General features: G+C 57.2%; 218 protein-coding genes, 1 tRNA gene and 1 pseudogene (1 of these 220 cut by a window edge). 112 read left to right on the plus strand and 108 right to left on the minus strand.

Features of this window, described 5'->3' with window-relative positions; all coding sequences use genetic code 11:
* The 17 genes from urtA to ureG form a co-directional block, all read left to right on the plus strand.
* A protein-coding gene (gene urtA / locus RRU01S_RS01880; protein ID WP_045228545.1) for an urea ABC transporter substrate-binding protein crosses the window boundary here: on the plus strand, positions 1–459 show its final stretch. Its footprint begins 831 nt before the window's first position; only the last 459 of its 1,290 coding nucleotides appear in the window; the start codon falls outside the window, past its left edge; its stop codon occupies positions 457–459.
* A 279-nt stretch (positions 460–738) separates the two neighbouring features.
* Entirely contained in the window at positions 739–2,355 is a 1,617-nt protein-coding gene (gene urtB / locus RRU01S_RS01885; protein WP_045228546.1) for an urea ABC transporter permease subunit UrtB, read from the plus strand.
* On the plus strand, positions 2,352–3,503 hold the full coding sequence (gene urtC, locus RRU01S_RS01890; protein ID WP_045228547.1) for an urea ABC transporter permease subunit UrtC: 1,152 nt from the start codon (positions 2,352–2,354) through the stop codon (positions 3,501–3,503). The genes urtB and urtC overlap by 4 nt, the downstream gene beginning before the upstream one ends.
* 5 nt (positions 3,504–3,508) lie before the next feature.
* Entirely contained in the window at positions 3,509–4,270 is a 762-nt protein-coding gene (gene urtD, locus RRU01S_RS01895) for an urea ABC transporter ATP-binding protein UrtD (RefSeq protein ID WP_045228548.1), read from the plus strand.
* Positions 4,271–4,346: 76 nt separating this feature from the next.
* Positions 4,347–4,865 (plus strand): hypothetical protein, encoded by a 519-nt coding sequence (locus RRU01S_RS01900; RefSeq protein ID WP_045228549.1) that lies wholly within the window; start codon positions 4,347–4,349, stop codon positions 4,863–4,865.
* Positions 4,866–4,878: 13 nt separating this feature from the next.
* A complete protein-coding gene (urtE, locus tag RRU01S_RS01905; RefSeq protein WP_045228550.1) occupies positions 4,879–5,574 on the plus strand; it encodes an urea ABC transporter ATP-binding subunit UrtE in 696 nt (231 codons plus the stop codon).
* 253 nt (positions 5,575–5,827) lie between these two features.
* Positions 5,828–7,048, plus strand: a complete 1,221-nt coding sequence (locus tag RRU01S_RS01910; RefSeq protein WP_045228751.1) for a CE1 family esterase — start codon at positions 5,828–5,830, stop codon at positions 7,046–7,048.
* Positions 6,979–7,806, plus strand: a complete 828-nt coding sequence (locus tag RRU01S_RS01915) for an urease accessory protein UreD (RefSeq protein ID WP_045228551.1) — start codon at positions 6,979–6,981, stop codon at positions 7,804–7,806. The genes RRU01S_RS01910 and RRU01S_RS01915 overlap by 70 nt, the downstream gene beginning before the upstream one ends.
* 77 nt (positions 7,807–7,883) lie before the next feature.
* Complete coding sequence (locus RRU01S_RS01920; protein ID WP_045228552.1) at positions 7,884–8,186, plus strand: urease subunit gamma; 303 nt, start codon at positions 7,884–7,886, stop codon at positions 8,184–8,186.
* An 11-nt stretch (positions 8,187–8,197) separates the two neighbouring features.
* Positions 8,198–8,455, plus strand: a complete 258-nt coding sequence (locus RRU01S_RS01925) for a DUF1272 domain-containing protein (protein ID WP_045228553.1) — start codon at positions 8,198–8,200, stop codon at positions 8,453–8,455.
* Between the two features lie 16 nt (positions 8,456–8,471).
* Positions 8,472–8,777: an urease subunit beta gene (locus tag RRU01S_RS01930; RefSeq protein WP_045228554.1), complete on the plus strand. Its 306-nt coding sequence runs from the start codon at positions 8,472–8,474 to the stop codon at positions 8,775–8,777.
* Between the two features lie 74 nt (positions 8,778–8,851).
* Complete coding sequence (locus RRU01S_RS01935; RefSeq protein WP_234936039.1) at positions 8,852–9,214, plus strand: lysozyme inhibitor LprI family protein; 363 nt, start codon at positions 8,852–8,854, stop codon at positions 9,212–9,214.
* Positions 9,215–9,262: 48 nt separating this feature from the next.
* Positions 9,263–10,972 carry an urease subunit alpha gene (gene ureC, locus RRU01S_RS01940; protein ID WP_045228555.1) on the plus strand — a complete coding sequence of 570 codons (1,710 nt, stop codon included), beginning with the start codon at positions 9,263–9,265 and terminating at the stop codon, positions 10,970–10,972.
* 423 nt (positions 10,973–11,395) lie between these two features.
* Positions 11,396–12,187, plus strand: a complete 792-nt coding sequence (locus tag RRU01S_RS01945) for a GGDEF domain-containing protein (protein WP_165572197.1) — start codon at positions 11,396–11,398, stop codon at positions 12,185–12,187.
* 120 nt (positions 12,188–12,307) lie between these two features.
* The gene (gene ureE, locus RRU01S_RS01950; RefSeq protein WP_045228556.1) at positions 12,308–12,787 is read left to right on the plus strand and encodes an urease accessory protein UreE; all 480 of its coding nucleotides are present in this window, start codon (positions 12,308–12,310) and stop codon (positions 12,785–12,787) included.
* A 3-nt stretch (positions 12,788–12,790) separates the two neighbouring features.
* The gene (locus tag RRU01S_RS01955; RefSeq protein ID WP_174447680.1) at positions 12,791–13,462 is read left to right on the plus strand and encodes an urease accessory protein UreF; all 672 of its coding nucleotides are present in this window, start codon (positions 12,791–12,793) and stop codon (positions 13,460–13,462) included.
* Positions 13,463–13,486: 24 nt separating this feature from the next.
* Positions 13,487–14,098 carry an urease accessory protein UreG gene (gene ureG / locus RRU01S_RS01960; RefSeq protein WP_045228558.1) on the plus strand — a complete coding sequence of 204 codons (612 nt, stop codon included), beginning with the start codon at positions 13,487–13,489 and terminating at the stop codon, positions 14,096–14,098.
* A 130-nt stretch (positions 14,099–14,228) separates the two neighbouring features.
* Here the strand turns inward: ureG and RRU01S_RS01965 are convergent, their stop codons facing one another.
* From RRU01S_RS01965 to RRU01S_RS25205, 3 genes and pseudogenes are all read right to left on the minus strand, one after another.
* Positions 14,229–17,555, minus strand: a complete 3,327-nt coding sequence (locus RRU01S_RS01965) for an efflux RND transporter permease subunit (RefSeq protein WP_045228559.1) — start codon at positions 17,553–17,555, stop codon at positions 14,229–14,231.
* A gap of 13 nt (positions 17,556–17,568) precedes the next feature.
* Positions 17,569–18,750, minus strand: a complete 1,182-nt coding sequence (locus tag RRU01S_RS01970; RefSeq protein ID WP_045228560.1) for an efflux RND transporter periplasmic adaptor subunit — start codon at positions 18,748–18,750, stop codon at positions 17,569–17,571.
* Positions 18,751–19,081: 331 nt separating this feature from the next.
* A pseudogene (locus RRU01S_RS25205) lies at positions 19,082–19,240 on the minus strand (ABC transporter permease); the annotation flags it as partial.
* Positions 19,241–19,601: 361 nt separating this feature from the next.
* Here RRU01S_RS25205 and RRU01S_RS01980 point away from each other — a divergent pair.
* Positions 19,602–20,261, plus strand: a complete 660-nt coding sequence (locus RRU01S_RS01980) for a TetR family transcriptional regulator C-terminal domain-containing protein (RefSeq protein ID WP_045228562.1) — start codon at positions 19,602–19,604, stop codon at positions 20,259–20,261.
* Between the two features lie 98 nt (positions 20,262–20,359).
* The gene (locus RRU01S_RS01985; protein WP_045228563.1) at positions 20,360–20,770 is read left to right on the plus strand and encodes a DUF2325 domain-containing protein; all 411 of its coding nucleotides are present in this window, start codon (positions 20,360–20,362) and stop codon (positions 20,768–20,770) included.
* Between the two features lie 3 nt (positions 20,771–20,773).
* On the opposite strand, the gene RRU01S_RS01990 is transcribed toward RRU01S_RS01985, so the two are convergent.
* The 3 genes from RRU01S_RS01990 to RRU01S_RS02000 all read right to left on the minus strand — a co-directional run bounded on the left by RRU01S_RS01990 (position 20,774) and on the right by RRU01S_RS02000 (position 23,059).
* Positions 20,774–21,142 (minus strand): DUF423 domain-containing protein, encoded by a 369-nt coding sequence (locus tag RRU01S_RS01990; RefSeq protein ID WP_045228564.1) that lies wholly within the window; start codon positions 21,140–21,142, stop codon positions 20,774–20,776.
* Positions 21,139–21,540, minus strand: a complete 402-nt coding sequence (locus RRU01S_RS01995; protein WP_045228565.1) for a group II truncated hemoglobin — start codon at positions 21,538–21,540, stop codon at positions 21,139–21,141. The genes RRU01S_RS01990 and RRU01S_RS01995 overlap by 4 nt, the downstream gene beginning before the upstream one ends.
* A gap of 103 nt (positions 21,541–21,643) precedes the next feature.
* A complete protein-coding gene (locus tag RRU01S_RS02000; RefSeq protein WP_045228566.1) occupies positions 21,644–23,059 on the minus strand; it encodes a phosphomannomutase in 1,416 nt (471 codons plus the stop codon).
* Between the two features lie 212 nt (positions 23,060–23,271).
* Between RRU01S_RS02000 and RRU01S_RS02005 the strand changes: the two genes are divergently transcribed.
* Positions 23,272–23,481, plus strand: coding sequence for a hypothetical protein (locus RRU01S_RS02005; RefSeq protein WP_045228567.1), 210 nt, complete (start codon positions 23,272–23,274; stop codon positions 23,479–23,481).
* Here the strand turns inward: RRU01S_RS02005 and RRU01S_RS02010 are convergent.
* From RRU01S_RS02010 to RRU01S_RS02020, 3 genes are read right to left on the minus strand one after another with little or no spacing between them, the layout of a single operon-like run.
* On the minus strand, positions 23,454–24,005 hold the full coding sequence (locus RRU01S_RS02010; protein ID WP_045228568.1) for a hypothetical protein: 552 nt from the start codon (positions 24,003–24,005) through the stop codon (positions 23,454–23,456). The genes RRU01S_RS02005 and RRU01S_RS02010 overlap by 28 nt on opposite strands.
* A gap of 3 nt (positions 24,006–24,008) precedes the next feature.
* The gene (locus tag RRU01S_RS02015) at positions 24,009–25,040 is read right to left on the minus strand and encodes an SAM-dependent methyltransferase (protein ID WP_045228569.1); all 1,032 of its coding nucleotides are present in this window, start codon (positions 25,038–25,040) and stop codon (positions 24,009–24,011) included.
* Position 25,041: 1 nt separating this feature from the next.
* Entirely contained in the window at positions 25,042–25,830 is a 789-nt protein-coding gene (locus RRU01S_RS02020; RefSeq protein ID WP_045228570.1) for a DUF1295 domain-containing protein, read from the minus strand.
* A 181-nt stretch (positions 25,831–26,011) separates the two neighbouring features.
* Here RRU01S_RS02020 and RRU01S_RS02025 point away from each other — a divergent pair, with 181 nt between their 5' ends.
* The 3 genes from RRU01S_RS02025 to RRU01S_RS02035 all read left to right on the plus strand — a co-directional run bounded on the left by RRU01S_RS02025 (position 26,012) and on the right by RRU01S_RS02035 (position 27,914).
* Positions 26,012–26,383: a DUF2147 domain-containing protein gene (locus tag RRU01S_RS02025; protein WP_045228754.1), complete on the plus strand. Its 372-nt coding sequence runs from the start codon at positions 26,012–26,014 to the stop codon at positions 26,381–26,383.
* Between the two features lie 24 nt (positions 26,384–26,407).
* Entirely contained in the window at positions 26,408–26,824 is a 417-nt protein-coding gene (locus tag RRU01S_RS02030; RefSeq protein ID WP_045228571.1) for a DUF2177 family protein, read from the plus strand.
* 85 nt (positions 26,825–26,909) lie between these two features.
* Positions 26,910–27,914 carry an alpha/beta fold hydrolase gene (locus RRU01S_RS02035; protein WP_045228755.1) on the plus strand — a complete coding sequence of 335 codons (1,005 nt, stop codon included), beginning with the start codon at positions 26,910–26,912 and terminating at the stop codon, positions 27,912–27,914.
* 15 nt (positions 27,915–27,929) lie between these two features.
* Here the strand turns inward: RRU01S_RS02035 and RRU01S_RS02040 are convergent, their stop codons facing one another.
* Together RRU01S_RS02040 and RRU01S_RS02045 are read right to left on the minus strand one after the other, a co-directional pair.
* Positions 27,930–28,646: an SDR family NAD(P)-dependent oxidoreductase gene (locus tag RRU01S_RS02040; RefSeq protein WP_045228572.1), complete on the minus strand. Its 717-nt coding sequence runs from the start codon at positions 28,644–28,646 to the stop codon at positions 27,930–27,932.
* A gap of 74 nt (positions 28,647–28,720) precedes the next feature.
* A tRNA-Arg gene (locus RRU01S_RS02045) sits at positions 28,721–28,797 on the minus strand.
* A 459-nt stretch (positions 28,798–29,256) separates the two neighbouring features.
* Here RRU01S_RS02045 and RRU01S_RS02050 point away from each other — a divergent pair.
* Positions 29,257–29,766 carry a MarR family winged helix-turn-helix transcriptional regulator gene (locus RRU01S_RS02050; protein WP_081879970.1) on the plus strand — a complete coding sequence of 170 codons (510 nt, stop codon included), beginning with the start codon at positions 29,257–29,259 and terminating at the stop codon, positions 29,764–29,766.
* A gap of 100 nt (positions 29,767–29,866) precedes the next feature.
* Here the strand turns inward: RRU01S_RS02050 and RRU01S_RS02055 are convergent, their stop codons facing one another.
* From RRU01S_RS02055 to xylF, 3 genes are all read right to left on the minus strand, one after another.
* The gene (locus RRU01S_RS02055) at positions 29,867–30,649 is read right to left on the minus strand and encodes an ATP-binding cassette domain-containing protein (protein ID WP_045228573.1); all 783 of its coding nucleotides are present in this window, start codon (positions 30,647–30,649) and stop codon (positions 29,867–29,869) included.
* Positions 30,650–30,669: 20 nt separating this feature from the next.
* The gene (locus RRU01S_RS02060) at positions 30,670–31,983 is read right to left on the minus strand and encodes a sugar ABC transporter permease (RefSeq protein ID WP_045228574.1); all 1,314 of its coding nucleotides are present in this window, start codon (positions 31,981–31,983) and stop codon (positions 30,670–30,672) included.
* Between the two features lie 139 nt (positions 31,984–32,122).
* The gene (gene xylF / locus RRU01S_RS02065; protein WP_045228575.1) at positions 32,123–33,163 is read right to left on the minus strand and encodes a D-xylose ABC transporter substrate-binding protein; all 1,041 of its coding nucleotides are present in this window, start codon (positions 33,161–33,163) and stop codon (positions 32,123–32,125) included.
* 227 nt (positions 33,164–33,390) lie between these two features.
* Between xylF and RRU01S_RS02070 the strand changes: the two genes are divergently transcribed.
* Positions 33,391–34,611, plus strand: a complete 1,221-nt coding sequence (locus RRU01S_RS02070; RefSeq protein WP_045228576.1) for an ROK family transcriptional regulator — start codon at positions 33,391–33,393, stop codon at positions 34,609–34,611.
* A 29-nt stretch (positions 34,612–34,640) separates the two neighbouring features.
* Entirely contained in the window at positions 34,641–34,871 is a 231-nt protein-coding gene (locus RRU01S_RS02075; protein WP_045228757.1) for a hypothetical protein, read from the plus strand.
* On the opposite strand, the gene RRU01S_RS02080 is transcribed toward RRU01S_RS02075, so the two are convergent.
* On the minus strand, positions 34,872–35,327 hold the full coding sequence (locus RRU01S_RS02080; protein ID WP_045228577.1) for a hypothetical protein: 456 nt from the start codon (positions 35,325–35,327) through the stop codon (positions 34,872–34,874).
* Positions 35,328–35,388: 61 nt separating this feature from the next.
* Positions 35,389–36,393, minus strand: a complete 1,005-nt coding sequence (locus tag RRU01S_RS02085; RefSeq protein WP_045228578.1) for a LysR family transcriptional regulator — start codon at positions 36,391–36,393, stop codon at positions 35,389–35,391.
* A 254-nt stretch (positions 36,394–36,647) separates the two neighbouring features.
* Here RRU01S_RS02085 and chvE point away from each other — a divergent pair, with 254 nt between their 5' ends.
* The 4 genes from chvE (at position 36,648) to araD1 (ending at position 41,623) form a co-directional block, all read left to right on the plus strand.
* The gene (chvE, locus tag RRU01S_RS02090) at positions 36,648–37,712 is read left to right on the plus strand and encodes a multiple monosaccharide ABC transporter substrate-binding protein (RefSeq protein WP_045228579.1); all 1,065 of its coding nucleotides are present in this window, start codon (positions 36,648–36,650) and stop codon (positions 37,710–37,712) included.
* A gap of 86 nt (positions 37,713–37,798) precedes the next feature.
* Positions 37,799–39,334, plus strand: a complete 1,536-nt coding sequence (gene gguA / locus RRU01S_RS02095) for a sugar ABC transporter ATP-binding protein GguA (RefSeq protein ID WP_045228580.1) — start codon at positions 37,799–37,801, stop codon at positions 39,332–39,334.
* Entirely contained in the window at positions 39,334–40,530 is a 1,197-nt protein-coding gene (gene mmsB / locus RRU01S_RS02100) for a multiple monosaccharide ABC transporter permease (protein ID WP_045228581.1), read from the plus strand. Before gguA ends, mmsB begins: the two co-directional genes overlap by 1 nt.
* 97 nt (positions 40,531–40,627) lie before the next feature.
* Complete coding sequence (araD1, locus tag RRU01S_RS02105) at positions 40,628–41,623, plus strand: AraD1 family protein (protein WP_045228582.1); 996 nt, start codon at positions 40,628–40,630, stop codon at positions 41,621–41,623.
* Positions 41,624–41,964: 341 nt separating this feature from the next.
* Here araD1 and RRU01S_RS26150 read toward each other — a convergent pair whose 3' ends face one another.
* The 4 genes from RRU01S_RS26150 to RRU01S_RS02125 form a co-directional block, all read right to left on the minus strand.
* A complete protein-coding gene (locus RRU01S_RS26150) occupies positions 41,965–46,212 on the minus strand; it encodes a beta strand repeat-containing protein (protein WP_052815904.1) in 4,248 nt (1,415 codons plus the stop codon).
* An 851-nt stretch (positions 46,213–47,063) separates the two neighbouring features.
* Entirely contained in the window at positions 47,064–47,885 is an 822-nt protein-coding gene (locus RRU01S_RS02115; protein WP_045228583.1) for a transglutaminase family protein, read from the minus strand.
* A 21-nt stretch (positions 47,886–47,906) separates the two neighbouring features.
* Positions 47,907–48,848 carry an alpha-E domain-containing protein gene (locus RRU01S_RS02120; RefSeq protein ID WP_045228584.1) on the minus strand — a complete coding sequence of 314 codons (942 nt, stop codon included), beginning with the start codon at positions 48,846–48,848 and terminating at the stop codon, positions 47,907–47,909.
* A 3-nt stretch (positions 48,849–48,851) separates the two neighbouring features.
* Positions 48,852–50,261: a circularly permuted type 2 ATP-grasp protein gene (locus RRU01S_RS02125; protein ID WP_045228758.1), complete on the minus strand. Its 1,410-nt coding sequence runs from the start codon at positions 50,259–50,261 to the stop codon at positions 48,852–48,854.
* 370 nt (positions 50,262–50,631) lie between these two features.
* On the opposite strand from RRU01S_RS02125, the gene RRU01S_RS02130 reads away from it, so the two are divergent.
* The 4 genes from RRU01S_RS02130 (at position 50,632) to RRU01S_RS02145 (ending at position 53,934) form a co-directional block, all read left to right on the plus strand.
* Positions 50,632–51,252: a L,D-transpeptidase gene (locus RRU01S_RS02130; protein ID WP_045228585.1), complete on the plus strand. Its 621-nt coding sequence runs from the start codon at positions 50,632–50,634 to the stop codon at positions 51,250–51,252.
* A 67-nt stretch (positions 51,253–51,319) separates the two neighbouring features.
* Positions 51,320–52,117, plus strand: a complete 798-nt coding sequence (locus RRU01S_RS02135) for a class II glutamine amidotransferase (RefSeq protein ID WP_045228586.1) — start codon at positions 51,320–51,322, stop codon at positions 52,115–52,117.
* Positions 52,118–52,151: 34 nt separating this feature from the next.
* Positions 52,152–53,354 (plus strand): MFS transporter, encoded by a 1,203-nt coding sequence (locus RRU01S_RS02140; protein WP_234936004.1) that lies wholly within the window; start codon positions 52,152–52,154, stop codon positions 53,352–53,354.
* Between the two features lie 187 nt (positions 53,355–53,541).
* Positions 53,542–53,934, plus strand: a complete 393-nt coding sequence (locus RRU01S_RS02145; RefSeq protein WP_045228587.1) for a DoxX family protein — start codon at positions 53,542–53,544, stop codon at positions 53,932–53,934.
* Between the two features lie 58 nt (positions 53,935–53,992).
* Here RRU01S_RS02145 and RRU01S_RS02150 read toward each other — a convergent pair whose 3' ends face one another.
* Positions 53,993–57,646 (minus strand): response regulator, encoded by a 3,654-nt coding sequence (locus RRU01S_RS02150; protein WP_045228588.1) that lies wholly within the window; start codon positions 57,644–57,646, stop codon positions 53,993–53,995.
* A 476-nt stretch (positions 57,647–58,122) separates the two neighbouring features.
* Between RRU01S_RS02150 and RRU01S_RS02155 the strand changes: the two genes are divergently transcribed.
* Positions 58,123–59,649 carry a DEAD/DEAH box helicase gene (locus RRU01S_RS02155; protein WP_045228589.1) on the plus strand — a complete coding sequence of 509 codons (1,527 nt, stop codon included), beginning with the start codon at positions 58,123–58,125 and terminating at the stop codon, positions 59,647–59,649.
* Between the two features lie 60 nt (positions 59,650–59,709).
* On the opposite strand, the gene mnmC2 is transcribed toward RRU01S_RS02155, so the two are convergent.
* Positions 59,710–60,438 (minus strand): tRNA (5-methylaminomethyl-2-thiouridine)(34)-methyltransferase MnmC2, encoded by a 729-nt coding sequence (gene mnmC2 / locus RRU01S_RS02160; protein WP_045228590.1) that lies wholly within the window; start codon positions 60,436–60,438, stop codon positions 59,710–59,712.
* Here mnmC2 and RRU01S_RS02165 point away from each other — a divergent pair.
* The 9 genes from RRU01S_RS02165 to RRU01S_RS02205 all read left to right on the plus strand — a co-directional run bounded on the left by RRU01S_RS02165 (position 60,437) and on the right by RRU01S_RS02205 (position 66,263).
* Positions 60,437–61,630: an NAD(P)/FAD-dependent oxidoreductase gene (locus RRU01S_RS02165; protein ID WP_045228591.1), complete on the plus strand. Its 1,194-nt coding sequence runs from the start codon at positions 60,437–60,439 to the stop codon at positions 61,628–61,630. The genes mnmC2 and RRU01S_RS02165 overlap by 2 nt on opposite strands.
* Positions 61,631–61,733: 103 nt before the next feature.
* A complete protein-coding gene (locus RRU01S_RS02170) occupies positions 61,734–62,441 on the plus strand; it encodes a DUF1045 domain-containing protein (RefSeq protein WP_045228592.1) in 708 nt (235 codons plus the stop codon).
* Positions 62,442–62,516: 75 nt separating this feature from the next.
* Positions 62,517–63,440: an allantoinase PuuE gene (gene puuE, locus RRU01S_RS02175; RefSeq protein ID WP_045228593.1), complete on the plus strand. Its 924-nt coding sequence runs from the start codon at positions 62,517–62,519 to the stop codon at positions 63,438–63,440.
* Entirely contained in the window at positions 63,440–63,937 is a 498-nt protein-coding gene (uraD, locus tag RRU01S_RS02180; protein ID WP_045228594.1) for a 2-oxo-4-hydroxy-4-carboxy-5-ureidoimidazoline decarboxylase, read from the plus strand. Before puuE ends, uraD begins: the two co-directional genes overlap by 1 nt.
* A gap of 70 nt (positions 63,938–64,007) precedes the next feature.
* Positions 64,008–64,301 carry a nucleotidyltransferase family protein gene (locus tag RRU01S_RS02185; RefSeq protein ID WP_045228595.1) on the plus strand — a complete coding sequence of 98 codons (294 nt, stop codon included), beginning with the start codon at positions 64,008–64,010 and terminating at the stop codon, positions 64,299–64,301.
* Positions 64,298–64,660 carry a HepT-like ribonuclease domain-containing protein gene (locus tag RRU01S_RS02190; RefSeq protein WP_045228596.1) on the plus strand — a complete coding sequence of 121 codons (363 nt, stop codon included), beginning with the start codon at positions 64,298–64,300 and terminating at the stop codon, positions 64,658–64,660. The genes RRU01S_RS02185 and RRU01S_RS02190 overlap by 4 nt, the downstream gene beginning before the upstream one ends.
* Positions 64,661–64,663: 3 nt before the next feature.
* On the plus strand, positions 64,664–65,164 hold the full coding sequence (locus RRU01S_RS02195; RefSeq protein WP_045228597.1) for an ureidoglycolate lyase: 501 nt from the start codon (positions 64,664–64,666) through the stop codon (positions 65,162–65,164).
* The gene (uraH, locus tag RRU01S_RS02200) at positions 65,161–65,517 is read left to right on the plus strand and encodes a hydroxyisourate hydrolase (protein WP_045228598.1); all 357 of its coding nucleotides are present in this window, start codon (positions 65,161–65,163) and stop codon (positions 65,515–65,517) included. Before RRU01S_RS02195 ends, uraH begins: the two co-directional genes overlap by 4 nt.
* A gap of 5 nt (positions 65,518–65,522) precedes the next feature.
* Positions 65,523–66,263, plus strand: a complete 741-nt coding sequence (locus tag RRU01S_RS02205; RefSeq protein ID WP_045228599.1) for a metallophosphoesterase family protein — start codon at positions 65,523–65,525, stop codon at positions 66,261–66,263.
* Between the two features lie 7 nt (positions 66,264–66,270).
* On the opposite strand, the gene RRU01S_RS02210 is transcribed toward RRU01S_RS02205, so the two are convergent.
* Complete coding sequence (locus tag RRU01S_RS02210) at positions 66,271–67,512, minus strand: D-alanyl-D-alanine carboxypeptidase (protein ID WP_045228600.1); 1,242 nt, start codon at positions 67,510–67,512, stop codon at positions 66,271–66,273.
* Between the two features lie 187 nt (positions 67,513–67,699).
* Here RRU01S_RS02210 and RRU01S_RS02215 point away from each other — a divergent pair, with 187 nt between their 5' ends.
* Together RRU01S_RS02215 and RRU01S_RS02220 are read left to right on the plus strand one after the other, a co-directional pair.
* Positions 67,700–68,284, plus strand: coding sequence for a TetR/AcrR family transcriptional regulator (locus RRU01S_RS02215; protein ID WP_045228601.1), 585 nt, complete (start codon positions 67,700–67,702; stop codon positions 68,282–68,284).
* A gap of 11 nt (positions 68,285–68,295) precedes the next feature.
* Positions 68,296–68,625, plus strand: coding sequence for a DMT family transporter (locus tag RRU01S_RS02220; protein ID WP_202032941.1), 330 nt, complete (start codon positions 68,296–68,298; stop codon positions 68,623–68,625).
* A gap of 14 nt (positions 68,626–68,639) precedes the next feature.
* Here RRU01S_RS02220 and RRU01S_RS02225 read toward each other — a convergent pair whose 3' ends face one another.
* Positions 68,640–69,776, minus strand: a complete 1,137-nt coding sequence (locus RRU01S_RS02225) for an alpha-hydroxy acid oxidase (RefSeq protein WP_045228603.1) — start codon at positions 69,774–69,776, stop codon at positions 68,640–68,642.
* A 279-nt stretch (positions 69,777–70,055) separates the two neighbouring features.
* Between RRU01S_RS02225 and RRU01S_RS02230 the strand changes: the two genes are divergently transcribed.
* Positions 70,056–70,574: a hypothetical protein gene (locus RRU01S_RS02230; RefSeq protein ID WP_045228604.1), complete on the plus strand. Its 519-nt coding sequence runs from the start codon at positions 70,056–70,058 to the stop codon at positions 70,572–70,574.
* Positions 70,575–70,652: 78 nt separating this feature from the next.
* Here RRU01S_RS02230 and RRU01S_RS02235 read toward each other — a convergent pair whose 3' ends face one another.
* The 8 genes from RRU01S_RS02235 to RRU01S_RS02270 all read right to left on the minus strand — a co-directional run bounded on the left by RRU01S_RS02235 (position 70,653) and on the right by RRU01S_RS02270 (position 82,319).
* A complete protein-coding gene (locus RRU01S_RS02235) occupies positions 70,653–72,611 on the minus strand; it encodes a methyl-accepting chemotaxis protein (protein ID WP_045228605.1) in 1,959 nt (652 codons plus the stop codon).
* 253 nt (positions 72,612–72,864) lie between these two features.
* On the minus strand, positions 72,865–74,172 hold the full coding sequence (gene guaD, locus RRU01S_RS02240; RefSeq protein ID WP_045228606.1) for a guanine deaminase: 1,308 nt from the start codon (positions 74,170–74,172) through the stop codon (positions 72,865–72,867).
* The gene (gene puuD / locus RRU01S_RS02245; protein ID WP_045228607.1) at positions 74,169–75,416 is read right to left on the minus strand and encodes a urate hydroxylase PuuD; all 1,248 of its coding nucleotides are present in this window, start codon (positions 75,414–75,416) and stop codon (positions 74,169–74,171) included. The genes guaD and puuD overlap by 4 nt, the downstream gene beginning before the upstream one ends.
* 102 nt (positions 75,417–75,518) lie before the next feature.
* Positions 75,519–76,412, minus strand: a complete 894-nt coding sequence (locus RRU01S_RS02250) for a LysR substrate-binding domain-containing protein (protein ID WP_045228760.1) — start codon at positions 76,410–76,412, stop codon at positions 75,519–75,521.
* A 224-nt stretch (positions 76,413–76,636) separates the two neighbouring features.
* Positions 76,637–77,494: a xanthine dehydrogenase accessory protein XdhC gene (xdhC, locus tag RRU01S_RS02255; protein ID WP_045228608.1), complete on the minus strand. Its 858-nt coding sequence runs from the start codon at positions 77,492–77,494 to the stop codon at positions 76,637–76,639.
* Between the two features lie 212 nt (positions 77,495–77,706).
* Entirely contained in the window at positions 77,707–80,046 is a 2,340-nt protein-coding gene (gene xdhB, locus RRU01S_RS02260) for a xanthine dehydrogenase molybdopterin binding subunit (protein ID WP_045228609.1), read from the minus strand.
* A 3-nt stretch (positions 80,047–80,049) separates the two neighbouring features.
* Complete coding sequence (gene xdhA / locus RRU01S_RS02265; protein ID WP_045228610.1) at positions 80,050–81,519, minus strand: xanthine dehydrogenase small subunit; 1,470 nt, start codon at positions 81,517–81,519, stop codon at positions 80,050–80,052.
* A 23-nt stretch (positions 81,520–81,542) separates the two neighbouring features.
* Entirely contained in the window at positions 81,543–82,319 is a 777-nt protein-coding gene (locus RRU01S_RS02270) for a 3-hydroxybutyrate dehydrogenase (protein ID WP_045228611.1), read from the minus strand.
* A gap of 160 nt (positions 82,320–82,479) precedes the next feature.
* Here RRU01S_RS02270 and glpK point away from each other — a divergent pair, with 160 nt between their 5' ends.
* The 5 genes from glpK to sbmA all read left to right on the plus strand — a co-directional run bounded on the left by glpK (position 82,480) and on the right by sbmA (position 87,972).
* Positions 82,480–83,979, plus strand: coding sequence for a glycerol kinase GlpK (glpK, locus tag RRU01S_RS02275; RefSeq protein ID WP_045228612.1), 1,500 nt, complete (start codon positions 82,480–82,482; stop codon positions 83,977–83,979).
* A 62-nt stretch (positions 83,980–84,041) separates the two neighbouring features.
* Positions 84,042–84,509: an SRPBCC family protein gene (locus RRU01S_RS02280; RefSeq protein WP_045228613.1), complete on the plus strand. Its 468-nt coding sequence runs from the start codon at positions 84,042–84,044 to the stop codon at positions 84,507–84,509.
* Between the two features lie 172 nt (positions 84,510–84,681).
* Entirely contained in the window at positions 84,682–85,743 is a 1,062-nt protein-coding gene (locus tag RRU01S_RS02285; RefSeq protein WP_045228614.1) for an LLM class flavin-dependent oxidoreductase, read from the plus strand.
* Between the two features lie 17 nt (positions 85,744–85,760).
* Positions 85,761–86,513: a type I methionyl aminopeptidase gene (map, locus tag RRU01S_RS02290; RefSeq protein WP_045228615.1), complete on the plus strand. Its 753-nt coding sequence runs from the start codon at positions 85,761–85,763 to the stop codon at positions 86,511–86,513.
* A gap of 187 nt (positions 86,514–86,700) precedes the next feature.
* Positions 86,701–87,972, plus strand: coding sequence for a peptide antibiotic transporter SbmA (gene sbmA / locus RRU01S_RS02295; RefSeq protein ID WP_045228616.1), 1,272 nt, complete (start codon positions 86,701–86,703; stop codon positions 87,970–87,972).
* 55 nt (positions 87,973–88,027) lie between these two features.
* Here sbmA and RRU01S_RS02300 read toward each other — a convergent pair whose 3' ends face one another.
* Entirely contained in the window at positions 88,028–89,011 is a 984-nt protein-coding gene (locus tag RRU01S_RS02300) for a polysaccharide deacetylase family protein (RefSeq protein WP_045228761.1), read from the minus strand.
* 233 nt (positions 89,012–89,244) lie between these two features.
* Here RRU01S_RS02300 and RRU01S_RS02305 point away from each other — a divergent pair, with 233 nt between their 5' ends.
* The 4 genes from RRU01S_RS02305 (at position 89,245) to RRU01S_RS02320 (ending at position 93,076) form a co-directional block, all read left to right on the plus strand.
* Entirely contained in the window at positions 89,245–89,829 is a 585-nt protein-coding gene (locus tag RRU01S_RS02305; RefSeq protein ID WP_045228762.1) for an NnrU family protein, read from the plus strand.
* Between the two features lie 153 nt (positions 89,830–89,982).
* Positions 89,983–90,654, plus strand: a complete 672-nt coding sequence (locus RRU01S_RS02310) for a tetratricopeptide repeat protein (protein WP_045228617.1) — start codon at positions 89,983–89,985, stop codon at positions 90,652–90,654.
* 175 nt (positions 90,655–90,829) lie between these two features.
* Complete coding sequence (der, locus tag RRU01S_RS02315; protein ID WP_045228618.1) at positions 90,830–92,257, plus strand: ribosome biogenesis GTPase Der; 1,428 nt, start codon at positions 90,830–90,832, stop codon at positions 92,255–92,257.
* Between the two features lie 210 nt (positions 92,258–92,467).
* Positions 92,468–93,076: a DUF2026 family protein gene (locus RRU01S_RS02320; RefSeq protein ID WP_045228619.1), complete on the plus strand. Its 609-nt coding sequence runs from the start codon at positions 92,468–92,470 to the stop codon at positions 93,074–93,076.
* Positions 93,077–93,403: 327 nt separating this feature from the next.
* Here RRU01S_RS02320 and RRU01S_RS02325 read toward each other — a convergent pair whose 3' ends face one another.
* The 4 genes from RRU01S_RS02325 to RRU01S_RS02340 form a co-directional block, all read right to left on the minus strand.
* On the minus strand, positions 93,404–93,808 hold the full coding sequence (locus tag RRU01S_RS02325; protein WP_131367746.1) for a hypothetical protein: 405 nt from the start codon (positions 93,806–93,808) through the stop codon (positions 93,404–93,406).
* Between the two features lie 8 nt (positions 93,809–93,816).
* On the minus strand, positions 93,817–94,110 hold the full coding sequence (locus RRU01S_RS02330) for a hypothetical protein (protein ID WP_065697761.1): 294 nt from the start codon (positions 94,108–94,110) through the stop codon (positions 93,817–93,819).
* A gap of 128 nt (positions 94,111–94,238) precedes the next feature.
* Complete coding sequence (locus RRU01S_RS02335; RefSeq protein ID WP_045228622.1) at positions 94,239–95,288, minus strand: bifunctional monoglucosyl/glucuronosyl diacylglycerol synthase; 1,050 nt, start codon at positions 95,286–95,288, stop codon at positions 94,239–94,241.
* An 82-nt stretch (positions 95,289–95,370) separates the two neighbouring features.
* Positions 95,371–96,288: a sugar kinase gene (locus RRU01S_RS02340; RefSeq protein WP_045228623.1), complete on the minus strand. Its 918-nt coding sequence runs from the start codon at positions 96,286–96,288 to the stop codon at positions 95,371–95,373.
* A gap of 161 nt (positions 96,289–96,449) precedes the next feature.
* Here RRU01S_RS02340 and bglA point away from each other — a divergent pair, with 161 nt between their 5' ends.
* Positions 96,450–98,117, plus strand: coding sequence for a beta-galactosidase BglA (bglA, locus tag RRU01S_RS02345; RefSeq protein WP_045228763.1), 1,668 nt, complete (start codon positions 96,450–96,452; stop codon positions 98,115–98,117).
* A 22-nt stretch (positions 98,118–98,139) separates the two neighbouring features.
* Here the strand turns inward: bglA and RRU01S_RS02350 are convergent, their stop codons facing one another.
* From RRU01S_RS02350 to RRU01S_RS02360, 3 genes are all read right to left on the minus strand, one after another.
* Positions 98,140–99,090 carry a cyclic di-GMP phosphodiesterase gene (locus RRU01S_RS02350; RefSeq protein WP_131367747.1) on the minus strand — a complete coding sequence of 317 codons (951 nt, stop codon included), beginning with the start codon at positions 99,088–99,090 and terminating at the stop codon, positions 98,140–98,142.
* Between the two features lie 99 nt (positions 99,091–99,189).
* Positions 99,190–100,899: an adenine deaminase gene (gene ade / locus RRU01S_RS02355; RefSeq protein WP_045228625.1), complete on the minus strand. Its 1,710-nt coding sequence runs from the start codon at positions 100,897–100,899 to the stop codon at positions 99,190–99,192.
* Between the two features lie 164 nt (positions 100,900–101,063).
* On the minus strand, positions 101,064–102,170 hold the full coding sequence (locus RRU01S_RS02360) for a branched-chain amino acid ABC transporter substrate-binding protein (RefSeq protein WP_045228626.1): 1,107 nt from the start codon (positions 102,168–102,170) through the stop codon (positions 101,064–101,066).
* A gap of 315 nt (positions 102,171–102,485) precedes the next feature.
* Between RRU01S_RS02360 and RRU01S_RS02365 the strand changes: the two genes are divergently transcribed.
* Positions 102,486–103,655 (plus strand): DUF3095 domain-containing protein, encoded by a 1,170-nt coding sequence (locus RRU01S_RS02365; protein WP_045228627.1) that lies wholly within the window; start codon positions 102,486–102,488, stop codon positions 103,653–103,655.
* A 102-nt stretch (positions 103,656–103,757) separates the two neighbouring features.
* Here RRU01S_RS02365 and RRU01S_RS02370 read toward each other — a convergent pair whose 3' ends face one another.
* The 4 genes from RRU01S_RS02370 to RRU01S_RS02385 all read right to left on the minus strand — a co-directional run bounded on the left by RRU01S_RS02370 (position 103,758) and on the right by RRU01S_RS02385 (position 107,514).
* A complete protein-coding gene (locus RRU01S_RS02370; protein WP_045228628.1) occupies positions 103,758–104,078 on the minus strand; it encodes an ArsR/SmtB family transcription factor in 321 nt (106 codons plus the stop codon).
* Between the two features lie 492 nt (positions 104,079–104,570).
* A complete protein-coding gene (gene choV / locus RRU01S_RS02375; protein ID WP_045228629.1) occupies positions 104,571–105,617 on the minus strand; it encodes a choline ABC transporter ATP-binding protein in 1,047 nt (348 codons plus the stop codon).
* Positions 105,614–106,465 (minus strand): choline ABC transporter permease subunit, encoded by an 852-nt coding sequence (choW, locus tag RRU01S_RS02380; protein ID WP_045228630.1) that lies wholly within the window; start codon positions 106,463–106,465, stop codon positions 105,614–105,616. The genes choV and choW overlap by 4 nt, the downstream gene beginning before the upstream one ends.
* Positions 106,466–106,554: 89 nt before the next feature.
* Complete coding sequence (locus tag RRU01S_RS02385; protein ID WP_045228631.1) at positions 106,555–107,514, minus strand: choline ABC transporter substrate-binding protein; 960 nt, start codon at positions 107,512–107,514, stop codon at positions 106,555–106,557.
* Between the two features lie 224 nt (positions 107,515–107,738).
* Here RRU01S_RS02385 and RRU01S_RS02390 point away from each other — a divergent pair, with 224 nt between their 5' ends.
* The 3 genes from RRU01S_RS02390 to RRU01S_RS02400 all read left to right on the plus strand — a co-directional run bounded on the left by RRU01S_RS02390 (position 107,739) and on the right by RRU01S_RS02400 (position 110,816).
* Positions 107,739–108,320, plus strand: a complete 582-nt coding sequence (locus RRU01S_RS02390) for a thymidine kinase (RefSeq protein WP_045228632.1) — start codon at positions 107,739–107,741, stop codon at positions 108,318–108,320.
* A 102-nt stretch (positions 108,321–108,422) separates the two neighbouring features.
* Positions 108,423–109,454, plus strand: a complete 1,032-nt coding sequence (locus tag RRU01S_RS02395) for a hypothetical protein (RefSeq protein WP_045228633.1) — start codon at positions 108,423–108,425, stop codon at positions 109,452–109,454.
* A 207-nt stretch (positions 109,455–109,661) separates the two neighbouring features.
* On the plus strand, positions 109,662–110,816 hold the full coding sequence (locus RRU01S_RS02400) for a DUF2333 family protein (protein WP_045228634.1): 1,155 nt from the start codon (positions 109,662–109,664) through the stop codon (positions 110,814–110,816).
* A 36-nt stretch (positions 110,817–110,852) separates the two neighbouring features.
* Here RRU01S_RS02400 and RRU01S_RS02405 read toward each other — a convergent pair whose 3' ends face one another.
* Positions 110,853–111,569 (minus strand): helix-turn-helix transcriptional regulator, encoded by a 717-nt coding sequence (locus tag RRU01S_RS02405; protein WP_045228764.1) that lies wholly within the window; start codon positions 111,567–111,569, stop codon positions 110,853–110,855.
* A 512-nt stretch (positions 111,570–112,081) separates the two neighbouring features.
* Here RRU01S_RS02405 and RRU01S_RS02410 point away from each other — a divergent pair.
* The gene (locus RRU01S_RS02410; RefSeq protein ID WP_045228765.1) at positions 112,082–114,328 is read left to right on the plus strand and encodes a TonB-dependent hemoglobin/transferrin/lactoferrin family receptor; all 2,247 of its coding nucleotides are present in this window, start codon (positions 112,082–112,084) and stop codon (positions 114,326–114,328) included.
* A 55-nt stretch (positions 114,329–114,383) separates the two neighbouring features.
* Here RRU01S_RS02410 and RRU01S_RS02415 read toward each other — a convergent pair whose 3' ends face one another.
* The gene (locus tag RRU01S_RS02415) at positions 114,384–115,235 is read right to left on the minus strand and encodes an extensin-like domain-containing protein (RefSeq protein WP_045228766.1); all 852 of its coding nucleotides are present in this window, start codon (positions 115,233–115,235) and stop codon (positions 114,384–114,386) included.
* Positions 115,236–115,501: 266 nt separating this feature from the next.
* On the opposite strand from RRU01S_RS02415, the gene RRU01S_RS02420 reads away from it, so the two are divergent.
* The 5 genes from RRU01S_RS02420 to queF all read left to right on the plus strand — a co-directional run bounded on the left by RRU01S_RS02420 (position 115,502) and on the right by queF (position 120,709).
* Positions 115,502–117,691, plus strand: a complete 2,190-nt coding sequence (locus RRU01S_RS02420; RefSeq protein WP_045228635.1) for an anthranilate synthase — start codon at positions 115,502–115,504, stop codon at positions 117,689–117,691.
* Between the two features lie 66 nt (positions 117,692–117,757).
* Positions 117,758–118,462: a TIGR02117 family protein gene (locus tag RRU01S_RS02425; RefSeq protein ID WP_045228636.1), complete on the plus strand. Its 705-nt coding sequence runs from the start codon at positions 117,758–117,760 to the stop codon at positions 118,460–118,462.
* A gap of 91 nt (positions 118,463–118,553) precedes the next feature.
* The gene (locus tag RRU01S_RS02430) at positions 118,554–119,189 is read left to right on the plus strand and encodes a LysE family translocator (protein WP_234936002.1); all 636 of its coding nucleotides are present in this window, start codon (positions 118,554–118,556) and stop codon (positions 119,187–119,189) included.
* 134 nt (positions 119,190–119,323) lie between these two features.
* Positions 119,324–120,241 (plus strand): cation diffusion facilitator family transporter, encoded by a 918-nt coding sequence (locus RRU01S_RS02435; RefSeq protein WP_045228638.1) that lies wholly within the window; start codon positions 119,324–119,326, stop codon positions 120,239–120,241.
* A gap of 3 nt (positions 120,242–120,244) precedes the next feature.
* Positions 120,245–120,709 (plus strand): preQ(1) synthase, encoded by a 465-nt coding sequence (queF, locus tag RRU01S_RS02440; protein WP_045228639.1) that lies wholly within the window; start codon positions 120,245–120,247, stop codon positions 120,707–120,709.
* Positions 120,710–120,728: 19 nt separating this feature from the next.
* Here the strand turns inward: queF and RRU01S_RS02445 are convergent, their stop codons facing one another.
* Together RRU01S_RS02445 and RRU01S_RS02450 are read right to left on the minus strand one after the other, a co-directional pair.
* Positions 120,729–121,484: a DUF2076 domain-containing protein gene (locus tag RRU01S_RS02445; RefSeq protein ID WP_045228640.1), complete on the minus strand. Its 756-nt coding sequence runs from the start codon at positions 121,482–121,484 to the stop codon at positions 120,729–120,731.
* 98 nt (positions 121,485–121,582) lie between these two features.
* The gene (locus RRU01S_RS02450; protein ID WP_045228641.1) at positions 121,583–122,173 is read right to left on the minus strand and encodes a HupE/UreJ family protein; all 591 of its coding nucleotides are present in this window, start codon (positions 122,171–122,173) and stop codon (positions 121,583–121,585) included.
* A gap of 221 nt (positions 122,174–122,394) precedes the next feature.
* On the opposite strand from RRU01S_RS02450, the gene RRU01S_RS02455 reads away from it, so the two are divergent.
* Positions 122,395–122,976, plus strand: a complete 582-nt coding sequence (locus tag RRU01S_RS02455; RefSeq protein WP_045228767.1) for an ATP-dependent Clp protease proteolytic subunit — start codon at positions 122,395–122,397, stop codon at positions 122,974–122,976.
* Between the two features lie 82 nt (positions 122,977–123,058).
* Here RRU01S_RS02455 and RRU01S_RS02460 read toward each other — a convergent pair whose 3' ends face one another.
* Positions 123,059–124,120, minus strand: coding sequence for an SDR family oxidoreductase (locus RRU01S_RS02460; protein WP_045228642.1), 1,062 nt, complete (start codon positions 124,118–124,120; stop codon positions 123,059–123,061).
* Between the two features lie 97 nt (positions 124,121–124,217).
* On the opposite strand from RRU01S_RS02460, the gene RRU01S_RS02465 reads away from it, so the two are divergent.
* Positions 124,218–124,607, plus strand: a complete 390-nt coding sequence (locus RRU01S_RS02465) for a winged helix-turn-helix transcriptional regulator (RefSeq protein WP_045228643.1) — start codon at positions 124,218–124,220, stop codon at positions 124,605–124,607.
* Here RRU01S_RS02465 and RRU01S_RS02470 read toward each other — a convergent pair.
* Positions 124,604–125,278 (minus strand): spermidine synthase, encoded by a 675-nt coding sequence (locus tag RRU01S_RS02470; protein WP_045228644.1) that lies wholly within the window; start codon positions 125,276–125,278, stop codon positions 124,604–124,606. The two genes, RRU01S_RS02465 and RRU01S_RS02470, sit on opposite strands and share 4 nt — an antisense overlap.
* A 183-nt stretch (positions 125,279–125,461) precedes the next feature.
* On the opposite strand from RRU01S_RS02470, the gene RRU01S_RS02475 reads away from it, so the two are divergent.
* The 6 genes from RRU01S_RS02475 (at position 125,462) to RRU01S_RS02500 (ending at position 130,559) form a co-directional block, all read left to right on the plus strand.
* The gene (locus tag RRU01S_RS02475) at positions 125,462–126,637 is read left to right on the plus strand and encodes a benzoate/H(+) symporter BenE family transporter (RefSeq protein ID WP_045228645.1); all 1,176 of its coding nucleotides are present in this window, start codon (positions 125,462–125,464) and stop codon (positions 126,635–126,637) included.
* A 13-nt stretch (positions 126,638–126,650) separates the two neighbouring features.
* Positions 126,651–126,920 carry a BrnT family toxin gene (locus RRU01S_RS02480; protein ID WP_045228646.1) on the plus strand — a complete coding sequence of 90 codons (270 nt, stop codon included), beginning with the start codon at positions 126,651–126,653 and terminating at the stop codon, positions 126,918–126,920.
* The gene (brnA, locus tag RRU01S_RS02485; RefSeq protein WP_052815907.1) at positions 126,901–127,143 is read left to right on the plus strand and encodes a type II toxin-antitoxin system BrnA family antitoxin; all 243 of its coding nucleotides are present in this window, start codon (positions 126,901–126,903) and stop codon (positions 127,141–127,143) included. The genes RRU01S_RS02480 and brnA overlap by 20 nt, the downstream gene beginning before the upstream one ends.
* Positions 127,144–127,461: 318 nt before the next feature.
* Positions 127,462–129,177 carry a 2-isopropylmalate synthase gene (gene leuA, locus RRU01S_RS02490; RefSeq protein ID WP_045228647.1) on the plus strand — a complete coding sequence of 572 codons (1,716 nt, stop codon included), beginning with the start codon at positions 127,462–127,464 and terminating at the stop codon, positions 129,175–129,177.
* Between the two features lie 159 nt (positions 129,178–129,336).
* Positions 129,337–130,113: an AraC family transcriptional regulator gene (locus tag RRU01S_RS02495; protein WP_045228769.1), complete on the plus strand. Its 777-nt coding sequence runs from the start codon at positions 129,337–129,339 to the stop codon at positions 130,111–130,113.
* A 74-nt stretch (positions 130,114–130,187) separates the two neighbouring features.
* Positions 130,188–130,559 (plus strand): cupin domain-containing protein, encoded by a 372-nt coding sequence (locus RRU01S_RS02500; protein ID WP_045228648.1) that lies wholly within the window; start codon positions 130,188–130,190, stop codon positions 130,557–130,559.
* Between the two features lie 9 nt (positions 130,560–130,568).
* Here the strand turns inward: RRU01S_RS02500 and RRU01S_RS02505 are convergent, their stop codons facing one another.
* Positions 130,569–131,534 carry a metallophosphoesterase family protein gene (locus RRU01S_RS02505; RefSeq protein WP_045228770.1) on the minus strand — a complete coding sequence of 322 codons (966 nt, stop codon included), beginning with the start codon at positions 131,532–131,534 and terminating at the stop codon, positions 130,569–130,571.
* Positions 131,535–131,729: 195 nt separating this feature from the next.
* On the opposite strand from RRU01S_RS02505, the gene RRU01S_RS02510 reads away from it, so the two are divergent.
* Positions 131,730–132,161: an NUDIX domain-containing protein gene (locus RRU01S_RS02510; RefSeq protein ID WP_045228649.1), complete on the plus strand. Its 432-nt coding sequence runs from the start codon at positions 131,730–131,732 to the stop codon at positions 132,159–132,161.
* 1 nt (position 132,162) lies between these two features.
* On the opposite strand, the gene RRU01S_RS02515 is transcribed toward RRU01S_RS02510, so the two are convergent.
* The gene (locus RRU01S_RS02515; RefSeq protein ID WP_045228650.1) at positions 132,163–133,155 is read right to left on the minus strand and encodes a glutathione S-transferase family protein; all 993 of its coding nucleotides are present in this window, start codon (positions 133,153–133,155) and stop codon (positions 132,163–132,165) included.
* A gap of 292 nt (positions 133,156–133,447) precedes the next feature.
* On the opposite strand from RRU01S_RS02515, the gene RRU01S_RS02520 reads away from it, so the two are divergent.
* A complete protein-coding gene (locus RRU01S_RS02520; RefSeq protein ID WP_045228651.1) occupies positions 133,448–134,011 on the plus strand; it encodes a GNAT family N-acetyltransferase in 564 nt (187 codons plus the stop codon).
* A 90-nt stretch (positions 134,012–134,101) separates the two neighbouring features.
* Here RRU01S_RS02520 and RRU01S_RS02525 read toward each other — a convergent pair whose 3' ends face one another.
* From RRU01S_RS02525 to RRU01S_RS02550, 6 genes are read right to left on the minus strand one after another with little or no spacing between them, the layout of a single operon-like run.
* Positions 134,102–134,959 carry an MBL fold metallo-hydrolase gene (locus tag RRU01S_RS02525; protein ID WP_045228652.1) on the minus strand — a complete coding sequence of 286 codons (858 nt, stop codon included), beginning with the start codon at positions 134,957–134,959 and terminating at the stop codon, positions 134,102–134,104.
* 24 nt (positions 134,960–134,983) lie between these two features.
* A complete protein-coding gene (locus RRU01S_RS02530; RefSeq protein WP_045228653.1) occupies positions 134,984–135,403 on the minus strand; it encodes a GNAT family N-acetyltransferase in 420 nt (139 codons plus the stop codon).
* The gene (locus RRU01S_RS02535) at positions 135,403–137,484 is read right to left on the minus strand and encodes a membrane protein (RefSeq protein ID WP_045228654.1); all 2,082 of its coding nucleotides are present in this window, start codon (positions 137,482–137,484) and stop codon (positions 135,403–135,405) included. Before RRU01S_RS02535 ends, RRU01S_RS02530 begins: the two co-directional genes overlap by 1 nt.
* A 1-nt stretch (position 137,485) precedes the next feature.
* Positions 137,486–140,299: a DUF4159 domain-containing protein gene (locus tag RRU01S_RS02540; RefSeq protein ID WP_045228655.1), complete on the minus strand. Its 2,814-nt coding sequence runs from the start codon at positions 140,297–140,299 to the stop codon at positions 137,486–137,488.
* On the minus strand, positions 140,296–141,216 hold the full coding sequence (locus RRU01S_RS02545; protein WP_045228771.1) for a DUF58 domain-containing protein: 921 nt from the start codon (positions 141,214–141,216) through the stop codon (positions 140,296–140,298). The genes RRU01S_RS02540 and RRU01S_RS02545 overlap by 4 nt, the downstream gene beginning before the upstream one ends.
* Before the next feature lie 32 nt (positions 141,217–141,248).
* Positions 141,249–142,259 carry an AAA family ATPase gene (locus tag RRU01S_RS02550; protein WP_045228656.1) on the minus strand — a complete coding sequence of 337 codons (1,011 nt, stop codon included), beginning with the start codon at positions 142,257–142,259 and terminating at the stop codon, positions 141,249–141,251.
* 178 nt (positions 142,260–142,437) lie between these two features.
* Between RRU01S_RS02550 and RRU01S_RS02555 the strand changes: the two genes are divergently transcribed.
* The 3 genes from RRU01S_RS02555 to RRU01S_RS02565 all read left to right on the plus strand — a co-directional run bounded on the left by RRU01S_RS02555 (position 142,438) and on the right by RRU01S_RS02565 (position 145,124).
* Positions 142,438–143,061: a DUF1285 domain-containing protein gene (locus RRU01S_RS02555; protein ID WP_045228657.1), complete on the plus strand. Its 624-nt coding sequence runs from the start codon at positions 142,438–142,440 to the stop codon at positions 143,059–143,061.
* A 168-nt stretch (positions 143,062–143,229) separates the two neighbouring features.
* Positions 143,230–143,865, plus strand: coding sequence for a CoA pyrophosphatase (locus RRU01S_RS02560; protein WP_045228772.1), 636 nt, complete (start codon positions 143,230–143,232; stop codon positions 143,863–143,865).
* The gene (locus RRU01S_RS02565) at positions 143,862–145,124 is read left to right on the plus strand and encodes a CCA tRNA nucleotidyltransferase (protein ID WP_045228658.1); all 1,263 of its coding nucleotides are present in this window, start codon (positions 143,862–143,864) and stop codon (positions 145,122–145,124) included. Before RRU01S_RS02560 ends, RRU01S_RS02565 begins: the two co-directional genes overlap by 4 nt.
* Positions 145,125–145,336: 212 nt before the next feature.
* On the opposite strand, the gene RRU01S_RS02570 is transcribed toward RRU01S_RS02565, so the two are convergent.
* Complete coding sequence (locus tag RRU01S_RS02570; RefSeq protein WP_045228659.1) at positions 145,337–145,603, minus strand: hypothetical protein; 267 nt, start codon at positions 145,601–145,603, stop codon at positions 145,337–145,339.
* 122 nt (positions 145,604–145,725) lie between these two features.
* Positions 145,726–146,637, minus strand: coding sequence for an oxygen-dependent coproporphyrinogen oxidase (gene hemF, locus RRU01S_RS02575; protein WP_045228660.1), 912 nt, complete (start codon positions 146,635–146,637; stop codon positions 145,726–145,728).
* 124 nt (positions 146,638–146,761) lie between these two features.
* Here hemF and RRU01S_RS02580 point away from each other — a divergent pair, with 124 nt between their 5' ends.
* Entirely contained in the window at positions 146,762–147,037 is a 276-nt protein-coding gene (locus RRU01S_RS02580) for a hypothetical protein (RefSeq protein WP_045228661.1), read from the plus strand.
* 2 nt (positions 147,038–147,039) lie between these two features.
* On the opposite strand, the gene RRU01S_RS02585 is transcribed toward RRU01S_RS02580, so the two are convergent.
* The 3 genes from RRU01S_RS02585 to RRU01S_RS26030 form a co-directional block, all read right to left on the minus strand.
* On the minus strand, positions 147,040–148,692 hold the full coding sequence (locus tag RRU01S_RS02585) for a Na/Pi cotransporter family protein (RefSeq protein WP_045228662.1): 1,653 nt from the start codon (positions 148,690–148,692) through the stop codon (positions 147,040–147,042).
* A 189-nt stretch (positions 148,693–148,881) separates the two neighbouring features.
* Entirely contained in the window at positions 148,882–149,343 is a 462-nt protein-coding gene (locus RRU01S_RS02590) for a tRNA (cytidine(34)-2'-O)-methyltransferase (RefSeq protein WP_045228663.1), read from the minus strand.
* Between the two features lie 148 nt (positions 149,344–149,491).
* Complete coding sequence (locus tag RRU01S_RS26030; protein ID WP_131367748.1) at positions 149,492–149,677, minus strand: hypothetical protein; 186 nt, start codon at positions 149,675–149,677, stop codon at positions 149,492–149,494.
* 76 nt (positions 149,678–149,753) lie between these two features.
* On the opposite strand from RRU01S_RS26030, the gene RRU01S_RS02595 reads away from it, so the two are divergent.
* Both RRU01S_RS02595 and RRU01S_RS02600 read left to right on the plus strand, forming a co-directional pair.
* Positions 149,754–151,610, plus strand: a complete 1,857-nt coding sequence (locus RRU01S_RS02595) for an ABC transporter ATP-binding protein (RefSeq protein ID WP_045228664.1) — start codon at positions 149,754–149,756, stop codon at positions 151,608–151,610.
* Positions 151,611–151,806: 196 nt separating this feature from the next.
* On the plus strand, positions 151,807–153,681 hold the full coding sequence (locus RRU01S_RS02600; RefSeq protein ID WP_045228665.1) for an ABC transporter ATP-binding protein: 1,875 nt from the start codon (positions 151,807–151,809) through the stop codon (positions 153,679–153,681).
* On the opposite strand, the gene RRU01S_RS02605 is transcribed toward RRU01S_RS02600, so the two are convergent.
* The gene (locus tag RRU01S_RS02605) at positions 153,678–154,613 is read right to left on the minus strand and encodes an endonuclease/exonuclease/phosphatase family protein (protein WP_045228666.1); all 936 of its coding nucleotides are present in this window, start codon (positions 154,611–154,613) and stop codon (positions 153,678–153,680) included. The genes RRU01S_RS02600 and RRU01S_RS02605 overlap by 4 nt on opposite strands.
* 304 nt (positions 154,614–154,917) lie before the next feature.
* Between RRU01S_RS02605 and petA the strand changes: the two genes are divergently transcribed.
* The 5 genes from petA (at position 154,918) to RRU01S_RS02630 (ending at position 159,246) form a co-directional block, all read left to right on the plus strand.
* On the plus strand, positions 154,918–155,496 hold the full coding sequence (gene petA / locus RRU01S_RS02610; RefSeq protein ID WP_045228667.1) for a ubiquinol-cytochrome c reductase iron-sulfur subunit: 579 nt from the start codon (positions 154,918–154,920) through the stop codon (positions 155,494–155,496).
* Positions 155,497–155,509: 13 nt separating this feature from the next.
* Positions 155,510–156,793, plus strand: a complete 1,284-nt coding sequence (locus tag RRU01S_RS02615) for a cytochrome b (RefSeq protein WP_045228668.1) — start codon at positions 155,510–155,512, stop codon at positions 156,791–156,793.
* 20 nt (positions 156,794–156,813) lie between these two features.
* Positions 156,814–157,701: a cytochrome c1 gene (locus RRU01S_RS02620; RefSeq protein WP_045228669.1), complete on the plus strand. Its 888-nt coding sequence runs from the start codon at positions 156,814–156,816 to the stop codon at positions 157,699–157,701.
* A gap of 193 nt (positions 157,702–157,894) precedes the next feature.
* Positions 157,895–158,437, plus strand: a complete 543-nt coding sequence (locus RRU01S_RS02625) for an adenine phosphoribosyltransferase (RefSeq protein WP_045228670.1) — start codon at positions 157,895–157,897, stop codon at positions 158,435–158,437.
* A gap of 86 nt (positions 158,438–158,523) precedes the next feature.
* Complete coding sequence (locus RRU01S_RS02630; protein WP_045228671.1) at positions 158,524–159,246, plus strand: hypothetical protein; 723 nt, start codon at positions 158,524–158,526, stop codon at positions 159,244–159,246.
* A 34-nt stretch (positions 159,247–159,280) separates the two neighbouring features.
* On the opposite strand, the gene RRU01S_RS02635 is transcribed toward RRU01S_RS02630, so the two are convergent.
* The 4 genes from RRU01S_RS02635 to RRU01S_RS02650 form a co-directional block, all read right to left on the minus strand.
* Positions 159,281–159,748, minus strand: a complete 468-nt coding sequence (locus RRU01S_RS02635; protein ID WP_045228672.1) for a MaoC family dehydratase — start codon at positions 159,746–159,748, stop codon at positions 159,281–159,283.
* Positions 159,745–160,203, minus strand: coding sequence for a MaoC family dehydratase (locus tag RRU01S_RS02640; RefSeq protein ID WP_244446067.1), 459 nt, complete (start codon positions 160,201–160,203; stop codon positions 159,745–159,747). The genes RRU01S_RS02635 and RRU01S_RS02640 overlap by 4 nt, the downstream gene beginning before the upstream one ends.
* Before the next feature lie 154 nt (positions 160,204–160,357).
* Entirely contained in the window at positions 160,358–161,461 is a 1,104-nt protein-coding gene (ychF, locus tag RRU01S_RS02645) for a redox-regulated ATPase YchF (protein WP_045228674.1), read from the minus strand.
* A 117-nt stretch (positions 161,462–161,578) separates the two neighbouring features.
* Entirely contained in the window at positions 161,579–162,178 is a 600-nt protein-coding gene (locus tag RRU01S_RS02650; protein WP_045228773.1) for an exopolysaccharide biosynthesis protein, read from the minus strand.
* A gap of 236 nt (positions 162,179–162,414) precedes the next feature.
* Here RRU01S_RS02650 and clpS point away from each other — a divergent pair, with 236 nt between their 5' ends.
* On the plus strand, positions 162,415–162,726 hold the full coding sequence (gene clpS / locus RRU01S_RS02655; RefSeq protein ID WP_045228675.1) for an ATP-dependent Clp protease adapter ClpS: 312 nt from the start codon (positions 162,415–162,417) through the stop codon (positions 162,724–162,726).
* A gap of 16 nt (positions 162,727–162,742) precedes the next feature.
* Here clpS and pth read toward each other — a convergent pair whose 3' ends face one another.
* The 4 genes from pth to RRU01S_RS02675 form a co-directional block, all read right to left on the minus strand.
* Positions 162,743–163,459, minus strand: coding sequence for an aminoacyl-tRNA hydrolase (pth, locus tag RRU01S_RS02660; protein ID WP_045228676.1), 717 nt, complete (start codon positions 163,457–163,459; stop codon positions 162,743–162,745).
* An 89-nt stretch (positions 163,460–163,548) separates the two neighbouring features.
* Complete coding sequence (locus RRU01S_RS02665; protein ID WP_304503448.1) at positions 163,549–164,265, minus strand: substrate-binding periplasmic protein; 717 nt, start codon at positions 164,263–164,265, stop codon at positions 163,549–163,551.
* 19 nt (positions 164,266–164,284) lie between these two features.
* Complete coding sequence (locus RRU01S_RS02670) at positions 164,285–166,675, minus strand: EAL domain-containing protein (protein ID WP_045228678.1); 2,391 nt, start codon at positions 166,673–166,675, stop codon at positions 164,285–164,287.
* 312 nt (positions 166,676–166,987) lie between these two features.
* Positions 166,988–167,614, minus strand: a complete 627-nt coding sequence (locus RRU01S_RS02675) for a 50S ribosomal protein L25/general stress protein Ctc (RefSeq protein WP_045228679.1) — start codon at positions 167,612–167,614, stop codon at positions 166,988–166,990.
* A 315-nt stretch (positions 167,615–167,929) separates the two neighbouring features.
* Here RRU01S_RS02675 and RRU01S_RS02680 point away from each other — a divergent pair, with 315 nt between their 5' ends.
* The 3 genes from RRU01S_RS02680 (at position 167,930) to exaC (ending at position 172,714) form a co-directional block, all read left to right on the plus strand.
* Complete coding sequence (locus RRU01S_RS02680; RefSeq protein WP_045228680.1) at positions 167,930–170,002, plus strand: putative bifunctional diguanylate cyclase/phosphodiesterase; 2,073 nt, start codon at positions 167,930–167,932, stop codon at positions 170,000–170,002.
* Positions 170,003–170,086: 84 nt separating this feature from the next.
* A complete protein-coding gene (locus RRU01S_RS02685) occupies positions 170,087–171,046 on the plus strand; it encodes a helix-turn-helix domain-containing protein (RefSeq protein WP_045228774.1) in 960 nt (319 codons plus the stop codon).
* Positions 171,047–171,196: 150 nt separating this feature from the next.
* The gene (gene exaC, locus RRU01S_RS02690) at positions 171,197–172,714 is read left to right on the plus strand and encodes an acetaldehyde dehydrogenase ExaC (protein WP_045228681.1); all 1,518 of its coding nucleotides are present in this window, start codon (positions 171,197–171,199) and stop codon (positions 172,712–172,714) included.
* 81 nt (positions 172,715–172,795) lie between these two features.
* Here exaC and RRU01S_RS02695 read toward each other — a convergent pair whose 3' ends face one another.
* The 6 genes from RRU01S_RS02695 to lgt form a co-directional block, all read right to left on the minus strand.
* Positions 172,796–173,728 carry a ribose-phosphate pyrophosphokinase gene (locus RRU01S_RS02695; protein ID WP_045228682.1) on the minus strand — a complete coding sequence of 311 codons (933 nt, stop codon included), beginning with the start codon at positions 173,726–173,728 and terminating at the stop codon, positions 172,796–172,798.
* Positions 173,729–173,969: 241 nt separating this feature from the next.
* Positions 173,970–174,674, minus strand: a complete 705-nt coding sequence (locus tag RRU01S_RS02700; protein WP_045228683.1) for a hypothetical protein — start codon at positions 174,672–174,674, stop codon at positions 173,970–173,972.
* An 84-nt stretch (positions 174,675–174,758) separates the two neighbouring features.
* Positions 174,759–175,910, minus strand: a complete 1,152-nt coding sequence (locus RRU01S_RS02705) for a M24 family metallopeptidase (protein ID WP_045228684.1) — start codon at positions 175,908–175,910, stop codon at positions 174,759–174,761.
* Position 175,911: 1 nt separating this feature from the next.
* Positions 175,912–176,706 carry a peptidoglycan editing factor PgeF gene (gene pgeF / locus RRU01S_RS02710; protein ID WP_045228685.1) on the minus strand — a complete coding sequence of 265 codons (795 nt, stop codon included), beginning with the start codon at positions 176,704–176,706 and terminating at the stop codon, positions 175,912–175,914.
* Between the two features lie 146 nt (positions 176,707–176,852).
* Positions 176,853–177,953, minus strand: coding sequence for a class I SAM-dependent methyltransferase (locus RRU01S_RS02715; protein WP_045228686.1), 1,101 nt, complete (start codon positions 177,951–177,953; stop codon positions 176,853–176,855).
* 14 nt (positions 177,954–177,967) lie between these two features.
* Entirely contained in the window at positions 177,968–178,777 is an 810-nt protein-coding gene (gene lgt, locus RRU01S_RS02720; protein WP_045228775.1) for a prolipoprotein diacylglyceryl transferase, read from the minus strand.
* 307 nt (positions 178,778–179,084) lie between these two features.
* On the opposite strand from lgt, the gene RRU01S_RS02725 reads away from it, so the two are divergent.
* The 4 genes from RRU01S_RS02725 (at position 179,085) to RRU01S_RS02740 (ending at position 181,517) form a co-directional block, all read left to right on the plus strand.
* Positions 179,085–179,348, plus strand: a complete 264-nt coding sequence (locus RRU01S_RS02725; protein ID WP_045228687.1) for an accessory factor UbiK family protein — start codon at positions 179,085–179,087, stop codon at positions 179,346–179,348.
* Positions 179,349–179,800: 452 nt separating this feature from the next.
* Entirely contained in the window at positions 179,801–180,301 is a 501-nt protein-coding gene (locus RRU01S_RS02730; protein ID WP_045228688.1) for a type III secretion system chaperone family protein, read from the plus strand.
* A gap of 4 nt (positions 180,302–180,305) precedes the next feature.
* Positions 180,306–181,124, plus strand: coding sequence for a pyrroline-5-carboxylate reductase (proC, locus tag RRU01S_RS02735; protein WP_045228689.1), 819 nt, complete (start codon positions 180,306–180,308; stop codon positions 181,122–181,124).
* Between the two features lie 51 nt (positions 181,125–181,175).
* On the plus strand, positions 181,176–181,517 hold the full coding sequence (locus RRU01S_RS02740) for a tRNA-binding protein (protein ID WP_045228776.1): 342 nt from the start codon (positions 181,176–181,178) through the stop codon (positions 181,515–181,517).
* Positions 181,518–181,536: 19 nt separating this feature from the next.
* Here RRU01S_RS02740 and RRU01S_RS02745 read toward each other — a convergent pair whose 3' ends face one another.
* From RRU01S_RS02745 to RRU01S_RS02760, 4 genes are all read right to left on the minus strand, one after another.
* Positions 181,537–182,916, minus strand: coding sequence for an ATP-binding protein (locus RRU01S_RS02745; RefSeq protein ID WP_045228690.1), 1,380 nt, complete (start codon positions 182,914–182,916; stop codon positions 181,537–181,539).
* A 30-nt stretch (positions 182,917–182,946) separates the two neighbouring features.
* A complete protein-coding gene (locus RRU01S_RS02750) occupies positions 182,947–183,660 on the minus strand; it encodes a response regulator (RefSeq protein WP_045228691.1) in 714 nt (237 codons plus the stop codon).
* A gap of 2 nt (positions 183,661–183,662) precedes the next feature.
* A complete protein-coding gene (locus RRU01S_RS02755) occupies positions 183,663–184,190 on the minus strand; it encodes a MarR family winged helix-turn-helix transcriptional regulator (protein WP_108722539.1) in 528 nt (175 codons plus the stop codon).
* Between the two features lie 266 nt (positions 184,191–184,456).
* Entirely contained in the window at positions 184,457–185,056 is a 600-nt protein-coding gene (locus tag RRU01S_RS02760) for a DUF1236 domain-containing protein (RefSeq protein WP_045228693.1), read from the minus strand.
* 195 nt (positions 185,057–185,251) lie between these two features.
* Between RRU01S_RS02760 and RRU01S_RS02765 the strand changes: the two genes are divergently transcribed.
* A complete protein-coding gene (locus RRU01S_RS02765; RefSeq protein ID WP_045228777.1) occupies positions 185,252–185,944 on the plus strand; it encodes an MBL fold metallo-hydrolase in 693 nt (230 codons plus the stop codon).
* A gap of 91 nt (positions 185,945–186,035) precedes the next feature.
* Here RRU01S_RS02765 and RRU01S_RS02770 read toward each other — a convergent pair whose 3' ends face one another.
* The 4 genes from RRU01S_RS02770 to RRU01S_RS02785 form a co-directional block, all read right to left on the minus strand.
* The gene (locus tag RRU01S_RS02770) at positions 186,036–186,251 is read right to left on the minus strand and encodes a cold-shock protein (protein ID WP_042617292.1); all 216 of its coding nucleotides are present in this window, start codon (positions 186,249–186,251) and stop codon (positions 186,036–186,038) included.
* A 436-nt stretch (positions 186,252–186,687) separates the two neighbouring features.
* Positions 186,688–187,587, minus strand: a complete 900-nt coding sequence (locus tag RRU01S_RS02775; RefSeq protein ID WP_045228694.1) for a DMT family transporter — start codon at positions 187,585–187,587, stop codon at positions 186,688–186,690.
* Between the two features lie 131 nt (positions 187,588–187,718).
* Complete coding sequence (locus RRU01S_RS02780; protein ID WP_131367749.1) at positions 187,719–188,027, minus strand: hypothetical protein; 309 nt, start codon at positions 188,025–188,027, stop codon at positions 187,719–187,721.
* Between the two features lie 171 nt (positions 188,028–188,198).
* The gene (locus RRU01S_RS02785; RefSeq protein ID WP_045228695.1) at positions 188,199–189,101 is read right to left on the minus strand and encodes an EAL domain-containing protein; all 903 of its coding nucleotides are present in this window, start codon (positions 189,099–189,101) and stop codon (positions 188,199–188,201) included.
* 208 nt (positions 189,102–189,309) lie between these two features.
* On the opposite strand from RRU01S_RS02785, the gene RRU01S_RS02790 reads away from it, so the two are divergent.
* A complete protein-coding gene (locus RRU01S_RS02790; protein WP_045228696.1) occupies positions 189,310–190,512 on the plus strand; it encodes a pyridoxal phosphate-dependent aminotransferase in 1,203 nt (400 codons plus the stop codon).
* Positions 190,513–190,561: 49 nt separating this feature from the next.
* Here the strand turns inward: RRU01S_RS02790 and RRU01S_RS02795 are convergent, their stop codons facing one another.
* On the minus strand, positions 190,562–191,677 hold the full coding sequence (locus RRU01S_RS02795) for a calcium:cation antiporter (RefSeq protein ID WP_045228697.1): 1,116 nt from the start codon (positions 191,675–191,677) through the stop codon (positions 190,562–190,564).
* A gap of 185 nt (positions 191,678–191,862) precedes the next feature.
* On the opposite strand from RRU01S_RS02795, the gene RRU01S_RS02800 reads away from it, so the two are divergent.
* Entirely contained in the window at positions 191,863–192,114 is a 252-nt protein-coding gene (locus RRU01S_RS02800; RefSeq protein ID WP_045228779.1) for a DUF2188 domain-containing protein, read from the plus strand.
* A 58-nt stretch (positions 192,115–192,172) separates the two neighbouring features.
* On the opposite strand, the gene RRU01S_RS02805 is transcribed toward RRU01S_RS02800, so the two are convergent.
* The 4 genes from RRU01S_RS02805 to trxB all read right to left on the minus strand — a co-directional run bounded on the left by RRU01S_RS02805 (position 192,173) and on the right by trxB (position 196,107).
* Complete coding sequence (locus RRU01S_RS02805) at positions 192,173–193,285, minus strand: alkene reductase (protein ID WP_045228698.1); 1,113 nt, start codon at positions 193,283–193,285, stop codon at positions 192,173–192,175.
* A gap of 47 nt (positions 193,286–193,332) precedes the next feature.
* Positions 193,333–193,623, minus strand: coding sequence for an ArsR/SmtB family transcription factor (locus tag RRU01S_RS02810; protein WP_045228699.1), 291 nt, complete (start codon positions 193,621–193,623; stop codon positions 193,333–193,335).
* Between the two features lie 589 nt (positions 193,624–194,212).
* Entirely contained in the window at positions 194,213–195,109 is an 897-nt protein-coding gene (locus RRU01S_RS02815) for a LysR family transcriptional regulator VtlR (RefSeq protein WP_045228700.1), read from the minus strand.
* Between the two features lie 23 nt (positions 195,110–195,132).
* A complete protein-coding gene (gene trxB, locus RRU01S_RS02820; protein ID WP_045228701.1) occupies positions 195,133–196,107 on the minus strand; it encodes a thioredoxin-disulfide reductase in 975 nt (324 codons plus the stop codon).
* Positions 196,108–196,351: 244 nt separating this feature from the next.
* On the opposite strand from trxB, the gene RRU01S_RS02825 reads away from it, so the two are divergent.
* Positions 196,352–196,819 (plus strand): Lrp/AsnC family transcriptional regulator, encoded by a 468-nt coding sequence (locus tag RRU01S_RS02825; RefSeq protein ID WP_045228702.1) that lies wholly within the window; start codon positions 196,352–196,354, stop codon positions 196,817–196,819.
* Between the two features lie 11 nt (positions 196,820–196,830).
* Here the strand turns inward: RRU01S_RS02825 and RRU01S_RS02830 are convergent, their stop codons facing one another.
* The 3 genes from RRU01S_RS02830 to RRU01S_RS02840 all read right to left on the minus strand — a co-directional run bounded on the left by RRU01S_RS02830 (position 196,831) and on the right by RRU01S_RS02840 (position 199,670).
* Positions 196,831–197,787 (minus strand): glycosyltransferase family 2 protein, encoded by a 957-nt coding sequence (locus tag RRU01S_RS02830; RefSeq protein ID WP_045228780.1) that lies wholly within the window; start codon positions 197,785–197,787, stop codon positions 196,831–196,833.
* Positions 197,788–197,971: 184 nt separating this feature from the next.
* Entirely contained in the window at positions 197,972–198,775 is an 804-nt protein-coding gene (locus RRU01S_RS24945; RefSeq protein WP_052815915.1) for a glycosyltransferase family 25 protein, read from the minus strand.
* A gap of 34 nt (positions 198,776–198,809) precedes the next feature.
* The gene (locus RRU01S_RS02840) at positions 198,810–199,670 is read right to left on the minus strand and encodes a hypothetical protein (protein ID WP_045228703.1); all 861 of its coding nucleotides are present in this window, start codon (positions 199,668–199,670) and stop codon (positions 198,810–198,812) included.
* Between the two features lie 260 nt (positions 199,671–199,930).
* Between RRU01S_RS02840 and RRU01S_RS02845 the strand changes: the two genes are divergently transcribed.
* On the plus strand, positions 199,931–200,797 hold the full coding sequence (locus RRU01S_RS02845; RefSeq protein ID WP_045228704.1) for an alpha-1,2-fucosyltransferase: 867 nt from the start codon (positions 199,931–199,933) through the stop codon (positions 200,795–200,797).
* A 91-nt stretch (positions 200,798–200,888) separates the two neighbouring features.
* On the opposite strand, the gene RRU01S_RS26670 is transcribed toward RRU01S_RS02845, so the two are convergent.
* The 4 genes from RRU01S_RS26670 to gmd are packed head-to-tail and all read right to left on the minus strand — an operon-like array spanning position 200,889 to position 204,478.
* Positions 200,889–201,425: an LbetaH domain-containing protein gene (locus RRU01S_RS26670; RefSeq protein ID WP_052815919.1), complete on the minus strand. Its 537-nt coding sequence runs from the start codon at positions 201,423–201,425 to the stop codon at positions 200,889–200,891.
* A gap of 21 nt (positions 201,426–201,446) precedes the next feature.
* Complete coding sequence (locus RRU01S_RS24950; RefSeq protein WP_052815921.1) at positions 201,447–202,430, minus strand: glycosyltransferase family 10 domain-containing protein; 984 nt, start codon at positions 202,428–202,430, stop codon at positions 201,447–201,449.
* 38 nt (positions 202,431–202,468) lie between these two features.
* Positions 202,469–203,404: a GDP-L-fucose synthase gene (gene fcl / locus RRU01S_RS02860; RefSeq protein WP_045228705.1), complete on the minus strand. Its 936-nt coding sequence runs from the start codon at positions 203,402–203,404 to the stop codon at positions 202,469–202,471.
* Positions 203,405–203,407: 3 nt separating this feature from the next.
* Positions 203,408–204,478, minus strand: a complete 1,071-nt coding sequence (gene gmd, locus RRU01S_RS02865; protein ID WP_045228706.1) for a GDP-mannose 4,6-dehydratase — start codon at positions 204,476–204,478, stop codon at positions 203,408–203,410.
* 300 nt (positions 204,479–204,778) lie between these two features.
* Between gmd and RRU01S_RS02870 the strand changes: the two genes are divergently transcribed.
* Both RRU01S_RS02870 and RRU01S_RS02875 read left to right on the plus strand, forming a co-directional pair.
* A complete protein-coding gene (locus tag RRU01S_RS02870) occupies positions 204,779–205,600 on the plus strand; it encodes a glycosyltransferase family 2 protein (RefSeq protein ID WP_209806510.1) in 822 nt (273 codons plus the stop codon).
* Positions 205,597–206,619, plus strand: a complete 1,023-nt coding sequence (locus tag RRU01S_RS02875; RefSeq protein ID WP_045228708.1) for a glycosyltransferase — start codon at positions 205,597–205,599, stop codon at positions 206,617–206,619. The genes RRU01S_RS02870 and RRU01S_RS02875 overlap by 4 nt, the downstream gene beginning before the upstream one ends.
* Here RRU01S_RS02875 and RRU01S_RS02880 read toward each other — a convergent pair.
* Entirely contained in the window at positions 206,603–207,661 is a 1,059-nt protein-coding gene (locus tag RRU01S_RS02880; RefSeq protein ID WP_234935999.1) for a glycosyltransferase family 4 protein, read from the minus strand. The genes RRU01S_RS02875 and RRU01S_RS02880 overlap by 17 nt on opposite strands.
* Before the next feature lie 31 nt (positions 207,662–207,692).
* Entirely contained in the window at positions 207,693–208,169 is a 477-nt protein-coding gene (gene greA / locus RRU01S_RS02885; RefSeq protein WP_045228709.1) for a transcription elongation factor GreA, read from the minus strand.
* Positions 208,170–208,391: 222 nt separating this feature from the next.
* Between greA and RRU01S_RS02890 the strand changes: the two genes are divergently transcribed.
* Both RRU01S_RS02890 and RRU01S_RS02895 read left to right on the plus strand, forming a co-directional pair.
* Positions 208,392–209,624: a putative DNA modification/repair radical SAM protein gene (locus RRU01S_RS02890; protein WP_045228710.1), complete on the plus strand. Its 1,233-nt coding sequence runs from the start codon at positions 208,392–208,394 to the stop codon at positions 209,622–209,624.
* Positions 209,624–211,108 carry a UdgX family uracil-DNA binding protein gene (locus RRU01S_RS02895; RefSeq protein ID WP_045228711.1) on the plus strand — a complete coding sequence of 495 codons (1,485 nt, stop codon included), beginning with the start codon at positions 209,624–209,626 and terminating at the stop codon, positions 211,106–211,108. The genes RRU01S_RS02890 and RRU01S_RS02895 overlap by 1 nt, the downstream gene beginning before the upstream one ends.
* Here the strand turns inward: RRU01S_RS02895 and RRU01S_RS02900 are convergent.
* Together RRU01S_RS02900 and carB are read right to left on the minus strand one after the other, a co-directional pair.
* Entirely contained in the window at positions 211,100–211,546 is a 447-nt protein-coding gene (locus RRU01S_RS02900; RefSeq protein WP_052815926.1) for an SRPBCC domain-containing protein, read from the minus strand. The genes RRU01S_RS02895 and RRU01S_RS02900 overlap by 9 nt on opposite strands.
* Positions 211,547–211,651: 105 nt before the next feature.
* On the minus strand, positions 211,652–215,137 hold the full coding sequence (gene carB / locus RRU01S_RS02905; RefSeq protein WP_045228713.1) for a carbamoyl-phosphate synthase large subunit: 3,486 nt from the start codon (positions 215,135–215,137) through the stop codon (positions 211,652–211,654).
* A gap of 259 nt (positions 215,138–215,396) precedes the next feature.
* Between carB and RRU01S_RS02910 the strand changes: the two genes are divergently transcribed.
* Positions 215,397–216,065: a glutathione S-transferase family protein gene (locus RRU01S_RS02910; protein ID WP_045228714.1), complete on the plus strand. Its 669-nt coding sequence runs from the start codon at positions 215,397–215,399 to the stop codon at positions 216,063–216,065.
* A gap of 59 nt (positions 216,066–216,124) precedes the next feature.
* Positions 216,125–217,018, plus strand: a complete 894-nt coding sequence (gene ypfJ, locus RRU01S_RS02915) for a KPN_02809 family neutral zinc metallopeptidase (protein ID WP_045228715.1) — start codon at positions 216,125–216,127, stop codon at positions 217,016–217,018.
* A gap of 50 nt (positions 217,019–217,068) precedes the next feature.
* On the opposite strand, the gene RRU01S_RS02920 is transcribed toward ypfJ, so the two are convergent.
* The gene (locus RRU01S_RS02920; RefSeq protein WP_045228785.1) at positions 217,069–217,551 is read right to left on the minus strand and encodes a DUF2938 domain-containing protein; all 483 of its coding nucleotides are present in this window, start codon (positions 217,549–217,551) and stop codon (positions 217,069–217,071) included.
* 341 nt (positions 217,552–217,892) lie between these two features.
* Complete coding sequence (mcpU, locus tag RRU01S_RS02925; protein ID WP_045228786.1) at positions 217,893–219,977, minus strand: methyl-accepting chemotaxis protein McpU; 2,085 nt, start codon at positions 219,975–219,977, stop codon at positions 217,893–217,895.
* Between the two features lie 319 nt (positions 219,978–220,296).
* Here mcpU and RRU01S_RS02930 point away from each other — a divergent pair, with 319 nt between their 5' ends.
* The gene (locus RRU01S_RS02930) at positions 220,297–221,694 is read left to right on the plus strand and encodes an MATE family efflux transporter (RefSeq protein ID WP_045228716.1); all 1,398 of its coding nucleotides are present in this window, start codon (positions 220,297–220,299) and stop codon (positions 221,692–221,694) included.
* A 3-nt stretch (positions 221,695–221,697) separates the two neighbouring features.
* Here the strand turns inward: RRU01S_RS02930 and RRU01S_RS02935 are convergent, their stop codons facing one another.
* Positions 221,698–222,093: a DUF6165 family protein gene (locus RRU01S_RS02935; RefSeq protein ID WP_045228717.1), complete on the minus strand. Its 396-nt coding sequence runs from the start codon at positions 222,091–222,093 to the stop codon at positions 221,698–221,700.
* Positions 222,094–222,296: 203 nt separating this feature from the next.
* On the opposite strand from RRU01S_RS02935, the gene RRU01S_RS02940 reads away from it, so the two are divergent.
* Positions 222,297–222,548, plus strand: coding sequence for a hypothetical protein (locus tag RRU01S_RS02940; protein ID WP_045228718.1), 252 nt, complete (start codon positions 222,297–222,299; stop codon positions 222,546–222,548).
* A 153-nt stretch (positions 222,549–222,701) separates the two neighbouring features.
* On the plus strand, positions 222,702–223,730 hold the full coding sequence (locus tag RRU01S_RS02945) for a glycosyltransferase family 9 protein (protein ID WP_165572199.1): 1,029 nt from the start codon (positions 222,702–222,704) through the stop codon (positions 223,728–223,730).
* Between the two features lie 86 nt (positions 223,731–223,816).
* Here the strand turns inward: RRU01S_RS02945 and carA are convergent, their stop codons facing one another.
* On the minus strand, positions 223,817–225,022 hold the full coding sequence (gene carA / locus RRU01S_RS02950) for a glutamine-hydrolyzing carbamoyl-phosphate synthase small subunit (RefSeq protein ID WP_045228787.1): 1,206 nt from the start codon (positions 225,020–225,022) through the stop codon (positions 223,817–223,819).
* Between the two features lie 323 nt (positions 225,023–225,345).
* On the opposite strand from carA, the gene RRU01S_RS02955 reads away from it, so the two are divergent.
* Positions 225,346–225,798 (plus strand): GatB/YqeY domain-containing protein, encoded by a 453-nt coding sequence (locus RRU01S_RS02955; protein ID WP_045228720.1) that lies wholly within the window; start codon positions 225,346–225,348, stop codon positions 225,796–225,798.
* Positions 225,799–226,083: 285 nt separating this feature from the next.
* Here the strand turns inward: RRU01S_RS02955 and RRU01S_RS02960 are convergent, their stop codons facing one another.
* Positions 226,084–226,413 carry a BrnA antitoxin family protein gene (locus RRU01S_RS02960; protein WP_045228721.1) on the minus strand — a complete coding sequence of 110 codons (330 nt, stop codon included), beginning with the start codon at positions 226,411–226,413 and terminating at the stop codon, positions 226,084–226,086.
* Positions 226,376–226,702 (minus strand): BrnT family toxin, encoded by a 327-nt coding sequence (locus RRU01S_RS25210; protein WP_234935997.1) that lies wholly within the window; start codon positions 226,700–226,702, stop codon positions 226,376–226,378. The genes RRU01S_RS02960 and RRU01S_RS25210 overlap by 38 nt, the downstream gene beginning before the upstream one ends.
* A 147-nt stretch (positions 226,703–226,849) precedes the next feature.
* Between RRU01S_RS25210 and dnaG the strand changes: the two genes are divergently transcribed.
* Positions 226,850–228,826 carry a DNA primase gene (dnaG, locus tag RRU01S_RS02965; protein WP_045228722.1) on the plus strand — a complete coding sequence of 659 codons (1,977 nt, stop codon included), beginning with the start codon at positions 226,850–226,852 and terminating at the stop codon, positions 228,824–228,826.
* The last annotated feature ends 31 nt before the right edge of the window (positions 228,827–228,857 follow it).

Raw genomic sequence — 228,857 nt, forward strand, 5'->3', positions numbered from 1 at the left:
CACCTTGCTGCCTGGAACTACTTCCAGTCCGTCGATGCTCCGGTCAATGCCGAGTTCATCAAGACATGGCATGCCTTCACCAAGAACGACAAGCGCGTGACGAACGACCCGATGGAAGCCGCCTATATCGGCTTCAACGCCTGGGTGAAGGCCGTCGAAGCTGCCGGCACGACGGAAACCGACAAGGTGCTGGACTCGATCATCGGTGTCTCCGTCCCGAACCTCTCGGGCGGCTACTCCACAGTCATGCCGAACCACCACATCACCAAGCCGGTGCTGATCGGTGAGATCCAGTCGGACGGCCAGTTCGAAATCGTGCAGCAGACGGCGCAGGTCGTGGGCGACGAATGGTCGGACTACCTGCCGGACTCAAAGAACCTCATCTCCGATTGGCGCAAGCCGATGTCGTGCGGCAACTTCAACGTCGCCACGGGTAAGTGCGGCGGCAAGGGCATGTGATTAGGCAATACGTGAGTGTGTGCAAAACCTGTGCGCACTCATGTTAGCCGAAACTGAGCCAGAATTACCCCCCTCTGCCCTGCCGGGCATCTCCCCCTCAGGTGGGGAGATCGGCTAGGCGCACGCCCATCGCTTAAGTCTTGACGTTTAAGATGGCCAAGAGGTCTCAGCGAGTCGATCTCCCCCCTTGAGGGGGAGATGCCCGGCAGGGCGGAGGGGGCAGCCACACCCACGGTGCTCAATCAAACGCACCGACGCATCGTATATTGAGGAGCTGAGATGACGATCCGATTTCTTCTTAGAGCCATGTTCCTATGGCTGACGCTCGGCATCGCGGCTCCATCCTTTGCCCAGCAAACTGATCCCAAACCTCTGATCGATGCACTGGGCACCGCAGATTTCAAGCAGGCCGAGACGTTGGTGGGGCAGCTTGCCGCCACGGGCGATCCGCGTCTGGTTCCCGCACTCGGGGCTTATGCCGAGGGCGATCTCTACGTTCGCAAATCCGACAATCTCGTTTTCATGACGAAGCCCGCCGGCGCCAATTTCACGTTGATCGATCCGCTGACCGGTGAGAGTGCCGGTGAAGCCCCGAAGGCTGCCGTCACCAAGATCAGGGTCAACAACAATCTTCGTCGTGTCATTCGCGGAGCGCTTGGCGGATTGACGCTGCTGAGCCCTAACAAATCCGTTCGACTTTCTGCTGCCGATGCGGTGTTGAAAACACCGAGCGCGGAAAATCTGCAACTTTTGGAAACAGCGCTGGCCAAGGAAACGGACGGCCAAGTGCGCACCCGTATGGAAGAGGCACGCGCCGTTTCTGTGCTGGCGTCCGATCGCTCCATCGAGGAAAAACGCGCCGCGATCGAGACCATCAAGAGCTTGGGAGGACGTGGCGCAATCAGCATCCTGATGGCAGCGGCACCCGTGACCGATGCCAGTCTGAAACCCGATGTCGATGCCGCGATCTCCCATATCGAAGCCACTTTAGCACTTTGGGATGCCGCACAGAATATCTGGTACGGCCTGTCGCTCGGCTCCGTTTTGCTTCTGGCGGCCATCGGCCTTGCCATTACCTTCGGCGTGATGGGCATCATCAACATGGCGCATGGCGAAATGGTGATGATCGGGGCTTACTCCACCTTCATGGTGCAGGACGTGATCCGCAGTAATTATCCCGCTTTGTTCGATTGGTCGCTGACGATTGCGCTGCCGGTGGCTTTCCTCGTTACGGGTGCTGTCGGCCTGATCATGGAGCGCGGGGTGATCCGCTTTCTCTATGGTCGCCCGCTGGAAACATTGCTGGCAACTTGGGGCATTTCGCTGATGTTGCAGCAGGGCGTGCGCTCCATTTTCGGGTCGACCAATCGCGAGGTGGGCAATCCCAGCTGGATGTCCGGTTCCTTCAGCGTCGGCTATCTGAACTTCACCTGGAACCGCGTCTGGATCGTCTGCTTCTCGCTGTCGGTGTTCTTCGCCCTTCTGCTTCTCTTGAAGCGCTCGGCTTTCGGCCTGCAAATGCGGGCCGTGACGCAGAACCGGCGTATGGCCTCGTCCATGGGCATTCGAACACCCTGGGTTGATGCCTTTACCTTCGCGCTGGGCTCCGGTGTGGCCGGGCTGGCCGGTGTTGCGCTGAGCCAGATCGATAACGTCTCCCCAAATCTCGGCCAGTCCTACATCATCGACAGTTTCATGGTCGTGGTGTTCGGCGGGGTCGGTAATCTCTGGGGCACCTTCGTCGGTGCGCTGACGCTGGGTGTTCTCAACAAATTTCTTGAACCCACCGTCGGTGCGGTTCTCGGCAAAATCCTCGTTCTCGTTCTCATCATCCTGTTCATCCAGAAGCGGCCTCGCGGGCTCTTCGCACTCAAGGGAAGGGCCATAGAAGCATGATTACCGGCTTCCTCCTTCGGGCGCTCGACCGCCGGATTCTTATCGCCATCGGCATCATTTTAGCCATCGCGATCCTCGTGCCCGCGTCCAACCTGCTGCTTCCGGCAGACAGCGCGTTTCGCATCCCCACCTACATCATGTCGATGCTGGGCAAATATCTGGCCTATGCCATTCTGGCGCTGGCGCTCGATCTCGTGTGGGGTTACTGCGGCATTCTCTCGCTCGGGCACGCGGCCTTCTTCGCGCTCGGGGGCTATGCCATGGGCATGTATCTGATGCGCCAGATCGGCACGCGCGGCACCTATGGTCATCCCATTTTGCCTGATTTCATGGTCTTTCTGAACTGGAAAGAACTGCCATGGTTCTGGCATGGCTTCGATATGTTCTGGTTCGCCATGCTGATGGTGCTGGTCGTGCCCGGCGTGCTCGCCTTCGTCTTCGGCTGGTTTGCCTTCCGCTCACGCGTCAACGGCGTCTATCTCTCCATCATCACGCAGGCGATGACCTATGCGCTGCTGCTCGCCTTTTTCCGCAACGATATGGGCTTTGGCGGCAATAACGGCCTGACGGACTTCAAGGACATCCTCGGCTTTTCCGTTCAGGCCGATGGTACCCGTGCCGTGCTGTTTGCCATGACGGCGATCATGCTGGCGCTGTGCCTGCTGATCGCATCCGGCATCGTCAACTCCAAGTTTGGCAAAGTGCTGGTGGGGGTGCGTGATTCCGAAAGCCGGGTGCGGTTTCTCGGTTTCCGGGTGGAGAATATCAAGCTCTTCACCTTCGTCGTGTCTGCGATGATGGCCGGTATTGCCGGTGCGCTTTTCGTGCCGCAGGTGGGCATCATCAACCCCGGCGAGTTTGCGCCTGCCAACTCCATCGAGGTCGTCGTCTGGACGGCTGTCGGTGGTCGCGGCACGCTGATCGGGCCGATCCTGGGCGCAATACTGGTCAACGGTGGCAAGAGCTACTTCACCGGCGCATTCCCTGAATTCTGGCTGTTTGCGCTGGGCGGGCTGTTCATCGCCGTCACGCTGTTCTTCCCCAAGGGCATTGTCGGCAGCATCCAGCAGTATCGAACCGGACGGCGTGAAAAGCGGCAGGTGGCCTCCAACGAAACTGCCAAAACGGCGCAACAGGCTGCGGAGTAACGGCTATGAACACGATTGCCGAAAACAGAACGAAAAGCCTGCTCTATCTGGATGGCGTGTCCGTGTCGTTCGATGGCTTCCGGGCGCTGAACTCGTTGTCGTTTGTCGTCGAGCCGGGCGAACTGCGCGCCATCATCGGCCCCAACGGTGCTGGCAAAACGACGATGATGGATATCATTACCGGCAAGACGCGGCCCGACAGTGGTACTGTGTTGTTCGAAGATAGCATAGACCTCACCAAGAAGGACGAGGCGGATATCGCGCAGCTTGGCATCGGCCGCAAATTTCAGAAACCGACCGTGTTCGAAAGCCACACGGTCTGGGACAATCTGGAGCTGGCGCTGAACCGCAAACGCGGCGTTTTCGCCACGCTATTCTATCAGCTGACGGAAGAGGACAAGGCGCGTATCGAAGAAATCCTTTCGACCGTCCGCCTCGGTTCTCGCCGCAACGATCTCGCCGCCAATCTTTCTCACGGGCAAAAGCAATGGCTGGAAATTGGCATGCTGCTGGCACAGGAACCGAAACTGCTGCTGGTCGATGAACCGGTGGCGGGTATGACCGACGCGGAAACGGCTGAGACGGCGGTGCTGCTGAAGGAAATCGCCAAGACCCGATCCGTGGTGGTGGTGGAACACGACATGGGCTTCATCCGCGAGCTTGGCGTCAAGGTGACGTGTCTGGCCGAAGGATCGGTGCTGGCCGAAGGGTCGATCGATTTCGTGTCGAGCGATCCGAAGGTAATCGAGAACTATCTGGGGCGGTAGAAAGAGAAGGGTCCTACTTGCGCCTGCAATGAGAACCGGATTTAAATCCTGAAATTTAAAATCTGGAGTTGATTTCATGGCGTTGATCGGACTTTTTGTGATGGCAATTGGCGGTGCGGCGGTTTGGTATTGGCGGCTGAAGATGATGCGGGAAGCGGGTAGCGAAATCATCGATACTGTTGAGAAAATGCGCGGGGCCTATAAGCGCCGGTCATTTCGCAAGAAGGCCGAGATCGCACCGATTGCCTCCATCCGTGATCCAGCCATCGCTGCCGTTGCCTTCTTTATGTGTCTCGCCAATGAAAAGCCGATGCATGTAGAAGCGGCAAAACTGGTTGTTCGAGACAGGATGAAAACCATCATCGCGTCAAAGGACATGGAAGAAGTGATCGTCTTTGGAGAATGGGCTTCGAAGAATGTCGTCAATCCTGAAGATCCCATTCGCCGTTTCCGCGATATCTGGGCAAACGCGCTGGATGTGGATGAACGGCTTCAACTGATCGATATTGCCGATGAGGTCGCCCAGGTGGGTGGCGAAAAGACCAGCGAACAGGACCTTGCCTTGCAGGCTTTAAGGCGAACCTTGCTGAACTAGAACAGGTGGATGAATGCTAAGCGTCGACAACATCAATCTCCATTACGGCGCGGCGCAAGCCCTGCGGGGTATTTCGCTCAATGCGGAAATGGGCAAGATCACCTGCGTTCTGGGGCGCAACGGCGTAGGCAAGAGCTCGCTGCTGCGGGCCGTGACCGGCCAGCATCCGCTCAGCGGCGGCACGATCAGCTTTGGCGGGGAAAGCCTCAACGGGCTTGCCCCGCACCAACGCGCCAAGCGCGGGGTCGGCTATGTGCCGCAGGGCCGGGAGATTTTTCCGTTGTTGACCGTGCAGGAGAACCTGCAATCGGGCTATGCGCCGCTGCCGCGCAAGGAGCGGTTTATTCCTGACGACATTTTCAGCCTGTTTCCGGTGCTGCAATCCATGCTGTCGCGACGCGGGGGTGACCTGTCCGGCGGGCAGCAACAACAGCTTGCCATTGGGCGTGCGCTGGTAACACGTCCCAAAATCCTGGTGCTGGACGAGCCGACCGAAGGCATTCAGCCATCCATCATCAAGGATATCGGCCGGGCGATCAAATATCTGCGGGATTCGACCGGCATGGCGATCCTGCTCGTGGAACAGTATCTGGACTTCTGCCGGGAGCTTGCGGATTACGTCTATATCATGGATCGCGGCGAGATTGTTCATGAGGGAACAGCTGAAACGCTGGATACGCCGGAAGCCAGACGTCACCTGACAGTATAGACCGCGGTTTTTTGCGAAATTTGCGTTCACGGACCAATAAAGGCATGACATGAATGTGACCGCTATGCACGTCTGCATAGCAATCATGCGTAATTTTAGCGTTTCATTGACTAAAAACGTGTGTTATTGGCTGCGAAACTGCTGCATGCAAGACACAATGGCTAGGCCATCTGCATGCCGCTCCCGTCGATCCCTTACATTCCACGTATTTTCCGGCATACTGTCGGGGAACTGTGCCAATAAAGGCGTGCCGATGAATTTTACGACTGCTGCTGGCCGGTTGCTCCGGTTTGTCCGTCCTGCTCGCGTTTTGGTCGCGGGCTTTGCCATTCTCACAATAACGAACGCCGTAGCTTTGGCTTCGAGCTGCGGGCAGACAATGCAACCGGGAAGACATGCGTTTTCTCTCATGTCTGAGGGCTCTAAACGCGCCGGCGTTTATTTTGTTCCGTCGTCTTACGATGGAAGCAAAAAAATGCCTGTAGTGTTCGATTTCCATGGCAGCAACAGCAATCCGAACGGACAACTCGACCGCAGCGGCTGGGATAAAGTCGGCGAGCGCGAGGGCGTTATTGTCGTGGCGCTTCAGGGTAGCCTTAGCGGCGAACTGCCGGGCACGAATGCATGGAACGTTCCCGGCGTGACCAAACGCGAAGGCGGGTTGGATGAGCCCGGCTTTATCCGCGACGCCATCACCATGGTCAAATCCAAGCTCTGCGTGGATGAAGCCCGGTTCTATGGCTCCGGTTATTCCGGTGGCGGGCGCATGTTGTCGCAATATCTGTGTGGTGGCAGCAATGATTTTGCAGCTGCCGGTTTCGTCGCATCTTTGCGCGCGGGCCTGCCGATGGAAAATCAGGGCAAGTGGGCACCGGACGCTAAAAGCTGCACGCCGGCAAAGCCGCTCTCCATCGTTGCTTTTGCTGGTTTGAAGGACCCTGCCAACCCCTATCAGGGTGGTGGCAAACCCTATTGGCAGTACAGCGGCGAGACTGCGTTGAAGCGCTGGGCTGAAATCGATGGCTGCAAGGGTGCAGTCAAAAGCAAATCCACCGACAGCTTTACTTTGAACTCCTACGATGTCTGCAAAAGCGGCGCGCGCATCCACTCCTACGTCATCGATGCCTGGGACCATGCCTGGCCGCGCGCGACGATGAAGGCGGACATGGTCGCATCCGCTGCAGCCGTTATTCGCAAGCCCGTCAGTGAAACCGCCGGTAAGGTTCAGCAGGCCGTGGACCGTAAAATGCCGACTGAAATCATTCGGCAGGTTGATGCCGCTGAGAGAATGTGGGACTTCTTCCAGAATACGGAAGGGCAGATGGTTGTCGACGCGACGGCGAAGACGGATTGCTCTGTGAAAGCGGTTCCCGCTTCCGCATCCGCCAAAGCTTCGGAGACGACGTGCAGCCAGACCAGCAAAGCATCCCTGAACCCCGTCCGCAGCGCGCCCGTGGCCGAGGACGCATTGTAACCAAAGCGCTGAATGGGCGCAGCCGTCTGGACGAATTGTTTCAGGAAGGCTGCGCCAAAATCCGGTTGCCCGAAACGTTTTCCAACGAAATGGAAGCCGTTCTCATCAATTCCTCCGGCGGTTTGACCGGCGGCGACGAGATGGAATGGCAAGCGGTGGCCGGTGCGGGCACATCGCTCGTGGTGTCCACGCAGGCCTGCGAAAAGGTCTACAAAGCCGCCTCCGGCACGACGACAGTCACCGCCCGCGTCACCGCCGGGCCCAACGCCAGACTTCACTGGCTGCCACAGGAAACCATCCTTTTTGATCGCGCTTCGCTCACCCGCAGGCTGGAAGCGGATATCGATGCTTCCGCCGAATTCATCGCTGTCGAAGCTGTTTTGCTCGGTCGCCAGGCCATGGGCGAGATGATGGAGGAGGGGCTGTTTCGAGACCGCTGGCGCATTCGCCACGGCGGCAAGCTGGTTCATGCGGAAGAATTGCGGCTGGACGGGAATATCGCCGAACTGACCCGTACGTCCCCTGTCCTTTCCGGGCAGGTTGCTTTCGCCACCCTGATTTACATCGGCCCTCTCAGCGAAGCACTATTGCCTAAAATCCGGGCTATTGCCGGGTTTTCCGGCGGCGCCAGCGCCTGGGCGGGAAAGCTCGTCGTGCGTCTTTCGGCGCAGGATGGTTTCACCCTGAGAAAAATGCTGTTTCCGATTATTTCGCTCTTGCGAAATGGTGCGCCAGTGCCGAAAGTCTGGAATCTCTGATGCGCGAATTAGTTAAGAGTTCGAGCGTCCTTTATGCGTTCTAAAAAAACGCATGGCGCTCTAGAAACGGGACGACCATGAACCTCACCCCCAGAGAAAAAGACAAGCTTCTGATTTCCATGGCTGCCATGGTGGCGCGTCGGCGTCTGGAGCGGGGCGTCAAGCTGAATTATCCCGAAGCCATTGCCCTGATTACCGATTTCGTCGTGGAAGGCGCGCGCGATGGCCGCGCCGTGTCGGAGCTGATGGAAGCCGGTGCGCATGTCATCACCCGCGATCAGGTCATGGAAGGCATCGCCGAAATGATCCACGACGTGCAGGTGGAAGCAACCTTCCCCGATGGCACCAAGCTGGTGACCGTGCACGAACCAATACGCTAAAGGATCAGCATATGGCGCTGGAACTTCGCCCCAACTGCGAATGCTGTGACAGGGATTTAGCCCCCGATAGTCTCGATGCGATGATGTGTTCGTTCGAATGCACCTATTGCAAGGATTGCGCCACCAACACGTTGGCGGGCATCTGCCCCAATTGCGGTGGAGAGTTGGTGCGGCGTCCCGTGCGCCCGGCGGGCAAGCTGGTGAACAATCCAGCCTCGACGATCCGTGTTTTGAAAGCCGAAGGCTGCGCACCCGTTAAAGCCGCGTAAGGATGGAGCTAAAACCATGATCCCAGGTGAAGTCATTACGGCAGGGGGCGAGATCGAACTGAACGTCGGTCAGCCGACTGTTACCATCGAGGTTTCCAATACGGGCGACCGGCCTGTTCAGGTTGGCAGCCATTATCATTTTGCCGAAACCAATGCGGCTCTCGATTTCGAGCGCGAGAAGGTGCACGGCATGCGTCTGGATATCCCTGCGGGAACCGCGGTTCGTTTCGAGCCTGGGCAGAAGCGCGAGGTTACTTTGGTGCCGCTTTCGGGTAAGCGGGAAGTCTACGGCTTCCGCAAACTCGTCATGGGAAAGCTGTGATGATGGTCGCCACGTCGTTGCGCCGTCTGTCACTCAGCTTTTTGCTCGCCTTGGCAGCGTTGCCCTCTAGCTTCATGGTCGACCGGGCGGTTGCGCAGGAAGAGCCGGATTGTGACTCGCCGACGACGCAGGCGGATATGAATGCCTGCGCGGCGATTGAATATGAAACGGCTGACAAGGATTTGAATGCGGCCTATCAGCAGATTCGCAAGAAGATGAGCGCCTGGGACAAGGCCGCTGACGATGATAGCAAGGGCGCGGTCGATGCGCTGGTTGCCGCGCAACGCGCATGGGTTTCGTTTCGTGATGCCAATTGCGAAACGGCAGGCTTTCAGGCGCGTGGCGGCACCATGGAGCCCATGCTCGTTTCCTCCTGCCTTGCCGATATGAGCACGAAACGCGCCGAAGAGCTTCGCACTCTTGCTGACGGATTTTGATGTGATCGCCGCTTTTGTTTTCTCCGCCTTCCCAGGAGCCTGAATTCCATGCCTTACAAGATTTCCCGCGCAGCCTATGCCAGCATGTTCGGCCCCACGGTGGGCGATAAGGTGCGTCTTGCCGATACCGAACTCTTCATCGAGATCGAGAAGGATTTCACCACCTACGGCGAAGAGGTGAAATTCGGCGGCGGCAAGGTCATTCGTGATGGCATGGGGCAAAGCCAGGCCACGCGGGCTGAGGGCGCGGTTGATACCGTCATCACCAATGTCGTCATCGTCGATCACAGTGGCATCTACAAGGCTGATGTCGGCTTGAAAGATGGGCGCATTCACGCCATCGGCAAGGCGGGTAATCCCGATACGCAGCCGGGCGTGACGATCATCGTCGGTCCCTCAACGGAAGCCATTGCCGGTGAGGGCAAAATCCTCACGGCGGGTGGCATGGACGCGCATATCCATTTCATCTGTCCCCAGCAGATCGAAGAAGCCTTGATGAGCGGCATCACCTGCATGCTGGGCGGCGGTTCCGGCCCCGCCCATGGCACGCTTGCCACCACCTGCACCGGGGCGTGGCACATCGAACGCATGATCGAAAGCTTCGACGGTTTTCCTATGAACCTTGCGCTTGCGGGCAAGGGCAACGCCTCGCTGCCCAAGCCGCTGGAGGAAATGATCCTCGCCGGTGCGTCGTCGCTGAAACTTCACGAAGATTGGGGTACGACGCCAGCGGCTATCGACAACTGCCTGACAGTCGCCGACGAATTCGACGTGCAGGTCATGATCCACACCGATACGCTGAACGAAAGCGGCTTCGTGGAAGACACGATTGCCGCCATCAACGGACGCACCATCCACGCCTTCCACACGGAAGGTGCGGGCGGTGGCCATGCGCCTGACATCATCAAGATTTGCGGCAATCCCAACGTCATCCCGTCATCCACCAATCCGACGCGGCCCTATACGATCAACACGCTGGCGGAACATCTGGATATGCTGATGGTCTGCCACCACTTGTCGCCGTCGATACCGGAAGACATCGCCTTCGCCGAAAGCCGCATCCGCAAGGAAACCATCGCGGCAGAGGACATTCTGCACGACATCGGCGCCTTCTCGATCATCTCCTCCGACAGCCAGGCCATGGGCCGTGTGGGCGAGGTCGCCATTCGCACGTGGCAGACGGCGGATAAGATGAAGCGCCAGCGCGGTCGTTTGAAGGAGGAGAAGGGCGAGAACGATAATTTCCGCGTTCGCCGCTACATCGCCAAATACACAATCAACCCGGCCATCGCTCACGGTATTTCTCACGAGATCGGCTCCATCGAAGTCGGCAAGCGGGCCGATCTGGTGCTGTGGAACCCGGCGTTCTTTGGCGTGAAACCGGAAATGGTGTTGATGGGCGGTTCGATTGCCGCGGCACCGATGGGTGATCCCAACGCCTCCATCCCGACCCCCCAGCCGATGCATTACCGGCCCATGTTTGCCGCTTACGGCAAACTACGCACGAATTCTTCCGTTACCTTCGTGTCGCAGGCTTCGCTGGATGCCGGATTGGTGCAGCGCCTCGGCGTTGCCAAAAAGCTTTTGGCTGTGCGAAACGTTCGCGGCGGTATCTCTAAGGCGTCAATGATCCACAATTCGCTGACGCCGCATATCGAGGTCGATCCCGAGACATACGAGGTGAGGGCCGATGGCGAGCTTCTGACGTGTGAACCGGCCTCGGTCTTGCCGATGGCGCAGCGCTATTTCCTGTTTTAGACTGGATGTGTAAGGGATGACTGAGCCCGCAGATAAGCGGGCTCTCATTGCTATATAACAGCATTCTCTTCCCATAAGCGACCGTCAAATCGTTAATGATTGCCGCAGGTTGCATGCGTCAGCCTATTTTTTTAAAAAGTGTAAATTCGCGTTTAAGTAACAGTGGCATGTGCTGAATTTCGCGATCACTGTTTGGCTGTTGCCCCTCTATTCAAAGGGATGCAGCCTTCTGGCATCGTTTAGCGAGGGCCAAAATTAAGCGGATATTTACTGTCGAAAGTAATTTTAAAATATACCTATGGTAGCTAAAAATTTATACAATCACTTTACTTTCAGCCAACTTCTGAGGGTTATCGATTAAGTCGTGCAAGGGGAGGTGTGATGACGGACCGTTTGAAAAAATTTATTTCATTGGAAATGAGTTTGAGCGAGGCCCGCGAAGGCCAAAATCTTCGTCATTTTGTCGTCAAGATGGTTTTCATCTCCATTATCCTGTCCGTCATTGTCAGCACCGCTGCGATTTCCGTGGGCGCGTTTTTTGATCTCTTGCCGCTGCCGCTCTATGAGGCGCTGGCTTACAGCGTCGTTATGGCGTGGATCGTCGGTGGCATCGTCACCGGGATATTGTGTGGCGTTCTTTCCAAGGCGATTGGCAAGTTGCACCAGTCCCATGCGGAATTCGAGCGGCTGAGCAAGACCGATACGCTGTCCGGGCTTGCCAACCGCCGTGCTTTCAACCAATGTTTCGAAGAGGTGCTCGATGATGCCTCGCTCGCCATTTTCGACCTGGATCGCTTCAAGCGAATCAATGACAGCTATGGCCATGCGGCAGGGGACGTCGTCATCAAGAAAGCTGCTGCTGCCATCGCCGACGTTTTTGGAGAGTTTCATTGCGTGGCGAGACTAGGCGGGGAGGAGTTCGCTGTCATCGTTCGCGGCGGCCAGATCAAGGACCGGTTGACCTTGATCGAGCTTGCCCGCATTCGCGTGTCGTGCCTGACGATAAGCTTCAATTCCCATCAGGTGCAGACGACTGTTTCCGTCGGCATCGCCGATATCGATCCGTCACGCTCCAAACACGATACGTTTTCGGCAGCCGACAAGGCGCTTTATCTGGCCAAGGCATCCGGGCGCAATTGCGTTCGCCACGAGAGCGATCTGCCCATCGCGCAGGCCGTGGAAGACCTGAAAGCGACCTTGCTGGTCGCATCCTAGTTTGTTGATTGCAGACGTTTATTTCTAGCCGTCCCCACTGCTTTTCATCACAAGTGCTTGCATTCGCGGACCGCATCCTTCAGGTTTCGATGCCGATTGAAACCAAATCTGGATGAGCTCATGCTGCGCGTACAATCCTATCTTCCCGCTGGCACACCCGGTGACGAGCCCACGGGTTATGTCACACTGGCCCATGACCAGAGGCATCTTCGCCGCAAGTTGCTGCACCTCCAGAATGACGAGATGGTCATGCTCGATCTGAAGGAGCCCGTGCTGTTTGCGCATGGTGATTTGCTGGTCATCGAAAATGGGGATCTTGTTGAGGTGCGTGCAGCCGACGAGAAGCTGTTCGAAGTGACGGCCAGGAACACGCTTCACCTGATCGAACTTGCCTGGCATCTGGGCAACCGCCACCTTGCAGCGCAGATCGAAGAGGGCCGTATTCTGATCCTCCGGGACCACGTCATCCGCGCCATGTTGGAGGGTCTGGGGGCTACGGTGCGCGATGTGGAAGAGCCGTTCCAGCCCGCGCGTGGTGCCTATCATGCCCATGGTGGCCATTCGCACGGCCATGATCATCATAATCACAGTCATGATTGACCGATCGTGATGAACCGTAGCGTCGATGCGTTGCTAAGGTTGCTAGCGTGGATGTCGCCGGCTTTTCCCGTCGGTGCATTTTCCTATTCCGGCGGGCTGGAAAGTGCAGTGAACGACCGGCGCCTCTCAAACGCCACCGATCTTCGAAACTGGATCGGCCTGCTGTTGCAGCGGGGAACGTTGTGGAACGATGCGGTGCTGCTGGCGCAGGCGTGGCGATGCCATGAAGATCGCGGTGAACTGGCTACGTTGGCCGAATTGGGGCAGGCTTTGGCCGGGTCGGCGGAACGCTATCGTGAAACGGTTTTGCTGGGCGACGCCTTCGTGGATGCCGCTGCCGCATGGCCGCATGATGTGTTCAGGCGCCTGGCAAAAGCGACACCTTATCCCGTTGCGGTGGGTGCCATAGCTGCGGCGCATTATATCGCACTTGAAGATGCCTTGGCCGCCTATCTGCATTCCGGCGTGTCGCAGTTTGTCTCTGCCGGCATCCGTCTCGGCGTTGCCGGGCAAAAGGATGGTGTCTCGATCCTCGCGCATCTGGAGGCCGATATCGCCTCCGTTGCCAATCGCGCGGTGTCTTCGACCTTGGATGATCTGGGATCCGCTACCATCCTTGCGGACACGGCGTCGATGCGCCATGAAATTCAGGAAACACGGCTTTTTCGTTCATAAAGACTGGATTTGGAAGGACGTAATATGAAATCGGGAAATGGCCCGCTCCGGGTCGGCATTGGCGGACCTGTCGGCTCTGGTAAAACGGCTCTGACGGAGAAACTCTGCAAGGCGATGAGTGCGGATTATTCGGTCGCCGTCGTCACCAACGATATCTACACCAAGGAAGATGCCGAAGCGCTGGTGCGCATGCAGGCGCTGCCGTCGGAGCGGATCGTCGGCGTGGAGACGGGTGGTTGCCCGCATACCGCCATCCGTGAGGATGCGACCATCAATCTCCAGGCGATTGCCGGTCTCAACGAGCGCTTCCCCGATCTCGACATTGTCTTCATCGAATCGGGCGGTGACAATCTGGCTGCGACCTTTTCGCCCGATCTTGCCGATATCACTATCTATGTGATCTCGGTTTGTCAGGGTGAGGAAATTCCGCGCAAAGGGGGGCCGGGCATCACCCGTTCAGACCTGCTCGTCATCAACAAAAAGGATTTGGCGCCTTATGTCGGTGCCGATCTCGGTGTGATGGACAGTGACGCCACGCGCATGCGCAAGGATATGCCTTTCGTCTTCACCGATATGAAGCGGGGCGAGGGCGTGGATAATATCGTCGGCTTCCTGAAACAGCACGGTGGTCTGTAAGGCTCGACAGGCGCTGAAACGGGATCATCGCTGTTTCAACGACTTTCCTCTCGATCAGGTCGTTCGATTCTGACTTGGTCACACAAAAACGCCGGGCAATGCCCGGCGTTTTTGATGTGCTGCTGTGGCTTTATTCTGCGGCGAGTGGTGGCAGGCGCAGGACATTACTGGAATTGCCGGTATTTTTTGGGCTCGTTCCGTTTTTCTGCTCGATGTTTGCCAGGCGCTCTTCAAGGCCCGATACGGCGTCCTGATTGGTACGCGCTGCTTCCGACAGTTCCTCATTGGAGAGAACCGGATGCTCCTCTTCCTTCTTGCCAATGAAACGGCCGAAGAGGTGGGCGAGGAGCATCGACAGGTCGTCCATGATGAGGAAGAAGGCTGGGACGACGACCAGAGACAGGACCGTCGAGACGATGATGCCGCCGATCACAGCGATGGCCATGGGCGAGCGGAACGAGCCGCCTTCGCCAACGCCCAGCGCCGACGGCAGCATGCCCGCCGACATGGCAATCGAGGTCATGATGATGGGACGCGCGCGCTTGCGACCGGCTTCCACCATGGCATGAACCCGCTCCATGCCGTGGCGGCGCATTTCGATGGCGAAATCCACCAGCAGAATGGCGTTCTTGGTCACGATACCCATCAGCATCAGGATGCCGATGAGAACGGGCATGGAGAGCGCGTTGTTGGTGATGATGAGCGCCACCGCGACACCACCGATGGCCAGTGGTAGCGACAGCAGAATGGTGAAGGGCTGGATGACATCCTTGAATAGCAGGATGAGAACGACCAGCACCAAAAGCAGGCCGAGCAACATGGCATTGGTGAAGCCGCGCAGCATTTCGCCCTGCACCTTGGCGTCACCGCTTTCGGCAAGACGCACGGTTGGCGGCAATTGCGTTTCTGCAACGATGCGCCTGAACTCGGCAGAGGACGTATCCAGCGCCGTGCCGAAGGGAACATCGGAGCCGATGGACACCACGCGGTTGCGGTCGTTGCGCTTGATGGAGCTTGGACCTTCCGAATAGTCGATATCGGCCACGCTATAGAGCGGAACCGTGGCACCTGCCGCCGTCTTGATTTTCAGCGCGCGGATAGAGGCCAGGTCGCGTCGGACATCCAGCGATGCCTGTACGCGAATGGGGATTTGCCTGTCATCCAGCGAAATCTTTGTCAGTTGTGCATCAATATCACCGATGGTGGCGACACGCACGGTCTGCGATATCTGCTGCGGCGTGATGCCGAGGCGAGCGATCTCATCCTTGCGCGGGCGGATTTGTAGTTCGGGGCGTGGAAGCGCACCTTCCGAGCTGACATTGGCCAGGATAGGCGAGGCGCGCAGATGCGATTCCAGCGTGCTGACCGCCTTTTGCAAATCCTCTTCGCTCGAGGACAGGAAGTTGAAGCTCAGTTCCCGTTCGCCGCGGTCATTGAGTTTGATGATGCGCACATCCGGAATTGTGTTCACCTTGGCGAAAATATCCCGCTCCACATCCCATTGCGGGCGCGTTCTGCCATTGTCCTGCACTTTGGGGAGATATTGGCCAATCAGCGGAATGGAGCCCAATCCGTCATTGACCAGCGTTTTCAGCAGGGAGTGGTCGATATGCTGGAGAATGACGCGCACCGTTGCGCGCCGCAATTCCAGATCACCCTTTGGCGATGCGCCACCTAGGATGAAGATGCTTTCCACGCCATTGATGTCGCGGATCGCCTCATTGATCTTTGAGGTCGTCGCGTCGGTTTCTTCCAGCGTTGCATTGGGCGGAAGTTCGACGGAGAGCACGACGCGCGAGGCGTCATCCGGCGGCAGGAAGCTGCCGGGCACGCCGCTCAGAAGCACGATCGAGCCGACTAGGAAGCCGATGGCCCCGATGAGTGTCAGATAACGCGCCCACCATCTGCTCGTGGTTGCGCTCACCATCTGCGTATAGGCCTTCATCAACCAGCCGTCATTGTCGTGATGGTCATCGACGGCGTCGTCGGAACGCATGAGGTAGGCGGCCATCAACGGGGTGATGAGACGCGCGACCATGAGCGAGAAGAACACCGAAAAGGCGACTGTGAGGCCGAACTGGATGAAGTATTGGCCCGGCACACCAGGCATGAAGGAGACCGGCACGAAAACCGCGATGATGGTGAAACTGGTCGCGATCACCGCAAGCCCGATTTCGTCGGCAGCTTCCAGCGAGGCGCGATAGGGCGATTTGCCCATCTTTATGTGGCGGGAGATATTCTCCACCTCCACGATGGCATCGTCCACCAGAATACCGGTGGCCAGCGTCAGGGCGAGGAAGCTGACGAGATTGAGCGAAAAGCCCAAGACATCCATGACCCAGAAGGTGGGGATGGCCGACAAGGGAAGCGCCACGGCAGCAATCAAGGTCGCGCGCCAATTGCGCAGGAACAGCAACACGACGATGACGGCGAGGATGGAGCCTTCCACCAGCGTGTGAAGGGCGGCCTCATAGTTGCCATAGGTGAAATAGACCGAGTCATCCACCATTTCGATCGAGACGTTCGGGTGGTCTGCACGCACCTTGTCCAGATTTTGCGCGACGGTTTCCGCAACCGACACTTCGCTGGCACCCTTGGAGCGGAAAACGGCGAAGGTCACGCCCGGATTGCCGTTGAAGCGTGAGAAGGACTTTGGCTCCTCATAGGTATCGGTGATGGTGCCGAGTTCCGACAATGTAACGAAACGGCCGCTGGACAGCGCAATGGTGGTGTTGGAAAGCTGGGCCACATCACGGGCATCACCCAGCGTGCGAATGGTCTGTTCGTTGCCCGCCACCTGTCCACGACCGGAGCCGAGGTCGATATTGGTGCCACGCAGCTGTTCGTTCACGTCGGCCGCGGTAATGCCATAGGCATCCAGTTTGGCCGGGTTGAGCGATACGCGCACTTCGCGGTCCGCACCGCCGTAACGGTCGATCTTGCCAACGCCCGCCTGACCCTGAAGCGCCCGCTTGATCGTGTCATCCACAAACCAGGAGAGCTCTTCCAGCGTCATGTTGGGTGACGAGACGGCAAAGGTCTGGATCGCCTGTCCCTCGACGTCGATCTTGCTGACAACCGGCTCCTCGATATCCGAGGGCAACTCGCTGCGAATCTTGTCGATGGCGTCCTTGGTGTCCTGAACCGCTTCTTCGGTCGGCTTTTCGATGCGGAACAACACCGTCGTCAGCGACTGACCGTCGGTCACCGTCGACTGGATCTCATCGATTCCGCTGATGGAGGCAACCGCGTCTTCGACTTCCTTGGTGACCTGTGCCTCAAGCTCGGAGGGCGAGGCGCCGCTTTGGGTGACGGTGATTGCCACCACCGGCACGTCGATATTGGGGAAACGCGTGATCGGAAGATCGTAGAACGCCTTGACGCCCAGAAACATCAAAAGCACAAAGCACAGCAGTGGCGCAATCGGGTTGCGGATGGACCATGCGGAAAAGTTCATGGTGTTTCCTCAGTCAGTTCGATGCTGCGGCGTCAGCTGGAACCGGGTTGATCTTGTCACCATCGCGCACGAATGCGCCTGCTTTTTCAACGACCATGTCGCCTGCGGAAATTCCGCTTTTGATTTCGACGAAGCCTTTGTCCTGTATGCCGATCTCGACGGCAACCTGCCGGACGATGCCATCTTCCACCCGCCGCGTGCTCGATCCGTCACGGCCGGAGGTGACGGCAGACAGCGGTAGCGCCAGCGCGTTGGCCGATGCGATGACGACTTCTGCGCTGCCATACATGCCGGCGCGGGCAGGGCTGTCGGCGGGCAAAAGGATATGCACGGAGCCAAGCCGGGTGGTGGCATCGACCGTGGGTGACACCAGCCGCACCTTGCCTTCGATCTTGTTGCGACCGCCAGCGACCGTGATGATCGCTCTTTGTCCAGTCTGAACCTTCTGGATATCGGTTTCGGAAAGATCGGCAACGAGTTCGATCGCGTTATCCTTGATGACGGTAAACAGCGGATCGCCGCTGCCGCTGGCAATGGCACCGACGCGGGCATTCCTGGCCGACACGATGCCGGCGACCGGTGTTTTAACGCTGGTGCGTGACAGTTTCAGATCGATATCCTCGATCTGCGCATCCACGACTTTTATCTCCGCCTCACCGACCGTGACATTTTGTCTGGAGGCCTGAAGGCGTGCCTGGGCGACATCTGCGGCGGCAGCGGTCTGTTCCACCTGCGATACCGAGCCTGAGCCGGATTTGCCGAGACGGTCTGCCCGGTCACGCTGGCGCACGGCGTCATCGTAATTGGCTTGCGCCTCGATGACCTGCGCCCTGCTTTGTGCGACGGTGGCCTCAGCTTTGGCCCGGTTAGCCTGAAGCTGACTTTTTTGCAGAATGAGGCTGTCCTTCGACAATTCGGCGAGCGACGCACCGGCCTCGACCTTGTCGCCAATGTCGACGTTCAACTTGTCGACGGACAGACCATCCACCAAAGGCTGCACGTAAATCTCATCGACTGGCTTCAGCGTGCCGGTTGCCACGACGCGGTCCACGAGATCGCGCTTGGTTGCTTCGCTGACGACGATGGAGGGCAAGTTCTTGCGGTCTGCTCCACCTTGAGCGCCTGCCAAACTGGGCACGAGCAAAGCCGAAACCATCAGAAGCGAAAACCGGGTTGAAACTGTGCTGCGATGCATATGCCTGTCCGTTCCAAGGTCGCATCGCAGGGTCATCGCGCACAAATCGTGCCTTTGAAGGTCCTGCGATGATGAATGCAAGAAATTGGGGCGACAATGCCTGCCCTCGCCTCGCGGCGGACTGTAATTCGTCACGGGGGCGAATTCAATCCGTCTGACCCGTGGAGCGGGCATAGATTTCTGAATTTCACTTGATATGGATGTGAAGCGTCTGCAACTCGAGGGCGCGCGAGGCTGCGCGCCCCGGATGTTACTGCCTATTTAAGCTCAGCGTCCGTGATTTCGGTCGTAAACGCGCCCGTCGGTTCTTGGTGATGACGGGATCGGAACCGCCACTGCGGACGGACGGATGCCAGAAGGTGACGGCGCGCTCTGCCAGCGCCACCAAACCGTAAAAGCCCGAGCCAGCGATGGCGGCGACGGCAATCTCGGCCTAGACCATATCCACATCGCTCCGGCCCATTTCGGCGGAGATGCGAAATCCCATGCCTTGGCCGACCTTCGCCATATCCATCAGAGTGTCCCAAAGACGGTTGCTGTTGATCGTCAGATTTTTTCCAGTTGTTTCATTTTTTGCGGATGTTTCCGGCATGCCAGTCTTTTCCTCACCCGTTTTGATCGTCATCATGCGAGGGGCGTGCCGTCCAAGAGGGGACGGCGAGATGCGTGGGCGACGTGGTCGTCCGATTAATTGACCGACTGGTAAACATTGTTATTTCAGGCTTTGGTGATTAAAAGAAATCGAGGGAGTTTCGCGAGTAAAGCGGTATTTTCTGATTGAGCTTTCATCACCGATTATTTTTTATCCAAAGTGACCTTCCAATTGCATTGAAAACAGACAGAGATCCTTGATGGCCATACCCAGAGCGGCAAAAACGCAGAAGCGGACGCGGATACAGGAAGAAAAAGAAGAGATCATTTTAGAAGCGGCGCTGGATGTGTTTTCCGTCAACGGTTTTCGCGGCACGACCATCGACCAGATTGCCGAGGTGGCGGGCATGTCGAAGCCGAACGTGCTCTATTATTTCCGCACCAAGGAGACCATGCATCGGGCGCTGATCGAGCGTGTGCTGGACACGTGGCTAGACCCGCTTCGCGCTTTCGATGCCGAAGGCAATCCTGAAACGGAAATCAAATCCTATCTTCGCCGCAAGCTGGAAATGGCGCGCGACTACCCGCGAGAAAGCCGTCTGTTCGCCAATGAGGTGCTGCAAGGTGCGCCGCATGTGGAAGACGAGTTGAAAGGCCCGCTGAAACAGCTGGTGGACGAGAAGGCGGATGTCATCCGCGCTTGGGCGAAGGCCGGACGAATCGCGCCGTGCGATCCCTATCATCTGATCTTTTCCATCTGGGCGACAACCCAGCATTATGCCGATTTCGATGTTCAGGTTCGTTCCGTGCTGGGGTCTGCGCATGCGGGCGAGGGGCGTTTCGAGGATGCGGCACGCTTTCTGGAGCAACTGTTTATGGGCGGTTTGGGCATCATTCCGGCACCACTCAAAAAAACATGACGCGATTATCAACTTTATACTTTACTCTAAAACTCATCTTTACTATCGTGCGGCCAGCCTGATCCAACAGGCGGTACATTTCGATGAAAAGGTGAGGCATGGCGCGCAAGGAAAAGAAGAAGGCGGAGCGACACGGCAAGCGGGACAAAAGTTCACAGCAGGCAGCGCCCGCGGTTTCTCAGGCAGCGTCATCCGGGCCGAAAAGCTTTCTCTATGTGGGCGGCCGTGACTGTCAGGTTGCGCATCTTCGCCAGATCGCCAGCAACTTCGATGCCGAACTCATTCACCACGATGGCGGCCTGCGAGAGGCCGTGTCGCGCATCGATACGCTGCTTCCGTCGGTCGATTGTGTTTTCTGCCCCATCGACTGTATCAGCCACGATGCGTGTCTGCGGGTCAAGTCCGGCTGCAAGAAGTTCGGTAAAACCTTCGTTCCCTTGCGCAACGGTAGCAAGTCCAGCCTTGAACGGGCGCTTCAGACGATGAACGACAGAGCCGCAGCCAATTGACGATTACTGGCGCGCTGTTACGAAAAAGGCAGCGCTGGCCAGAGCCAGCCAACCCAAGATCATGCCGAGCCCACCAATGGGTGCAGCCATGGGAAACAAGCCGCTTTCGGTGAAATGTCTCGAGACGAGATCGCCTGCGAACACCATGGTTCCCAATCCCAGCAGGATCGCCGCAGGCACGGCCGTCCTGATGCGTTCCCAACCCAGATAGAGCCCGAGAAGAATGGGCGCGTGGGCCAGGCACATGGCCGAGGCATTGCCCAGCATATAGGTCGCGCCCGTGTGCGTTGCCGCTGCCGCGAGGGCAACACCCGCAGCCCCCAGAATACCGGATAGAAAAAGGCTCGTCGGGCGTAGCCAGCTGGTGTTCATGGGTTTGGGTCTTCCTGATTTTGCATGTGGAACGCAAGCCTCTCGACCGGCGCCCAGATGATCTCGCGTAGTTTCGGATTGTCGATGGTGTCGTCCATGGCTCGGCGAAAACACAGCAGCCACTCGTCACGCTCAGTGGAGCCAATGGGCGCAACGAAGTGACGTCTGCGCAGCATCGGGTGGCCGTGTTTTTCGACATAGATGGGCGGGCCGCCGAGATAGCCGATCAGATATTCGGTGAACTTGCTCTCACTGCCCGACAGATCCGGCGGGTGGATGGCGCGGCAGTTGGTGGCTTCCGGCAGGGTGTTCATCAGCTCATAGAAGCGCCGCGTCAGGGCGCGAACAGTCTGCTCCCCGCCAATGGCCTCATAAAGCGTGATGGTTTCGTCTGCCACGTCTCGCCGTCTCCGTTTCCAGCCGTTTTGGCTCTTTCGTCAAGAAAGCGCAACCTCAAACGGCTGGTGCGACAAAGCGAATTGCCGCACCTGAAGAGGCGCGTCAGCCAAAGTTGCGAAGCAGGTCCAGTCCCTTGCTCAACAGGGCGTTGGCCTTATCTTCGTTGGCGGCTTCAACATAGCAACGCATTTCAGGTGCATTGCCGGACGGGCGGAAGTGGATGGTGCCGCCATCGGTCAATGTGACGCGAAGACCATCGATGTCGCTGGTGTCCTTGACGGTACCCACGGGTGCCAGGAAAGCTTCAAGGTTTGCGCGGGAAGAGCGCAGATGGCCCATGATGGCGGCGCTCTTTTCCTGTGCGAAATCCTGCAAACGGTCGGCTGCTGCAACGGGCAGCTTATAGGCAGCGGCGATCTCGGACAGCGGCTTTTTCTGGTCGGCAACCAGCTTCAAGGCAGCCAGAAGAGGCAGGAAGCAATCGCGGGTGGGGAGCGGGGAGATGGTTTTGCCGCTGAGTTCGAACGGCGATGCGGTGAGAAAACCGCCATTGGCCTCAAAGCCGATGATACCCTTTTTACCGGCCGCCAGCGCTTCATCCATACCGGCAATCACGAAGGGCGAGCCAACCTTGGTGCGTACCACTTCGAACTCACCGCTGGATTCGATGCCGGAATTGGAGGTGACCGGCGTGACCACCACATCTGCCTTGAGGAAGTTTGCGGTTATGAGGCCCAAGAGGTCGCCACGCAGCGGCACGCCATGTTCGTCGGCCAACAGGGGGCGATCGCCATCTCCATCGGCGGAAATAATGGCGTCGAAGTGGTGCTCGGCGGCCCACCCTTTCAGCTTTTCCAGCGTATCGGTAGAGACGGCTTCTGTATCGACGGGAATGAAGGTTTCGGAACGACCGAGGGGTGCTACATCCGCGCCGTAATGTTTCAAAACATCGACAAAGAGATCACGGGCGACGGTGCTGTGCTGGTAGACACCGATTTTGAGACCCGCCAGGGATTGTTCCGGAAGCAGCGACGCATTGCGCTGAAAAAACAGGGCGTTGGCTTGCTCGGCGTGATTTTCGGCCTGCGCGGTGTCGGCAGTGATGCCATCTGCTTCCACTTTTCTTGCGAGTTCGGCAATCGCCAATTCGTCCTTCTTGTCGATCTCGCCGTCGGGGCGGTAGAATTTGATGCCGTTGCGGTCTGCCGGGATATGGGACCCTGTGATCATCAGTGCTGCGGCTTTTAACGAAAGTCCGTAAAGCGCCAAAGCCGGGGTGGGGAGTGCGCCGCAATCGAGCGGAGTGAGACCTGCCGTCTTCAGCGCAGCAATGCAAGTCTGTGCGATGGACGGGCTGGAGTCGCGAAAATCCTGGCCGATAAGGATCGGATCGCCGTCTTTTGCCATGCCGGAAGCCAGAAGGTGTCGCGCGAAGGCCGTTGCATAGATGGCCGATGCCTTGCCTTTCAAATCCTGTGAAAGTCCGCGAAGACCGCTCGTTCCAAACTTCAGGCTCATGTCAAATGCTTCCTTATTCCGGGTCGTTTCATGCTGTTTCGATCAAGGTGATCGCCAATGTAACGCAACAAGGCGCTGCATTGATCCCAATTTCGGTATGCCTGTGGTTGGTACCCGATCGGCAATGAACTCTCAAGTTTTGACAGTCCGCGGATGCGGAGACTATATCAAACCCGCGCCGCAACCGGTAATTTTGATGGGAATTGGGTTCTATGGATACTGTATCGATCGACAATCGTGGTGACTTCGGCCTGTGGGCTATCGAGCGCGCCAAGGCCATCATTGCCGTCGAGGGATCGAACCTAGCGGTTGCCTCGCGGGAAGGCGACGATGTTGCTATCCGCGAAGCCGCTAACGCTCTGGGAACTGCAATTTCAGCCGCGCTGCTGGAAGTCTATGACGGTCTTGCGCTGGAGGAGTGATCGCCTCTGTCCAAACCGGCATAGCGCAACGCGATGAAGGCTGTCAGGCAGGCCACTGCGAAAGCGTTGAGGTTGAACAGCTTGGCGAGATCAGACGCGCTCCAGATATGCAACGCATCGCCAATCAAGTAGCGCGTGAACAGAAAACCGGCAAACACCACGCCTGTCATGCCGATCTGCCATAGCTTTTCGGCTGCCCGGAACGACAGGGCGACGAGCATGATACAGGCAGCGAAAAACAGCTCGGTGCCCGCACCGGTGCCGAATAGCTTGGTCTCGAAGATCGTATCGATGGTGCCGATCAGCGGTAGTGCCACGCGTGCGGCAAGCGCCGACTTACGCGCGATCAGCGGAATGGCCAGAAAGAACAGCATGGAGGCGACGCTGATCAGCGATGCCTCTACGCCGTTTCCAACCAGCCACCAGATGGACAGAGGATAGAACGGCTTATTCAAAATGATGACCCAAGCAACGGTGAGTGTTGCCGCGGTCAGGGGATCACGCGTTCCATCCTCGCTCGTCATGTGTCAGCGCTTTGCAGGCGTGAGCAGATAGTGGCCCACGCCCCAAACGGAGCCGCCATCATGGCCGAACAGCCCGGCGGTGGCCAGGAAGAACAGACGCCAGCGGCGACGCCACAGCGCGGCATCCGCACCGTAAACCTCTCGCAGGATCGGGGTGATGCGATCGGTCTCCCGGTCGAAATTCGCAAGCCAGTCCATGGCGGTGCGGCGATAATGTTCTCCAGACCAGCGCCATTCCTCCTCGACATCATAGGTGTCTTCGAAACGATGCGGCAGATCGTGCGCGGGCATGATGCCACCGGTGAAGAAATGCTGCGCTATCCAGTCTGCTGGATCGCTCGGGCAAAAACGGTAGGATCGGCTCTTGTGGGTGAACACGTGGATGAACAGCTTGCCGTCATCCCGCAGCCAGCCGCGGGTGCGCTCAAACAGCGTGCGCCAGTTGGACATATGTTCGAACATCTCGACCGAGACGATGCGGTCGTAGGTGTCCGACGGGGCAAAGTCATTCATGTCAGCGGTGATGACGGTGAGATTGTGGATGCCCTGGCGCTCTGCCTCACCCAGAATATAGGCGCGCTGCGACGTGGAGTTCGAAACCGATGTGATGCGCGCGTCGGGAAACTGGCGCGCCATGTAGAGCGACAAGGAACCCCAGCCGCAGCCCAGCTCCAGAATATCCATGCCGTCGCGCAAGTTCGCATGTTTGACGGTTTCGGCCAAAGCTGCCGTTTCGGCGTCGTCCAGCGTCGTCGTGGCGCTGGGGTAGTAGCAGCAGGAATATTTGCGCTGTTGGCCCAACACCAGGGAAAAGAATTCTGCAGGTACTTCGTAATGCTGCCGATTGGCATCATCCGTGTTGGTCGCCACGGGAAAATCCGTCATCCGTCGCGTGAATGTCTCCTCTTCTTCGCGCGGCGCTCTTTCCAGCTTCCGCTTGGTGCGGGCGCAGAGAAAATCGATGCCAGCCAGCGTCAAACTATCGGAAAGCGGTGCTCGTTCTGCGGTATTGATGGCGAAAGCCAGCATGTTCATATCATTCCTCCTCTTTTCTCGGTCCAGGAAAGAACGCGTTGACGCGTCGTTGCAGCGATTTGAATTTTTCACCGCGTGAGCGCAGCATGTGCTCTTCCAGCGGCGGGATGCCGGACGCGTGGACCAGCAGCCAATACATCAGCGCCGGTGCGAGCAGCGATGCCCAGCTCCATGGCGATGGCCCGGTCAGCGCCATCAACGGCCATGCGCACCAGAACAGCCACTCGAAAAAGTAGTTCGGATGGCGCGAGTAGCGCCACAGGCCTTCTTCGCAGACCTCGGTTTTGGCTTCTGGCTTTTTGCGGAAATGGGCAAGTTGCCTGTCCGACACGGCTTCGCCGACGAGCGCGATGAGGGCGACCAGGATGGCGACGATGTCCAGCAAGGTTGGGAACGGTGACGGGTTGGACGCTGCTAGATAAATGGCCAGCACCAGGATGAACCCGGCCAGAGCCTGTATCTGCAGAAACTGGAACAGGCGGGTGCTCGCTTTGCTGCCCCAGTCTTCCACCAGCTTGGCATAGCGCGGGTCTTCACCGCCGCCCTTCGTGCGCGACCCGATGTGGCTGCCAAGCCTGATCGACCAAATGGCGATGATGAGGAAGGCCGCTATGCGCCGCTCGAGCGTGCCGCTGGCGGCCAGCGCGACGACAAGTCCGCCTATGCCCACCGCAAAGGACCAGATCGTGTCGATCCAGCCACTGGCACCGGTTTTTCGCTGAATGGCCCATGCGGCTGTCATGGCAAGACTAAGCCCAATGGCAATGAAGATCAGCAATCCATAGTTCATCGGGATATTCTTCCGCACTCATCTGTTTCTGCTTTCAACAGACTACGGCGAAGGATACGCATTGGTTTCGTGAGAGAGGAAAAAAACTGATGTGACGGTTCCCGGTGATCCAATGAAACTCTTTGCGCGTTCTAGTCTTCAACAATTCACGACAAGGCTTTACCTGTTGGAGGAGACGATGATGAAAACAGTATTCCCATATGCAATCGGCATGGCCCTTTTTTCCGTGAGCATCGCTTCGGCTGCCGATATCAATGGCCAGTGGGCACGCGGTGACGGAAATGCGAAGGTCCGGGTCGCCCCTTGCGGCGCCGACATCTGCGCGACCAATACCTGGATCAAGCCCGGGACGCCGAAAGAAAAAGAGGGCGACAAGCTGGTCATGAGCATCAAGCCGACATCTGACGGTGAGTATTCGGGAACCGCTTTCGACCCGCAACGTGATCTGACCTACAAGCTGACGGTGTCGGTCAAGGGCGACACGATGACGACCAAGGGCTGCGTGCTGGCAGGCGTCATCTGCAAAGGCGTGGAATGGTCACGCATCAACTGATTGTTTTGAAAGACTGGGGCTAAGATGAAAAAACGCGCGGTCGCTTATATTTCGACGCTGGTGGTGTTCGTCGCCATCGATTTTGTGTGGCTGAGCACGATGGCGGACGTGCTCTACCGGCCCACGCTGGGGCCGATGCTGGCACCAGAATTCCGGCCAGTGCCCGCCATTCTGTTCTACTTCATCTATGCGGCTGGCCTGACGTTCTTTGCCGTGCGTCCCGGTTTGGTGACAGCCAAATTGGGCACGTCAGCGCTTTATGGCGGCCTTCTCGGCTTTATGGCTTACGCGACCTATGACCTCACCAATCAGGCAACGCTCGTCAACTGGACGACGACATTGACTGTTGCCGATCTGATCTGGGGCTCGTTGCTATCAGCGGTTTCTGCCTGTGCAGGCCACTGGATTACCGAAAAGTTGGGCGGTCGGATCGCCCGTTAAACAACCAGGCCGCCTGCGGTCTGCGTCTTCAGGCGGTCGGGTTAATTTGTCCTCAGGTCATATGCCGTTCGGTTTCAGGATCATCATGTCATCTCGTTTTGTTACCGCATTCGGCATTTTCATAGCCATGATGCTTGGAGGTGGCGCCTTGGCGTCGGAAAAGACAAAAGCCCTCGTTACATCAGGCGAAACACGAATCGACGTTGGCGGCTTCAAGCTCAACAGTGTGCTGCTGCCAGCCAAAAAGGGAGCGACAGTGCCGCCGATCGTGTTCATCCATGGCGCGAGCACAAGCCTTTATGATCCGATATACGCCTTCCGCGAAAAGCTGGAGGGCAAGGCGACGCTGCTGTTCGTCGACCGGCCCGGTCATGGCCGCTCCGATGTGGGTCCTAAAACGACCGTGTCGCCGGACGTGCAGGCAGATGCCATTGCGGAGCTGATGACGAAGCGGGGCATCCGCAAGGCCATCATCGTCGGGCACTCCTTCGGCGGTGCCATCACGGCAGCCTTCGCGGTTCGTCACCCCGACATGGTGGAAGGCCTCGTCTTTCTGTCTCCCGCGCTCTACCCATGGCCGGGCGGTGTCTCCTGGTATTACGATGCTGCGCGGCTTCCCTTCGCCGGCGTTCTCTTCAGCGCAATCATCGCGCCACCCGCCGGCGCCTTTGCCATGGATGCGGCCGTCCGATCGGTGTTTGCCCCCAACCCGCGTCCGTCGGATTATATTTCGAAAACCAAGGCCTATCAGGCCCTGCGTCCTGTCGCCTTCCGTCACAATGCCCAGGAAGTGGGCGGTCTGAACGCGTGGGCGAAAACCGCCTCTCCTGCCTTTCGGGACATCAAGGCCAAGACCATCATCATCGCTGGCGATGCCGACAAGGTCGTCTCCACGGACATCCACTCGCGCCACCTCGCGCGTGACGTCAGAGGCGCCGAACTCGTCGTCGTCCACAATCTCGGCCACAAATCCGATTACGTGGCCAGCGACCTTGCCATCGCTGCCATGGAGAAAATCGCTGGCAAAAAGCGGAATCTGAAAGCCATCGCGAAAACGCTCGAAGCGAAGATTGCAAATGATGGAAAATAGCCCGATTGGCTAGGGCTACCAGGGAATGTCACTGCCATCGTAAGCAATGAACGCACCCGAACGTTGCGCACTCAAACCATCCAGCGACGACAGCATCGCGCAAGCGGCCTCGGCTGCGGAAACGGTCTTGTGGCCGCGCGAATAGGGCTCCGAAAGACCGGTCCGCACCGTTCCCGGATGGATCGACACAATCACCGCCTCGGGATGCGTGCGCCGATACTCGATCGCGCAGGTATGCACGACCTGGTTCAGCGCCGCCTTTGCCGCGCGATACGACATCCATCCGCCCAGCCGGTTGTCACCGATCGAGCCGACTCGCGCCGATAGGAAAGCGGCGATGGACCGCTCTTGTCGGTCAAGCAACGGTAAAAAATGCTTGGCCACCAGCGCCGGCCCCACAGCATTCGTCCTGAACTGCTCCAGCATGATCGCCGGGTCCAGATGTCTCAACGACTTCTCTGGCGCAACGCCCTTCGTCGTGAGAATTCCAGTCGCGCAAACGAGAAGATGGATCGGCCCACCCAAAACAGACGCCGCCGCTGCCGCGATACTTGTCTCATCGAGCAGATCGAACCCCTCCGAACTGCGCGAAAGGGCGATGAGCTCACCAAGGTGAGCCTGCTGCGCCACCAACCCCGAAATCGCCGACCCAACACCTCCGCTCGCCCCGATGATAACGGCACGGAAGCCTTTTGGCAGGGAATGCAAAACGGTTGGGGGCGATGGTTCCATTGGTTATAAACCCGCAATGCGTCAGGAAGTTCATATGGAATTTCCGAGGGATGTTTGCAGAACGTCAACGGAAATGGCGCACCCGACAGGATTCGAACCTGTGACCTTTGGAATCGGAATCCAACACTCTATCCAGCTGAGCTACGGGTGCATCCGTGCGTGCAATGAATCGCCGCTGGTCGTAATTGGTTCTTAGCCCAGCTTGTCTTTCGCATCAATGCGTAAAATGGGTGAGAGGACGCGGATGCGGGATTATCCTGCTCAAACGGCTTCGGAATGCAGAAATTCCTTCTCCTAAAAAGTGTGGTTTTGCGGTGAGATGGGATCAGTCAAGTGCGCGTTTTCGTCTCGTTCGTGACTTTTTTTGGGCGCGGCGGCAGTCGATATGTTGGTTCGTGCGGTGTCAAAAGAATTTTTCGGCGGGGCAAAAACGAGGGCGTATAACGCTAAGTTGTTGCAACTTATGCTTTGTTTCCACGAACTTTGTACGCGGCAACTAATCAGCGGTGAGAAACTTTAGGCCCTTGCTTTATATATTATTAAACCTTGTTCTAATAAACCCGATTGGGTAATTAACTATACCATCGCAACGAATCGACGGAGGCTAGACATGACTGAAGGTCTCGCATTTGACTACCGCGCGGCGAACACGAAGTACGTGGAAACCGATGATGCGCCATTGGCGCCCAAGCTGGATATCGATTATTCGATTTTGTCGGAGGCTGTCGTTTACAGGCTTCGCCGTGCGCAACTATCAGTTGTCAGTGATTTCAACGAAAGTCTGCTGGCGCTTGGGCTGCGGCCTGCTGATTTTTCGGTTCTGATCCTCGTTGCCAACAATAGCGGCTTGAAGCAGAGCGATGTGGCTGAGGCTCTGGGTATCCAGCGTGCCAACTTCGTCGCCATCATCGATGGCCTTGAGGACAAGAAACTGCTTGTGAGACGCCGCTCCATGTCCGACCGTCGCGTTCATTATCTGGATATGACGCCAGAAGGCCACGTTGTGGTGGAAGACGTGTCTCGTATTTGGCAGGACCACGAGAACAAGCTGGTCGATCGCTTGGGCGGTGAAAAGGCGCGGGATCAGCTTGTGAAACTCCTGCGGCGCATCAAGGACTGAGATCCGGTGTTGGCAGTTTATCTATGGCCGCCGCCGCCACACTGTATCTGTCCCGGAATGACGAAGGGTACGCTATGGGCGCGCCTTTCGGCAGGACGTCTCAGACCTTCATGGCGCCGGGACCGGGTGTTGCGCCTGCTGGCACCTTGCCCATGATGATCATGCCCAGCACTTCATCCTTGGTCACGTCCTGCGTTCTGGCATGGCCAACGACCTTGCCGTTTTTCATCACGAACACGCGGTCTGCAAGATCGAAGACGTCGTGAATGTCATGGCTGATGAGGAAGATGCCGATGCCTTCCTTCTTCAGTTCCTTGACCAGATCGCCCACCTGCGCGGTTTCCTGCGGCCCAAGCGCTGCGGTCGGTTCGTCCATGACGAGAATGCGGGCGTCGAACAGAATAGCGCGGGCGATGGCGACGGATTGCCGTTGTCCGCCGGAGAGCGCCTTGACCGGTTCCTTGAAGCGTTTGAAGTTGGGATTGAGGCGGCCCATGACTTGGCGGGCGGAGGCTTCCATGGCCACATCGTCCAGAGTGCCCCAGGGGGTGCGCAGCTCGCGGCCGAGATAAAGATTGGCGGCGGCGTCGACATTATCGGCCACGGCCAAGGTCTGGTAGATGGTCTCGATGCCGTATTTCTTGGCATCACGTGGGTTGCGGATATCGACATCCTCACCATTGATCAGGATCTCACCGCCATCGCGGCGATAGGCGCCCGAGAGGATTTTGATCAGCGTCGATTTGCCCGCGCCATTGTGGCCCAGCAAGGCCACGACTTCACCGCGGTGAAGATCGACGGAAGCGTTTTCCACCGCGTGGATGCCGCCGAAGGAGATGGAAATATTGCGCATTTCCACAAGCGGAGTGGATTGGTCCGTCATATCGGAAACTCCTCTTTTTCTTACTTGGCTCTGGCGCGGTAAACCGTATCCAGCCATACGGCCAGAACGAGCACCATTCCGATGACGATGCTTTGCAATGGCGTGTCCATGCCCAAAAGCACCATGCCCGAGTTCAGCGATTGCATGACAACGGCACCCAGAATGGCACCGGCAATGGTGCCTGCGCCACCGGCAAGCGATGTGCCGCCGATGACGGCTGCAGCGATGGTGTAAAGCTCGTCCAGCGTTCCCTGCGCATTGGTCGCCGCGTTGAGGCGCGCAGTGGAGATGGCAGCTGCAATGGCGCAGAGCGCACCCATCAGCGCGAAAATACGCACCGTGACCCAGCGGGTTTTGATACCAGCGAGAACGGCAGCTTCCGGATTGCCGCCGATGGCGAAGACATAGCGACCAAAGCGGGTGCGGTTGGTGATGAAGTTCATGATGATGGCGATGCCGAGTGCAATCAGCACTGGGATGGCGACACCGAGCGATATTTCCAGCCCGGCTTCCGGCCAGGCGATGCCGTTTGCTTCGGCATATTTGCGGGCAAGATTGACCGGCATGTAATAGCTGTTGAGAACTTTCACGGCGCCCAGTACGATGCCGCAGCCGACGAGGCCCATGAAATATTCAGCCCAAATGGGCTTGAGCGGAAAGCCGAAGCGTTTGCGCTGTCGCCTCGAATTGATGATGGTCAGGACGATGAGGACGCAGGCGATGATGCCGACGATCCAGCTGGCCGTGGCACCGATGGAGCCATCGGCGCCGCCGCCCATCAGGCGAAAGCGTGTGTCCATGGGCGCAACCGTCGCGCCGCTGGTGACCATCCAGGCGGCACCGCGCCACACCAAGAGGCCGCCGAGCGTGACGATGAAGGACGGCACGTTCATGAAGGCGATGATGACGCCCTGAAACGCGCCGATGGCGGCACCGAGTGCAATGCCGACGCTGAGCGCGAACACCCAGGACATGGGGTGGTCGTAACCCAGCCATCCCGGCAGGAAGCGCGTCTGCGTCACGGCCATGATCATGCCGACGAAGCCAAGGATGGAGCCGACCGACAGATCGATATTGCGCGTGACAATGACCAGCACCATGCCGGTTGCCATGACGGAAACGGATGCGGCCTGAACCGACAGGTTCCACAGGTTTCGCGAGGTCAGGAAGAGGCCACCGGACAGGATTTCAAATCCGACCCAGATGCAAAACAGCGCCACCACCATGCCCAAGAGTCGGGTGTCGATTTCCGTCGCGTTTAAGAAACGTCGCAACGGGTTGCCCCGCTCTGTCCGTGCGCCGGGTGACGATGCGACAACGGTTTGGTCCGTCATATGTCCTGTGCTCCCTGAAACATATCATGCCTGCGCATGTGCCGGTCCGCCGCAAGGGTACCCCTGCGGCGGTGCCGGTAGGGATTTGGCGAAACGTCAGGCCTTTGGGCCGAGGCATCTCGCCAAACCGAATGCGGGCTTATTTGCAAGCGGCGACGGTTCCGCCCTTCACGCCCTGGCAAAGTTCGCTCTTGGTGATCCATTTTGCATCCAGAACAACGTTCAGGTTGTCCTTGGTGATGGCCTGTGGCTCGAGGAAGTAAGAGCTCATCTCGACACCGTTGGTACCGCCCTTGAACTTGATGGTGCCGTCCAGCGTCTCCATCTTGGTGCCCTTGGCGAGAGCGACAGCCACTTCGCCGGCCTTCTTGCCCAGCTTGCGGCTGTCTTTCCACACGGAGACCGTCTGGGTGCCCAGCGCCACGCGGTTCAAGGCGGCTTTGTCGCCATCCTGACCGGACACGGGAACGGAACCTGCAAGCCCCTGCGCTTCCAGGGCCGCGACCACGCCGCCTGCCATGCCGTCATTGGACGAGACGACGGCATCGACCTTGTTGTTGTTGGCGGTCAGAAACTGCTCCATGTTCTTCTGGGCAATTTCCGGCTTCCAGCCGTCGGTATAGGCTTCGCCGACATTCTTGATCTTGCCGGAGTCGATGGCAGCCTTCAGCACTTCCATCTGGCCGGAGAACACGAAGTCCGCATTCGGGTCGGTCGAGCCGCCCTTGATGAAGACGTAGTTGCCTTCAGGCTTGATCTTGAAGACTTCTTTGGCCTGCAAGCGGCCGACTTCCTTGTTGTCGAAGGTAATGTAATAGGTGCTGGGGTTTTCGATTAGGCGGTCGTAGCCCACGACCGGGATGCCTTCAGCTGCGGCCTTTTCGATGGCCGGGCCGATGGCGCTGCTATCCTGCGCCAGCACGATCAGCGCGTTCGCTCCCTGTGCGATCAGACTTTCGATGTCGGTCAGCTGTTTTGCAGCCGAGGTCTGGGCGTCTGCGGAGATATACTTGGCGCCAGACGCTTTCAGCGCGTCCTTGATGGCGGCTTCGTCGGTCTTCCAACGCTCTTCCTGGAAGTTGGACCAGGATACGCCGACGACGAGATCGGCAGCAACGGCCACCGTGTGCAGAGAAACGAGTACGGCTGTACCCGCCAATAGCTTGGCAAAAGAATTCATGAAGTCCTCCCGGGTAACGACGACGCGCGACGCACCTCCATGCCTCTACGATCGCCACAAAAGCTGCCAAGCAACGCCAAAAGCATTTTTTCTCGACAGTCGAGAAATTAAATGTCAGAGATTCCTGACGCTGTCAACAGAACTCCGCACTGCTCGTTAGCAGGGTGGTTGCGGCCAAATCCGGTAGGGTCTATGGCGGTGAAAACAGGTGAAGGAACGCAAGCGCAATGTCGGGCATAGCGAGTACAGAGCTGGTCCGGCAGCAAAACAGTCTACGGGTTTTGAGTGCGCTCCGCCGCCACGGCAATCTTTCGCACACCGACCTTGCGGGGTTGACCGGCCTTGCCTCCGCCACTGTCTCCGCCATTACGGCGGACCTTGAGCGTTTCACGCTCATCGAGCGAACCGAGCAGCAGGCGGCGTCGGGCAGGGGCCGTCCACGGGTTCTGTTTCAGCCAAACAGGCAGTTCGGCTATGTGGCGGTGGTCGTCATCTCCTCGGATGCGGTGCAATATTCCCTGGTGGATTTCACTGGCAAGCTGATGGACCGGTTTGGTGAGGCGCGATCCTCCGGCAAGGCTGAGGATTTCGCGCAATCGATCTTGAGCGGCCTGTTGCGTCTCGTTGAGCGCTCGAAGATTGCGGCCAGCGCCGTTCTGCATATCTCCATCAGCAGCAAAGGGTTGGTCGATCCGGCCAGCGCCACGCTTGTCTGGTCGCCTGTTTTGGGGGAGGGGCAGGTTGATTTTCGCCAAACCCTGTCGGCGCATTTTCATGCGCAGATCTACCTCTATAATGAGACGCTTCTGGTGGCCGAGGCCCTATGGATGCGTGAGCGCGTCGAGACACCGCCACCCGCCGCGCTTGCGGCCCTGTCTCTTGGCCACAGCATCGGTTTGGGTGTGGCGCGCGATAGGGGCGAGGGACGTGCTGCTGTCGAGGCACCCAATTTCGGGCACATGCTGCACATGCCGGATGGCGCGCTGTGTCGATGTGGCGCCAAGGGCTGCGTCGAGGCCTATTGTGGGTTCTACGGTATTTTGCGCACCGCATTCGAGGTGCCGACCAACACGATCCCGGCCAAATTCGTGCCCATTGGAGAGGTCGATAAGATCGCTGCCTCCGCGCGGTTGGGAAATCGCATGGCTGCTTTCGCCTTCCGGCAGGCGGGGCTTGCGCTCGGCAACGGGCTTTCGCGGCTGTTCAGCCTGCACGGCCCCATGCGCGTCTTCGTAACGGGGCCGGGAACACGCTTTTTCGATCTGCTCAAGACCAGCATTCAGGATGGCATGATGCAGACCAATGCCATCCGCATCGGTGGTATGCCGCAGATCACAATCGAGCCAGATGAGCAGAGTTTGGTGTTCGACGGGCATATGGGGCTTGCATTGTCGCGTCTGGATGGAGATATCCTGATGTCAGGCACGGCCGCGCCACAGACGTCTTGAGCGCAGCCGACGACGCGCAGGGAGACAACATGCTGTTCATCGACACCAACCACCCGATCTACCAGCCCCTATGGGTCAGGCTGTTGATCGTCGGTCTTTGCGCGGGCTGGGCCATCATCGAGTTCATCAACCACGAGATTTTCTGGGCCACGCTCATTGGCGGCATCGCGGCTTACTCTGCCTATGTGTTGTTGATCACCTTCAAGCCGGCGCCTGTAAAAACCGAGGAAGGCACGGCCATACCACCGGATGAAGCGTAATCACCGCGTGATGAAACGGATGGCCTGATCGATCAGCAGATTGGCCGCTGTCATCCGCAGATTGGCGTTGTGGCGAAACTGCGGGCTGACCATATCCGGGTGGTTCAGCCGTGCGAAGTTGCGGCGTTTCTCGCTCAGCGTTTCCACAGTGTCCTTGTCGTTGATCGCAAGCTCGTCCGATACGTCGGAAAGTGCCGTTCTCTCGAGGTGCGGCGGCATGATATCTGGTATGGCTTCCGGCGTTGGCTGAGCAACGGGTTGCTCCACAAATCCCAGATAGGATTCAAGCGGCCTGTTGGCAGATGAGGGCTCCTGGGTGGCGGTCTCGAAGACCAGGCTGGAACTAAAGCTGTTGATGCCAAAGCCGGATCGGATTTCTTCCTCGGGCACATCGCTTTCGTCCTCACGCTCCAGGCGCTCCACAACGGATTGAAAGACGGATTGGCCGAACAGCATGTGATGGTTCCCGATGAGTGGCCGACACGATCATATCAACATGGCCTCTGGCTTGCGCCCGTCAAGTCCATGTCAGATTGCGGCTTTCCTCCAGCACGAGGTCATAGAGCAATTGCGCGCTCGGCGGTAAAGCGCGGTCTTTGGTGACGATCAGGCTGTAGGGTTTGACGCTCAATTCGAATTCGGTCGGAAGAATACGGATATCACCCATCGGCGAATGCTGGCCCGAGACGAACTGCGCCATCTCATAGGCAAGCGGCGCAATCGCGTTGGTTTGCGTGACGATGGCGAGTGTCAGAACGACGGAGGGCGTGTTGATGATGTTGCGGGGCAGGGCAACGCCTTGCGACAGAAACACATCTTCCATCGTACGTCGCAACAGGGCACCCGGCGGCTGAAACACCCAATCATATTGCGAGAGGTCCTCCAGCTTGGCCGGTGATCCATTCAGCAGCGGGTGGCCCTTGCGCACGAGAAGACACGCCGATTCGATGCCGATCTCATGGGCGTTGAACAGCGCTGGATCGAGATCGTCAGGAATGCGGCCGATCACGAAATCATGTCGGGCAGCCAAAAGTTCGCGAGCCAGCACGTTGCTTGTCTCGACCTGCACATTGATCTCGATGCCGGGATAGGTGTCCATGGCCTTGTGAAGGGCAGGCACGACGAGGCTGATAGCGGGTGCCGTGACCGAGCCGATGAATACCGAACCGCCATTGCCGGATTTCATCTGCGCAAGTTCGCGACTGGCCTCGCGCAATTCCAGAAGAATCTTCTTCGCACGCTTGGCAAGCGCCTCGCCGAACTGGGTCAGAACCACGCCACGCGAGGCGCGCTGGCACAGCGGGCTCTTGACGATGGCCTCCATTTCAGCCAACATGCGTGAAGCTGCCGGTTGTGTCATATTGAGTGCCGCCGCCGCCGCACTGACCTGTCCATGCTCTTCGATCGTCACCAGCATGCGCAGATGGGCCATTTTCAAACCGGCGCGCAACAGGGGGTTGTCTTCCGTCAAAGACAGAAATTCGAACGTGTTCGTTCCATTCCGTTCCATGGATTTGTCCATTTGGCCCCCCTAAAAACAGGGGAAGGCGATAATATCGATTTAATATACCAAAAATGACATAGGAAAAGCCACATATTCTATTTGACAGTTATATGGATTCAGAACAGTTTGCGCCTGTGCCGAGGAGGAGTGGCGAAAGACTGGATTGTGTTTGCGATTCCGTCGAGTAAGCTAAACTTCATTGCTCGGGCAGTGGATTTGAAGGCGGATTGTAGATAAACAACGCCTGCAAGAGGGTTCAAGGGAGAGAGTTCATGAAATCCATCATTTCGTTGGTTGCGGCCTGTGCCATCGGCGCTGCAGCATTTGCGTCCCCAGTCTGGGCGCAGGATAAGGGCACAGTTGGTATCGCGATGCCAACGAAGTCGTCTGCACGCTGGATCGATGACGGCAACAACATCGTCAAGCAGCTTCAGGACGCTGGTTACGCAACAGATCTGCAGTACGCTGACGACGATATTCCGAATCAGCTGTCCCAGATTGAAAACATGGTTACCAAGGGCGTAAAGGTTCTGGTGATTGCATCGATCGACGGCACGACGCTGTCGGACGTGCTCAAGCAGGCTGGTTCGCAGGGCATCAAGGTCATCGCGTATGACCGCCTGATCCGCAACAGCGGCGACGTCAGCTACTATGCAACCTTCGACAACTTCCAGGTTGGCGTGTTGCAGGCAACATCGATTGCCGACAAGCTTGGTCTGAAGGACGGCAAGGGTCCGTTCAACATCGAACTGTTCGGCGGTTCGCCAGACGACAACAACGCTTTCTTCTTCTACGATGGCGCAATGTCCGTTCTCAAGCCTTACATCGACAGCGGCAAGCTCGTCGTTAAGTCCGGCCAGATGGGCATGGACAAGGTCGGTACGCTGCGTTGGGATCCTGCAACGGCCCAGGCCCGTATGGATAACCTTCTCTCTGCCTTCTACACAGACGCAAAGGTCGACGCCGTTCTGTCGCCTTATGACGGTATCTCCATCGGCATCATCTCCTCGCTCAAGGGCGTTGGTTACGGTTCTGGCGACATGCCGCTCCCAGTCGTTTCCGGTCAGGATGCTGAAGTTCCGTCCGTCAAGTCGATCCTGGCTGGCGAACAGTATTCCACCATCTTCAAGGACACACGCGAACTGGCCAAGGTTACCGTTGGCATGGTCAACGCTGCAATGCAGGGCAAAGAGCCTGAAGTTAACGACACCAAGACCTATGAAAATGGCGTCAAGGTCGTTCCTTCCTACCTCTTGAAGCCGGTTGCCGTCACCAAGGACAACGTCAAGCAGGTTCTGGTTGACAGCGGTTACTACAAAGAAGACCAGCTGAAGTAATTTTATGATCGTGGCGGGGGTGGATATTTTATCCATCCCCGCTTCTTCAAATAAGAACGCCGGATTGTACGGCGCTGGATTGCGATATGGACAATACCATTCTCGAAATGCGGAATATCACCAAGACCTTCCCGGGCGTGAAAGCGCTTGAGAATGTGAACCTCAAGGTTCGCCAGGGTGAGATACACGCACTCGTCGGCGAAAACGGTGCTGGAAAGTCGACCCTCATGAAGGTCCTTTCAGGCGTCTACCCTGCCGGCACCTATGACGGCGAAATTCACTACGAAGGTCAGCTGCGGAACTTCCGCGCGATCAACGACAGTGAAGACGTCGGCATCATCATCATTCACCAGGAACTGGCCCTTGTGCCGCTTCTGTCGATTGCCGAAAACATTTTCCTCGGAAACGAGATCGCCACCAACGGCGTCATCAGCTGGCAGCAGACGTTCAATCGGACGCGCGAGCTTTTGAAGAAGGTTGGCCTCAAGGAATCGCCCGAGACGCTGATCACCGATATCGGTGTGGGCAAGCAGCAGCTGGTGGAAATCGCCAAGGCGTTGTCCAAGAGCGTGAAGCTGCTCATTCTCGACGAGCCCACTGCGTCCCTGAACGAAAGCGATTCGGAAGCGCTGCTCAACCTGCTGATCGAGTTCCGCAAGCAGGGCCTGACCTCCATCATCATCACGCACAAGCTCAACGAAGTGCGCAAGGTGGCAGACCAGATTACGGTTCTGCGCGACGGTATGACGGTCAAGACGCTGGACTGTCACAGTGAAGAGATCAGCGAAGACGTCATCATCAGAAACATGGTGGGCCGCGATCTCGAAGACCGTTACCCGCCGCGCGACGTGCCGATCGGCGAGACCATTCTGGAAGTCAAGAACTGGAACGCCTATCACCAACAGCACCGCGATCGTCAGGTTCTGCACGATATCAACGTCAACGTCCGCAAGGGCGAAGTCGTGGGTATTGCGGGCCTGATGGGTGCCGGTCGCACCGAATTTGCGATGAGCGTGTTCGGCAAGTCCTACGGTCACAAGATCACCGGCGACGTTCTCATCCACGGCAAGCCCGTAGATGTCAGCACCGTGCGCAAGGCCATCGATGCCGGTCTTGCCTACGTAACCGAAGACCGCAAGCATCTGGGCCTCGTGCTCAACGACAATATTTTGCACAACACCACACTTGCCAATCTGGCCGGTGTGTCGTCTGCCAGCGTCATCGACGATCACAAGGAAATGAACGTCGCAAACGACTTCCGTAAGCGTCTGCGCATCCGCTCTTCCGGCATCTTTCAGGAAACGATCAACCTGTCCGGCGGCAACCAGCAGAAGGTTGTCCTGTCGAAATGGCTGTTCTCCAATCCTGACGTTCTCATTCTGGACGAGCCGACACGCGGTATCGACGTCGGTGCAAAATACGAAATCTACACCATTATCAACCAGCTCGCCGCCGAAGGAAAAGGCGTTCTGATGATCTCATCGGAAATGCCCGAACTGCTTGGCAATTGCGACCGCATCTACGTTATGAACGAAGGACGGATTGTCGCCGAATTGCCGAAGGGAGAGGCGAGCCAGGAAAGCATCATGCGCGCTATCATGCGCTCAGGGGAGAAGAACTGATGAGTTCGGCCAACACATCCACCGAAGAGAGCAACGTCGTTTCAGTCGGCTCGTATATCCGGTCCAACATCCGCGAATACGGCATGCTGATCGCGCTTGTCGCCATCATGGTTTTCTTCCAGTTTTACACGGGCGGCATTCTGTTTCGCCCGGTTAACCTGACGAACCTGATCCTTCAGAACTCGTTCATCGTCATCATGTCGCTGGGCATGCTGCTGGTGATCGTTGCGGGGCACATCGACCTGTCGGTCGGCTCCATCGTCGCCTTCGTCGGCGCTATCGCGGCCATTTTGACCGTGCAATGGGGCATGAACCCGCTGCTCGCAGCGCTGATCTGCCTCGGCGTCGGCGGCATCATCGGTGCAGCGCAGGGCTATTGGATTGCCTACCACCGCATTCCATCGTTTATCGTGACACTGGCTGGCATGCTCGTGTTCCGCGGCCTGACGCTGTTCGTTCTCGGCGGCAAGAACATCGGTCCGTTCCCGGTCGATTTCCAGGTCGTCAGCACCGGCTTTCTGCCCGATATCGCTGGTATCGCCGGTTTCAACACGACTTCGATGGTTCTGACCGTTGCCATCACCGCTGCTCTGTTCGTGTTCGCCCTGCGTCGTCGCCAGGTGAACCAGAGGCACGGCATCGATGTCGAACCTTTTGGCTTCTTCATTGCCCAGCATGCTCTGATTTCGGCTGCCATCCTGTTCCTGGGCTACCAGCTTTCGACCTATCGCGGCCTGCCGAATGTTCTGATCGTGATGCTGGTGCTGATCGCGCTTTACAGCTTCGTTACACGTCGCACGACCATCGGCCGTCGTATCTACGCCATGGGCGGCAATGAAAAGGCGACGAAGCTGTCGGGTATCAACACCGAACGCTTGAGCTTCCTGACCTTCGTCAACATGGGTGTTCTTGCCGGTCTTGCCGGTATGATCATCGCCACACGCCTGAACTCGGCAACGCCAAAGGCTGGCGTCGGCTTCGAACTCGACGTGATCGCGGCCTGCTTCATCGGCGGCGCCTCTGCGTCCGGCGGCGTTGGCAAGATCACCGGTGCGGTCATCGGCGCGTTTATCATGGGCGTCATGAACAATGGAATGTCGATCGTCGGTCTCGGCATCGACTTCCAGCAGATGGTCAAGGGCCTCGTGCTTCTGGCTGCCGTGTTCTTCGACGTCTACAACAAGAACAAGGGCTGATCGTCAGGTCGCTGCCAGATTTTACACAGAACAAGTGGCCGGTTTCCGGCCACTTTCATGAGATGCAGGCGTCGAATCGTCTTTGAAAGGAACTACCGTGCTGATTTCTCAAATCAAGGATTCGAGCGGAAACATCGTCGTCGCCGTTCGTGAAGAGGGTGGCCAGGCGCGCTCCGTCAACAATGCCGGGTCGGTTTACGCGCTCGCGATGGAAGCCGCCAACAGCGATAAGTCGCTGGCGGATGTGATCGCCGCCAAGGGTTACGGCGATGCCGTCGATCTCAAGGAAGCCTATGCCGAAGGCCGCTTCCTGCCGCCGATCACGCATCCGGATCCAGCCCATCTGCATCTGACGGGCACCGGCCTGACCCATCTCGGTTCGGCCGCCACTCGCGACAGCATGCACAAGAAGACCAGTGAAACATCCGAAGAGAGCCTGACGGACTCGATGAAGATGTTCAAGATGGGTCTCGAAAACGGCAAGCCAAAGCCTGGCCAGACCGGCGTTCAGCCCGAATGGTTCTATAAGGGCAACGGCAATGTTGCCGCCGCACCTGGGGCTGCGCTGCTGTCTCCGTCTTTCGCGCTGGATGGCGGCGAAGAGCCTGAAATGGCCGGTATCTACGTGATCTCGGATAAGGGCGAAGCTGTGCGTGTCGGTTTTGCCGTTTCCAACGAGTTTTCCGATCACGTGACGGAGCGGGTGAACTATCTCTATCTCGCCCATTCCAAGCTGCGTCCAGCCAGCTTCGGCCCCGAAATTCGCGTCGGCGCACCGCCATCCGACATTCGCGGCACGTCCCGTATTCTGCGCGATGGCAAGGTCATTTTCGAAAAGCCGTTCCTGTCGGGTGAAGACAACATGTCTCACACCTTTGCCAATCTGGAATATCACCACTTCAAATATGGTCTGTTCCGTGCGCCTGGCGAAGTGCATGTGCATATGTTCGGCACGGCCACGCTGTCCTTTGCCGATGGCGTCAAGCCGGAAGCGGGCGACGTATTCGAGATCGAAGCCGAGGGTTTCGGTCTGCCCCTGCGCAACACGCTCAAGGTTGAGATGGAAGAGACGATTTCGGTCCGCCAGCTTTAAACTGATCAAGCATTCAAATCAAAAAGCCCTGAACCTCACGGTTCGGGGCTTTTTTGATTGAGGCGTCAATCAAGATAAGAGATGCTAAGAATTGCCGACGATAGGGTGGGGCAGGAAGGCTCCGTCTTCGACAGCCGTGATATCAGACACCATGGGTGAAGCCTTTAAGCCTATGCTGTACTGGCGCATAGAGAATTGCGGTGTGCCGATCGTTCACAATGTGCCGCGAATTTATCTTGGCAAATCCGGCAGCGCGTCCACCTTGTCGTCACACAAAATGAAACGGCGCGACAAAAGCCGCGCCGTTTCCATTTCAGATAGTCGGGTCGTCCAGGCTTCTATCAGGTTGTCTGATAGGCGTGGATGATGGCGGCGACCTGAGCATTATTCAGCGACTGCATCTGTGTCGATGTGAAGCTTTCGATTGCGGTATCCGACAGGCCTTCGATTGACGTTGTCGTCAGGCCAGCAAGAGCCTGGGTGCCGAGGGCAGCGATTTCATCCGTGGTAAAGCTGTTGAGCTCGTCGGATGAGAGTGTCGCGACCTGTGCGGCACTGAGAACGCTAATCTGGGCGCTGGTCAGTGCTGCGATGCTATCGGAAGTGAAGGCATCGAGCTGGTTGGTGTTGAGAGCAGCAATCTGAGTGGAGCTGAGTGTCGCCACCTGAGTAGACTGCAAGCCTGTGATGGCGGCTGTCGAGAGAGCCTTCACCTGCAGAGCGCTCAATCCACCAAGTTGTGCGGTGGTGAGGGCACCTGCCTGGTCTGACGTCAGGGAGCCAATCTGTGCGGTGCTCAGCTTGGTGACCTGTCCGCTGCTGAGGGCAGCGACCTTGTCGGTTGTCAGGCCTGTGAGGGCAGTTGTCGTCAAGCCGGACAGAGAGGCGGCGCTCAGAGATGCAATCTCGTCTGTCGAGAAGCTGTTCAGCTCAGTGGAGGAGAGAGTAGCAACCTGCGCTGCACTCAAGGCACCGACCTGTGCGCTTGTGAGTGCTTCGATGTTGTCAGAAGAGAGAACATCGAACTGGCTGGTCGTCATCGCTGCGACCTGCGCGGAGCTCAGTGTCTGAACCTGCGTGCTCTGCAATCCGAGAAGTGCAGCGGTTGTCAGGGCCTTGACCTGTGCGAGGCTCAGGGCGGCGATCTGACCCGATGTCAGAGCACCAACCTGATCCGATGTCAGGGAGCCGATCTGAGCTGTGCCCAGCTTGGCAACCTGTCCGCTGCTCAGTGCGGCGACATTTTCCGTCTTCAGACCGGCCAAGGCCGTCGTGGACAGACCGGCCAGAGATGCAGCGCTGAGCGATGCAATCTCGTCGGTAGAGAAGCTGTCGAGTTCAGCCGAGTTGAGAGTTGCGACCTGGGCCGCACTCAAAACGCTTACCTGGGCGCTGGTCAGTGCTTCGATGTTGTCAGAAGAGAAGGCATCGAGCTGGTTGGTGTTCAGCGCTGCAATCTGTGTAGAGCTGAGGGCCACAACCTGAGTGGACTGCAAGCCTGTGATGGCTCCTGTCGACAGGGCCTTCACTTGCAGAGCGCTCAATCCGCCAATCTGTGCGGTGGTGAGGGCACCAGCCTGGTCGGATGTCAGCGATGCGATCTGGTTTGCGGCCAGCTTGGCAACCTGTGTCGTGGACAATGCGACGAGATTGTCGGTTTTGAGACCGGCAAGTGCCGTCGTTGTCAGGCCAGACAGAGATGCTGCACTGAGGGATGCGATTTCGTCCGTGGAGAAGCTGTTCAGCTCGTCAGACGACAGAGTGGCAACCTGTGCCGCACTGAGCGCGCCGACCTGGCTGCTTGTCAGAGCTTCGATGTTGTCAGAAGAGAATGCGCTCAACTGGCTTGTGGAGAGTGCCGTCAGCTGGCTGTTCTTAAGAGCGACAACCTGTGTGCTCTGAAGGCCTGCCAACATCTGGGTGGTGAGCGCGGCAATCTGCGTTGCAGAGAGTGCTGCGATCTGGTCTGTCGTCAGAGAACCGAGCTGGGTCGATGTGATCGACTTGATCTGGTTGGCGCTCAACGACGCAACCTGTGTGGTTGTCAGCGCCGAGAGATTGGCTGTGCCCAATGCGGCGAGTGCGCCCGTCGTCAGTCCTGACAGAGATTTGACGTTGAGAGCAGCCATTTCGTCTGTGGAGAAGCTGTCGAGTTCGGCACCGCTCAATGTTGCGACCTGAGCTGCGCTCAAGACACCAATCTGCGTGCTGGTCAGTGCTTCGATGTTGTCGGAAGAGAAGGCGTCGAGCTGGTTGGTGTTCAGCGCAGCAACCTGTGTCGAGCTGAGTGCTACAACCTGCGTGGACTGCAAGCCTGTGATGGCAGCTGTCGAGAGGGCCTTCACTTGCAGAGCGCTCAATCCACCAATCTGTGCGGTGGTGAGAGCACCGGCCTGGTCGGACGTCAGGGATGCGATCTGGCTTGCGCCGAGCTTGGCAACCTGTGTGGTGGACAGTGCGACGAGGTTGTCTGTCTTCAGACCAGCAAGTGCCGTCGTTGTCAGGCCGGAGAGCGATGCTGCGCTGAGAGATGCGATTTCGTCGGTCGAGAAGCTGTTCAGCTCATCGGACGACAGGGTCGCAACTTGGGCCGCGCTGAGGGCGCCGACCTGGCCGCTGGTCAACGCTTCGATGTTGTCAGAGGAGAAAGCCTGTAGCTGGCTGGTGGAAAGTGCCGTCAGCTGGCTGTTTTTCAGAGCGATGACCTGTGTGCTCTGAAGACCTGTCAACATATCTGTCGTGAGGGCGGCGATCTGCTTTGCGGACAGTGCTGCGATCTGGTCTGTCGTCAAAGAACCCAGCTGGGTCGATGTGATGGACTTGATCTGAGCGGTGCTCAGCGAGGCAACCTGTGTGGTTGTGAGGACCGAGAGATTGGCAGTGCCCAATGCGGCGAGTGCGCCCGTTGTCAGTCCCGACAGGGACTTGACGCTGAGAGCAGCCATTTCGTCGGTGGAGAAGCTGTCGAGTTCGGCACCGCTGAGGGTAGCGACCTGGGCTGCGCTCAAAACGCTGATCTGCGTGCTGGTCAGTGCTTCGATGTTGTCGGAAGAGAAGGCACCAAGCTGGTTTGTGGTCAGCGCAGCGACCTGGGTCGAGCTGAGCGCGACGACCTGAGTCGATTGCAGACCCGAGATGGCAGCTGTGGTGAGTGACTTGACCTGAAGAGCGCTCAATCCGCCAATCTGTGCGGTGGTGAGAGCACCAGCCTGGTCGGATGTCAGGGATGCGACCTGGCTTGCGGCCAACTTGGCAACCTGTGTGGTGGAGAGAGCAACGAGATTGTCGGTCTTCAGACCAGCAAGTGCCGTCGTTGTCAGGCCGGAGAGCGATGCGGCGCTCAGAGACGCGATCTCGTCGGTCGAGAAGCTGTTGAGTTCGTCAGACGACAGGGTGGCAACCTGGTTGGCGCTGAGTGCACCGATCTGGCTGCTGGTCAGAGCTTCGATGTTGTCAGAGGAGAAAGCTTGTAGCTGGCTGGTGGACAGTGCTGCGAGCTGGCTGTTTTTCAGAGCGACAACCTGTGTGCTCTGAAGACCCGACAACATATCGGTTGTGAGAGCGGCGATCTGCTTTGCGGACAGTGCCGAAATCTGGTCGGTGGTCAAAGAGCCGAGCTGGGCAGAGGTGATCGACTTGATCTGTGCTGTGCTGAGCGACGCAACCTGTGTGGTTGTCAGTGCCGAAAGGTTAGCTGTGCCGAGTGTGGCGAGTGCGCCTGTCGTCAGTCCCGAGAGGGACTTAATGCTGAGAGCAGCCATCTCGTCTGTGGAGAAGCTGTCGAGTTCGGCGGCGTTGAGGGTTGCGACCTGAGCGGCGCTCAAAACGCTGATCTGTGTGCTGGTCAGTGCTTCAATGCTGTCGGAGGAGAAGGCCTCGAGCTGGTTCGTGGTCAGTGCAGCGATTTGGGTCGAGCTGAGCGTGGCAACCTGCGTGGACTGCAAGCCCGCAATAGCAGCTGTCGAAAGCGACTTGACCTGAAGAGCGCTCATTCCACCGAGTTGTGCAGTGGTGAGGGCGCCAGCCTGGTCCGATGTCAGGGACGCAACCTGGTTTGCAGCGAGCTTGGAAACCTGGGTTGTGGAAAGAGCGACGAGGTTGCCGGTCGACAGACCGGCAAGTGCCGTTGTCGTCAGACCAGACAGGGCTTTTACGCTGAGGGATGCAATCTCATCGGTGGAGAAGCTGTTGAGCTCGGCAGACGAGAGAGTGGCAACCTGTGCTGCACTCAGGGCGCCAATCTGCGCGCTTGTCAGTGCTTCGATGTTGTCGGACGAGAAGCTTTCAAGCTGGCTCGAATACATCGACACGATCTGGCTTGTGGAAAGACCGGCGACCTGTTCTGTTCCGATGGCGGCGATCTGGGTTGCGCTCAATCCAACGATCGCCTTCGCGGAGATGGCCGAAACTGACGCGCTGCTGAAAGAGGAAATGGCATCGGTGCTGAATGCGCGGATCTGCGCAGACGACAGGGCCGCAACCTGACTGCTGCTCAAAGCCGCGACGTCGTCGGTCTTAAGGCTGGCGATCGATGTGGTTGAAAGCGAAGAAATCTGCTTGATGGAAAGCGAAGAGATAATAGAAGTCATGGACACGTGCCCCCGTTGATAACTGGCCAAAGTGCCATTCACCGTTTCAATTGCGCAGCGCAACCCTAAGGCCGCATCCGATCCCCCGGATACGCTCATGCGCGAATTGACACAGTGCCCCAGTCGCCCGATGCGTGCATCGACCGGTTGAGCGTCCGTTCTGGACAATAGCAATATTTAAGCAGGACATGGCTCGAGAGAGCCGGCGCAACGGAAGGGCATCATGCGTACAGAACTTTGGACAGTTCTGATCCCCACGCCATCGGACATTAGAGCTTCGTTTTTAGCACGAGACTTTTGGTAAAAGTGACGCACCTGAACAGGCGCATCACGAACACCTCACATGACCGTTATCACTATCGTCTGATAAGTGTGAAATTTTGGTTAACGATGGTTATTCGCTTATGTCTTGTTGAAGTTACCATGGAGTCTAACACTGTCACATATTCTTAATATCAAAAAGAACAGGCATCCATACCGGGTCGTCCGGGATATTTTTCTTACTATATCGACCCGATATGAGATTTTTATTTGCTTACAAAGAAGAGAAATGGCACGGCCCCATCAAGGGTGACTTTTTTTGGCCTTACAGCGGTTTTCAACGCATAACGCGATAATGAATATTCACGGTTGCAAGTATCATCAATAACGGGGGTGCATTTTTACGTTTCTGGTTATATAAAACACGTCATCGGACGATCTAGACTCTGTATCGCAAGTTGTTCTGCTCATTGTCCGGTAATGCTGAACGAGAAGGTCAAAATCTTCTACGAACGCACGTATGCCCGCCGCGGTGAAGCGGCGTGCGAATGTGTTGTTTTTGATTCGTCTGGTCTATACTTGTGCCGCAGTCAGCTTTGCGACTGGGATTGGCTTTGCGCTTCTTGAACCGTCACCGATACGGTGAGGCTTTCGCCGGAAAGGCCGACGCGCATACCTGAAACGGGCGCGCAATCGCGGTAGCAAAGACCGCTTGCGATGCGGACATAGCGTTCGTCCGGGCAAACTTTGTTCGCCGCATCAAAACCCACCCAGCCGAGCACGGGAACATGGACTTCCGCCCATGCATGGGTGGCGACCTGTTCAGCGACATCTTCCATCATCAGGTAGCCCGAAATGTAACGAGCGGGCATGCCCATCTGGCGTGCTGCCGAAATCAGGATATGGCTGTGGTCCTGGCAGACACCCTTGCCGGCTTCAAGCGCTTGCTCGGCCGTCGTCGCGGTGCCTGTCGATCCCGTGACATACTCGACTTCGAGGTGAACGAGCGCCATCAACTCGTGCAGACGTTCGAGCGGCGTATCGCCTGTCGCCTGTCGTGCAAGGTCGCGAATGAGCTTGCCGGGTTTTGTCAGCGGCGTCTCGCGCATGAAGAGCCAAAGTGGGGCATTGCCGGTGTGAGCGCCGAAAACGCCAGCCTTGTCGATCGTTTCGACTTCGCCGCGCGCCACGACCTTTACCGCACTGCGCGGGCCCTCGGTTTCCACCAGTTCGACACGGTTGCCGAAGTGGTCGTCATAGCGCACTTCCAGCTTTGCGCCATCGACGGTCACGTCCCAGTCGATCACCGTTTGCGTAGGCCCGTCGGCAGGCGTCAGCCGCAACCGTTGCAGGGAGTAGGGCACCGGCTCGTCGTAGAGATACTCGGTCGTGTGGTTGATGTTCAGACGCATACCGTATCCTCGTCTCACCGCTTACTGGTAGAAGCGGTAGCCTTCCGTGATTTCCTGCCCCAGCTGTCCGTTCTTGTGAATGAACAGTTCCAGGAACTCGTGCAGACCCTGATCCATGACGCGGTTGATGGTCGTCTTCTGAAGCGTCGCCCGGATGGCTTCAGCGGTTTCATGTGCCTTGTGGCGGTCTTCATATTCATGCGCCAGATAGCCCAGATTGCTGACGATCTTGTCGTAGCAATAGGCAAGCGAGCGCGGCATGCGACCATTGAGGATGAGGAAGTCCGCGATGTTGGATGGTTTGTACTCGGCGTCATAGACCCAGCCATAGGATCTGTGGGCCGATACCGAGCGCAGGATCGATTCCCATTGGGCATTGTCGAGCGACGACCCTACTTGCACCGCCGCTGGCAAAAGCACGTAATATTTCACGTCCAGAATGCGGGCGGTGTTGTCGGCGCGTTCGATGAAGGTGCCGATGCGCGAGAAATTGTAGAGATCGTTGCGCAGCATCGAGCCGTGGAACGCACCGCGTACCAGTCCGGCCCTGTGCTTGATGGCATCGATGACCTGCGGCAGTTCCGCCGCCTTCTGTTTTCGGCTGAAGATGGTCTTGAGTTCCATCCAGAACTCGTTGGTTGCTTCCCATGTCTCACGTGTCAGGGCCGTGCGCACCATGCGGGCGTTGTTCCTGCCGAATTCGATGCAGGACATGACGCTCGATGGATTGGCCTTGTCGCGCAGCATGTAGTCGATGGCGTCAGCTGTCGTGACCTTCTCATGCTTTTGGAGAAATTCTTCGTGCGCGCCTGCGCTTTGCAGCACGCCATCCCAATCCTCGTCACCGCTGCCGCTGCGTGTCAGCGAGACACGCATGCCTGCGTCCACCAGTCGGGCAATGTTTTCCGCACGTTCGATATAGCGGAACATCCAGTAGAGTCCGTTCGCCGTTCTTCCCAGCATGGCTTAGTCCTCCAGTACCCACGTATCCTTGGTGCCGCCACCCTGGCTGGAATTCACCACGAGCGATCCCTGCTTGAGGGCAACGCGTGTCAGCCCGCCGGGGATGATCTTCACCTTGTCTGACACCAGAACGTAAGGGCGAAGATCGACGTGGCGTGGGGCAATTCCGTTTTTCACCATGATCGGCACTGTGGACAGGGAAAGCGTGGGCTGTGCGATGTAATTCGAGGGACGGGCGCGCAGCTTGTCTGCAAACAAAGCGCGTTCCTTCTTAGAGGCCGTCGGGCCAACCAGCATGCCGTAGCCACCTGAGCCGTGAACCTCCTTCACCACCAGATCGGCCAGATTGTCGAGAACGTATTTCAGGCTGTCGGGCTCGGAGCAGCGCCATGTCGGCACGTTTTCCAGCAGGGGTTTGCGGCCCGTGTAAAACTCGACGATCTCCGGCATGTAGGAATAGATCGCCTTGTCGTCCGATATTCCCGTACCCGGCGCGTTGGCGATGGTGATGTTTCCGGCACGATACACATCCATGATGCCGGGAATGCCAAGCGCCGAATCGGGGCGGAAGGTGAGGGGGTCGAGGAAATCGTCGTCCACCCGGCGATACAGCACGTCGATGGCCTCATAACCACGCGTCGTGCGCATCTTGACCTTGCCGTCCATGACGCGCAGGTCAGATCCTTCCACCAACTCGACGCCCATCATATCGGCAAGAAACGAATGCTCGTAATAGGCGGAGTTGTGAATTCCCGGCGTCAGGACCGCGACGCGCGGCTTGCCTTTGCAGCCCGGAGGGGCTAGCGATGCCAAGGATTGGCGCAGTTGATAAGGATAGTCCTCGACGCGCTGGACCTTGTTTTCGTGGAACAGTTCCGGGAACATCTGCATCATCGTTTCGCGGTTTTCCAGCATGTAGCTGACACCGGAAGGGGTGCGGGCATTGTCTTCCAGAACGTAGAACTGGTCTTCGCCGGTGCGCACGATATCGGTGCCGACGATGTGGGTGTAAACGCCGCCCGGCGGTTTGAAGCCGATCATCTCGGGCAGGAAGGCCTCGTTGCGCTCGATGAGTTCGCGGGGAATGCGACCGGCGCGGATGATTTCCTGCTTGTGATAGATGTCGTCGAGAAAGGCGTTGAGTGCCAGCACCCGCTGCTCGATGCCTTGCGCCAGCTTGCGCCATTCGCGACCGGAAATGATTCGCGGGATGATATCGAAGGGGATGAGCTTTTCGGCGCTGTCTGCATGGCCGTAAACGGCAAAGGTAATGCCGGTTTTTCGAAATATATTCTCGGCATCCCTGGATTTCTGGATCAGGTGCGCTCTGTCCTGGCGGCTATACCAGTCGTTGTATTTCTCATATGGGCTTCGCGGCGTTGAGTCCGCATCTATCATTTCATCAAATGCCAACTTCAGGTTCCCCATTTTTGTCCATTTGAATACAATGGCGATGGCAATGCAAGAACCATGCGCCGCGCGTAGTCACATTTTTTGAACGTCTGATTATGCTAAATATCAATAAAATAAGCAGTTTTCTGTTCTCTTGCGTAAAAATGCGTCAGAGGCGGAATGGTTTCATGACTGGCGTGTTTTGAAAGTCGGTTTTTCTTCCGTTCAAATTCATTTCCTGGAAAAATACGATGATTTTTCAGGCAGCCAAGATGTGTCGATTTCTTCGACGGGACTGAACTTGCGTTAATATTTGCCATCGGTGATTTAGGGTTTATTAACCATAAAATTATACCCGTTGTTAATCTAAAGATTTTCGACCGGGGGTCATATGTCTATTTCGCGCCGTGGTGTCCTTTTCGGATTGCCGCTTCTCCTCGCAGGCTGTGCCAGCACAAACTTCGTTCAGCAAAAACAGAATTACGCAGCCATACCGGACGAGAAGTTTCCGCTCAGAGCCATGGAGCTCGACAAGATCAATCCGGAGCTTCGCCGTCAGGAAGTGGCGTATGAAACCACCTATCCCGCCGGAACTGTGGTCGTGGATACGCCTGCGCGCCGTCTTTATTACGTGATGGGCAACGGTCGGGCGATGCGCTACGGCGTGGGTGTTGGGCGCCAGGGACTGGCATTGCGGGGCAATGCCTATATCGGTCGCAAAGCCGAATGGCCCAGCTGGACACCGACACCGAACATGATCCGTCGCGAACCCCATAAAAACCTGAAATATGCCGGTGGCATGCCGGGTGGTCCGAACAATCCGCTCGGCGCGCGCGCACTTTATCTCTACCGCGAAGGCAATGACACGATGTTCCGTCTGCATGGTACCAACCAGCCGCAGTCTATCGGTCATGCCATGTCCAGCGGCTGCATTCGCATGCTCAACCACGACATCATCGACCTTTACCAGCGTGTGCCGGTTGGGTCTCGTGTGGTGGTTTTGCAGGCCTGACGATCTTAGAAATGCCTCGATCCGGGGCTTTCGTGCCGGATCACAACCCGCTTCCAACGGTGTCCGCATGTGTCGTTTTCTCGCCTATTCCGGTGCTCCCGTCTGGCTCGATTCGCTTCTGATCGAGCCGGAAAGTTCGCTCATCACCCAATCGATGGCGGCGCGGGAGGCAAAGACGGTGGTGAATGGAGACGGGTGTGGCATCGGCTGGTACGGGGAGAGAGGTGAACCGGGCATCTATCGCGGTATCTTGCCCGCATGGTCGGATCGAAACCTCACGTCTCTTTGTCATCAATTGCGCTCAGGCATGTTTCTGGCGCATGTTCGTTCAGCAACGACGGGCGGCGTTTCCATGGCCAATTGCCACCCGTTCGGCTTTGGACGTCACCTGTTCATGCATAACGGCCAGATTGGCGGCTACGAGAAGGTCAAGCGCGCAATCGAGACGCATATTCCCGATGAGGTCTATTGTTCGCGTGCAGGCAATGGCGACAGCGAGGCCATCTTTCTGATCGCCGCAGGTTTCGGGCTGGATCGCGATCCCATCGCTGCCTTGAAGAAGACCTTGCAGACGTGCCTCGATGTGGTCGAGCGGTCGGGCCTAAACCAGCCAATCCGCTTCAGCGCCATTCATTCCGACGGTGAAAAGCTGCATGCTTTCCGTTGGTCCAGCGACGAGCGTCCACCGACGCTCTATTGGCGCAATGTGGGTCTTGGCATCGCGGTGGCGTCTGAACCCTTCGGCACCGGTGCTGAGAAATGGGAGATAATACCGGCCAATACGGTTGCGACCGTGGTGGGGACCGATATCACCTTCCAGCCGTTCAACCCGGTTGTGCACTCGACGGTGCGCATGTCGGCCTGATATTTCGGGCACATCATCAATTCGGGACAGGCATTTGCTTTCATTTTTGCGCGGAAACAGTCGCTGGCTTGGTGCCGGCTTTATGGTGCTGTTTGCATCATCTTTCGGCCAAACGTTCTTCATTTCGCTGTCGGGCGGTGAAATACGCCGCGCGTTCGGGCTGAGCGATGGCGATTTCGGCCTGATCTACATGGGCGTCACACTCGCTTCCGCCATCAGTCTGGTCTGGCTCGGTAAACTGGCGGATCGTTGGTCTTTTCGACAGATCGTCAGTTTGGCGGTGCCTGCGCTGGCGCTGGGTGCGCTGGGTATGGCGTACGCTTTCTCCACTGCGGTGCTGATCGCCAGCCTTTATCTTCTGCGGCTGTTTGGCCAGGGCATGATGGTGCATATCGGCTATACCAGCCTCGGCCGCTGGTTTGCGGCGGAACGTGGGCGCGCGGTGTCGCTGTCTGCCTTGGGGTTGAATGCCGGGCAGGCGGTGCTGCCTCTGCTGGCCGTGGCGGGCATCGCAGCATTCGGTTGGCGCAGCATTTGGATGATTGCAGCCATCTTCCTTGTCGCAATCGTTCTTCCCGCAGTTCTTATGCTGGTCAAGACCGAACGTGTGCCGACGCGTATGTCCGCAATATCGGTTTCCACGGATGCTCGCAGCTGGACGCGGTCGGACGTCGTTTGCGATCCGTGTTTCTATTTGTTGATGCTGGGCATGCTGCCACCCGCCTTTATCAGCAACACGATTTTCTTCCATCAGGTGCATCTGGCGCAATCAAAGGGCTGGCCGGTGGAGCTGATGGCGTCTGCCTTTTTTCTCTATGCTGGCGTCGCGGTCGCCAATTCCTTGCTGTCAGGATATCTGGTCGACCGATATTCCGCGCTGAGACTATTGCCGTTCTATCTCATTCCATTTGGGGTCGGGTGCGTCGTGCTGGCTATGGTCGACGCGCCTTGGGCTGTGTTCGCCTTCATGGTCCTCTACGGCATTTCAGACGGATTTTCGCTGACGCTTTTCGGAAGTCTCTGGCCTGAAGTTTACGGTGTGAAATTTCTAGGCGCAATCAGAGCCGTCATCGTCGCCATCATGGTGTTCGCCTCTGCGCTTGGGCCGGGGCTTAGTGGTTTGCTGATTGACCACGGCGTGGCTTTCACTTCCCAGATTTTTGCCATGGGCGCCTATTGCATCCTGATTGTCATGGTGCTGCTACCCGTTTCCCGTCATCTCGTAGCAAGACGTTGACCTTTCATCTGCCAATAGGCGCGATGCGTCTGAATATAAGCATTTTCGAGTTCACACACAGATCGGTGATCTCAAATTCTGGATATTGTTTTCGCTGTGAAAATATGGTTTTCACTAAAAATATAAGGGTTTTTCAGTCAGGTTTTCGGCCATTCGAGCCGAGCCTATTTTAAGGGGACTAAAACATATGGCATTTTTTGACAATCTGTCGCGATATCAGCCTTACGCTCTGGCAGCGTTGCGCATCATTGCGGCACTTTTGTTCATCGAACACGGCACACAGAAGCTGTTCGGCTTTCCTGCATCGACCATGGAAGGTTCGCTTCCACCGATGCTGATGGTCGCAGCACTTCTTGAGATGATCGGCGGCATTCTCATTCTGATCGGTCTGTTCACGCGCCCGGTCGCATTCGTTCTTTCTGGCCTGATGGCATTCGCCTATTTCATGGCACATGCACCAAAGAGCTTCTTCCCTGTCCTTAACGGCGGTGATGCAGCCATTCTGTTCTGCTTTGTCTTCCTTTATCTCGTGACAGCAGGCCCTGGTGCCTTTTCCGTAGACGCGTCCCGTCGCCGGTAATTCCCGGCGGTTTCGACCGGTTACAAACGCCGCGTGTGATATTGTCCACGCGGCGTTTTCAATGCGACTTCGCTTGCGTCGTCTCGGTCTTGCATCGCAGCCACTTGTCGATTTTTGCCTGAAGCAACTCGGGACTGATCGGCTTCGACAGATAGTCATCCATGCCAGAGGTGAGACACAGATCGCGGTCGCTGTCCTGCGCATGGGCGGTGACGCCAATGATGGGAATGCGATGGGCGCCCTTTTCCTCGGCGCGGATTGCCTGTGTCGCCTGGTGCCCGTTCATGACAGGCATGGAAACATCCATCAGAATGATGGATGGATTATAGTCTCTCCAGGCCTCAACCGCTTTTTTGCCGTTGTTGACGATACGGAACCGAAGCCCGGTTTCCTGAAGGATCTGGGTAAAGACGATCTGGTTGACGTCGTTGTCTTCCGCAATCAGAACATCCAGAAGCGACGGTCTGGACACGCGGTCCTGACTGACGACTGAGGGTTCGTTCCGGGGCGCTGGCTTGGCACTTTTCGTCTTATATGCTTCGGTGTCTGGCGTGGAGGGCGTCTTGCGCAAAGCGCGTTTGGAGCGTGACGTCCGCACGACATCGGTCAGCGTCTTGCGCAGAAGTCGCGCTCGGACCGGCTTCATCAAATGCGCGTCAAAGCTGATGTCGGATGGCTGGTTATCCTGATGGATGGCGTCCATCGAAGTCAGAAAAATCATCGCCGTTTCGTTGAGGGCCGGGTTTTGCCTCAAGAGACGCGCAACCTCCAAACCATTCATATCAGGCATATCGTCATCGAGAATGACTGCGTCGATATCAAAGCCGATCAGAGCCGCTTCTTCGAGAATGGCAAGGCCCGCGGGGCCGCTTTCGGCAGCATAGGCGTCGATATCCCAGCTGGACAGCTGTTCGGTGAGGATTTGCCTGTTTGCGCTGTTGTCGTCGATGATGAGGACGCTGACTTTTTGGCGGTCGATGGCGCCCGTCATGTGTTCGTCGGTTCTGGCCACCACCCGCAGCGGCAGGGTGACGGTAAAGGTCGAGCCTTCGCCAATCGCGCTCTCCACATCGACCTTGCCACCGAAGATACCGACTAGCCCGACGGTGATGGCAAGACCGAGGCCCGTGCCCTCATGGCGGCGTGTGGAGGAGGAATCCGCCTGATTGAACTTTTCGAAGATGTGGTCGAGTTGATGAGGCGCGATGCCGATGCCGGTGTCTTTCACGCGCAACAGCAAAATGACTTCGCTGTCATCGACGGGTTCAGCCGATAGCTCGATCAGCACATGGCCCTTTTCCGTGAACTTGATGGCATTGCCGACAAGGTTCGTGACGATCTGGCGGAAGCGACCCGCATCACCGCTGACCCGTGTCTTGAACGACGGATCGACGCGCACGATGAGCTCGATGTTCTTGTTCTGCGCCTGCGAGGATAAAAGCGAGGCGACGTCTTCAACGGCTTCGATGGCGTCGAAGGGCGCGGAGCGAAGCGTCATCTGGCCCGCATCGATTTTTGAAAAGTCGAGGATATCATTGATGATCGTCAAAAGGGCATTGCCCGATTTGACGATAACGTCGGTGAAGGTTCTCTGCCGCGTATCCAGATTGGACTTGGCCAGCAGTTCCGCCATGCCGAGAACGCCGTTCATGGGAGTGCGGATTTCGTGGCTCATATTGGCGAGGAATTCCGACTTTGCCCGGTCGGCGGCCTTGGCACGCGCCAACAAGCCTTCAAGCTCGGCCTCGCGTTGTTTCATGTCGGTTACGTCGGTGACGATAACAAGCCAATAGTCGCCTGCGCCGATAGTCGCTTCCAGATTGAGCCATCGTTTATTGGCGAGGTGTATGAGCCACGAGAAGGGTTTGATGGCCGCGACGTTTTCGGTCCAGAGCTGTTTGGTCTTTTCAATCTGCTCCTCGCTCCCGAAATCTCCGCGCGCGGCGCAGTGGGAGAAAAACGGAATCCAGCTTTCGCCTGCGGCCAGCAACGTCTCGGGCACGTCGAACAGGCGCGCCATCGCGTCGTTGGACATGATGATGCGGCCCTTTTCCACCAGTGCAAGGCCTTGTGCCATAACACGCGTCGCATCGCGCATATGCTCACCGACGCGCTGCAATTCCTGCCGCGCATCGCTGATTTCCCTGTCGCGGGAGCGGACATCGGTGCTGTCGGAAAAGGTCAGCAGGATCTTGTTACCGGCAATGCGGCACTCCGAGATGATGGTGAACCTGCCTGCCTTGCTTTCTATCTCGCGCGATGAGTAGCCGTCGATCTGGCTCAGATGCGCTTCGCGGGCCCGGATGGCGCTTTCGATGTCCATCTCGCCAAGATGATATTTGCCGCTTTTGTATCCCAGTTCCAGATAACGACGATAGGACAGCCCAACGAGATCGACCTGCTCTGTGACCTCCCACAGTTCGTAAAAATAACTGTTGGCGTATTCTATCGTATAGTCCGATCCCAGCAGCATGACGCCCACCGGCAGCGACTGGAGGATCGATTGTACCTCGGCATGAAGCCGTTCCGCCTCGTTGCGGGCGGCCATCAGTTCTTCCTTACGCTTCATCAGCGGTGTCGTATCGGTGACAGAGCCGACGAGATATGGTTCCTGCGCCGGTGTGACGATACGGCCCACCCGTATGATCGTTGGAATGACGGTGCCGTTGTTGAGAATGATCTGTTCGGTTTTGAGCAGCTCTTCACCGGTCTCCAGAACGTGCGTGTTCTCCTGCCGGAAAACTTCACCCTCATGGACGAAGATTTCTTCCTCGGTCCGGCCATAATTCTTCTCGCGGGGTTCTCCCCACAATGTCTCGTAAGAGGCGTTGGCATAGGTGAGGCGGCGCTGGCCATCGAGCATGAACACGGCGACGGGCAATTGTTCCAACGCTTCGCGAAACAGCCAGTTTTCCCGTGTGTGTTTTTCCAGCAAAATTTCCTGTGTTCGCGCATCGGTAATATCAAGCAGGAGAGCGACGAGCACTCCGCTGTCCAGTCGTCGTGTAATGCCACGGATCCAGTGACCGTCTCCGGTTTTCTGGGTGAACTCGGCAAATGGCTTTTGCGCGTCGGCAAACATGCCGTCGATCCATGCCTGCCTGTCAGGCCGGACGGTTTCAGTGCCGTGATTGTCCGACGCAAAGCAGTAGTCGTGGAAAGCGGCGATGACGGCTGTCAGTTCAAGGCCTGGTTTCCAGACAAGGGACAAGTCACCGCACAGGCTCTCGAGCCTCGCATTCGCATAAACAAGCTTATCATCAGGACCGTAAATGCCGATGGCAACATCGAGGAGGTCCAGATTGGCCGTGGAGATCAGGATGTTATCTTTGTTTGAAGGCGGTTGCGCATCCGCTGCGCGCGATGGCATCGTGTCAAACACTTCATACAGAAAAATGCCGCCATCTTCTGTCTCGAACCGCTCGCATGTGATGGTGTGAGGTGCGGAAACGGGGCTTTTCCAGACCGTCGTCTCGTCTGTCGCAAAGACAAGACAGCGCTTTTCTTTGTCTTCACGCTCCATGTCCTCTGGCGTGCCAAACAATTCGATGGTGGTTTTGTGTTTGAAATCTTCGACAGCGCGCCCGGCAAAGCGCGCATAGGCGGCGTTGACGCAGACGTAGCGCAACTGGCTGTCTTTGACGCAGGCGGGGAGTTCCAGCGTCAGGACGCCTTCGCATGCTTTTTCAAGCAAACCGCCTTCAGTGTTCAAGATATTCTCCGTAGTATTGTGCCGCCCATAATAGAATCAAATTACTTAAGAATATTCTTGTGAAGAGAGGATATTGTAGACAGGCGACATTGGCTATCCATCAGGCCAGCTTATAACAGTTTTTTAACCATGATCGGCCACTGGTTTCGGCGGTTTTTCTGCCTGAAAGAGATTGATGGCGCAGGGCGCGCGCACCCCATTTCAAAACATTCACTTGACTTTGCTCTCCAAAAAGACCAAATCCGGGTCAAGCTTTCACCCTCGGCAGCCGCGTGAGCTGCAGCGTCAACGAAAACAATACGACGCATGAAGGAAAAAGCGCATTGATACAGGAGCAGGCGAAATCGCCGCACTGAAGCGCAGAAAGTCATTCCAACCCACAAGTTCCCAATTCACGCGGGGTTCTTGACGCCAAGACAACCGGACAGCAAGGCTGATCCGGGTTCAAGCGTTTTGGCGCCCCGAAAGGTAGACTATTGACCAGTTTTAGCGAACTCGGCCTCTCCGAAAAAATCGTGGCCGGCGTCACCCAGCTCGGTTACACCACACCTACTCCTATCCAGGCAAAAGCGATCCCGCTTCTTCTGGAAGGTCGCGACATGATCGGTCTTGCACAGACCGGCACCGGCAAAACGGCCGCTTTCGGCCTGCCGATCATCGAAATGCTTCTGAAGCAGCCGGATCGTCCGGCAAACCGCACCACCCGCACCCTTATTCTTGCGCCAACCCGCGAGTTGGTGAACCAGATCGGCGAGAGCCTTCGTGGTTTCGTGCGCAAGACGCATCTGAAGATCAACCAGGTCGTTGGTGGCGCGTCCATCAACAAGCAGCAGCTTCAGCTGGAAAAGGGCACCGACATTCTGGTTGCCACGCCTGGCCGTCTGCTCGACCTCATCTCGCGCAACGCGATCTCGCTGTCCAAGGTGACTTATCTTGTGCTCGACGAAGCCGACCAGATGCTGGACCTCGGCTTCATCCATGACCTGCGCAAGATTTCCAAGATGGTGCCCGCCAACCGTCAGACACTGCTGTTTTCGGCCACCATGCCGAACTCAATTGCGGATCTGGCCAGCAGCTACCTGACCAACCCGGTCACCGTTCAGGTTACGCCTCCGGGCAAGGCTGCCGACAAGGTGGAACAGTATGTTCACTTCGTTGCAGGCAAGAACGACAAGACCGAGCTTCTCAAGAAGTCTCTGACCGAGAACCCGGATGGCCGTGCCATCGTGTTCCTGCGCACCAAGCATGGCGCTGAAAAGCTGTCCAAGTATCTGGAGCACATCGGCTTCAAGGTTGCCTCGATCCACGGCAACAAAAGCCAGGGTCAGCGCGAACGTGCGCTCAAGGGCTTCAAGGATGGCGAATTCAAGGTTCTGGTTGCGACCGACGTTGCCGCTCGCGGTATCGACATTCCAGCCGTGACGCACGTCTTCAACTACGATCTGCCGGAAGTGGCTGACGCTTACGTTCACCGCATCGGTCGTACGGCGCGTGCCGGTCTCGACGGCATTGCGATTGCGTTCTGCGCACCGGACGAGACACGTTTGTTGCATGACATCGAAAAGCTGATGAAGATCGAAATTCCCGTTCTGTCCGGCGAACGTCCGGCCGGTCTGGTCAGCCCATCGCGCGGCAACAACAACAATCGTGGCGCTGGCAATCGCGGCAATGCCAACGGTCCTCGCCGTCAGGCTGGAGAACGTGCTCATGGTGATCGTCCACAGCGCGGTCCCCGTGACGGTGCTTCGCGTGACGGCGGACGCCGCAACGGTGAATTCCGTGGTCAGCGGGCTGGTGAGTTTGCGCCTGTCGAACGTGACAACGATCTGGAAACGACATCGGATTTCAAGCGCTCGAACGCCGAAGGCGCCGCTGGCAAGCCTGCCGTCAACCGCAATCATCGCGGTGGCCAGGGTCGTCCGGCTCGCAAGGCTGGTTCGTTCGCGCCTGCTGGTCAGGGTCGTCCTGCCGGTAATGCCGGTCGTGGCCGCAAGCGCGGCTGATCAGGTCTGATCTGAATTGAGAGGCGCCCGGATGAAAATCCGGGCGTTTTTCGTTTGTGCTTATAGTGCGGGCTTTACACCGCACAGCATTTCCCGTTTGCCCGCAAAGCCGGGCCGACGTTCGACGGTAAAGCCAGCCGCACCCAGATTGCGGCGCACGAAACCGGCGGCTGCAAATGTCGCGAAGGTTCCCCCGGGAGCCGTTTTCTCAAACAGCGCCGACATGATCTCCAGCGACCACATATCCGGGTTTTTGGCTGGTGCAAAGCCATCGAGATACCAGGCATCGAATGTATCCGTGCTCTCAATGATGCCCTGCATGGCGTCGCCGCAGAAGACAGTCAGACGTGTCTGGTCGTCCAGTGTGATATCAATCCAACCTTCGGGGTCCGAAGGCCATTGTGCGACGAAGGCTTCGCGCTCTGCATCCAGTTGCGGCCAGTGGGATAGCGCACGGTCAAGCTCGCTTGCGGTCATCGGGTAGAGCTCGAAGGACACGAAATGCAGCTGCGCATTCGCCGGACGATGGAGTTTCCACTGTCGCCATGTCTCACATAGATTGAGTGCGGTGCCGAAACCAAGTTCGCCGATGCGGAATGTTCCCTGTGCCGTTTCCCAGCGCTCAGGCAAGCCATTGCCCGTCAGCGAGACATGGCTGCATTCCTGCCGCCCATCGGTCTGGCAATAAAAATGATCGCCAAAGGCCAGCGAATAGGGCATATCGCCCTCTCGCCAATCCAGCATGTTTGAGCCGGCTCGTGCCGGCATGTTTTCGTCGGGATGTGTCATGGTTCAAGCCGATAGTCTTCCGCGACAAACAGGTCAATCACCTTTGCCCGCCAGCGTCTCGTTGCTGATCATCGGCGGCGGTATCATGGGGCTGTGGGCGGCGGTCAAGGCGGAGCGGCTGGGGATCGACACGCTTCTGGTCGATGCGGGCAGGATCGGCAGCGGCGCCAGTGGTGGTCTCCTGGGCGCGCTGATGTCGCATATGCCGGATCGCTGGTCGGATAAGAAGCAGTTTCAGTTCGATGCCCTGTTGAGCCTGGAAGCGGAAATCGCGGCAGTGGAGGCAGAGACCGGTCTTTCGGCTGGATATCGCCGATGCGGACGCATCATTCCGCTGCCCAAACCGCATCTACGACCCATTGCCGAACGTCACCAAAGCGATGCGCTCACCAACTGGAGCACGGACGGAGGGCATTTTCACTGGCATGTGCTGGATGCACCACCGGTCGAGGGTTGGGTGGAGGCTGCAGCGGGTGAGGCAGGTTTCGTACACGACACCTTTGCTGCAAAAGTCTCTCCTCGGGCTTTTGTTGCCACGCTGGAAGCGTATCTGCGGCGGGCAAAGCATGTGCGGCTGTTGGAGCAATGCGGGGTGTCTGCGCTCGACCTTAACGGCACGGCCACATTGGCTAGCGGCGAGACCGTTCGCTTCGATCACGCCGTGGTCTCGGCGGGGCACCACTCGTTTCCGCTTTTGACCCAGGCCTTGGGGTTGCCTTCAGCGCCGAGACTGGGTCAGCCGGTCAAGGGTCAAGCGGCGCTGCTGCAAGCTAATGTCGATCCGTCGATGCCCGTGGTGTTTCTCAACGGCCTCTACGTCGTGCCCCATGAGGACGGAACTGTTGCCATCGGCAGCACCAGCGAAGAGGAATTCGAGGATGCGTTTGCGACGGATGAGAAGCTGGACGTGTTGATCGCGCAGGCGCGTCAAATCGTTCCCTCGCTTGCAGATGCGCCCGTGATCGAACGCTGGGCCGGACTGCGTCCCAAAGCGATCGGGCGTGACCCGATGGTCGGGCGTCATCCCGACCATTCCCGCGTCATCGCACTGACCGGCGGTTTCAAGGTAAGTTTTGGTGTGGCGCACCGTCTGGCGGATGCTGCCCTGAATGTTGTGCTGGGAAAATCTATGGATGTACCCACGTGTTTTACACTCGAAGATCACATTCGTGTTTTCAACGCAAAGATGTGACGCTGCTGCGTTTCCAGTCGTTAATCTGTCACGCAAATCACCTAACAGCTTGGCTTATGCAATAAGCTGATGAGGACCGTTTCGGACGGCGAGGTGACGACGCATGCGGTACGCCATTCATTTTACGCCTTCCCCGAATGATCCGCTCACCCATGTCGCAGCAGCGTGGTTGGGCCGTGATGTCTACTCCGGTCAGTCCGTGGAGCCACCAGCCGTTTCAAGCCTTGGAATGCAGGAAATTTCCTATCACACGGCCCTGCCGCGTCGGTATGGTTTCCACGGCACGATCAAGGCACCGTTTCGTTTGATGACCGATGTGAGCGAGGCTGCGCTGCTGCGCGGTTTGATGCATTTTGCCGGCACGCATCAACCCTTTACATTGCCCCCGCTCGAGATCGCGAAACTCGGAAATATCTATGGTCTCGTGCCCTCCTGGCCATCGGAAACGCTGAATTTCCTGGCGGCCAGCGTTGTGCAGGAATTCGATCATTACCGCGCACCTTTGTCCGACGCAGAGATCGAACGCGCCGATCCGGATCGTCTGTCGGCCACGCAACTGACAAACCTGCACCGCTGGGGCCATCCATACGTCATGGATGAGTTTCGTTTTCAGATGATGCTGACAGGCGGTGTGGTGCCGGGGGATTGTGTACGCGTGGAGCGGGCCGTGCGCGGCGTGTTTGGGCCGGTGCTGGAACGGCAGGTCGAGTTTTCCAATCTTGCACTTTTCGTGGAAGATGAACCGGGTGCCCCGTTCCGTGTGCATTCCTTGCACCCCATGGGGCGGGTATCTGCTCGCAAAATTGCGTAAGTTTACTTACGACATTGCTCTCGACTTTCCGGTTTGCGATGCTACCGTTCACGAAATTTGCGTGAAGGTGATTTGATGATTTCCGCTGACTATCCCCGTAATCTCGTCGGTTACGGTCGCAACACTCCTGATCCGAAATGGCCCGGCGATGCGAAAATCGCGGTGCAATTCGTCATCAATTACGAAGAGGGCGGCGAAAGCAGCATTCTCGACAGCGACAAGGCGTCGGAATCGCTGCTGTCGGAAATCGTCGGTGCTCAGCCTTGGCCCGGCCAGCGCAATCTCAATATGGAATCGATCTATGAATATGGCTCGCGCGCTGGTTTCTGGCGGCTGTGGCGCATGTTTACCGATCTTGGCGTGACGACCACCGTCTATGGTGTTACCGCCGCCATGGCTCGCAACCCGGAAGCGGTCGCCGCGATGAAGGAAGCGGGCTGGGAAATCGCCAGCCACGGTTATCGCTGGTTGGAATACAAGGATTTTTCCGAAGAGGAAGAACGCAAGCATGTGCTGGAAGCCGTGCGCCTGCACACGGAGCTGACGGGCGAGCGCCCCTATGGGATGTATCAGGGCAAGCCATCCGACAACACATTGCGGCTGGTGATGGAGGAGGGCGGTTTTCTCTATTCGTCGGACAGTTATGCGGATGATCTGCCCTATTGGGTGAAGGGTTTGAAAGACGATCCATTCCTGATCATTCCCTACACGCTCGACGCCAACGACATGCGGTTTGCGACGCCGCAGGGTTTCAATTCCGGCGATCAGTTCTTCACCTATCTGAAGGACACGTTCGATGTGCTCTATCAGGAAGGGGCCGATGGTGCCGCTAAGATGATGAGCATCGGCCTTCACTGCCGCCTCGTCGGTCGCCCCGGCCGTGCAGCGGCATTGCGCCGTTTCGTCGAATATGTGCTCAGCCACGAGAAGGTCTGGATACCGCAACGCGTCGAAATCGCCCGCCATTGGCATGCGCATCACCGGGCGGAGGCTGTGTGATGTTGGATCGAGCCGAGTTTATCAGCCGGTTCGGCGGTGTGTTCGAGCATTCGCCTTTCATTGCTGAGCGTGCTTATGATGCAGGCAACCTTCGTGAGCCTTTGACGGCGAGCACTGTGCATGCCGCGCTGACACAACAATTTCGCGCTGCCTCCCAAGAAGAAAGGCTGGGCGTGCTGTGCGCTCACCCTGATCTTGCCGGAAAGCTGGCCATCGCCGGAGGTCTGACCGAAGACAGCCGTAAGGAACAGGCCGGGGCTGGTTTGGATCGTCTCTCGCCGCAGGAGCATGCGCGCTTTACCGAACTTAACGCTGCTTATGTCGAGAAGAACGGCTTCCCCTTCATCATCGCGGTTAAAGGTCTGACGAAGGACGGTATCCTGCGCGCCTTTGAAACGCGGATTGAGAACAACGCGCAGGACGAATTCGCCAAGGCAACGGCACAGGTCGAAAAAATCGCGTTGCTGCGCTTATCAGCCATATTGCAGGAACGCTGAGAGTGATGCGCCAGCAATCGTCTTTCCACGCGGCGACTTGACCTCTATATTGTCGCTCAGGAGACAAGCCATGAGACCGTCAGAAGTGCTGGAACAGAACCGGGAAGCGATCCGCGAAGCGACAAAACGCTTCAACGCGGCCAACCCGCGCGTGTTCGGTTCCGTTGCGCGTGGTGAGGATCGGCCGGATAGCGATCTCGATATTCTGGTGGATGCATTGCCGGGAGCAACGCTTTTCGATTTGGGCGGGTTGTTGGAAGAGTTGACAGACATCATGGTCGGCACCGAAATTCATCTGCTGACGCCGGGCGATTTTCCCGAGCGGGTTCGTGTGCAGGTTCTAAAAGAAGCAAAGCCTGTATGAGTGTGGAGCGCTTGCACTCATATCTCGATGAAATACGGCAGATCGCGTCCGAAACGCTCGACTTTATGCACGCGAAATCCAAAGAGGATTTTCTGGCCGATCTCGTGCGGCAGCGCGCCGTCGGCATGAATTTGCTGATGATAGGTGAGATAACCACGCGCCTTATGGAAGAATATCCCGAGTTTATCGCCGATTTCCCCGATATTCCCTGGAAGAGAATACGCGGCATGCGAAATCGAATTGCTCATGGCTACATGACAATCAATTTGGAAACCGTTTGGGACACGACGCAGACGGCTATTCCTGAGCTTCTGGAAAAAATATCGGGGATACAAAACTGGCGTGCCCAAGGTGAATGAATTTTGACTGAATTTCTGGACATACGGCCACTGACCAGCCAAGCATTCGCACCCTTCGGCGACGTCATCGAGACGGATCCTGCAACCATCAGGCTCATCAATGGTGGCAATACCGAGCGGCACCATGCGTTGGCAGCGCCTGACGTGACAGGCGAGGGCGCTCGTGTCGTCCTGAACATCTTTCGCGGTAAACCGCGCCAGTTTCCCTATGCCATCGATATGATGGAGAGGCACCCGCTTGGTAGCCAGAGTTTCACGCCCTTGTCCGGTAATCCGTTTCTGGTCGTCGTAGCAGACGATGACCATGGCAGGCCAGGCAGACCGCATGTGTTTCTGGCCCGTTCAGATCAGGGCGTGAATTATCATCGCAATGTCTGGCACCATCCTTTGATGACGCTTGGCTCCATCAGCGATTTTCTGGTTGTGGATCGGGATGGGCCGGGCAACAATCTGGAAGAGTTCTTTTTCGATAAGCCTTATTTCATTGCGGAGCCAAAGCCATGACCGGCCTTACCACCCATGTTCTTGACGCCGCCCACGGTACACCCGCGCAAGGGCTGAAGATCGACCTCTATCGGCTTGATGGTGACAGTCGCGAAAAGCTGAAAACGGTCGAAACCAACAGCGATGGCCGTGTCGATGGCGGGCCTTTGCTGATCGGCGAGGATTTCCGGGCGGGGCAGTATGAGCTTGTTTTCCACGCTGGCGACTATCTGAGAACCAAAGGCCTCGTTCTACCCGAGCCTGCCTTTCTTGACATCATTCCCATTCGTTTCGGCATCGCCGACGAAAGCGGGCACTATCACGTGCCGCTGCTGCTTTCGCCCTATAGCTACTCAACCTACCGCGGAAGCTGACCTTTATGATTTTTGCCGCTATTGCTGACATCCATGGAAACTGTGCAGCACTGGAAGCCGTGCTCAAAGATATCGAAAAGCTTGGTATCACCGATATCGTCAATCTCGGTGATTGTTTCAGTGGTCCGCTGGAAGCGGGCCGCACCGCCGATATTCTGGTGGGTCAAAACATCCCGACCGTTCGCGGCAATCATGATCGCGCTTTGATCGACCGCCCCTTCGAGCTGATGGGCGATTGGGAAAAGCCAGCCCATATGCAGCTATCGTCCGAGCATTTCGACTGGTTGCAGGCTCTGCCTTTCGACTTGGTTTTCAAGGACGTGGCCTATTGCTGCCACGGCTCGCCCAAGGATGATCTAGGTTATTGGCTGGAGCAACTGGCGCCGGAAGGGTTTCTCTATCAGCGCTCACTTCCTGACATCGAAGCGTTGGCGGAGGGGATCACGCAACCTCTCATGCTGTGTGGCCACACCCATATCGCACGCACCGTCCAGCTGTCTGATGGCCGGTTGATCGTCAATCCTGGCAGCGTCGGCTGCCCAGGCTGGAAGGACGACGAGCCTTTCTACCATCAGGTCGAAGCGGGCCATCCTCTTGCCAGCTACGCGGTGCTGGAGGACACAGCGCATGGCTGGCAGGTCTGTTTCCGGCAGGTCCGTTATGACAGCAAACCCATGGGCGAGCTTGCCAGCGCCAATGGTATGCCGGGTCTCGGCAAGGCCATCGCCACCGGCTGGCTCAGCTGATCCACCATCAACCCTCGTTTGCCATGACGACGCAGGAATAGTCGTGCGCTTTCAGGTTCTTGCAGGCCGACAGGGCTGCCGCCTGGCTGTCGAAGCCGGTGAAGCGTGCCCGGTAGAGCGTGGCTGCGCCGCTGCGAACCGCTTCTGTGTAGGGCGCGATGCCTGAGTAGTCGGATGCAATGGATGGTCGTGCGTTGCGCAGGAGCGACATCGCTGCGGCTTGTGAATCCGCTGCGGCGAGTTGCACTTCCCAATCGCTCCGCTCGGATGCAGTTGCGCGCACTGCCGAGGTCGGCATCATATCCGGTACGACATCGTTTGCGGCGGCAATCTGCAGCGCGATTGGGTCGTGGTGTTCCTTGAACATGGGCAGGGGCACAGCGGCTGGCGTAGCGTCGAATGTCCGGCTCGTGGTTGCGCTGGCAATCAGCTGCTGACTGCTTCCGCCTCTGGATGCCTTGGGTATCGTTCGATCCAGAAGCGATGCCATCTGGTTGTCGCGGCTGCGGGCCGTCTTGCCACCCAGCACGACGCCGACGACGCTGCGGCCATTGTGGTTGACCGCACTGACGAGGTTAAACCCGGAAGCGTTGGTGTAACCGGTCTTGATACCGTCGACGCCAGTGTAGCGTGCCATCAGGCGATTGTGTCCGCGAATAGTCTTGCCGCGAAACTTGAAGGACTGCATGGCGAAGAGTTTGTATTCCCGGGGAAAATCACGCTGAAGCGCCAAGCCCAGCTTTGCCATGTCGCGGGCCGTTGTGACCTGCGCGTTGTTGGGCAATCCGGACGCGTTGCGGAAGACGGTTTTCGTCATGCCGAGTTGGTGCGCTCTGCGGGTCATCATCTGTGCGAATTTCGCTTCCGAGCCGCCGATGTGGTCGCCCATGCCTTCCGCCATGTCATTGGCAGACTTGACGATCATGCCGTAGACCGCTTCGCGAACGGTAAAGGTGGTGCCGGCCTTGACCCAGAGCTTCGATGGAATGACGGCTGCGGCCTGTCTTGACATGGTGATGCGCTGGTCCCAGCTCAGGCGTCCGTCATTCAGGGCTTCGAACACCATATAGAGCGTCATCATTTTCGTGAGAGAGGCTGGATAGTTCCTCACATCAGCATTTTGCGATGCCAGCACCTTGCCGGTCTTTGCGTCCATCACGAAATGCGCATAACCCGCCTGTGCCTCGGACGCCTCTAACGCGACGACCGCACAGAGGAAAGCCAATGCAAACATCCATGCTCCGGCCATTCCCCGCCTGATCGTTCCCAACATCCATTCACCCCTTGTCCGTGCGCTCGTCTCATCCAAGCCTACCGATAGTTTCAGACAACGAAACCGTTCAAACTTTAAAGATCGCTTTCATCCCTAATTAAGTATGAAAATCGACCCTCATTGGTGGCAGGTTATTTCCTTGAAAAGAAACCAACCATCCGGTATGTATATTTGGATGGACATCACGAGCGAACGTAAAAAGCAGCCCGACAGGGTGCGTCGGAATCTGATCGACTGCGCGGCAAGACTTGCGGCAGAACAGGGCTTTTCGGCGGTCTCGATGCAGGCCGTCGCCGCTGCTGCGGGGGTGACGAAGGGTGGGTTGTTCCACCATTTCGCCTCCAAGCAAGCCTTGCTGGAAGCCGTTCTCGGTGACCTTCTGGAGACGCTCGATGCTGACATAGACGCGCTGATCTCACAGGATCGTGACGACTATGGATGCTTCACGCGGGCCTATGTGAATGCGTTTTTTGCCGATCGTGGACGCGAGACCTATGCGCAGTGGTCGGCACTTTCGGTTGCTCTGATCAGCGAACCGTCGCTGCGGCAGCGATGGGAGAGCTGGATGGGCGGGCGCCTGACACGCCATAAAAAGACCGATGGCGATGTCGGCCTGGAGCTCGTCAGGCTTGCCGTCGATGGCGTCTGGCTTGCGGATTTGATGAGCGAGAACGGCCGTTCCGGCGGAGACAGGGAAGCACTTCGAAAGCGGCTCATCCGCGCGGCACGAAAGGAAAATTCGGTATGAGCGGGGCCGTCATGACCTATGGCGCGCTTTTTGCGGCCATCATATGCGAAGTCGTGGGAACATCGTTCTTGCAGCAATCGCAACAGTTTACGCGGTTGGTGCCGACAATCCTGATGGCAGTCTTCTATGGCGCTGCTTTTTACCTACTGTCCATCACGCTGAAAACGATCCCCGTCGGCGTTGCTTACGCCATCTGGAGCGGCCTTGGCATCGTGCTGATTTCAGCCGTTGGTTATGTCTTCTTCCGCCAGACGCTCGACCTCGCCGCAATGATCGGCCTGGGGCTCATTATCGCAGGCGTGGTGGTCGTCAACGTGTTCTCGAAGACGGTGGGGCATTAGGGGGCTGTCGCCCCTCACTTTACCAGAATGTCGCTGGTTACATCCGTCAGCAAACGCTTGCCGCACAGCGCCATGGTGATGTCCATCTCCTTGCGGATGATTTCCAATGCAGTCGTCACCCCCAGCTTGCCGCCAGCGCCGAGACCATAAAGGAATGGGCGGCCGATATAGGTGCCCTTGGCGCCCAGAGCGATGGCCTTCAGCACGTCCTGACCTGAGCGAATGCCTCCATCCATGTGGACTTCGATACGGTCGCCAACGGCATCGACGATCTTCGGCAGCATCGCAATCGACGACAGTGCGCCATCGAGCTGGCGTCCACCGTGGTTGGACACGATAATGGCATCGGCCCCGGTATCGGCTGCGGCGCGTGCGTCTTCCTCATCCAGAATACCCTTGAGGATCAGCTTGCCGCCCCAGCGCTCCTTGATCCACTCCACATCCTTCCACGACAGGCGCGGGTCGAATTGCTCTGCCGTCCAGGAGGATAGCGAAGAGAGGTCAGAGACGTTCTTGGCGTGGCCGACGATATTGCCGAAGCTGCGGCGCTTGGTGCGAAGCATGTCGAGGCACCATTGCGGGCGGGTTGCCATCTGCCAGATGTGCTTGGGCGTGAATTTCGGCGGGGCGGACAGGCCATTGCGCAAATCCTTGTGACGCTGGCCCAGCACTTGCAGGTCGAGTGTCAACACGAGTGCCGAGCATTTCGCTGCCTTGGCCCGGTCGATGAGGTTGTTGACGAAATCACGGTCCTTCATCACGTAGAGCTGGAACCAGAAGGGGCGTGATGTGACGGAGGCAACGTCTTCGATGGAGCATATGCTCATGGTGGACAGCGTAAAAGGAACGCCGAATTCCTCTGCCGCCTTGGCCGCCAGCATCTCGCCATCGGCATGCTGCATGCCGGTCATTCCTGTCGGTGCCAGCGCAACAGGCATCGAGACTTTTTCGCCGATCATCTCCGTTGCCAGCGAACGATCCGTCATATCGACTAGCACGCGCTGGCGCAGCTTGATCTTGGCGAAATCATCTTCGTTGGCACGGTAGGTGCTTTCCGTCCATGCGCCACTGTCTGCGTAGTCGAAGAACATTTTTGGCACGCGGAATTTTGCCTGTTTCTTCAAGTCAGCAATGGTCAGTGCTTTGCTCATGGATGAAGCCTTCAAATTTGAATAACATCTTCACCTAACATGAGAGCGTGATTTGTGACATCGGAATTGTCGGTTTCCCGGTTCAAAATCTTCGGGAAATTTTACGGTCGGCTGTCGGAGACAGGGCGCTGCGCAATCTTCATCCGCGTTTCGATAAAACACGATGGTCCACATCTGGCTATCTTTTGCCACAAAATCGCCTTTTACGTGTTATGAAAAATCTAGATGAATATAATTCTACCGAGGATAGATTTTTTATAAAGTTGATTGGAGCTGGTCATGATTACGGTTTATTTTTGGGCGCCGGATATGTCTGCTAATAACATTGGTCATATCTCGCTTACCATCGGCACGGGGCAAGCGAAGGGGCTCGAGAGATATGTGAGTTGGTGGCCCGGTCACGGTGACAAGAAGTGGTTGGTGGGCAAGCCAATATCGTCGCGAACATACGAGGGCGATGTAAAAGCTGAGGGAGGTCCTCCCACTGCTACGGTTTCAATATCTGGCCTTGATGAAGCAAAGATGAAGCGTGCTTGGGAGAATATGCTTGCAAATAACCCGCGTTATTTAGTGTACCGAAAAAACTGTGCTTGGACTGTCAAAAGTATTCTAGACGTTGGCACAGGTTATGATTTAATGTCAGCTCATCTAGATTTTATCAATTTGCGGCTAACAGGCGGTGTCTGGACACCTAGAACGGTGTTCGAATACGCAAAGCTGGTAAAACATCGATATAACAGCAATGCCCAACGTTCCGCCCAAGTACCAAGCGATGCTTACGGTCTTCGCCTCAGTTAGAGTTCCGGCAATTCTCAGATTTGTGACATGAAAAATGGGCGGCCAAAGCCGCCCATTTCATTTGCTTTGGGTTTAGTCTCAGAACTCTTCCCAGGTATCCTGTGCAACTGCTGCTGCCGATGAACCGCCACCGAAGGCGCCAGCGATCTTGCGGCCCAGCGCGCGGGCTGGTGACGGTGCTGGTCTGGACGCGTTGGACGCAGCTCTGACCGGTGCCGCCGCCGGCATTGTCCGGGTTGCGCCTGTGCCATCACCCAGATTGAAGCGCGACAGCAGCTGGTTGAGAGAGGCCGCTTCCTTGGCAAGGCTGTGGCTGGCCGCTGTCGACTGCTCGACCATGGCCGCGTTCTGCTGTGTGCCCTGGTCCATGGTGTTGACGGCGGTATTGATCTCCTGAAGGCCCACCGACTGTTCGCGCGACGATTCAACGATCGCGGTAATGTGGCGGTTGATTTCCTGGACTTCGGTGACGATGACCTCAAGTGCCTTGCCGGTTTCACCCACCAGCGTCACGCCAGAGCGAACGTGCTCGCCAGACGTGGTGATCAATGCCTTGATCTCTTTCGCAGCCTTTGCAGAGCGCTGCGCCAGTTCGCGTACTTCCTGTGCAACAACCGCAAAACCCTTACCGGCTTCACCGGCGCGGGCCGCTTCAACACCTGCGTTCAGGGCCAGAAGGTTGGTCTGGAAGGCAATCTCATCGATAACGCTGATGATGTTGGTGATCTCGCCCGAGGAACGTTCGATCTCGTTCATGGCGGTCACGGCCTGACGCACGACGTTGCCGGACTTTTCTGCACCATCACGGGCCTTGGCAACGAGATGGCCGACTTCTTCGGCACGGCTGCTCGAATCCTTCACCGTCGTGGTGATTTCTTCGAGAGCGGCTGCGGTTTCTTCAACCGATGCCGCCTGTTGTTCCGTGCGCTTGGACAGATCGTCTGCAGCAGACCGGATTTCGTTGGCACCTGCGTCGATACCACGGGCATTCTGGCCAACGGCACGCAGGGCGTCGTTCAGGTTGGCAACCGAGCCGTTAAAGTTGCTGCGCAGTGTGTCGAGGTGCGAAACGAATGGCGTTTCGATGCGGTATGCAACGTCGCCATCGGCGAGTCGGTCGAGACCCTTAGCCAGTTGATCGACAGCAAACTGAGTATCTGCCGCGTCCTGTGCCTTTTGGGCTTCGCGGTCAATACGTTCCTTCTCGGAAACGCTGCGATTGGCTTCGGCTTCCTTTTCCAGACGAATCTTCTCAAGGGCGTTGTCGCGGAAGACGGAAACGGCCTTCGCCATCTGGCCGACTTCATCCTTGCGATCCTGGCCTTCGACAGGCGCTGCCGTCTGGCCCTGAGCAAGCGAAATCATCCGTTCGCGCAAGGATGCGATCGGTGTCGTGATCCCCTTGGCGGCAACGATGAGGGAGGAAATGATACCCAGTGTGAAGGTGATGCCGACGACCATCAGGGACGTGAAGATGGTAGAGTTCGTCTGGTCGGTCAGTGCGTCACTATTGACGCCGACTGCCTTGACCATACCGTCCAGAAACGCAGCATTGTCCGCTGTCAGAGGTAAAATCAAAGCGTCAGCTTTCGCCAGAAACGCCTTCGCCTGTTCATCCTGATCCATTTGGCCCATCTGAACAGCCTGGTCGGTGATGGAAATCACCTCTTTCGCGCGCGTCAGCAGAGAATCGATCTTTGCGCTTTCGTTTGGAACAAGTTGTTTGACACGGTCAAACCTGCTGAAAAGGCTGGTCTTGCTGTCGTTATAAAAATCCAGCGCCCTTTTCATTCCAGGATCTTGCTGACGATAGGTCAGTATTTGATATGCGCCGTAGCCAGAGGCGACCATATTGCGGTTAGCGCGTGCCATCTCGACGCTCGCGATGTTGTCCTTCGCAATGAAGTCGGAATAGCTCGTGTCCGCTGCCTTGTAGCGGCTGGAAATAAAGGCCGTAGCGCTTAGTCCCACAACGCATAGCGGGATGATCAAGGATAGGATTTTTGTCCGAATACTTGCGTTTTTAAGAAATGACATCGTTCCTCGCGGTAGACTTAGTTACTGCGAACACAAGGCATCCAAAGGCGCAGCCGTGGGAGAACGGCTGTGCAAAGACTCTTCAGAGAGCGTGTAGTTCGAGAAAAATGATAGCTGCATGACAGAGTGGCGTGCCGTCATGGCGACCGAGGGAGAATTTCTGTCAAGGAGAGAGTTAAACAGTTGTAGTTTAAATATAATTAAATTTCGTTTTGTTGTTTTAGTACAAAAACATTATGAAGTTTAGTGTAGACTAAATAATACTTTTAGTTGCTTGTCCTGCAATATAAGTTTCAACCACTGTGCGGTCATCTCCCATGGTCAGCATGAGGAAGAGTTCTTCCGTCAGGCTGGTCACGACTTCCATCTTCAATGCCATCGCGGGCGTCGAAGACGCGTTGAGCACGGTGATATCGGCATCTGTACCAGCATCGAGCGTACCGATGCGGTCTGCCATCGATAGGGCCTCGGCGTTGCCGCGCGTCATCAGGTACCAGCTTTCCAGCGGATTTAAACGTTCTCCCAGCAGTTGCTGAATTTTGTAGGCTTCGTCCATGGTGCGCAGCATGGAATAGCTCGATCCGCCGCCAATATCGGTGGCCACGCCGATGCGAACCGGCTTTTCTCGCCGTTGCAGCTTCTTCATTGGGAACAGGCCGGAGCCGATGAAGAGGTTGGATGTGGGGCAGTGAACGGCCACCGCGCCGGTTTCCGAGAGCACATCGGCTTCACGATCCGACAGATGGATGGCATGGCCGAGCAGCGTCTTTTTGCCCATCAGCCCGTAGCGGACATAGATGTCCGTATAGTCGATAGCATCGGGATAGAGTTCGCAGGTGTATTTGATCTCGTCCAGGTTTTCGGACAGATGCGTCTGGATGAAGAGGTCAGGGAATTCCTGCGCCAGTGCCTGTGCGGCTTCCATCTGTTTCGGCGTCGAGGTAATAGCGAAGCGTGGCGTGATGGCGACGTGGTTGCGGCCTTTGCCGTGCCAGTCGGCAATCACCTGACGTGTCTCGTCATAGCCGAGTTCCGGTGTGTCCAGCAGGCCTTGCGGGGCGTTGCGGTCCATCATCACCTTGCCGCCGACCATCAGCATGTTGCGCTTCATGGCTTCCGCGAAAAAGGCGTCAGCGGAGGTCTTGTGTACCGAGCAGTAGGCGACAGCCGTCGTGGTGCCGTGGCGGATCAATTCGTCGTAGAAATGCGTGGCGATGCGCTGTGCATGGGCGCTTTCCACGAAACGGCACTCTTCTGGGAAGGTGTAGGTGTCGAGCCATTCCAGCAGATTGGCGGCGTAGGAACCGATGACCTGCATCTGCGGGAAATGCATGTGCAGATCGATCAGGCCCGGCACGATGAGGTGAGGGCGGTGGTCCGTTTCTTCGATGTCTTCAGGTGCCTGCGCGCGGATGTCCGCATACTCGCCGATGGCGCTGATCTTGCCGTTTTCCAGCAGCAGGCCGCCATCTTCGATGTAGAGGTAGCTTGCCGTATCGTCGATTGCGAGCGGTGCGCGGTTGAAGCTCAAGAGACGTCCGCGCAGCAGAAGCATGCTCATTCCGTTTTTCCTTGGGATACGGCGCTCTCGTACCATGCGGTCAGCACCTTGCGTTCCTGCGGCGTGATCGCCGTGATGTTGCCGGGGGGCATGGCATGGCTGCGACCTGCCTGTAAATAGATTTCCCGTGCATGGGCCGCAATTTGCGCGTCGGTTTCCAGTTTGACCGATTTTGGTGTGAACGGCACGCCTTCCCAGACAGGCTCCGCCGCATGGCACATGGAACAGCGGCTCTGCACCACGTCGCGTGCCGAGGCGAAATGCACATCGGCTGCGAAAAGCTGCTGGGTGGGCGAAAGCGTTGCTGCTTTTTCTTCCTGCTCACCGGTCAGAACCTTCGGCACGGTGGAGAGCCACATGATGACGATGAAGATCAGCACGGTGACCAGCCATGTCCACGTAGGTCTGCCCTTGCGGGCGTGGGTGGTGTTGAACCAGTGGCGGATGGTGACGCCCATCAGGAACACCAATGCCGCGATGATCCAGTTGAACTGCGTCGCAAACGCCAGCGGATAATGGTTCGACAGCATAAAGAAGATGACGGGCAGCGTCAGATAATTGTTGTGCAGCGAGCGCTGCTTGGCGATGCGGCCATATTTCGGGTCAGGCGTGCGACCGGCGATGAGGTCGGCGACGACGATCTTCTGGTTCGGAATGATGATCATGAAGACGTTGGCCGACATGATGGTGGCGGTGAAGGCGCCGAGATGCAGGAAGGCGGCGCGGCCCGTAAACACTTGCGTATAACCCCAGGCCATCGCCACCAGCGCGATGTAAAGCACCGCCATCAGGCCCCAGGTGTTCTTGCCGATGGGGGATTTGCACAGCAGATCATAAAACACCCAGCCGATGGCGAGCGAGGCCAGCGACAGACAGATGGCCTGGAACTGCGTGAGTTCCAGCACCGAATGATCGATGAGAAACAGATCTGCACCGCCATAATAGACGATGCACAGCATGGCAAAGCCGGAGAGCCACGTAGCGTAGCTTTCCCATTTGAACCAGGTGAGATGTTCCGGCATCGAGGCAGGCGCGACCAGATATTTCTGCACATGGTAGAAACCGCCGCCATGCACCTGCCACTCTTCACCATAAACACCCGGCGGCATGTGCGGGCGCTTCACCAGCCCCAAATCCAGTGCGATGAAGTAGAAGGATGAGCCGATCCAGGCGATGGCGGTGATGACGTGCAGCCACCTGACGGCAAAGGCCATCCATTCCCACGCAATGGCATATTCGTACATTATGTTCCCCTGACGTTGCACCGCACTGTGCGAGAAATTCGACCATCAGAAAAGAGGGGAACCTGCGAAACCGACAGATTTGTTGAGGGTAAACAGTGGCAATCACGGCTCCGTCGGAAACTCCTCCTCCATCCACTCGCTGAATGCCTTGATCTTGGCGACCTTGCGGCGGCTTTCGTGATGAACGATCCAGTAGTCGTGGCCATCATTGCAGACCAGGTCGAAGGGTTGGAGCAGGCGACCGGATGCGATGTCTTCGGCGAAGTGGACCGGATTGACGATGGCAACGCCGTGGCCCGCAATGGCCGCCTGCGCTTCCAGATTCTGGATGCCGAAGTCGCTGCCGGTTCGGCTGTCGAGATCGGTCTCGGTCACCCCTGCTTCCGCAAACCAGTGTTTCCACCAGCGATCATTGGGGCTGATGATGGGCAGTTTCAGAATATCGGCGGGATGCTTCAGCCCGCCGATGGTGGCGGCAAGCTTGGGGCTGACGACTGGGGCAAAATCCAGCCGCATGATTCGACGGCTGATGACGTCAGGCCAATCGCCTTTGCCCCAGCGAATGCCGATATCGACATTGGTGCGGGCAAAGTCCACGATCTCGTTGGTGAGAGCCAGTTGCACCGAGATTTTGGGGTATCTGGCCTGAAACACGCCCAACCGTCTCGCCAGCCATTGATGCGCGAAGGTCGTGGTGCAGGAGATGATGAGAACATCCGCCGTCCTGTTGCGCGCTTCTTCCAGCGCCGTCGCAAGAATACCGAAGGCTTGCGATGCCCGACCTGCCAGTAACTCGCCCGTTTGAGTCAGTTCCACCTGCCGTGGCTTGCGCAGGAACAGCGGTGCACCGACGAAATCCTCAAGCAATTTGATCTGATAGCTCACCGCCGTCTGCGTCATGCCCAGCTCTTCGCCAGCCCTAGTGAAACTCAGGTGACGCGCGGCACTTTCCAGCACGCGCATGGCATTCAGGGGTACGTTACGGGAGAGTTTCATGGATAAGTTCTCTTTATCCATATCATCAGAAGTTTCATTGGTTTTTCCATGAAAACAGGAGCATTTCTTCTCCATAGCATCAAAAGAACTTTGGAGAAATGATATGCGTACAGCCGCTCTCAGCGTCTGGCCACGGCTATTTGCGCGACTATGGATATTGGACTGGTTTACGCGAAAATCGGCTCAATCGAACCCGTCGCAGGAAGACGAAATGCAGGACCACATCAAACGCGATCTTGGCCTGCTGGATGGTCGCGATCAGATCGGGCCGGGGCGGGTGCGGCAAAGCGATGAATTGCGTGAAGCACTTCGGCTGCTACCAAGGTCGCTATGACGGCGGGACGTTTGTCTTTCACGGTGTTTCCGCCGATGGGCAGAACCAGTCGCTCTAGCATTGACGTTGGCTGACCTTCGCGCTCCAGCCAGTGCGCGAAGGTGGCGCGTTTGGTCTTGGAACCGATCATGCCGACATAGGCCAGATCAGCGCGGGCAAGCGCTTCCTTGGCAATCAGGAAATCCAGCGCGTGATCATGGGTGACGATGATCACCGTTCCACCAGCGGGAACGGCTTTCACCATGGCTTCGGGCATCGCGGTAAGGTGGGACGACACGGTCTCAGGTAGCCAAACCAGTTCCTCACGCCGCGTCTCGATGACGGTGATGGAGAGTGGAAGGAGGGCCAGTGCCTGGGCCAGAGCTTTGCCCACATGGCCCGCGCCGAAGATGAAGACGGCGGGCTGGGACTGGTGCTCTTGCACTAGGCGCTGCTTCAGCCCTTCGGCGATTGCGGGTGTGACCTTTGTGAATTGCAGCAGGGTGCGCCCGCCGCAGCATTGGCCGATTTCGGGGCCGAGCGGGATGTCCATGGTGTCGTTGGCTGTCTTGCCCGCCAGCATCGCGCGGGCGTGGTCGATGGCCATGTATTCGAACTGCCCACCGCCGATGGTTTGCCAGATGCGGGTTGATGAAACGAGCATGAAGGTTCCGGCTTCGCGTGGGGCAGAGCCTTTTACGGATTCGATTTCGATGAGGATGGTGGGGTTTGATCCATCGAGAAAAGAGGAGATGGGGGTGTCAGGCATGGGCGTCGGCCTTGGTGCCCGCGAACCCCCTCTGGCCTGCCGGCCATCTCCCCCACAAGGGGGGAGAAACCGTGTGGCTAGGCCTTCGCTTCAGTCGCAGAGACATGCGTAAGTGATGGAGAGGGTGCGGCATATCTTCTCCCCCCTTGTAGGAGAGATGGCCGGCAGGCCAGAGGGGGCTCTGCTCCGCACTCAAGCGTTGCCTCATCACCTCACACCTTCCTCAACCGCTCCACCGCCATCAACACCCGTTCAGGCGTCGCAGGCGCATCCAGCCTCGGGCAGACCTTGTAATCAGCAACGCTGGCCACCGCCATCGACAATGCTTCCAGCACAGAAATCGCCAGCATAAGCGGCGGTTCGCCGACGGCTTTGGAGCGACCAATAGTGGGCTCAGCGTTCTCGGCCCATTCCGCCAGTTTCACATCGAAGATTTTCGGGCGGTCCGACGCCAGCGGTATCTTGTAGGTGGACGGCGCGTGAGTGCGCAGTCGCCCCTTGGCATCCCACCACAGTTCCTCCGTCGTCAACCAGCCCATTCCCTGGATGAAGCCACCTTCGACCTGACCGATGTCGATGGCTGGGTTCAGCGATTTGCCGACATCGTGGAGAATATCGGTGCGCTCCATCATATATTCGCCGGTCAGCGTATCGATGGAGACCTCCGAAACCGATGCGCCATAAGCGAAATAATAGAACGGCGTGCCTTTGCCAGCAGCCCTGTCCCAGTGGATTTTCGGCGTCTTGTAAAAGCCTGCGGCAGAAAGCTGGACGCGGGCGAAATAGGCCTGTTTGATGAAGTCGTTAAAGGCGATTTCTTCCGTTCCTACCCTGATACGGTTGGGCAGGAACGTAATCTGATCTTCGCCCACATTCCATTTTTCCATGGCGAATTTGACCAGGCGTTCCTTGATCTGGCGCGCCGCATCATAGGCGGCCATGCCGTTGAGATCTGTGCCGGAAGAGGCGGCGGTGGCGGAGGTGTTGGGCACTTTGCCTGTCGTGGTCGCGGTGATCTTGACGCGGTCGATATCCACCTGAAACGCATCGGCAATGACCTGCGCGACCTTGGTGTAAAGGCCCTGACCCATCTCCGTGCCACCATGGTTGAGGTGGATGGAGCCATCATTATAGACGTGCACCAGCGCGCCCGCCTGGTTGAAGGCGGTCATGGTGAAGGAGATGCCGAATTTCACCGGCGTCAGCGCAATGCCCTTGCGGATGATGGGGCTCGTCTTGTTGAACTCGATGATCGCCTGTCGCCGCGCCTGATAGTCGCTGGAGGTTTCCAGTTCCTCCACGATTCGGGCGATGATGTTGTCTTCGACCTCCTGATGATAGGGGGTCAGCGTCCGGTTCGAGCCCTGCTGGCCGTAGAAATTCAGCTTGCGTATTTCCAGCGGGTCCTTGCCCACCGCATAGGCGATTTCCTCAATGAAGCGTTCCGCCCCCAGCATACCCTGCGGACCGCCGAAACCACGGAAGGCCGTGTTGGAAACCGTGTGGGTTTTCAAGGGCTTCGATTGCAGTTTTACATGCGGATAGAAATAGCTTGAATCCGCGTGGAACAGCGCGCGGTCGGTTACCGGGCCGGAAAGGTCGGAGGAGAAACCGCAGCGCGCGGCATAGGTGGCGTCAACCGCGTGAATGCGGCCTTCGTCATCGAAGCCCAGTTCATAATCGACGCGGAAGTCGTGGCGCTTGCCGGTGGCGGTCATGTCCTCATCGCGGTCGGGACGCATCTTGACGGCGCGGTTCAGCTTCTTGGCGGCGATGGCGCAGAGGGCTGCAAACTGGTTGCCCTGCGTTTCCTTGCCACCGAACCCACCGCCCATGCGCCTGACCTGCACGGTCACGGCGTTGGATTGCACCTGCAGAATGTGGCTGACGATGTGCTGGATTTCGCTGGGATGCTGGGTGGAACTCCACACGGTCACCTCGTCATCTTCGCCCGGCACCGCCATGGCGATGTGGCCTTCGAGATAGAAATGCTCCTGCCCGCCAATGCGCATCGTACCGGTCAGGCGGCGCGGTGCGACGTCCATTTCCAGCTCGGCATCACCACGCTGAAGGGTCATGCCGGGGGTGACCAGCGGTTCGCCATTCTCCATGGCGCTGTCGATATCGCTCCAATGCGGCAAATCGTTGTATGTGATTTTCGCTTTGCGCGCTGCCTTGCGGGCAATGTCGCGGGTCTCGGCAAACACGGCAAAGATCGGCTGACCGTGAAACTGCACCAGCTTTTCCGCCAGCAAAGGTTCGTCGTGACGCCCGCCGGAGGACACATCGTTTTCACCTGGCACATCCTTGCCGGTCATGACCCAGAGAACACCGGGCGTGGCTTCCACCTCTGAGAGGTCCATCGACACGATTTCGGCGTGCGCCCGGTCCGCCATGCCGATGGCACCGTGGATCATGCCCGCCGGTTCGGGAATATCATCGATATATTCGGCATTTCCGGTGACATGCTTGTGCGCTGAATCATGGCGCAGAGAGTTGTGCATCTTGCCATCGACGGCGGTTTTGGTGCGCTCGAAAGTGTTGGTGTCCATGGCTCAGGCCTCCGCCAGCGCGAAGCGCTGCAACTCATGGTGCTCGCCGGATGTCTCTAGAAAGAACCGCGTGAGCAGGTTCTTCGCCGTCAGCATCCGGTATTCGGCGGTAGCGCGCCAGTCCGTCAGCGGTTGGAAATCCTCATCGATGGCATCACGCGCTGCCTCAATGGTCTCAGAATTCCAAGGCTGATCCATTAGCGCCTCTTCCAGCTTCGCGGCTCGCTTGGGCGTTGCCGCCATGCCACCGAAGGCGATGCGGATGTCTTTGACCGTACCTGCTTCATCCAGCTTCAGATGATAGGCGGCACAGAGCGCGGAAATATCCTCATCGCGACGTTTGGAAATCTTGTAGATGGCGTAATGCACATCAGCGGCCGGGATCGGCACGAAAATCTTCTCCACGAATTCGCCCGCGAAACGGTCCTGATTGCCGTAGTCGATGAAGTATTTTTCGAGCGGCATGGTCCGGCTGCCGGACGCAGAGCGCAAGGTGAGCGTCGCGCCCAGCGCGATCAGCGCCGGTGGCGTATCGCCGATGGGTGAGCCGTTGGCGATGTTGCCGCCGATCGTGCCCATATTGCGCACCTGCTGGCCGCCGATGCGGTCGATCAGGCGGGCGAAGGGTGGAATGTGCTTTGCGAGAACGGTGAAGGCGTGGGCGTAAGTCACGCCAGCGCCAATGGAAATGCCGCCGTCCTCGACGTAGATGGATTGCAGCTCGCTCAAGTGATTGATGAAGATGACCGGGTTCAGCGCCCGCATCTGCTTCGTTACCCACAGGCCGACATCGGTGGAGCCTGCAACGATGGTCGCCTTGGGCTCGGCGGCATAGGCGGCTGCAAACTCGTTGAGGTTGGAGGGGATGATGGTGCGACAGTCATCTTTGGTGACGGTGATCGTCTCGTTCAGCTGAATGGCCCATAGGCGGGACATGATGCTGGCACGGTCCCGTTCTATCGGATCGAACAGCGTGCTGGGCTTGGCAGCCGTCACGCTTTCGGCGGCGCGGATGATCGGCTCGTAGCCCGTGCAGCGACATAGATTGCCCTGCAAGGCCTTTTCGATGTCTGCGCGGGATGGCTTGTTGCTCGTCAGCCAAAGGCCATAAAGCGACATGACGAAGCCGGGCGTGCAGAAGCCGCATTGCGAGCCATGATAATCCACCATGGCCTGTTGCACCGGATGCAGAACGCCGTCCTTGCTGGCCAGATGCTCGATGGTGACGATATGGGTGCCATGCAGCGAGCCGATGAAGCGAATGCAGGCATTGACGGTTTCATAACGCAGTGAGCCGTCCATCAGCCGCCCGACCAGCACGGTGCAGGCGCCGCAGTCACCCTCTGCACAGCCTTCCTTGGTGCCGGTCAGTCGTTTTTGCAGCCTCAGATAATCGAGCAGGGTCTCCGTCGGGCCGAAATCCCGAAGAGAAACGGTCTCGTTGTTGAGGATGAAGCTAATTGCGTCTTTCATGCCGTGCCTTCGTATGCTTGTCGTTATTGGGCGGTCCAGCCGCCATCGATGGAAATATGCGTGCCGGTGATCTGCTTGGCCGCGTCGCTGGCCAAGAAGATGGCGGTCGCTGCGATATCCTCGACCGTCACAAATTCCTTCGTCGCTTGCAGCCGCAGGAGAACATCGTTCTTAACCTCGTCCTCGCTGATGCCGCGTGACTTCGCCGTATCGGGTATCTGCTTTTCCACCAGTGATGTCAGCACGTAGCCTGGGCAGATGGCATTGACGGTAATTCCGGTTTCGGCAAGCTCCAACGCTGCGGATTTCGTCAGGCCGATGATACCATGCTTTGCCGCGACATAGGCAGATTTATAGGGCGAGGCGACGAGCCCGTGGGCCGAGGCGATGTTGATGATGCGGCCTTTGCCAGCGGCCTTCATCAGCGGAATCGCAGCACGCATGGTGTGGAAAGAACTGGTCAGATTGATGGCGATGATCTGATCCCATTTTTCCGGCGGAAACTCCTCCACTGGGGCCACATGCTGCACACCCGCATTGTTTACCAAAATATCCACTGCACCCATTTTCTCGTGGGTGGTCTTGATCAGGTCGGCAATTTCGTCTGGCTTGGTCATGTCGGCGGGGTGATAGAGCACGCGGGTGCCGCTTTCCGCTTCCATCAAAAGCCGCGTATCTTCGATTTCGTGCTCGTCGCCGAAGCCGTTGAGCATGACGTTGCAACCATCATTTGCGAAGGCTTGCGCTATGGCCAGACCAATACCACTGGTCGAGCCTGTTACGATGACTGTCCGATGCATGCGTTCCCCTTTTTATCCAACGTTGCAACGATTTACATCAGGTTATGCTTAAACCGGGGGAACTGGCAATCGTATTTGACATGAGGATGCATGCGACGGTGGCTTGACTTTCCCCGCCGCGCATATTGTTTTGCCGCAGACATAGTTTCGGGAGGCATGCATGGGCGGATATATCCTCGCCATCGACCAAGGTACGACATCGACAAGGGCCATCGTTTTCGATGGTTCGATGCAGGTGGCAGGCACGGGGCAGAAAGAATTCCGCCAGATATTTCCCGATTCCGGCTGGGTGGAGCATGACCCGGAAGAAATCTGGGAAAGCGTCGTCTGGTCCATCAAGCAGGCACTGGAAAAAGCCAAGCTGAAAGCCTCGGATATCGCCGCTATCGGCATTACCAACCAGCGCGAAACAACGCTGCTGTGGGAGCGTGACACCGGCAAACCGCTGCACAACGCCATCGTCTGGCAGGACCGGCGCACCGCCAAGCTGTGCGAAAAGCTGAAGAAGGACGGCCACGAAAAGGCCTTCGTCAAGAAAACCGGCCTGCTGCTCGACCCTTATTTTTCCGGCACCAAGCTTTCCTGGCTGCTCTCCAAGATAAAGGGTGCGCGCAAGCGGGCGGAAAAGGGCGAGCTTTGCTTCGGCACGGTCGATACGTTCCTCATCTGGCGGCTGACGGGCGGCAAATCCTTCGTGACGGATGCCACCAATGCGTCACGCACGCTGATGTTCAACATCGAAAAGAATGCCTGGGATAAGCAGCTTCTCGACATCCTCGACGTACCAGCATCGGTACTGCCTGAAGTGCTGGATTGCGCTGCCGAATTCGGCCTGGCCGATGAAGCCCTGTTCGGCGCGCCGATCCCCATTCTCGGCGTGGCGGGCGATCAGCACGCTGCCGTCATCGGGCAGGCCTGTTTCGAACCGGGGATGCTGAAATCCACCTATGGCACGGGCTGCTTTGCGCTTCTCAACACCGGCGAGGACATGGTTCGCTCCAAGAACCGGCTGCTGACGACCATTGCCTACCGACTGAATGGCAAGACCACATACGCGTTGGAAGGCTCCATCTTCGTGGCGGGCGCTGCGGTACAATGGCTGCGGGATGGCTTGAAGGTGATCGGCTCTGCCTCGGAAACCGGCGTTTTGGCCGAAAAGGCCGATCCATCTCAGGACGTTTATCTGGTTCCTGCCTTCGTCGGTCTCGGTGCACCGTGGTGGGATGCCGACGCACGCGGCGCGATGTTTGGGCTGACGCGCGGCACGGGTCCGGCAGAGTTTGCCCGCGCGGCGCTTGAGGCCGTGTGCTATCAGACCGGCGATCTTCTAGACGCCATGCACAAGGACTGGAAAAACGCCAATGGCGATACGGTTCTGCGGGTGGATGGCGGAATGGTGGCGTCCGATTGGACAATGCAGCGGCTCTCCGACCTCATCGACGCACCCGTGGACCGCCCGGTCATCCTTGAAACCACCGCACTCGGTGCTGCCTGGCTTGCGGGCAGCAAGGCCGGTGTCTGGCCTGACATGAAGGCGTTTTCCGACGCTTGGTCGCGCGATCAACGTTTCGAGCCTAAAATGGATGGTGAGACCCGCGAGCGTAAGATCAAGGGCTGGAAAGATGCCGTTGCCCGCACGCTGAGCAATCGCTCGAAATAAGCATTTATAGTTATTGCTAAAATGCGATATGGTATCCGCCGTTCAGGGAGAGGGGACAGCGGATGCCAAACATTGCACAGCATGAATTGTCACTGAGCCGCATTATCAATGCACCGGCGGAAAAAGTGTTTCAGGCCTGGACGGATCCAGACCTGCTCGTTCAATGGTGGGCGCCGGTTCCGTACCGGACCTCGCAGGCCTTCATAGAATTGCGACCCGGTGGGTCTTTTAATACCACCATGCATGCGCCAACGGGCGAGGTCTATGAGAATTTCGGGGTGTTTCTGGATGTCGTGCCCAACCAGCGGCTGATTTTCACCGATGCCTTCCGCGCGGGCTGGGTGCCGGGAGATCGCCCCTTCATGACCGGCCACATAACATTTGAAGATGCTGGCAGCGGCACCACCAAATATACCGCGCGTGCCCAACACTGGACCGCTGAAGACAAGCTGACCCATGAGGAGATGGGATTTCATGAAGGTTGGAATGCTGCGGCCGAGCAAATGGAGGCCCTGTTGCAGCGCCCGTAACGCCGACCCAGCCGCTGTGTTTTGAAATCAAGTGAAACCGCCAAACGGTTGATTTCAGATTCTCTTTCGATGTTGCCTTAGCAATTTTATCGAGAGGTCGCTTCCAGATTTTGGATTTGCCTCGACCCCGTTCTATCCCTATTTCTCAACCAACGTCATTGAGGGTTAGTGCATGGAACTGGGGCTTTACACATTCGCGGATGTCGATCCGAACGCACAGGGCGGCAAGGGTGCGGAAGGTGCGCGCAGGCTGAAGGACCTTCTGGAGGAAATCGAGCTTGCCGATCAGGTCGGGCTGGATGTGTTCGGACTTGGCGAACATCACCGCCCGGATTATGCGATTTCGTCACCCTCGACAGTGCTGGCGGCGGCGGCCGTGAAAACCAAGAATATTCGACTGACAAGTGCTGTGTCTGTGCTCAGTTCCGATGATCCGATCCGCGTGTTCCAGCAATTCGCCACGGTCGATCTCTTGTCCAACGGACGCGCCGAAATCATGGCGGGGCGCGGGTCCTTCATCGAGTCCTACCCCCTGTTCGGTTATGCTCTGGAAGATTATGACGAGCTTTTCAGCGAAAAGCTGGATTTGTTATTGGCGCTTCGGGAAAAGGAAATCGTCACCTGGTCCGGCACCAAGCATCCGCCGATTAACGGACGCGGCGTTTATCCCCGACCCCTGCAGGAGCATCTGCCGGTGTGGATCGCCGTTGGCGGCACGCCGCAATCGGTGGCGCGGGCAGGGGCGATGGGCTTGCCGGTTGCGCTGGCCATCATCGGTGGTGAATACCGCCGCTATGCGCCGCTGTTCGATCTTTACCGCGAGGCCGCCCGCCGCGCGGGCCAGGATGCCACGAAGCAGAAAACCAGCATCAATGTCCACGGCTTCATTGCCGACACGACCGACAAGGCTGCCGATCAATTCTACGGTCCACAGGCCGAGGTGATGAACCGCATCGGTCGCGAGCGCGGCTGGGGGCCAACTAACCGAGCACAGTATGACGTGGCACGTGGCCTCGACGGCAATCTGTTTCTCGGCGAGCCGGAGCTGGTGGCGGAAAAAATCATCAAGGCGCACAGCGTTTTCAGGAATGACCGCTTCCTGTTGCAGATGGCCATCGGCCTGATGCCGCATGACCAGATCATGCGCGGTATCGAGCTTTACGGTACCAAAGTCGCCCCAATCGTCAGAAAAGAATTGACTGGGAGTGCTGATAGGGCGAAAGCCACGGCCTGAAAAACGACGGAACGGCAATGGTTATCTCCACCGAAGAAGAACTGGCAAAGCTGAAAGACATTGGTCGCATCTGCGCATTGGCGATGCAGACCATGGCCGATGCGATGGAGCCAGGCATGACCACGCTGGAAATGGACGCCATCGGTCGCAAGGTGCTGGAAGACAATGGCGCACAGTCTGCGCCGGAGTTTTGCTATCAGTTCCCCGGTGCCACCTGCATCAGCGTCAATGAGGAAGTGGCACACGGCATTCCCGGCCCACGCATCATCAAGGCGGGCGATCTCGTCAATATCGATGTGTCGGCAGTCAAGGATGGTTTCTTCGGCGATACCGGCTCGTCCTTTGCCGTGCCGCCTGTCAAAAAAGAAATCGAGCGCCTGTGCCGCGATGGCAAGCGCGCCATGTGGACGGGCCTGCAACAGATCAAATCCGGCCGGCCGTTGGCCGATATCGGCAATGCCATCGGCGCCTTCGCCAAGAAAAACCGCTACACGCTGATCACCAATCTTTCCAGCCACGGCATCGGCCGCTCCCTGCATGAGGAGCCGACCGAACTGGCCACATGGCCAGACAAGGACGAGACGCGCGTTATGACCGACGGCATGGTCTTCACCGTCGAACCGTTTCTGTCCATGGGGGCCTATTGGGCCGAAGACGGCGACGACGATCCCTGGACGCTGTTCAGCGACCCCAGCGCGCCAACGGTTCAGTTTGAACATACAGTGGTCGCGACGAAAAACGGTCCGCTGATCCTCACGCTTGCCGAGTAATGCCAGAAAATTGCATGTAGGCGTTAAGTAAAGGCTTCGTCATGTACGGCAGCAAAAATTGATGATCTACCTTACATCTTCGTAAGTTAGCGCTTGCCGCATTGCTGTGCACAAATTTCTGGCCTAGTTTCCCGTCAAACTGCTTCGCCAATAATGGCTGACCTCCCAACTCGCGAGAGTTTGTACCGTGTTTCATTCCTTCTTCCCAAAACCCAAACTGTTTTTCACGTCTGCTGTAGTCTGGGCATTCGTTGCCATTTTCGGCTGGTATCTTGTATTTCAGGCTGTCGGTGCCTCGCTTGGATATGTGATGCCTGAGCAAGAACCCTTCGATCTCACCTATTTCATCGTGCCTGCCAATTTGTATTTCTACGCGTATCTAACGGCATGCCTTGGCATATTTGGTGCATTCTGGACGGTAGCCGCCAAAGACCACCCGTGGAAATACTGGTCAATTTGGGGTTCACTTCTGATTATCGCAGTTACGTACTTCGGGGTCCAAGTCAGCGTCGTCATTAATAATTTTCGGCGGCCTTTTGGTGATTTGCTTCAGAATGCGCTTGCCAAACAGCCAGGCATAACGGCTTGGGATTTCTACAGTCTGCAAATTGGTTTCGCCAAGCTGGTATTTTTCAGCATGGTTGTTTCAATCATGACCGACTTTTTCACGAGCCACTATGTGTTCCGGTGGCGGACAGCCATGAACAACTTCTACATGTCAAAATGGGACAAGCTACGTCACATCGAAGGTGCGTCGCAGCGCGTTCAGGAAGATACGATGCGGTTCTCGGCGACCGTCGAAGGGCTCGGAATTACGCTCATAAATTCTGTTATGACGCTAGTCGTTTTCCTGCCAATTCTGTTTTCGCTATCGAGCTACGTCTCTGAGTTGCCGATTATCGGTGAAATACCGCATGCTCTGTTCTGGCTCGCGATTCTATGGTCAGCGTTTGGCACCATACTGTTGGCTACTGCCGGAATTAAACTACCTGGATTGAATTTCCGAAATCAACGTGTTGAAGCGGCTTACCGAAAAGAGCTTGTTTACGGCGAAGACCATGCCGAGCGAGCGGACCCGGTGACCGTAAAGGAACTTTTCGGCAATGTCCGAAAGAACTATTTCCGGATGTACTGGCACTATCTCTACTTCAACGTTGCACGCTATTTTTACTTGCAGGCTGATGCGGTATTTTTGCTACTCATGCTGGTCCCGACCATTGTCGCGGGCAAAATTACCTATGGTATATTCCAGCAAATATCCACGGCTTTTGGACAAGTCAGTAACTCTTTCCAGTATCTGGTGAATTCATGGACGACGATCATCGAACTTCTGTCAATCCATAAACGCCTAAAGTCCTTCGAGGCCGCCATTGATGACAAGCCATTGCCGGAAATCGATCAGCGCTATTTGAAGCGTGAGGCGGAAGACGGTGAATTGGCGGCGAACAAGCCGACCTGACACAAAAAAGGGTGGCCATGTACCACCCTTTTTGATCTCCCCGTCGACTTGAATTTTACCCCTCGGATTTCGGCGCCCGCCGCGCCTCGATCATCGGCATTGCCTGCGCATAACTCACGCAGGCCACGTCTTCCTTCTTGCATACGTCACGCAATAGCCGCTCGAACGCGTTCCAATAGGCGCCACCGTTCATTTTGACGAAATGAAAGCCAAGCTGGAGGGGCACGCGTTCGCCGTCATATTGTTTGTCGAAGGCGGCGCGGAAGGCATGGTAGGCGCGCTCTTCGAACTCCGCTGATTTCTCGCGGTTTTCAATGGCCATGGAGTGGCGCACGAAGAGATTGTAGTCCATGGCGATGATAGGTCTGTCGTTCGGGCCTTCGGGAATGAGCGGCAGGCCGAAATGTTCGATGCCGTCTTTCTTCACCGGCCACGCCGGGCCCTTGGTGATGCTCGTCGCATCATAGATGAACCCGTGTTTCTTCTGTGCGGTGGTCAAGGCGTCGCTCTGGGACAGGTAGGGTGCACGAAAACCACTGATACCCTTCACGAAATCACGCCAGCCTTCAGGCTCCTTGTCCTTCTTGCCGATCATCTGCCAGGCGTTTTCCATGGTGCTGGTAAAGGCAGTGAACTCGCCGTCCCACTGTTCCGCTGTCCAATTGCCCCCATCGAAATGGCCGCAGGTGTGGTTGCCAATCTCGTGGCCTTCCTGTTTTGCCGCCCATATGTTGCGAAGGCGGGCTTCCACTTCCTCTACGGATTGGCCGAAGCCGACATTGGAGCGGCCCGTTTTCTGGCCGGGGCCTTGATAGCTCTTGGCGCTGGTCTTGCGATCCATCACCAGCGTGCAGGCGAGGAAATAGGTGAAATGGGCGCCGACTTCCTTTGCCGTCGCACGGCTGCGCTCCCACAGCGAATTGTCACCCGCACCGTCGAAGGAGACGATCACCAACTGTTTTGGCGTTTCTGTCGTTTGCGCAAAGGCTGGAAAAGCGGCGGAAAGCGAAAGGCCAAGGAGTGCAAAAGTGCGAAACATGAAGAACCATTTTTTGAAAAGAAGCATGGCCTTTTGAAACGGCAATAAGGCGAAGCTTTGATTTGTTTGGCCATTTTGCGATTTTAGCCATTTTGCGCCTCTGCGGGCGGTAACATCAACGCAAATCGCAAGCAGTATCCGAGAGATTCGCTTTGGTGCTTGACCGCGTTTGTTTTAAGCATGTGCTCACTGCAAACCACGTCACATAGTGCGCCATGCTCGAGGGGCTTTTCATGCTGCTGTTAATTTTCTCCATTCTGTTTCTTCTGGTCACGCACTCGCTGAGTATCGTGGCGCCGGATTTTCGCGCGCGGATGGTTTCGCGTCTGGGTGAGGGGCCGTGGAAAGGTCTCTATTCTGTCGTCAGCATCATCGCTTTGGCAATCGTCGCCTATGCGTTCGGGCAGGCGCGGCAGGTGACGGGTATCCTCTATTCCCCGCCGGTCTGGACGAGCCATATCGCCATCACGCTTATGTTGTTTTCAATGATCTGTCTTGTCGCCAGCCTTCTACCGGCTGGCCATATCGTTGCCAAGACCAAGCATCCCCTCGTGCTTGCAGTTAAAATCTGGGCGCTGGCGCATCTTCTGGCCAATGGCGAGACCTCGTCCGTCATTCTGTTCGTTGCGGTTCTGGCATGGGGCGTGATCATGCGCATCTCACTCAAGCGTCGTGCGCGGGCTGGTGAAGTGGTCACCCGTTCGTTTGTTTCCGCGCGTTACGATATCCTGGCGGTGGTGCTGGGCGTCGCGTTGTGGGCCGCTTTCCTCTGGAAGCTGCACGAATGGTTGATCGGCGTTCAGCCACTCGCAATGTAAGAAAGTGAGTTTTCCCCTTACATATCAGGGAAAATAGGCTAGAAGGCCGACCAATGATCGTGGTTGGCCTTTTGCCCGCTACGGCAAAGCGCTTTTGCATGTCCGCAGACCGAGAGAACGGCAACGGTTTCGGTGCGGGTAACGGAGAATTCGATGGCGAACGAGAATGATACCTTCATCCGCGAAGTAAACGAGCAAATCCGCTCGGAGCAGATGAGCAATTTCTGGGGACGGTACGGCATTGCCGTGATCGGCGCCGCCGTGTTGATCGTGCTGTGCGCTGCCGGTGCCGGTGTTTACGAATATTGGAACACCAACCGTGCTTCGGCGTCCGGTGACCAATTTGCAAACGCGCTGAAACTGGCATCCGAAGGCAAGAATGACGAGGCGCTGAAGGCGTTTTCCGATCTGGAAACCGCCGGTCACGGCTCTTATCCTGTGCTGGCCAAGTTCCGTTCGGCCACGCTTCTGGCTCAGAAGGGTGACGCGCCTGGCGCCATTGCAGCCTTCACCGCCATCGGCAACGATAGCTCCGCGCCGCAGGTCTTTCGTGATACCGCCAAGGTTCGCGCCGCCTGGCTGCTGGTCGATACCGGCACCTATGAGCAGGTTTCCGCACAGGCAGAGGTGTTGACGGGCGAGGGGCAGGCCATGCGCAACTCCGCGCGTGAAGCTCTCGGCCTTTCCGCCTATAAGGCAGGCGATTTCGTTAAGGCGAAGCAGTGGTTCGAGCAGATCACCGCAGACGTGCAGGCACCCCGCAACGTGACCAGCCGCGCCCAGATCATGCTCGACAATATTGCCGCATCCGGCAAGGCAGCGTAACAGTCTATCCGATAATCGCCGCTGGCCGGCTGCAAATGGCATTTTCTGCGCTTCCGGTGCTCACGTACTTTGAGTACGCTCCGCTCCGGTTCTCGAAATTACCATTTTCGCCAGACCAGCAGCAATTCTTGAATAGATTTTGCATCCAGGCCAAAGTTCAGGTTAGGGTTTCCCCATGAGTTTCACCGTCGCCATAGTCGGGCGTCCCAATGTCGGCAAGTCCACGCTGTTCAACCGTCTGGTTGGCAAGAAGCTGGCGCTTGTGGACGATACGCCAGGCGTGACCCGTGACCGTCGCCCTGGCGACGCGAAGCTGGTGGATTTGCGCTTTACCATCATCGACACAGCCGGTCTGGAGCAATCCGGGCCGGAAACGCTTCAAGGCCGCATGTGGGCCCAGACGGAAGAAGCCATCGACGAGGCCGACATCACGCTGTTTGTCGTGGATGCCAAGTTTGGTCTGACGCCTGCCGACAAGACGCTGGCAGAAATGCTGCGCCGTGGCGGCAAGCCCGTGGTGCTGGTGGCCAACAAGTCTGAAGCGCGTGGCTCCGATGGCGGCTTTTACGACGCCTATACGCTGGGCCTTGGCGAGCCATGCCCCATCTCTGCCGAACACGGTCAGGGCATGATCGACCTGCGCGATGCCATCGTTGCCGCCGTGGGTGAAGACGTTGCGTTCCCGAAAGAGGATGATTTCGACGAGGCGGAAACGGATGTCGTTCTACCGCGCGATGAAGACGACGACGAGGAAGAAGAGCCGGTCTATGACGAGACCCGGCCCCTTCGCGTCGCCATCATCGGTCGCCCGAATGCGGGCAAATCGACGCTTATCAACCGCTTCCTTGGCGAAGACCGCCTTCTGACCGGCCCTGAAGCCGGTATTACCCGCGACAGTATCTCGGTTGAATGGGATTGGCGCGGTCGTACCATCAAGATGTTCGACACGGCCGGTATGCGCCGCAAGGCGCGCGTGATCGAAAAGTTGGAAAAGCTGTCGGTTGCCGATTCCCTGCGCTCCATTCGCTTTGCCGAAACCGTGGTCATCGTGTTCGATTCCACCATTCCCTTCGAAAAGCAGGATTTGCAGCTCGTCGATCTGGTGATCCGTGAGGGTCGTGCCGCTGTGCTCGCCTTCAACAAGTGGGACTTGGTGGAAGACCCGCAGGCATTCTTGGCTGAGCTTCGCGAAAAGACTGAGCGTCTTTTGCCCCAGGCCCGTGGCATTCGCGCCGTGCCCATGTCCGGTCACACGGGCTATGGCCTTGACCGGTTGATGCAGAACATCATCGACACGGACAAGATCTGGAACCGTCGCGTTTCCACCGCCAAGCTCAACAAGTGGCTGGATGCGCAGGTCACCCAGCATCCGCCACCGGCCGTATCGGGTCGGCGCTTGCGGCTCAAATACATGACGCAGGTCAAAGCCCGCCCACCGGCCTTCATGATTTCCTGCACACGCCCCGAAGCCATCCCGGAATCCTACACGCGCTATCTCGTCAACAATCTGCGCAAGGACTTCGACATGCCCGGTGTGCCGATCCGTGTGCATTATCGTGGTTCGGATAATCCGTTCGAGAGCAAGGCGAAGAAGAGGCGTTGATTTTCGCTCCTTGGTGAAAGTCTTTTCTTCCTCACGTCATTCCGGCCTTAGCCGAACCCAGCAGCGTTGCGTCTGCGACGCGAAAGACTCTTTTGCGATCAAAGACTTGATCGCACTGGATCCCGATCAATCCGGGATGACGGAGTTGAGGAGATTGGCCCGGTCCTCATCAATGAGGCGTTCATTCGATACGTTAGCAGGTAAAACGCAATGCTGATCAAGCAGACCGACTATCATCGCATCTACCGCGTCATCAACAGCCTGTTGATCAACGAGAATGCCGATCCTGCGACGGCTGGCATGTATTTCAGCACGTTCGGTGCCTTCATTCTGGAGCATCATTACAAGGTCAAGGCAAAGCCCAAGGGTGGGCTGGCGGCCTATAATCTCGATGGCAAGCTCATCCTGTTTGCGGACCATCGCGAAGATGGCCATGTGACGGGAGCGGGTGAGAATTTTCACTGCTGGGTCGAGGCGGATGGCTGGGCGATCGATTTTATGGCGCCAGCGTTTTCACAAGCTGCCCACGGACTCTCCGTGCCATCGAAAATGTTCCAGCGCCCCTTGTCCGCCATGGCCGCGTCCGTCAACGATCTGGCGCGATCGGGCGACTTCTTTTACAAGTCGGAACCGGAGGCTACGGCCCGCCGCTTTGCCGATTGGCGCAAGCAGGCCCTGATCGGTGACTTGGCCTCCGTTGCCGCGGGCTGGTTTCGCAAGTCGCCAAAGCAGATGCAGTCTGCGATTTCTGTCAGCGACGAGACCGGAAAATCCAAAATCATCCCGCTCATCGGCAATCCGCTGACCGGCTCGTGGTGATTCTAAGTCTACATGAAAAGGACGGCCAGCGTAATCTCGCGGCAGCCACCTGACGTCAATCAGCAGCCCGACCCCGCTCTAAAGATAGCGGCAGTCGCGTCCTGTCGCCTTGTGACAGCACAAACGCTTTTCGTCTACAGTTTCGATGTGAAAAAGAGCGTTTTGATGTAGCTCCAGGGTAGCGGATCATGGGTCGAGCATTTCACCCCAGCGGTTGCGTGGAGAGCCCGGCGCGTCGGCTACTGGACAGGTCTCTGTCGGCAACATGATTTTCTTCTCGATTGCGCAACTGCACAGCCCGCATGTTTTGCTGTCATGGGCAAAAATCTAGAAGAGAAGATGCGGCGATGGCTCTCGCAGATGTGGGCACGCTTTGCAGGCCGCACGTCGTTTTTCCTTTACCGCGTCGCTGACTTGGGAAAAGCCGTTGGCGGCCCATCGCCCAAGCGCGATACTCGCCTGTTTCAGCAAGTGCGTGGTTGGCCTTGGCGCCCATTTGGGGAGGCTCGCTTCTGCGACTGAATCGATCAACTCCTGCAAAGCCGCGGGTTCGTTTCGAACCTCAAGGAGGCGGTAGAGAAAAAGCGGATCGACAGAGGCACGTCGAGCGACATTTTCTGGCAAAGCGGTTTGGATGCCCAACATCTCGCTCAGCTTGAAGGAGAAAGCGCTTTGCGCTTCCTCCTCGGTCTCAGCCTGACTTTTTTGCATTATTGGCAAAATGTCGGTCATGGTGTGCTTTACGCTCCGACCATTTCCTTCATGACGGCGCTGTTTTGCGTGTAACACGCTTCTACCGTGTTGGTGATCGTCGAATTGATGATCGAGCAAGGAACGACCCAGGGGCTGTCAGTGCACTGAATCTGGCAGGTTTGCGCCTGCGGATCGTAATTCCAGGAGACCGTAAAGCCGCTTTTCGAAGCACTGCCGGAGTTGCCGGTGATCGTGACACCAAGCTTGCTGGCAGATTCGACACCGCACTGCCAAATGGCGGGAGTGACGTTGTTGAAGGTGAGCATTGCGCATGCAGACATTTTCTTCTCCTCATCTTGTAGCGGCAATCGATTTGCCTAGAGCAACCTATGAGGGTTTTTATTTTTATTCAATCTTTTAGTTGTATATAATTTAATCTGTGACTTTTAGGTGTTGCGCCAGCAGCACCTCAAGCCGTCGATGTCGCGTAGAAATTCTGCAATCCGTTGCTGGCCGCCGAGGTGACATTGTCGAGGAACTGGCGGGATGCCTTTTCCCAGGAATAGGTTCTGGAGAGAGCAAGGGCCGCTTCCGGCGAGCAGTCGAGGGCGTTGAGACAGGCTTGGCGCAGGTCGTTGTTGAGGGCGCTGGCTCTGGGGTGGTCGCCCAAAATATCGATGGGGCCCATGACCGGGAAGGCTGCTACCGGCACGCCGCTCGCAAGGGCTTCGAGGATGGTGTTGCCGAATGTGTCCGTCTTGGACGGGAAGACGAACACGTCGGCCTGCGCATAGGCGTGTGCCAGGTCTTCGCCGGTTTTGACGCCGGTAAAGACGACATTGGGATATTTTTCCTGCAGCTCGGCGCGAGCGGGGCCATCGCCCACCACCACTTTCGAGCCGGGCAAATCGAGGTCGAGGAATTCGGGCAGGTTCTTTTCCACAGAGACACGACCCACCGTCATGAAAATGGGACGCGGCAGGTCGAAGGGGCGAACGACCTTTTCGCGCGGGTAAAACAGTGCCGCATCGATGCCGCGGCTCCAGCGTTTGAGGTTCTTGACCCCGCGTGCGTTGAGTTCTTTCTGGAGGCTCGGCGTTGCGACCATGCAGGTGCTGCCGCCATTGTGAAACCAGCGTACGAAGGCATAGAGCCAGCTTTCGGGAATGGGAAAGCGGGCGGCGACATATTCCGGGAAACGAGTGTGGTAGCTGGTGGAAAAGCGCATGCCGTGTTTGATGCACCAGCGCCGCGCCATGAAACCCAGCGGACCTTCGGTGGCGATGTGGACGTACGAGGGTTGGCTTTTTTCGATCTCGCGCGACACGCGGCGATAACCGGCAACAGACAGGCGGATTTCCGGGTAGGTCGGGCAGGGTACGGAATGGAAGCTTTGTGGCGTGACCATGCAGACTTCGACGCCCATGCGCTCCAGTTCGGCATTGGTGTTTTCGATGGAGCGCACGACGCCGTTGACCTGCGGATGCCATGCATCTGTGACGATGGTTATTCTGGTCATGCGTGGCCGACCTCCGCGCTTGCGAATCCCGGTTGTTTTCCGGCTCCTCGGCTATATGCGGCAGGCGTGTTACAGCATCATGTCAGCCTTTGGGCAGCAAATCATGGTCGATGAGGGCGCCATGGTGACCGATGACGGTTGATGCTGCCTTTGCCGCGAAAACGGCGGCCTTCTGCGGCATGCTGCCACTAACCCACTTGGCCAGAAAGGCGCCGTTGAAACTGTCACCCGCGCTTGTGGTATCGACGACCTTGGCCGCCTGAACCGCGGGTGCTTGGCTTCTCTGTCCGTTGAAATCCAGCGTGGCACCGTTGGCCCCATCTTTGACGACGACGTTGGTTACGCCGAGGTCGCGATAACGTGTAATCGTTGCATCAATGTTCGCATCGCCGAAGTTGCCCGCCTCGTCATCGAAGCTCGGCATCACCAGCGTTGCCGCCCGCGCTCCGTCGGTGATGGTTTTCAACATCGTGTTCTTGTCGGTCCAAAGGCGCGGGCGGATGTTGGGATCGAATACCACCTGTTTGCCGAAGGCCTTGGCCCTGCGCAGTTCTGCAAGAAATGTATCGATGGCCAGCGGTGTTGCGAGAATTGCAAGCGTTATGCCCGAGAAGTAGATGACGTCTGCCGCCTCGATCGTACCGCGCAGATGATCGGCATCGGCTGCCAGTTGGCGGGCGGCGGAGGTGTTGCGCCAATAGCTGAAGGTGCGCTCGCCGTCTTTCAGATTGATGAGATAGAGACCCGGCGTTCCGCCTTTGATGCGGGAAATGTTGCTGGTCAGGATGCCCGCATGATCGATGAAATCGAGCATTTCCTGTGACAGTGGATCGTCGCCCAATGCGGTGAAATAGTCCACCGTCCAGTCTGAAGGCAGACAGGCGCGTGCGTACCACGCGGTGTTGAGCGTATCGCCGGCAAAACCCTTGCGCAGCAGGCCATCTCCCGCCTGCGAAAGCTCCACCATGCATTCCCCGATAGAAAGAAACCGTCCACCCACTGTACGTTCACTCCTCTTGTGACCGTTCGGGATTACGATGCATGGGGCGGGCTGGCAAGGGCACGTCCGGCTCGCCGTGATGTTATGCCGCAACACATGATTGCCGTTTACGAACGTCACAGGGCTTTATATGCTCTGGCGAGATGAACTGGAGAATGCCGATGCCGCACCCAAATGCCTCCGCCACCAACACCGCAGGATATGCAGACTGGTGGAGGGGAGCGGTGATCTATCAGGTCTATCCGCGCTCGTTTCAGGATACGACCGGAGATGGCTGTGGTGATCTTGCCGGGGTGACGCAGCGTCTGCCCTATATCGCGTCGCTCGGCGTTGACGGTATCTGGTTGTCGCCCTTCTTCACCTCGCCCATGGCGGATATGGGCTACGATGTCTCCGATTATTGCAATGTCGATCCGATGTTCGGCACGCTGGCGGATTTCGACGCGCTGATTGCCGAGGCCCACCGGCTGGGTTTGAAGGTCATCATCGATCAGGTCATTTCCCACACGTCCGATCAGCACCCCTGGTTCAAGGATAGCCGCGCGAGCCGCACGAACTCAAAGGCCGACTGGTATGTCTGGGCCAACCCCAAACCGGATGGAACGGCACCCACTAACTGGCTTTCCGTGTTCGGCGGTCCGGCCTGGGAATGGGATGGCGTGCGCAAGCAATATTACATGCACAACTTCCTCGCCTCGCAGCCGGACCTCAATTTCCACAACACCGACGTTCAGGATGCGCTTCTGGAAACCGTCCGGTTCTGGCTGGAGCGGGGTGTCGATGGGTTCCGGCTCGATACGGTGAACTATTATTTTCACGACAAGCTTCTGCGCGATAACCCGCCACACGCGCCCGATAGCGACAATGCCGGTCTGGATGCGCCGGACGTGAACCCATATGGCATGCAGAGTCACATTCACGACAAAACGCAGGTGGAAAACATTGCTTTCCTCCAGCGCTTCCGGTCACTGCTCGATGAGTATGACGGGCGCATGACGGTGGGTGAAGTGGGCGATGGTGCCCGCTCGCTGGAGACAGTCGCTGCTTATACCTCCAACGGTGACAAGCTCAATATGTGCTATACCTTCGACCTGCTCGGGCCGGATTTCACTGCAAAGCATATTCGCGACGCAGTCGATGGTTTCGACAAGGCGGTCACCGATGGCTGGGTTTGCTGGGCGTTTTCCAACCACGATGTTGTGCGCCATCTCAGCCGTTTTTCCGAAGGTGTTGAGGAACAAGCTCGCGTCGCCAAGCTTGCTTTCAGCGTGCTCGCAACCTTGCGTGGCTCCATCTGCCTGTATCAGGGTGAAGAGCTGGCATTGACGGAGGCCGAGTTGGCGTTCGAGGATTTGCGCGACCCCTACGGCATCCGCTTCTGGCCCGCCTTTAAGGGCCGGGATGGATGCCGCACGCCGATGGTGTGGGAAACGGGAAGCCCGAGTGCCGGTTTCACAACGGCTGAAAAGCCTTGGTTACCCGTGCCTTACGCCCACGCCATGCTGGCGGCAGACGGGCAGGAGCGTAAGCCGGATTCCGTTCTGAACCACTACAAGGCCGTTCTGGAATTCCGCAAGCAGCATGTCGTGCTGCGGGATGGCGATATGGCCTTTCTCGACACCCAGCAGGACCTCCTGGCCTTCACCCGCAGGAAGAATGATGAGACGCTTCTCTTCGTATTCAACCTTACGCGTGAACCCGTCGAATATCTCGTCCCAAGTGAGCTGAAGGTCGGCGCGGTACTGCAAATGCCGGGCTTCGCGCCGTATTTCGATGGTGGGATCGTCAAGCTGGATGCGCTGGATGTCTTTTGCGCGACGTTGGGGTGAGTAGTGGTCTTCCGTCGCAAGCTTACAGAATACCCTTCGTCATCTCGGGATCGAGGCTAAGGATGAAGTGCCAGAGCAGGGCTTTGTCGAATTGGTCTTCGCGAGACATCATCCAGCTGAGAGCCTGCTGCGATGACCAGCCCTTTTTGTAGGGACGGGCAGACGTCAAGGCGTCGAAGACATCGCAGATGGTGCTCATGCGCACTTCGGTGCTGAGATGGTCGGCAATGAGCTTGTCCGGATATCCCTTGCCATCCAGTCTTTCGTGGTGCGAGCGGCAAATCTCCAGAACGAGACGTGGCATGTTCACTTGTGTCGACAGCAGCTCGTAACCTCGTTCGGGGTGCTGTTCGACGAGGCGACGTTCCGCGGCGTTCAATGGCCCCTGCTTGTACAGAACCTCGATTGGGATGCTCAGCTTGCCGATGTCGTGCAAAATTCCGGCCATGCAAAGCTGCTGAACGGTCTCGTCATCCATCTGCATCGACCTGCCGAAATGCAGCAGGAGCGCGGCGACGGCAAGGGAGTGAACGAAGGTGCTGCTGTCGCGAAAGCGCAGGCGCGACATGCCGATATAGAGGGATGGATTTTCCTCCATCGTGCGGGCGACATCGTTGACCAGCGGTGTAAAGGCTTCGACCGTCAGGGTGCGGCCTTGGCAAACGTCTTCGATAAGCCCTTTTGCCTCGGCGGCATGCCCCTGTACCTTTCGCGCGGTTTTGAGCTTATCCTGTTTCGTCGCCGTCGTGATGTTTCTGGAGCCGGAGTGTGTGGATGAGCCAAAGGTATCGCGACCTAAGGCCGTATTGATGAAGATACCGCTGACATTGCTGTTTTGAATGATCTCGATTTCCTGGCCGGATCTGACCGTAAAACGTCTCCCAAGAGTCGGGATGTCCTGCCAGGCTCCCTCAATGGCCTCGACAAACATACCAATCTTCAATTGCGATTTGTCGATTCTTGTTACAGCCACAGATTGCCTCGGACGCGATACTCCATTCTCAGGACTGTTATTTACCGTAACTGTCTTAATTTACTGTGAGTTTGGCTTCTATATTTCGCGTTGTTATCATCACTCACGGGTAGAGCTGATCAGCGCAAAGCGATCCACATCCACCATGCCCATGTCGGAAATTTTCAGATGGGGGATGACAGGAAGCGGCAGGAACGCGACTTGTAAAAACGGCTCTTCCAGCGTCGTGCCAAGCGCATAGGCTGCCTTGCGCAGGTCGTGAAGGGTATCGCGAACGGTCTCGTAGGGCTCAAGGCTCATCAGACCGGCCACGGGCAGGGCGATTTCGCCGGTGACCTTGCCGTCTTCGATGACCACGAAACCACCCTTGATGTCGCCCAGGCGGTTGGCGGCTTGCGCCATGTCGTCTTCGCTGACGCCGACAACACAGATATTGTGGCTGTCATGGCCGACGGTCGATGCAATTGCGCCCTTCTTCAAGCCGAAACCTTGTACGAAACCGTTGGCATGATTGCCGTTCTTGCCGTGGCGTTCGATGACGGCAACCTTGATGATGTCGTTGTCGAGATCGACGCTCGTCTGGTTGCCATCCGTGGGAAGCGTATAACGGCGATGTTCGGTAATGATCTTGCCGGGCATGACGCCGATGACAGGCGTTTCGCCTTCGGTCACGGGAACGCCGAAATGCGAGGCTTGAACGGGGCGTGCCTTGACGCTGTCTAGACCGACGGGGGCAACCGTGTTGCGGGTGGCGAACAGATCTGCCGTGACACGGCGACCGGCTGAAAATACCATGCTGGCCTTGCAGTTCTGGAGCGTATCGATCACCACCAGATCGGCCCGCCAGCCGGGCGCGACCAGACCGCGGTCCCGCAGACCGAAGGCTTTCGCCGCAGAAATCGAGGCGGCGCGGTAGATCGCCAAGGGCTCCACGCCGCTGGCGATGGCGGTGCGGATCATATAGTCCAGATGCCCCTGTTCGGCGATATCGAGCGGATTGCGGTCATCGGTGCACAGCGCCAGATAGGGCGACAGGCGTTCGGTGATGATTGGCATCAAAGAATGCAGGTCTTTCGACACGGAACCTTCGCGCACCAGAATGTGCATGCCCTTGCGAATTTTCTCCAGCGCTTCCTTGGCGGTCGTGCATTCGTGCTCGGTGCGAATGCCAGCGGAGAGGTAGCCATTCAGTGCCGTGCCGGACAGCAACGGCGCGTGGCCATCGATATGCTCGCCCTGGAAGGCTTCCAGCTTGGCCATGCAGATCGGGTTCTTATGGATGACACCCGGAAAGTTCATGAATTCGGCAAGGCCGATGACCTTGGGATGATCGCGAAACGGCAACAGCTTTTCGATGGGCAGGTCTGCACCGGAAGTTTCGAGATGCGTGGCGGGAACGCAGGAGGAGAGCTGAACGCGAATGTCCATGATGGTCTCGAGCGCCGAATCCAAAAAGAACTGGATGCCTTCAGCGCCGAGAACATTCGCGATTTCGTGCGGATCGCAGATGACGGTCGTCACACCATAGGGCAGGACGCAGCGGTCGAATTCATGCGGCGTGACCAGCGAGGATTCGATGTGCAGATGGGTGTCGATAAAGCCGGGCACGACGATCTTGCCGGTGATATCGATAACCTCGATACCGTCGTAAGCCTCGCAGGTGCCGATGATCGTGTCGCCGCAAATCGCGATATCGGATGCGATGAGTTCACCGGTCACGAGATCGAAGAAGCGCCCGCCCTTGAGCACGATATCGGCCTTTTCGCGACCCGTTCCCTGATCGATCTTCCGCTCGAGTGCCGATGCCATGTTTCACCTCATTGCAATTAATTTGTCGGACAGAGTAAGCCAGACGCGCCCATGGCTTGTCCAGCTTTGCTATCGTCGGGGACACGCCGGATTGTGCGCCACGTTTAAAAAAGAAAACCGGGCGCGATGGCCGCACCCGGTTCTATTATCCAGCTTTTCGGTGATTACTCAGCGGAAACGATCTTTCCGTTTTCCCACTTGTAGAGCGCGAACGCCTGCGATGTGAGGTCACCGGTCTGGCCATAGGTCAGCTTGCCGATGGCCGTGCTGACGGGCTCGCCAGCCTTGAGGGCCGTTGCGACGGCTTCCGCATCTTCTGCGCTGCCAGCCTTTTCGATACCGGCCTTCAGCACTTCAACGGCTGCATAGGCGTTCAGTGTGAAAGCTTCTGTGGGAATGTTGGCAGCTGTGAGAGCTGCCGCGGCAGCCTTCGAATCGGCGCTTTTCGTCGCGTCGGCTGCGTTGGTGAAGATGGTGCCCGCAGCAGCGGTACCGCCGATGCTCCAGAATTCCGTGTTGGACAGGCCATCGCCACCGATCACGGTTGCCTTGGCACCTGCGTCCTTCAACTGGCGAACCAGAAGACCTGCTTCAGGATGGTATCCCCCGAAATAGACGACATCGACATTCTCGGACTTCAGGCGCGTGGTGAGTGCGCTCAAGTCTTTTTCGCCCGGTGTCAGGGCGTCATAGAACACTTCGGTCACGCCGCCGTCGTTCAGGGTCTTCTTGAACGAATCCGCCAGGCCCTTGCCGTAAGCGCCCTTGTCATGAATGATGGCGATGCGGCGATCCTTCAGCTGCGAAAGCACGAGCTTGGCTGCGACCTGCGCCTGCTGGTCGTCACGACCGCAGGTGCGCAGCACGTTCCACAATTCGCGGTTCGTCAGGTCAGGTGCGGTTGCAGTCGGCGTCACCATCAGGATGCCGTTCTCGGCGAAAACGTCAGATGCCGGAATGGCAACGCCTGACGTAACTGGGCCGACGACGAAGCGAATTCCTTCAGCAACCAACTGGTTGGCGGCAGACACGCCCTGCTTGGGCTCGCCACCATCATCCGCCAGCTTTAAAACAACCTGTTCGCCCAGAATGCCGCCATTCTTGTTGATGACCTCGACAGCAGTCTGTGCGCCCTTCTTGACCTGATCGCCATAGGCTGCAACCGGACCGGTCAGCGGGGCGATAAGGCCGATGACGATCTCGGCATGGGCCAGCGGTGCGAAGGCGACGGAGGCGGCAAGTGTCAGGCCGGATAGGATCTTGATTTTCATTTTGTTTTCTCTCCTTGGATTGGGTCGTTTCCCCGATAGATCGTCGGGGGCGGGGCGCTAAAATGCCACGCAGATCAAACCCTTCCACCAGACGAGCAGCGTCGTATCATCTTTGATTTACAACACCCTAATGTGGTTCATACTCACCGGAAGCGATTTCGCAAGCCATCTTTGATCCAAAGGTGGTGCTGCGACGTAAATCATCTGTGAAGACATTCACCGACGGTTGTGTAGCGAGGACTGGAAGGCCGCCCACGCGGCGACAGATCGACCGAAGTTCTGGCTTTTTGCCGTGCGAGAGAGGATGGTGCCGTCATGATGTCGGCCGATGAAGAGTTTCTGAACGGCCTGCCACTGTTTCTCCAATTCGAGGATGTGGCGAACCCCACGCTTTATCGCGCACTACCGGACGGGTGGGCGCTGGCACTTGCGGATATCAACGATTCGACCGGGGCTATCGATGCCGGACGCTACAAGGCGGTCAACATGGCGGGCGCTGGTGTTATCTCCGGTGTTCTCAACGCTCTTCAGCGACATGATCTGCCATTCGTTTTTGGCGGAGACGGTGCCGCCATTGCCGTTCCACCATCGCAGATCGAAGCGGCGCGCGAGGCATTGTCAAAGGTCCAAAGCTGGGTAACCGACGATATCGGTCTGTCGCTGCGGGCCGCCATCGTGCCGATTTCGGCCATACGAGAGAACGGGTTTGATGTCCGCGTCGCGCGCTTCCGTGCCAGTGACGATATTTCCTATGCCATGTTCACCGGTGGCGGCAACCATTGGGCCGACGAGCAGATGAAGCAGGGAGATTATCTGGTCGAGGCGGCAGACAGCGGATCGCGCCCTGATCTCACCGGTCTGTCCTGTCGCTGGAACCCGATCCAGGCCACGCATGGTACCGTCGTGTCGATCATCGCCGTTCCCAGGCACACAGACGATATAGCTGCGTTTCGGACACTGGTTTCGCAAATCGTGGAGCTTGCCAATGAGGATGGACGAGGTGGCCATCCAGTTCCCGCCGACGGGCCGCCGCTTGGGTTTATCAAAGAAGGCCTTGCCATGGAGGCGCGCGCCTTGTCGGCTTACGGGGACAGACTGTCTCAGCTTCGCAAAGGCGCATGGGTGCTGTTCCAGACGATCCTGATCGCCGTGCTCTACAGGCTTAAAAAGCCGGTGGGGCGGTTCGACCCTGTCGAATACAAACGGGCTGTTGCCAGCAACACGGATTTCCGCAAGTTCGACGATGGGCTGAAGATGACGGTGGATGTCGATCCGAAACGGCTGGATCGTATCAAGGCAAGGCTTGAAGACGCTGCGGGTGAGGGGATCTGCTATTTCGGTCTGCATGAGCAGGATACGGCTCTGATGACCTGTATCGTGCCGTCGCCGCTGTCGAAAGACCATATGCATTTCGTCGACGGCGGCGATGGAGGCTATGCGAAGGCTGCAGCCAGCCTAAAGGCTCAGATGCAAGCCATCGCATAGTCTGTGTAAAAGCGCCAATGGCCGGGGCGGTCGGTTACCTGTGGCACTTCAGCGTTTCACATCAGGCGTTAAAGATTGATTGCCTGATGTTTGCGCCGTTCTTCAAGCGGCAGACTTTTCCGAGCTGGGGGCAGTGCAATAAATGCCTTCCAGCGTGGAGAGGATTTTTTTGACGGATTCAGACGTGCTGGAGTAGTAGATCGTCTGAGCATCGCGACGGGTCTTGACCAGACGCTGCGCGCGCAGCTTGGACAGATGTTGCGAAAGAGCAGACTGGCTGAGGCCAACCTGTGTAGCGAGAACGCCGACCGGTACTTCACCTTCAACAAGGCTGCACAGGATCATCAGGCGCTTTGGGTTCGCCATGGCGGACAAAAGGCCTGCGGCGACTGTTGATTGTTCAGAAAGAGATTCCGTGTTCATGTTTTCACTTCTCCCGAGTAAAGCCCGCCCCGGACTGTCTCATTGGCAAACCATATTTGGTATGCGTAAAGTGTACCAATTCGGTCAGATCGTTGTATATACCTAAATCTAAGGTACCGCATACCCTATATTAGTTATGCTTTAAATTCGTTTATTTTTCCTACTATTTCAAGAAGTGAGACATAATTTCTCATTTATGGAATTATTTTTCCATTATTTAGCATTTTTTTATTTTATTTGGATTTCTGAAAGTATTTTATTTCAATTTCCTAAATTGCCGTCTGAGGTGAACAAATTACCAAATTTGTGGATCGCCTCTAAAACGTGCAATGGCGGCGTGGTGTATTTTGGCCGCGGCTTTACAACTCATTTGCGAGTCGTGAAGGGGATGTCTCTGAAGCGGGGCTCTGTTTCGGAGACTCATTTCGATACGTATCGTCTGAGCGGGGGGAAATTGCTGCGATGCCGGGTCTCCAGCACCGCAGCCTGTTTTTATCGCCGTCTGTGGTTCGTCAGTCCGCGGATGATATCATCAGCAGAAATGGTTCCCACGATCGATCCGTGATCGACGATGCCGATCTCACCGGGCTGCTTGGCCATTGCATCCAGAATATCGACCAGAGGCGAGGTGAGCCGTGCCGTGCCGGATACCGGCAGGCCTGCATTTTTTGCGCTGACGCCGGGTCGCATCACATCGGCTGCCGTCAGCATGGAAATCGGGTTCATGTTCTGCACGAAATCCGAAACATACTGATTGGAGGGATTTCTGACGATTTCCTGCGGCGTGCCGCACTGGATGATATGGCCGCCATCCATCATGGCGATTCGATTGCCTATGCGGAATGCCTCGTCCAGATCGTGACTGACGAAGAGGATCGTCTTTTTCAACCGGCTCTGGAATTCCAGCAACTCATCCTGAAGACGGCTACGGATCAGCGGATCGAGCGCCGAAAACGGCTCGTCCATCAGCAGGATGGGTGCGCCCGTCGCAAAGGCTCTGGCCAATCCCACCCGTTGCTGCATACCGCCGGAGAGTTCACCCACCTTGCGACTTGCCCATTCCGAGAGATTGACGAGTTCCAGCTGTTCGGCCACGCGTTTTTTGCGCTCCGCGTCTGAAACACCCGCAAGCTCCAGGCCAAACCCGACATTGTCGGCCACATTGCGCCATGGCAGCAACCCGAACTGCTGGAACACCATCGACACCGTATTGGTGCGAAGTTCTCGCAGCGCCTTGGTCGATGTCTTGTAGGGATCGAGATAGCCCGACGGCGTTTTCACGCTGACATTGCCGCGAACGACGGGTGCCAGGCGGTTGACCGCGCGCAAGAGTGTCGACTTTCCAGAACCGGACAATCCCATCAGGACGAGGATTTCGCCTTCCTTCACGGTCAGCGAGGCGTTTGCCACGCCGAGCACGTGGCCGGTTTTCGCCTTGATCTCTGTGCGGGTCTTGCCCGCGTCGATCAGGGGCAGGGCTTCGGATGGATTGTCGCCGAAGACGATGTCGACGTTTTCGAATATGATCGCGTCACTCATGCTTCATCCTCCGAGCCGGGCAGACGGAACAAACGGTCAAGTATGATCGCCACGATGACGATGCACAGCCCGGCCTCGAACCCCATGGCAATGTTGACGGTGTTGAGCGCGCGGACCACCGGCACGCCCAGACCATTGGCACCGACCAGCGCCGATATGACCACCATGGACAGCGATAGCATGATCGTCTGCGTGAGCCCGGCCATGATCTGCGGTGTGGCGTAGGGCAGTTCCACCTTGCGAAGCACTTGGCTTGGCGTGGCACCAAATGCGACCGCAGCTTCCACCAAGGCGGGCGGGGTGGAGATGATACCAAGCCGAGTCAGGCGGATCGGCGCGGGCAGGGCGAAGATCACCGTTGCGATCAATCCCGGCACCATTCCAAGCCCGAACAACACCAGCGCGGGGATGAGATAGACGAATGTCGGAATTGTCTGCATGAGGTCGAGGGCTGGACGCATGAAAGCGTAGACCCATTTGCGTCGCGCCGCGAATATGCCGAGCGGGATGCCGACGATCATGCACACCGTGCTGGCGGCAATCACCAGCGCCAGCGTCTCTGTCGTCGCTTTCCAGTAGCCCAGGTTGATGATGAGCAGTAGCCCGAGAGCGGTAAACAGCGGCATGCCGATGGAGCGGCGCATCCATGCAGACAAGGCCGTCAGCACGGCGACAATGATGAGAGGGTGAGGTGCCTGAAGCACGAAGAGAAAAGCGTTGATGACGCTTTCGAAAATGAACGATAACCAATCAAAGAAAAAAGAGAGATTTCCGGTCAGCCAATCGACTGCTTCCTTGGCATATCGACCGATCGGTAAACGGTTTTGAGAAGCGCTGAGCCATTCCACGGTAAGATGGGACCTTTCGTGAACGGAGTCATGATCGTCTTCCGACCGCTATGGGTCGGAAGACAGGTTCAAATGCGAGATAGTGGCTGTTAAAGGCCGATCGTCTTCTTCGCAGCAGTCAAAGCGTCTCCGCTGCCATCCTTCGTCTTCACACCTGCAAGCCATGGCTCGATGGCGGCCGGGTTGGCTTTCAGCCAATCCGTGGCGGCAGCTTCCGCTTCCATGCCGTCATTGAGGATCTTGCCCATGATCTCGTTTTCCATGGGCAGCGTGAATTGCAGGTTCTTCAGGAAGGCGCCGACATTGGGGCATTCCTGCACGTAACCAGCGCGCGTATTGGTATAGATCGTGGCGCCGCCCAGGTTCGGACCGAAGACGTCATCGCCGCCGGTGAGATAGGTTAGCTTGAAATTGGAGTTCATCGGGTGGGGTTCCCAGCCGAGAAAGACGATGGGGTCGCCGGATTTTTCAGCGCGTGCCACCTGCGACAGCATGCCCTGTTCGGAGGATTCCACGACCTGGAAGTCCTTGAGGCCGAACGTGTCCTTTTCCACCATGCCGAGGATGAGACGGTTGCCGTCATTGCCGGGCTCGATGCCGTAAATCTTGCCGCTCAGCTCGTCGCTGTGGGCAGCGATGTCCTTGAAATCCTTAATGCCGAGTTCGGCACCCTTGGTGTTGGTTGCCAGCGTATATTTGGCGCCAGTCAGGTTTTCGCGAACCGTTTCCACGGATTTGTCATCGCGGTAAGCCTTGATGTCGCCTTCCATGGTTGGCATCCAGTTGCCGAGGAAAACGTCGATATCCTTGTTTTTCAGGGAGGTGTAGGTCACGGGCACGGAGAGGATTTTAACGTCCGTCTCGTAACCCAGGCTCTTGAGGATGACCGAGGCGGTTGCCGTCGTCGCCGTGATGTCCGTCCAGCCGACGTCCGAGAAGCGGACTGTGCCGCAGCTTGCCGGTTCAGCGGCGGAAGCGGCGGTGGTGAAGAGTGCCATTGCAGAAACTGCTGCGGCGAGTGCCAGACAGCGGCGATTTTTTGCAAGCATTGCTTACTCCCTCTTTTTTCAAGTTCGCGCCCATTATCAATATCTAGAGCCGACAATCAACTCATGCGCGTTTGCGTGCATTGCACAACGGTTTGCGACACATAGACGTTTTTTAGGATGAGCACGGATCGTCCGGCTGACGAAAGCTGTGTTTTTCGTCATGTGGCTCTTGCTCTTAACCCGGCCCAGCCTGCAAAAGACCCCAGAACCGACCGGAGGGCATGATGGCCAAGCTCTATTTCAATTATGCGGCAATGAATGCTGGCAAGTCGACCATGCTTTTGCAGGCGTCTTACAATTATCACGAGCGCGGGATGCGCACGCTGATCTTTACCGCAGCCTTCGATAACCGTGCCGGTGTGGGTAAGGTCGCCTCGCGTATCGGTCTTTCCTCCGACGCCTTGGTTTTCGACGACAGCACCGACATTCTTGCGCAGGTGACCCAGCTGCATGCGCAGGAGCCGGTCGCCTGCGTGTTCATTGATGAGGCGAATTTTTTGTCCGAGCACCACGTCTGGCAATTGGCTACCATTGCCGACACGCTGGGCATTCCGGTCATGGCTTACGGTCTTCGCACAGATTTTCAGGGCAAACTGTTTCCGGCCTCCAGAGAGCTGTTGGCGATTGCCGATGAGTTGCGGGAAATTCGCACCATCTGCCACTGCGGGCGCAAGGCATCGATGGTGGCGCGTTTCGATTCCGACGGAAAGGTCGTGAAGGAGGGAGCGCAGATCGATGTTGGCGGCAACGAGAAATACGTGTCGTTTTGCCGTCGCCATTGGGTTGAAGCCGTCAAAGGCGCATGAGGCCTCCTTCGAGTGACATTTCTTCTGCTGTTTTGAGAAAAGGCTGCGCATATTTGTATGTGCGGCCTCTTTGCCGCCAATCGATTCGGGGGACGATCCTGCATGGCGAAAACGCCGTCTTTAGACGCTAAGATCGAAAAGGCGCGGGCCGATGCGCTGGCGGTGCAGGAACTGTCTGCGCAATTGGCAGCCTCCCTCAGTGTGGCCCCCGATGAGACGTCGGAAACGGTGCTCGATGATGAAGCACGGGAGATTGCCAGGCTGCGGGACCTCGAGCAGGCCCTCGAGGCCGATCTTCTGTCCGTCGTTGAGCATATTGGAGCGTACACTCAGGCTGCATACGCCGCGTTCGACAAGGTGGATGAGCGCTCACATGGCAATCGCCTCTTTTCTTTCTTCACCAGCCGCAAGCCGGCGTCCTACAAAATCGTGCGGCTGAAGAAACTCTCAGTGGCTGAGATGGCAAAACGTGCTCTTCTTCAGGCGGCGGGTGTTCATGACCTGTTTGTAAACCGCAAGGCTGCGGCGGCATCGCTGGTGGTGATCGTCGAGCCGAACCTCGTTGCCAGCATAGAAAAGCGCCGCCTCGTCGTATCGGCGATGGATGAGGCGCGGCAGCGCGATAAAATGCTTGCGGCATCGCTTGCGACACTGAACCGAAAGATGCAGGACGCCGGTGACGAGATACGGCTCGAACAGCTGAAGGCGGAAGAAGCCGAAATCACCGCGCAGCATAAGGCGGTGCTGGAGGAACGCGATGTTTTGCGCAAACAGCATAATGTCCTGGATCGTCAGGCCATGCTTCTTGGTGACCTGATCGATCTTCAAAATGAAGCGATAGCGCTTCACACGCTGTTGCTGAACAAGGTCAGCGTAGAGGCAGAGCGGTGCATACAGCTTTATGACGCCGCTTATGGGTCGCTGGACCCTCTCTTGGCCGAAGCCAAGCCTTCCTTTTCCACGGACTATCCGACACCCAAGCCACTCGATGTCTTCAAGGACGTGTTGACGCTTCATTCGCAAGGGGCGGTTAGCATGCAGGATATCGAACGGCGCAAGGCGCGGATCGATGAAGCGCTTTCGGGACGCGCAAGTGCTGCTTCCGGCGCAAAGGTTTCAACCTCTACTGTGTAAAAACGCGGCTCGTCCGTTGTATCGTCTGACACGGCACCATATGTGAGTGACAGCCTGCCTTGCAGGCGATGACTTTATATTGTCATCGGGAATGCTTTTGTATCCTTTAGGATGCGAGGCGACATGAACGAATTATCACATTGAGGCACCGAGCCGATGAAGACCAAACCCGGTTTTTCAGGCCGCTGCACTAAGGAGAGTTGAACGATGCTCGATCCGATTATCGCGTTTTTCAAGCGCATATTCACCGCGCTTGGAAGAGGTGTCTCCATCGTGATCGCTTGGCTTTCATGGCCTTTCCGCGCTGCCAATGGCTGGTATGCAGACCGGGCAATGATGGTGAAAGCACCCATTGCCATCGCTCTTCTTCTGCTGGTCGGTCTTTACGGCTACTTCTTCTGGCAAACGCAGGTCTGGACCAATTTCAATCCTGATTATGTGGCCAATTACAAATTTGCCGAACGCAAGGAAAGCGCCGGGCAGGAGCTTCCAGCACAGACGCCTGTTGCAACCACCACGTGGACAACACCTGCCGCAGCCCCCGCCAAAAGCTGCCAGCGCTCGGCTGTCGTTGATGTTGCGGCTGACCTGATCGACTTCAATGTCGACCAGAATGCCTGGATCTCCTCGATGCTGCTCTACCGCGTCGGGCTGTTCGGCATGGATTGGGACAGCACGCCGTTCCTGGACAACAAGGCGTCGTTTCAGCGCGGCGTCAATCAGGCAGTGCGCCGTACCTCCGTAGAACTGGTCGATTCGCTTGGCCGTGTTCGCGGAACGTCCGGTGTCGATAGCGACCTGCAAAGCGCACGCGGCAATCTGCAATTCGATGAGTATTCCTGGTATTTCGGCCTCAATCCGTTTGGCCCGAAGACGCCAAGCCCGAGTTACTACCGCTCCGCAGCCGAGAGCCTGAGAAAATTCAACACCAATCTGTCGCTGTGCAATTCCGTCTTTGATGGCCGCGCCGACAACCTCATCCAGTTTGTAGACCGCATCGCCAACGATATCGGCGGAACTTCAGCCATTCTTCGCGAACGCTCTGAGAACTATAATGGCGGTTGGTTCGACACGCGCGCAGATGACCGCTTCTGGTTCGCCTACGGCCAGCTCTACGGTTACTACGGCATTCTGTCGGCTGCCGGTGCGGATTTCTCGCAGGTTATACGTGAGCGGAACCTCACGAGCTTGTGGAACGATACGCTGCTGCAAACCCGCGCGGCACTGCGCATTCAGCCGATGATCATTTCCAACGGCGACGAGAGCGGCTGGATCATGCCATCGCATCTCGCAACAATGGGCTTTTATGTTCTGAGAGTGCGTTCCAACCTTGTGGAACTGCGGTCCGTGCTGGACCGGTAATCGCCTGATCAACACTGGCGCTTCGAAAACGAAGCGTCAGTTGATCAGTTTCAGGCGGATGGCCTTAGCGACGAGCTGAGTGCGGTTGACGCAATCCAGCTTGCGGATGGCATTGTTCAAATAAGCATTGATCGTGTGGTCGGACAGTGTGAGAATCTGGCCGATCTCGGCTGATGTCTTGCCCTGCGATGTCCAGCGGATGACTTCAAGCTCACGCTTGGTCAAGCTGCGCGGTGCGACCATCTCGGCCCGTCGCATGCGATCGTAGACGTCGAATGCATGAAGCGCGAGCATGCCGATCTCGTTGATCATGCTCTGGTCCGGTGTCGGGCGATCGCCGTCAAAACGCAGGAGATGACGGTCACCGCTGATCGAGTTGATGGGTATCATCACGCCAGTGGCGATGACATACTGGCGCATCAGATCGCTCATCGGCTTTGGATAGCACTCATTGTTAGGATCGTCGTCCAGAGACCAGCATTGCGGCATCAGCGACTCTGCGACCCTTAGCAGAACAGGGCAATGTTGCAAAAAGAGATGCTGATCGAACTCCCTGACGAAGCGGATGGAAATCGTGCTTTCGATTACCACGCTTGCGAGAAGAACGTCATCCGGCTTGGGCACCCGCATCAGTGTTGCGTGCGTGTAGCCGAACTCATGCGCTACAGTCTGAAGAACCTGCAACCACTGGGGCCGGCTTTCCGCAGCAGATATCTCTTTGCTCAGTAAAGGTTGCCGTTCAAGTGTGATCATAAGCGTTTCGTTCGAGGACAATAGGTATGTTAACGGTAACAAATATACGAAATACCTTCAATTGCCACTCCTAATTCCCAGTTTTATTCCTGTTTCCTAACTTTTGTTTTAAATATTTTAATTCAAATGGTTGCATGCCAGTTTCAGCTTTTTCGTGATTTCAGTGCGGTTCGACGAAATTTGAGATGAAAGCGGCATAAGGGCTCTCGATTCCGGCTGGTTTTTGCCAATCCTGAACCGTTTCTTCAAAAATCGACGTGAAATATTGGAATTTTGATTTTGAGCCAGCGAACCAGTTTCGCTGTCAAAAGCGTTGTCACATTTTCGCAACAAAGTGCTTCCGGCTCAAATATGAGTCAATGAATCATATTTTAATTGTTGACACATAAACTCATGTTTCATACTCCTCGCTTGCGGCCAAGCCGTAAAAATTAGGGGTATGTATCGAGCCACTCCGCGCCAGCGCCTCCCGCTGCCGTGCGCTTCCGTGCGCTCGAATTCAGGGGTGAATGATGACGATTGGGCTTTCCAAATCCGCTTTGCTTGTCGGCACGGCGATGGTTCTTCTTTCCGTTAATTCTGCGAATGCACAGCAGGCGACAGGCCAGACCGAGGGCAACGGCGTGACCGTGCTGGAGCGGATTGTTGTCAAGGGTAAGCGCGTCAAAGCAGGCGATGCTGCGGGCAATACGCCGCTGGCAAGCACGACGGGTGCCGATGAAATCCGCAAGAAAGAGATAAACAATCTCAAGGATTTGGGAAAGACGACGGAAGCAGGGGTTGATTTCGTCAATTCCAAACCGGGCAAGCCAGGTGGTCTGTTCATTCGAGGATTGGGTGGTGCGCGCGTCACCACGCTGATCGACGGCATCCCGGTTCCGTTTTTCGAGAACTTTGCCCGTCAGGGGCAGGCGACGACGACGCTGAGCAACACGAATTCAAGTTTCGATTTTTCATCCCTGTCGTCTGTCGACGTCGTGCGTGGAGCAGATTCCAGCCGGGTTGGCTCTGGCGCACTGGGTGGGGCACTGGTGCTGCGCACTTTGGAGGCCGATGATCTCATCGGGGATGACAAGGATTGGGGTGGCGTTGCCAAAACCACCTATGACAGTGAAGACCGCAGCATCGGTAGTTCGGTTGCCGTCGCGAAGAAGATAGAAAATACCTCCGTGTTGTTTCAGGGCGCCTACAAGCGCGGGAACGAGGTCGACAACCGGGGGAGTGCCGATATTTATGGCACGCGTCGCACCGCGCCCAATCCAGCTGACACCTATGAGAGCAATCTCATGTTCAAGATCAGGCAGGATCTGGAAGGTGGTCACCGCATTGGTCTGACGGCTGAGCGCTTTTCACTGAGGACAAGAACGGACCTCAAAACGCTGCAAGGCTCCAACGTGTCTGCCTCCACCTACCGGATTGGGGATTATAACGGTTATGAAGATACCGAGCGTGACCGTGTCTCTCTGGATTACCAGTTCGATGCACCTTCGACAGACAGCCTGATCGATGCTGCGGATCTGTCCCTATACTGGACGCGGCTGGACAAGGTATCCGGTGCGGGCGACCGTTTGACCAACAACTCGCTTTATATTCGTGAAGACAGCATGAGAGACAGTCGCTTCGGCCTTGTTGGGGGTCTCGAATCCGGTTTTGAACTCGGCAGCATCAACCACACTATCCGGTTTGGCGGTAATGCTTGGATTTCCGATTTTACCGACGCCGTTTACATCAACACAGGCGGATCGTCCGCTGCTTCGCAGTCTGACATGCCCGATGTCAGCGGAAAAAGCCTTGGCCTTTATCTGGAGGACGAGCTTGCTTTTGGCAGCAGCGGTTTCAAGCTGACGCCCGGTCTGCGCTTCGATGCCTATGATTATGATCCCGACGGCTCGGTCTCGACCAACAGCGGCTACAACACCTTCGGTCTGCCCAGCGGCAATAATGGTTCGCGCTTTTCTCCGAAGCTGCTTGCCACTTACGATCTGACGCCGGAGGTGCAGCTTTTTGCCCAGTGGGCGATGGCGTACCGCGCGCCAACCGTCAACGAACTGTATCTGAACTTCTCCAACATCAGTTCCGGCTATGCTGTTATCGGCAATTCGTCTTTGAAGCCTGAGACCAGCAATGGCTTTGAAATTGGTGCCAGATACGATGACGGCGATCTTTCGAGCAGCCTGACGCTGTTCCACAACAAGTACAAAAACTTCATCGAGCAAGTGACCACCACCACGACTCTCTTCCCAGGGTTTGGCGGCAGAGGCGATGGCTCGCTCTTCACCTATCAGAACCGCGAACATGTCGAGATTTCCGGCGTTGAAGCGAAGGTGCGTAAAGAACTGGCGAATGGCTTCTTTACTCACGCCTCTTTGGCCTATGCCTATGGCAAGGACACCGATACAAACGAATTTATCCGCACGGTTGCGCCGTTCAAATCGATTGTCGGTGTCGGATATGCGCAGGAGACGTGGGGAACAGAAGTGACCGGTGTGTTCTCGTCGCATATGCGTGCGGACATTGCTGCAAACACTTTCGATGCCCCCGGTTATGGCATCTTCAACCTGACCGGTTGGTGGGAGCCAGAGCAGGCTAAGGGTCTGCGCATTCAGGCCGGCGTCTATAATCTCTTCGACCGCAAATACTGGAATGCCGTTGGCGTAAGAGACATCAACCCCGGTTCGGTATCCTCGGTGAACCAGCCCGTTGATTTTTACTCCGAACCCGGTCGCTCGTTCAAAATTTCTCTCACGCAGAAATTCTGATCGGCAACCGCCGCGCATCGACAAGGCAGAGCGTTAGGCTCTGCCTTTTTCGTTTTCATCGGCAGTACAGATACCCGCCTTTGCGCTCCAGAACGTCCAGATGCAGGTGATCCTGGTGGGTCGCATCGCTGCCAGGGGACAGCACGGTGCGGAAGAAAAGGCAGGCGGCGGTGGTGATTGTGCGCTGGAAGGCGCCTTCCATGGTGCCGTCTTCGCCGCGCGGCTTCATCACCAGCGGCTCTCCTTTGTCGAAGGTCATGGTTGCGATATCAACGGCGCTGCCTTTGGCGTGCTCGGAAATCTTGCCGGTTTCGGCGCTGTTGCGGTTGCGGCAGACATAGGTCGAGGCGTTGCCGAAGGCAGTCACGTTTTTGCCCGGAAGCGCGATTTTTGCCGTCGGCACCACCACGTTCTTGGCCCATCGCGAGAGTGCAAGGGCTGCTTCACAGCGCATGGTGCCTTGTGGCTCAAGCTTTATTCCGGGAATGACCGTAGATAGCTCCAGAGGCGATGCGATGCCGCAGCCGTCTTCTTCGCCGGGAATTGGCGGGAGTTCCTTGAACTCTGCACCCAGTTCCTTCAACTCTGCGAGACAGGCTTTGAGCTCTTCGGGGTTTTCCGCCTTTACGGGCTCCCGTGGCGGCTGTTCCGGCTTTTTCTCTTCTTCTTTTTTGGGTTCATCCGGTTTGACCGCCGGTTCCGGTTTTTCCTCCGGCTTCGGCACAGTGCTCTCTACGGGTGGCGGAGGCGGTGTCTCTTCTTTTTTCTTTTCCGCAGGTACCGGTGACGGCGTCGGTGTCGTGTCCTGCTGCTCCGGTTTTGGCTGGGGCACCGGCACATCCTGTGGCGGTTGCGCGGCGGCGATCAGCAGCGCACTGGCTGCGACTATCATAAGACGATGAAGCATGTGACCGGTCGATCCCCCGTTGCGGCTCACCCACAACGTTTCAATATGCGTTCGGTTCAAATCTGCTTGCCAATAGGCCCGGTTGACGCTAACAATTTTTGCCATGAACACACAGTCGAAGAACATTGCAATCTGGTGGTGGGGCAGCTTTACGCGGCCTTGAGCACCCATGTCCTTAGACTAAGTCCAAGCCGCCCGAATTTTCAGGCGGCTTTTTTGTTATTATGCCGCCTGTCATCGGGCTTTAGAAACGGGAAGCGGAATAGATGGTAACGATTATTCAGGATGACGGGTCCGAAACCTACGAGACGAAAGGCGGCGTCAAAGTCACCCGCCAGCGTCGCGCTGCTGACTATGCCACAGCCATAGACAGCTATGTTTCGGGGCTGGACGAGCGCCGGGGTGCGGTGTTTTCGTCCAACTACGAATATCCCGGTCGTTACACCCGCTGGGATACGGCCATCATCGATCCGCCGCTCGGCATTTCCTGTTTCGGCCGCACCATGTGGATCGAAGCCTATAATGGTCGTGGCGAGGCGCTGCTGTCTTTCATCACGGAAAAGCTGAAGGCTACGCCGGACTTGACGCTGGGTGCCTCAACTGCACGGCGTCTGGACCTCGTTGTCAACGAGCCGGACCGGGTCTTCACCGAGGAAGAACGCTCGAAAATTCCGACGGTCTTTACGGCTCTGCGCGCCATCGTTGATCTTTTCTATTCCAGCGCCGATGCGGCGATCGGCTTGTTCGGCGCGTTCGGTTATGATCTGGCTTTCCAGTTTGATGCCATCAAGCTCTCGCTGGAGCGCCCGGAAGATCAGCGCGACATGGTTCTGTTCCTGCCGGATGAAATCCTCGTCGTGGATCACCACTCCGCAAAGGCCTGGATCGACCGTTACGACTTTGAGAAGGATGGCATCACCACCCACGGCAAATCGCAGGATATCGCGCCTGAGCCATTCGTGAAGACCGACACCATCCCGCCGCGCGGCGATCATCACCCCGGCGAATATGCGCAACTGGTGACGAAGGCCAAGGAAAGCTTCCGCCGTGGCGATCTGTTCGAGGTTGTGCCCGGCCAGAAGTTCATGGAACGGTGCGACAGCAATCCGTCAGCCATTTCGCGCAGGTTGAAAGCCATCAATCCATCGCCATACTCTTTCTTCATCAATCTCGGCCATCAGGAATATCTGGTCGGTGCATCGCCTGAGATGTTCGTTCGCGTCTCCGGTCGCCGCATCGAGACCTGCCCGATTTCCGGCACCATCAAGCGTGGCGAAGACCCGATTGCCGATAGCGAGCAGATTCTCAAGCTGCTGAACTCCAAGAAAGACGAGTCCGAACTGACCATGTGTTCGGATGTGGACCGCAACGATAAGAGCCGCGTGTGTGAACCCGGCTCGGTGAAAGTCATTGGTCGCCGACAGATCGAGATGTATTCGCGCCTCATCCACACGGTGGACCATATCGAAGGGCGCCTGCGCGACGACATGGATGCCTTCGACGGCTTCCTCAGCCACGCTTGGGCGGTGACGGTTACCGGTGCGCCAAAACTCTGGGCCATGCGCTTCATCGAAGCCCATGAAAAAAGCTCCCGCATGTGGTATGGTGGTGCCATCGGCATGGTCGGTTTCAATGGTGACATGAACACCGGCATGACCTTGCGCACCATTCGCATCAAGGACGGCATTGCCGAAGTCAGGGCAGGGGCCACGCTGCTGAACGACTCCAATCCACAGGAAGAAGAAGCCGAAACAGAACTGAAGGCCTCCGCCATGATTGCCGCCATCCGCGATGCGAAGGGCCAAAACTCAGCAGCAACGCAGCGGGATTCGGCGAAGGTCGGCACTGGTGTTAAAATCCTGCTGGTGGATCACGAAGACAGCTTCGTGCACACGCTGGCCAACTATTTCCGCCAGACGGGTGCGACCGTTTCTACGGTGCGCTCACCCGTGGCGGCAGAGGTGCTGGATCGTTTTCAACCCGATCTTGTGGTCTTGTCTCCCGGACCGGGTAACCCCAGCGATTTCGATTGCAAGGCGACGATCAAGCTGGCGCGCTCGCGCGATCTGCCCATCTTCGGCGTTTGCCTTGGCCTTCAGGCGCTCGCGGAAGCCTATGGTGGCGAACTTCGCCAACTGGCCATCCCGATGCACGGCAAGCCCTCGCGCATCCGTGTTCTCGAACCCGGTCTGGTCTTCTCTGGTCTCGGCAAGGAGGTGACGGTCGGTCGCTATCATTCGATCTTCGCCGATCCGTCGACGCTGCCGCGTGACTTTATCATCACCGCGGAAAGCGAAGATGGCACGATCATGGGAATCGAGCACAGTAAGGAGCCTGTCGCAGCTGTCCAGTTCCATCCGGAATCGATCATGACGCTGGGCGGCGATGCCGGAATGCGGATGATCGAGAACGTGGTGACGCATCTGGTGCGCAAGGCAAAAGTCAAGGCGGCCTGAACGGACAAGAAATACCGGTGGCGTTATGAGGCGCCGCCGTTTTCATAAGAAAGCCGGTGATGCAGAGTGAAGTTTTTCAAATATCTATGCATTGCCTTGGCTTTGATTTTCTTGGGCGTTGCTGCCGGCACGCTGCTGCCACGACCGTTCATCAGCGACCATCCTGATGGCGCCGACATCACTGCCCACCGCGTTCTTATTCTCAGCAACCCGATCCACACCGACATCGCCCTGCCTGTCGATGTCGAGCTTCTGACGCGTTTTGCATTTCTACGCGACGGAAATCTCGATATCGATTATCCCGGTGTCCGTTATCTCGTTTTCGGCTGGGGTGGGCGAGCTTTCTACACGCAGACGCCGACATGGGCGGACCTTAAACCGCTTCCGCTGTTGAAGGGTGTCACGCTCGACCGGTCGGTCATGCATGTGTCGCTGGCCGGGGATATTCCGCTTGCCGATTCGGGTGTCGCCGCGCTCAATCTTTCAAGCATAGATTATCAAAAATTGCTGGATTTCATTCTCGGCAGTTTTGCCAGGCCGCAGGGAAAACCTGTTCCGCTGCTTGGTCAATCCTACGGAAGGGACGACGCTTTTTTCGAAGCGGTGGGATATTTCAACGCGCTGATGGGCTGCAACACCTGGACGGCGGCGGCTTTGCGGAACGCGGGTTTGCGCACTGGATGGTGGACGCCTCTGCCGCCGTTGCTGACGACCTCGCTGCGACTTCACAATAACACCTCAGTCCTTTCAGAGTCTGTCCCCGCGCCCTGAATTCCTGTACGTTCTCGGAGTTGACAAAGTCATCTTCGTTGCTCCAATTGTCTGATTATTCTGACATTTCTGTTTCTAGGACATGAAGCCGATGATCGACTTTCACCAGCTATTACTGGTCTACATTGCCTATGTCATCGCCGTGGCCAGCCCCGGCCCCAGCAATATGACCATCATGGGCGTCGCCATGAGCCGTGGGCGCACGCCCGCCGTTGTTCTGGCCATCGGTATCATCACCGGCTCACTTTTCTGGGCCGCGCTAACGGCCACCGGCCTTTCCGCCGTGCTGGCGACCTATGCCAATGCGCTCTTCGTCATCAAGATCGCTGGCGGCCTCTATCTTCTCTACCTCGCCTACAAGTCCGCTCGCTCGGCGTTTTCGCCTGCCGTTGCGCAAACGCTCGTACAGACGCCGGTGGTTGGCCGCTCCGAGTATCTGCAACTCTACCGTCGTGGATTGCTGCTGCACCTCACCAATCCCAAGGCCATCCTCGGCTGGATCGCCATCATGTCGCTGGGTCTGAAGCCCGGCGCCGGTGCCTCGACACTCATCGCCATCATCGGCGGTTGCGGTGTGTTGGGCGTGACCATTTTCTGCGGTTACGCGCTGCTGTTTTCCACAGCACCGGCCATTCGTATCTATCAGCGCTCCAAGCGTTACATCGAGTCGGTGCTGGCGCTGTTTTTCGGCTTTGCGGGTATCAAGCTGTTGATGACACGGGTGTAACCCCCTTGACCGCGCCCCAACTTTAAATCATAGAAGCCGCACATATGAACCGCCTGCACGAGTCCTCGTGCGGGCGGTTCATGCGTTTTGGGGTCCATTTCTGCAATTCATTCGCAACCGCACGGGGACAGGTCATGAACGAACAGGGTCACGCGCTCGTCAGAAAGCTTGCTTTCTGGGGCATCCCGTTTTCCATAACGGTATTGGGGCTGAAGCTTCTGGCGTGGTGGGTCACAGGCTCCGTGGCGCTGCTGTCGGATGGTCTTGAATCGACCGTTAATGTGGTCGCGGCCTTCATCGCTTACTTCGTCATTCGTTACGCACAAAAGCCTGCCGACGATGATCATCAGTTCGGGCACCACAAGGCGGAGTATCTGTCTGCAGTGGTCGAGGGTGTGTTGATCGTCGTCGCCGCACTGCTGATCGTCAAGGAAGCGTGGGGCGGCCTGATGGCGCCGCATCTGCCGGAAGCGCCAGCACTTGGTCTTGCTATCAATGCTTTCGCGGGCATTCTCAACGGCATCTGGGCCACAGTCTTGATCCGAGTGGGCAGGAAGCAGTCGTCACCGGCACTTTTGGCGGATGGCCAACACATCATGTCGGATGTCGTCACGTCGGGTGGCGTTCTCATAGGTCTCGTGTTGGCGATTGCGACCGGTTATGCCATCCTTGATCCCATCCTCGCCATCGTTGTTGCCATCAACATTCTGTTTCAGGGGTCCAAGGTCATTTTGCACTCGCTGGGCGGGTTGATGGACCGTGCCGTGGAGCCGGAAGAGGATGAGGCGATCAAGAAGGCGATTGCGGAGAATTCTGCTGGTATTCTCAATGTGCATGATTTGAAGACCCGCAGGGCGGGGGCCGTCGCCTTTATCGATTTCCATGTTGTGGTTCCGGCATCTCTTTCGGTCGGGCAGGCACATGAGATTTGCGATCGGCTGGAAGATGCCATAAAGGAAGCCGTGCCCGGTGCCGTGTTGGCCATCCATGTGGAGCCTGAAAGTGAACAGGCGCATGGCGTTCGGGTCGAGTTTCAAGAAGCAGGAGTTTAAAAGATGTCAGTTACGGATGTTTCCGGCCTGTCGCAACTGGGCGCGCAAGTCGCATCGCCTGAGAGTCCGGAAAAAGCTGTTCTGGAAAAAGTGCCGAACGGCAATGCCGGGACCGATTATGTGGTGCGCTTCACCGCACCCGAGTTCACGTCGCTTTGCCCCATGACGGGCCAGCCGGATTTCGCCCATATCGTCATCGATTATATTCCCGGCGATTTTCTGGTGGAATCCAAGTCGCTCAAGCTGTTCCTGCATGCGTTCCGCAATCACGGCGCGTTCCACGAGGATTGCTCTGTTTATATCGCCAAGCGGCTGGTCGAGTTGCTCGCACCAAAATGGCTGCGCATCGGCGCATACTGGTATCCACGCGGCGGCATTCCAATCGATGTGTTCTGGCAGACGGGCGCACCGCCTGAAGGCGTTTGGCTACCTGAGCAGGGTGTCGCGACCTATCGCGGTCGCGGCTGACCCCCCGGCAAATCAAAGCTCAGACGAAGGAATCACCGTCACCTGAATCGAAGTCGGCGTCGTCATTATTGTCGTCGTCGTAGCTTGCCTGTTGTACATCGTTGCCGCCATTGTCGGCATCCGGCTGAGGCTTGTCGTCATCGCCATAGTAATTGTTGATGACGGTTTCCTCCACCGGGGCTGCACCGGTTCCAGCACCACCTATGCCGGACCCCCAGCCTGTCGACGCAACATGGTTGGAGAAGATGCCGCTTAATGAATTGGCGAGCAGCATGCCGCCAGCTACGCCTGCCGCCGCTCCCAGTGCACCTTGCAGAAAGCCGCCGCCACCGCCGCCGGTTCGTCCGAATGCGGATGGCTGCTGGCCAGTCCATGGGCCAGTGGGTTGCGGCGCATCATTGCTTCGCCCCCAAGGGCCCTGCGTTTGGCCTGATGTATCGTTGCGATAGGTTGGAGCTGGCGTAGGTGCTGGTGCCTGCTGCTGGCTGCCGCTGAAAATGGAGCTGAGAAAGCCGCCTTGCTGTGCCTGTTGTGGCACCGTGTTGCCGCTTTCAAGCTGGTGGATGCGCTCTTCCAGCTGGCGAATATGCGCCGCTGCCGCTTCCAGCCCTTTTTCCTGCACGATAACGGCTTGTGCCAGATAATAGGGGGAGGCGGGCTGATCTCTTACAGCTTGCGAAATCAGTGTTTCCGCGTCCGCATCGCGCGGCGTGGAGGATGCGGACTTGACCCTGTCGAACAGGGATTTGAGCAGTTGGGTTTCTTCTGGTGACATCGTTTGCCTCCTTGGCGTGTCGAGAAACGCACACCAAGGAGTTAGGGTTCAAATCCGACTTTTGAAAGCCGCATTTTCTTACATTTTTGTAAGGTTGCTCAGCCGCCGAAGGCGAGCGACAGTCCAGCCAGTGCCGTCAGCGCACCGACGATACGCCCAGCAATTGTTCCCAGCTTGGCAATGCCAAGACCAAGCGCAATACCGGCAAGATGCAGAAATGCGGTCGCGATCACAAAGCCGACGCCGAATTGAAGCGCGCCCGCGCTGCCCAGTTCACCGCCATGGGCATGGCCGTGGAAGAGCGCGAAGACTCCAACGATGGCAGCGGCAACGCTAACGGGAACGCGTGTCGCCATGGCGACCAGCAGACCGAGTGCGATGACGGAGGCAAGGATCGCCGGTTCGACAAAGGGCAACTCGATGCCACCTAGCGCCAGCAGGAAGCCGATGGCCATAGTGCCGACAAAGGCTGCGGGAATGATGAGGAGCGCTCTGTCCTTACCTCTGGATACGGCAATCTGTGCCGCCCAGATGCCAACGGCGACCATGACAAGGATGTGGTCGGCACCGAACAGCGGGTGCGAAAATCCGGCCATGAAGGAGCCGTGTTCTTCCGGGTTCAGGTGGGCGAAGGCTGGCAATGTGGTGATGCCAAGCGTTGCTGCGGCGAGTGAAAGTCTTTTGAACATTGTTCCCTCTCGAAATTTTTACAGGCGCGGCTGAAGAGGCGCTTGGGTCGCCCATGGGGTCGCGCAATTAACGATATCGCAAGTCCAAACAGACTGTCCATGCGTCATTTGCCGGTGCTCTGTTTATTAAGCAGTTCCGCGCCTTGTCTTTTTCGCTCATTGTTTTACGAAACAAATCACACTATGTCCGGTAGGTAATGAATTACGTTGGAGACCGCCACATGAACGAAGACGAAGACGACAAGAGCAAGGAACTGCCGATCGGCAAGGAAACGGAAGCGAATCTTTTCAAGTCGCGTTCGATCTTCATCTATGGCGGTATCACGCAGGAACTGGCGCAGAAGGTTTGCACGCAGCTCGTGGCCCTTGCCGCAGCCAGCGACGAAGATATCCGCGTCTACGTCAATTCGCCCGGCGGCCACGTCGAATCCGGCGATAGCATTCACGACATGATCAAGTTCATCAAGCCGAAGGTCTGGATCATTGGCACGGGTTGGGTCGCTTCCGCTGGCGCGCTGATCTACGTATCGGTGCCGAAAGAGCGTCGCGTTTGCCTGCAGAACACACGCTTCCTGTTGCACCAACCATCCGGCGGTACACGCGGTATGGCGTCCGACATCGAAATCCAGGCGCGCGAAATCATCAAGATGAACAAGCGCCTGATCAAGATTTTCTCGGTGGCCACAGGCCAGACGGAAGAAAAGATCGCCAAGGATATCGATCGCGATTACTGGCTGGGTGCGGAAGAAGCCGTGGCCTATGGCCTCGTCGGCAAGATCGTCACGTCGCAGGGCGAAATCTAAGGCTCTGTTTCACTTCGTTATTGAACCCGCATCGGCATGGCCGATGCGGGTTTTTTATTGCTTTGAATAAAGGTTTTTACGCTTAGGGAATGAGGCGGTTCTTTCGCAGCGTCTCGAACAGGGCAAAGAAGGCATCATCCGTTGGCTGATATTCCTTGAAGCCCAGACGGCGGCTTTTGCCCATGTCGGTGACGACCTCGATCGGGCGGCCCAGATCGGCGTCGGTATGCCATGGCGATGCAAGACGGGTAAGTTCCGGCTCGGCCAGATTTTCGCGTAGGGCAATTTTATTCCAAATTCCGGAATCGTGTTCCATTTGTTCTTCGAGCGGAACAACCGTGCCGTCAAACGGTGCAGGCTTGATGCCGAACCAGTCAGCAATACGACCCCACATCCAGCTCCAGCGGAAGACATCGCCGTTGACCACATTGAAAGCTTCGTTCTTCGCCTCTGGCGTTTCTGCGGCCCATAGCAATTGTTTGGCCAGCAGATTGGCATCCGTCATGTCTGTCAGGCTGTTCCATTGAGCAGCAGAGCCGGGGAAGCGGAAGGGGCGGCCTGTCTCGCGGCAGATGGTGGCATAGACCGCTAGCGTCGTGCCCATGTTCATGGCGTTACCGACGGCCTGGCCGATGACGGTGTGGGGACGGTGCACGCTCCACGAAAAACCATCGCGCTTGGCAGCGGCGAAAACTTCGTCTTCCTGTGCGTAATAGAAGTTCTCGACATCCAGACGACCCTGCTCTTCGCGGAACGGAGTCTGTGGCAGCGTGCCTTTGCCATAGGCCTCGAACGGGCCGAGATAGTGCTTCAAGCCGGTGACCAGCGCCACATGGCGGGTGGATTTGCCGGGGCTCAAACCATCCAGCAGGTTGCGCACCATGGCGGAATTGACGCGGATGTTTTCCGCTTCGCTATCCTGCCGCGCCCATGTGGTGATGAAGACCGCGTCGGGGCGAACATCTGCCAGAGCCTTTGCTGTTCCCGCTGCATCCTGCAAATCGGCGGCTACCGGGGTTATCCCCTCCTGCGTGCCGGGCTTGCGCGAAAGTCCGTAAACGCTCCAGCCTTCTTTCAGCAAAAGATTGGCAGTAGCACTGCCCACGATACCGCTTGCGCCGACGACCAATGCCGTTTTCACCATGATCTTGCTCCTTTTTTGTTGAGACATAACTAGGCATTCTGCGTGCCTAAGTGTAGATGGCACTGATTGGGGACATGGATACCAAAGGGTGACCACGATGAAGCCGGGAAGCCACGAAGCCGAATGGCGCGAGGATTGCGCGCCCAGACGTGTGCTCGAACTCTTCTCGACCAAATGGACGAGCATGATTCTGCATGCGCTGCACAAGCTCCATCATGGTGCCGCACGCACTGGCGTGCTGGAACGCAGCCTGCCGGGCATTTCAAAGAAGATGCTGACTCAGACGCTGCGGGACATGGAAAGCACAGGGTTGATCACGCGCCATGTCTTTGAAACAAGGCCGCCCGCCGTAGAGTATCGCCTGACGCCGCTGGGAAACCGGTTCATCGAACCGGTGGAGATGCTCTATGCCTGGGGCAGGGACAATGCCGATGCGCTGGATGCTCTTGGCGAACGCTCGACCTCAAGGCGGCAGAATGGCTCCTAAGCCTTGGATGCCAACCACAGCGTATGGCGCGCGCCGCCGCGTTTGCCATTGGCACGAACGCTGACCTCATCGGTGGCGAAACCGGCCTGCCGCAAACGGCGGGTGAAAGCAGCATCCGGCCCCGATGACCAGACCGCGAGGATGCCCTTTGGGCGCAAGGCTGTTCTCGCTGCTTCCAGTCCTTCCCGATCGTAAAGACTGTCATTCGAAGGACGCGACAGGCCATCCGGTCCATTATCGACATCCAGAAGGATGGCGTCATACGCAGCCTTTTTCGAGCGAATGAGCGCGCCGACATCGCCAAGATGAATATCAACGCGAGTATCGTCCAGCGTACCCTTATGCAGTTCCGCCATCGGCCCGCGCGCCCACTCCACAACCGCTGGCACTAATTCAGCGACGGTGACTCGGGCGCCCGAAGGCAGGGCGCCGAGGGCCGCGCGCAGGGTGAAGCCCATGCCAAGCCCGCCGATCAGCATGCTTTGGTTCGGTCGCCCCGCGATACGTTCGCAGGACAACGTCGCCAAGGCTTCTTCCGAGCCGCTCAAGCGGCTGTTCATCAACTCGTTTGAACCGAGCATGATGGAAAATTCCTGGCCGCGCTGCTTCAGGCGCAGTTCGGTGCCATCGCCGGGAATGGCCGCACGGTCCAGTTCTATCCAAGGAAGCATTTGATATCTCGCTGTTTGATGCTGCGGTTTACACGTGCGGGATGGCGAGAACAACAGGGCAGGGTGCGCAGACCTTGCACAAGTCATGCGCGAGTACCTTCACTAGCGAAAGCAACCTTGCCAGCGAGAGTGTTTTTTGATCTGCAATGATGATTGCCATTTCTCCGTGCCAGAGCCCCAACCATGTTAAAAGAATTCTCCCTCCAAAGCCTGTTCATGGGCCTGCTGACGGCCTTCGTCGGTTTTGCCAGTTCCTTTGCCGTGGTGCTGCAAGGCTTGAAGGGTGTCGGTGCGACGGATTTCGAGGCGGCATCCGGGTTGATGGCGCTGTCGGTGTCCGTCGGTCTCTGCGCCATTGTTCTCTCGGCGATGACACGACTTCCGATCAGCATTGCATGGTCCACGCCGGGCGGCGCGCTGCTGGCGGCGACGGGGGTGATAGAAGGTGGGTTTTCCGCTGCCGTGGGTGCCTTCATCATCTGCGCGGTGCTGATCATCATCGCCGGTCTGTTCAAACCACTAGGGCGGGCGGTTGCCTCCATTCCCACGCCGCTGGCCAATGCCATGCTGGCGGGCGTCATCATCGGCCTGTGTTTCGCGCCCATCAAAGCCATCGGCTTCAACCCAGCGCTCGGTCTGCCGATCATTCTGGCATGGATCATCGTCGGTGCGTTCAAGCGCCTGTTTGCCGTGCCCGCGGCCCTTGCCGCCTTCGTACTGGTCATGATCTTCGGCGTCGATATTCCCGCAGGGGCCTTGGACAGCATTGCTCAATCGCTGGCACCCCCGACGGAATTCGTCATGCCGGTGTTCAACCTGCAAGCCTTTATCTCCATCGCGTTGCCGCTTTTCATCGTCACCATGGCCTCACAAAACATTCCCGGCATCGCCGTTCTGAAAGTCAACAATTACGACCCGCAGCCGGGCCAATTGTTCGCAACCACTGGTATATTCTCGCTATTCGCCGCCCCCTTCGGCGGCCACGCCGTCAACCTCGCCGCCATCACTGCCGCCATGTGCGCGGGCGAAGATGCTCACCCTGATCCCAAGCGCCGCTATTGGGCGGTGATTATCAGTGGTGTTGGCTATGTGATCTTCGGCCTTCTGGCAGGCGTGGTGACGGCCTTCGTGGCGTTGGCACCGCCTATTCTCATTCAGGCGGTTGCAGGACTTGCTCTGGTCGGAGCTTTCTCCGGTTCAGCGGTCGCCGCGTTCAAAGACCCTGAAACCCGCGAAGCCGCAGCGATAACGTTTCTCATTACAGCATCTGGCCTGTCCTTTGGTGGCATCTCCGGTGCGTTTTGGGGCTTGCTTGGCGGCGGGTTGATGATGGCTCTGCAGCGTGTGGTGAAGCGTTAAGGTTATGCCATCCATGGAATTTGAGTTCGACCCGGCCAAAAGCGCCAGCAACAAAGACAAGCACGGCATAGACTTCATGGAAGCGCAGGGTTTGTGGCGGGATGAGAAAAGAATCACTGCTCCTCTCGCAACGGAGGGCGAGGAGCGGTATATTATGATTGCTCAGCTTCATGGACGATGCTGGAGTGCAATTTATACTTATAGGGAAGACCGTGTGCGGATCATCTCTGTAAGGCGTTCCAGAAACGCGGAGAAACAGAATTATGAAAACAATCAGCGCTGAAGAATTGGATCGAAGGTTCGATGATGGCGAGGATGTCAGCGACTATGTCGACTGGTCCAAGTCAACGCGTCCAGGATTGGAGTTGGTGCATGCCGATGTTGATCTGCCGAAGTCCATATTGCTCAAGGTCGATGCGGAAGCCGTGCGTTTGGGTGTGACACGCCAAACGCTTCTGGCGGAGTGGATATCTGAAAAAGCCGAGAATTTTTCCTCTTCAAAATAGGCGCAACAAAGACGGCAAGGTTACTTGCCAGATTCAAAACCGCTGTTTATAGAAATTGTTATGACCATTCGCACCGCAACCATATCAGGCATGAGCGCGCAGATTTCTGCTAAGGCTTGCGCATGCGGTGCACTCTCGCTTCTTAGCCTCGACCTTACACGCGGTTGCCGGGTCCAGTGAGGAGCGCCCGGCGGCCGAAAGCCCGCTGGTGCGAACGCTCCTCAACTCGAAATCTCACTTTATACTGGATTTAAGGCCCGTTTGGGCGCGCATTAGCACAAGGCTTTTTCAGCCGCGATGCGTGGAAGGAGCAAGATTATGGACGCCAAGACCTCTCAGATTTCCAAGGGCATGCCGGACGCGAACGTGAAGTATCGCCCATACCCCGTCATCGACATCAAGGACCGCACATGGCCCTCGAAAACCATCGACAAGGCACCGATCTGGTGTTCGGTCGATTTGCGTGACGGCAACCAGTCGCTGGTCAACCCCATGGGGCATGACCGCAAGGCGCGCATGTTCAAGCTGCTGCTGGAAATGGGTTTCAAGGAAATCGAAATCGGTTTCCCATCCGCTTCGCAGACGGATTTCGACTTCGCCCGTTGGTGTGTGGAGCAGGGCGGTGTGCCGGAAGATGTGTCCTTGCAGGTGCTGGTGCAGTGCCGCCCGGAACTGATCACGCGCACCTTCGAATCACTGGAAGGTGCCAAGAACCCGATCATCCACTTCTACAATTCCACCTCTGAATTGCAGCGCCGCGTGGTGTTTGCCAAAGACGTGCCTGGTATCAAGCAGATTGCCGTCGATGCGGCCAAGATGATCACCGATATGGCCGCCAAGGCCGGTGGCGGTTATCGCTTCGAGTATTCGCCGGAGAGCTTCACCGGCACGGAGCTGGAAGTGGCGTTGGAAATCTGCAACGCGGTCGTTGAGGTGGTGAAGCCGACGGCTGAGAACAAGTTGATCCTCAACTTGCCTTCTACCGTTGAGATGGCAACGCCGAACATCTATGCCGACCAGATCGAATGGATGTGCCGCAACATCGACAACCGCGAAAACGTCATCATCTCGCTGCATCCGCACAATGACCGTGGCACCGGCATCGCCGCCACGGAACTGGGCTTGATGGCCGGTGCAGACCGCGTCGAAGGCACGTTGTTCGGAAATGGCGAGCGCACGGGTAATGTCGATGTGGTGACGCTGGCCTTGAACATGTACACGCAGGGTGTGGACCCGGAACTCAACTGCCGCAATATCGAACACATCAAGTCGGTTTATGAGTATTCCAACGAAATGACGATCCCAGAGCGTCACCCCTATGTGGGTGAACTGGTCTACACCGCGTTCTCCGGCTCGCATCAGGATGCGATCAACAAGGGTATGAAGGCGATCAAGATAGCCAACCATCCTGTGTGGGAAGTGCCGTATCTGCCCATCGACCCGAAGGATGTCGGTCGCTCCTACGAGGCGATCATTCGCATCAACTCGCAGTCCGGCAAGGGCGGCATCGCCTATATTCTCCAGCAGGATTACGGGATCAACCTGCCGCGCAACTTGCAGGTGGAATTCCGCGAGGAAATCCAGCGCATTACCGATGAGGAAGGCGTGGAGCTGCCTGCCAAGCGCATCCACGAGCACTTCATCGCGCAATACGTGACCCAGCCCAGCGCCCGACTGAAATTTGTTGATCACCACACCTATCCAGCGGGTGACTATAAGGGCGTGCGCGTTGTCGCGGCGGAAATTACCGACAATGGCGAGATCAAGCGTATCGAGGGCAAGGGCACTGGTCCGATCGATGGCTTCATCAATGCGTTGTCGACTTACCTCGGCATCGACCTGTCGGTGAATGACTACTCCGAGCACTCCCTGCAACACGGCTCCAACGCGTCGGCCATCGCCTATGTCGAGATGGAGCACCCCGGCGGCAAGCTGTTTGGCGCAGGGATCAATACGAATATCGTGGCTGCTTCGCTGGAGGCGATTGTGTCTGCTGCGAACCGGGTTTTGGAGCAGCGGGCGGCGAAGGGCTGATCAAGCCTCGGTCACCTTTATCGACCTCAGCAGACGCGTTCTGCTGAGGTCGTTTTCTTGTAGAAAGATTTGGAGCGGTCGCCTGTGCAGTCGGGATTGGGTGTCGTCAGCGATTTATCTGACCCCGTCGCATCGGGGTGGATCAATCTCGCGTCGGGAATGAAAGGCTGCGAACGGATCGAGGCGTTTTTCTCAGGTCCAGCCTATCAACCGCATCGACACGATACTTATGCCATAGGGCGTACGAGATCCGGCGTGCAGCGATTTCAATATCGTGGCGAGGGCAGCGCCGGGCTTCCCGGCACTGTGATGGTGCTTTACCCGGACGAATTGCATGACGGGCAGGCAGGCACGGAAGATGGTTTCCATTACCAGATGATCTATCTGGACCCGCTTCTTGTGCAGAATGCGCTGGGGCATGGTCATTCGCTGCCATTTATAGCCGGTGGGGTCACGAGCCATCCGCAGTTGCTGAATGCGATTGACAGGATTTTCGCTCATATGAGCGAACCCCTGGAGACACTGCAATATGATGATGCCGTCTATGATATTTCCGTCGCATTGAAAGCTGCGGCCCCGACAACCAACCGCCGTGCCCTGTCGGCGCCTGATTATCGAGCCACAGACACCGCCCGCGATTATCTTCTCCATTCCAACGACCAACTGATTTCCCTTGAGCAACTGGAGATGTTGACCGGTCAGGATCGATGGAAGCTGTCGCGCGATTTCAGACGTGTGTTTGGCACCAGCCCTTACCGATACCTCATCCTGCGGCGTCTGGACCAGGCCAAGGCGCGGATCACGGCGGGGCAACCGCTTGTTCAGGTGGCGCTTGATACAGGCTTTGCCGACCAAGCCCATTTGACCCGGCATTTTCGCGGGGCCTTCGGCATGACGCCCGCGCAGTGGCGCAAGATGACATTGAAAACGCGTTGAGCTGCACGATCCTTCAATATTCCAGATGGCGGAGCGCCTAACCTGCTTTCATTGAAAAATGGAGCAATCAGGCAATGGACACAGACTATCAGGCGGTCAACTTTTCAGACAAACTCTCTGAGATCACGGAGTTCTGGCAACCGCGCGTCATCTCGGAGATGAATGATTATCAATTCAAGATCGTTCGTATCAAGGGTGATTTCATCTGGCACGACCATCCCGAAACTGACGAGACCTTCATTGTCCTCAAAGGTCGCCTACGGATCGACTTTCGCGATGGTGCCGTATCGATCGGCGCTGGCGAAATGTTCGTTGTTCCCAAGGGCGTCGAACACAAACCCTATGCGGAAAAAGAGGTCCACCTGCTGTTGATAGAGCCGCGCGGCGTGCTCAACACCGGCCATGCCGGCGGAGACCGCACAGCTGAGAATGATCAATGGATTTGATCGCGTTGCTTATTCGTCGTCGCCTTGCTCCACCGGATTGCTGAAGCCCAGCGGTCTGCCGTTGGTGTAAAACACCCTCACGTCTTCGAGCTCTATACCTGTGGCCTTTTCGTTAAGACCGTAGCGTTCGCAGGTCACGTTCCAGGTGCCGGGGCTGCCGTCTATGCGGAAGAGATTGTACCCGGCGCGGGGTTTTTCGCCGCCGGGGCCTTGCGAGGCGGAGGCGATGCCGACGACGGGGGTGTGGTCACGCCCGCGATGGGTGTTCAGCCAGTAGACGGTGTTAAGATGGGTGTGGCCGTGAAGCACGAGTTCCGCGCCGCCAGTGCCGATGGCGGCTGCGAAGCGGCGGATACCGATCATGCGTTTGTGGGTGGAGGCAGCACCGCGAATGGGTGGGTGGTGGATCATCACCACGCGGAAAAGACCCATTTCGCCCGCCTTTTTCAGCAGTTCGGCAGTGGCGCGGGCTTGTCTGCGGCCAAAATAGCCGGTGGCGGAAAAGGGTGGGGTGGCGATGGAGGTCGAGCAGCCGATCATGGCCACAGGTCCGCGTACCCGCATATAGGGGAAAATCTTGCGGTCTTCGTCCCAGTTTTCCTTGTCGCCATCGCCGCGCACGAAGGGGTACCAAGCGGCCATGGCCTTGTCGTGTGCGCCAGGGACATAGGCATCGTGGTTGCCGGGAACGACAGAGACCTTCAGCGGATCGCCCACCTCTTCCAGCCAGTCGGCGGCGGCGCGGATTTCGATGCCCGTTGCCAGATTGACCAGATCGCCGGTAATCGCGATATGATCAGGCGCCTTGCTTTCCATGTCGTCCACCACCTTTTCCAGCGTATCGCTGAAAAGATGCTTGCGGCGGTTGAGGCGCCAGTTCACAAAGCCAAGAATGCGCTTGGATGCGAGCTCCCGAAAGGTGAGCTTGGGCAGCGGGCCGAGATGGATATCGGAGATGTGGGCAAGTTTGAACATGCGTTCAGACATAATCTATCCATGTTGGAGCGTACAATGCGAAACCTCGATTTTTCAAAGGGATAAGCGCTGAACGCCAAAGTGTGAAGCAGTATCTGGTTTATTGGGTACCAGTTGACGGAGAGTTGAGACGTGAGTGAAAGCCTTGGGCGGGGTGAAGGGTTCCGGCGGTTTCTTCGGAATATTGCCAAACGCATGCTTCACGCGTTCTTCTTTCTCAGCCGTGGGATGACGATGGGGGTTCGTGGCGCGTGTTTCGATGCCGAGGGCAGGGTGTTTTTGGTGCGGCATACCTATATTTCAGGCTGGCATATGCCGGGAGGTGGTGTGGAGCGCGGCGAAACCGGGTTACAGGCGCTGCACAAAGAAATCCGCGAGGAGGGCAACCTTGTTGCCACTTCCACGCCGCAGCTTTTTCATGTCTATTTCAACAACCGTACCAGCAACCGTGACCATGTGCTGTTTTACCGGCTTGAGGTGACGCAAACCGCCCCAAAGGTGCCTGACCGCGAAATCAGCGACAGCGGGTTTTTCCGACTTGATACTCTGCCTGATGGCACGACGCCCGCCACCCGCAGACGGCTTGCCGAGTTGGCGGGTGACGTGCAGCCGGATGATTATTGGTAGTTCAACCCAAACGGTCCCGATCATGGGCTCTGTCCAGATCGAGCTCAGGACCTATGGGCACGATGCCTGTCGGGTTGATGGTCTTGTGGCTGCGGTAATAATGCTCCTTGATGTGGCGCATATCCACGGTCTCGGGAGCGCCTGATGTCTGGTAGAGATCGCGCAGATATCCCGTCAAGTTGGGGTAATCATGGATGCGGCGGATGTTGCATTTGAAGTGGCCGACATAGACTGGGTCGAACCGGACCAGCGTGGTGAACAACCGCCAATCTGCCTCGGTCTGCTGCGAGCCTAGCAGGAAACGCTTATCGGCCAAGCGCTTTTCCAGCATGTCCAGCGTCTCGAAAATCTTGGTGGCGCTTTCTTCATAGGCTTCCTGGGTGGTGGCAAAGCCTGCCTTGTAGACGCCGTTGTTGACGGTGTCGTAGATCAGATCGTTGAGGGGGTCGATCTCTGCACGCAGGGCTTCCGGGTAATAATCGCTTGTCGATCCCGTCAGGCCGTTAAAGGCGCTGTTGAACATGCGGATGATATCAGCCGATTCATTCGAGACGATGGTGTTCTGCTGTTTGTCCCACAGAACAGGCACGGTCACGCGCCCGGAATAGTTCGGGTCTGCCTTCGTGTAGACCTTCCACATGGCGGACGCGCCGAAGAGATGATCTTCGGTTGCGCCGGGTGTGCGTTCTTTTGCTGGTTTGAACTCCCAGCCATTTTCCAGCATCCGCGGATCGACCACCGAAACGGAAATGAAGTCTTGGAGCTTCTTAAGCTTGCGGAAGATCAGCGTGCGGTGTGCCCAGGGGCAGGCGAGCGATACATAGAGGTGATAGCGGTCCTTCTCAGCCTTGAAGCCGCCCTTGCCGGAGGGGCCGGGCGCGCCATCTGATGTCAGCCAGTTGCGAAACTGCGACGCGCTGCGTTTGAAGTGGCCCTTGGTTTCCTTCGTGTCGTACCAGACGTCGTTCCAGACACCTTCAACCAGCATACCCATCGCGCGCTCTCCTTCATGTTGTTGCATGCACTGTAAGGCATGGCTTTGCGGGAAGTGAACCCCTGGGGACGTGAACAGTGCGTTCGTATCACACTCACACCATTGAATGGCTGAGGGTTGTATTTGTTCTGGACGCGTCGGAATTTTCCTGATATCCGCGTTTATCACAATTCTGAGGGAATTCTTCTTTATGACCGCAACACGGATGCTCCGACGACGCTGACGCTTCGAACGCCTTAACCGGCGCAGCCGTCACATCGTCCTATCCGTATTTTAACGTTCCGGTCCCTTCATGTCCAAGCACGAACTGGTCTACCTCACCGAAGACGCGTCTCACGACGCCGTTATCGAACTCATCAATGCAGAAGCTTTTGGCCCCGGTCGGCACACCCGCGCCGCAGCCCGCATCCGCGAGCAGGGCCCGCACGACCGCTCGATTTCCTATATCTGCGCAGACGATGGTGAGACAATTGCCTCGGTCCGCATGACACCGGTTCTGGCTGGCGGCGTGAAGGGGCACATGCTCGGCCCTCTCGCCGTGCGGCCTTCGCACAAGAACATGGGCATTGGCCGCGAACTGGTGCGCATCGCCATTGCCGCCGCCAGACGCAAGGGCTCCGAAGGCGTCATCCTCATCGGCGATCCGCCGTACTACATGCCGCTGGGTTTCGAGAAGGTGGCATATGCGGCACTGGATTTTCCCGGCCCTGTCGATATGAACCGCGTGCTTGTCGTGCCGTTGGCGGCTGACACGCATCAGCGGTTGAAGGGGAGCATCGGCTGGCGGAACTGTAACGAATCCATCGCATTTCTCGATGAAGAAGCTGCTGTGGAGCCTCTTCGCGCCACTGCATGATAGCCTGAAACTCAGCTCTTTGCGTCGATACTAGCAATTTGAGAGTACGTTCAGACGCGGCGGCGCTTACACACGCCGCCGCGTTCTTCGCTATTTCTTATAGGCGTCGAAGCGATATTGATCGCCGTTGCGGCTGATATTGCCAACGCCTGGGAAGGGCAGGTGTGCCGCCGCGATAAGATAGCCCTCGTCGGCGGCCTGTTGGAAAGCAGCAGCGCGCGTGGTTGCAGCTGTTGGCTGATCGTAATCGAAATCGATCGTCACTGCCGTATTGTCAAACTGCACGCGGTTGCCATGGACGATATCGCCAATGAACACGATCGTTTCACCGTTGTTATCAAACCGGATGGCAAGGTGGCCCGGCGTGTGGCCAGCGCGCAAAGTTGCGCTGAAACCGGGTAGAATATCACCATTGTCCTCGAACAGTTCGACGCGATTTTCCGTTTCATAGGGATCAATCGTGTCGTGCGCGCGGGCGATCTGACCCTTGACCTTATCCGTTGCATGAGGTGCGTCGGCAGCGCCATCCGTCAGCCAGAAGGCGGCTTCCGTCTTGCCAATATGCAGCGTGGCATTCTTGAAAACGGCCTTGCCGTCCGCGATCAAACCGCCGGTGTGATCGGCATGAATATGGGTGAGAATAACGTCATCGATGTCATCTGGTGACACGCCCAAAGTTTCCAGCGCTGCTCTCAGTTTGCCAAGTGCCGGCCCATAGAGCGCGCCGGAACCGGCATCGATCATGATTTTCTTGTCGTCTGTTTCCACCAGAAATGCATTGACTGACAGCTCAGCCGGCGCGTCCGGAAATTTTTCAGGCGTGGGCTGGTCGGAGCCCAGGCGGTAGAGGCTGCCAATGGGTGCCGTGAGGATGCCGTCGGACAATGCGGTGATGCGGGCCTTGCCCAGCGAGAACGTGAAAGGTTCAAAAGAACTGCTGTCGGTCATGGAGAGTTTTCCGTAAGCTATTATTTATAAGAGTGATTTTTTGAGATAGGTCAGAGTATTCGCGTTGCCGAAATCCTCGATTTGGCCGAAAACCACATAGCCGCATTTTTGATAAAGGCGCAAAGCGTCTGTATTCATCGTGTCGATATAGGCACCTCGGCACCCTCTTTTAAGGGCTTCTTCTTCAGCAAGATCGAGAAGTTTTGGTCCAAGACCTTTGCCCCTCATCTCTTCCGGAATGAAGAGGAGCGACGTGTAAAGCCAGCCGCGCGCCGTGTGGCCGCTCAGCCCGCCGATGATGTTATCATCGTCATCACGCAACGATATGACGAGTCCCCGCCAATCGCTTGGGCCGAACCGTTTGGCATTATAGGCTTTCAGCCCAGCGAGAATGGCCGCTTCGCTTTCCTTGTCGGAATCACTGATAGCAATATGCGGTTCCATCAGCGCCCTTCACGCCACCAAAGCGCGGAGAAGGCAAGCAGAAGGGCGGCAAGGCCTGCGAAACCGGCGAAGAGCGGCAATGTGTTGACGCCTTTCAGCACTGTTTCATCCGTCAGGCGGATGAGCATGCGGTCATTATCCGCCACCCGCACATCGCCGCGTACGGGCAGGATGTCCGGCAGCACGACGCGATCATTGTCGTTCACGACACGGTGGATGCTGCCCTTCGTCGCATCGACCAGTGGCTGCAAGGGTTGCGTGGTCGAGATCATCGCCTTGAATTCCGGTGCATCGACAGCCCCGACATGCACCAGCGTGGTGAAATCACCGTTGGTGATTTCGTAGAGCCCGGTTTCGTCCATGCGGCGCTCGATCTTGTAGAGACCGGGTTCTGTCTGCGTGAACGCCATCGTCTCGGTCTTGCCGGTGGGGAATTTGACCGTGGCATCGCCGGGATTGTCGCCGATTGTCTGGCGGGTGATTTCCAGCGTGCGGCCATTGGCGCGGGCCGTCAGCGCTTCTTCCTCAAGCTCGGGCTCCTTCATCAGCCAATGGGCGATGCGGCGGTAGAGACCAACATGCGGGCCACCACCTTCGAAGCCGCGTGCCCACAGCCAGCCCTGATCGGAGAGCAGCATGGCAACGCGGCCTTCGCCCTGACGGTTCAGCACCAGCAGCGGGTCCTGACCGTCGCCGAGCATCACGGTCTGGCCCTGCGGTTGCTCGACACCAACGGTGCGGAACCAGCGGCCCCATTGTGGAGGCTCTTCGGCGGAGCCTTCCAGACCACGTGTGACGGGGTGCTTTTTGCCCGCTTCGGACAGGCGTGGATAAAAAGCTGCCTGATGCATTTCGCCGGTCGGCTGTGCTGGTAGCACCGAGGCGAGTGGCGTCATGGCAATGGAATCCTGCCCCGCATGTTCGGGGCCGGCGGCAATCAACAGCGCGCCGCCCTTTTCGACATATTGGGCGATGTAATCATAGTAAAGGATCGGTAGCACGCCGCGGTGCTGGTAGCGGTCGAAGATGATGAGGTCGAAGTCCTCGATCTTCTCGACAAACAGCTCACGCGTCGGGAAAGCGATCAGCGATAACTCGTTGATCGGCGTGCCATCCTGCTTTTCCGGCGGACGCAGAATGGTGAAGTGGACAAGATCGACGGAGGTGTCGGATTTCAACAGGTTGCGCCATGCGCGCTCGCCGGCATGCGGTTCACCGGACACCAGGAGCACACGCAGATTCTGGCGGATACCTTCGATGACGTGGACGGCGCGGTTGTTGCTGGTGGTGACTTCGCCCGGCAGTTCCGCCACGGAAAATTCCATGACGTTGTTACCGCCGCGCGGGACCTTAAAACTGAAGGGCAGGGGCTGGCCGGGCGTCGCTTCCAGCGTGGCGATTTCCTCGCCATTCATCTTCACGGTCACTTCCGCCTGGCCGCCCTGTGCGCGACCGTCATCGAAGACTCGCAGCGTCAGTTCCTGTTGCTCGTTGACGATACCGAAGCGCGGCGCGCGCACCACTTCGATGCGCCGGTCGAACTCATCTGCCCGTCCGGTGATCAGGCCGTGAATGGGCGCTTTGAAGCCCAGCGTCTGATCGATATTGGGCGTGACGTTCGGAATGTCGTGGATCTGGCCATCGCTGAGGAGGATCGCGCCGCCGACGCGGGATGGCGAAACGTCCGAGACCGCAGCGGCTAGCGCCGAGAACAGGTTGGTCGCCGGGGCATCGCTGTTGGGATCGTTCTTGACATCCACAAAGCGCGGTTCGATCCGCGGGAAGCGAGCGAGACGTTCTTTTAGCGCGGCCAGCGCCTGCTCCGTTTGTTCAGGGCGTTGCTGTACGTCCTGGCTTTGGGAGCGGTCAACGATGACGGGCACGATGGTCGAAAGCGGGTCTCGCTCCTCATTGGTCAGAAGCGGATTAGAAATCGCAAGCAACAGTGCGGCAAGCGCCAGCCCGCGCAGCCATGCGCCGCGCACCCCGCGCCATAGGCCGATGATGGCCAGCACGAAGGCCGCGATTGCCATGATGGCGATGACGATCCATGGCAGGAACGGAGCGAAGGTGAGTGTCATATCATTGCCCCAACCGCTGGAGGATATCGGGCACATGCACCTGATCGGCCTTGTAGTTGCCGGTCAGCATATACATCATGATGTTGACGCCGGAGCGGAACGCATGTTCGCGCTGCACCTCGTCCGGCGGTACGGTGGGCAGCACCGGCGCACCATTGGCATCGACGGCCCATGCACCGGCAAAATCATTGCTGGTGATGATGATGGGCGACACGCCATCACCCGATGACGAGATGCCCGATGTGGTCTTTGCCGCATCCTGCCGCGATTCCACCCAGAGCGGACTGCCGGAGTAGCGACCGGGGAAATTGTTCAGCAGGTAGAAGGAGCGCGTCAGCACATGGTCTTTCGGCACGGGTTCCAGCGGCGGGATATCGACATTGGCGAGGATTTCCTGAAGGCGCTGGCCATTGGCGCTGGTGTTGCCGCCGCCATCGAGTGACGAAAACTGGTCGCGTGTGTCGAACAACACGGTGCCGCCCGCGCGCATATAGGCATCGATCCGCGAGATCGCGGCGGTGGAAGGCATGGGCGCGGTGGCTGAAATCGGCCAATATATGATGGGGTAGAAGGACAGCTCGTCGCTGGAAATATCGAGCCCCACCGGTGCGCCCGGTTCCAGCGTCGTGCGCCATGTCATGAACTCGGTCAGTCCCTGCAAGCCCTGTTCGGAAATGCGGTCGACATCGTCTTCGCCGGTGCGGACATAGGCCAGATGCGTTGTGTCCAGCCGCTCGAAGATCGCCTCGTCACCGGGTTTCGGGTCGTCGGCGCGGGCCGTGTCAGGCGCAAAGATCGTCAGGCCAGCTGCAAATGTCAGCAGAATGGCCGCAGCCGACGAGCGGGCGCGGGGCAGGCGAGAAAAGACGCCGTTCATGAAGAGAACGATGAGGCTGTCGGCAAACAGCATCAGCAAGGCTGCGATGAACAGGGAGGGGCGCAACGATCTGGCGGCTTCGCCGACAAGGCCTTCCCGCGTGGTTGCGGTTTCAGTGAGTGCGGTGTCGATGGGACGCAGCGTTGCATTCGGCGGAAGCAGGTTGAGCGCGACGAAACCGGATTCCGTGCCATAGAGGCCGGGAGGGTTGTCGAAGCTGGCAGCGGGTGCCTGGCCGGGCTTTACGTCCAGCGGGCGGGCAGTGCCGATTTCAGGCGAGAGCGCGCCGGTTGCGGTCAGCAAACGATAGGGTGGCAGCGCCGCAGCAGGGGCATTGGCGGATGCCGAGGAGCCGCCGACCTGTGACAATTGAACGATACGGCGCAGCATTTCCACAAAATGGCCTGAGATTGGCAAGTCCGACCAACTGGCTTCGGCGCTGACATGGAACAGGACGATGCGGCCCGCATCGACATTGCGTGTGGTCACCAGCGGCGTGCCATCGGCAAGGCTTGCCCATGTGCGTTCCGACAGATCGGGCGTCGGTTCGGCCAGAACCTGTCGGTTGATGTGAACACCGTCTGCGTTCGGCATGCCAGCAAAGGGGCCGAAATTCGGGAAATCGGCAAGCGGCTGCGGTTCTGCCCAGGACAGGGCGCCGCCGAGCGCGCGCTCACCCTGCCGTAATGTCACCGGCACCAGCGGATCGTCCGCCGGGGCTGCTGCAAGGCGTGGACCGGCAAAGCGGATCAGGGTGCCACCCCGCGACAGCCAGCGCTGGATGGGTGCATAGGTTTCCTGCGGCAGGCGACCGATGTCGGCCATGACGATGACGGATGGATTGGATTGCAGCAACTCTGGAATGGCGACGGCAAGGTCCGCCTGCCGCTGCGGCACCAGATCGACATAGGGCTGGAGCGCGCGGCTGATATAGAACAGCGGCTGAAGCAGAGGCTGGAAATCATTGCCGGTCTCACCAGCCAGAAGAGCGACGCGGCGACGGCGAAAACCATCATCCAGCAGATGCACCGAGCCCGCCGTTGATAGCCGGTCGATGGACAAGCGTGCGAAATCGTTGCGCAGTTCGAAGGGCGCGCTGAGAACGGCAGTGGTTTCGGCTGCACCGGGTGCGAAGGTGGCACTGTCGCTGGCGAGAACCCGGCCCTGACTATCCTGCGCGCTGACAGTGAGGGTCGATGGCCCGCTGGTTTCAAGGCGCGAAAGAGCAACTGTCATGGTTTCTGCACCGTTTTCCGCACCTGTTATCGCCGTGACAGCCTGTCCATCACCTTCGACGACACGGAATTCGGCTGCCTGCATGGTGGCAAGGCTGCTGAGTGCGGCGCGGTCTTCAGGCGTGGCGACGCCATCCGTGACATAAGCTAGGGTGCCGGGATTGGTGCCGTTCATGGCCTCGATAACGGCTTCTGCGGCGCGCACGCGGTTGGGCACCAGTGGCTGTGGCTTGGCGGCAGCGAGCTTTTCTAGTGCTGCGGCCGTCGTGCCCGGTTCGGCGTCGTGGTCACGGTCTGCGGTGAAAGCAATCGATACTGGGCGTTCAGCCCGTTCGGCATCGCCGATCAGAGCCTCTGCCGTGCGCACGCGGCGCTCCCAGTCTGGGGCGGAGGCCCAGCCATTGTCGATGATGAGCACAAGCGGTCCATCGCCCGCCAGCGTGTTGTTGCGCGGGTTGATGACCGGATCGGCCAACGCGAGAATGACCGCCGCGGCCAGCAACATGCGCAGCAAGGTCAGCCACCACGGGCTTTTCGAGGGTGTTTCCTCGCGTTTCAGCACCGTTGCCAGAATCCGCAGCGGCGGGAAGATTTCCGCCTTCGGACGCGGTGGCGTCAGCCGCAACAGCCACCAGATGGCGGGCAGGGCGAGAAGACCGAGCAGGATGTAGGGACTGGTGAAAACGAAGGGCAGGGCGCTCATGTGCGGCCTCCGTTCGCACCGCCAGCCGGGGTGCCGGAGAGATACATATGCATGGCGACCAGCGCTTCGGATGCCAGATGATCCGTGCGGTGAAAGACGAAATTCCAGCCGAGGCGACGAAGCGACGAGGACATTGCCTCACGCCGTGCTAAATAGGCACGGGTATAATCGTCACGAATGGTTTCTGCCCGACCGGCGGTCAGTTTTTCGCCGGTCTCGGGGTCAGAGAACTCGGTGCGACCGCTATAGGGAAACACTTCTTCGGCAGGGTCGGCGATCTCAACCACGTGGCCGCGCAGGCCACGGCGGGCAAGCGGCGATAGGCGCTCCATCACGGTCGTAGCATCGTCCAGAAAATCACCGATCAGCACCAGATCGCTGGAACCACGAATCATTGCCGTATCCGGCAGGCCGGTGGTTGCGGGCGCATGCATGATGGCCGTTGCCAGCCTTTCCGCCGAGTTGCGCGCAGAAATCGGCTCCATGATGCCGGGGCAGCCGATGCGCTCGCCGGAGCGGGCCAGGATTTCAGCGAGTGCGAGCATCAGCACCAAGGCGCGGCTCTCCTTGGAGACAGAGCCCAAGGTGGACTTGAACATCATGGAAGGCGACAGATCGGCCCAGAGCCAGATCGTGTGGGCGGCTTCCCATTCCTGATCTCGGATATAGGTATGATCGTCGCGCGCGGACCGGCGCCAATCGATGCGCGACAGGCTTTCGCCATCGGCATAGGGCCTGAACTGCCAGAAGTTTTCGCCGATGCCCCGCTTGCGGCGACCATGCCAGCCTGCCGTCACGGTGTTGGCAATGCGCTTTGCCTCGACCATGCAATCGGGCACCAGAGCGGCGCGCTGGCGCGCACGGGCCAGCACGTCACTGCCGGGCGTCTGCTCTACGATCTGGCCGATGGATGCCACATGCACTCCTTAACGTATTGGACGGCGGACGGTCAGTTCTTGGCCTGTTCCACAAGGGCGGCGATGACATCGCGAACGGACATGCCTTCCGCACGGGCCGCAAATGTCAGCGCCATGCGGTGTTCGAGAACCGGTTCGGCAAGCGCGAAGATATCGTCCAGCGATGGCGCGAGACGGCCTTCGTAAAGCGCGCGGGCACGGGCCGTCAGCATCAGCGATTGACCGGCACGCGGGCCAGGTCCCCAGGCGACGTTCTTGTCCGTCAAGGCATTGCCATGGCCGGGGCGCGCGGAGCGCACAAGCGCCAGAATGGCATCCACTACCTTATCGCTGACAGGCATCTGGCGGATGAGCGTCTGGATTTCGATGAGACGATCGCCCTCGATCATGCGGCGGGCCTCAACGGAGGCTGTTCCGGTGGTGTCGAGCAGGATCTGGCGTTCGGCGGCAAGATCGGGATAGCCAACATCGACCTGCAGCAAAAAGCGGTCGAGCTGTGCTTCCGGTAGCGGATAGGTGCCTTCCTGCTCCAGCGGGTTCTGGGTGGCCAGAACGTGGAACGGTTTTGGCAGATCGAAGCGCTGACCAGCGACGGTGATGTGATATTCCTGCATGGCCTGCAACAGGGCCGACTGCGTGCGCGGGCTGGCGCGGTTGATTTCGTCGGCCATCAGCAACTGACCGAAGATCGGGCCCTTGATGAAGCGGAAGGAGCGGCGACCGCTTTCGTCCTGATCCATGACTTCGGAACCGAGAATGTCTGACGGCATAAGGTCCGGCGTGAACTGGATGCGGTTTGCGTCGAGCCCCAGAACCGTGCCGAGCGTGGTTACCAGCTTGGTCTTGGCAAGACCGGGAACGCCGACCAGCAGTGCATGGCCGCCGGAAAGGATAGCGAGAAGTGTATTCTCAACCACGGTCTCCTGCCCGAAAATGACCTTGGAGACTTCGCTCCTGATGGCCGCAATATCGGACAGCGCTTTTTCGGCAGCAGCGATGATCGCTTTTTCGTCGAGGGTTTCGCTGGTGTTCATCATGCCCATATCGCTCTCCTCAAAACCAAAGCCGCTGTCACGTCTTAACAAACCTACTACCGCTTACAGGACGGATTTCGTGCTGCCTATAGCTTATTGTCATCCTGCCCGCTGACAAGCAGCCTTGGAATGACTATCTCGTTACTCATGCCGATACTCTCAATAATGGACAAAGCAGGGCTCGAATATGGCGGTTGAGACGATAAATTCCGCACCGGATGCCGCAGGGCTTGCAGCCCTGATTTCGCGCGCTGCCGACCAGACGGGCGAAAAGGTGCGCGGTCCTGCACCCGTCGAACGCTGGAACCCTGAGTTCTGTGGCGATCTGGATATGGAAATCCGCGCCGATGGCACATGGTTCTACATGGGAACGCCGATTGGCCGCGCGCCGCTGGTGCGGCTGTTTTCCACTGTTTTGCGCAAGGATGAAGACGGCAGGACCTATCTCGTAACACCTGTGGAAAAGGTCGGCATCCGCGTGGTCGATGCGCCGTTTATCGCGGTGGAGATGAATGTGGGCGAAAAAGATGGTGCGCCGCTGCTCACCTTCCGTACCAATGTGGGCGATGTGGTGGAAGTGGGGCCTGAGCATTCACTACGCTTCGAAATCAGTGGTGAAAACAGCGAGTTGAAGCCCTACCTTCTCGTGCGCGGTCGGCTGGAGGCTCTGGTGTCGCGCGCCGTCATGTATGATCTGGTAGAACTGGGCGAAGTGGTTGAAATCGAAGGCAAAGAGATGTTTGCCGTGCGATCTGGCGGGCAGGTGTTTGCCATCATGCCAGCAGCTGAATTAAGTGAATTGTCGAAATGATATTATCCGCCTGGCAGACCTTTCAATGTTCCTCATTCCTGTGCTTATCACAGGAATCCAGTTGCTGCGCGTCTGCGCAGCGTGGAGAGGCTTTCAGCCCAGGACTGGGCTGGCTAGATTCCTGTGACGAGCACAGGAATGAGGACCATTCCGGTGGTTTTGCCTACCATGGATGATCTCTCATTTTTCTCAGCCGCCAATTTCCGGCATCGTGTTCTTTCGGAAGGTGAGGGCGTGGCCGAGCGGGAGGACGGTGACAATGGCGATCATGTTCTCAACCCGGGTATACGATTAGCGGGTGAGGGTATTCGACTGAAGGATGCCGCGGTGCTGGTGCCGGTGGTGGATTATGGCGATGAAGCACGGGTCATTTTCACCCAGCGCACGGCGACACTTCGCAAGCATTCCGGCCAGATTTCCTTTCCCGGTGGCGGCATAGACAAGGAAGATCGCTCACCGGAAGATGCTGCTCTTCGCGAAACGGAAGAGGAAATCGGCGTGTCGCGCTCCTTTGTCGAGACCGTCGGGCGGTTGCCGGATTATATTTCCGGCACGGGTTTTCGCATCAAGCCGGTGCTGTCAGTGGTCAAGCCGGGCTTTGATCTGACCCTCAACCCGACAGAAGTGGACGAGGTTTTCGAGGTGCCGCTTTCGTTTCTGATGAACCCTGACAATCACAAGCGCGGCAGCCGCATCTTTCAGGGGAGGGAGCGGTTTTTCTACGAAATGCCCTATGGCGAACGCTATATCTGGGGCATTACGGCGGGCATCGTGCGCAGCATCTACGAAAGGTTTTATTCATGAGCAACATTGCCGGGCAGGACTGGTTTTCCAAACCGTCGCTACAGCGGATACTGGCGCTTTTGAATGCCGATGGTGGCGAAGCGCGGATCGTGGGTGGAGCCGTGCGCAATGCTTTAATGGGCATGCCTGTGGGCGACATCGACATCGCCACGACGTTGCCGCCACAGGACGTGGTCGAGCGCGCCAAACAAGCTGGAATCAAGGCCGTCCCGACCGGTTTCGAGCACGGCACCGTAACGCTGGTGCTGGATGGTGAAGGCTTCGAAGTCACCACCTTGCGCCAAGACGTGGAGACGAATGGTCGCCACGCGCAGGTGGTTTTCGGCACGGACTGGCAGGAAGATGCGGAGCGCCGTGACCTGACGATCAATGCGCTTTACGCGGATGCCTCGGGTGAGGTGATCGACCTCATTGGCGGTTTGCCTGATATCGAAAAGCGCAACGTCCGCTTCATTGGCGATGCCGATACCCGCATCGCCGAGGATTATCTGCGCGTTCTGCGCTTCTTCCGCTTTTTTGCCCATTACGGGTTTGGTCGCCCGGATGCCGATGGTCTGCGGGCCAGCGCGCGCGCCAAGGACAAGCTCTCCACGCTGTCGGCTGAGCGCGTCTGGAGCGAAATGAAAAAGCTGCTGTCTGCAACAGACCCTTCACGGGCGCTGTTGTGGATGCGGCAATCCGGCGTACTGGCGCAGGTGCTGCCGGAGACCGAGAAGTGGGGCATCGATGCCATCCACGGTCTCGTGGCAGCCGAACAGGCCCTTGGATGGGAGCCGGACGCGTTGATGCGTCTTGCCTCGATTGTGCCGCCTGACGAAGAGCGCGTTGCTGCAATGACGGCACGGCTTCGTATGTCGAATGCAGAAGCCAAATGTCTTAAGCAATGGGCTTCTGCGCCCGTGATTGATCCTGCTATAACCGACGCAGCCTTTGACCGACTGCTTTACCGGCAGGGCGTCGAAGGCGTGATTTTGCGTCTGAAGCTATCGTTGGCGGCTGCGCGAGCGGATGTCTCTGCCGGTGAAGTGGCTATGCAGAAGATCGCGAGATTTTCGACGCTCTTAGACCGCGCGCAGAAATTTGAGCGTCCGAGTTTCCCTTTGACAGGCGCGGACGTTTTGGCAGCTGGTGTTTCGCCTGGGCCGAAAGTGGGAGAGATTTTGAGCGAGCTTGAAGAAAAGTGGATCGAATTCAACTTCTCACTCGACCGGGCAGCACTTACCGCCCGGCTTGAAACCGTCATTAGCAATCACGCCTGATAAGCCTTCTCATCCGGAATGCGGATATTGATGTTTTCGTAAATGACCGTTTTGCAATGTGATCTGCGCGCGCGGGGCATTCACAACAGGGCATCAGCGTTTTCACAGTCAAGCAGTTTGATGATATGCTTCCCTATATGAAGGGTTGAGCCGAACCTCTCGATTGAAAGGTTCTGCCCTTCTCCTCAACAATGGATGCGGGAGATGTTTCGTCAGACTGTCTCTGGCAGCGCCCAGCAGTGGAACACGGATGATGTCGCGGCGGCCGGTGTTCGGGTCAGTTTGACCCTGTCGTCATTGGCGGCGGCCTCATTGGCAAGCTTGCGCTTGACCTGTTCGGCATAAAAGGAAAGTGGAAGTTCCCTGTCGCCGACGGCCCGCATTTCGGATGCCAGGCGGTTGATCAGTTCGGGGGTGGGCAAGGCCTGAGATTGGTTTCTGCCGAGGTCAGAAATGGGCATGCTGTTCGAAGTAATCATGATGATATCTCCTCCAGTCCATCTACAACTTGGAGGCTATCACCGTGTCTGTGTTTTCATAAGAGCTAATTTTCTAAATCCGGCCCGAAACCGTTAACAAATGTGAAATTTTTCGTGATCTCTTAGGGCCAGCGTACCACAGGCGGAAGCGATGATAGAATCGAGTCCACATTGCCGCCCGTCTTCAGACCGAAAATCGTGCCTCGGTCGTAAAGAAGGTTGAACTCCACATAGCGGCCACGGCGAATCAGCTGCTCGTCGCGGTCCTCTTCCGTCCAGGGCTGGTTGAAATTGCCCCGCACGATTTTCGGATAGGCTAGGTTGAAAGCACGCCCCACATCCTGCACGAAAGCGAAATTGGCGTTCCAGTCGCCTTTCTCCTCATCCGGATGCAGCCAGTCAAAGAAGATGCCGCCGATGCCGCGCGGTTCATTGCGGTGTTTGAGATGGAAATACTCGTCGCACCATTGCTTGTAGCGCGGGTAATCCGCCACGGCGTGCCTGTTGCAGGTGATTTCGAAGACGCGGTGGAAGATGAGGCTGTCATTGTCGTCCTGCGTGCGGCGTCGGTCGAGAACCGGCGTTAGATCGGCTCCGCCTCCGAACCAGTGGCTGGAGGTGACGACCATACGGGTGTTCATGTGCACGGCTGGAACGTTCGGATTGACGGGGTGCGCGATCAGCGAAATGCCGGAGGCCCAGAAGCGCGGGTCTTCTTCCGCACCGGGTATCTGTCCGCGAAACTCCGGCGAGAATTCACCATGGACAGTGGAGGTGTGGACGCCGACTTTTTCGAAGACACGGCCCTCCATCATCGACATCTTGCCGCCACCGCCTTCGCCATTGTCGCGCTGCCATTCTTTCTGAACGAAACGGCCTGGCTCCTGATCGGCCAGCGGGCCTTCCAGCTCATCCTCGATGGTTTCGAAGGAGGCGACGATGGTATCGCGAAGGCTTTCGAACCATGCCTTGGCCAGCGCCTTCTTGTCCTCGATGTCGTCGGGCAAGCCTTTCGGCAAAACGGGCCGTTCCATATCCGATGTCCTTCAAGTCGAATCGTTGAGTCCAGCCCGGTTTATCAGCCACGCGGCATAGACACAAATTCGACTCGCCAAGCGCCGGGTCTCACACTATCTTTTGAAAAGAGAGGTGAGTGTCATGACGAAATTTACCGGACCGCCACCCCTGGCTGGCCTCAAACGCAGGCTCGACGCCCACCGGCAGGACGAGGCCGCTGGCGGACGCAAAAACAACAAGCAGGGCATGTTCGTGCGCCAGACCTTCTGTCTGACGCGGGGCGAGGCGCGTGCCAAAGCCAAGGAATGGTTCGACGAGTTTCCCAAGGCGGCCTACTGGACCGAAGTGGAAAGCTGGCGAACGCTTGAAGGCGACCGCATAGAGTTCACCATGCGCCGCCTGCCATCTGCCGACTGATGTTACGACCGGTTGTCTGCGGCGCGCAGGCGGCTTTCTCCCAGTACGCCACCCTGATCGAGAATAGGGTGGGCGACGGAGACGATGAGGGCGTTGATGCGCTTGAGGTCACGCAACATATCCAGATGTAGCGAGCTGGTTTGCAGGCTCTGCATCAGGCCATCCCGCAGCCGTTCCAGATGGCGGCCTGATGATTGCTTTTCCAGCCGCCTGATATCGATCTTGATTTCCATCAGACGGCGGGCGAGGTCGAAATCACCTGTTACGAAAATGCTCTGTGCAGCGCGCAGGTTTTCGATGGTCATATCGAACAGCGTTTTCAGTTCGTCATATCCCTCATCGGAAAATTTGAAGCCGTTGACGATCTTCTTGCGGATTTGTTCGGCCAGCCCTTTTTCAACGATATCACCGATATGCTCGAGGTTGATGGCGTAATCGATGATGGTGATGGAGCGGCGGGCATCGTGCTCGTCCAGTCCTTTGCGACCCAGCTGGGAGAGGTAAATCTTCACATCCTGCTGGCGCGTATCGACCTTCTTTTCGAGCGCTATGATTTCGGCAAGCGGGGCGAGATCATTGTGCTTGAAGGCATTTTCGGCACGGATCAGCATCCGCTCGATGGTGTCACCGACCACGAGAACTTCGCGCGTAGCATTGGCGAGCGCCACAACGGGAGTGTCGAGCGCATCGGCATCGAGAAAATGCGGACCTTCATCTGTCTGCGGGTCATCCGGCACCATCTTTGCCATCATGTCCGAGATCAGACCGGAGAAGGGCCATGCGATGGTGGCGAGCGCCAGATTGAAGATCAGATGCGCATCCACCGGCAGCATGGCCTGCGCCAGCGGAAGTTTCTGGAGCAACTCCGCCCCATAACCCGCCAACGGCAGGGCGATGGCGCAGCCTGCGGCCCGCACCACGAGATTGCCGATGGTGATGCGGCGCGCCGATGCCGGTGCAGACAGCGTGGCAACGACGGGCGGGATCGCACCGCCGAGGTTTGCGCCCAGAATGAGGACGATGATGAGCCCGGTGGACAGGATGTCGGCGGATGCAAGCGACAGAATGAGGACCACGACGGCAAGGCTGGAGGATGAAACGAAGGCCAAAGCCGCCGACAGCAGAAGTGCGACGGGCCACGCATCATCCAGCATGCCGATGAAGGCACCCAGCGCGGGGGAATCACGCATCGGTTCGGTCGCCGCGCTCAGCAGATGGAGTGACAACAGCATCAGGCCAACGCCGACCAATGCGGTGCCGCTGCCCTGACGCGCGCTGGAGGCGCCTTTGCGTACGATCAGACCTGTCAGGATCAGCATCGGAGACAGCCAGGCCACGCCGGTCGCAAAAATCCAGGCGGTGACGGCGGTGCCGATATTGGCGCCCAGCAGCACGACTTGCGCCATGCGCGGGCGGATGAGGTCACGCTCGGCGAAGGACGCCACCGTTAGTGCGGTGGCGGTCGAACTTTGCAGGGCGATGGTGGCGAGGAAGCCTGACAGCAGCGAACGCAGCGCGCTTTTGGTGCCCGTCGCCAACACTGTTCTGAGCTTGACGCCGAAAGCGCGGGTCACGCCGTCTTTCACTTGCGCGAGGCCGAACAACAGCAGGGCGACAGCGCCCAACAGATTGACGATAATGATGGTGGATTGCATGCTTGGTCGCCCTCCTTCCGTCAGTATTCTTATTGTGAACGCATGGCCTTGCCCGAAACCGATGGCGCGTTCGGACGACGGTATGCGCAAAACGTTTCGGAAGGCGGAATCTTTAGTTGGCTAATAAACATAGGCCCGAAATACGCCACCGTACAGGGCTGATTACGACATTTTGAAGTGAAATGGCGCTTACGCCCACGCCGTCTGGCGCAAGGCTTCTCCTGATATCATCGCCGCCGACATGGCGACATTGATGGAGCGCTGGCCTTCGACCATGGGAATGATCAGTCGTTCGTCGGCCTTGTCGTGCACATGGTCCGGCACGCCAGCACTTTCGCGTCCGAACAGCAGGATATCGTCGGGGCGATAGGCAATATCGACATAGGGCAGGGCGGCTTTGGTGGAGGCCAGCAGCAGGCGTCTGCCGGTCGTGGCGCGCCATTCCTCGAAGTGCTCCCAGTTGACGTGGCGGGTGAGCGATGCGCTGGAAATATAGTCCATGCCTGCGCGTTTCAGGTTGCGGTCTGAGATGTCGAAGCCCGCCGGTTCGATGATATCGACGCTCAGGCCCAGACACGCCGCTAACCGCAATATGGTGCCAGTATTGCCGGGAATGTCCGGTTGATAGAGAGCAATCCTGAGGTCGGGCATGTGTCTTCTCTTTCGCGTGGCAGTGTGCCCGGACTTATCACGACGGGGAATGTAGAAACAAGCAAGCCGCACAACCGGCGTTGTTGTCACGCAGACACACGCGCGTGTTACGGCCAGTTTTGCTACTTTCGAGACGGTTTGGTGCTGGTCAATGCATATTTTTTGAGCTACAAGGGCGCATCTTCAACACCAGCCACGGAGGTTCAGATGAATAAGATTGTTCAATATCGCCTCTCGGCCATTGTATCGCCTTTACAGGCTTAGGTGTTTCCAGCGGTTTATCCGCATTTCCTGCTTCAAGTATCGTCATGTGGCTGTTGCGGCCATATTCCATTTTCTTCCCGTGCTGGCTCTGGGAGCTTTTTTGCTCCGCGCCGTTTTTTCGGGATATTTCTGTCCGGAGCTAGGCCATGTTCGGCTGGTTTGAAAAACGTCTCGATCCCTTTCCCGGAGCCACGCCCGTCGTGCCGCCCAACCGGCTGTTGCCGTTCATGTGGCATTACGTCAAACCCGCCGCGCCCTGGCTGCTTCTTCTGGGCCTGATGTCCATGGGCATCGCGGTGGCGGAAGTAATGCTCTATCAGTTCCTCGGAAACATCGTGGACTGGCTGGCAACGGCCAACCGCGAAACCTTCCTTCAGGACGAGGGCTGGCATCTCGCTGTCATGGGTGGCCTCGTGCTGGTGGCCCTGCCGTTGATGGGCACCATCCACACTATGACGATGCACCAGACGCTGGCGGGAAACTTCGGCATGATTGCCCGTTGGCACATGCACCGCTTTCTGCTGCGCCATTCCATGACCTTCTTCGCCAATGAGTTCGCAGGCCGTGTTTCGACCAAGGTCATGCAGACGGCGCTGTCCATTCGCGAAGTGGCGCTAAAGGTCATCGACGTTTTCGTCTATGCCATCAGCTTCGTTGGTTCGATGCTGTTCATGGTGGCGGCTGCAGACTGGCGCTTGGCTTTGCCACTTCTCTTCTGGCTGTGCGCCTATATCTCGATACTGACCTATTTTGTGCCGAAACTCGGTCGCCTCGCCAGCGAGCAGGCCGATGCGCGGTCTCTCATGACGGGCCGCATCGTGGACAGCTACACCAACATCGCCACCATCAAGCTGTTTTCCCATGCGGGTCGTGAGGAAATCTATGCGCGTGAAGGAATGAGCGTGTTTCTGGACACCGTCCACCGGCAGATGCGCCGCATCTCCGCCTTCAACATCAGCATCGATATCAACAATGCGCTGGTGATGTTTTCGACTGCTACGCTCGGCCTTTATTTCTGGATGATGGGCTCGGTCTCGGTCGGTTCCGTGGCGGTTGCCATCGGCCTCTCCATGCGTGTCAACGGCATGTCGCAATGGATCATGTGGGAAGTCACGTCGCTGTTTGAAAATATCGGCACGGTCTACGATGGTATGAGCATGATGTCCAAGCCGCACGATATCGTCGATGCTGCGAACGCACCCGGACTTTCGGCGCACAAAGGCGAAATCCGCTTCGAGGACATCCGTTTCCACTACGGCAAGAACAAGGGCGTCATCGAAGGCCTCTCGCTCGATATCAAGCCCGGTGAAAAGGTAGGCCTCGTCGGTCGTTCCGGTGCTGGCAAGACGACGCTGATGAACCTGTTGCTGCGCTTCTACGATCTGGAATCGGGCAAAATCCTCATCGACGGGCAGGATATTTCCACGGTTTCGCAGGATAGCTTGCGGTCGCTGATCGGCGTCGTCACGCAGGATACGTCGCTGCTGCACCGGACCATTCGCGAAAACATCGCCTATGGCCATCCGGGCGCATCCGACGAGGAGATTATCGCAGCGGCCAAGCGCGCCAATGCGTGGGACTTCATCGAAACGCTTGTCGACATGCACGGCCGCCAGGGGCTGGATGCGCAGGTGGGCGAACGCGGCGTCAAGCTTTCCGGCGGCCAGCGCCAGCGCATCGCCATCGCCCGTGTCTTCCTGAAAAACGCGCCGATCCTCATTCTCGACGAGGCGACCTCGGCGCTGGATTCGGAGGTGGAAGCCGCCATTCAGGAGAACCTGTTTGCGCTTATGGAAGGCAAAACCGTCATCGCCATCGCCCACCGTCTCTCGACGCTGACGGAAATGGACCGCCTGATCATTCTCGATAAGGGCAAGATCGTCGAGGCTGGCACGCATGGGGAGTTGGTGGAACACGGCGGTATCTACGCCGATCTGTGGCTGCGCCAGTCCGGTGGATTCATTGCGGAGGAAGAACCGGATATGAAGGTGGCGGGGGAGTAGGACCCCCGCCGTCATGCCGGCCTTGAGCCGGTATCCAGCAGCGCCGCGTCGGCGGCGCAAGAGAGTCTTCTGACCTGACGGACGTCAGGTCACTGGACCCCGGCCAAGGCCGGGGTGACGGAAGTCGAGGGATGATTACCAAAATATAATCTCCCCACAGCTTTGCCCGTGGCCGAATTCCACCTATACAAAATCAATGATCATCACCCGTATTTTTGGCTATTTCGAAAACTGGATCAAGCCCTTCGCCCGCAAGGACGATCTGCGTCCGCCCGAAGATACCTTTGCTTTTATCTGGTTTTATCTCAGGCAAGCCAAAACGCCGTTCTTTGCCATGCTGGTTCTGGGTGGGCTGACGGCGGCTATCGAGGCGGCGTTGTTCTGGTTTGTCGGGCGGCTGGTGGATATTTTGTCCACTGTCAAGCCGGGTGCGGGATGGACAGGGCTGATTGCCGATCATGGCTATGAGCTGATCGGCATGCTGGTTCTGATTGCGGTTGTACGCTTCGTCGTCACCATGGTCACGGCGCTGGTGGATCAACAGATCATCACGCCCGGCTTTTATAATCTCGTGCGTTGGCAATCCTATATGCATGTGGCGCGCCAATCGCTGAGCTTTTTCCAAAATGATTTTTCCGGTCGCATCGTGACCAAAGTCTGGTCCGGCGGGCAGGCAGCGGGCGACCTCGTCACATCGCTGATGGAAAGCGTCTGGTTCGTCGGTATTTACTCTGTGTCGATGCTGTTTTTGATTGGCGGGCTGGATTGGCGTCTGGCCGTGGTGGTGGTGGTCTGGGTCGGTATCTTCTCGATGCTGGCGCGCTATTTCGTGCCGCGCATTCGCAGGCATTCGCGCGAAACGGCGGAGGCCGCATCCATGCTGTCTGGCCGCATGGTGGATGCCTACGGCAATATCCAGACGCTGCGGCTGTTTGGCCGTGACGACGCAAACGACCGCTACATGCGTGATGGTTTCGATATCTTCCAGTCGAAGACCATGATGTTCACGCGTTTCATCACCGGCGTAAGAGCCTCCATGGCGCTGCTGTCCGGCATCATGATCACGTCGATGGCAGCGCTCTGTATCGATCTGTGGCTGTCGGGTCGCATCAGTTCCGGTGCAGTCGCGTTTACGCTGGCGCTTGTGCTGCGTCTCAACTTCCTGCTGGGCCGGTTGATGACGCAGTTCAACGGGATCATGCGCAATTTCGGCACCGTACAAAATGCCGCCGAGTTGATTTCTCAGCCGATCGATTTGGTGGACGTGCCGGGTGCACCGGCATTGGTCGTATCCAAACCCGGTATTCGCTATGACAATGTCAGTTTTCATTACGGACGCAGCAAGGGCGTTATCGACAACCTGAACCTCGATATCGCGCCTGGCGAAAAGGTAGGTATCGTGGGCCGTTCAGGGGCGGGCAAGTCCACACTCGTCAATCTGCTGCTGCGTTTCTACGACGTCGAGAAGGGGCGCATTCTGATCGACGGGCAGGATATCGCCAAGGTCAGTCAGGAAACGTTGCGCGCGCATATCGGTATGGTCACGCAGGACACCTCACTGCTGCACCGCTCCATTCGCGATAACATCATGTTCGGGCGCATGGATGCCGATGAGGAGCAGTTGCTGGCGGCTATCCGACGCGCCAAGGCTGATGACTTCATCGAACGTCTGGAAGACCAGCGAGGCCGCAAGGGGCTGGACGCGCATGTCGGCGAGCGGGGGGTGAAACTGTCCGGCGGTCAGCGCCAGCGCATTGCGATCGCCAGAGTCATGCTGAAGGACGCGCCGATTCTGGTGCTGGACGAAGCGACATCGGCGCTTGATTCCGAGGTCGAAGCGGCCATTCAGAGTAATCTGGATGAGTTGATGCGCGGCAAGACCGTGCTGGCCATTGCCCACCGCCTTTCCACGATTGCTGCGCTGGACCGGTTGATCATCATGGATGCCGGGCGCATCGTAGAGCAGGGCACCCATACGCAGCTGGTTGAAAGCGGCGGGCTTTATTCCGAGCTATGGACGCGTCAGTCCGGCGGGTTTCTCTCGCCAGACGAGGCGGCGGCGTCTGTTTAAGGCGAAACGATCGCGAAATCGGCTATCAGCCCATAATGGTTGGAGCCGAGATTGTCCGGCAGGCGCTCCAGTTTCATCAAGGTTGCCGGTTTCCGGGCGAATATATGATCGATGGCGATGCCGAATTGCCCGGCTTCGATGGGCCATGTGGCAGGTTCCCACGGCGCTTTCTTCAGATCGGTTGACAGCAGAAAATCCTCCATATCCGGTGCGATGCTGGCGGAATTGAAGTCACCGCCGAGGATGAGCGGTCCTGTGATGGAGGAGATCGCAGAGCGGATGCGGTTCAACTCGTTGCGGTGATACTCATCGAAATAGGGTTTTGCCAGATGGGCCGCGGCAAGCGTGAGCTTGATGCCGTCGAGGTCAACTGTTGCCATGCCGAAGCGCTCCCGGCTGACATAACTCAATGTGCCGATGCGGGCATTCTCAAGCGGACGTTTCGACAGTATCAGCAGATCGCAGGACTGCGTGCCTTGCCCGCAGCCAATCCGGTACGGGTAGGTTTGGCTGAGACGAGGCAAAACGCTCGTCAGTGCTGCGGCTTCCATCACGTAAGCGACATCGGCATTCGATGCCGTAATCATATCGGCAATTGATTCGGCATTCGCCGCGTTTTCCATCAACACGTTGAAGGATAAAAGCCTGAAGGCTTTCGCACCTTCTGGTGCATAGGCTTGCGTCACGAATTCCTGGTGCATGTACAGCGCATGGGCGCTCAGCATGAACGCCCATGCCAAGAGCACGATGAAGATGCGGGAGCGCAGAACGAGGAGGCACAATGTTGCGCCGACAGCCGCCAGAACCGCGATGTGAAGCTGGAAACTGTTGACGAAGGCGAGCAGCCAGAAATCCACGAGATAACGGATACTTATCACGCTCAGCGCAAGTGTGATCGCAGACGCGGCAATGCAGGTGAGCCTAGCTTTCACATCAAAACCTCGTTTACGGGCTCTCCCTGATTCTGATTATCATGCGGCAATTGCCCGCACAATGTTGCAGGATGGACAGCAGCATTGGAAAAGCGGAGAAAAATGGACAGCGAAGGCAGAATTACGGCAGCTTTGTGTGCTTTCCTCTTGCCAAGGTCCGCCATATTTTGCGATCAAGCAGTATAGGCGCGATTTATCGTCGCGCACTGACCAGGACACGGGGGATCGAGTTTGTCCTGGATCAAAACAGAGCTGGAGGACTCATGCGACTTTCAACGAAATCAGCGCAGAGGATGGTGTAGCAGTGAGTGAGCACGTAAATGATCATGACGCTGCGGGTGAGCCCACCCGTCGCGATTTTCTTTATCTGGTGACGGGTATGGCCGGTGTCGTTGGCGCCGGTGCTGCCGTTTGGCCTTTCATCGACCAGATGCGCCCCGATGCGTCCACCCTGGCGCTGGCATCCATCGAAGTGAATGTGGCAAGCGTCGAGCCGGGCATGTCGCTTACCGTGAAATGGCGCGGCAAGCCGATCTTCATCCGCAACCGCACGCCAAAAGAACTTGAGGAAGCCAATGCCGTTCAATTGGCCGATCTGAAAGACCCGGTTGCACGCAACGCCAATCTCGATGCCGCAGCCCAGGCAACCGACATCGACCGTTCAGCCGGCCAGGGCAAGGAAAACTGGATCGTCATGATCGGTTCATGCACGCATCTGGGTTGTGTTCCGCTGGGTCAGGCCGGCGATTTTGGCGGGTGGTTCTGTCCCTGCCATGGCTCGCACTACGATACGGCGGGCCGCATTCGCAAAGGTCCAGCGCCGGAAAACCTGCATATTCCGACCTTCGCATTCACATCCGATACCGTGATCAGAATCGGATAAGGGGACATTTGAAATGAGTGGTCATTCCAGTTACCAGCCCTCGACCGGTATCGAAAGATGGGTCGATTCTCGCTTGCCCTTGCCACGTATGGTCTATGACAGCTTCATAGCCTATCCGGTACCGCGCAACCTGAACTATGCCTACACCTTCGGCGCCATGCTTGCCGTCATGTTGATCGTACAGATCCTGACCGGCGTCGTTTTGGCCATGCACTACGCCGCCGAAACATCGGTTGCGTTCATTTCGGTCGAGAAGATCATGCGTGACGTCAACCACGGTTGGCTGTTGCGCTATATGCATGCCAATGGTGCGTCGTTCTTCTTCATTGCCGTTTACCTGCACATTGCCCGCGGCCTCTATTACGGCTCGTACAAGGCACCTCGCGAAATCCTCTGGATTCTCGGCTGCGTCATCTTCCTTCTGATGATGGCAACAGGCTTCATGGGTTACGTTCTGCCTTGGGGTCAGATGTCGTTCTGGGGTGCAACGGTTATCACTGGTTTCTTCACGGCGTTTCCGGGCGTGGGTGAGTGGATCCAGCAGTTCCTGCTCGGTGGCTTTGCCGTCGATCAGCCGACGCTGAACCGCTTCTTTGCGCTTCACTACCTGCTGCCCTTCATGATCGTGGGTGTCGTTATCCTCCACATCTGGGCGCTGCATGTCACCGGCCAGACCAACCCGACGGGCGTTGAAGTGAAGACGAAGACGGACACGGTTCCGTTCACGCCTTACGCAACATTGAAAGATGCGCTCGGCATCTCCGTCTTCCTGCTCGTCTATGCCTACTTCGTCTTTTACATGCCCAACTTCCTCGGCCACCCAGATAACTACATCATGGCCGACGCGTTGAAGACACCGGCGCATATCGTGCCGGAATGGTACTTCCTGCCGTTTTACGCCATGCTGCGCGCCATTACCTTTAATATCGGCCCGATCGATTCCAAGCTCGGTGGCGTTCTGGTGATGTTCGGTGCCATCGTGGTGCTGTTCTTCCTGCCATGGCTGGATACATCAAAGGTTCGTTCGGCGGTCTATCGTCCTTGGTATAAGCTGTTTTTCTGGATTTTCGTGGCTGACTGCATCCTGCTCGGCTGGCTGGGTTCACGGCAGCCTTCGGACCTCTACACGCAGATGGCTCTGTTCGGCACGATTTACTACTTCGGCTTCTTCCTCATCATCATGCCGCTTCTCGGCCTGTTTGAGACGCCAAGGCGTATCCCGAATTCGATTACCGAGGCTGTTCTGGAAAAGAATGGCAAGACCGCCGCCGCCCCTGCGGCGGCTGTGAAAATATGAGCGCGAGAGGGACGATTACAATGAAAAAGCTTGTAACGAGCATCGCGCTTATCGCTGTCATGGGTGGTTTTTCCTCTGCGGTTCAAGCCGCAGAAGAAAGCCATGATCTCAAGACACAGGCGGAACACGCGATTGCGGGCGGGCATTTCCCCATCCTCAAGCCGCATGAAGAAAAATGGTCCTTTGCGGGTCCGTTCGGAAAGTATGACAAGGCGCAGCTCCAGCGCGGACTGAAGGTCTACAAGGAAGTCTGTTCCGCCTGCCACTCCATGAGTCTGGTGTCTTTCCGTACACTGGAGGACATGGGGTACTCGGAAGATCAGGTCAAAGCTTTCGCTGCGGAATATGAAGTGCAGGACGGCCCGAACGCCGATGGCGAGATGTTCACCCGCAAGGCTGTTCCGTCCGACCACTTCCCGTCGCCCTATCCAAACCATGAGGCAGCAGCTGCAGCCAATGGCGGCGCTGCACCTCCGGATATGTCGCTTCTTGCGAAAGCCCGTGGCGTCGAGCGCGGCTTCCCGCAGTTCCTCATCGATATGATTCCGGTTGTAGGTGGGTATCAGGAAGGCGGGCCGGATTATATTCACGCTCTCCTCAATGGTTACCAGAATGCGCCGGAAGGTATCGAGGTGGCCGAGGGTACGCACTTCAATCCGTACTTTGCCAGCGCGTCTGCGCTCAAGATGGCGCCGCCCATCAGCGCCGATCAGGTGACATATGATGACGGTTCGCCGCAGACTGTGGAGCAATATTCGCATGACGTGGCAGCCTTCCTCATGTGGGCGGCAGAGCCGCACCTGGAAGAGCGCAAGCGCACAGGCTTTATGGTCATCGTGTTCCTGCTGATCTTTACAGCACTGATCTATCTGACCAAGAAGTCCGTATATTCCAGAAAAGAACACTAAACTCCGTCATTATTGCTTCAAGCATCAGCCCTCGCGGTTCATCCGGGAGGGCTTTTTCGTTTCTGCGATATGGCAGTGGAAAGTGGACGGTATTATCGCTGGATCAGATGTTCGGTATTTTCTATTGGTCCGACGCGTGCGAATTGCTAAGGTCTCACCACATCAGATCCATCCAGAAACCATCGGAAATTCAATGACCGTTATTGCCTCGGAGCTTGCTGCTGCCATTCGTTCTATCGAGGACTATCCCAAGCCTGGGATCATCTTCCGTGACATCACGACGCTTCTGGGCAATCCCCGCGCGTTTCGCCGCGCCGTTGACGAGTTGGTGCAGCCCTATGCGGGAACGAAAATCGACAAGATCGCGGGCATGGAAGCGCGTGGCTTTATTCTGGGTGGTGCTGTCGCGCATCAGCTTTCCGCCGGCTTCGTGCCGATCCGCAAAAAGGGCAAGCTGCCCCACACCACCGTGCGCGTGGCCTACAGCCTGGAATATGGCGTCGACGAGATGGAAATGCACGTGGATGCCGTGCAGCCGGGCGAAAAGGTCATTCTCGTTGACGATCTGATTGCGACTGGCGGAACTGCGGAAGGTGCCGTCAAGCTTCTGCGCCAGATGGGTGCCGAAATCGTGTCGGCCTGCTTCGTCATCGATCTGCCTGATCTGGGTGGTCGCAAGAAACTGGAAGCGCTGGGTGTGGAAGTGCGCACCCTGGTGGAGTTTTCAGGGCACTGAGCCCTGCTTTTCAACGCACATAAAGACATCGAGCCCAGCCCGGTCTTCAGCCGTGCGCTCTTTTGTTTGCGACGATCGGAGAATCTATGAAAAGTCTGAAACATTTGAAAACGTTGATCTTCCGATCGCTGTCTTATTACGTGTCTCGCCCGCAGCCATGGGCCGATCCGTCTTTGAAAGGCCGCAAGGTCGTCGTGGTCGGTTCGGCACCGAATTCATCCATGCCCCTCGGTTTTGATCGCTCTTACGTGACCATATCCATCAACGCCTCGCAGACTGTCGCGAAAAAATGGGGCGTAGAGAAGCCGGATATGACGTTGATGATGTTCAACCAGATCGAGGGCACCAACACCAATGCGAAAGAGGTCCGCCGTGTGCTGAATGGCGAGAGAACCGGAACGCTTTACGTGTTGCTGTGGCAGCATAGCGTGAGGCGATTGAAAGCCGGGCTTGGCCGCTTCGACTACATGTATGATGATGTACGCGTCGCGGACCGCAATCGCCGGGTTGCGCTTGTCTACGCCATGACGGGCAAGATGAACTTTGAAATCGATCCCCAGACGAAATTTTCGAATGGTGTGATCGGCGTTATGCTGGCGCTTCAGAGCGGAGCGGAGGCCGTGGTCATTGCCGGAATCAATCCCACCTCCACAGGTCACATTTATAATACCGAGAACCTGCGTAGAAACCACAGCGGTCCAGATCTGGATGCTTTGAAGGGCATGCAGAAAAAAGGTCTGCCGGTCTACACCGCTGATCCCGAAGTTGCCGAAGCGACCGGGCTTCCGATCTGGACTGGCGGTCGCTAAACGGCGTCCCGAACCGCAACGCAGCAACTCTGCGCTATTCGAATTCGAGGACGCTGCTCTCGAAGGTTACAACCGTTTCACCCTTTTGGTTGATGCCCTCATTGAGGGTCGTGTTCATGAAGGTGCCCGGACGCGACGCGAGGGGGCGCGAGGCGATCATAGTGCTGAAATACGTCACATCGTCGCCCGCATAGACCGGACGATGCCATGTCATATTGCGGAAGCCGGGGGAGGGGCCGAGCTTTGGCGGCTGGATTCCGTCAGATATCAGGCGTCCGGCTTCCCGCTCCCAATAGGCAAGAAAGCACTTCATCCAGGATGCACTGGTCTGCCAGCCGGAGGCACAGAGCCCTTCGAAAACCGAGTTTCGAGCCGCTTCAGCATCGAGATGAAACGGCTGCGGATCAAATTTTTTCGCGTAACGAATGATGGATTCGGCGGAGAAATGGACCGTGCCAAGTTCGAGTTTGATGTCGCTGGGATAAAGATCGATGAACTTCATGATACCGCACCGTTCATCGACGTTGCCAGCATGGCGTTCAGTTGCGCCACGCAGACCGTCTCGCCGTGCTGATTTTGCAGTTCGTGGCGCAGCTTGATGACACCCAGGCCGGGGCGCGATTTTGATACGCGTTGCTCGAGCACTGTCGATGTACCGCTCAGCGTATCGCCTGCAAGCACGGGCCTTTTCCACTCGACGTAATCGACACCCAGACCAGCCTGAGACGGAGAATGGCTGATATAGCTGTCTACGGTCATGCGCATCAGCATGCCGCATGTGTGCCAGCCGGAGGCTGCAAGGCCACCCAGAATACTCGCTTTGCCAGCGTCTTCGGACAGGTGCATGGGCTGCGGATCGAATTCGGATGCGAATTCGATGATTTCCTCCGCGGTCACTGTCTTGGGCCCAAGCGGAAAACGCCGTCCGACCGTAAAATCCTGAAAACTATATTGCACCGGCGAACTCCTCCTTCGCTGACGTATGGACGAAGCGTATCGTAACCCTGCCGTTTACGTAAAGGTAAAATTATTGATGGCGAGACGAATATACGCAATCTGAAATGAACAGGCCCGCGACGCGGTGCGGGCCTGTTCTTAGAATGGTGTTGCGTCAGGTGTTGAAGCGGAAATGGATGACGTCGCCGTCATGCACCACATATTCCTTGCCTTCGTCGCGACCTTTGCCCGCTTCCTTGGCGCCCACTTCACCCTTAAAGGCGACATAGTCGTCATAGGCGATGGTGAAGGCGCGGATGAAGCCGCGTTCGAAGTCGGTGTGGATGACGCCAGCAGCGCCGGGCGCCTTGGTACCGCGCACGATGGTCCAGGCGCGCGTTTCCTTCGGGCCGACGGTGAAATAGGTGATGAGGTCGAGCAACTGGTAACCCGCGCGGATGAGGCGGTCGAGACCGGCTTCTTCCAGACCAAGAGCGGACAGGAACTCCTTGGATTCGTCCTCGGGCAGTTGCGCGACTTCCGATTCGATGGCAGCGGAAATGATTACGCATTCCGCGCCCTGCGCCTTTGCCATATCGGCAACTGCCTTGGTGTGCTCGTTACCATCTACGGCATCGGCTTCCGAAACGTTGCACACGTAAAGCACGGGGTGCGAGGTCAGAAGGTTGAGGCCCTTCAGCACGTCGATTTCGTCGTCGGCCAGTGTCTTCAACAGAAGGCGGGCGGGCTTGCCGTCGTTCAGAAGCTTGATCACCGCTTCCATGACGGGCAGTTGCGCCAGCGAATCCTTGTCCTTGGAGGACGCACGCTTGCGCGTCTGTTCGACGCGGCGCTCAAGGCTCTCGAGGTCGGCGAGCATCAATTCTGTTTCGATCGTATCGGCATCGCCGACAGGGTTGATGCGACCTTCGACGTGGGTGATATCGTCGTCTTCGAAGCAGCGCAGGACGTGAACGACGGCATCCACTTCGCGAATGTTGGCGAGGAACTTGTTGCCCAGACCTTCACCCTTGGAGGCACCACGCACCAGACCGGCGATATCCACGAAGGAAATGCGGGTGGGGATGATTTCCTTGGAGCCGGCAATATCGGCCAGCACCTTCATGCGCGGGTCCGGCACCGCCACTTCGCCGGTGTTGGGCTCGATGGTGCAGAAGGGATAGTTTGCCGCCTGGGCCGCCGCCGTTTTCGTCAGCGCGTTGAAGAGTGTGGATTTGCCGACATTCGGCAGACCGACGATACCGCATTTAAAGCCCATGGCTTGAACCTGTCTCTGTTTTCTCAAGAATTCCGTTAGCCAGCCTTTTGCGGAATGGGCAGGGCAAGGTCAAGCCTTGATGCCGCAAACCTTCAGGATTCCCTGCAAAAGCAAGTTTTAGGCGGCTGGCTGCCCCACTCCCAACCAGCCCGAAATCAACGCCCAGCCGCCATAGATAATGGCGACGCTTGTCAACACGGACAGGATGGCAAGCAAGAGCCCGATCAGCACTGCCACATCGTCGCGCTGTGCCAGCCCAAGCGCGATGGCGAGGACCGCCAGCCCCGGCAGCATGTTGCCGAAGGGAATGGGCAGCGCTATCAGCACCGCCATGAGGAAAATGACGAGGCCGATCGCAACGTGTCCCAAATATTTGGATAGCACATGGCCGCGCGGACGCAGCAGTGCTTCCAGCTTCGCCAGACGCGGTGCCGCCCTATCCGCCGTCATCTGAATGAGGGAGCGGGAGACCGAAAGGCGACCTAGAAAACCCGGGAGGACCAAGCGCCGCGATCCAAAAATGATCTGAAGCGACAGGATGGCGAGCGCGGTGCCGAAGATCATCCCAGCCGGAATGCCGGGTGTGGGGATGATGGCGGGAATGGCAAAAACCAGAAGAACGAAGGCAATCGCCTTATCGCCTAACTTATCCAGCAACCCTGCCAACGTCACGTTTTCCGGCAGTTCGTCCGGTAAACCTTTCAACAATGCCGCCATGGTCTGATGTGTCATAGCGAAGAAATGGTGACGAGAGCCAGGGTTTCAAGCAATCATGGTACTGTTTGTCGCGAAAGCCGCGGCACTGTTGTGTCTGGCGCTGCGGTGTTAGATACTGTGTTGCACAGGGGTTTGTATTGTCCTTCTGCAACCGGCATCCTCTTGAAGAAAACCGAGATAGGGTGCACGATGACCTATGAGCGTTTTAATTTTCGATGTCATAAACGGGGCTCCCCATGAGTGACGACGCTGTCGATCTCAAGCCAAAACTGAAGACCACACCGAAGCTGGAGCGTCCCAAGCTCTACAAGGTCATTCTGCTCAACGACGACTATACGCCGCGTGAATTCGTGACCATCGTTTTGAAATCCGTGTTCCGGATGGGCGAGGAAACCGGCCGTCGGGTGATGCTGATTGCACACCAGATGGGGTCTGCCGTCGTGGTTGTCTGTACGCGCGATATTGCAGAGACCAAAGCCAAGGAGGCGATTGATCTTGCCAAGGAGGCGGGGTATCCGCTGATGTTTACGACGGAGCCGGAAGAGTGACGTTGCTTTCCTGCATCTAATCCTTCTTGCCAAACATCCGCTTCAACATTTCAGCCATAGGCCCCGTTTCCGGCAGCTTCTTTGGCTGGGCGGAATTGCGGGCCTGATGGATGTGAGACTTGGCGGCGGGCTTTGCGGCAGCGGCTTCTTTCTTTTCTTCGCTCTTTACGCCGACAGCGAGCGCAAGTTTGTTCATCAGTTGCGAGTCCTCGCCTTTCACAAGCATCTCGGCATTGTCGGCGATGGCGTCGATCAGGGGCTCGAGCCACACCTTGTCGGATTTGGCGAAGTCACCCAGCACGTGGCCATTGACGCGCTCCTTGTCACCGGGATGGCCGATGCCCAGCCGCAGGCGGCGGTAGTCCTTGCCGCAATGGGCATCAATAGATTTGAGGCCATTGTGCCCGCCGTGACCACCGCCGACCTTGATACGGGCACGACCGGCGACAAGATCGAGCTCGTCGTGAATGGCGATGATGTCGGAGGTTTTCACCTTGTAGAAGCGCATGGCTTCGCCAACGGATTCACCCGACAGGTTCATGAATGTCAGCGGCTTCATCAACAGCACCTTTTCGCCGCCGATTTCGCCCTCGGAAATTTCCGCCTTGAACTTTTTCGACCATGGGGAGAATGAGGCCAGGCGTTGCAGCGCATCGACAGCCATGAAGCCGATATTGTGCCGGTTGCCTGAATATTGCGAGCCGGGATTGCCAAGGCCTACAATGATGATCATGGAGGTGTCCGCTTGAGTTCGATTTGACGTTTGCCCTTCACCACCGAAAAAAGCGGCGGGTGTCAACGTTTTTGTCTGAAACGATGGCTCTAGTTGCGGATGACGAGGCCATATCTCTCGTAAATCCGGCGCTGCGTGCCGTCAGCAATCAATGCGTCCAGCGCGCTCTGCATTTTGCGGATGAGGCCGTCCGGCACGGATTTGTTGCATGCCATGCCGAGCGACTGTTGGGCCAAAACGGCCACTTCGACCAGATCCTCTCCCGAGAGCTTGCTCAACGCGCTTTCAGACATTGGCATCATATCGATGCGGCCGCTCAACAATCGCGTATGGGTCGTTTCGAAATCTGCGCTCAGATCGATGCGCGTGAAGTGCAGCGATCTTAAAAGCGTTTCCGTATAGTCGTCTCTCTGTGTGCCAACCGAATAGCGTTTTGCATCCTCGATCGTTTTCACATCGAGATGCGCGTCTTTCCGGGCAACCAAAACATTTCTGTCCGTATGGATGGGCGATATCCATTTGAACCTGTTTTCGCGTTCAGGGGTGCGTGCGGCGGCCGCCACGCAATAGCTATGTGTCGTTTCCGCCAGCGCTATGGCGCGTGCCCAGGGAAGAATGGTTGCGTCGTAGCTTACGCCCGTGCGCTCGAAGATGATCTTCAACTGGTCCATATAGACGCCGGTCGGTCTGCCGTCGCTGCCACGAACATTGTAGGGTGGGTATTCCTCGGTGGAGACATGAATTTGTGCTGCGTGCAAGGGCAGGGCTACCAAGACAGCCAGCAATAGTCCTGCCGTTCGCAACACTGGTCTCCTCCCGAACACGCTACGTCCCCACCTTCGCATTCAGATTGTCATTGTGTTTCTCGTAAGCGGCAATGTAGACGCTGATGGCCTGTGGCCGTGCGAAGAGATAGCCCTGGCCGCAATCCACACCGATGTCTTTGAGCATGGCCTTTTGCTCATCGGTTTCGATACCCTCGGCGATCACCACGCAGTTCATTTTGTGAGAGATGGCGCTGATGCCTTCGACAAGCATGCGGCTTCTCTGGCTGATGTCGTTGATGCTGTCGTCGATCGAGCGCGTGAAGGACTGGTCGATCTTGACGATATCCACCGGGAAGCGGCTGAGATAGCTGAGCGAGGAGTAACCGGTGCCGAAATCGTCCAGCGCGATGCGGCAACCCAGTTGGCGAATGGCATTAAGGACGGCGCGAATTTGCGGGTCGTCATGCATCAACACCGCCTCGGTGATCTCAACGACCATTCTGCTGGGCACGATCTTATGTCGGTACAGAAGGCCAGCAATACGCGTGGGCAGACCTGGCTCGAACTGCATGGCGGAAAAATTCACCGCGACATAGGCGTCTTCCAGTCCCGGCAATTGCGACAGCTTGGCCAGATTTCTGATGGAATGTTCCAGAATGACGTTGCCGATGCGCCCGATTGTGCCGTTTTCTTCGGCCACGCTGATGATGGCGGCGGGCGACAAAAGTCCCTTGCGCGGATGATTGAGACGCATCAAGGCTTCGAAGCCGAGCGTCGCGCCGTTGGACAATTGCTGGATTGGCTGGAAATGCGCCTCCAGCCAGTTCTCTTCAAGCGCCTGCTCGATGTCCTGTTCGATCTCGGCGCGTTCACGGGCCTTGTTCATGATGGTAGCATCGAACATCTGCGCACCGTTCTTGCCCGCCCGTTTCTTGCTATACATAGCCATGTCGGAGTTCTGTAGAAGCTCCGACGCCGTCTTTGCATGGGTTGGGTAGAGAGCAAGGCCGATGCTGGCGCTGAGGCGCACATTATTGCCGTTCGCATCGAAGGGCGTGTCGAAAATCGCGCAGATTTCATCACAAATTTTCGTCGCCCGTGTCTCCGTCATCGGGCCGGTCAGAAGAATGGCAAACTCATCGCCGCCAAGACGAGATGCGTTGTCGAGGGGCGTCAACAATGCCGTCAAGCGCTCGACGAATTCCCTGAGAACCGCGTCGCCGGCCGCGTGGCCAAGATTGTCGTTGATGATCTTGAAGCGATCAAGATCAATGAACAGGCAGGCGAGTTCCGTACCGTCTTCATCTGCTTCCAGTATCTTTGTGTCGAGAATGGCTTCGAAACCCTGGCGGTTGAACAGGCCGGTCAGGTGGTCGGAAATGGCTTGCATCCGGTTGCGCTGTTCGGAACGGCGCAGTTCCGTGACATCGGTCATGACGCTCAAACCCTCGGATCGATGGTGACCATCATCGAGGCGCAATGCCTTTTCTGCGATCAGCACGTCCATGAGGCGACCATCGCCGCACTGAAAGCGAACCGTGAACTCGGCGGTGCCCGCCATGCCGTCCGTGGTGGCGTTGTTGTGTTTGCGAAGAACGAAACGGGCGCGGTCTTCGGGAAGGATCAGGTCGGCGAAATCACGGCCTAAAACCTCTTCGCGCTTGTGTCCGGTGGCCTCGACCCAATAGTCGCTGACCGCTGCGATACGGTCTGCCGGATCGAGCGAAAACAGCATGGCCGGCGTGCGATTGTAAATCTCGCTGGTGCGCCGGTGTGCATTTTTGATTTCCTGCTCTTCCCGCTCCAACTGGATTTGCATCTCGTTGAAGCTTTTCGCCAGTCGCCCCATCTCGTCGTTGGAGCGCCAGTCGACATGGTGCCGCGAGCCAAGCCTGCGTGTCGCCTCAATGGCGGCTGTCAGGCGCAGAAGCGGTTTCATCACCATCAGCCGGTTGCCGATGATGGCGGCTGCGAAGATGGCGAGAATCGCCAGAATGAAGATGGAGATGGCGGCGAGTTCGATATTGCTCAATGTCGTGAGAATGCCGACATTTTGAAAATAGACGGTGATGGTTCCCACTTTCGTGTCGCCATCCGTGTTCTTGTAGGTGATGTCGCGGGTGATGGATGACGTGTCGGTGGAGGTGTGGGAGCCCGCTGTCTGGGTGATGTCCAGTTGGCCGAAGGTGTCGCGGACTTTGACCATGTAGACGGCGGGGTCGGTCACCAATGTTCCGGTGATCTGGTTGATGCTTTCATCGTCCATATCCCACAGGGGGCGGCCGAGCGCTTGCGTGTTGGCAACGAGAAGGATTTCGAGGCGGTCTCTTTGATTGGCAACGGTTTCGTGTTGGGAAAGGACGAGCAGAATGGTAAAAAGCGGCACGACCAGCACGAAAAGTGCGCCGGAAACGATCGCGATGAAGCGACTTTCTACGGAATGGGTCATATGCTGTGCTTCCGTCCTTTATCTTCAACCCTTGCCGCGCTGGCTTCCCAGCTCACGCGATAAAGCCCCGTCTTTAAAATACAATACGAGCGTCAGATTTTTAGTGAAGCCGACCAGTGCCTCTAACGTGCGAATATTGAAGTCCTAAACCTAAAGTTTTGACTTATCGTTGCCGGGAATGATTAATCGTTGCTAAAAAAGCAGTTATATTTTTGACGTATTTCGGTGCGGCCAAAGCGCATGAAAAAAGCCCCGCATCTTGCGATGCGAGGCTTTGATAGAGAGCACTGAAAAAGCGCGGAAGGCCGATTATTACTCGGACTTGTCTTCTTCTGTTGTCTCGACTGTTTCTTCGACTTCGTCCACGATAGCGACGACTGGCGGCACGATTGTTGCGACGGTGAAGTCACGGTCTGTGATCGTTGGAACAACATTCTTCGGCAGATTGACCTGCGAGATGTGAACGCTGTCGCCGATCTTGAGACCGTCCAGATCGACCGTGATCGAGTCTGGAATGTCGTTTGCCGGAACGTGCGCTTCGATCGTGTGACGAACAATGTTCAGAACGCCACCGGTCTTGATCTCGGACTTGTCTTCGTTGATGAAGTGGACCGGGATTTCAACCGTAACCTGCGAATTTCCGGAGACGCGCAGAAAGTCTACGTGCACCATGAAATCGCGGACCGGGTCGCGCTGGTAGTCCTTTGGCAGGACCTTGTACTTCTTGCCGTCAACGTTGAGCGTTGCAACGGTGGTCATGAAACCGCCGGCCTGAACGCGCTTGGTGACTTCGTTGGTCGAAATCGCGATAGAAATTGGGGCTTGCTTGTCACCATAGATGACAGCAGGAATCAAACCGTTGCGACGTAGTTCACGAGAGGACCCCTTACCAACTCGTTCGCGCGCTTCGGCCTTGAGCTCATAAGATTCTTTGCTCATGGCATAATCCTTTTAGGTTGTCTGGAGAGTTCGTTCCGGCGTACCGGATCGAACTGGAGAAGGCTTATCAAAGCCTGTCTCGCCCGCGTTGCCTCCAAGGGTGTCTACACGGATGCGGGCGCTATAGTATAAAGAGGGGTTAAAGGCAAGCGTGATTAGCTCATCTGCTCCTATCTCCAAGTTGCATCCGCTTTGGAAGCGCGCAATTTCCTCCATTTGAGGAAAACCATTAATTCCTGCTTATCCACGTCGGTAAACGCGCTAAAAACCTGATCAATGTACGGTAGCGCACACTTCAACTTTTGCGTGATGCCGATGTACCAAATCCTGAACTGTCTTGCCGTCGCTCATGACTTTCGTTTTACGATAACGGCCGTCACTATCTGCCTGTTGGGATGTCTGTTGACGATGCGTCTGTTCATACGGGCGCGTCAAGCCAGCGCCATTCAGCGTGCGAACTGGCTGTTTTTGACCGGTATGATCGGTGGTGTCACGATCTGGACGACGCATTTCGTTGCAATGCTGGGCTATCAAAGCCATGGCATCATTGGATTTCTTCCGGCATTGACCGGCTTGTCTCTTTTGATTGCCATTGCCGCCACAATGGCGGGGTTTGCCGTGGCGACCTATGGTGGACAGACCCCGCTGGTGGAAGCTGGCGGCTTGATCATCGGGGTCGGGATTGCCTGTATGCATTATACCGGCATGGCGGCCTACATCGTGCAGGGACAGATCGTCTGGGATCAGACCTATGTCATCGCCTCGCTTGTTCTAAGCGCTGTTTTCGGCGTTCTGGCAACCAGCAGGATCGTACGGCCAATAAGTCGGCTTTGTAAATATGGCGGCATGACGTCTCTCGTCCTGGCGATTGGCACAACGCATTTTACCGGCATGACCGCTATCTCTGTCGTGTTCGACCCCTCAGTCATCATACCCACCACGCTGGTGTCTCCAAGCGTCATGGCCAGCGCTGCCGTGATGATTACATTCGTTCTTCTGGCCGTGGGTTTTTCGACCTATGTCATCGATACGGAAAGCAGCATGCAGGCGGTTGCGCGGTATCGCCATCTCTCCTTGCACGATGCTCTGACGGGCATTCCCAACCGTGCGGCCTTTCACGAGCATCTGAACGGCTTGTTGACGCGAAGCGCCGATCCAACCGCACGGATCGCGCTTTTATCTTTCGATCTTAATCGCTTCAAGGAAATCAACGATGTTCATGGACATGGCGCGGGCGATGCCGTGTTACGCGCTTTGGCAGATCGGATGACGAGTGCTCTGGCGCCGGGCGAATTTATCGCGCGTATGGGCGGCGACGAGTTTGTCGCGGTGCTGCATCGGCACTATTCGAAATCGGACGTACTGGAGTTTGCACGGCGGCTTCTGGCCGAGGTCGTCAAGCCCGTCGAATGGGAAGAGACGGTTTTATCGGTCGGCGCCAGTATCGGCGTTTCGGTGGCCGGTTCGGGTTTAAAAAACGCCGACACGTTGATTTCACAAGCCGATGTCGCAATGTACCGCGCCAAGGGCGACGTGAGCGGTACCATCTGCTTTTACGATAAATCCATGGATGACGCCTCGCGTGCACGCAACGCGCTTGCGATCAGCATGCGCTCGGGTCTCGCCAGGGGTGAATTCGAGCTTTACTTCCAGCAGCAGAACGACACCTCGACGAGCCAGATCATCGGTTTCGAGGCTCTGCTGCGCTGGAACCACCCGAAACGCGGATTGATCTCTCCAGTCGAGTTCATTCCGATTGCGGAAAAGACGGGCTTCATCATCGAGATGGGGGAGTGGGTTCTTCGCGAAGCCTGTTTTGAGGCCGTGCGTTGGAAAAATCCGCTCGACATCGCCGTTAATGTCGCGCCCTTGCAGCTTTCCGATTCCGACTTCGTTCACAAGGTCAAGCGTAGCCTCCACGATAGTGGGCTGGAGCCGCGAAGGCTTGAACTTGAGATCACCGAAAGCGGTATTCTTGCCGACTACCGCCATGCACTGGTCACGATCCGCAGCCTCAAGGCTCTTGGTGTTCGCATCGCCATGGATGACTATGGTACGGGTTATTCGTCGCTCTCGACGCTGCAGAATTTTCCATTCGACAAGATCAAGATCGACCGCGGCTTTGTGGAGGAATTGGCGACGAACATCCAGTCTCAGGCCATCGTTCGATCGACCCTGATTTTAGCCAACAGCCTCAATATTCCGGTGCTCGCTGAAGGTGTTGAGACGGCTGAACATATGGAGTTCTTGTTGCGCGAGGGATGCCAGCATGTTCAGGGCTTCTATTTCGGGCGTCCGGGACCAGCCTCTACGATTGATGACATCGTGAACCTGGATGTCGATGACGATATGGTCGAAGATCGTGCGGCGCTGCCAATGGCGAGCTAAATCGCATCGATGCGGATAACGCTTTTTTTCATTGAAAGAGAAGCACATCAGGCGCACCATCCCGATAAATCTCGGGAGGAGACGATGTCCAACAGCACGGCCCATGCGGACCATGTGTATCAAAGCGCCAGCCAGCCTTCTGCGGCAGCCAGTTCGCCGATCATCGCGTCATGGCGACGGTGCATGACGATGCACCACCTTGCACCGGAACAAAGCAGCGAGCCGATCTTTCTCGCCGATGCCGAATTTCGCCGGGCGCGGGAAATCTCAGCGGGTCTGATCGCCGAAAGCGCTGACGAGTTGGACCGCATTTTTCTAAGCGTCGGCAAGGCTGGATGTTGCCTGCTTCTGACGGATGCGGATGGTGTGGCGCTCGAACGACGTGGGGCTGCCACTGACGATCAGGATTTTCGCCAGCTGGGACTATGGTCCGGTGCCGTCTGGAGCGAGGCGAGTGTCGGCACCAACGGTATCGGCACGGCATTGGCTGATGAGCGCTGCGTGACCATCTATCGCGACCAGCATTTCTTTTCGTCCAATATCAACCTCTGCTGCACGACAGCACCCATTCGCGATCACCTGGGGCACGTCACCGGTGCGCTGGATATTTCGACCTGCCGGGATGACGTCAATGATCTGACGTTCTCGATGCTGACCCAGGCGGTACGCGACGCGGCACAACGCATTGAGGGCAACCTGTTCCGTCGCGCTTTTCCCGGCGCGCGTATTCTTATGCTGCCTTCGGGTCATTCGGCGACACTGTCGCTTCTGGCGGTGGATCAGGACGACATCATTTTGGGCGCAACGCGGGCTGCAAGGCAGGCGTTGCGGTTGGACGATGCGCATCTGGCCGCTGGTATTCCAGCCTCCGACGCGCTGCGGGAGGAGCGGCACGACAAGGGCGCGGAGCTTGCGGATGCGGAGCGCGCCGCCCTTCGCCGCGTCCTGTCACGTGCGGATGGCAATGTTACCAAGGCCGCATCATTGCTGGGCATCAGCCGGGCCACGCTTCATCGCAAGATGAAGAAACTGGCGGTTCACTAAGTCAGTTGCATTCATAGGTTGTGCTGTCGCAGATGTGAAACACTGTGCACTGCGGTATTGGGCCCGCGCCCTATCAATCTCCGAATTCTGCGCCCACCTTCCTGCCACGCGGTCTGACGAGGATCGCATTTCATCAGGGAGGATGAACTCATGAACATTCAAGTCCAGCAAAAAGTTGGCGAAGCGCCGTTTAAGCAGAAATACGGCAACTATATTGGCGGCGCGTGGGTCGAGCCAAAATCCGGCCGCTATATGGACAACCTGTCGCCCGTGACAGGCCAGAAGATTTGCGAAGTTCCGCGTTCGGACGCCAGCGATATCGAATTTGCGCTCGATGCCGCCCACAAGGCCCGTGCCGCATGGGGCAAGACGAGCGCAACCGAGCGCTCCAATATGCTTCTGAAAATCGCCCAGCGCATCGAAGATAATCTCGAGCTGATTGCCCGCGCCGAGACGTGGGACAATGGCAAGCCGCTGCGCGAGACCACCAATGCCGACATTCCACTTGCCATTGATCACTTCCGTTATTTCGCTGGCTGCATCCGCGCCCAGGAAGGTTCGATCGGTCAGATCGACAACGATACGGTTGCCTATCATTTCCACGAACCGCTAGGCGTCGTTGGCCAGATCATTCCGTGGAACTTCCCGATCCTGATGGCGACATGGAAGCTGGCACCGGCACTGGCTGCCGGTAACTGCGTGGTGCTGAAGCCTGCCGAGCAGACGCCAGCGTCTATTCTGCTGGTCATGGAGCTGATCGAGGATTTGCTGCCGCCCGGCGTCGTCAACATCGTCAACGGTCTCGGCACCGAAGCAGGCAAGCCGCTTGCGCAGAGCAGCCGTATCGCCAAGATCGCCTTTACCGGTTCGACCTCCGTCGGCAAGGAAATCATGCGCTATGCGGCCGATAACATCACCAACATCACGCTGGAACTGGGCGGCAAGTCGCCGAACATCTTCTTTGCCGACGTGATGAATGAGGATGATGCCTTCCTCGACAAGGCGCTCGAAGGCTTTGCGATGTTTGCGCTGAACCAGGGCGAAGTCTGCACATGCCCATCCCGCGCGCTGGTGCACGAATCCATCTATGACCGTTTTATGGAAAAGGCGATCAAGCGTGTCGAGGCGATCAGCCAGGACGACCCGTTGAATGCATCGACCATGATCGGCGCTCAGGCTTCGCAAGAGCAGTTCGACAAGATCATGAGCTATCTTGAGATCGGCAAAAAGGAAGGCGCGAAGGTACTGACCGGCGGCGACAAGAAATCGCTCTCTGGCAATCTCAAGGACGGTTTCTACATCCAGCCGACGGTTTTCGAAGGCAACAATAAGATGCGCGTGTTCCAGGAGGAAATCTTCGGGCCCGTCGTCTCCGTCACGACCTTCAAGACGGTCGATGAAGCCATCGAGATCGCCAATGACACGGTCTATGGTCTCGGTGCTGGTGTCTGGAGCCGCGATACCAACCTGGCTTATCGGGCAGGGCGGGGTATCGAAGCCGGTCGCGTCTGGACCAATTGCTACCATGCCTATCCCGCCGGTGCCGCTTTCGGCGGTTACAAGCAGTCGGGCATTGGTCGCGAAACCCACAAGATGATGCTTGATCACTATCAGCAGACCAAGAACCTGCTGGTCTCCTACAGCCCTAACAAGCTTGGCTTCTTCTGAGGCCAAGTTTTCGATAATCCTAAACAGCAAAAAGCCGGAGCAGATGCTCCGGCTTTTTCATTCTTCAAAGAATGCAATTGATCAGTCGAACAGGCCCGATACCGACTGTTCCATCGCCGTGCGGTTGATCGCTTCACCCAGCAGCGTGGCTGTGGTGATCACGCGGATATTGTGGGCGGACTGCACGGCCGTCGTTGGCTGAATGCTGTCGGTGATGACGAGTTCGCGCAGCTTGGAAGAGGCCACGCGAGCGACGGCTCCACCCGAAAGAACGCCGTGGGTGATGTAAGCGGTGACGCTGGTCGCGCCGTTCTTGAGAAGGGCTTCAGCCGCATTGCACAGCGTACCGCCGGAATCGACGATGTCGTCCATCAGCAGGCAGTCTTTGCCAGTCACATCACCGATGACATTCATCACCTCGGATTCACCCGGACGATCACGGCGCTTGTCGACGATGGCCAGCAGACAGTCCAGGCGTTTTGCCAATGAGCGAGCACGAACCACGCCGCCGACGTCAGGGGAAACGACCATGACGTTCTTCGTGTCGTAGTGTTCCTTCACGTCTCGCGCCAGAATGGGGGCTGCGAAGAGGTTGTCGGTTGGGATATCGAAGAAGCCCTGAATCTGGCCGGCGTGCAGGTCGAGCGTCAGAACGCGGTCGGCACCGGCTTCGGTGATCAGATTGGCGACGAGCTTTGCGGAAATCGGGGTACGGGGACCGGCTTTGCGATCCTGGCGGGCGTAGCCGAAATAGGGGAGAACGGCGGTGATGCGCTTTGCCGATGAACGACGCATGGCGTCGATCATGATCAGCAGTTCCATCAGGTGATCGTTTGCCGGGAAAGACGTGGACTGAACAAGGAAGACATCCTCGCCACGCACGTTTTCAGAGATTTCGACGAAGATTTCCTGGTCCGCAAACCGCTTTACAGTGGCATTTCCAAGAGGGACATTCAGATACTTGCAGATCGCTTCGGCCAGATGCCGGTTCGAATTGCCTGCGAAAACCTTCATTGTTGCCGCCTGTTTTAATGCCATCGCCTGAGATCCGACAGAGGTGATCTCTGTGGTCCGCGTGTCGTTCAACGGGAAGGAATACCCGACCCGAAGGGTGCCGGACACGCCGTTTTGCCATGGGCGCCTTAATAGCGGGGTTGCCCGTGAATGCAAGAGCTCTAAGGGGGTTACCCTTAATTTTCGTGAAAACTTTGTGACTTAACCGGCGTTGGCGATGTTCCCCGCCATTTCAGGTTGTTTATCCAGAGTGAGCCTGCTTCCAGGACTGATAATCGGTGAGCGTCTTGGCTGCAATTTTCTGCATGGCGGTATCCGTCACGCCGGCCCAGGGATCTGACCCGCGCGCGGGCACCGTTTCCTGCCCCTGCAAGCGATGAAGTCGGGCGCCATTGGCGTCCAGAATGTCCCATACGTAGACGATGGTGACGTTTCCGCCGTCGGCAAAAGCGGAGAGATAGCCCTTCAGAATATTTTCGGCCGAGGTATCGGAGGAGGGCCGGATGGTCAGCCCTTTTGCCCGTGCTTCCGCACCAAGCTGCCGCGACAGAGGGGTTACGGCCTGAACCGGCGCCCCGATGATGGGTAAAAAGCGGATCGTGTCTGACGAGGAGCCTGAAGGCAGAGCGGCCGTTCGGGTTTGTGGCTGCGCTGGCGCTGGCTGCTGTGCCGCAACCGGCTCACCATATTGTGCGCCGCTTGACATGGCCTGTGCCTGCGCCTGCCGGCTGTTTTGCGGCGCGTAAGCCGGAACTTGCGAGGATACACCGGATGGAGACCGGTCGGCTGCAGCCGCCATCTGGTCCAGATCGCCTTGGTTGACCGGGGTGGACTGCACGTTGCTATGGCCGACATCCACCTGCGGGGTCAGCGCATCTGTCGTGTTGCAAGCCGATAGAGCGAGGGCAAGGCCGGGAATTGCCATGACCAACCCTAGCCGCCGCATGCCGTATATCCCCTCATGAAATGCTCCGTCGTTCCCTGATCGACGGCAATGTAAGGTTCGATCTCGACACGAGTCAAATCGAGATTAGACCGTCAGCATATCCAGGCTATGGCGCGATAGCGATTCCGGAGCACCTTCCGTGGTGAGATAGGTTTGTCCCAGCGTCATGGCGGCCCCTGAGTCGCTGTCCATAATGATCATATGGACGAACAGCGTCATGTTCGGCAGAATGTCCTGCGTGTTGCCAGCATAGAACATCTGGTGCTCCATCCATGAAGGCGAGAAGCGGGCACCCAGCGAATAACCGCAGGCATTGAGGCGATGCCGCGTCAGGCCGCGCTCGTCCATGATACGGGCGTGAACGTCGAAGACATCGCCGAACGTATTGCCAGGGCGCAAGACTTCTTCGATGGCGCGGATGTTTTCGGCGCAGGCGTTGTAGAGCTCCTTGTGGCGAAACTCGGGCTCACCAATGACGATGGTGCGCATCATGGCCGCATGATAATGCGCGCTGACCCCCGCCCATTCCAGCGTCAACTGGTCTTTCGCATCCAGCTTGCGGCGACCGGCCTTGTAACGGCACAAAAGCGCGTCGGGGCCGGAGCCGATGATGAATTCGTTGGCGGGATAGTCACCGCCACCGGCAAAGACGGCACCTTGCATGGCAGCGAGGATGTCCGCTTCGTCAGCGCCTGCCGCCACAATCTTGAGGGCTGCATCCAAGGCATCATCGGCCAGTTCACCGGCGCGCTTCGCATAGGCCACCTCGGCGGGGCTTTTGACGAGCCTGAGACCGCTGACGACAGCCGAGGCATCGATGACCTGGGCAAAGCTCGCCAGCTGGTTGTCGAGCAGGCGCGCGACGCGTCCCGTCATGCCGTGGGTATCGAATTCGATACCGATGCGGCAGCCGAGCAAATCCATGTCGCTCAGCAGGTTTTTCAGGTCGAGCGTCGGGTCGGCGTTGAGGCGATCTACCCAGATGACGATATTTTCGATGTTGGAGGTCTGACGCGCCTGGCGAAGATCGGCCGAGCGGGTCAGAAGCGTCATGGTGCCATCGGCTTTGACAATCAGCGTCTGGAAAAAGCAGTAGCCGAAGGTGTCGTAGCCGGTCAGCCAGTACATGCTTTCCTGGGCAAACAGCAGGATGGCATCCAGCTTTTCTTCCGCCATCTTGTCGGTCAGGCGGGTGCGGCGTGCTTCGAATTCGGCAGCATCGAAGTGCAAGGCCATATCAGTTCTCCAGAATTGCTATTGCTGAAATCTGCCGTCCGTAGTCCGGTTCGCCGCGATGTGTCGTGCGGCGATAGGAATAGAAGCTGTCCTCATCCGGGTAGGTGCAGAGATCGAGATTTTCAGCGGTCACGCCTGCGGCAATCAGCCGGTCTATCGTCAGTTGCTTGAGATCAAAGAAAGCGTGTCCCGCATTGGGGGAGGGCGAGAAATAGACGGCGTGGGCAGGGCTCATCTCTCTCAAGCTTTCCACACGCTCCGGACCGACTTCGTAATTCTCGCGGCTGATCGATGGACCAAGACTGGCGACGATCCGCTCGCGTGTTGCGCCCAGCGCGATCATCGCCTCGACGGTGTTTTCCAGAACGCCTGACACGGCACCTTTCCAGCCCGCATGGGCCGCACCCACCACTTGCGCTTGCGCGTCGGCAAACAGGATCGGCCCACAATCGGCACTCAGCACACCGATGACGATGCCGGGCGTAGCCGTGACCATGGCGTCGGCCTCCGGGCGCTCGCCATGGTAATGTTCGTCGATCACGATGACATCGGGCGAATGCATCTGGTGCACAGTCGCCAGTTTCTCGACCGGCATGCCGAACCACGAAGCGACGCGTTTTCTGTTTTCCATTACGGATTGGCGCACGTCGTGAGATCCCAGTCCGACATTCAGGCCACGATAGATTCCTTCCGAGACACCGCCGTGACGGGTGAAGAACCCATGGCGGATGGACTTGCCTGAAGATGTGGCAAGGAGAGGGCTTTGAAGGGGAAGCGGCAGCGTTTCGTCCTGCATGACAGTATCAATCCTTGGCGATGTCGCTGATTTCGAAACGAATAGTCGCGAGCGAGTGTTTCCGATAAAGCGCATCTCTCGGGATGCAGACGGCAGTTTTGACTGCTTCGAATTGGCGCGATGTTGGCCCAAGGCCGGTGCTCGTGTCAATCCAGCGGGCGGAACGGCAGCAGATGGACCGGTGTGCTGGACACGGCAAGCACCTTGAAGAGTTCACCCATCTTGCCTGCACCTTCACCCGCCAGCCGGTTGACGGCCTCGGCGATTTCCATTGTCTGGTCGGGGTCCGCCTTGGCGGCCAGCGCTTCGGCGCGTTCTCGAAGGCCCAGGCCATACAGGAAATCTCCCTGCGGCAGGCAGCCATTGACGTGAGCGCCATGTCGTTCGGCCGTTTTCATCAGGCTTTCGAAATCCACATGGCTGGTCAGATCGGCTTCGCCGGGGTGGGCCAGAACCGGATCGTACTCATGCATGCGCAAAGCCTGCAACGTGTCGCCGTAACCCGAAACGATATAGCCGTAATCGATGATGACGGCCACGCCGCCCTGGCTCTTCAGCCGCTGGGCAATCGCTGCCATGACGGCTTCGCGGGCAGGGGAATATTCGAAAATTGTGCCGACGGGCTGGCGTTCTGGCAAAGGTGGCAGCAGCTCGGGATCGATGCTTGCCAGTCCGGCGGTGAAAATAAGCTCGTCATCGGCATCCATCGCCACCACCCGCTCGCGAAAGCCCTGCGGTGTCTTGACGAATTGGCGGATGGGAATGGCGTCGAATAGCTCGTTGGCGGCAATCAGCAAAAAGCCCGGCGGCACGTCATCGAAGCTTTCGTGCCAGACGATCTTGTCGCCGTGGATGGCCAGTGTCTGCTGCTGCGTTTCCGTCAATCTCGGGCTGGTTTCCACGAGATGCACGCTCATGCTTTCATACAGCGGTGGCGCGATGCGCTGGATGACCCGCAGCATATCTGCCATCATCGTGCCGCGTCCCGGGCCGATTTCCACCAGCCGCACGGGCGCAAGCGTGCCGTGCCTGTGCCACGCGTGAACGATGAAGACACCGAGCATCTCGCCGAAAAGCTGGCTGATCTCAGGTGCTGTGACAAAATCTCCGGTGCGGCCGAAGGGCTGGCGGGTCTTGTAGTAACCGTGTTCGGGGTCCGCGAGGCAAAGCGCGAAAAAGTCGGTGACGCTCATCGGTCCGTTGAGACGGATGAGGGATTTGATGCGGCGTGCGAGCGGTGTCGGCATGGTGTACCCGGTTCCTATGCTGCGGAAGCGCGGCGCGCCCGTACAACTGCCCAGACGCCTAGAAGGAACATGGGTGCTGAGAGAACCATGCCCATGGTCAACCAGTTCCCGGCGAGATAGCCGATCTGCGCATCCGGCTCGCGGAAAAACTCAACCAGGATGCGCGACAGCGCGTAACCGCAGACGAAAACGCCTGTCACGGTGCCGGGGTGCTTCAAGGCCTTGAAGCCATAAATCAGGATGGCAAGGGCGATCAGCAGGATGATGCCTTCAAGCCCGGCTTCGTAAAGCTGGCTTGGGTGGCGGGGAAAAGGACCACCGGTCGGGAAGACGAAGGCCCATGGCACATCGGTCAGCCGTCCCCACAATTCGCCGTTGACGAAATTTGCGACGCGGCCGAAAAACAGGCCGATGGGCGCGACGGCTGCAATGATGTCGAACATGCTCCAGGTAGGGATGCCGTTGCGGCGCGCAAACATCAGCATTGCGATTGTGGTGCCGATCAAGCCGCCATGAAACGACATGCCGCCGTTCCAAATCTGCAAGGCGCGGATCGGATTGGCGAGAACGGCGCCCATATCGTAAAACAGGATATAGCCGATGCGACCGCCCAGCACGATGCCGGCTGCGGCCCAGACAATGAAATCATCAAGATGCACGGGGGTGATGGGCGATTTGTCATGCGGCCACAAACGGTCGGTGAGGCTCAGCTGCCGCGCATAATACCAGCCCAGCATGATGCCGAAGACATAGGCGATGCCATACCAGTGAATGGGCAACGGCCCGAGATTGAATGCCACCGGATCGATATTCGGATAAGGCATGATCGAGAACTGGGCCAGTGGTGCAAACAATTCGCGTATTCCATCGTCATTGGGTTGAAGTCAAAGAACTTTAGAGTGTTCCGGTTAACAGTCGGATATCTCTGTCATACTTTTCCCGGGCGCGAAAATGGCGACTGAAACAGGTCTGGTCAAGGCTATTCTTCGGCGCAATTATGGCGGCATTCGAGGCGTTTGGCGCAGGAAAGCATCCTGATTTCGCTTGCAAGGCGACAAGTGAGTGCCTACCTGAGATGCATGACCCGGAAGAGCAACTGACCTTTCCAGATATTGACAAGGAAACAGCACCATGACGACGACCGGAACAAACCGAATTTTCGACGAATTCGCAAAGCTGATGACAGACGCGGCAGGCGCCGCCCAAGGCATGCGCAAGGAAGTCGAATCCGCTTTTCACGCGCAGGCCGAGCGTTGGCTGAACAGCCTCGATCTGGTCAAGCGCGAAGAGTTTGAGGCGGTGCGCGAGATGGCCATTCAGGCCCGTGATGAGAACGATGCCCTGCGGGCACGTATCGAAGCGCTCGAAGCGAAGTCTTCCACGACCGCTTCTTAAGCCGTTTTTACCTGCGTTGATTCTGATGCCGGGCCTTCCCCAAGGTCCGGCATTTTTCGTTTTTGTATCGTTTCGAAGCAGTTTGCGCCGGAGTGGGGATTCGGAAGCGTCAAGCAAGCGATTTCATTCAGTTTTTTTTAACGTCTGTGGAAACACCCGAAAAACACAATTGGCAGAGTCAGTTATGACTCACAACTGAGGTTTCGTACGAGGAGATATACACAGTTCTGATTGCAAAAGCGGTTCTGTGGGGGTGGCGCGGGGACTCGCTCGTTATACACTGATTTTCAATGATGATTCGAAACGAACTCCGTAAGCTCCAGACAGGTTTAGTGCGTTAATCTGGCAGTGTCGGGCATCATCCATAAGTATTGTAACCCGGCATTTGCGTGTGCGTTTTTGTGCCTTTGCGTACGAGAAACAACATTCAATTCCGGCTGAGAAGGTGCCGTATGAGCCTAATGGAATTTGAAGTCGAGCGTCACTCCAACCCGGTCGATATGATCGAGTTCGTTGCCGCGTCCAACGACTGGTCGTTCGAGCGCTCCGGCGAAGATGAAATCGCCATGACGGTCGAAGGCCGCTGGGCCGATTATCATGTCTCCTTCTCGTGGATGGAGCAGTTCGAAGCGCTGCATCTGGCCTGCGCGTTCGACATCAAGATCGCCGATCACCGGGTCAACGAAGTCATCCGCCTTCTGGCGCATGTCAACGGACAGACGCTGATGGGTCACTTCGATCTGTGGCGTCAGGAAGATGTCGTCATTTTCCGGCAATCGCTGTTGCTGGCAGGCGGTGCTGAGCCGACGAACCAGCAGGTCGAAGTGCTGCTCTCCAGCGCGCTTGAAGCTTGCGAACAGTATTTCCAGGCATTCCAGTTCGTCGTGTGGTCCGGCATGGAAGCCAAGGCTGCGATGGAAGCGGCCCTCTTCGAAACCGTCGGGGAAGCTTGAACGCATGGTATCGCTGACATCCGGTCCGCTCGTTCTCATCGGCGCTGGCAATATGGGCGGTGCACTTCTGTCCGGTTGGTTAAAAAAAGGCGTGACGGGCTCTTCGATCATCGTGATCGATCCCGGCCCGTCGGATGCGATGAAAAGCGTTATCGCTGAAGCCGGTGCGACGCATCTGACCGAAGCGCCGAAGGATACCATCGCTGCTATTCTGTTTCTGGCAATCAAGCCGCAGCTGATGGATGTCGTTTTGCCATCCCTGCGATCGCTCGTTGGCCCGCAAACCGTTGTCGTGTCGATTGCGGCCGGTACGACATTGTCCGGCATCGAAGCGCATCTTGGCAAGAACGCCTCCATTCGCGCGATGCCGAATACGCCTGCCATGGTTGGCCGTGGCGTGACGGGCGCTTACGCCAACACATCCGTTACCGAGCCTCAGCGTGCGCTGGTCGAGACCCTGCTCAAGGTCAGCGGTCCGGTGGAATGGGTTGCGACCGAAGCCGATATTGACGCGGTGACGGCCGTTTCCGGCAGTGGCCCCGCCTATGTATTTTATCTCGTGGAATGCATGGCAGAGGCAGGCCGTAAACTCGGTCTGCCGGCGGACCTCGCCATGCGTCTTGCACGGGAAACCGTCGCGGGGGCTGGTGAACTGCTTCATCAGTCCCCCGAAGAGGCTTCACGTCTGCGCAAGAACGTGACGTCGCCGGGTGGAACGACGGCTGCGGCTCTTTCCGTTCTGATGGCCGATGACGGCATGCAGCCGCTGTTCGACAAGGCCATCGCGGCAGCGCAGAAGCGCGCTAACGAACTGGCTCTGTAAGCTGAGCGACGGTTTCAGCATTCCGTTGCGTGCCTGTAAGGATATTGGATGATGAGCGAAGAGATCACTTACGCGGATTTCGAAAAGGTCGATATTCGTGTTGGCACCATCATCGAAGCTGAGCCCTTTCCCGAAGCACGCAAGCCTGCGTTCAAGCTCAAAATCGATTTCGGACCCGAGATCGGTATCAAGAAATCATCCGCGCAGATTACCGTTCACTACACGCTGGACAACCTTGTTGGTCGCCAAGTCTTGGGCGTCGTCAATTTTCCACCGCGACAGATCGGCCCCTTTCGCTCCGAAGTCCTGACATTGGGCTTTGCGGACAAGAACGGCGACATCGTTCTCGCCTCTGTGGAGCAGGCCGTTCCCAACGGCGAGAAGATGTGCTGAAAATCCAGCCTTGTGACACTCAGGCTGGAATTTTCACCATCACCCGGAGACCACCCAAGGGGCTGTCATCCAATGTCACGTCGCCGCCATGGCTGCGGGCGATGTCGCGGACGATGGAGAGACCCAGCCCCGTGCCGGAGGCATTGAGATTGCGGGCTTCGTCCAGCCGGTAAAACGGCTTGAACACGTCCTCGCGCGCTTCCTCGGGTACACCCGGCCCATCATCGTCAAACACCAGTGTGATCGATTTGGGTGCCCGGCGGAGTTCGATCTCAAGCGTGTTGGCATAGCGGGCTGCATTGGCGGCCAGATTGCCGATCAGGCGTGAAAAAGCGCCGGGACGAACGTTGAGTTCTTCGACACCGTGCAGATCATAACGAAGCGTCTTGCCCAACATTTGGAAATCATTGCTCATCTTGTCGAGGAGGGGTTTGAGATCAAGCGTTCCGACGCTTTCCTCCGCATCGTCACGCGCGAAGGCGAGGTAGGCTTCCAGCATGGACTGCATGTCGTCCACGTCCTTGTCGAGGCCTTCCAGATCGGGATTGTCACTTGCCAGGGCCAGCTGGAGTTTGAAGCGGGTGAGAATGGTGCGAAGATCGTGGCTGACGCCGTTCAGCATGGCGGTGCGCTGTTCCATCTGCCGCTCGATGCGTTCGCGCATCAGGATGAAGGCAAGGCCGGCGCGGCGCACTTCGTCCGCACCACGGGGGGAATAGGCCGTGATCTTCTGGCCGCGACCGAAGCTTTCCGCTGCTTTTGCCAGTGCTAGAATGGGTCTGATCTGGCCGCGCAAAAACAGAATGGATATGCCCAGCAGCACCAGCGAAGCGCCACCCATCCACACAAGGAAGATGTGGGTGTTGGAGGCATAGGCCTGACTGCGGCGTGTGAAGACGCGCAATGTCTTGTTTTCCAGCTGAATGCGGATTTCGACGAGCGCTCCGTTTCCGAACGTATCCAGCCAGAACGGCTTGCCGATCTGCTCGCGAATCTGATCGGCAAGGATGGTATCGAGAATGGAGAAAAAGGGCTGCGGTCGCGGCTCGGGCAGGTCGGTCTTGGGTTCGATATAGACGCTTAAATCAAGCCGGTCGCGGGCAATGCGGATGACACGCTGGTAGTCGTCTTCCTCCGGGTCTGTCTCGATGAGTTCGATGATGGCAGCGATATCACGCGTTACGGCTGCCGAGAGACGCTCCGTCACCAGTTGCCAGTGGCGTTCCATGAACACGGCTGCGACGACCACCTGAAGCAGGACCATGGGAAGGATGATGATCAGCAACGAACGGGTATAGAGACCGGTCGGCAGCCAGTGGCGAAGCCAACGGGTGAAGAAGCGCCACGCACGGGCCGGTGCCGTGCTTCTCATGGAATTCACGAGCTTGAGGTTTTCCATTTTCCGCCTATGCGATGATGGGGCGTCTTGTCAGTCTACACTGAGACGGTAGCCGATGCCGCGCACGGTCTGCAAGTAGACCGGATTTGCGGGGTCGTCTTCGATCTTGCGGCGCAGGCGGTTGATCTGCACGTCGATCGTGCGCTCTCCCACGTCCGCGTCCGCATCCACCAGTTCGTGGCGTGGAATGGTGTCACCGGCTCGCAAGGCAAACAGCATCATGATGTCCTGTTCACGATCCGTTAGCCTGATGATTTCGGCTCCGCGCCGCAGTTCTTTGCGTGGAACGGAGAAATTATAGGGTCCGAAGATGATCTGCTCCACCTTCGGTGCATCGGGTGACGCATTGCGTCTCAGAATATTGTTGATGCGCAGCACCAGTTCGCGCGGGTCGAAGGGTTTTGCCAGATAATCGTCCGCACCAGCCTCAAGACCGGCAATGCGGGAATCGGCTTCCGAGCGGGCAGTGAGTAGAATGACAGGGACGGATTTGTTTTCGTTGAGGGAGCGGGTGAGCGACAGGCCGTTTTCACCGGGCATCATGACATCGAGAATAAGGAGATCGAAACGGATACCCTGCATCTTGCGTCGCGCCTCGGCGGCGTCGGCTGCGGCTGTGATGCGGTATCCCTTTTCGCCGAGGAAGCGCTGGAGAAGATCGCGAATACGGGCATCGTCATCGACGATCATGAGGTGAGGGGCATCATCTTCGGCCAGTGGCTGTTTGGTCGTGCCGTTTTGCATGATCACTCCTTGACCTCGAGGGTCTGGTCATTGGCTGCCGTATGACCTGCGACGGGATCACGCATGCGGGCCAGAAACTCTCGCACGGATGCCCGTGCCTCAGGCTGCATGCCTTGCAGGGCGCGGTCGATGCGCCTGGATTGCGGGTCACTCAGCGCAAGCGCCAGTTCGCGTCCCGTCAAAGTGGGGTAGAGCCTGCGCTGGCGGCGGTCTTCGGGTCCTGCCATCTGGCGGATATAGCCATCATCGATCAGCTGTTTCAACACGCGCGCAAGGCTCTGCTTTGTGATCTGCAACGTGTCGAGAAGATCGGCAACGGTCATGCCGGGGTTGCGGCAGACGAAATAGACGACACGGTGATGGGCTCTGCCATATTCCAGTTTGGACAGGATGACATCCGGGTCGGACACGAAATCGCGGTAAGCGAAAAAGAAGGCTTCGATCGTGTCGAAGTCGATCTTGCTGTCATCGACATGGGGAAGAGCTGGGCCCTGTTTAACGGCAGCCTTTTTCATCGATTGGGCAGGCACTGTCGCTCCTTTTTACTGCATCCAAAACCGTGCAGCGCAAACGCGCTGCAATCCGTTCACCTCGCCGTCGAAACCAAACTCATGGCACGAGATGGCGGACACTAGCCCAAAAACAATGTCGCCGGGAGGACATTGCCGATCATTTTCTGTTGCGTTCGATAATATGCCGATGAACCCACATCAACGGAATTGTGCATGTGGCTGGACACGAACGCAAAAAGAGCGCGGAATGACCGCGCTCATTGAGTTGGCAAGGGTGCCAAAGATCATTCGTAGACGTAGACGATCCGGCGTGTGCTCGGCTCGACCAGAACGGTACGGTCGTTGACGCGAACATAGCGATATTCGTAATCGGGAATGTTGGTCAGACGCGCGTCGGCTGGAACCATGCCGCCGATGGCCACATCGCCGTCGATGGTCACGACTTCACCGGGGTGAGCATCAACATAGGTCATGACCTGTTCTGGCGGATCGACTTCACCGACGCGACCGAGGTTCGGATCGCCTGGGTTAGGCTCTGCCTGAACGTCAGATGTCTTCTCGTAGGTCACGACGGGGACGTTAACGTCAGAGCGACGCTCGCGCAGGATCACTGGCGCGCCTTCATACATAACGTTGAGATAATCGGCATTGGCCCAACCGCGTACACCGTTCACCTCGATGCGGCACCATTCGCTGCCATCCATGCAACCATCCAGCACAGCCTCGCTGCCGCGCGTGGCAAGACCCACTTCGGGGTAATCCTCGCCAGGGCCGGACCGGACAGAAACGTCTGATGCTGTGGTGGCGACCATTGCCGCGTTCGCATATCCTGCGAGCAGCGCAAAAGCGCCACCGGCGATCATGACTTTAAACCTGTTGTTCATATGTCTCACTCCTTTGAAGACTGCGGCATGAACGCACGAGGTGCGGGTCTGTTCCCAATTCCGTGATTGCTAAAGTTGCACATGGACGGCACCACCCGCCCGTTTTGCAATGCTGAGAGAGGTGCGAGTTTCATTGTGCGGTGGCGTTTGCCGGTTTATAGAGAGCCCGTTGTTTTCGAAGAGAAGGATGAAATCATGGGTAAGTTACAGGCGGGCATCATTCCCGTGACGCCGTTCCAGCAGAACTGCACCATCCTCTTCGATGAAGACACCAAGGAAGGCGTGATCGTCGATCCCGGCGGGGATGTGGATGTCATCATCCAGACGGTGACCGAAAACGGCGTGACGCTGAAGGAGATCTGGCTGACGCACGGGCATCTCGACCATGCCGGTGGCGCCAAGGAGCTGAAGGAAAAGCTGTCGCTGTCCATCATCGGCCCACATGAAGACGACAAGCCGCTTCTGGAACGCATCGAAATCCAAGCGCAGACCTATGGCATTCCCGGTCTCCAGAGCGTGCTGCCGGATCGCTGGCTGACGGACGGTGATACGGTTTCGTTTGGCGAGCATCATTTCGAGGTTCTGCATTGCCCAGGCCACGCGCCGGGCCACGTGATCTATTACAATCGCGCCCAGGCTTTCGCGCATGTGGGCGACGTTCTGTTTTCAGGATCGATCGGTCGCACCGACCTTCCAGGCGGCAACCACGAGCAATTGCTGGCCTCCATCCGCGACAAGGTTATGCCTTTGGGTGACGAGGTCGGTTTTATCTGTGGCCATGGTCCCGGCGGACGGATTGGCGAAGAGCGCCGGACGAACCCTTATCTGCAAGGGATTTATGCAGATCAGAAAGGTGCTGAGTCAGAAGGCACGGTCAAACCCGCGTAATCAGCCTTCCGGCGCAGATATTTGCGCGGCAGCTCACAAAAAAACCCGGCATTCCTGCCGGGCTTCAACGAGAAGAGAAAGTCGTTAGGGGTCAGCCATCAATCTGGAGATTGACTGCCTTCGGTCCCTTGCCGCGACGATCCGGTTCAGTGTCGAAGCTTACTTTCTGGTTTTCTGAGAGTGCGGACAGGCCGGAAGCCTGTACGGCAGAGATATGAACAAAAATATCGGCGCCACCATTGTCTGGCTTGATGAAGCCGAAGCCCTTGTCGGTGTTGAAGAATTTAACGGTGCCAGTCTCGGCCATGCATCAGGTCCTTTTCGCTCTGCCCGTGTTCAGCTCCAGGCAGCATTACAGTTTTGCCCGTGAGGGCGTACGGCAGGCAGTTTCAGTTGAGAAAATGGACCTTGCGTGGAAAGCTTTTTTGACGTTCTGATCAACGTTATTGTGTCCCCGCCGCTCGAAGTTTTTGATCTCCGAAGCATTTATTTTATAGGCCTTCCCATGCTCGCAACTTGCCCGAACCCCAACAGATTGCTGTGTTTATTCAAAATTGGCAAGCAAAAGTTTTTAGACAAGCGGAGGCCTCGCAGCGGCTGTCAAAGCGGCTGACGACGGGACTGGCAGAATTTTTCTCATGCTTTCGATGTTCAGAAACGAAAACATCGCTGGCGATGGGATTTCACGTTTATTTTCGCGTGAAACGGTGAATTTTGTCTCACGGTAAAAGTCTAGAGACCCTTTATGTTTCAGCTATGACACTGTCTCGCCGCTTGAAGACCTCAGGCACCAATTCGACCAACAATATAGCCGCAAAAATGATTGCGCAGCCGATATAGCCTATTGCTGGAATTGTTTCCTGCAAAAAGATCGTCGCAAACAGGGCGCCGAACAGGGCCTCCGACGAGAGGAAGATCGCTGCCTGGGGTGCTGTCGTATAACGCTGCCCGATAACCTGAAGCACGAAGGCAAGGCCGGATGAGACCAGCCCGACATACAGGATTTCCTTTATGGACGCTGCGATGGCTGCCATATTGATCGGCTCGATGACAATGCCGATCAGAATGCTGAGAACCGCGCAGACCGCAAACTGGGCACATGACAGGGCAAGCGGACGATTGCTCTGCATGACGAAGCGACCCGCCAGCGTGATCTGGATCGCCCAGAAAACCGCACAGATGATGCTCAGCGTGTCGCCTATGGTCAGCCGGGTCATGCCGCCGCCCGACAGCAGGAAGATGCCGCACAGCATCATCAGCGCTCCCGGCCAGACGATCCAGTGCGGATTGCGGCGGTAGACGATGACGGCGATGACGGGCACGAAGATGACGTAGAGCGCCGTCAGAAAGCTGGAGTTGGTGACAGTCGTCGTCAACAGCCCGATCTGCTGGGTAATGGCCCCCAGAAACAAGGCGATACCGACAAGCATGAAGGTTTTGGTTTCAGCAAAGCTCGGCCGCGATTTCATCCGCCAGCTTTCCATCATCGCGAAGGGCAGGACGGCAAGGGCCGCAATCGCAAAGCGCAAGCCGACGAACCAGAATGGTCCGATGCTGGCCATGGCGGTCGATTGCGCGACGAAACCTCCACCCCAGATCGCGGCTGCGAGCAAGAGAACGAGGTTGGCCTGAATGCGCGTCATGAAACCACCAAAAGCAAAGAACGCGCAGTGGCGTCTTCTCGAAACTTCGATGTGCTCAAGACATCGATTTTGAATGGCTCTATCAGGTCAGGACGGGAAGAACAAGAATGGTAGCCTTGATGGGTTTTGCCTCAATGGCGACGCTGGCGGCCTGACGTTTCGCGGATGCTGTTGAGCGTCAAAACGATGCCGCCGACGGCCATGGTGACGAAGCCTGCGACCACCAGTCCGATGACGAAGATGCGATCGGATGCTTTCGAAATCGGTGCCGAAGCGATGGCCGAGGTCTGGATATAATCGATTTCATCGGCATGGGCGCTGGTGGCCAATCCGGCCGCCATGGTGATGATGACCATGAGAGCGGCTAATGCCATCCATAGCGAAAACAGGGTACGCTGGTTTCTCAGCCGGGCTGCCAAATTCCGATCATTGAGAAACATTGTCGACGTCCTTCGTGGTGTAGAAATGTCGGTGATGCAGAGGCGTGGCACAGTTCTGCGCGACATGCTTAAAAGAGCGTTTGAAATGGACGCCAAGTGGACCGAAATCGGACAGTTCGGCGCATTTATTGAGGCGATATCAAGGCAGAGCTTAACAGGATGTTAACGCCATCAAATTCCGCGTTTTCCGAAGGTTCGCACGGGTTTGAGGGCGGGAGTTTCATGCCCTGTGGCAAGGCGCGGTTTGGTTTCGGGCGTGGCGCGCGACTGGCTGGCAAACTCGGGAAAACGCTCGTTGAACGTCGTCGGCGCAAGCTCTGGTCTGGCCAATGCATAGCCCTGCATCAGCGCCACGCCAAGATCGACGCAAAGCTCGATTTCCTGCTCGTCCTCCAGGGCTTCGAAGACGGGCTCGATATGTTCCTTGGCGAACTGTTTGACGATGTGCCGCAAAAGGGCGGCACCAGCGGAATTGCGCATGAACTGGCGTGCCCATGCCGCCTCGAACTTCACATAGTCGGGTCGCATCAGCTTGACGCGCTCGATGTCGGAGTCACCAGCGCCGAAATCGGCAATGGCAACCCTAAAACCCATGGCGCGCATGTGATCGGCGAAATCCGCGACCAGCGTGGCGTCGGATGCGTTCTTCTCGGCGATTTCGCAGACGATCCGGTCTGGCGTCATGCCCGCCTCATGAGCGGACAGGCGCATGCGCTCCACTTCCTGGCGCATCTTGCCTGGCGTGCGAAAGAGGCCGGGATGGAAGTTGACGAAGATACGCGTGCGAGACCGTTCCAGTGCGCCGGTGTTGAGGATGTGGATCGTTCGCAAAATGCTGTCGATGGCCTCGATATCGTCGCCATGAACCTGGCGAAACAGCTGGGCAGGCGGAATGAGGTCCGACCCCTGATAGGGGCGCACCAGACCTTCAAAGGAATCGATATCGAGACGGCCGTTGGAGAGGCGGCGGAAGATGGGCTGGAGAGCGGATTTTAACGTGAACGCGCCATAGGTCGTGGACCAGGAGCCATCGGCTTCGCGCATCAGATTTGAGAAAATGCTTTTGGGTGCCACGGCGTTCTATCCGGGAAAATCATTTCAACGCGGACACCATAACATACAAAGCGTTACGCGCTAGTTAAGCAATGCTTAAAGTATGCCGATGGTAACGTTTTCATGGCATCTGCCCTTGAAACCCGGTACGTCTTTCGACATACCACTTTGCGCAGAAGGCGACAGCCGCAAACTTCTGCCGATGTCAATTTCAATAGGACCGATAAAAATGGCCTTCCTTGCCGACATTCTCTCCCGCGTAAAGCCCTCCGCCACCATCGCCGTTTCCCAGAAAGCCCGTGAATTGCAGGCCCAGGGTCGCGATGTGATTGGCCTCGGTGCAGGCGAGCCGGATTTCGATACGCCCGACAATATCAAGGAAGCCGCCATTGCCGCGATCAACGCCGGCAAAACGAAATACACGCCGATTTCGGGCATTCCCGAACTCCGCAAGGCGATTGCCGAAAAGTTCAAGCGCGAGAACGGTCTGGATTACAAGCCGGAGCAGACGATTGTCGGTACCGGCGGAAAGCAGATTCTTTTCAACGCCTTCATGGCAACGCTTAACCCCGGCGATGAAGTTATTATTCCAACACCTTACTGGGTCAGCTACCCGGAAATGGTGTCGATCTGCGGCGGTACGCCTGTCTTCGTTCACACCACGCTGGAAGGCAAGTTCAAGCTGACAGCGGAAGCACTGGAAAAGGCCATCACGCCCAAGACCAAGTGGTTCCTCTTCAACTCTCCATCCAACCCATCGGGCGCGGCCTACAGCCACGACGAGCTGAAGGCGTTGACGGACGTTCTGGTCAAGCACCCGCACGTCTGGGTTCTGACAGACGATATGTACGAGCACCTGACCTATGGCGACTTCAAGTTCGTGACGCCTGTGGAAGTGGAGCCTTCGCTCTATGACCGCACGCTGACCATGAACGGCGTGTCCAAGGCCTATGCAATGACCGGCTGGCGTATCGGTTATGCCGCAGGCCCGTTGCAGCTCATCAAGGCCATGGACATGATCCAGGGCCAGCAGACCTCCGGTGCGACATCCATCGCCCAGTGGGCTGCCGTAGAGGCGCTCAACGGCACGCAGGATTTCATTCCGGCCAACAAGAAAATCTTCGAAGGCCGTCGTGACCTCGTCGTGTCGATGCTGAACCAGGCCAAAGGCATCAATTGCCCGATGCCGGAGGGTGCGTTCTACGTCTACCCATCCTGCGCAGGCCTGATCGGCAAGACCGCACCTTCGGGTAAGGTGCTTGAAACCGACGAAGACTTCGTGACAGAGCTTCTGGAAACGGAAGGCGTTGCCGTCGTCCATGGCTCGGCCTTCGGCCTTGGCCCCAACTTCCGCATTTCCTACGCGACATCTGAGAAGTTGCTGGAAGAAGCCTGCAACCGCATCCAACGCTTCTGCGCCAACTGCCGCTAAGCACTGATTGAATTGAGGAAAAGCCCGGCAGCGATGCCGGGCTTTTTGTTTATAGCCCCAGAAACAGCAGCATCAGGAATGCGGCAAACAGAATAAAGTGGGTCATGCCTTCGATGGCGTTCGTCTCGCCGTCGTTCAGGTTGATAGCGGCGGCAAACAGGGTGATGAAGATCATCACCGTCTGCACCGGCGTCATGGCCATGACGAAAGGCTGGCCGGTGTAGAGCGCAATGCCTTCCATGACCGGCACTGTCAAAATGACGGTGGAAAGCGATGCACCCATGGCGATGTTGACGACCGACTGCATGCGGTTGCGCAGGGCCGAGCGCATTGCGGTCATGATTTCGGGTGCAGCGGATATGGTAGCGACCACGACCGCCATCAATGCAGGCGGCGCGCCGCTGCCTTCAAGGCCATGGCTGAGAAATGCCGACATGAATTCGGCGAGAACGCCGATCAGCACCACGCCGATGAGGATGATGGCGATGGAGTAGGACGCCGGTCCTTCTTCATCGTCGTCAGCCTGCGCCTGTTGCAACTCTGCCGCCGACTTTTTCCGCTCGCTGCGTGGATAGCTGTAGCTGAAGAAATAGCTGTGCGGACCGACCTGCATTTTCAGGAACATGGCATAGAGCGCAATCATCGCGCCGATGGTGAAGATGGAATAATAGTGCCACTTCGCCTCGGGAATAAACTCCGGCACGATCATCGAAATGCCCATGGCCGTCAGGATCATCACAACATAGGTGCGGGCGGAATCATCATTGTAGGGTTGTTCGCCGTGGCGAAGCCCGCCGAGAAGCGCTGCAATGCCCAGAATGCCGTTGATGTCGATCATGACGGCAGAGTAGATCGTGTCGCGCACCAGCGTTGGCGAAGAGGACTCGCTCATGATGATGGCGAGGATCAGAACCTCGACGGCCACCGCCGACAGTGTCAGGATCATGGTGCCATAGGGATCGCCGACCTTAGCAGCCAGAATTTCCGCATGGTGCGCCACTCGCATGGACACGACGATGATCACGCCGATGAGGGCGGCGGCAATGACGAAGGACAGCGCCTTGCTACCCTCCAAAAAGGCGTGTTCAGCAAAATAGGCGGCAACGGCGCAGGGAACTGCGGCAAGCAGCATGCGCTCCTGTTTCAGCGTGGTCGCGACTGACATGGTTGCCCTTCCATATGGGTATCTGATCTGTGAGCGAAGCGCCGCAATAGCCGGGTTTGCACATTGGGCAATTTGGTAGGATAGTAGGTGGCAAGGACATGGCGACAATGCCGCATTCTCGTCCTTCAATGCACGGTTGCGGCAAAGGTTGCCACTGGCCTTCAATGTATCTGGAGGAAGTGTACATGACCAAAGTGGTATATGAAGTTGTGGAACATGATGGCGGCTGGGCATACCGGATGAACGGTGCCTATTCCGAAGCCTTCCCCACGCATGCCGATGCCGTGGAAGCCGCCCGCATCGCCGCAGCCGAACAGCAGGTGGGCGGGGAGGACGAAGAAATCTACTATCAGGATGAGCGCGGCCGTTGGCATGTCGAACACAGCCAAGGCGGCGACCGGCCGGAAGCCGAAGTGGTCGATAGCTCTCCCAACTGACCGTCGCAACGAAAGAGCGCCGCGCCCTTGGTGAAGGACGCAGCGCCGGTTCTTGGTCTTAACCGAGGGCAGGGTAGTCGGTGTAGCCTTCCGCGCCACCGCCATAGAATGTCTGCTGGTTTGGTTCGTTCAGCGGGGCATTGTCCTTGAGGCGCTTGACGAGGTCCGGGTTGGAGATGAAGGCTTTGCCGAAGGCGATCGCGTCTGCCTTGCCGCTTTCGGTGGCGGCGATGGCGCTTTCGCGGTCGTAGCCATTGTTGGCAATCCACAGGCCCTTGCCGCCTGCATGGGTGTAGGCTGCTTTCAGAGCGGCGTAGTCGAACGGCTTGTCACCCTGTTTGAAGTCACGTGGGCCACCTGTGGCACCTTCGATGACGTGGATGAAGGCCAAGCCGCGGCTTCCGAGTTCCTTGACCACATATTCAAACAACGGCTGCGGGTTGTCTTCGGAGATGTCGTTCGCAGGCGTGACCGGTGACAGGCGGATGCCGGTGCGGCCTGCTCCGATTTCCTTGGCAACGATATCGACGACTTCCAGTAGAAAGCGCGCCCGGTTTTCGATGGAGCCGCCATACTCGTCTGTGCGCTGGTTGGTGCCCGTCTTCAGGAACTGGTCGATCAAGTAACCATTGGCGGCGTGAATCTCGACGCCGTCGAAACCAGCGTCGAGTGCTGCGCGCGCGCCGGTGCGGAAATCTTCCAAAATCAGCGGAATTTCGCTGAGGCCGATTTCACGAGGTTCCGATGTATCGGCAAAGCCGCCGGTGCCGTCATCATTGATGATGTAGGTCTTCGACTTGGCCTTGATCGGGGAAGGAGCAACCGGCTGACCACCATGTGGCTGAAGCGAAGTGTGGGACACACGACCGACATGCCAGATCTGCGCGACGATTTTACCGCCTGCCTTATGAACGGCGCTGGTCACCTGTTTCCAGCCATCAACCGCCTCTTGCTTGTAAAGGCCGGGAACGTCTGCATAACCCTGTCCCTGCTGGGAAACAGGCGTGCCCTCGGTGACGATCAGTCCGGCGCTCGCACGCTGCTCATAGTAAGTAGCATTGAGATTGTTGGGAATGGCGCCCGGCGAACGGTTGCGGGTCAGTGGGGCCATTACGACGCGGTTTGCAAGTGCTATATCGCCTGCCTGTGCGGGCTCGAACAATTTTGTCATGGGATCGTGCTTTCTCTTCTGGTTGATAGAGAGCGCCTGAACGGCGCCTAAAGCTTCTGGTTCAGATAGGTCAGAAATTCCGCGATATTTTCCTCGTCACGCTCATAGAAGTTCCATTGCCCCACCTTTCGCGACCGTACCAACCCGGCAGCTTGCAAAGCCGCAAGGTGAGAGGAGACTGTTGATTGTGAGAGGCCGCTGATCTCAAACTGATGGGCGCAAACTCCCATGGTGAAGGGATGTGCCTGGCTAAAGTGCTTTTCCGGCTCTTTCAGCCATTCCAGAAACTTCAGCCGTATGGGATGTGCAATGGCCTTCAGGGCGTCTTCGTGGTTCATATCGTTTCCGCATATCTGTCCATACCGATATTTATATCGACAAAAATCGATATCAAGGGCGGTGCAAATTTTTAAATCTGACTGAGCAAAAAAAAGGCCGCTGGATTGCTCCGCGGCCTGACAGTTTTGAAGGTAAATACCTCCAGAGGGGAACAGCCGCCCGATGCGAGAAGCATCTGCGACAGCTGATTTCAATATGGAAAGCCAAGCGCCTGAAAACAAGGGCGATTCATCTCATAAACGTCTGGTTTTGCAGAAATTTATTGCGGGTAAAAAAAGAGGGCCACCGGATTGCTCCAGGGCCCTTATAAGTGTGAAGGTTAAATAACCTCCAGAGGGGAACAGCTGACGCGGCGGAACTGGGAGGAAAAGCCGCCGTGTGCATCAGCTGTGTGCGATATGTTGCTTTTTTGGGCAGCATTCAACTCTTTTTTGTGCACAACAGCCCTGCGTGCAGTGCATCACTGTCATCAGCCGTCATATTTATTTCGCAAATCTACAAGGCAAGCGACCCATGCCCGAAGCCAGATAAGCTCCATAAGATACTGATATTGATCGATTTTTTAAGTATTTTTGATTCGCTTAGCGATCAAAAATTCCAGTTGCGTGCCTTCGCCACGACGAAATCGCGGAAGACTTTCAGTTTCGCCGCATTCTTCAATTCATCGGGGTAGCAGAAATAGGTATCGAATGACGGAATATCTGCGGGCAGAGACAACTGAATAAGGCCAGGATCACGCCCGACAATATAGTCCGGCAGGCAGGCAATACCGATTCCCAGCAGGCAGGCGCGCTTAATCGACGTCTGGCTGTTGATCTGCAGGTGCGCGATGCGGGTGTTGTCCGACGAGCGACCAGCATTTTCCAGCCAGTTGACGTCCAGCAGGTAGTTCGGCGCTGGTTCACCGAAGGAAATGATCTTGTGGGTGTCCAGATCTTCGATCGACTGCGGCTCGCCATAGCGGTTGATGTAGGAGGGCGCCGCGTAGACGTGCATATGCACGGTAAACAGCTTGCGCTGAATGAGGTCCGATTGCTGCGGCTGGCGCAGACGAATGGCGCAGTCGGCGTGACGCATGTTCACGTCCAGTTCCTCATTGTCGAGGATGAGCTGGATCGACATTTCAGGATAAAGCTGCAGAAACTCCTGCACCTTGTCCGTCAGCCAGCCCTGGCCGAGGCCGACGGTGGTGGTGACGCGCAGCTTGCCGCTCGGCTTTTCCGTCGTTTCCGTCAGTTGCATCTTGACGGTTTCGAGCTTCAGAAGAACGTCATGGGCGGTTCTATAGAGCAACTCACCCTGTTCGGTCAGAATCAGGCCGCGCGCGTGGCGGTGAAACAGCTTGACCCCGACATCCTGCTCCAGCGCGCTGACTTGACGGCTGATGGCCGACTGGGACAGATGCAGCTTGTCTGCGGCGTGTGTGAACGAGCCTGCTTCGGCTGCCGCATGAAATATGCGCAGTTTGTCCCAGTCCAATGGCATAGGCATGCGGGTCGTACCCTTTCTTATTCAGCAGCAACGGCAAGCGGAGCTTGCGCTGCGAGAAATCGTTCCGCCTCAAGCGCGGCCATGCAGCCCATGCCAGCGGCGGTAATCGCCTGCCGGTAGGTGTCATCCGTCACGTCACCGGCTGCAAATATGCCGTCGATGTTGGTGGCAGTAGAATCGGGTGCCGTCCACATATAGCCGTTCGGCTTCAGTTTCAGCTTATCTTTGAAGAGTTCGACCGCGGGCGCATGGCCGATGGCAACGAAAACGCCGTGGACGGGCATTTCGGTGATCTCGCCGGTCTTGGTGTTGCGAACCCTGGCACCCGTGACCGAGGGCGGCATGGGATGCTTGGCAGGGGTGCCGGTGATTTCGGCAATTTCGCTGTTCCAGACGATGTTGACGTTGTCCTTCGCGAAAAGGCGTTCCTGAAGGATTTTCTCAGACCGGAAGCTGTCGCGACGGTGGACCACGGTCACCGTCTTGGCGATGTTGGACAGATAGAGCGCCTCTTCGACAGCGGAGTTGCCACCGCCGACCACGATCACGTCCTTGTTGCGATAGAAGAAGCCATCGCAGGTGGCGCAGGCGGAAACGCCAAAACCCTGAAACTGCTGTTCGCTCTCAATGCCCAGCCATTTGGCCTTGGCGCCGGTGGAGATGATCAGCGTATCTGCGGTCCACACCGCGCCGGAATCGGTTTTGACCGTAAACGGGCGGCGGGTGGTTTCAACCTCGGTCACCAGATCGTTGACGATTTCAGCGCCGACATGCGTCGCCTGCTTCAACATCTGGTCCATCAGCCACGGCCCCTGGATCGGGTCTGCATAGCCGGGATAGTTTTCAACATCGGTGGTGATCATCAACTGCCCACCCTGTTCCATACCGGCAATCAGCACAGGGTCCAGCATGGCGCGGGCCGCATAGATGGCAGCGGTATAGCCAGCAGGGCCGGAGCCGATGATCAAGACCTTGGTGTGGCGGGCGGACATGGATCGTTCCTTTCAAAACAGGGAAGTGGGATTTGGGAGCCGATGTGATAGCTCAACCACGGTGCACCCCTTCAATGCCTGGTATTTAAGAGGGTCCAGTGCAGATATTCAAGGGCAGCCTTGCGTTACCAACAGGGCAGAAGGCTCAGAACACGCAATTTTGTGTCGCGGTGTTGAAGGATTATTGCGAATCCCGTCGTGAAGAGTAGAAGGAAGCATTCCAGCTCAATCAAGGAAGAGCATATTGGCAAGCGTCGAACTTGATGCCATCGATCTGAAAATACTGCGCGAATTGCAGCGTGACGGGCGCATGACCAATGTCGAGCTGGCAGACCGCGTCGGCATCTCTGCACCACCCTGTCTGCGGCGTGTGCGCAAGCTGGAAGAGGCTGGCATCATCGAAGGCTATCACGCCATGCTCAACGCCCCAAAACTGGGATTCGATCTCGTGGCCTTCTGCATGGTGGGACTGAAACGCCAATCCGAAACCAACCTCAAAGCGTTTGCCGCCGCCACCGACCGCTGGCCACTGGTGCGCCAAGCCTGGATGGTTTCCGGTGACAGCGATTTCCTCCTCCACTGCGTCGCCGCAAACCTCACCCAGTTCCAGGACTTCGTCATCGAAGTGCTGACTGCCGACGAACACGTGGACACGGTGCGCACGATGCTGACCATCCGGCAGGTGAAGCGGGCAGGGCTGGTGGGGGTGTAGGCTTGTTCGGCCTACTTCCAATTGATTGGTGTTATAAACCCTAGATCGACAAGTTGTTTCGAGCCTGTGAATTTGACTGAGATGTGTTCATCGTAAAAGTTGAGAGAGCCGCTTTTTTGAATTTCTTCTAGTAATTTGACGTAGTGAGACGATCCGCCATAGTGCTGCTTGTCATCGACGGCTTCGGAGATTTTCTCTTTGTAATTCACAAAGAATTTCAGATGCAGAAGCGCACCCCAGTTCTTTGGAAAATTGCGTCCGTAAGGCAAAGGGCGATGGATACTGCTGCCAAAAAGGCATTCGTCATCCCAATATATTAGCGGGTACTTCACCAGTTCGTTCTGTTCGTTGAACTTTCGTCCGCGCGGACCGCCTTTGATGCTGATGCCCCGCTTTCCCACGGACATATCGTAACCTTGTCGATCGAAATGATCCGAGAATTGCCAAGGTAGCGTATTTGAGCTTTTCTCTTCTCCCAAAAATGTACGATACATATCCAACATCGGTGCTGCGAGACGCTTATCCCCTTCCGCTTCGAGTATAGCAATTAAATTTTGAATGCTGCGGGTTTCACTATCCGCGAAAAAAAGAAACTCGTCGGAATCGAGATTGAGATACCAGCGATTTTTCCCGTATGTGTCGAACAACTGCTCTCGCCACTGACGTCCCCGCCGTGCTTCAGCAAAGCGAATCGGCGACGTCCAGAGATCGACATCCGGATGGCTCGCCAAGAATTCGCGGGTTCCATCCGTCGACACATCATCAACGAAGATAAAACGAGTAACACCCAGTTTTCGGTAGTGCTCCAGAAAACTGGAAAGGATGTTGATTTCGTTGTGGCTCACGACAACCAATGGCAAATCGTCTTGAGACAAGGTCGAGACGGGCGTTTGTGGCCTGAGCTCGATATGCTTCCTATCTCGCTTTTCCCGTCGTGAAACGCGGGAACTTTCTATCCATGTCATCAAGCGATGAGCCAACGGACGGTTGTACTGCTTTGGTCCAGCTTCACTGGGATACTGCGCGACGGGCTTTTTCGTGGTCATGGAGATAATGTTTCGGCTTGATGTCGTTTAAGTCCAAGCAGGTTTCGCATATTAATTGCCTCTAAAAAAGAATAGTTTAGAATAATGTTTTCGCTGGGCAAGCATATCAATTGAAATCGACGATAATCCTGCTCAGTTTTTTTCTATTCAGAATATAGGAGAGTTGGGGTAGCGAATGATCGTAAAAATATAATATATTTTTGAGGACTGGCCGCTTCAGTTCTCTTGATAATTTGGATAGGAGGCCTTTCTCGGCGCCCTTGATGTGCCTCTGCTTCACCATGATCGTGCTTTCAAAGTCATCTTTTTTGTTCGCGTAGAATTGTTTTTGTATGCAAATTGCTGGTGCCATTTGGTAAACCACATTCTCCCGCATCGGCTCAGCCCTTGGATCGAACAGGAAAACATCCACCTGACAGTATAGTTTCTCTGATATTGACAGCAGATATTTTGCGTAAGTTCGGGATACGATATACCCACAGGTGCCATTGTGCTGGCCCTTTAAAATCCTCAATGCGTGCTCGTCATCAATCCTGTGAATTTGAGACCCTGTTAAAATCGGAAACATTTCCGTTTCGATTTTGATGATGTTGGCGCCGTGCGGAATCCAACTTACATCGTCCAGAAATTTCTTCGCCTTCTGAGACAGGATGACGTCATCCTCAAATATCGCCACATACTCGTCTAGACCGTCAACGATCAATTGCCAGCATTTTCGATGGCTGAGGAAACAAGCGATGGCAGGATAAGTTAGTTTTTTGAACTTGACCGACCGTTTTGTCAGCTCATTCAAATTGATGTCTTTAAGATCATGCCAATCCACCGCACTCACACGCTCGAAGGTGAGATCGTTCTTTTCAAACTCTTGGACGACATGGGGGAGACGATCGACTGAGCGATCAAGGTTCACAACCAAACACTTCATGGCGCTATAAGACTTGTCTCTATTCGAGGGGTGGGTAACCAAAATGGCTGCCCATGGCAGCTATCTGAGTGTCATTCTGTGAGTCAATCACATTTATCTTGTAAAGGGTAGACGACTGCGAACCGCGCCATGCGATCAGCAAATCCCTGTTTCCAAGATTGTAAATTTCCGTTTTTGCTAGACGCGCCATCCAATAGAGCCACACGTCGTCAGCATAGGGTGCGAGTCGAAGGAGTTCATCGACATCACTCGTTTTCTCGCTCAAGCTACCCGGCGGGTAGAGCGCGCCCGCGCCGGAAGTAGGGAAGTAAGATTTTGAGTTCCCTGTTACTGGCGAATTTTTTGGCCAATGACGATAAGCTTTAAAATGGTTATCATTCGATTGCCTGATCTGATGAACTCGGTGACAAATAATGTGTCCCGGATGCTTGATCTGGGCGTCGACCATTTGGGCTAGCCAGTCACGGCGATAGTAGAGATCATCATCTGCAGTCACGATAAAGGCGTCTGGGTAGTGGGCTAGGGCTGGAATGATCTTCTTATAAGATCTCAGGTCTTGCGTCGACTTTATCTGGAAATCTTGTGACTGTAGCCTCAAGACGGATTGAGGTAACAGCCCCATATCCGCTTCAGCTATCCACAACACGACTTGGTCGGGTTTCACTGACTGGGTAAGAAGCGATTTCAGTGTAAGGTGCAATTTCTTAAATCGCGGCGGATAAGACGTCAAAGAAATGAGAAGCTGACGGGGTAGATCATGTCGTTTGATCGTCGCATGAAACACTTTGCTATGGTGCCATCTCAATCGTGTTATCAAAGGCGCACAGACCGAGTGAATTTGACGGCTAATTCTTGATAATTCCCGCTGTACACTGCTCATATTCTAACACATCTAACTGCTGAGCCTGAGATTGTTCGCGCCACTCAAAACACTGAACCGGACACCATGTGTCCGTGGGCTCGTTTCTAACCAGCTTTCGTCTTTGATCAAGTAGCCGCAGCAAACAAGTGAGCGCTTGGCTTGATTTAACGAGACGATATTACTGACGTTTCAGTCGCCAATCCCTTTAATCCGATCTATTTTCCCTTTAAGGAGTTGAGTTCAATGCCCGTGGATTCAACGTCGCAGGAAAAAAGTCAATGATTATAACGCGCATCCTCGGTGGGCTCGGAAATCAAATGTTTCAGTACGCAGCCGGTCGATCGCTATCGCTGTCAAGTGGCCTACCACTTAAGCTCGACCTTAGAGAGATGCGGTTTGACACATTGCGCTCTCTGCAACTGGACCAATTTAACATTGTTGGGGAAATCGCATCAGAAAAAGATATTCCGTTCAAAGAGCGTAACAGCCTTTATGGAAAGCTCGTTACGTCGATAAAAAATCGTAACCGTGCAGTACGAATAGTCGAGAAGGGTCTTTTATTTGATCCTAAAATATTGGAACTGCGACGATCAGTTTATCTTTTGGGGTATTGGCAGACGCAGAAATACTTTTCCCAGTATTCTGATATTATCCGTCGAGATTTCTCTTTGAAAGAGCCCTTTAGCATTGAGAGGCAGGCCATTCTGTCTAGAATTCGGGCTGCGCATCATCCCGTTTCAGTGCATGTTCGCAGGGGCGACTATGTGTCGAATCCGACCGCCAATACTGTCCATGGCACGTGCGAACCCAGGTGGTATGAGGCATCGATGCAGAAAATGGCAGACCGGATTCACGGCTCGACGTTTTTTGTTTTTTCCGATGATGTGGCATGGGCTCGGCAGAATCTGCCGGTCATCGGGGAGATGTTTTTTGTAGAGCCGCAATCAGACGGACGTGACGGGGAGGATATGCATCTGATGGCATCTTGTCGCTCGCATATCATCGCCAACAGCACTTTCAGCTGGTGGGGAGCCTGGCTCAATCCTCGTCACGATAAACATGTTCTGGCGCCTAAGCACTGGTTTCGCTCTCAGAAACATGATGATAGCGATTTAGTGCCAAGCGAGTGGGAGCGGCTGAGTTGAAAGTGCCTCGTTAAAGATCGCCGAGGCAGATGTGAAGCGGAGTTCCGACGAGGACTGCCCTTAAGTGATCAAATGCTCTCGATAGAGCAATTCAATTCATCTTCGCTATCGTCTTGGAGAGTTCCTTTAATGCGATTTTTGCGTCATCAAGATTCAGGTTCCACCACTCGCTCGCCAGTACGAGGTTTTGGCTTGCATTGTTGAACCTGTAACCAATTATCCTTGCTGGTGACCCAGCAACGATTGCAAAATTAGGGACATCTGAATTTACAAATGAATTTGCGCCGACGACCGCTCCGATACCTATGGTTATTCTACGCCTTATGATACAATCCACACCAATCCATGCGTCGCTTTCTATTCTACAATGTCCCTCGGTCAGATTTAAATAGGGTTCATCGTAAAATAGGCTGCTCGTGGATATTTTGCTGAGACTGTGCTCTCCTGGGCCAACTGAAACATTGTTGGCAATGGAGACATAATTTCCTATTTCGGCTTTTGTTATGTCGCAGCGTTCACCAATATAACAATATTTACCGATAATCGAATCTTTACTAACTCTACTGGACAGCGATACTTTTGATGTCGAGTGCGTATGGTCTTTCTTCTTTTTCTTTTTGAAAAACATGAAACGGTCTCCATCGGTCGTTTAGCGAAATATTTTCCGTACAATTCTGACCAGATTCCGTCGGCGTTTCTTCTTTTTTTCATATTTTTTTTCGGCAACTAAAACGCGCTCTTTTGCTGGAACTCGTCCTGATTCCTGTGCATAGTTAGACAAGATATTGAAGATGTTAAATTGGTTTAATATATGATCGCGGGCTTTCTCCAGGTGAGGTCTGCATACCTCCGCTGTATTGGCTTCAATAATTTTTTTTATCGATGAAATAGCACTGTCTGGATCGTTGATATCGATAGCCGTAAAGGATCGATTGTCCAGATAATCACCAATATTTTGGCTGCCATAGTATATCGGATAGGTGAGCGTCAGAAGTGGATCTGATATTTTCTCCGTCCAATAATGGGGATATGCGCTGTTTTCGATGGCGATATGGTAATGATAGGCGGACAATACTTCTGTTTTGTCTGAAAATCCGTTTATGTTGCGGCCAAAGACGTCGATGTTGTCCCCGAAGTGGGACTTCAGCTTCTCGACAAATTCGAGACGCAAGCGATGGCCGGGGGTAAAGGCTTTGTTAGAAGAGACAACTGAAATCAGCTTGCTCTTGGATGGCCGGTAATCTCTGAAATCATTGTAGGTCATTGGACGCGATGATTGCCTACCATCGGCATCATAAGCGCCGACCAGCCACGGAAGACCCAGCGGTCCTGTGCGTTTGTCGCGATGCGGTGTCTGAAGGTCTGGCGTCAGAATGCAATCAAACTGCGACAGAAAATCACTGTCGTAAACCTTGACGCTCGGCGGTTCTGAGGCGACGAACATACAGCGCTTCGCGACCAGCCGTTTGGTCAAGCTATCGGGTATCGCATCGTAAACAAAGACGATGTCGCAATCTGCAAAATCACCTTCAAACGAAAATTCGACTCCGTTCCAAACGGGCTCGGAATTGGGAAACTGGCGTATCCAATGCCAACCTGGGGCGGATGAGATGAAGCCAGCCTTAATCGTCATAACGGACCTTTTCACAACTGCATGCTTCGAATAGCTGGCTAACTGATTGTCTTGAAAATCTGATAGGTGGCTTCGACGCCCTCGGTCAATTTAATCCCCGGCTGCCAACCCATCGCCCGCAACTTTTCCGCACTCATCAGCTTTCTCGGCGTGCCGTCCGGCTTGCTGAGATCATGCTTGATCTCGCCTTTGAATCCAACAATTTCGCAGATCAGCTTGGTGAGGTCGAGGATGGAGATGTCTTCGCCGCTGCCGACGTTGACGTGGCTTTCGTCGGAATAGGTCTTCATCAGAAAGACGAGTGCGTCGGCGCAATCGTCGGCATGTAGAAACTCGCGGCGAGGGGTGCCGGTGCCCCAGATGACCATTTCCGTGTCGCCACGCAGCTTGGCCTCGTGGGCCTTGCGGATCAGCGCGGGCAAAACGTGGCTTGAGGTGAGATCGAAGTTGTCGCCGGGGCCGTAGAGGTTCGTCGGCATGGCGGAGATGAAGTTGCATCCATATTGTTTGCGATAGGCCTGTGTCAGCTTGATGCCAGCGATCTTGGCGATGGCGTACCATTCGTTCGTCGGCTCGAGCGCGCCTGTCAGCAACGCGTCTTCCGTGATCGGCTGGTCGGCGAATTTGGGGTAGATGCAGGATGAGCCGAGGAAGAGAAGCTTTTCGACGCCGGCGCGGTAGGAGGCATCAATGATATTGCTTTCGATCATCAGGTTTTCGTAGAGAAATTCCGCCGGGCGCGTGTCATTGGCCAGGATGCCGCCGACTTTGGCGGCGGCGAGAAAGACGGCCTGGGGTTTGGTGCGTGCGATCCATTCGGCGGTCTGCGCCTGGTTGCAAAGATCGACGTCACCGCGGCCGACTGTCAGAACCTCGCAGTTCTCCCGCTCCAGCCTGCGCGCGATGGCAGACCCCACCATGCCGCGATGGCCTGCAACCCAGACCCGCTTTCCGCTCAGCTCATAGCCGCTCATGGATCACAGGCCTTTCACGATGGCGTCGGATTGCATGATCCGCAAATCGCTCTCGACCATTTCCCGCGCCAGTTCGCGCACCGACGTTTCGTGTCTCCAGCCCAGTTTCTCGTGTGCCTTGGTCGGATCGCCGATCAGCAAATCCACCTCTGTCGGGCGGAAATAGCGCGGGTCGACTTCCACCAGGACCTTGCCTGTGGCGGTATCGATCCCTTTTTCGTCGACGCCTTGTCCCTGCCATTCCAGCGTAAAGCCGACATCTGCAAAGGCCCATTCCACGAATGTGCGCACCGGCGTCGTTTCACCCGTTGCCAGCACATAATCTTCGGCCACGTCCTGCTGCAGCATCAACCACATGCCGCGCACATATTCCTTTGCGTGGCCCCAATCGCGCTTGGCATCGAGATTGCCGAGATAGAGCTTGTCCTGCCGCCCCAGCTTGATGGCGGCCGCGGCACGCGTGATCTTGCGTGTTACGAAGGTCTCGCCCCGCAGCGGGCTTTCATGATTGAACAGAATGCCGTTTGACGCATGCAGGCCATAGGCCTCGCGGTAATTGACGACGATCCAGTAGGCATAGAGCTTGGCAGCGGCATAGGGGCTGCGCGGGTAAAACGGCGTCGTCTCGCGCTGGGGCACTTCCTGAACGAGGCCGTAAAGCTCTGATGTGGAGGCCTGGTAGAACCGAGTCTTCTTTTCCAGCCCCAGAATACGGATTGCTTCCAGCAGGCGCAATGCGCCGATGCCGTCTGCATTGGCGGTATATTCAGGCGTCTCGAAGGAGACCTGCACATGGCTTTGGGCGGCGAGATTATAAATCTCGTCCGGCTGGGTTTCCTGAACGATGCGGATGAGATTGGTCGCATCCGTCATGTCGCCATAATGGAGGAAAAATCGTGGGTTTTCCTCGTGCGGATCTTGATAGATGTTTTCGATGCGCCCCGTATTGAACGATGAAGAGCGGCGCTTGATGCCATGGACGATATAGCCCTTATCGAGCAGCAGCTGGGCGAGATAGGCTCCGTCCTGTCCGGTAACGCCGGTTATCAGGGCTACTTTTGCTGTGTCCGTCATGTGATCCGCTCTCACCTTGATCTGTGCTGCCTGCCAATGCGCTCATTCCTATCGCAGCCCACGGGTACCGTTTACGGCTCTATGCCAGTGGGCTTTGTCGCTTTGCGATATCTCAAGTGGGATTTAAAATAAACCTCCGATTTCCCGATGAGCCGAGCCTGATGGGCTTGGCCTGCGGTGCTACAGCTGTTTTTGCGCGGTCGGATGCTTGCAATGCCACGTCGTGCAATCCTATAGACAAAGGGTTGCGTGGTCAGGCACTGCCGAAAGGTGTCCCACCCGTTTGATGTAAGAGAAATGATGACCAAACACAGTGTCTCCGCATTCATCATCTGCCTGAACGAAGAGGCCTATCTCGGCAACTGCATCGAGAGCCTTGCGGACTGCGCGGAGATCGTGATCGTCGATTCCGGCTCCACGGATGGCACCCAGGCCCTTGTGCAATCCTACGTCGATAGGGGCTGGCCGATCAGGTTCATGTTCGAGCCCTGGCGCGGATATGCGGGGCAAAAACAGTTTGCGCTGGAGCAATGCACGCAACCCTGGTGTCTCAACATCGATGCTGACGAGCGGCTGGATGTTGCTTTGCGGGCCGCATTGCCTGACTTGTTGTCTGCGCCGGAAAGTGTCGTCGGCTGGAAGGTCGCGCGCAGACCGTATCTGATCGGTTACGGTTATACGCCTGAAAACGTGCGGGAGCGAAAAAACTTGCGGCTGATCCGTGCCGGCAAAGGCGCCTACGATCTGGCCCAGAAAGTGCACGAGGGTATCGTGCCCAAGGGTGATGTCCGTGCGTCCGAGAAGGGAAGCCTGTTGCATTACCGGCCTCTCATCATCGACGAGCAGATGCTGAAAGAGAACAAATATTCGACCCTGAAGGCGGACCAGAAGTTTTCGGAAGGGCGCGATGCCAAGCTTTCCAAGCTTTTGTTTTCGCCTTGGCTTTATTTTCTGCGGCTGTATTTCCGCAACGGGCTGTGGCGTTGTGGTGTGCCCGGCTTTATCGAAGCGGCAACGGGCGGCATCTATGCGCTTCTCACACAGGCAAAAATTTATCAGCGTCACGCGCTGAAACGCCGGCCCAATGTCGATGACATGGAGCGCGGGAGAGGCAAATCATGAAAGTCATGCATTATCACCTTGGCAAGGATGGCGGCGCCGAGCGGTTTTTTGTGCATCTGGTCAACGCGCTTGCACGTCGCGGTGTCGAGCAAACCGCGGTCATCAGGCCCAATCGCCTTTGGCGCAAGAAGATCGATGGCGTGTGTGGCATCATCGAAAGCAACTTTCGTAATTTTTCACCCGACCGGATCCTGCTGCCGATGAAGGTCATGCGCATGGCGCGCCATGAGCAACCGAACGCGCTGATGTCGTGGGCGACGCGGCCAAGCCGATTGATGCCGAATTACAAAGGCTGCATCAAGCTTTCGCGTCTTGGCGACTACCCGACGAAGCTGGATTACTTCAAGAATACCGACATCCTCGTCTGCAACACGCCGGGCATTGGCGAGCATGTCCGCGCGCTGGGTTGGACGCGCGGTGTGGAGGTCATCTCCAACTTCACCAGCACACAACAGATCGCGCCGGTGTCGCGGGCGTCGCTGGATACGCCCGACGGCGTGCCCCTGGTCATGAGCATGGGGCGTTTTGTGAAGCGCAAGGGGTTTCACACGCTGATCGATGCGGTCGCGACCCTGCCGGGCGTTTATCTCTGGCTGGCAGGCGATGGCGAGGAACGGGAAAGTCTGGAAGCACAGGTCGATGCGCGGGGAATGCGCGAGCGCGTTCGGTTCATCGGCTGGCAGGACGACACGCGAGCCTACGTATCGGCAGCCGACATCTTCGTCATGCCTTCCAGCCACGAGCCGCTCGGCAATGTGATTTTGGAAGCCTGGGCGCAGAAAAAGCCGGTGGTGTCCTCCAAATCCGAGGGGCCACTTTGGTTCATGCGCGATGGCGAAAACGGGCTCTTGGCAGAGATCGGCCAGGAGGAAAGTTTTGCCTCGGCTATCGCAAATCTCTTGAATGACAAGGCGTTGACGCAACGGGTTGCCGATGGCGGCTATGAAACGCTGATGAACCAGTTTTCGGAGGACGCGGTGGCATCGGCCTATATGGAGCTTTTCAAGCGGAAGCCTTGACCATGTCATAGATGCGGCCGATGCGTTCGGCCTCACCGTCGATGGTGAAATGTTCGGCCACGTGCCGGCGGGCGGCGATGGATGCCGTTGCCAGCTTGGCCTCGTCATTCAACCATCGCACCGTCGTTTTCGCCATGACATCCAACTGGTTTCTGGCGATGACCTCGCCGGTCTCAGCTGTTACGAGCTCTGGAAACGCGCCGACATCGGTGGCAATCACAGGCACGCCGGTTGCCATCGCCTCCAACGGCGTCAGACCGAAACCTTCCCAGCGCTGGGGGGCGATGAACAGATCGAGCGCCTGATACCAGCGATTGATATCGGTGTGTTCGCCGACAAACAGGATGCGGTCTGCAAGACCCGCAGCGCGGACCTTTTCTTTCAAGCCGTTTTCGAACTCGATATGCGGCCCGGTCGCCCGGCCGGCGATGATGGCTGACCAACCAGGCGTCTGTGGCAGGATCGCAATCATCGTATCGACGAAGAGATCGGTGCCTTTTTGGTGACGCACCCGGCCGAAACAGCCGATGTGTTTTTGAGAAACATCGAGGCCAAGTGTCTGTTTGGCCTGCGCCTTGTCGGCGGGTAGTGAGAAGCGTTCGGTGTCGATGCCATGCATGACGACGGTGCTGGGAACGTCGAGATAGGATGCTGTCTTGCCGCTGGTTGCGATCACCGCATCCATGCGCGACACCAGAAATTTCGTCCAGCCACTGTGCTTGCGTTGAGACGCGGAGGTGAACACCAGCTTCAACCTCATGCGCAAAACATAGCGCATGAGAATGCCCGGCAGCATTTCGATGTTGCGCCGCGCATGCCAGACTCTCGGCTTTTGGTCCGGCCCCCATTGCCATAGCCGCCACAGATCGCGAAAGCGAACATGCGGCAGGCTGTCGGGCAGACCCGGCCCGATGGCCGCCACCTTCTGCCCCTGCGTGTTTTGCACAGGCAGAAGCTGGATGATGGTGGATGTCACGCCGGAAAGCCTGCGCTTGAAGTTTGGCGCGAGCACGCGAACATCAGCCAAGTCAATATGGGGCAAAATCGGGATCTCGCAGGCAGGGAGCGTTCGATCAGCCCCAGTTGATGGAGAGGATTTCGTAGCCGCGTGAACCGCCGGGCGCATTTACTTCGATGCTGTCTCCGACTTCCTTGCCGATCAGCGCACGGGCGATGGGCGAAGAGATGGAGATGCGGCCCTGCTTGACGTCGGCTTCCTGGTCGCCGACGATCTGGTAGGTCTTCTGTTCGTTGGAATCTTCATCCACGAGCTTGATCGTTGCACCGAACTTGATGGTGGTGCCGGACATTTTCGAGAGGTCAATCACCTCGGCGCGGGCCGTCAGGTCTTCCAGTTCGGCAACGCGGCCTTCATTGTGGCTCTGCGCTTCCTTGGCGGCATGGTATTCCGCATTTTCAGAGAGGTCGCCATGGGCGCGCGCTTCTGCAATTGCCTCGATAATCCGAGGACGTTCTTCCTGCTGGCGAAAGCGGAGTTCTTCCTGCAACTTGACGAATCCACCCTGGGTCATTGGTACTTTTTCTACCATTTTTTCTTCCTTCGCATTCGAACTGCGGTACCCGCAGACACAAAAAGAAACAGGTTCCGGAGCAAAACTACGGAACCATGTCAAAATCACAATTTCCGTCACTATATCAGAAGACGGGAGTGAATTGCCAGAGAATTTGAAGCATTCAACTTCTCGTAAAATAACCGCCTCATCATATTCAGATATTGACTTTCAATACAAGAACATATAGTGAACAAACTTATGAAAAAGTCAATAAAAGAACGTTTGGCGGTTTTGTCCGATGCGGCGAAGTATGATGCGTCCTGCGCCTCCAGTGGCACGACGAAACGAAATTCGTCTGCATCGGGTGGATTGGGATCGACCGAAGGGTCGGGCATTTGCCACGCCTATGCGCCAGATGGGCGCTGCATTTCGCTATTGAAAATCCTGCTGACCAACTTCTGCATTTACGACTGTGCCTATTGCATCAACCGCTCCTCCAGCAATGTCGAGCGGGCGCGCTTCACTGTGGAGGAAGTGGTGTGGCTGACATTGGAATTTTATCGCCGCAATTACATCGAAGGGCTGTTTCTGTCGTCTGGCATCATTCGCTCATCGGATCATACGATGGAGGAACTGGTTCGCGTGGCGCGGGAGTTGCGGGTGACCCATGGCTTCCGCGGCTATATCCACCTCAAGTCCATTCCCGAGGCATCGGCGCGTCTGGTGGAAGAGGCTGGGCTTTATGCCGACCGTTTGTCGATCAACATAGAGCTTCCGACCGATAGCGGTATCGGGCGGTTCGCGCCGGAAAAGCAGCCGATCAACATTCGCAAATCCATGGCCGATATTCGCCTGAAGATCGAGGAGGCGGGTGAGCCGACGCTGCAGACGAAACGCGTCAGAAAATTTGCGCCTGCGGGCCAAAGTACGCAGATGATCGTCGGTGCAGATGGCGCCAACGACACCACGATCCTGTCCACGAGTGCGCGCCTCTACGGCAGTTACGGTTTGCGGCGTGTCTATTATTCCGCCTTCAGCCCGATCCCCGATTCGTCTAAAAATCTGCCTTTGATCAAGCCGCCCTTGATGCGGGAGCATCGGCTGTATCAGGCCGACTGGCTGTACCGATTCTACGGCTTTGATATCGATGAGATCGCCTCGACCCAAAAGGATGGCATGCTGGATCTCGATATCGACCCCAAGCTGGCTTGGGCGCTGGCCAACCGGCAGAAATTTCCCGTCGATGTGAACAAAGCGGACCGCGAAATGCTGTTGCGCGTGCCTGGATTTGGCACCAAGACGGTGAAGTCCATTCTCTCGTCGCGCCGGTTTCGGCAATTGCGGCTGGAAGATATCGCCCGATTCGGCGTGTCATTGAAAAAGGTGAAAGCCTTCGTGGTGGCAGGCGGTTGGACGCCGGGCAAGTTGACGGAACGGCCGGATTTGCGCGCCATGTTTGCGCCGCAGCCTGAACAATTGTCGTTGCTCTGATGTATCGAGTGTCGCTGGAGGGGCGGGGGGATTTTGGCGAGTGGCGAGATGCTGCCCGCGCCTTCTTATCAGCGAATGTCGCGCCGCATGAGATCGAATGGCGACTTCGTGGTGAAGAGACGGGCCTCTTCGGGTTCGAGGAGGGAGATCGCGTTCCGCAGGCCGTTGTTGGCGCCAGCGTGAATGTGCCCGCAGCCTTCATGCCGTTTGCGCAGACCATTATCTGTCACAGCGATCCGACCCGCTTTGCGCTGCTCTATCGTCTTCTGTGGCGTTTGGGGCAGGACAGAGCACTGCTGGAGTTCAAGTCCGACCCCGATGTGGCCGAAGCACGAAAAATGGAGAAATCCGTTCGTCGCGATAGTCATAAGATGACGGCTTTCGTGCGTTTCAAAGAAGTGCCGCTGCCGCAAGATTGTGTCGGACGGCGGCAGTTCATTGCGTGGTTCGAGCCGGATCATTTCATCGTTGAGCGCAAGGCGGCCTTCTTCCAGCGGCGCTTCACGGATATGGATTGGTTGATCCTGACGCCGAAGGGTTCAGCGCGTTGGGACGGAGAGACACTGGAAACGTCACGCCTTTCCGCAGAGCAGCCCGATCTCTCAGACGAGACCGATGAGCTTTGGCGCACCTACTACGCCAACATCTTCAATCCGGCGCGACTGAAGATCAAGGCGATGACAGCAGAGATGCCGAAGAAATACTGGAAGAACCTGCCCGAGGCAGACCTCATTCCAGACCTGATCCTCAACGCCGAAAGACGTGTGCTGGAGATGGGTGCCAAGGCTGCAACCGAGCCGCAACTTTTCCACCATCGCCTTCAGGCCGCTGCTGACAGCAAACCGGTGCCCACGTTGCCCGATGCCGATACGTTGGAAGGATTGAAGCACGAGGCGCAGGGCTGCACGCTCTGTCCGCTACACTGCAAGGCCACGCAAACGGTGTTCGGGGAGGGGCCAGCCAATGCTGACGTCATGATCGTCGGCGAGCAGCCGGGCGATGTCGAGGATTTGGCCGGGCGTCCCTTTGTCGGTCCGGCGGGCAAGGTGTTCGATCAGGTACTGGGCGAGACTGGCATGGATCGCAAGGCGATCTACGTCACCAATGCCGTCAAGCACTTCAAATACGAGGCTCGCGGCAAGAAGCGCATCCACCAGCGCCCTGATGCTGGCGAGGTGCAGCGTTGTCGCTGGTGGCTGACGCGCGAGATCGATCTGGTGCAGCCAAAGCTTATCGTTGCCATGGGTGCCACGGCGGTCTTTGCCTTGACCGAGTTGAGAGAAAAACTGTCTGACCTACGCGGCAAGCCGATGCCGATGGAGGGCGGCAGGATGCTGTTCATCACCGTTCACCCTTCCTATCTGTTGCGCATTCCGGATGAGCAGAAAAAGCGGGAAGAGATGCAGAAATTCCGCGAGGATATGCAGGCGGTTCACAGACTGATGGAGACGGTACAAGCCGCACCCGCCATCGTGTCAGGCTGATGCCGCCATCTCTTTTAGAAGCATGTCAAGACGATCGAAGTTTTGCTCGTTGGCGGCTGCGATGAATTTCTTGAGTTGCAGAATGTCAGTCGTCGCATCGAACACCATGTGCCAGCGCAGAGTCGTACCGTTCGGTTCTGCGATGAACTCCATGTCCATCGTGTAAACGTGCATCGGCTCGTGATGTACGAAAACAACGCGTTCTGGCACCGTTACATCGCGGAACGTCGAAACATTGTGAAAATCGGTGCCATCAGAGGCCGTCATGGTTATGGCCCATGTGCCGCCGGGGCGAAAATCGAACGTGGTAATTGTGTTGGTAAAGCCGTGCGGACCCCACCATTGTTCCAAAAGCGCGGGATCGGCGAATGTTTGAAACAATGTTTCGCGATCAACCAAAAACAGTCTCTCGTTAAAGATTTCCATTTTTTCGGTCATGGTCCTCACCATTCCTCCAGCCGAAAGGGGCGAACTTTGGCAAAAGAAACCCGGCCAACAAGTTTGCAGGCCGGGTTGCGTCGACATCGCGACTGGCTGCCCCTATCAGAAATAGCTTTGCAAAGGCCGCACGTCGAGGCTGCCGGCCTTGAGCGCCTTTATGGCAAGCGCTGCGGATTCGGCGCCGGACATCGTCGTGTAGTAGGGCACCTTCTGCATCAGCGTTGCGCGGCGCAGCGATTTCGAGTCCGAGATCGCCTTGTTGCTGTCCGTCGTGTTGATGACCAGCTGGACCTGACGATTGCGGATGGCGTCTTCGATGTGCGGACGCCCTTCCTGAACCTTGTTGATCTTTTCGGCATTGATGCCCTGTTCAGCGAGGAAGCGCTGTGTGCCGCCGGTTGCCAGAACCTTGAAACCGATCTCCACCAGATGGCGGATGGCGGGCAGGACGCGTTCCTTGTCTTCGTCGCGAACCGAAACGAACACCGCACCCGAGCGGGGCAGGTCGACGCTTGCACCGAGCTGCGCCTTGGCGAAGGCGAGGGCGAAATCCGTGTCGAGACCGATGACTTCGCCGGTGGAGCGCATTTCCGGTCCCAGCAGAATATCGACGCCGGGGAAGCGGGCAAACGGGAAGACGGCTTCCTTGACTGCGATGTGCTTGAGGTTGCGCGGATCGGGCTTTTCGCCATAGGCCGCAATTGCTGCATCCAGCTTTTCGCCGGTCATGATGCGGGCGGCGATCTTGGCGATCGGCGCGCCGATGGTCTTGGCGACGAACGGCACGGTCCGCGAGGCGCGCGGGTTGACTTCCAGAACGTAAATCGTGCCGTCCTTGATGGCATATTGCACGTTCATCAGGCCGCCGACGTTCAACGCCTTGGCCATGGCCGTCGTCTGACGCTCCAGCTCGTTCAGCGTCTCTTCGGACAGCGAACGCGATGGCAGCGAGCATGCGCTGTCGCCGGAGTGAATACCGGCTTCTTCGATGTGCTCCATGATGCCGGAAACGAAGACATTTTCGCCATCGCACAATGCATCCACGTCCACTTCGACGGCGTTGGTCAGGTAGCTATCAAACAGCAGTGGGTTCTTGCCCAGCAGCGTGTTGATCTGGCCGGTCTTGTCGTTGGGGTAACGTTGCTTGATGTCCTCGGGCACCAGGCCCGGAACGGTGTCCAGCAGGTATGTCTGGAGCTGTCCCTCGGAATGGATGATCTGCATGGCGCGGCCACCCAGAACGTAGGATGGGCGCACGACCAGCGGGAAGCCGATTTCGGAGGCGACGAGGCGCGCCTGCTCGACGGAATAGGCGATGCCGTTGTTCGGTTGGTTCAGGTCCAGCTTCATCAGCAGTTTCTGGAAACGGTCGCGGTCTTCGGCAAGGTCGATCATATCAGGCGCAGTGCCGAGGATCGGAATGCCGTTCTTTTCAAGCGCTTCGGCCAGCTTCAATGGTGTCTGACCGCCGAACTGCACGATGACGCCGACCAGTTCGCCTTTTTCCTGCTCGGCCCGCATGATCTCGATCACGTCTTCAGCCGTCAGCGGCTCGAAATACAGGCGGTCGGAGGTGTCGTAGTCGGTGGAGACGGTTTCCGGGTTGCAGTTGATCATGATGGCTTCAAAGCCCGCGTCCTTCAATGCGAAGGCGGCGTGGCAGCAGCAATAATCAAACTCGATGCCCTGGCCGATACGGTTCGGACCACCACCGAGAATGACGACCTTCTTGCGGTCGGAAACTTGCGCCTCGGAGCGCAGCTGACCAACGAAAGGCGTCTCGTAGGTGGAGTACATATAGGCGGTTGGCGAGGCAAATTCGGCAGCGCAGGTGTCGATGCGCTTGAAGACCGGGCGAACATTGAGGCTGTTGCGCAGTTCCGCCACTTCTTTCGGGCGCTTCTTGGTCAGGCTGGCGAGGCGGGCATCGGAGAAGCCCATGGCCTTGAGCGAACGCAGGTTTTCAGCGTCCTGTGGCAGGCCATGTTCGCGCACGCGGGCTTCCATGTCCACGATGGCCTTGAACTGGGCGATGAACCATGGGTCGATCTTGCTGTTTTCATGCACTTCGGCTTCGGACATGCCCATGCGCAGCGCCTGCGCGACCATGCGCAGACGGTCCGGCGTCGGCGTGCCGATAGCGGCGCGGATGGCGTTCTTCGAGCCTTCGCCTTCTTCGTAGCCGGGGATTTCGATCTCATCGAGACCGGTGAGGCCGGTTTCGAGGCCACGCAGGGCCTTCTGAAGCGACTCCGCGAAGGTACGGCCAATGGCCATGACTTCACCGACCGACTTCATGGCTGTGGTGAGGATCGGCGATGCACCTGGGAATTTCTCGAAGGCGAAACGCGGGATCTTGGTGACGACGTAGTCGATGGATGGCTCGAACGACGCAGGCGTTGCACCGCCGGTGATGTCGTTGTCCAGTTCGTCCAGCGTGTAGCCGACAGCGAGTTTGGCCGCGACCTTGGCAATCGGGAAGCCGGTGGCCTTGGAGGCGAGCGCAGACGAGCGCGACACGCGCGGGTTCATTTCGATGACGACCAGACGGCCGTCTTTCGGGTTGACGGCGAACTGTACGTTCGAGCCGCCAGTTTCGACGCCGATTTCGCGAAGGACGGCGATCGATGCATTGCGCATCATCTGGTATTCTTTGTCCGTCAGCGTCAGGGCAGGGGCGACCGTGATCGAATCGCCTGTGTGTACGCCCATCGGGTCGATGTTTTCGATGGAGCAGATGATGATGCAGTTGTCCGCCTTGTCGCGGACCACTTCCATCTCATATTCCTTCCAGCCGAGAACCGATTCTTCGATCAGCACTTCGGTGGTCGGCGATGCATCGAGACCGCCGCCAATGATTTCGAAGAATTCCGAGCGGTTATAGGCAATGCCGCCGCCGGTGCCGCCCATGGTGAAGGACGGGCGGATGATGGCTGGCAGGCCGACGACATCGATGGCCTGCGCGGCAATGGCCATGGCGTGGCTGATATAGCGCTGCTTGCGGTCCGTCTCGCCAAGGTTCCACTGGTTTTCGAGGTTGTCGAGCGCCTTGTCGAGCTCGGCGCCTGAAAGCTTTGCCTTCAGGTCGGCGCGGGCTGCTTCATGCGTCTTGCGGTCTGCGTCCTTAATGTCGGTGGCGTTGGCCAGCATCGACTTAGGCGTTTCCAGACCAATGCGCTTCATGGCTTCGCGGAACAGGGCGCGGTCTTCGGCCATATCGATGGCTTCGGGCTTTGCGCCGATCATCTCGACATTGTAGCGGTCGAGAACGCCCATGCGCTTCAGCGAAAGCGCCGTGTTCAGCGCCGTCTGGCCACCCATGGTGGGCAGCAGCGCGTCGGGACGTTCCTTGGCGATGATCTTGGCCACGACTTCCGGCGTGATCGGCTCAACGTAAGTTGCGTCGGCCAGACCGGGGTCTGTCATGATCGTGGCGGGGTTGGAGTTGACGAGGATGACGCGGTAGCCTTCCTCTTTCAGCGCCTTGCATGCCTGTGTGCCGGAATAATCGAACTCGCATGCCTGACCGATGACAATCGGACCCGCGCCGATGATAAGGATGGACTTGATATCTTCGCGCTTCGGCATGGCTCTCGTTCCGCTTTTTTGTTGCGCAAAAAACCGGCCACGGTGAAAGGTCACCGGTCGGGCGCGCAATTTCAATCTTTTCAGGCTAGAAGCGGCTTATAGGCAAATGTTTTGGTGAACGGAACCCCGAATCTTCTGTTTCCGACAGGAAAGTTGGCTCCTTATATATCTGTGTTGCAGGCTGATCCTTTCGTCTCGTAAAAACGTAGAGATATTTGAATGAATTACGTTTGTTTCTAAAACGACAGAACAGGGCCTTATGATCACCGTTCATTATCTCGAAAACTCCCGCGCGCACCGCATTTTATGGCTGCTCGAAGAACTCGGCCTCGACTATGAGGTCAAGACCTATGCCCGCGGTCCAGACATGCGCGCGCCAAAGAGCCTCAAGGCGGTGCACCCGCTCGGCAAGTCGCCCGTGATCGAAGATGGAGGCACGGTTTACGCCGAAAGCGGTGCGATCATCGAATATCTGATCGACACTTATGGGCAGGGCGCATTCCGACCGCAGCAGGGCACGGACGCCTACAGGCGCTATGTCTATTGGCTGCATTATGCCGAGGGTTCTGCCATGCCGCTGCTTCTGCTCAAGCTTTTGTTTTCGCGTATTCCCGGTCAGGTGCCGTTCTTCCTGCGGCCTGTGGCTCAGCTGATTTCGAAGGGCGTGTTCAGCAAGCTCATCGATCCGCAGCTGGCTGACCACACGTCATACTGGGAAGCGGAGCTTACAAAGGACGGTCTTTTTGCCGGAAGCGAGCTGACCGGCGCAGACATTGCCATGAGTTTTCCGGTGGAAGCGGCGATGAGCCGGGCAGCCGGTGCGGCAGAGCGGCCAGCCATCCGGCGCTTCCTCGAAACCATCCGCGCACGGCCTGCTTATCAGCGCGCGCTGAAAAAGGGTGGGGCCTATGTGTTCTCGCAAAGTTGATGTGCGGGAACGGACTGCTCTCATTTGCGTTATAACGTCGCATTTAAGGGGAGACTGGCATGCAGTGGCGCGGACGGCGACAATCAGACAATATTGAAGACAGACGTGGCATGTCATCGGGCAGCGGCGGTGGCGGCGGATTTCGCCTGCCGACCGGTGGCCGTGGCGGCGGGATTGGCATTGGCGGTCTCGTCGTCATTCTGCTGATAAGCTGGGCGCTGGGCATCAATCCGATGACGCTGCTGTCCGGTGGTGACGTTTCCACTGATAGCGCCAGCCAGCAAACCACCGGCACGCGGCCTCAAGGCCAGTCCAGCGATGATACCACTGCCTTCGTGCGAACCGTGCTGGCAGAGACGGAAGACACTTGGGGCAAGATATTTGCAGCCTCGAACGAAACCTATGAGAAACCGACTTTGGTTCTGTTTGCCGGTCAGGTGCGTTCCGGTTGCGGCACGGCGTCTGCGGCCAGCGGCCCCTTTTATTGCCCACAAGACCGCAAGGTCTACCTGGACACGAACTTCTTCCGCGAACTTGACCAGCGTTTTGGCGCGTCGGGTGATTTCGCCCAAGCCTATGTGATTGCGCATGAGGTGGGCCACCATATCCAGAACCTCACCGGCGTGTTGCCGGAGTTCAACCGTCAGCGCCAGGGCATGAGCGAAACCGATGCCAACAAGATGTCGGTTCGCGTCGAGTTGCAGGCGGATTGTTACGCTGGCATCTGGGGCAAGTCTACGCAGCAGAAGGGCATCCTGGAAACGGGTGACCTGGAAGAGGCTCTGAATGCGGCACACCAGATCGGCGATGACACGCTTCAGAAGCAAACGCAGGGCTATGTCGTGCCTGATAGCTTCAACCATGGAACATCCGCCCAGCGCGCCCAATGGTTCCGCCGCGGCTTCGACAGCGGTCGCATCGAAGACTGCGATACGTTCTCTGCGGATATTTGATTGAACGGTCGAGACTTGGGAGAGGGGGCGGAAGCCCCCTTTTTTGCGTGTCAGTGGATGATCAGCGCCGCCACGAACATGCCGAGTGCGAAGATCGTGTGTGCGATGAGGTTCAGGGCACGTACCTTGTTGGGGTTGGGTGTTTTGGACGCCGCCCAGCCGATGCCAAGACCCGGTTGCAGCAGAAACCACCCAGCGCCGACGGTAATGATGCCAACGATCCACGGCAGAAGAAACGTCGGTGCGGCAAACCACCCGGAAGGTACGATCACCGCAAGCAGAACGCCGTAGATGATGCCAACGGCGTAATGGGATATCCAGCCGAGCGCGACTTCGTGCTCGTAATGCGCTGCCCTCGCGATGTTGTCATGGAACACGGTGCCCTTCGGCAAATGCCAGAACCACCGTCCCACAGGTCCCCAGTTCGGGGCGGGCTGATGGAAGAACCTGTGCAGAATGATTGCCCAGATATCCATGAACATCGTGCCGCCAATGCCCATCGCGACGCCACGCCAGACGATTTCCCAAACCATGACGTCCTCCATCCGACTCACAAGTGTGTATCGGTAAGGTGTAGGCTTTTGGGCGGGTCTACAAGGTGGCTTTGGTGGTGGTTTCGGAGGGATGGAGGCGAGACACTTCCTCCCACCGTCATCCTAGGGCTTGTCCCTAGGATCTGCCGCCGTTCCACCGCATTCGACAGGGGAGTACACGGATGCGTGGTTAGATCCTCTGGTCAAGCCCGAGGATGACGGGGCGATTGGGGCGCTGCCGTCTCTTCATAGCTACGCGATAACCCATGCCGCCCGTCCTAACAAAAAAGGCGTGACCGTTATTCCGGTCACGCCTCTGGTCTTCTCATGTGGCCACCAGATCAGGCAGCGCGGCTGTAGCTGTTACTGCTACGGCCATTCGCCAGCTTGAACTGCGCCAACAGGTCGTTCAGGGCGGCGGCTTCGGACGCTAGGCCGTGGCTTGCCGCGGTCTGCTCCTCGACCATGGCGGCATTCTGCTGGGTGCCCTGGTCGATGGTGTTGATCGCGGTGTTGATTTCCTGCAGGCCGGTGGACTGTTCGCGCGATGCAAGCACGATGGCATTGATGTGCTGGTTGATCTCCTGCACTTCCGCCACGATGGTTTCCAATGCCTTGCCAGCATTGCCGACCAGCGAAACGCCCGATTCCACCTGTGTTGTCGAGGCGCTGATGAGCGTCTTGATGTCCTTGGCGGCGTTTGCAGATCTTTGCGCCAGTTCGCGCACCTCCTGCGCCACGACAGCAAAGCCCTTGCCCGCTTCGCCGGCACGCGCCGCTTCCACACCGGCATTCAGGGCCAGTAAGTTGGTCTGGAAGGCGATTTCATCGATGACGCCGATGATCTTGGAGATGCCGGAGGAGGACTGCTCGATGCCCTCCATGGCCTTGACCGCATCGCCAACGACGACGCCGGACTGTTCGGCATTGGCGCGGGCGCGGGCCACCAGACGGCCAACTTCTTCGGCGCGTTTTGCCGAATCCTTGACGGTCGTGGTGATTTCTTCCAGTGCCGCTGCCGTTTCTTCCACTGACGCCGCCTGCTGTTCCGTGCGCTTGGCAAGATCGTCGGCAGACTGGCGAATTTCGCTGGCACCGGCATCGATGGCGCGGGCGTTCTGGCCGACGGTGACAAGGGCAGCATTGAGCTTGCTGATCGAACCGTTGAAGTCTTCACGCAGGCGGTCGATATGGGCCACGAACGGTGTATTGATGCGGTAATCCATATGGCCGTCGGACAGATGGGCAAGTCCTTCGGCCAGAGCATTGACGGCAAACTGAATGTCGGCCGCGTCTTTGGTGGCGGTCCGTTCGCGTTCGCTGCGCTCGTGCTCGGACAGATTGCGGGTCTGTTCGGCGTCGCCTTCCAGACGAAGACGCTCCTGCGCATTGGTGCGGAAGACGGCGACCGCCGCTGCCATGGAGCCGATCTGGTCGGTGCGCTCCTGTCCGGGGATCGCCGCATTCAGATTGCCCGCGGCAAGCTCGTCCATGGCAGACGTCATCTGGGTCACAGGCTTGATGACCAGACTGTTGACGAGGAATGCCAGGAACGCAATCATGCCGGCAACAGCCAAGATGGTGGCGACGACGGCTGCGATGCGGAACTGCGAGATGGATGCGAAAGCCGTGTTGCTGTCGATGACAAGACCCACCGACCACTCGACGCCGGGCAGGCCGGGGACGGGAATGAAGCTGGTGATCTTGTCAGCGTCGCCGATTTGCGTCTGAGAGACGGCCTGCGAAATTTTCGGGGTCGCGACCGGGAAGAGGTCGGTCAGCGTCTTGTTGACCATCGCTTCGTCGGGATGGATCAGGATTTTGCCGTCCTTGTTGACCAGAAACGCATAGCCTTCGTTACCGGCGTCGACAGAGCGGATCATGGAAACCAGTGTCGCCAGCAGGAAGTCGCTGGCGGCAACGCCAACCAGCTTGCCATCGCGTTTGACGGGCAGGGCGACGCTGACCACGAGCTTTCCGGTGCTGGCGTCCGTGTAGGGCTCGGTCAACACCGTTGCATTGGCCTTAACGGCGGCCTGGTACCAAGGACGCTGGCGCGCGTCATAGCCGTCGCGCATCTTCTGGACCGGGAAATTGTTGTAAGCGCCTGCTTCATCGCCAAAATAGGCGGATTTGAATTCGCGCGACAGAATGTCGTTCTGCAACAGAAGTTCCAGCCGTTCTTGCGTGGTGGCCTTTGTCATCGCTGCGCCGACCATTTCGGTCATCATGACGCGGCCATTCAGCCAGTTGGCGATGCTCTGGGCCGACTGCTTTCCAGCCGCATTGATCTTGTCTTCGACGAAATGGTTGGCCGCGTCGCGCTGGAGGCCATCGATGTAAATCGAAAATCCTGCGAAGGCTGCAATCACGACGCAGGACGCTGCAACGACGATGCGCGTCATCAAATTGGATTTTTTGGACAATTCGGGACCTCGAAAGGAGACCGGGAATACCGGGTTTTTGATGAAAACATGCCTATGGCCGTCGCGGCGTGCTTCATGCACCCAAATATTTCCTTATTGTGATGGAACCTTTATCGCGCAAGCGTAAACAAACTTTACGCCCCTTCACGGAGTGGGTGTCGGCATTATTGTAAGCTATTGCTTTGTCAGTATAATTATATTTATGTGACACGATTTTGCGCGCCCGTCGCATGCTTGCGCAGTGGCTGTAAATGACATAACCAGACCCTGCGCCGCCCGCTTTATGTTAGCGAAGCGGCTTTTTGTTTGAGGTGATGTCATGTCTTCGTCGGTTGCAGTCGAGAAAAGCCCTGTTGGTGTCCATTCCTGGGGCGCGCATTTGCGTGCGACACTGGCGCTGGGCATTCCGCTGATTGGCGCGCAGCTGGCACAGCTCGGCATTCACACCACGGATATGATCATCGTCGGCCAACTGGGTGCCGAAAAGCTGGCGGCCATGGTGCTGGCCGGGCAGTTCTACTTCGTCGTTTTCATTTTCGGCTCCGGCTTTTCCGTGGCCGTGGTGCCGATGGTCGCCAATGCTTACGGGCAGGGCGACGCCACCTCTGCGCGGCGTGCGTTGCGCATGGGCATGTGGGTGGCTACCGTCTACTGGCTGCTGACCGTGCCGCTTTTCCTGCACGCCGAGAAAATCCTTTTAGCGCTTGGCCAGAACCCGGCGGTCTCCGCACAGACCGGTGAGTATCTCGCCATCGCGCAATTCGGCCTTCTCCCGGCACTTCTGTTTTACGTCATGCGCGGGCTCGTCAGCGCCATCGGTCGTGCAGGCATCATTCTTTACGTCACCATTGCCATGCTGGTGATCAACGGCTTTCTGGCCTACGCGTTGGTTCTCGGCCATTTCGGTTCGCCTGCCTTCGGCATGCTGGGCGCAGCCGCGGCCGCCGTCATCGTCAACACGTTCAGCCTGCTGTTCATCATCGTCTATATTCAGACGCGTGACGAAACCCGGCGCTATGAGCTGTTCGTGCGTTTCTGGAGACCGGATTTTCACGCGCTTTGGGAGGTCATTCGCCTCGGGCTTCCCATCAGCGTCACCATTCTGGCCGAAGTCACACTGTTTTCCGCCGCATCCATTCTCATGGGGCAGATCGGCACGCTGGAGCTGGCAGCACACGGCATAGCATTGCAGCTGGCTTCCATCGCCTTCATGATCCCGCTCGGCCTTTCGCAGGCCGCAACGGTGCGCGTCGGTGTTGCGCATGGGCAGAATGATTATCCCAACCTCATGCGCGCGGCCATTACCGTTTATGGCGTCGCCTGCGTCATCGCGGCATCCGGCGGTCTGTTCTTTGCGCTCGCGCCGCAATATCTGGCCAGCTGGTTCCTCGACCCCAGCCTGCCAGGCGCGTCAGAGGTACTTGCCTATGCCAGTACGCTGGTCATCATTGCCGGTGTGTTTCAGTTGGTGGATGGCATGCAGGCGGTTGCGGCCGGTCTGCTGCGCGGCTTGAAGGACGCGCGCGTACCGATGATCCTGGCGCTCATCTCCTACTGGCCCATCGGATTGGCGCTCGCTTGGATCGCCGCTTTTCCCCTCGGTTTCGGGGGGCCGGGTGTCTGGTTCGGTTTCGTGTTCGGCCTATCGACCGCGGCGATCCTTCTCACCACACGCTTTTACCTGATGGTGAAACGTGAGATGCAGGCACGGGCTTAATCTCTACGGAGCCGATGCAGCGTAGGGCTTGTAGGACTTCTCCTCCATGAGCGTACAGCCGAGACGCACGTTGATCTGGCGTTTGAGGTCAGCGCGACGATCGTTGGTAATGTAGACCGAGCGGGCAAGCGCGATGAACGCCTCATCGAAGCGGCGCGCGTCCTCACATTCACGCAGCGCGTTCTCCACATCCCAAAGGCTGGTGTTGACGGCGCGCAGGTCGTCAACGATCGCGTCAAGGCCGTTCTGCTCGATCAAAGAGCCGAGCTTGTCCTGCAGCAGGGAAAGTTCAAGCGCGACATTCTGCCGTTTGATGTCATCGTTGATTTTCTGCGCCTTGATTTCGAGGATCGTGATCTTGTCGATCATTTCCCCAAATGAAACAGGAATTTCAATCATATAGGCTCCTGAATTTTGTGACAAAAAATTGCTAAGATTAAACATACAACTTTAGGAAGTTATTATTTTCACGATACTATCTCAGATATGTTATCTGAATCAACCTTGACGATTAAATTATAATAATACAACTTTTTATGGCCGGTGTGTCAATTCAAACTCTCCGGCGAATTTCAATCGTTAAAGCGAAAAGGAATTTTGAAATGATTGTTGATGCTATTCAGGATTTCGACGGTGGCTTTCATGTGCAGCAAAGCGCACTACAGATCGCGACCGTAATCACCGCGGATGAGCGCCCTGTGATGGCCTGGCCAGCACATATTCGTCAGGTCGAAAAAGATGGAAAGCTGGAGTTCCAGCTTGTCCAGGCGGGTGGCAGTAGCGGAGGACCCGGTGGCAGCACTGGCGCGCCTGGTGGAAGTGGCGGCGCTCCCGGCGGAAGCAGAGGCGGTTAATCATCCACGTGGCATCGCCTGCCGCGTCTCCGCTGTCGCTTAAAATCATGCGAGCGGAGTAAGAGTGTCAAAGCATGGTGGCATTCATTAAATGCGCCATGCTTTGATTTTCTGAAAATGATTGTCAGCATCAGACATTGAGCGATGGATAAAGTGACGACTCCAGAACAGTCTGTGATGCCCAAGAACCCGGTGATCATTGTTCACGCGCTTGCGGGTGACCTGTTGATGATGAGCCCCACATTACGGTTCTTTGCCCGCCATGTCGGCGAAACCGTGCGGTTGATTTGCGGGGTCGAGAAAAACACTCAGGACCTGTTGCGGCAGATCGGTTTCAAGCGTCTGGTGGCAACGACCTTCAGTGTCGAGGAGATCGTGACGGACGAACACGGTGAACGCACATATTGGACCTGCGAAACAGGACCTGTCCGTGCTGCACTTGAAGGCGCAGACCTTGTCATCAATCTGCTGGAGTTCACGGGCGACAGTCTGGCCTCGGTCACCGCACGGTCGGCAGTGCCATCGCTCGGTTTTCACGAGGCCGCAACGCATCGCTTGGCTTTCGATTTCCAAAACGACCATCTCATCGATAGCTATTTCCAGTTCGCCCACCATTTTTCACCTGATGCGGTGGCGGCAAACTATATGGTGTTTCCACATCGTCCCGACGGTGCACAGATACGGCAACGTCTTGCCGAACGGCTCGGCACGGACGATTACATCGTCATTCACACGGATACGAAGCCGCAAAAAATGTGGCCTCTGGCCAATTGGAAAAACCTGCTGGGCCGGTTGTGGGAGACCGAGCCGGACCTGAAAATCCTTCTTGTCGGCTATCCCTTCATCCCGCTTGAAAAGATTTCACCAGACCCACGCTTGATCGATTGCCGGGATATTCCGTTGACTGTGTCCTATGAAGTGGTTGCCGGTGCGCGGCTTTTCATCGGCATCGATTCCTCGATGTTGCACGCTGCGGATTTTTGCCGGGTTCCCACCGTGGCGATCTTCGCTTCGAGATATCCCACCAAACGTTACGGCATAAAATTCGCGATCAGTCGCACTCTTGTCGGCGCAAATCCGCCTGATGATATCGAGATATCGAGCGTCTTCCAATGCGTGCTCGAGGTTGTCGCCGCCGCCGGTGTGCCGATCCGATTGTCGTCTTCGGCGGTTGCCGCGTAACCGGGCATTGTTCCCCTCTGTGCACTACAAACGAAACGGCCCGCTACAAAGCGGGCCGTGTGGTCTTCGCAATTTTTAGAGTCTTATCAGCGCTCTGCGAGAGCCGGTTCGCCCTTCTTCTCACGCAGAAGGTTGACGAAGCGGCGGAAGAGGTAGTGGCTGTCCTGCGGGCCGGGTGATGCTTCCGGGTGATGCTGCACGGAGAAGACCGGCTTGCCGGTGATACGCAGGCCGCAATTGGTGCCGTCGAACAGGGACGTGTGGGTCTCTTCGATGCCCTCTGGCAGAGACTTCGCGTCGACAGCAAAGCCATGGTTCATGGACACGATTTCCACCTTGCCGGTGGTGAAGTCCTTGACCGGATGGTTTGCGCCATGGTGGCCCTGGTGCATCTTTTCGGTCTTGCCGCCGACGGCCAGACCCAGAATCTGGTGGCCGAGGCAAATGCCGAACATCGGCAGGTCCGTTTTGATCAGGTCCTTGATAACGGGAACGGCGTAGACGCCCGTCGCTGCAGGGTCTCCCGGACCGTTGGACAGGAACACGCCATCGGGCTTCAAAGCCATGATGTCTTCGGCAGAGGTCTGGGCAGGAACGATGGTGACCTTGCAATCGAGACCAGCGAAGAGGCGCAGAATGTTGCGCTTCACGCCGAAATCGACGCAGACCACATGATACGTGGCGTCTGCTTCGCCCAGCGTACCGTATCCTTCGTTCCAGACCCAAGGTGTCTCGTTCCAGACGGAGGACTGACCGGATGTGGCTTCGATGGCAAGATCGAGACCTTCGAGGCCGCTCCAGGCCTTGGCTTCCGCCTTCAAGGCTTCAATATCGAAAACGCCGTTCGGATCGTGTGCGATGACGGCATTGGGGGCACCGTTTTCGCGGATCCACGATGTCAGCGCGCGGGTGTCGATGCCGCACAGGCCGATGATGCCACGGGCCTTGAGCCATGCATCGAGGTGCTTGGCAGCGCGGAAGTTGGATGGCTCGGTGATGTCGGCCTTGAAGATGACGCCGACCGCGCCGCGCCGTGCGGCAGGCGTCAGGTCTTCGATATCCTCGTCATTGGCACCGACATTGCCGATATGCGGGAAGGTGAAGGTGACGATCTGGCCGAGATAGGACGGGTCGGTCAGGATTTCCTGGTATCCGGTCAAGGCGGTGTTGAAGCAGACTTCCGCCTGCACCTTGCCGGTTGCGCCGATGCCGGTTCCCTCGATCACGGTGCCATCGGCCAGAACGAGCATGGCAGTGGGTTTGCGGGTGGTCCAGGGTGCTGTCTCGGTCATCTCGTTTCCCGTTTCTGCCACTTGGGCCCGCCTCTTGAAAGGCAGGGGCAAAGCGGCCATCTTTTTTCGCGGATAAGGGCGCGCGAAAGCCTTCGCGTCGTAACCTTCGTTAAAATCCTGTGCAGGTGCCGGAAAATAACGAAAGGGGCACGCACGGTCAACCGCGCGCCCAAGAATTAACCGGAATTTAAAAGCTGGCGATTCAAGGGCTTATGCAAATGATTTGCCGATGCCCGGTTGCTCGTTTATGCCACGGCCAAAATAATGATGGAAATGCCTGACCGATCCATGCCGGTCGTTACGGCTTTCCCAAGGAGAAAGACATGATCCGCGATACCTTCGCCGACGCTTTGAAAGACGCCATGAAAGCCCGCGAACCGCGTCGGCTTTCGACGATCCGCCTCGTTCAGGCGGCGATCAAGGACCGCGATATCGCCAATCGCGGTGTTGGCAAAGACCCGGTTTCCGACGAGGAAATCCTGCAGATTCTGGCCAAGATGATCAAGCAGCGCGAAGAATCTGCCGGTATCTATGATCAGGCCGGTCGCACCGAGCTTGCCGAACACGAGCGCGAAGAAATCGTCATCATCAAGAGCTTCATGCCGGAAGAAATTCCGCAGGAGAAAGTGCGTGCCATCCTCGAAGGCGTCATTGCCGAGACGGAAGCGTCTGGCCTGCGCGACATGGGCAAGGTGATGGCGGTTCTGAAAGAGCGCTATCCCGGCCAGATCGATTTCGGCAAGGCATCGGGAATGATCAAGGATTTGCTGAAGTAAAACGCAGTGTTTTGAAATAGGAAAGGCAGGGCACATGTGGGTGCCCTGCCTTTTTCATGCGTGGAGATGCGCCTTGGGGGAAAGCGCGTGTTCGGGCGCTCTTAGGGGGGGATATCGCCTGAACCATCCAGCATCACACATACACTCGGCATCATGCCGATGCGCGCAGACTAGGACGAGTTTGGCTCTCCTTCAAATTACAAAAACGTAATGTCGTCAGCGGATTTATCGCCGCAAATTTGCCAACTTGGCGCATAGGCAAATCGCTCATCACACCGAATGCGCTCAACCCTTGTCGCTTTTCTGCTCACGCACATAGTGGCGCAAGATCGCATTCATCCGCGTCTGGTAACCCTTGCCCGTGGCTTTGAAGAAATCGATGACATCCTCATCCAGTCGAATGGAAATGGATTTCTTCGTGGTTGGAAGGACGAGTTCGGCCTTCGACCAATCGACATCGATCCATTCTGCCCAATCGGGATCGTCACGCATCGCCCGGTCGATGTCCTCATCGGTCATTGCGTCGACGCGCGCCCAGTCTGTCCGATCCTCGCCGTTGGCGATCTTTTGCCGAATCTCATTGGCCGAATATCTGACGATATGCTCTTTGCTCATTTTTACGCGCCGCCCTGGCTGATATGATCCTGCAACTATCGCCTCGCATCGTATAGACGATGGTGATCAGACGTTCTGTTTCCGGACATATAGCCAAAATGCGGCTTTCTCCGTTTTGGTCGGACTGACTTTCCAAATGTGGTTGCGACAATGCTGTTGCCGCTCTGGGAAAGTCGATCCCGTGCTTTTCGATATTCTTGAACCATTTGTTTTCATCCCGCTCAAAGGAAATGAACTCTCGCTTGACGACGAACATGAGTAACCCGAATGATTGACGTTTGGCACTCATGCGCCGTCAAGTGTATATTCACTTGTATATACACTTGTGTCAACAGGTCTGTGAATAACGGGTATCACCTGTTTCTGCGCTTGGTAATTTCGCGTGGCTGCGCTTATATAACAGACTGGCCAAAACAGGCACTGATCCCAGGTAACGATGCGCTTTTCAAACTCATTTCTCGACGAGATACGTGACCGAGTGAACATCTCCGATGTTATCGGCAGACGTGTGACGTGGGACAGGAAGAAGAGCAATGCATCCAAGGGTGACTATTGGGCCTGCTGCCCGTTCCACGGCGAGAAGAGCCCCAGCTTTCACTGCGAGGATCGCAAGGGCCGCTACCATTGCTTCGGTTGCGGCGTGTCGGGCGATCATTTTCGTTTTCTGACCGATCTCGACGGCATGGGTTTTCCCGAAGCCGTGCAGCAGATCGCCGATATGGCGGGCGTTTCCATGCCGCAGCCGGATGTGCAGGCGGAAAAGCGCGAGCGTGAGCGGGCAACCTTGCAGGACGTCATGGAGATGGCGACGCTGTTCTTTCAGGATCAGTTGCAGACGGCGGCCGGTGCGCGGGCGCGGGCCTATCTGCGCGATCGCGGATTGAGCGGACGCACCATCGAGACGTTCCGTCTGGGATTTGCGCCCGATAGCCGCAATGCGCTGAAAGAACACCTGGTCTCCAAAGGCATCGCCAAGGAACAGATGGAGGCTTGCGGCCTGGTGGTGCATGAAAACGTGCCGGTGTCATACGACCGTTTTCGTGACCGCATCATGTTCCCAATTCTGTCATCGCGCGAAAAGGTGATTGCCTTCGGTGGTCGCGCCATGGCGGCGGATGCGATGGCCAAGTATCTCAATTCCAACGAGACGGAGCTCTTTCACAAGGGCAATGTGCTTTATAATTTTGCCCGTGCGCGGCGCGCCACGCAATCCTCCGGCACCGTTATCGCCGTCGAAGGTTATATGGACGTCATCGCGCTCTATCAGGCGGGTGTTGAAAACGCTGTCGCACCACTCGGCACCGCGCTGACGGACAACCAGCTCGAACTGTTGTGGAAGATGTCGCCGCAACCCGTCTTGTGTTTCGATGGTGACGGTGCGGGCATTCGCGCGGCCAGCCGCGCTGCCGATCTGGCGCTGCCGCATATTAAGCCTGGCCGTTCCGTCAGCTTCGCGCTGCTTCCCGATGGCAAGGACCCGGATGATCTGGTGCGCCATGAGGGCAGGGCACCGTTCGACCGGGTGCTGGCGGAAGCCAAACCGCTGGCTGCGATGATCTGGAGCCGCGAAACGGCGTCTGTCACCTTCGATACGCCGGAAAAGCGCGCAGAACTCGAAAACCGTCTGCGCCAGATCGTGTCCGTGATCGGTGACGAAAGCGTGCGCCGCTTTTACCAACAGGATATGCGCGACCGGTTGAACGCGTTTTTCCAGCCGCAGTTTCAGCGCAACAACGGCCAAAATGGAAACTTCAGACGTGATGGCAACACCAACCGCAATGGGCAAAGAACGCCGGCGCGGGGGACGACGACCGGTTCCGGCAGCATTTCGGATCGGCTAAGCCAATCCGGGCTGGTCAAAGGCTACCTTGCCGCGCCCGCCTTGCGCGAAAGCGTGCTGGCACTGACCATCGTCAACCATCCGCAGCTGTTGCTGGAAGAGTATGACGAGATTGCCGCCATCGATTACGAGAACCGCGACCTGCAACGGCTATGGTCGCAGGTTCTGACCTATGCGGCGGAAAACGGTGCCGAGCTTTCGCGCGATGGTCTCGTTTCTCGGCTAGAAGCGCAGGGGTTCGATGTTCTGCTGAAGGCCATGAACCAGCAGGTGCGCAATGCGCGTCTGTGGACGGCCACCGAGCAGGCGGCGCCCGAAGACGCCCGTGAAGGCTACACGCAGTCACTCTCCCTTCACAAGCGCACCAAGGCGTTGCGCTGGCAAAAGATCGAGCTTGAACGCGAGATTGCCGAGGCGACGGAAGCGGGTGACGGCGATCGCATGGTACAATTGATGCGCGCGCTTTCAGAGGTTCAGCTGGAGATCGGACGGATGGAAAACCAGGAGGCCATTATTGATGGTTTCGGGGTCATGTCCGGCAGGGTGAAGGGTCCGGCCTATGGCCACGGTTAGGCGTTTTGCGCCGTTTGAGGCTTGTCTTTTG

The sequence above is a fragment of the Agrobacterium rubi TR3 = NBRC 13261 genome, assembly GCF_000739935.1.
Taxonomy (GTDB): Bacteria; Pseudomonadota; Alphaproteobacteria; order Rhizobiales; family Rhizobiaceae; genus Agrobacterium; species Agrobacterium rubi.

Bases quoted from the DNA above. Each gene is read 5' to 3' on its own strand.
- RRU01S_RS02005 (WP_045228567.1), top strand. From the start codon at position 23,272: ATGGATACTGTATCGATCGACAATCGTGGTGACTTCGGCCTGTGGGCT.
- RRU01S_RS02590 (WP_045228663.1), bottom strand. From the start codon at position 149,343: ATGCCCGACCTCAGGATTGCTCTCTATCAACCGGACATTCCCGGCAAT.
- leuA (WP_045228647.1), top strand. From the start codon at position 127,462: ATGGACGCCAAGACCTCTCAGATTTCCAAGGGCATGCCGGACGCGAAC.
- RRU01S_RS02225 (WP_045228603.1), bottom strand. From the start codon at position 69,776: ATGAGCAAAGCACTGACCATTGCTGACTTGAAGAAACAGGCAAAATTC.
- RRU01S_RS02280 (WP_045228613.1), top strand. From the start codon at position 84,042: ATGCCAAACATTGCACAGCATGAATTGTCACTGAGCCGCATTATCAAT.
- RRU01S_RS02080 (WP_045228577.1), bottom strand. From the start codon at position 35,327: ATGCTGTTCGGCCAATCCGTCTTTCAATCCGTTGTGGAGCGCCTGGAG.
- urtE (WP_045228550.1), top strand. From the start codon at position 4,879: ATGCTAAGCGTCGACAACATCAATCTCCATTACGGCGCGGCGCAAGCC.
- RRU01S_RS02390 (WP_045228632.1), top strand. From the start codon at position 107,739: ATGGCCAAGCTCTATTTCAATTATGCGGCAATGAATGCTGGCAAGTCG.
- RRU01S_RS02220 (WP_202032941.1), top strand. From the start codon at position 68,296: ATGACCTATGGCGCGCTTTTTGCGGCCATCATATGCGAAGTCGTGGGA.
- RRU01S_RS02270 (WP_045228611.1), bottom strand. From the start codon at position 82,319: ATGCATCGGACAGTCATCGTAACAGGCTCGACCAGTGGTATTGGTCTG.
- pth (WP_045228676.1), bottom strand. From the start codon at position 163,459: ATGATCATCATTGTAGGCCTTGGCAATCCCGGCTCGCAATATTCAGGC.
- RRU01S_RS02685 (WP_045228774.1), top strand. From the start codon at position 170,087: ATGTCCAACAGCACGGCCCATGCGGACCATGTGTATCAAAGCGCCAGC.
- RRU01S_RS02620 (WP_045228669.1), top strand. From the start codon at position 156,814: ATGAAAAAGCTTGTAACGAGCATCGCGCTTATCGCTGTCATGGGTGGT.
- glpK (WP_045228612.1), top strand. From the start codon at position 82,480: ATGGGCGGATATATCCTCGCCATCGACCAAGGTACGACATCGACAAGG.
- exaC (WP_045228681.1), top strand. From the start codon at position 171,197: ATGAACATTCAAGTCCAGCAAAAAGTTGGCGAAGCGCCGTTTAAGCAG.
- ade (WP_045228625.1), bottom strand. From the start codon at position 100,899: ATGGCATCGGCACTCGAGCGGAAGATCGATCAGGGAACGGGTCGCGAA.
- puuE (WP_045228593.1), top strand. From the start codon at position 62,517: ATGATTTCCGCTGACTATCCCCGTAATCTCGTCGGTTACGGTCGCAAC.
- RRU01S_RS02055 (WP_045228573.1), bottom strand. From the start codon at position 30,649: ATGACGGACCAATCCACTCCGCTTGTGGAAATGCGCAATATTTCCATC.
- RRU01S_RS02405 (WP_045228764.1), bottom strand. From the start codon at position 111,569: ATGATCACACTTGAACGGCAACCTTTACTGAGCAAAGAGATATCTGCT.
- RRU01S_RS02365 (WP_045228627.1), top strand. From the start codon at position 102,486: ATGATGTCGGCCGATGAAGAGTTTCTGAACGGCCTGCCACTGTTTCTC.
- RRU01S_RS02870 (WP_209806510.1), top strand. From the start codon at position 204,779: ATGACCAAACACAGTGTCTCCGCATTCATCATCTGCCTGAACGAAGAG.
- RRU01S_RS02715 (WP_045228686.1), bottom strand. From the start codon at position 177,953: ATGCCGACACCGCTCGCACGCCGCATCAAATCCCTCATCCGTCTCAAC.
- RRU01S_RS02170 (WP_045228592.1), top strand. From the start codon at position 61,734: ATGCGGTACGCCATTCATTTTACGCCTTCCCCGAATGATCCGCTCACC.
- RRU01S_RS02210 (WP_045228600.1), bottom strand. From the start codon at position 67,512: ATGGCCGGAGCATGGATGTTTGCATTGGCTTTCCTCTGTGCGGTCGTC.
- RRU01S_RS02235 (WP_045228605.1), bottom strand. From the start codon at position 72,611: ATGTCATTTCTTAAAAACGCAAGTATTCGGACAAAAATCCTATCCTTG.
- RRU01S_RS02395 (WP_045228633.1), top strand. From the start codon at position 108,423: ATGGCGAAAACGCCGTCTTTAGACGCTAAGATCGAAAAGGCGCGGGCC.
- hemF (WP_045228660.1), bottom strand. From the start codon at position 146,637: ATGGAACGGCCCGTTTTGCCGAAAGGCTTGCCCGACGACATCGAGGAC.
- RRU01S_RS02215 (WP_045228601.1), top strand. From the start codon at position 67,700: ATGTATATTTGGATGGACATCACGAGCGAACGTAAAAAGCAGCCCGAC.
- RRU01S_RS02115 (WP_045228583.1), bottom strand. From the start codon at position 47,885: ATGCGTCTGAACATCAACCACACGACCGAGTATCTCTACGACGAGCCG.
- RRU01S_RS02450 (WP_045228641.1), bottom strand. From the start codon at position 122,173: ATGTTCAAAAGACTTTCACTCGCCGCAGCAACGCTTGGCATCACCACA.
- xylF (WP_045228575.1), bottom strand. From the start codon at position 33,163: ATGAATTCTTTTGCCAAGCTATTGGCGGGTACAGCCGTACTCGTTTCT.
- RRU01S_RS02895 (WP_045228711.1), top strand. From the start codon at position 209,624: ATGTATCGAGTGTCGCTGGAGGGGCGGGGGGATTTTGGCGAGTGGCGA.
- RRU01S_RS02565 (WP_045228658.1), top strand. From the start codon at position 143,862: ATGAGCAACATTGCCGGGCAGGACTGGTTTTCCAAACCGTCGCTACAG.
- RRU01S_RS02480 (WP_045228646.1), top strand. From the start codon at position 126,651: ATGGAATTTGAGTTCGACCCGGCCAAAAGCGCCAGCAACAAAGACAAG.
- RRU01S_RS02625 (WP_045228670.1), top strand. From the start codon at position 157,895: ATGACCGTTATTGCCTCGGAGCTTGCTGCTGCCATTCGTTCTATCGAG.
- RRU01S_RS02310 (WP_045228617.1), top strand. From the start codon at position 89,983: ATGGCGAACGAGAATGATACCTTCATCCGCGAAGTAAACGAGCAAATC.
- RRU01S_RS02550 (WP_045228656.1), bottom strand. From the start codon at position 142,259: ATGGGCATGATGAACACCAGCGAAACCCTCGACGAAAAAGCGATCATC.
- RRU01S_RS02410 (WP_045228765.1), top strand. From the start codon at position 112,082: ATGACGATTGGGCTTTCCAAATCCGCTTTGCTTGTCGGCACGGCGATG.
- RRU01S_RS01925 (WP_045228553.1), top strand. From the start codon at position 8,198: ATGGCGCTGGAACTTCGCCCCAACTGCGAATGCTGTGACAGGGATTTA.
- RRU01S_RS02635 (WP_045228672.1), bottom strand. From the start codon at position 159,748: ATGAAGTTCATCGATCTTTATCCCAGCGACATCAAACTCGAACTTGGC.
- RRU01S_RS02505 (WP_045228770.1), bottom strand. From the start codon at position 131,534: ATGTTCAAACTTGCCCACATCTCCGATATCCATCTCGGCCCGCTGCCC.
- guaD (WP_045228606.1), bottom strand. From the start codon at position 74,172: ATGAGCATGCTTCTGCTGCGCGGACGTCTCTTGAGCTTCAACCGCGCA.
- RRU01S_RS01985 (WP_045228563.1), top strand. From the start codon at position 20,360: ATGGCGCGCAAGGAAAAGAAGAAGGCGGAGCGACACGGCAAGCGGGAC.
- RRU01S_RS02960 (WP_045228721.1), bottom strand. From the start codon at position 226,413: ATGAGCAAAGAGCATATCGTCAGATATTCGGCCAATGAGATTCGGCAA.
- RRU01S_RS02465 (WP_045228643.1), top strand. From the start codon at position 124,218: ATGAAGCCGGGAAGCCACGAAGCCGAATGGCGCGAGGATTGCGCGCCC.
- RRU01S_RS26030 (WP_131367748.1), bottom strand. From the start codon at position 149,677: ATGGAATATGGCCGCAACAGCCACATGACGATACTTGAAGCAGGAAAT.
- RRU01S_RS02060 (WP_045228574.1), bottom strand. From the start codon at position 31,983: ATGACGGACCAAACCGTTGTCGCATCGTCACCCGGCGCACGGACAGAG.
- RRU01S_RS02920 (WP_045228785.1), bottom strand. From the start codon at position 217,551: ATGGTTTGGGAAATCGTCTGGCGTGGCGTCGCGATGGGCATTGGCGGC.
- RRU01S_RS02910 (WP_045228714.1), top strand. From the start codon at position 215,397: ATGATCACCGTTCATTATCTCGAAAACTCCCGCGCGCACCGCATTTTA.
- RRU01S_RS02615 (WP_045228668.1), top strand. From the start codon at position 155,510: ATGAGTGGTCATTCCAGTTACCAGCCCTCGACCGGTATCGAAAGATGG.
- RRU01S_RS02775 (WP_045228694.1), bottom strand. From the start codon at position 187,587: ATGACGCGCATTCAGGCCAACCTCGTTCTCTTGCTCGCAGCCGCGATC.
- urtB (WP_045228546.1), top strand. From the start codon at position 739: ATGACGATCCGATTTCTTCTTAGAGCCATGTTCCTATGGCTGACGCTC.
- lgt (WP_045228775.1), bottom strand. From the start codon at position 178,777: ATGCCTTATCCGAATATCGATCCGGTGGCATTCAATCTCGGGCCGTTG.
- RRU01S_RS02790 (WP_045228696.1), top strand. From the start codon at position 189,310: ATGGCCTTCCTTGCCGACATTCTCTCCCGCGTAAAGCCCTCCGCCACC.
- chvE (WP_045228579.1), top strand. From the start codon at position 36,648: ATGAAATCCATCATTTCGTTGGTTGCGGCCTGTGCCATCGGCGCTGCA.
- clpS (WP_045228675.1), top strand. From the start codon at position 162,415: ATGAGTGACGACGCTGTCGATCTCAAGCCAAAACTGAAGACCACACCG.
- ureC (WP_045228555.1), top strand. From the start codon at position 9,263: ATGCCTTACAAGATTTCCCGCGCAGCCTATGCCAGCATGTTCGGCCCC.
- RRU01S_RS02940 (WP_045228718.1), top strand. From the start codon at position 222,297: ATGATTGTTGATGCTATTCAGGATTTCGACGGTGGCTTTCATGTGCAG.
- RRU01S_RS02190 (WP_045228596.1), top strand. From the start codon at position 64,298: ATGAGTGTGGAGCGCTTGCACTCATATCTCGATGAAATACGGCAGATC.
- gmd (WP_045228706.1), bottom strand. From the start codon at position 204,478: ATGACGGACACAGCAAAAGTAGCCCTGATAACCGGCGTTACCGGACAG.
- RRU01S_RS02930 (WP_045228716.1), top strand. From the start codon at position 220,297: ATGTCTTCGTCGGTTGCAGTCGAGAAAAGCCCTGTTGGTGTCCATTCC.
- RRU01S_RS02130 (WP_045228585.1), top strand. From the start codon at position 50,632: ATGTCTATTTCGCGCCGTGGTGTCCTTTTCGGATTGCCGCTTCTCCTC.
- trxB (WP_045228701.1), bottom strand. From the start codon at position 196,107: ATGTCCGCCCGCCACACCAAGGTCTTGATCATCGGCTCCGGCCCTGCT.
- RRU01S_RS02050 (WP_081879970.1), top strand. From the start codon at position 29,257: ATGACTGAAGGTCTCGCATTTGACTACCGCGCGGCGAACACGAAGTAC.
- RRU01S_RS02805 (WP_045228698.1), bottom strand. From the start codon at position 193,285: ATGACAAAATTGTTCGAGCCCGCACAGGCAGGCGATATAGCACTTGCA.
- brnA (WP_052815907.1), top strand. From the start codon at position 126,901: ATGAAAACAATCAGCGCTGAAGAATTGGATCGAAGGTTCGATGATGGC.
- RRU01S_RS02585 (WP_045228662.1), bottom strand. From the start codon at position 148,692: ATGCAATCCACCATCATTATCGTCAATCTGTTGGGCGCTGTCGCCCTG.
- RRU01S_RS02075 (WP_045228757.1), top strand. From the start codon at position 34,641: ATGCTGTTCATCGACACCAACCACCCGATCTACCAGCCCCTATGGGTC.
- der (WP_045228618.1), top strand. From the start codon at position 90,830: ATGAGTTTCACCGTCGCCATAGTCGGGCGTCCCAATGTCGGCAAGTCC.
- RRU01S_RS02875 (WP_045228708.1), top strand. From the start codon at position 205,597: ATGAAAGTCATGCATTATCACCTTGGCAAGGATGGCGGCGCCGAGCGG.
- RRU01S_RS02020 (WP_045228570.1), bottom strand. From the start codon at position 25,830: ATGAACTATGGATTGCTGATCTTCATTGCCATTGGGCTTAGTCTTGCC.
- xdhB (WP_045228609.1), bottom strand. From the start codon at position 80,046: ATGGACACCAACACTTTCGAGCGCACCAAAACCGCCGTCGATGGCAAG.
- choV (WP_045228629.1), bottom strand. From the start codon at position 105,617: ATGAGTGACGCGATCATATTCGAAAACGTCGACATCGTCTTCGGCGAC.
- RRU01S_RS02530 (WP_045228653.1), bottom strand. From the start codon at position 135,403: ATGGAACCGCATATTGCTATCAGTGATTCCGACAAGGAAAGCGAAGCG.
- RRU01S_RS01970 (WP_045228560.1), bottom strand. From the start codon at position 18,750: ATGCATCGCAGCACAGTTTCAACCCGGTTTTCGCTTCTGATGGTTTCG.
- RRU01S_RS02360 (WP_045228626.1), bottom strand. From the start codon at position 102,170: ATGAAAATCAAGATCCTATCCGGCCTGACACTTGCCGCCTCCGTCGCC.
- RRU01S_RS02040 (WP_045228572.1), bottom strand. From the start codon at position 28,646: ATGGAACCATCGCCCCCAACCGTTTTGCATTCCCTGCCAAAAGGCTTC.
- RRU01S_RS02165 (WP_045228591.1), top strand. From the start codon at position 60,437: ATGGTTCAAGCCGATAGTCTTCCGCGACAAACAGGTCAATCACCTTTG.
- queF (WP_045228639.1), top strand. From the start codon at position 120,245: ATGTCAGTTACGGATGTTTCCGGCCTGTCGCAACTGGGCGCGCAAGTC.
- mmsB (WP_045228581.1), top strand. From the start codon at position 39,334: ATGAGTTCGGCCAACACATCCACCGAAGAGAGCAACGTCGTTTCAGTC.
- dnaG (WP_045228722.1), top strand. From the start codon at position 226,850: ATGCGCTTTTCAAACTCATTTCTCGACGAGATACGTGACCGAGTGAAC.
- RRU01S_RS02765 (WP_045228777.1), top strand. From the start codon at position 185,252: ATGGGTAAGTTACAGGCGGGCATCATTCCCGTGACGCCGTTCCAGCAG.
- RRU01S_RS02840 (WP_045228703.1), bottom strand. From the start codon at position 199,670: ATGAGCAGTGTACAGCGGGAATTATCAAGAATTAGCCGTCAAATTCAC.
- RRU01S_RS02935 (WP_045228717.1), bottom strand. From the start codon at position 222,093: ATGATTGAAATTCCTGTTTCATTTGGGGAAATGATCGACAAGATCACG.
- RRU01S_RS02305 (WP_045228762.1), top strand. From the start codon at position 89,245: ATGCTGCTGTTAATTTTCTCCATTCTGTTTCTTCTGGTCACGCACTCG.
- RRU01S_RS02900 (WP_052815926.1), bottom strand. From the start codon at position 211,546: ATGACCGAAAAAATGGAAATCTTTAACGAGAGACTGTTTTTGGTTGAT.
- RRU01S_RS01935 (WP_234936039.1), top strand. From the start codon at position 8,852: ATGGTCGACCGGGCGGTTGCGCAGGAAGAGCCGGATTGTGACTCGCCG.
- RRU01S_RS02325 (WP_131367746.1), bottom strand. From the start codon at position 93,808: ATGACCGACATTTTGCCAATAATGCAAAAAAGTCAGGCTGAGACCGAG.
- RRU01S_RS02535 (WP_045228654.1), bottom strand. From the start codon at position 137,484: ATGACACTCACCTTCGCTCCGTTCCTGCCATGGATCGTCATCGCCATC.
- puuD (WP_045228607.1), bottom strand. From the start codon at position 75,416: ATGTACGAATATGCCATTGCGTGGGAATGGATGGCCTTTGCCGTCAGG.
- RRU01S_RS02750 (WP_045228691.1), bottom strand. From the start codon at position 183,660: ATGCAAAACGGCACGACCAAACAGCCACTGGCCGAAGATGATGCCCCT.
- RRU01S_RS02320 (WP_045228619.1), top strand. From the start codon at position 92,468: ATGCTGATCAAGCAGACCGACTATCATCGCATCTACCGCGTCATCAAC.
- RRU01S_RS02570 (WP_045228659.1), bottom strand. From the start codon at position 145,603: ATGATTACTTCGAACAGCATGCCCATTTCTGACCTCGGCAGAAACCAA.
- RRU01S_RS25210 (WP_234935997.1), bottom strand. From the start codon at position 226,702: ATGAGTGCCAAACGTCAATCATTCGGGTTACTCATGTTCGTCGTCAAG.
- RRU01S_RS02230 (WP_045228604.1), top strand. From the start codon at position 70,056: ATGATTACGGTTTATTTTTGGGCGCCGGATATGTCTGCTAATAACATT.
- RRU01S_RS24950 (WP_052815921.1), bottom strand. From the start codon at position 202,430: ATGACGATTAAGGCTGGCTTCATCTCATCCGCCCCAGGTTGGCATTGG.
- RRU01S_RS02510 (WP_045228649.1), top strand. From the start codon at position 131,730: ATGCTTCACGCGTTCTTCTTTCTCAGCCGTGGGATGACGATGGGGGTT.
- RRU01S_RS02430 (WP_234936002.1), top strand. From the start codon at position 118,554: ATGATCGACTTTCACCAGCTATTACTGGTCTACATTGCCTATGTCATC.
- bglA (WP_045228763.1), top strand. From the start codon at position 96,450: ATGCCGCACCCAAATGCCTCCGCCACCAACACCGCAGGATATGCAGAC.
- RRU01S_RS02555 (WP_045228657.1), top strand. From the start codon at position 142,438: ATGGCGGTTGAGACGATAAATTCCGCACCGGATGCCGCAGGGCTTGCA.
- urtD (WP_045228548.1), top strand. From the start codon at position 3,509: ATGAACACGATTGCCGAAAACAGAACGAAAAGCCTGCTCTATCTGGAT.
- RRU01S_RS02520 (WP_045228651.1), top strand. From the start codon at position 133,448: ATGTCCAAGCACGAACTGGTCTACCTCACCGAAGACGCGTCTCACGAC.
- RRU01S_RS02370 (WP_045228628.1), bottom strand. From the start codon at position 104,078: ATGAACACGGAATCTCTTTCTGAACAATCAACAGTCGCCGCAGGCCTT.
- RRU01S_RS02285 (WP_045228614.1), top strand. From the start codon at position 84,682: ATGGAACTGGGGCTTTACACATTCGCGGATGTCGATCCGAACGCACAG.
- RRU01S_RS02250 (WP_045228760.1), bottom strand. From the start codon at position 76,412: ATGAAACTCTCCCGTAACGTACCCCTGAATGCCATGCGCGTGCTGGAA.
- RRU01S_RS02495 (WP_045228769.1), top strand. From the start codon at position 129,337: ATGAAAGGCTGCGAACGGATCGAGGCGTTTTTCTCAGGTCCAGCCTAT.
- RRU01S_RS02560 (WP_045228772.1), top strand. From the start codon at position 143,230: ATGGATGATCTCTCATTTTTCTCAGCCGCCAATTTCCGGCATCGTGTT.
- RRU01S_RS02470 (WP_045228644.1), bottom strand. From the start codon at position 125,278: ATGCTTCCTTGGATAGAACTGGACCGTGCGGCCATTCCCGGCGATGGC.
- RRU01S_RS02070 (WP_045228576.1), top strand. From the start codon at position 33,391: ATGTCGGGCATAGCGAGTACAGAGCTGGTCCGGCAGCAAAACAGTCTA.
- RRU01S_RS02955 (WP_045228720.1), top strand. From the start codon at position 225,346: ATGATCCGCGATACCTTCGCCGACGCTTTGAAAGACGCCATGAAAGCC.
- RRU01S_RS02800 (WP_045228779.1), top strand. From the start codon at position 191,863: ATGACCAAAGTGGTATATGAAGTTGTGGAACATGATGGCGGCTGGGCA.
- map (WP_045228615.1), top strand. From the start codon at position 85,761: ATGGTTATCTCCACCGAAGAAGAACTGGCAAAGCTGAAAGACATTGGT.
- RRU01S_RS01920 (WP_045228552.1), top strand. From the start codon at position 7,884: ATGAACCTCACCCCCAGAGAAAAAGACAAGCTTCTGATTTCCATGGCT.
- RRU01S_RS02705 (WP_045228684.1), bottom strand. From the start codon at position 175,910: ATGGCCTTGCACTTCGATGCTGCCGAATTCGAAGCACGCCGCACCCGC.
- RRU01S_RS02335 (WP_045228622.1), bottom strand. From the start codon at position 95,288: ATGACCAGAATAACCATCGTCACAGATGCATGGCATCCGCAGGTCAAC.
- RRU01S_RS02595 (WP_045228664.1), top strand. From the start codon at position 149,754: ATGTTCGGCTGGTTTGAAAAACGTCTCGATCCCTTTCCCGGAGCCACG.
- RRU01S_RS02540 (WP_045228655.1), bottom strand. From the start codon at position 140,299: ATGAGCGCCCTGCCCTTCGTTTTCACCAGTCCCTACATCCTGCTCGGT.
- RRU01S_RS02185 (WP_045228595.1), top strand. From the start codon at position 64,008: ATGAGACCGTCAGAAGTGCTGGAACAGAACCGGGAAGCGATCCGCGAA.
- RRU01S_RS02415 (WP_045228766.1), bottom strand. From the start codon at position 115,235: ATGCTTCATCGTCTTATGATAGTCGCAGCCAGTGCGCTGCTGATCGCC.
- RRU01S_RS02145 (WP_045228587.1), top strand. From the start codon at position 53,542: ATGGCATTTTTTGACAATCTGTCGCGATATCAGCCTTACGCTCTGGCA.
- RRU01S_RS01930 (WP_045228554.1), top strand. From the start codon at position 8,472: ATGATCCCAGGTGAAGTCATTACGGCAGGGGGCGAGATCGAACTGAAC.
- RRU01S_RS02770 (WP_042617292.1), bottom strand. From the start codon at position 186,251: ATGGCCGAGACTGGCACCGTTAAATTCTTCAACACCGACAAGGGCTTC.
- ypfJ (WP_045228715.1), top strand. From the start codon at position 216,125: ATGCAGTGGCGCGGACGGCGACAATCAGACAATATTGAAGACAGACGT.
- RRU01S_RS02810 (WP_045228699.1), bottom strand. From the start codon at position 193,623: ATGAACCACGAAGACGCCCTGAAGGCCATTGCACATCCCATACGGCTG.
- RRU01S_RS02455 (WP_045228767.1), top strand. From the start codon at position 122,395: ATGAACGAAGACGAAGACGACAAGAGCAAGGAACTGCCGATCGGCAAG.
- greA (WP_045228709.1), bottom strand. From the start codon at position 208,169: ATGGTAGAAAAAGTACCAATGACCCAGGGTGGATTCGTCAAGTTGCAG.
- RRU01S_RS01910 (WP_045228751.1), top strand. From the start codon at position 5,828: ATGAATTTTACGACTGCTGCTGGCCGGTTGCTCCGGTTTGTCCGTCCT.
- RRU01S_RS02670 (WP_045228678.1), bottom strand. From the start codon at position 166,675: ATGACCCATTCCGTAGAAAGTCGCTTCATCGCGATCGTTTCCGGCGCA.
- RRU01S_RS02000 (WP_045228566.1), bottom strand. From the start codon at position 23,059: ATGAGCCTGAAGTTTGGAACGAGCGGTCTTCGCGGACTTTCACAGGAT.
- RRU01S_RS26670 (WP_052815919.1), bottom strand. From the start codon at position 201,425: ATGTTTTTCAAAAAGAAAAAGAAGAAAGACCATACGCACTCGACATCA.
- ureG (WP_045228558.1), top strand. From the start codon at position 13,487: ATGAAATCGGGAAATGGCCCGCTCCGGGTCGGCATTGGCGGACCTGTC.
- RRU01S_RS02630 (WP_045228671.1), top strand. From the start codon at position 158,524: ATGAAAAGTCTGAAACATTTGAAAACGTTGATCTTCCGATCGCTGTCT.
- RRU01S_RS01990 (WP_045228564.1), bottom strand. From the start codon at position 21,142: ATGAACACCAGCTGGCTACGCCCGACGAGCCTTTTTCTATCCGGTATT.
- RRU01S_RS02300 (WP_045228761.1), bottom strand. From the start codon at position 89,011: ATGTTTCGCACTTTTGCACTCCTTGGCCTTTCGCTTTCCGCCGCTTTT.
- RRU01S_RS02205 (WP_045228599.1), top strand. From the start codon at position 65,523: ATGATTTTTGCCGCTATTGCTGACATCCATGGAAACTGTGCAGCACTG.
- RRU01S_RS02680 (WP_045228680.1), top strand. From the start codon at position 167,930: ATGTACCAAATCCTGAACTGTCTTGCCGTCGCTCATGACTTTCGTTTT.
- RRU01S_RS02035 (WP_045228755.1), top strand. From the start codon at position 26,910: ATGTCATCTCGTTTTGTTACCGCATTCGGCATTTTCATAGCCATGATG.
- ureE (WP_045228556.1), top strand. From the start codon at position 12,308: ATGCTGCGCGTACAATCCTATCTTCCCGCTGGCACACCCGGTGACGAG.
- RRU01S_RS02460 (WP_045228642.1), bottom strand. From the start codon at position 124,120: ATGGTGAAAACGGCATTGGTCGTCGGCGCAAGCGGTATCGTGGGCAGT.
- carA (WP_045228787.1), bottom strand. From the start codon at position 225,022: ATGACCGAGACAGCACCCTGGACCACCCGCAAACCCACTGCCATGCTC.
- RRU01S_RS02420 (WP_045228635.1), top strand. From the start codon at position 115,502: ATGGTAACGATTATTCAGGATGACGGGTCCGAAACCTACGAGACGAAA.
- RRU01S_RS02730 (WP_045228688.1), top strand. From the start codon at position 179,801: ATGAGCCTAATGGAATTTGAAGTCGAGCGTCACTCCAACCCGGTCGAT.
- RRU01S_RS02740 (WP_045228776.1), top strand. From the start codon at position 181,176: ATGAGCGAAGAGATCACTTACGCGGATTTCGAAAAGGTCGATATTCGT.
- RRU01S_RS02385 (WP_045228631.1), bottom strand. From the start codon at position 107,514: ATGCTTGCAAAAAATCGCCGCTGTCTGGCACTCGCCGCAGCAGTTTCT.
- RRU01S_RS02725 (WP_045228687.1), top strand. From the start codon at position 179,085: ATGACGACGACCGGAACAAACCGAATTTTCGACGAATTCGCAAAGCTG.
- RRU01S_RS02580 (WP_045228661.1), top strand. From the start codon at position 146,762: ATGACGAAATTTACCGGACCGCCACCCCTGGCTGGCCTCAAACGCAGG.
- uraH (WP_045228598.1), top strand. From the start codon at position 65,161: ATGACCGGCCTTACCACCCATGTTCTTGACGCCGCCCACGGTACACCC.
- RRU01S_RS02085 (WP_045228578.1), bottom strand. From the start codon at position 36,393: ATGGACAAATCCATGGAACGGAATGGAACGAACACGTTCGAATTTCTG.
- fcl (WP_045228705.1), bottom strand. From the start codon at position 203,404: ATGAGCGGCTATGAGCTGAGCGGAAAGCGGGTCTGGGTTGCAGGCCAT.
- RRU01S_RS02695 (WP_045228682.1), bottom strand. From the start codon at position 173,728: ATGAAGGTTTTCGCAGGCAATTCGAACCGGCATCTGGCCGAAGCGATC.
- RRU01S_RS02650 (WP_045228773.1), bottom strand. From the start codon at position 162,178: ATGGCGGCATTGTTGAAAGGTTTACCGGACGAACTGCCGGAAAACGTG.
- RRU01S_RS02010 (WP_045228568.1), bottom strand. From the start codon at position 24,005: ATGACGAGCGAGGATGGAACGCGTGATCCCCTGACCGCGGCAACACTC.
- RRU01S_RS26150 (WP_052815904.1), bottom strand. From the start codon at position 46,212: ATGACTTCTATTATCTCTTCGCTTTCCATCAAGCAGATTTCTTCGCTT.
- RRU01S_RS01900 (WP_045228549.1), top strand. From the start codon at position 4,347: ATGGCGTTGATCGGACTTTTTGTGATGGCAATTGGCGGTGCGGCGGTT.
- urtC (WP_045228547.1), top strand. From the start codon at position 2,352: ATGATTACCGGCTTCCTCCTTCGGGCGCTCGACCGCCGGATTCTTATC.
- RRU01S_RS02400 (WP_045228634.1), top strand. From the start codon at position 109,662: ATGCTCGATCCGATTATCGCGTTTTTCAAGCGCATATTCACCGCGCTT.
- pgeF (WP_045228685.1), bottom strand. From the start codon at position 176,706: ATGCAGGACGAAACGCTGCCGCTTCCCCTTCAAAGCCCTCTCCTTGCC.
- RRU01S_RS02815 (WP_045228700.1), bottom strand. From the start codon at position 195,109: ATGCCATTGGACTGGGACAAACTGCGCATATTTCATGCGGCAGCCGAA.
- RRU01S_RS01965 (WP_045228559.1), bottom strand. From the start codon at position 17,555: ATGAACTTTTCCGCATGGTCCATCCGCAACCCGATTGCGCCACTGCTG.
- RRU01S_RS02700 (WP_045228683.1), bottom strand. From the start codon at position 174,674: ATGCGGCGGCTAGGGTTGGTCATGGCAATTCCCGGCCTTGCCCTCGCT.
- carB (WP_045228713.1), bottom strand. From the start codon at position 215,137: ATGCCGAAGCGCGAAGATATCAAGTCCATCCTTATCATCGGCGCGGGT.
- RRU01S_RS02515 (WP_045228650.1), bottom strand. From the start codon at position 133,155: ATGGGTATGCTGGTTGAAGGTGTCTGGAACGACGTCTGGTACGACACG.
- RRU01S_RS02760 (WP_045228693.1), bottom strand. From the start codon at position 185,056: ATGAACAACAGGTTTAAAGTCATGATCGCCGGTGGCGCTTTTGCGCTG.
- RRU01S_RS02745 (WP_045228690.1), bottom strand. From the start codon at position 182,916: ATGGAAAACCTCAAGCTCGTGAATTCCATGAGAAGCACGGCACCGGCC.
- RRU01S_RS02845 (WP_045228704.1), top strand. From the start codon at position 199,931: ATGATTATAACGCGCATCCTCGGTGGGCTCGGAAATCAAATGTTTCAG.
- RRU01S_RS02135 (WP_045228586.1), top strand. From the start codon at position 51,320: ATGTGTCGTTTTCTCGCCTATTCCGGTGCTCCCGTCTGGCTCGATTCG.
- RRU01S_RS02015 (WP_045228569.1), bottom strand. From the start codon at position 25,040: ATGAACATGCTGGCTTTCGCCATCAATACCGCAGAACGAGCACCGCTT.
- RRU01S_RS02025 (WP_045228754.1), top strand. From the start codon at position 26,012: ATGAAAACAGTATTCCCATATGCAATCGGCATGGCCCTTTTTTCCGTG.
- proC (WP_045228689.1), top strand. From the start codon at position 180,306: ATGGTATCGCTGACATCCGGTCCGCTCGTTCTCATCGGCGCTGGCAAT.
- RRU01S_RS02445 (WP_045228640.1), bottom strand. From the start codon at position 121,484: ATGTCACCAGAAGAAACCCAACTGCTCAAATCCCTGTTCGACAGGGTC.
- RRU01S_RS02795 (WP_045228697.1), bottom strand. From the start codon at position 191,677: ATGTCAGTCGCGACCACGCTGAAACAGGAGCGCATGCTGCTTGCCGCA.
- RRU01S_RS02675 (WP_045228679.1), bottom strand. From the start codon at position 167,614: ATGAGCAAAGAATCTTATGAGCTCAAGGCCGAAGCGCGCGAACGAGTT.
- RRU01S_RS02330 (WP_065697761.1), bottom strand. From the start codon at position 94,110: ATGTCTGCATGCGCAATGCTCACCTTCAACAACGTCACTCCCGCCATT.
- RRU01S_RS02030 (WP_045228571.1), top strand. From the start codon at position 26,408: ATGAAAAAACGCGCGGTCGCTTATATTTCGACGCTGGTGGTGTTCGTC.
- RRU01S_RS02475 (WP_045228645.1), top strand. From the start codon at position 125,462: ATGTTAAAAGAATTCTCCCTCCAAAGCCTGTTCATGGGCCTGCTGACG.
- RRU01S_RS02525 (WP_045228652.1), bottom strand. From the start codon at position 134,959: ATGACCGACAGCAGTTCTTTTGAACCTTTCACGTTCTCGCTGGGCAAG.
- RRU01S_RS02600 (WP_045228665.1), top strand. From the start codon at position 151,807: ATGATCATCACCCGTATTTTTGGCTATTTCGAAAACTGGATCAAGCCC.
- xdhC (WP_045228608.1), bottom strand. From the start codon at position 77,494: ATGCCTGACACCCCCATCTCCTCTTTTCTCGATGGATCAAACCCCACC.
- RRU01S_RS02890 (WP_045228710.1), top strand. From the start codon at position 208,392: ATGAAAAAGTCAATAAAAGAACGTTTGGCGGTTTTGTCCGATGCGGCG.
- gguA (WP_045228580.1), top strand. From the start codon at position 37,799: ATGGACAATACCATTCTCGAAATGCGGAATATCACCAAGACCTTCCCG.
- ychF (WP_045228674.1), bottom strand. From the start codon at position 161,461: ATGGGCTTTAAATGCGGTATCGTCGGTCTGCCGAATGTCGGCAAATCC.
- RRU01S_RS02780 (WP_131367749.1), bottom strand. From the start codon at position 188,027: ATGTTTCTCAATGATCGGAATTTGGCAGCCCGGCTGAGAAACCAGCGT.
- RRU01S_RS01980 (WP_045228562.1), top strand. From the start codon at position 19,602: ATGGCCATACCCAGAGCGGCAAAAACGCAGAAGCGGACGCGGATACAG.
- RRU01S_RS02435 (WP_045228638.1), top strand. From the start codon at position 119,324: ATGAACGAACAGGGTCACGCGCTCGTCAGAAAGCTTGCTTTCTGGGGC.
- mnmC2 (WP_045228590.1), bottom strand. From the start codon at position 60,438: ATGACACATCCCGACGAAAACATGCCGGCACGAGCCGGCTCAAACATG.
- RRU01S_RS02500 (WP_045228648.1), top strand. From the start codon at position 130,188: ATGGACACAGACTATCAGGCGGTCAACTTTTCAGACAAACTCTCTGAG.
- RRU01S_RS02120 (WP_045228584.1), bottom strand. From the start codon at position 48,848: ATGCTGGGAAGAACGGCGAACGGACTCTACTGGATGTTCCGCTATATC.
- xdhA (WP_045228610.1), bottom strand. From the start codon at position 81,519: ATGAAAGACGCAATTAGCTTCATCCTCAACAACGAGACCGTTTCTCTT.
- uraD (WP_045228594.1), top strand. From the start codon at position 63,440: ATGTTGGATCGAGCCGAGTTTATCAGCCGGTTCGGCGGTGTGTTCGAG.